The sequence below is a fragment of the Duganella sp. AC237 genome, assembly GCF_979254035.1.
The window spans coordinates 1,769,786-2,000,471 of the sequence record NZ_CEEDEW010000003.1; the positions used below are offsets into that span (position 1 = coordinate 1,769,786).

The 230,686-nt window shown below is 63.8% G+C and carries 195 protein-coding genes, 1 tRNA gene, 1 other RNA gene, 3 pseudogenes and 1 riboswitch (2 of these 201 cut by a window edge); of the genes and pseudogenes, 127 read left to right on the forward strand and 73 right to left on the reverse strand.

Annotated features, from left to right (window positions below; all coding sequences use genetic code 11):
* Nucleotides 1-23, forward strand: partial view of a class I SAM-dependent methyltransferase gene (locus AC0IYS_RS08215; RefSeq protein ID WP_471704700.1) — the final stretch only. 598 nt of this gene lie to the left of the window's left edge; the window shows 23 of its 621 coding nt (coding positions 599-621); its start codon lies beyond the left edge, outside the window; it ends in the stop codon at nucleotides 21-23.
* Nucleotides 24-140: 117 nt separating this feature from the next.
* Nucleotides 141-332: a CsbD family protein gene (locus AC0IYS_RS08220; RefSeq protein WP_363497745.1), complete on the forward strand. Its 192-nt coding sequence runs from the start codon at nucleotides 141-143 to the stop codon at nucleotides 330-332.
* 96 nt (nucleotides 333-428) lie between these two features.
* On the opposite strand, the gene AC0IYS_RS08225 is transcribed toward AC0IYS_RS08220, so the two are convergent.
* The 3 genes and pseudogenes from AC0IYS_RS08225 to AC0IYS_RS08235 all read right to left on the reverse strand — a co-directional run bounded on the left by AC0IYS_RS08225 (nucleotide 429) and on the right by AC0IYS_RS08235 (nucleotide 4,877).
* A complete protein-coding gene (locus AC0IYS_RS08225; protein ID WP_471704701.1) occupies nucleotides 429-923 on the reverse strand; it encodes an Hcp family type VI secretion system effector in 495 nt (164 codons plus the stop codon).
* Between the two features lie 221 nt (nucleotides 924-1,144).
* Nucleotides 1,145-3,355: a S9 family peptidase gene (locus AC0IYS_RS08230; RefSeq protein ID WP_471704702.1), complete on the reverse strand. Its 2,211-nt coding sequence runs from the start codon at nucleotides 3,353-3,355 to the stop codon at nucleotides 1,145-1,147.
* Nucleotides 3,356-3,491: 136 nt separating this feature from the next.
* Nucleotides 3,492-4,877 (reverse strand): annotated as a pseudogene (locus tag AC0IYS_RS08235) (MATE family efflux transporter).
* Nucleotides 4,878-5,068: 191 nt separating this feature from the next.
* Here AC0IYS_RS08235 and AC0IYS_RS08240 point away from each other — a divergent pair.
* The 3 genes from AC0IYS_RS08240 to AC0IYS_RS08250 all read left to right on the forward strand — a co-directional run bounded on the left by AC0IYS_RS08240 (nucleotide 5,069) and on the right by AC0IYS_RS08250 (nucleotide 7,122).
* A complete protein-coding gene (locus AC0IYS_RS08240; RefSeq protein WP_471704703.1) occupies nucleotides 5,069-5,740 on the forward strand; it encodes a beta/gamma crystallin-related protein in 672 nt (223 codons plus the stop codon).
* Nucleotides 5,741-5,823: 83 nt separating this feature from the next.
* Entirely contained in the window at nucleotides 5,824-6,786 is a 963-nt protein-coding gene (locus tag AC0IYS_RS08245) for a DnaJ C-terminal domain-containing protein (protein ID WP_471704704.1), read from the forward strand.
* 3 nt (nucleotides 6,787-6,789) lie between these two features.
* Nucleotides 6,790-7,122 (forward strand): chaperone modulator CbpM, encoded by a 333-nt coding sequence (locus tag AC0IYS_RS08250; RefSeq protein ID WP_471704705.1) that lies wholly within the window; start codon nucleotides 6,790-6,792, stop codon nucleotides 7,120-7,122.
* On the opposite strand, the gene AC0IYS_RS08255 is transcribed toward AC0IYS_RS08250, so the two are convergent.
* Nucleotides 7,100-8,173 carry a LysR family transcriptional regulator gene (locus AC0IYS_RS08255; RefSeq protein WP_471704706.1) on the reverse strand — a complete coding sequence of 358 codons (1,074 nt, stop codon included), beginning with the start codon at nucleotides 8,171-8,173 and terminating at the stop codon, nucleotides 7,100-7,102. The genes AC0IYS_RS08250 and AC0IYS_RS08255 overlap by 23 nt on opposite strands.
* 140 nt (nucleotides 8,174-8,313) lie before the next feature.
* Here AC0IYS_RS08255 and AC0IYS_RS08260 point away from each other — a divergent pair, with 140 nt between their 5' ends.
* The 4 genes from AC0IYS_RS08260 (at nucleotide 8,314) to pncB (ending at nucleotide 11,994) form a co-directional block, all read left to right on the forward strand.
* Entirely contained in the window at nucleotides 8,314-8,925 is a 612-nt protein-coding gene (locus AC0IYS_RS08260) for an FMN-dependent NADH-azoreductase (protein WP_471704707.1), read from the forward strand.
* 104 nt (nucleotides 8,926-9,029) lie between these two features.
* Nucleotides 9,030-9,899 (forward strand): cysteine hydrolase family protein, encoded by an 870-nt coding sequence (locus AC0IYS_RS08265; RefSeq protein WP_471704708.1) that lies wholly within the window; start codon nucleotides 9,030-9,032, stop codon nucleotides 9,897-9,899.
* Nucleotides 9,900-9,924: 25 nt separating this feature from the next.
* Nucleotides 9,925-10,743 (forward strand): hypothetical protein, encoded by an 819-nt coding sequence (locus AC0IYS_RS08270; RefSeq protein ID WP_471704709.1) that lies wholly within the window; start codon nucleotides 9,925-9,927, stop codon nucleotides 10,741-10,743.
* Between the two features lie 57 nt (nucleotides 10,744-10,800).
* Nucleotides 10,801-11,994 carry a nicotinate phosphoribosyltransferase gene (pncB, locus tag AC0IYS_RS08275; RefSeq protein WP_471704710.1) on the forward strand — a complete coding sequence of 398 codons (1,194 nt, stop codon included), beginning with the start codon at nucleotides 10,801-10,803 and terminating at the stop codon, nucleotides 11,992-11,994.
* Nucleotides 11,995-12,032: 38 nt separating this feature from the next.
* On the opposite strand, the gene AC0IYS_RS08280 is transcribed toward pncB, so the two are convergent.
* Genes AC0IYS_RS08280 through AC0IYS_RS08290 form a run of 3 tightly spaced genes read right to left on the reverse strand, consistent with a single transcriptional unit; the run spans nucleotide 12,033 to nucleotide 13,337 of the window.
* Nucleotides 12,033-12,335, reverse strand: coding sequence for a hypothetical protein (locus AC0IYS_RS08280; RefSeq protein ID WP_471704711.1), 303 nt, complete (start codon nucleotides 12,333-12,335; stop codon nucleotides 12,033-12,035).
* A gap of 33 nt (nucleotides 12,336-12,368) precedes the next feature.
* On the reverse strand, nucleotides 12,369-12,668 hold the full coding sequence (locus AC0IYS_RS08285) for an antibiotic biosynthesis monooxygenase family protein (protein WP_471704712.1): 300 nt from the start codon (nucleotides 12,666-12,668) through the stop codon (nucleotides 12,369-12,371).
* Between the two features lie 24 nt (nucleotides 12,669-12,692).
* Complete coding sequence (locus AC0IYS_RS08290) at nucleotides 12,693-13,337, reverse strand: TetR/AcrR family transcriptional regulator (protein ID WP_315216919.1); 645 nt, start codon at nucleotides 13,335-13,337, stop codon at nucleotides 12,693-12,695.
* A 211-nt stretch (nucleotides 13,338-13,548) separates the two neighbouring features.
* Here AC0IYS_RS08290 and AC0IYS_RS08295 point away from each other — a divergent pair, with 211 nt between their 5' ends.
* Nucleotides 13,549-14,034, forward strand: coding sequence for a hypothetical protein (locus AC0IYS_RS08295; protein WP_471704713.1), 486 nt, complete (start codon nucleotides 13,549-13,551; stop codon nucleotides 14,032-14,034).
* 294 nt (nucleotides 14,035-14,328) lie between these two features.
* Here the strand turns inward: AC0IYS_RS08295 and AC0IYS_RS08300 are convergent, their stop codons facing one another.
* On the reverse strand, nucleotides 14,329-15,579 hold the full coding sequence (locus AC0IYS_RS08300; protein ID WP_471708806.1) for an IS256 family transposase: 1,251 nt from the start codon (nucleotides 15,577-15,579) through the stop codon (nucleotides 14,329-14,331).
* 39 nt (nucleotides 15,580-15,618) lie between these two features.
* On the opposite strand from AC0IYS_RS08300, the gene ssrA reads away from it, so the two are divergent.
* Nucleotides 15,619-15,948, forward strand: a transfer-messenger RNA (tmRNA) gene (gene ssrA / locus AC0IYS_RS08305).
* 403 nt (nucleotides 15,949-16,351) lie between these two features.
* Here ssrA and AC0IYS_RS08310 read toward each other — a convergent pair.
* The 4 genes from AC0IYS_RS08310 to AC0IYS_RS08325 all read right to left on the reverse strand — a co-directional run bounded on the left by AC0IYS_RS08310 (nucleotide 16,352) and on the right by AC0IYS_RS08325 (nucleotide 19,059).
* Entirely contained in the window at nucleotides 16,352-16,603 is a 252-nt protein-coding gene (locus tag AC0IYS_RS08310; RefSeq protein WP_471704714.1) for a hypothetical protein, read from the reverse strand.
* 331 nt (nucleotides 16,604-16,934) lie between these two features.
* On the reverse strand, nucleotides 16,935-17,147 hold the full coding sequence (locus tag AC0IYS_RS08315; protein WP_471704715.1) for a DUF6434 domain-containing protein: 213 nt from the start codon (nucleotides 17,145-17,147) through the stop codon (nucleotides 16,935-16,937).
* Between the two features lie 64 nt (nucleotides 17,148-17,211).
* Nucleotides 17,212-18,246: a nucleotidyl transferase AbiEii/AbiGii toxin family protein gene (locus AC0IYS_RS08320; protein WP_471704716.1), complete on the reverse strand. Its 1,035-nt coding sequence runs from the start codon at nucleotides 18,244-18,246 to the stop codon at nucleotides 17,212-17,214.
* Between the two features lie 3 nt (nucleotides 18,247-18,249).
* Nucleotides 18,250-19,059 (reverse strand): DUF6088 family protein, encoded by an 810-nt coding sequence (locus AC0IYS_RS08325; RefSeq protein WP_471704717.1) that lies wholly within the window; start codon nucleotides 19,057-19,059, stop codon nucleotides 18,250-18,252.
* A 386-nt stretch (nucleotides 19,060-19,445) separates the two neighbouring features.
* Between AC0IYS_RS08325 and AC0IYS_RS08330 the strand changes: the two genes are divergently transcribed.
* Entirely contained in the window at nucleotides 19,446-19,937 is a 492-nt protein-coding gene (locus AC0IYS_RS08330; protein WP_471704718.1) for an STY0301 family protein, read from the forward strand.
* 77 nt (nucleotides 19,938-20,014) lie between these two features.
* Here AC0IYS_RS08330 and AC0IYS_RS08335 read toward each other — a convergent pair whose 3' ends face one another.
* Complete coding sequence (locus AC0IYS_RS08335) at nucleotides 20,015-20,914, reverse strand: LysR family transcriptional regulator (protein ID WP_471704719.1); 900 nt, start codon at nucleotides 20,912-20,914, stop codon at nucleotides 20,015-20,017.
* A 115-nt stretch (nucleotides 20,915-21,029) separates the two neighbouring features.
* On the opposite strand from AC0IYS_RS08335, the gene AC0IYS_RS08340 reads away from it, so the two are divergent.
* From AC0IYS_RS08340 to AC0IYS_RS08360, 5 genes are read left to right on the forward strand one after another with little or no spacing between them, the layout of a single operon-like run.
* The gene (locus AC0IYS_RS08340; RefSeq protein ID WP_471704720.1) at nucleotides 21,030-21,575 is read left to right on the forward strand and encodes a carboxymuconolactone decarboxylase family protein; all 546 of its coding nucleotides are present in this window, start codon (nucleotides 21,030-21,032) and stop codon (nucleotides 21,573-21,575) included.
* 34 nt (nucleotides 21,576-21,609) lie between these two features.
* Nucleotides 21,610-22,581: an alpha/beta fold hydrolase gene (locus tag AC0IYS_RS08345; RefSeq protein WP_471704721.1), complete on the forward strand. Its 972-nt coding sequence runs from the start codon at nucleotides 21,610-21,612 to the stop codon at nucleotides 22,579-22,581.
* Nucleotides 22,582-22,605: 24 nt separating this feature from the next.
* Entirely contained in the window at nucleotides 22,606-24,165 is a 1,560-nt protein-coding gene (locus AC0IYS_RS08350) for a 2Fe-2S iron-sulfur cluster-binding protein (protein ID WP_471704722.1), read from the forward strand.
* Nucleotides 24,166-24,176: 11 nt separating this feature from the next.
* On the forward strand, nucleotides 24,177-25,166 hold the full coding sequence (locus tag AC0IYS_RS08355) for an SLAC1 family transporter (RefSeq protein ID WP_471704723.1): 990 nt from the start codon (nucleotides 24,177-24,179) through the stop codon (nucleotides 25,164-25,166).
* 55 nt (nucleotides 25,167-25,221) lie between these two features.
* Nucleotides 25,222-25,821, forward strand: a complete 600-nt coding sequence (locus AC0IYS_RS08360) for a flavin reductase family protein (RefSeq protein WP_471704724.1) — start codon at nucleotides 25,222-25,224, stop codon at nucleotides 25,819-25,821.
* Between the two features lie 116 nt (nucleotides 25,822-25,937).
* Here the strand turns inward: AC0IYS_RS08360 and AC0IYS_RS08365 are convergent, their stop codons facing one another.
* Complete coding sequence (locus AC0IYS_RS08365) at nucleotides 25,938-26,504, reverse strand: cysteine hydrolase family protein (RefSeq protein WP_471708824.1); 567 nt, start codon at nucleotides 26,502-26,504, stop codon at nucleotides 25,938-25,940.
* A 138-nt stretch (nucleotides 26,505-26,642) separates the two neighbouring features.
* On the opposite strand from AC0IYS_RS08365, the gene AC0IYS_RS08370 reads away from it, so the two are divergent.
* Nucleotides 26,643-27,452 carry an AraC family transcriptional regulator gene (locus AC0IYS_RS08370; RefSeq protein ID WP_471704725.1) on the forward strand — a complete coding sequence of 270 codons (810 nt, stop codon included), beginning with the start codon at nucleotides 26,643-26,645 and terminating at the stop codon, nucleotides 27,450-27,452.
* 79 nt (nucleotides 27,453-27,531) lie between these two features.
* Nucleotides 27,532-27,924: a cupin domain-containing protein gene (locus tag AC0IYS_RS08375; protein WP_471704726.1), complete on the forward strand. Its 393-nt coding sequence runs from the start codon at nucleotides 27,532-27,534 to the stop codon at nucleotides 27,922-27,924.
* A 76-nt stretch (nucleotides 27,925-28,000) separates the two neighbouring features.
* Here the strand turns inward: AC0IYS_RS08375 and AC0IYS_RS08380 are convergent, their stop codons facing one another.
* On the reverse strand, nucleotides 28,001-28,678 hold the full coding sequence (locus AC0IYS_RS08380; protein ID WP_471704727.1) for a PEP-CTERM sorting domain-containing protein: 678 nt from the start codon (nucleotides 28,676-28,678) through the stop codon (nucleotides 28,001-28,003).
* Between the two features lie 288 nt (nucleotides 28,679-28,966).
* Between AC0IYS_RS08380 and AC0IYS_RS08385 the strand changes: the two genes are divergently transcribed.
* Nucleotides 28,967-30,238 carry an O-acetylhomoserine aminocarboxypropyltransferase/cysteine synthase family protein gene (locus AC0IYS_RS08385; RefSeq protein ID WP_471704728.1) on the forward strand — a complete coding sequence of 424 codons (1,272 nt, stop codon included), beginning with the start codon at nucleotides 28,967-28,969 and terminating at the stop codon, nucleotides 30,236-30,238.
* A gap of 16 nt (nucleotides 30,239-30,254) precedes the next feature.
* On the opposite strand, the gene AC0IYS_RS08390 is transcribed toward AC0IYS_RS08385, so the two are convergent.
* From AC0IYS_RS08390 to ompA, 5 genes are all read right to left on the reverse strand, one after another.
* Nucleotides 30,255-31,370: a hypothetical protein gene (locus AC0IYS_RS08390; protein ID WP_471704729.1), complete on the reverse strand. Its 1,116-nt coding sequence runs from the start codon at nucleotides 31,368-31,370 to the stop codon at nucleotides 30,255-30,257.
* 156 nt (nucleotides 31,371-31,526) lie between these two features.
* Complete coding sequence (locus tag AC0IYS_RS08395) at nucleotides 31,527-32,564, reverse strand: hypothetical protein (protein WP_471704730.1); 1,038 nt, start codon at nucleotides 32,562-32,564, stop codon at nucleotides 31,527-31,529.
* Nucleotides 32,565-32,731: 167 nt separating this feature from the next.
* Nucleotides 32,732-33,427, reverse strand: a complete 696-nt coding sequence (locus tag AC0IYS_RS08400) for an HAD family hydrolase (protein ID WP_471704731.1) — start codon at nucleotides 33,425-33,427, stop codon at nucleotides 32,732-32,734.
* A gap of 11 nt (nucleotides 33,428-33,438) precedes the next feature.
* Nucleotides 33,439-34,134 carry a bifunctional 2-polyprenyl-6-hydroxyphenol methylase/3-demethylubiquinol 3-O-methyltransferase UbiG gene (ubiG, locus tag AC0IYS_RS08405; protein ID WP_471704732.1) on the reverse strand — a complete coding sequence of 232 codons (696 nt, stop codon included), beginning with the start codon at nucleotides 34,132-34,134 and terminating at the stop codon, nucleotides 33,439-33,441.
* 152 nt (nucleotides 34,135-34,286) lie between these two features.
* The gene (gene ompA, locus AC0IYS_RS08410) at nucleotides 34,287-35,000 is read right to left on the reverse strand and encodes an outer membrane protein OmpA (protein ID WP_471704733.1); all 714 of its coding nucleotides are present in this window, start codon (nucleotides 34,998-35,000) and stop codon (nucleotides 34,287-34,289) included.
* Between the two features lie 452 nt (nucleotides 35,001-35,452).
* Here ompA and gyrA point away from each other — a divergent pair, with 452 nt between their 5' ends.
* From gyrA to AC0IYS_RS08480, 14 genes are all read left to right on the forward strand, one after another.
* On the forward strand, nucleotides 35,453-38,158 hold the full coding sequence (gyrA, locus tag AC0IYS_RS08415) for a DNA gyrase subunit A (protein WP_471704734.1): 2,706 nt from the start codon (nucleotides 35,453-35,455) through the stop codon (nucleotides 38,156-38,158).
* Nucleotides 38,159-38,286: 128 nt separating this feature from the next.
* The gene (gene serC, locus AC0IYS_RS08420; protein WP_471704735.1) at nucleotides 38,287-39,408 is read left to right on the forward strand and encodes a 3-phosphoserine/phosphohydroxythreonine transaminase; all 1,122 of its coding nucleotides are present in this window, start codon (nucleotides 38,287-38,289) and stop codon (nucleotides 39,406-39,408) included.
* Nucleotides 39,405-40,478: a prephenate dehydratase gene (gene pheA, locus AC0IYS_RS08425; RefSeq protein WP_471704736.1), complete on the forward strand. Its 1,074-nt coding sequence runs from the start codon at nucleotides 39,405-39,407 to the stop codon at nucleotides 40,476-40,478. Before serC ends, pheA begins: the two co-directional genes overlap by 4 nt.
* A gap of 18 nt (nucleotides 40,479-40,496) precedes the next feature.
* Complete coding sequence (hisC, locus tag AC0IYS_RS08430; protein ID WP_471704737.1) at nucleotides 40,497-41,606, forward strand: histidinol-phosphate transaminase; 1,110 nt, start codon at nucleotides 40,497-40,499, stop codon at nucleotides 41,604-41,606.
* A 3-nt stretch (nucleotides 41,607-41,609) separates the two neighbouring features.
* Nucleotides 41,610-42,524, forward strand: coding sequence for a prephenate dehydrogenase (locus tag AC0IYS_RS08435; protein WP_471704738.1), 915 nt, complete (start codon nucleotides 41,610-41,612; stop codon nucleotides 42,522-42,524).
* A 30-nt stretch (nucleotides 42,525-42,554) separates the two neighbouring features.
* Nucleotides 42,555-43,868, forward strand: coding sequence for a 3-phosphoshikimate 1-carboxyvinyltransferase (aroA, locus tag AC0IYS_RS08440; protein WP_471704739.1), 1,314 nt, complete (start codon nucleotides 42,555-42,557; stop codon nucleotides 43,866-43,868).
* A 13-nt stretch (nucleotides 43,869-43,881) separates the two neighbouring features.
* On the forward strand, nucleotides 43,882-44,556 hold the full coding sequence (cmk, locus tag AC0IYS_RS08445) for a (d)CMP kinase (RefSeq protein ID WP_471704740.1): 675 nt from the start codon (nucleotides 43,882-43,884) through the stop codon (nucleotides 44,554-44,556).
* A 137-nt stretch (nucleotides 44,557-44,693) separates the two neighbouring features.
* Complete coding sequence (gene rpsA / locus AC0IYS_RS08450; RefSeq protein ID WP_020705490.1) at nucleotides 44,694-46,373, forward strand: 30S ribosomal protein S1; 1,680 nt, start codon at nucleotides 44,694-44,696, stop codon at nucleotides 46,371-46,373.
* A 10-nt stretch (nucleotides 46,374-46,383) separates the two neighbouring features.
* Entirely contained in the window at nucleotides 46,384-46,689 is a 306-nt protein-coding gene (locus AC0IYS_RS08455; protein WP_008446215.1) for an integration host factor subunit beta, read from the forward strand.
* A gap of 138 nt (nucleotides 46,690-46,827) precedes the next feature.
* Entirely contained in the window at nucleotides 46,828-47,130 is a 303-nt protein-coding gene (locus tag AC0IYS_RS08460; RefSeq protein ID WP_090315586.1) for a LapA family protein, read from the forward strand.
* A gap of 27 nt (nucleotides 47,131-47,157) precedes the next feature.
* Nucleotides 47,158-48,333 carry a lipopolysaccharide assembly protein LapB gene (lapB, locus tag AC0IYS_RS08465; RefSeq protein WP_471704741.1) on the forward strand — a complete coding sequence of 392 codons (1,176 nt, stop codon included), beginning with the start codon at nucleotides 47,158-47,160 and terminating at the stop codon, nucleotides 48,331-48,333.
* Nucleotides 48,334-48,352: 19 nt separating this feature from the next.
* A complete protein-coding gene (gene rfaE1, locus AC0IYS_RS08470; protein WP_471704742.1) occupies nucleotides 48,353-49,312 on the forward strand; it encodes a D-glycero-beta-D-manno-heptose-7-phosphate kinase in 960 nt (319 codons plus the stop codon).
* A gap of 103 nt (nucleotides 49,313-49,415) precedes the next feature.
* Entirely contained in the window at nucleotides 49,416-49,772 is a 357-nt protein-coding gene (locus AC0IYS_RS08475) for a ComEA family DNA-binding protein (RefSeq protein WP_471704743.1), read from the forward strand.
* A gap of 96 nt (nucleotides 49,773-49,868) precedes the next feature.
* Nucleotides 49,869-51,197 (forward strand): MBL fold metallo-hydrolase, encoded by a 1,329-nt coding sequence (locus tag AC0IYS_RS08480; protein WP_471704744.1) that lies wholly within the window; start codon nucleotides 49,869-49,871, stop codon nucleotides 51,195-51,197.
* Here the strand turns inward: AC0IYS_RS08480 and AC0IYS_RS08485 are convergent.
* Together AC0IYS_RS08485 and AC0IYS_RS08490 are read right to left on the reverse strand one after the other, a co-directional pair.
* Nucleotides 51,181-52,353, reverse strand: a complete 1,173-nt coding sequence (locus AC0IYS_RS08485) for a patatin-like phospholipase family protein (protein WP_471704745.1) — start codon at nucleotides 52,351-52,353, stop codon at nucleotides 51,181-51,183. The genes AC0IYS_RS08480 and AC0IYS_RS08485 overlap by 17 nt on opposite strands.
* A complete protein-coding gene (locus AC0IYS_RS08490) occupies nucleotides 52,346-52,912 on the reverse strand; it encodes a carboxymuconolactone decarboxylase family protein (protein ID WP_471704746.1) in 567 nt (188 codons plus the stop codon). Before AC0IYS_RS08490 ends, AC0IYS_RS08485 begins: the two co-directional genes overlap by 8 nt.
* A 181-nt stretch (nucleotides 52,913-53,093) precedes the next feature.
* Between AC0IYS_RS08490 and AC0IYS_RS08495 the strand changes: the two genes are divergently transcribed.
* Nucleotides 53,094-53,987 carry a polysaccharide deacetylase family protein gene (locus tag AC0IYS_RS08495; RefSeq protein ID WP_471704747.1) on the forward strand — a complete coding sequence of 298 codons (894 nt, stop codon included), beginning with the start codon at nucleotides 53,094-53,096 and terminating at the stop codon, nucleotides 53,985-53,987.
* Between the two features lie 22 nt (nucleotides 53,988-54,009).
* On the opposite strand, the gene AC0IYS_RS08500 is transcribed toward AC0IYS_RS08495, so the two are convergent.
* Entirely contained in the window at nucleotides 54,010-54,243 is a 234-nt protein-coding gene (locus tag AC0IYS_RS08500) for a hypothetical protein (protein ID WP_471704748.1), read from the reverse strand.
* 77 nt (nucleotides 54,244-54,320) lie between these two features.
* On the opposite strand from AC0IYS_RS08500, the pseudogene AC0IYS_RS08505 reads away from it, so the two are divergent.
* Nucleotides 54,321-55,120: pseudogene (locus AC0IYS_RS08505) on the forward strand (GntR family transcriptional regulator).
* 36 nt (nucleotides 55,121-55,156) lie between these two features.
* On the opposite strand, the gene AC0IYS_RS08510 reads toward AC0IYS_RS08505, so the two are convergent.
* Nucleotides 55,157-56,920: an FAD-dependent oxidoreductase gene (locus AC0IYS_RS08510; protein WP_471704749.1), complete on the reverse strand. Its 1,764-nt coding sequence runs from the start codon at nucleotides 56,918-56,920 to the stop codon at nucleotides 55,157-55,159.
* Nucleotides 56,921-57,123: 203 nt separating this feature from the next.
* Between AC0IYS_RS08510 and cysM the strand changes: the two genes are divergently transcribed.
* Nucleotides 57,124-58,026: a cysteine synthase CysM gene (gene cysM / locus AC0IYS_RS08515; protein ID WP_471704750.1), complete on the forward strand. Its 903-nt coding sequence runs from the start codon at nucleotides 57,124-57,126 to the stop codon at nucleotides 58,024-58,026.
* A gap of 91 nt (nucleotides 58,027-58,117) precedes the next feature.
* Here the strand turns inward: cysM and AC0IYS_RS08520 are convergent, their stop codons facing one another.
* From AC0IYS_RS08520 to AC0IYS_RS08540, 5 genes and pseudogenes are all read right to left on the reverse strand, one after another.
* Nucleotides 58,118-58,456: a hypothetical protein gene (locus tag AC0IYS_RS08520; RefSeq protein WP_090315555.1), complete on the reverse strand. Its 339-nt coding sequence runs from the start codon at nucleotides 58,454-58,456 to the stop codon at nucleotides 58,118-58,120.
* A gap of 482 nt (nucleotides 58,457-58,938) precedes the next feature.
* Entirely contained in the window at nucleotides 58,939-60,075 is a 1,137-nt protein-coding gene (gene mltB, locus AC0IYS_RS08525) for a lytic murein transglycosylase B (protein WP_471704751.1), read from the reverse strand.
* A pseudogene (locus AC0IYS_RS08530) lies at nucleotides 60,072-62,104 on the reverse strand (transglutaminase TgpA family protein). The gene mltB and the pseudogene AC0IYS_RS08530 overlap by 4 nt, the downstream one beginning before the upstream one ends.
* Complete coding sequence (locus AC0IYS_RS08535) at nucleotides 62,101-63,117, reverse strand: DUF58 domain-containing protein (RefSeq protein ID WP_471704752.1); 1,017 nt, start codon at nucleotides 63,115-63,117, stop codon at nucleotides 62,101-62,103. Before AC0IYS_RS08535 ends, AC0IYS_RS08530 begins: the two are co-directional and overlap by 4 nt.
* An 11-nt stretch (nucleotides 63,118-63,128) precedes the next feature.
* On the reverse strand, nucleotides 63,129-64,049 hold the full coding sequence (locus AC0IYS_RS08540; RefSeq protein ID WP_471704753.1) for an AAA family ATPase: 921 nt from the start codon (nucleotides 64,047-64,049) through the stop codon (nucleotides 63,129-63,131).
* Between the two features lie 128 nt (nucleotides 64,050-64,177).
* Here AC0IYS_RS08540 and AC0IYS_RS08545 point away from each other — a divergent pair, with 128 nt between their 5' ends.
* A complete protein-coding gene (locus AC0IYS_RS08545; RefSeq protein ID WP_471704754.1) occupies nucleotides 64,178-65,104 on the forward strand; it encodes a histone deacetylase family protein in 927 nt (308 codons plus the stop codon).
* A gap of 21 nt (nucleotides 65,105-65,125) precedes the next feature.
* On the opposite strand, the gene AC0IYS_RS08550 is transcribed toward AC0IYS_RS08545, so the two are convergent.
* Both AC0IYS_RS08550 and AC0IYS_RS08555 read right to left on the reverse strand, forming a co-directional pair.
* Nucleotides 65,126-67,141 (reverse strand): alpha/beta hydrolase family protein, encoded by a 2,016-nt coding sequence (locus AC0IYS_RS08550; protein WP_471704755.1) that lies wholly within the window; start codon nucleotides 67,139-67,141, stop codon nucleotides 65,126-65,128.
* Between the two features lie 213 nt (nucleotides 67,142-67,354).
* Entirely contained in the window at nucleotides 67,355-69,340 is a 1,986-nt protein-coding gene (locus tag AC0IYS_RS08555) for an OPT family oligopeptide transporter (RefSeq protein WP_471704756.1), read from the reverse strand.
* 131 nt (nucleotides 69,341-69,471) lie between these two features.
* Between AC0IYS_RS08555 and ylqF the strand changes: the two genes are divergently transcribed.
* Complete coding sequence (ylqF, locus tag AC0IYS_RS08560) at nucleotides 69,472-70,422, forward strand: ribosome biogenesis GTPase YlqF (RefSeq protein ID WP_471704757.1); 951 nt, start codon at nucleotides 69,472-69,474, stop codon at nucleotides 70,420-70,422.
* 11 nt (nucleotides 70,423-70,433) lie between these two features.
* Here the strand turns inward: ylqF and AC0IYS_RS08565 are convergent, their stop codons facing one another.
* Nucleotides 70,434-71,246 carry a DODA-type extradiol aromatic ring-opening family dioxygenase gene (locus AC0IYS_RS08565; protein WP_471704758.1) on the reverse strand — a complete coding sequence of 271 codons (813 nt, stop codon included), beginning with the start codon at nucleotides 71,244-71,246 and terminating at the stop codon, nucleotides 70,434-70,436.
* A gap of 141 nt (nucleotides 71,247-71,387) precedes the next feature.
* Nucleotides 71,388-71,578: riboswitch (cobalamin riboswitch) on the forward strand.
* An 83-nt stretch (nucleotides 71,579-71,661) separates the two neighbouring features.
* On the opposite strand from AC0IYS_RS08565, the gene AC0IYS_RS08570 reads away from it, so the two are divergent.
* The 3 genes from AC0IYS_RS08570 (at nucleotide 71,662) to AC0IYS_RS08580 (ending at nucleotide 74,915) form a co-directional block, all read left to right on the forward strand.
* On the forward strand, nucleotides 71,662-73,659 hold the full coding sequence (locus tag AC0IYS_RS08570; RefSeq protein ID WP_471704759.1) for a TonB-dependent receptor: 1,998 nt from the start codon (nucleotides 71,662-71,664) through the stop codon (nucleotides 73,657-73,659).
* Nucleotides 73,660-73,789: 130 nt separating this feature from the next.
* The gene (locus AC0IYS_RS08575) at nucleotides 73,790-74,122 is read left to right on the forward strand and encodes a hypothetical protein (protein WP_471704760.1); all 333 of its coding nucleotides are present in this window, start codon (nucleotides 73,790-73,792) and stop codon (nucleotides 74,120-74,122) included.
* A gap of 46 nt (nucleotides 74,123-74,168) precedes the next feature.
* On the forward strand, nucleotides 74,169-74,915 hold the full coding sequence (locus AC0IYS_RS08580) for an SDR family oxidoreductase (protein ID WP_471704761.1): 747 nt from the start codon (nucleotides 74,169-74,171) through the stop codon (nucleotides 74,913-74,915).
* A gap of 5 nt (nucleotides 74,916-74,920) precedes the next feature.
* Here AC0IYS_RS08580 and AC0IYS_RS08585 read toward each other — a convergent pair whose 3' ends face one another.
* From AC0IYS_RS08585 to AC0IYS_RS08610, 6 genes are read right to left on the reverse strand one after another with little or no spacing between them, the layout of a single operon-like run.
* Nucleotides 74,921-75,781, reverse strand: coding sequence for an efflux RND transporter periplasmic adaptor subunit (locus AC0IYS_RS08585; protein ID WP_471704762.1), 861 nt, complete (start codon nucleotides 75,779-75,781; stop codon nucleotides 74,921-74,923).
* Nucleotides 75,782-75,805: 24 nt separating this feature from the next.
* Nucleotides 75,806-76,006 (reverse strand): DUF1656 domain-containing protein, encoded by a 201-nt coding sequence (locus tag AC0IYS_RS08590; RefSeq protein ID WP_471704763.1) that lies wholly within the window; start codon nucleotides 76,004-76,006, stop codon nucleotides 75,806-75,808.
* Nucleotides 75,996-78,143, reverse strand: coding sequence for an FUSC family protein (locus tag AC0IYS_RS08595; protein ID WP_471704764.1), 2,148 nt, complete (start codon nucleotides 78,141-78,143; stop codon nucleotides 75,996-75,998). The genes AC0IYS_RS08590 and AC0IYS_RS08595 overlap by 11 nt, the downstream gene beginning before the upstream one ends.
* 13 nt (nucleotides 78,144-78,156) lie before the next feature.
* Nucleotides 78,157-78,654, reverse strand: coding sequence for a MarR family winged helix-turn-helix transcriptional regulator (locus AC0IYS_RS08600; protein ID WP_471704765.1), 498 nt, complete (start codon nucleotides 78,652-78,654; stop codon nucleotides 78,157-78,159).
* A gap of 55 nt (nucleotides 78,655-78,709) precedes the next feature.
* Nucleotides 78,710-80,152, reverse strand: a complete 1,443-nt coding sequence (locus tag AC0IYS_RS08605; RefSeq protein ID WP_471704766.1) for an efflux transporter outer membrane subunit — start codon at nucleotides 80,150-80,152, stop codon at nucleotides 78,710-78,712.
* Between the two features lie 20 nt (nucleotides 80,153-80,172).
* The gene (locus tag AC0IYS_RS08610) at nucleotides 80,173-80,523 is read right to left on the reverse strand and encodes a DUF4148 domain-containing protein (RefSeq protein WP_471704767.1); all 351 of its coding nucleotides are present in this window, start codon (nucleotides 80,521-80,523) and stop codon (nucleotides 80,173-80,175) included.
* Nucleotides 80,524-80,703: 180 nt separating this feature from the next.
* Between AC0IYS_RS08610 and AC0IYS_RS08615 the strand changes: the two genes are divergently transcribed.
* Nucleotides 80,704-81,090 carry a hypothetical protein gene (locus AC0IYS_RS08615; RefSeq protein ID WP_471704768.1) on the forward strand — a complete coding sequence of 129 codons (387 nt, stop codon included), beginning with the start codon at nucleotides 80,704-80,706 and terminating at the stop codon, nucleotides 81,088-81,090.
* A gap of 87 nt (nucleotides 81,091-81,177) precedes the next feature.
* Here the strand turns inward: AC0IYS_RS08615 and mgrA are convergent, their stop codons facing one another.
* The 3 genes from mgrA to AC0IYS_RS08630 all read right to left on the reverse strand — a co-directional run bounded on the left by mgrA (nucleotide 81,178) and on the right by AC0IYS_RS08630 (nucleotide 83,976).
* Nucleotides 81,178-82,215, reverse strand: coding sequence for an L-glyceraldehyde 3-phosphate reductase (gene mgrA, locus AC0IYS_RS08620; RefSeq protein WP_090315519.1), 1,038 nt, complete (start codon nucleotides 82,213-82,215; stop codon nucleotides 81,178-81,180).
* A gap of 76 nt (nucleotides 82,216-82,291) precedes the next feature.
* Entirely contained in the window at nucleotides 82,292-82,870 is a 579-nt protein-coding gene (gene sodB, locus AC0IYS_RS08625; RefSeq protein WP_471704769.1) for a superoxide dismutase [Fe], read from the reverse strand.
* A gap of 125 nt (nucleotides 82,871-82,995) precedes the next feature.
* Nucleotides 82,996-83,976 carry a LacI family DNA-binding transcriptional regulator gene (locus AC0IYS_RS08630; RefSeq protein WP_471708825.1) on the reverse strand — a complete coding sequence of 327 codons (981 nt, stop codon included), beginning with the start codon at nucleotides 83,974-83,976 and terminating at the stop codon, nucleotides 82,996-82,998.
* 245 nt (nucleotides 83,977-84,221) lie between these two features.
* Here AC0IYS_RS08630 and AC0IYS_RS08635 point away from each other — a divergent pair, with 245 nt between their 5' ends.
* The gene (locus AC0IYS_RS08635; RefSeq protein ID WP_471704770.1) at nucleotides 84,222-85,220 is read left to right on the forward strand and encodes a glucokinase; all 999 of its coding nucleotides are present in this window, start codon (nucleotides 84,222-84,224) and stop codon (nucleotides 85,218-85,220) included.
* Nucleotides 85,221-85,296: 76 nt separating this feature from the next.
* Here the strand turns inward: AC0IYS_RS08635 and xseA are convergent, their stop codons facing one another.
* The gene (gene xseA, locus AC0IYS_RS08640) at nucleotides 85,297-86,658 is read right to left on the reverse strand and encodes an exodeoxyribonuclease VII large subunit (protein WP_471708826.1); all 1,362 of its coding nucleotides are present in this window, start codon (nucleotides 86,656-86,658) and stop codon (nucleotides 85,297-85,299) included.
* Between the two features lie 1,350 nt (nucleotides 86,659-88,008).
* Here xseA and AC0IYS_RS08645 point away from each other — a divergent pair.
* From AC0IYS_RS08645 to AC0IYS_RS08740, 20 genes are all read left to right on the forward strand, one after another.
* The gene (locus tag AC0IYS_RS08645) at nucleotides 88,009-88,614 is read left to right on the forward strand and encodes a MotA/TolQ/ExbB proton channel family protein (RefSeq protein WP_471704771.1); all 606 of its coding nucleotides are present in this window, start codon (nucleotides 88,009-88,011) and stop codon (nucleotides 88,612-88,614) included.
* Nucleotides 88,615-88,624: 10 nt separating this feature from the next.
* The gene (locus AC0IYS_RS08650; protein WP_471704772.1) at nucleotides 88,625-89,059 is read left to right on the forward strand and encodes an ExbD/TolR family protein; all 435 of its coding nucleotides are present in this window, start codon (nucleotides 88,625-88,627) and stop codon (nucleotides 89,057-89,059) included.
* Entirely contained in the window at nucleotides 89,060-90,181 is a 1,122-nt protein-coding gene (lpxK, locus tag AC0IYS_RS08655; protein ID WP_471704773.1) for a tetraacyldisaccharide 4'-kinase, read from the forward strand.
* On the forward strand, nucleotides 90,171-90,359 hold the full coding sequence (locus tag AC0IYS_RS08660; RefSeq protein ID WP_471704774.1) for a Trm112 family protein: 189 nt from the start codon (nucleotides 90,171-90,173) through the stop codon (nucleotides 90,357-90,359). The genes lpxK and AC0IYS_RS08660 overlap by 11 nt, the downstream gene beginning before the upstream one ends.
* 3 nt (nucleotides 90,360-90,362) lie before the next feature.
* On the forward strand, nucleotides 90,363-91,133 hold the full coding sequence (gene kdsB, locus AC0IYS_RS08665; RefSeq protein WP_471704775.1) for a 3-deoxy-manno-octulosonate cytidylyltransferase: 771 nt from the start codon (nucleotides 90,363-90,365) through the stop codon (nucleotides 91,131-91,133).
* 236 nt (nucleotides 91,134-91,369) lie between these two features.
* Nucleotides 91,370-92,026, forward strand: coding sequence for an adenylate kinase (adk, locus tag AC0IYS_RS08670; RefSeq protein WP_471704776.1), 657 nt, complete (start codon nucleotides 91,370-91,372; stop codon nucleotides 92,024-92,026).
* 156 nt (nucleotides 92,027-92,182) lie between these two features.
* Nucleotides 92,183-94,393, forward strand: a complete 2,211-nt coding sequence (locus AC0IYS_RS08675) for a sodium-translocating pyrophosphatase (RefSeq protein ID WP_471704777.1) — start codon at nucleotides 92,183-92,185, stop codon at nucleotides 94,391-94,393.
* 192 nt (nucleotides 94,394-94,585) lie between these two features.
* Nucleotides 94,586-94,951, forward strand: coding sequence for a hypothetical protein (locus tag AC0IYS_RS08680; protein WP_471704778.1), 366 nt, complete (start codon nucleotides 94,586-94,588; stop codon nucleotides 94,949-94,951).
* Between the two features lie 210 nt (nucleotides 94,952-95,161).
* Nucleotides 95,162-95,920, forward strand: coding sequence for an SDR family NAD(P)-dependent oxidoreductase (locus AC0IYS_RS08685; protein WP_471704779.1), 759 nt, complete (start codon nucleotides 95,162-95,164; stop codon nucleotides 95,918-95,920).
* A gap of 93 nt (nucleotides 95,921-96,013) precedes the next feature.
* The gene (gene ggt / locus AC0IYS_RS08690; RefSeq protein WP_471704780.1) at nucleotides 96,014-97,804 is read left to right on the forward strand and encodes a gamma-glutamyltransferase; all 1,791 of its coding nucleotides are present in this window, start codon (nucleotides 96,014-96,016) and stop codon (nucleotides 97,802-97,804) included.
* Between the two features lie 72 nt (nucleotides 97,805-97,876).
* Nucleotides 97,877-99,052 (forward strand): patatin-like phospholipase family protein, encoded by a 1,176-nt coding sequence (locus AC0IYS_RS08695; protein ID WP_471704781.1) that lies wholly within the window; start codon nucleotides 97,877-97,879, stop codon nucleotides 99,050-99,052.
* 111 nt (nucleotides 99,053-99,163) lie between these two features.
* Nucleotides 99,164-104,092: a two-component regulator propeller domain-containing protein gene (locus tag AC0IYS_RS08700; protein WP_471708828.1), complete on the forward strand. Its 4,929-nt coding sequence runs from the start codon at nucleotides 99,164-99,166 to the stop codon at nucleotides 104,090-104,092.
* 70 nt (nucleotides 104,093-104,162) lie between these two features.
* Entirely contained in the window at nucleotides 104,163-104,879 is a 717-nt protein-coding gene (locus AC0IYS_RS08705; protein ID WP_471704782.1) for a response regulator, read from the forward strand.
* Nucleotides 104,880-104,980: 101 nt separating this feature from the next.
* Nucleotides 104,981-106,624: an AMP-binding protein gene (locus tag AC0IYS_RS08710; RefSeq protein WP_471704783.1), complete on the forward strand. Its 1,644-nt coding sequence runs from the start codon at nucleotides 104,981-104,983 to the stop codon at nucleotides 106,622-106,624.
* Nucleotides 106,621-108,996, forward strand: a complete 2,376-nt coding sequence (locus tag AC0IYS_RS08715; RefSeq protein ID WP_471704784.1) for a bifunctional salicylyl-CoA 5-hydroxylase/oxidoreductase — start codon at nucleotides 106,621-106,623, stop codon at nucleotides 108,994-108,996. Before AC0IYS_RS08710 ends, AC0IYS_RS08715 begins: the two co-directional genes overlap by 4 nt.
* A complete protein-coding gene (locus tag AC0IYS_RS08720) occupies nucleotides 108,993-109,805 on the forward strand; it encodes an SDR family NAD(P)-dependent oxidoreductase (RefSeq protein WP_471704785.1) in 813 nt (270 codons plus the stop codon). Before AC0IYS_RS08715 ends, AC0IYS_RS08720 begins: the two co-directional genes overlap by 4 nt.
* Nucleotides 109,806-109,819: 14 nt before the next feature.
* Complete coding sequence (locus tag AC0IYS_RS08725) at nucleotides 109,820-110,386, forward strand: MarR family winged helix-turn-helix transcriptional regulator (protein ID WP_471704786.1); 567 nt, start codon at nucleotides 109,820-109,822, stop codon at nucleotides 110,384-110,386.
* 22 nt (nucleotides 110,387-110,408) lie between these two features.
* Entirely contained in the window at nucleotides 110,409-111,263 is an 855-nt protein-coding gene (locus AC0IYS_RS08730; protein WP_471704787.1) for an enoyl-CoA hydratase family protein, read from the forward strand.
* A gap of 3 nt (nucleotides 111,264-111,266) precedes the next feature.
* Nucleotides 111,267-112,451 carry an acyl-CoA dehydrogenase family protein gene (locus AC0IYS_RS08735; protein WP_471704788.1) on the forward strand — a complete coding sequence of 395 codons (1,185 nt, stop codon included), beginning with the start codon at nucleotides 111,267-111,269 and terminating at the stop codon, nucleotides 112,449-112,451.
* Nucleotides 112,451-112,840, forward strand: a complete 390-nt coding sequence (locus AC0IYS_RS08740) for a RidA family protein (protein ID WP_471704789.1) — start codon at nucleotides 112,451-112,453, stop codon at nucleotides 112,838-112,840. The genes AC0IYS_RS08735 and AC0IYS_RS08740 overlap by 1 nt, the downstream gene beginning before the upstream one ends.
* Before the next feature lie 17 nt (nucleotides 112,841-112,857).
* Here AC0IYS_RS08740 and AC0IYS_RS08745 read toward each other — a convergent pair whose 3' ends face one another.
* Both AC0IYS_RS08745 and AC0IYS_RS08750 read right to left on the reverse strand, forming a co-directional pair.
* Entirely contained in the window at nucleotides 112,858-114,135 is a 1,278-nt protein-coding gene (locus AC0IYS_RS08745; protein WP_471704790.1) for an Atrophin-1 multi-domain protein, read from the reverse strand.
* A gap of 839 nt (nucleotides 114,136-114,974) precedes the next feature.
* A complete protein-coding gene (locus AC0IYS_RS08750) occupies nucleotides 114,975-115,217 on the reverse strand; it encodes a helix-turn-helix domain-containing protein (protein ID WP_471704791.1) in 243 nt (80 codons plus the stop codon).
* 457 nt (nucleotides 115,218-115,674) lie between these two features.
* Between AC0IYS_RS08750 and AC0IYS_RS08755 the strand changes: the two genes are divergently transcribed.
* The 3 genes from AC0IYS_RS08755 to AC0IYS_RS08765 all read left to right on the forward strand — a co-directional run bounded on the left by AC0IYS_RS08755 (nucleotide 115,675) and on the right by AC0IYS_RS08765 (nucleotide 117,262).
* Nucleotides 115,675-116,238: a hypothetical protein gene (locus tag AC0IYS_RS08755; RefSeq protein WP_471704792.1), complete on the forward strand. Its 564-nt coding sequence runs from the start codon at nucleotides 115,675-115,677 to the stop codon at nucleotides 116,236-116,238.
* A gap of 105 nt (nucleotides 116,239-116,343) precedes the next feature.
* Complete coding sequence (locus AC0IYS_RS08760; RefSeq protein WP_471704793.1) at nucleotides 116,344-117,018, forward strand: hypothetical protein; 675 nt, start codon at nucleotides 116,344-116,346, stop codon at nucleotides 117,016-117,018.
* Nucleotides 117,019-117,031: 13 nt separating this feature from the next.
* Nucleotides 117,032-117,262 (forward strand): hypothetical protein, encoded by a 231-nt coding sequence (locus tag AC0IYS_RS08765; RefSeq protein ID WP_471704794.1) that lies wholly within the window; start codon nucleotides 117,032-117,034, stop codon nucleotides 117,260-117,262.
* Nucleotides 117,263-117,511: 249 nt separating this feature from the next.
* Here the strand turns inward: AC0IYS_RS08765 and AC0IYS_RS08770 are convergent, their stop codons facing one another.
* Nucleotides 117,512-118,957 (reverse strand): SEFIR domain-containing protein, encoded by a 1,446-nt coding sequence (locus tag AC0IYS_RS08770; RefSeq protein WP_471704795.1) that lies wholly within the window; start codon nucleotides 118,955-118,957, stop codon nucleotides 117,512-117,514.
* A 355-nt stretch (nucleotides 118,958-119,312) separates the two neighbouring features.
* Between AC0IYS_RS08770 and AC0IYS_RS08775 the strand changes: the two genes are divergently transcribed.
* From AC0IYS_RS08775 to AC0IYS_RS08785, 3 genes are read left to right on the forward strand one after another with little or no spacing between them, the layout of a single operon-like run.
* Nucleotides 119,313-119,525: a hypothetical protein gene (locus AC0IYS_RS08775; RefSeq protein ID WP_471704796.1), complete on the forward strand. Its 213-nt coding sequence runs from the start codon at nucleotides 119,313-119,315 to the stop codon at nucleotides 119,523-119,525.
* Between the two features lie 10 nt (nucleotides 119,526-119,535).
* Nucleotides 119,536-120,384, forward strand: a complete 849-nt coding sequence (locus AC0IYS_RS08780) for a recombinase family protein (protein WP_471704797.1) — start codon at nucleotides 119,536-119,538, stop codon at nucleotides 120,382-120,384.
* Nucleotides 120,297-121,079, forward strand: coding sequence for a recombinase family protein (locus tag AC0IYS_RS08785; protein ID WP_471704798.1), 783 nt, complete (start codon nucleotides 120,297-120,299; stop codon nucleotides 121,077-121,079). The genes AC0IYS_RS08780 and AC0IYS_RS08785 overlap by 88 nt, the downstream gene beginning before the upstream one ends.
* Here AC0IYS_RS08785 and AC0IYS_RS08790 read toward each other — a convergent pair.
* The 5 genes from AC0IYS_RS08790 to AC0IYS_RS08810 form a co-directional block, all read right to left on the reverse strand.
* Nucleotides 121,076-121,222 (reverse strand): hypothetical protein, encoded by a 147-nt coding sequence (locus AC0IYS_RS08790; protein WP_471704799.1) that lies wholly within the window; start codon nucleotides 121,220-121,222, stop codon nucleotides 121,076-121,078. The genes AC0IYS_RS08785 and AC0IYS_RS08790 overlap by 4 nt on opposite strands.
* A gap of 744 nt (nucleotides 121,223-121,966) precedes the next feature.
* Nucleotides 121,967-122,284, reverse strand: a complete 318-nt coding sequence (locus AC0IYS_RS08795) for a hypothetical protein (protein WP_471704800.1) — start codon at nucleotides 122,282-122,284, stop codon at nucleotides 121,967-121,969.
* 295 nt (nucleotides 122,285-122,579) lie between these two features.
* Complete coding sequence (locus tag AC0IYS_RS08800) at nucleotides 122,580-123,149, reverse strand: hypothetical protein (protein ID WP_471704801.1); 570 nt, start codon at nucleotides 123,147-123,149, stop codon at nucleotides 122,580-122,582.
* A 274-nt stretch (nucleotides 123,150-123,423) separates the two neighbouring features.
* Nucleotides 123,424-123,705, reverse strand: coding sequence for a hypothetical protein (locus AC0IYS_RS08805; protein WP_471704802.1), 282 nt, complete (start codon nucleotides 123,703-123,705; stop codon nucleotides 123,424-123,426).
* A gap of 115 nt (nucleotides 123,706-123,820) precedes the next feature.
* Nucleotides 123,821-124,477: a recombinase family protein gene (locus AC0IYS_RS08810; RefSeq protein ID WP_471704803.1), complete on the reverse strand. Its 657-nt coding sequence runs from the start codon at nucleotides 124,475-124,477 to the stop codon at nucleotides 123,821-123,823.
* A 299-nt stretch (nucleotides 124,478-124,776) separates the two neighbouring features.
* Between AC0IYS_RS08810 and AC0IYS_RS08815 the strand changes: the two genes are divergently transcribed.
* The 3 genes from AC0IYS_RS08815 (at nucleotide 124,777) to AC0IYS_RS08825 (ending at nucleotide 129,448) form a co-directional block, all read left to right on the forward strand.
* A complete protein-coding gene (locus AC0IYS_RS08815; protein ID WP_471704804.1) occupies nucleotides 124,777-126,246 on the forward strand; it encodes a RelA/SpoT domain-containing protein in 1,470 nt (489 codons plus the stop codon).
* A gap of 340 nt (nucleotides 126,247-126,586) precedes the next feature.
* Nucleotides 126,587-127,918, forward strand: a complete 1,332-nt coding sequence (locus AC0IYS_RS08820; RefSeq protein ID WP_471704805.1) for a hypothetical protein — start codon at nucleotides 126,587-126,589, stop codon at nucleotides 127,916-127,918.
* A gap of 867 nt (nucleotides 127,919-128,785) precedes the next feature.
* Nucleotides 128,786-129,448: a DUF4145 domain-containing protein gene (locus AC0IYS_RS08825; RefSeq protein ID WP_471704806.1), complete on the forward strand. Its 663-nt coding sequence runs from the start codon at nucleotides 128,786-128,788 to the stop codon at nucleotides 129,446-129,448.
* A 450-nt stretch (nucleotides 129,449-129,898) separates the two neighbouring features.
* On the opposite strand, the gene AC0IYS_RS08830 is transcribed toward AC0IYS_RS08825, so the two are convergent.
* The 4 genes from AC0IYS_RS08830 to AC0IYS_RS08845 all read right to left on the reverse strand — a co-directional run bounded on the left by AC0IYS_RS08830 (nucleotide 129,899) and on the right by AC0IYS_RS08845 (nucleotide 134,350).
* Nucleotides 129,899-132,346: a DUF3987 domain-containing protein gene (locus AC0IYS_RS08830; protein ID WP_471704807.1), complete on the reverse strand. Its 2,448-nt coding sequence runs from the start codon at nucleotides 132,344-132,346 to the stop codon at nucleotides 129,899-129,901.
* Nucleotides 132,343-132,546: a helix-turn-helix transcriptional regulator gene (locus AC0IYS_RS08835; protein WP_471704808.1), complete on the reverse strand. Its 204-nt coding sequence runs from the start codon at nucleotides 132,544-132,546 to the stop codon at nucleotides 132,343-132,345. The genes AC0IYS_RS08830 and AC0IYS_RS08835 overlap by 4 nt, the downstream gene beginning before the upstream one ends.
* 305 nt (nucleotides 132,547-132,851) lie before the next feature.
* Nucleotides 132,852-134,048 (reverse strand): tyrosine-type recombinase/integrase, encoded by a 1,197-nt coding sequence (locus AC0IYS_RS08840; RefSeq protein WP_471704809.1) that lies wholly within the window; start codon nucleotides 134,046-134,048, stop codon nucleotides 132,852-132,854.
* A 227-nt stretch (nucleotides 134,049-134,275) separates the two neighbouring features.
* Nucleotides 134,276-134,350: transfer RNA gene (locus tag AC0IYS_RS08845), tRNA-Arg, on the reverse strand.
* Nucleotides 134,351-134,515: 165 nt separating this feature from the next.
* Here AC0IYS_RS08845 and AC0IYS_RS08850 point away from each other — a divergent pair.
* The 18 genes from AC0IYS_RS08850 to AC0IYS_RS08935 all read left to right on the forward strand — a co-directional run bounded on the left by AC0IYS_RS08850 (nucleotide 134,516) and on the right by AC0IYS_RS08935 (nucleotide 157,288).
* Nucleotides 134,516-136,423, forward strand: coding sequence for an ATP-binding cassette domain-containing protein (locus AC0IYS_RS08850; RefSeq protein ID WP_471704810.1), 1,908 nt, complete (start codon nucleotides 134,516-134,518; stop codon nucleotides 136,421-136,423).
* A 326-nt stretch (nucleotides 136,424-136,749) separates the two neighbouring features.
* Nucleotides 136,750-136,893: a hypothetical protein gene (locus AC0IYS_RS08855; RefSeq protein WP_471704811.1), complete on the forward strand. Its 144-nt coding sequence runs from the start codon at nucleotides 136,750-136,752 to the stop codon at nucleotides 136,891-136,893.
* A 247-nt stretch (nucleotides 136,894-137,140) separates the two neighbouring features.
* Nucleotides 137,141-138,295, forward strand: coding sequence for an XrtB/PEP-CTERM-associated polysaccharide biosynthesis outer membrane protein EpsL (gene epsL, locus AC0IYS_RS08860; RefSeq protein WP_471704812.1), 1,155 nt, complete (start codon nucleotides 137,141-137,143; stop codon nucleotides 138,293-138,295).
* Nucleotides 138,296-138,297: 2 nt separating this feature from the next.
* Nucleotides 138,298-139,680: an undecaprenyl-phosphate glucose phosphotransferase gene (locus AC0IYS_RS08865; RefSeq protein ID WP_471704813.1), complete on the forward strand. Its 1,383-nt coding sequence runs from the start codon at nucleotides 138,298-138,300 to the stop codon at nucleotides 139,678-139,680.
* Between the two features lie 233 nt (nucleotides 139,681-139,913).
* The gene (locus tag AC0IYS_RS08870) at nucleotides 139,914-140,885 is read left to right on the forward strand and encodes an EpsD family peptidyl-prolyl cis-trans isomerase (protein WP_471704814.1); all 972 of its coding nucleotides are present in this window, start codon (nucleotides 139,914-139,916) and stop codon (nucleotides 140,883-140,885) included.
* A gap of 62 nt (nucleotides 140,886-140,947) precedes the next feature.
* Nucleotides 140,948-141,730, forward strand: a complete 783-nt coding sequence (gene epsE / locus AC0IYS_RS08875; protein ID WP_471708829.1) for a polysaccharide export protein EpsE — start codon at nucleotides 140,948-140,950, stop codon at nucleotides 141,728-141,730.
* Nucleotides 141,731-141,779: 49 nt separating this feature from the next.
* A complete protein-coding gene (gene epsF, locus AC0IYS_RS08880) occupies nucleotides 141,780-143,201 on the forward strand; it encodes a chain length determinant protein EpsF (RefSeq protein WP_471704815.1) in 1,422 nt (473 codons plus the stop codon).
* A 31-nt stretch (nucleotides 143,202-143,232) separates the two neighbouring features.
* Nucleotides 143,233-144,132, forward strand: a complete 900-nt coding sequence (epsG, locus tag AC0IYS_RS08885; protein WP_471704816.1) for a chain length determinant protein tyrosine kinase EpsG — start codon at nucleotides 143,233-143,235, stop codon at nucleotides 144,130-144,132.
* 23 nt (nucleotides 144,133-144,155) lie between these two features.
* On the forward strand, nucleotides 144,156-145,802 hold the full coding sequence (gene xrtB, locus AC0IYS_RS08890; RefSeq protein WP_471704817.1) for an exosortase B: 1,647 nt from the start codon (nucleotides 144,156-144,158) through the stop codon (nucleotides 145,800-145,802).
* Nucleotides 145,803-145,837: 35 nt separating this feature from the next.
* A complete protein-coding gene (locus tag AC0IYS_RS08895) occupies nucleotides 145,838-147,145 on the forward strand; it encodes a lipopolysaccharide biosynthesis protein (protein WP_471704818.1) in 1,308 nt (435 codons plus the stop codon).
* Nucleotides 147,146-147,163: 18 nt separating this feature from the next.
* Entirely contained in the window at nucleotides 147,164-148,129 is a 966-nt protein-coding gene (locus AC0IYS_RS08900; protein ID WP_471704819.1) for a polysaccharide pyruvyl transferase family protein, read from the forward strand.
* A 56-nt stretch (nucleotides 148,130-148,185) separates the two neighbouring features.
* The gene (locus AC0IYS_RS08905; RefSeq protein ID WP_471704820.1) at nucleotides 148,186-149,262 is read left to right on the forward strand and encodes a glycosyltransferase family 2 protein; all 1,077 of its coding nucleotides are present in this window, start codon (nucleotides 148,186-148,188) and stop codon (nucleotides 149,260-149,262) included.
* Nucleotides 149,259-150,719, forward strand: a complete 1,461-nt coding sequence (locus AC0IYS_RS08910; RefSeq protein WP_471704821.1) for an O-antigen ligase family protein — start codon at nucleotides 149,259-149,261, stop codon at nucleotides 150,717-150,719. Before AC0IYS_RS08905 ends, AC0IYS_RS08910 begins: the two co-directional genes overlap by 4 nt.
* Before the next feature lie 67 nt (nucleotides 150,720-150,786).
* Nucleotides 150,787-151,893 carry an acyltransferase family protein gene (locus AC0IYS_RS08915; protein ID WP_471704822.1) on the forward strand — a complete coding sequence of 369 codons (1,107 nt, stop codon included), beginning with the start codon at nucleotides 150,787-150,789 and terminating at the stop codon, nucleotides 151,891-151,893.
* Nucleotides 151,890-152,852, forward strand: coding sequence for an NAD-dependent epimerase/dehydratase family protein (locus AC0IYS_RS08920; protein ID WP_471704823.1), 963 nt, complete (start codon nucleotides 151,890-151,892; stop codon nucleotides 152,850-152,852). The genes AC0IYS_RS08915 and AC0IYS_RS08920 overlap by 4 nt, the downstream gene beginning before the upstream one ends.
* 97 nt (nucleotides 152,853-152,949) lie before the next feature.
* Nucleotides 152,950-154,185, forward strand: coding sequence for a glycosyltransferase (locus AC0IYS_RS08925; protein WP_471704824.1), 1,236 nt, complete (start codon nucleotides 152,950-152,952; stop codon nucleotides 154,183-154,185).
* A complete protein-coding gene (locus AC0IYS_RS08930; RefSeq protein ID WP_471704825.1) occupies nucleotides 154,182-155,300 on the forward strand; it encodes an acyltransferase family protein in 1,119 nt (372 codons plus the stop codon). Before AC0IYS_RS08925 ends, AC0IYS_RS08930 begins: the two co-directional genes overlap by 4 nt.
* A gap of 29 nt (nucleotides 155,301-155,329) precedes the next feature.
* Complete coding sequence (locus AC0IYS_RS08935) at nucleotides 155,330-157,288, forward strand: acyltransferase family protein (protein ID WP_471704826.1); 1,959 nt, start codon at nucleotides 155,330-155,332, stop codon at nucleotides 157,286-157,288.
* Between the two features lie 21 nt (nucleotides 157,289-157,309).
* Here AC0IYS_RS08935 and AC0IYS_RS08940 read toward each other — a convergent pair whose 3' ends face one another.
* The 6 genes from AC0IYS_RS08940 to AC0IYS_RS08965 all read right to left on the reverse strand — a co-directional run bounded on the left by AC0IYS_RS08940 (nucleotide 157,310) and on the right by AC0IYS_RS08965 (nucleotide 165,304).
* Complete coding sequence (locus AC0IYS_RS08940) at nucleotides 157,310-158,368, reverse strand: acyltransferase family protein (protein ID WP_471704827.1); 1,059 nt, start codon at nucleotides 158,366-158,368, stop codon at nucleotides 157,310-157,312.
* A gap of 65 nt (nucleotides 158,369-158,433) precedes the next feature.
* A complete protein-coding gene (locus AC0IYS_RS08945) occupies nucleotides 158,434-160,086 on the reverse strand; it encodes a GMC oxidoreductase (RefSeq protein WP_471704828.1) in 1,653 nt (550 codons plus the stop codon).
* A 91-nt stretch (nucleotides 160,087-160,177) separates the two neighbouring features.
* Nucleotides 160,178-161,179, reverse strand: coding sequence for a UDP-glucose 4-epimerase GalE (gene galE, locus AC0IYS_RS08950; protein ID WP_471704829.1), 1,002 nt, complete (start codon nucleotides 161,177-161,179; stop codon nucleotides 160,178-160,180).
* A complete protein-coding gene (locus AC0IYS_RS08955; RefSeq protein ID WP_471704830.1) occupies nucleotides 161,176-162,357 on the reverse strand; it encodes a WecB/TagA/CpsF family glycosyltransferase in 1,182 nt (393 codons plus the stop codon). Before AC0IYS_RS08955 ends, galE begins: the two co-directional genes overlap by 4 nt.
* Complete coding sequence (locus tag AC0IYS_RS08960; protein ID WP_471704831.1) at nucleotides 162,350-163,534, reverse strand: glycosyltransferase family 2 protein; 1,185 nt, start codon at nucleotides 163,532-163,534, stop codon at nucleotides 162,350-162,352. The genes AC0IYS_RS08955 and AC0IYS_RS08960 overlap by 8 nt, the downstream gene beginning before the upstream one ends.
* Before the next feature lie 81 nt (nucleotides 163,535-163,615).
* On the reverse strand, nucleotides 163,616-165,304 hold the full coding sequence (locus AC0IYS_RS08965; RefSeq protein ID WP_471704832.1) for an Atrophin-1 multi-domain protein: 1,689 nt from the start codon (nucleotides 165,302-165,304) through the stop codon (nucleotides 163,616-163,618).
* Nucleotides 165,305-166,055: 751 nt separating this feature from the next.
* On the opposite strand from AC0IYS_RS08965, the gene AC0IYS_RS08970 reads away from it, so the two are divergent.
* The 4 genes from AC0IYS_RS08970 to AC0IYS_RS08985 all read left to right on the forward strand — a co-directional run bounded on the left by AC0IYS_RS08970 (nucleotide 166,056) and on the right by AC0IYS_RS08985 (nucleotide 170,603).
* Nucleotides 166,056-167,246 (forward strand): sugar phosphate nucleotidyltransferase, encoded by a 1,191-nt coding sequence (locus tag AC0IYS_RS08970; RefSeq protein WP_471704833.1) that lies wholly within the window; start codon nucleotides 166,056-166,058, stop codon nucleotides 167,244-167,246.
* Nucleotides 167,243-168,655 (forward strand): mannose-1-phosphate guanylyltransferase/mannose-6-phosphate isomerase, encoded by a 1,413-nt coding sequence (locus tag AC0IYS_RS08975; RefSeq protein WP_471704834.1) that lies wholly within the window; start codon nucleotides 167,243-167,245, stop codon nucleotides 168,653-168,655. The genes AC0IYS_RS08970 and AC0IYS_RS08975 overlap by 4 nt, the downstream gene beginning before the upstream one ends.
* Before the next feature lie 114 nt (nucleotides 168,656-168,769).
* Complete coding sequence (locus AC0IYS_RS08980; protein WP_471704835.1) at nucleotides 168,770-169,813, forward strand: TIGR03790 family protein; 1,044 nt, start codon at nucleotides 168,770-168,772, stop codon at nucleotides 169,811-169,813.
* A gap of 220 nt (nucleotides 169,814-170,033) precedes the next feature.
* Nucleotides 170,034-170,603 (forward strand): FxDxF family PEP-CTERM protein, encoded by a 570-nt coding sequence (locus AC0IYS_RS08985; RefSeq protein WP_471704836.1) that lies wholly within the window; start codon nucleotides 170,034-170,036, stop codon nucleotides 170,601-170,603.
* A gap of 66 nt (nucleotides 170,604-170,669) precedes the next feature.
* Here the strand turns inward: AC0IYS_RS08985 and AC0IYS_RS08990 are convergent, their stop codons facing one another.
* The gene (locus tag AC0IYS_RS08990) at nucleotides 170,670-170,816 is read right to left on the reverse strand and encodes a hypothetical protein (protein ID WP_471704837.1); all 147 of its coding nucleotides are present in this window, start codon (nucleotides 170,814-170,816) and stop codon (nucleotides 170,670-170,672) included.
* Between the two features lie 71 nt (nucleotides 170,817-170,887).
* Here AC0IYS_RS08990 and AC0IYS_RS08995 point away from each other — a divergent pair, with 71 nt between their 5' ends.
* Together AC0IYS_RS08995 and AC0IYS_RS09000 are read left to right on the forward strand one after the other, a co-directional pair.
* Entirely contained in the window at nucleotides 170,888-173,914 is a 3,027-nt protein-coding gene (locus AC0IYS_RS08995) for an ExeM/NucH family extracellular endonuclease (RefSeq protein WP_471704838.1), read from the forward strand.
* A gap of 11 nt (nucleotides 173,915-173,925) precedes the next feature.
* Nucleotides 173,926-174,567: an NF038129 family PEP-CTERM protein gene (locus AC0IYS_RS09000; protein WP_471704839.1), complete on the forward strand. Its 642-nt coding sequence runs from the start codon at nucleotides 173,926-173,928 to the stop codon at nucleotides 174,565-174,567.
* A gap of 182 nt (nucleotides 174,568-174,749) precedes the next feature.
* On the opposite strand, the gene AC0IYS_RS09005 is transcribed toward AC0IYS_RS09000, so the two are convergent.
* Nucleotides 174,750-177,923: a S8 family serine peptidase gene (locus tag AC0IYS_RS09005; protein ID WP_471704840.1), complete on the reverse strand. Its 3,174-nt coding sequence runs from the start codon at nucleotides 177,921-177,923 to the stop codon at nucleotides 174,750-174,752.
* A gap of 23 nt (nucleotides 177,924-177,946) precedes the next feature.
* Nucleotides 177,947-178,753, reverse strand: a complete 807-nt coding sequence (locus AC0IYS_RS09010; protein WP_471704841.1) for an NF038120 family PEP-CTERM protein — start codon at nucleotides 178,751-178,753, stop codon at nucleotides 177,947-177,949.
* Between the two features lie 477 nt (nucleotides 178,754-179,230).
* Here AC0IYS_RS09010 and gspG point away from each other — a divergent pair, with 477 nt between their 5' ends.
* The 11 genes from gspG to AC0IYS_RS09065 all read left to right on the forward strand — a co-directional run bounded on the left by gspG (nucleotide 179,231) and on the right by AC0IYS_RS09065 (nucleotide 188,788).
* Nucleotides 179,231-179,674, forward strand: a complete 444-nt coding sequence (gspG, locus tag AC0IYS_RS09015; protein ID WP_471704842.1) for a type II secretion system major pseudopilin GspG — start codon at nucleotides 179,231-179,233, stop codon at nucleotides 179,672-179,674.
* Between the two features lie 68 nt (nucleotides 179,675-179,742).
* Nucleotides 179,743-180,939, forward strand: a complete 1,197-nt coding sequence (locus AC0IYS_RS09020) for a type II secretion system F family protein (protein ID WP_471704843.1) — start codon at nucleotides 179,743-179,745, stop codon at nucleotides 180,937-180,939.
* The gene (locus AC0IYS_RS09025) at nucleotides 180,936-182,663 is read left to right on the forward strand and encodes a GspE/PulE family protein (protein ID WP_471704844.1); all 1,728 of its coding nucleotides are present in this window, start codon (nucleotides 180,936-180,938) and stop codon (nucleotides 182,661-182,663) included. The genes AC0IYS_RS09020 and AC0IYS_RS09025 overlap by 4 nt, the downstream gene beginning before the upstream one ends.
* Complete coding sequence (locus tag AC0IYS_RS09030; protein ID WP_471704845.1) at nucleotides 182,656-183,531, forward strand: hypothetical protein; 876 nt, start codon at nucleotides 182,656-182,658, stop codon at nucleotides 183,529-183,531. Before AC0IYS_RS09025 ends, AC0IYS_RS09030 begins: the two co-directional genes overlap by 8 nt.
* Nucleotides 183,528-184,079: a PilN domain-containing protein gene (locus AC0IYS_RS09035; RefSeq protein ID WP_471704846.1), complete on the forward strand. Its 552-nt coding sequence runs from the start codon at nucleotides 183,528-183,530 to the stop codon at nucleotides 184,077-184,079. Before AC0IYS_RS09030 ends, AC0IYS_RS09035 begins: the two co-directional genes overlap by 4 nt.
* The gene (locus tag AC0IYS_RS09040; protein WP_471704847.1) at nucleotides 184,064-184,627 is read left to right on the forward strand and encodes a hypothetical protein; all 564 of its coding nucleotides are present in this window, start codon (nucleotides 184,064-184,066) and stop codon (nucleotides 184,625-184,627) included. Before AC0IYS_RS09035 ends, AC0IYS_RS09040 begins: the two co-directional genes overlap by 16 nt.
* Nucleotides 184,624-185,181 carry a hypothetical protein gene (locus tag AC0IYS_RS09045; protein WP_471704848.1) on the forward strand — a complete coding sequence of 186 codons (558 nt, stop codon included), beginning with the start codon at nucleotides 184,624-184,626 and terminating at the stop codon, nucleotides 185,179-185,181. The genes AC0IYS_RS09040 and AC0IYS_RS09045 overlap by 4 nt, the downstream gene beginning before the upstream one ends.
* Complete coding sequence (locus AC0IYS_RS09050; RefSeq protein ID WP_471704849.1) at nucleotides 185,181-187,220, forward strand: secretin N-terminal domain-containing protein; 2,040 nt, start codon at nucleotides 185,181-185,183, stop codon at nucleotides 187,218-187,220. Before AC0IYS_RS09045 ends, AC0IYS_RS09050 begins: the two co-directional genes overlap by 1 nt.
* 13 nt (nucleotides 187,221-187,233) lie before the next feature.
* Nucleotides 187,234-187,707: a type II secretion system protein gene (locus AC0IYS_RS09055; protein WP_471704850.1), complete on the forward strand. Its 474-nt coding sequence runs from the start codon at nucleotides 187,234-187,236 to the stop codon at nucleotides 187,705-187,707.
* A complete protein-coding gene (locus AC0IYS_RS09060; protein WP_471704851.1) occupies nucleotides 187,701-188,081 on the forward strand; it encodes a type II secretion system protein in 381 nt (126 codons plus the stop codon). Before AC0IYS_RS09055 ends, AC0IYS_RS09060 begins: the two co-directional genes overlap by 7 nt.
* Entirely contained in the window at nucleotides 188,081-188,788 is a 708-nt protein-coding gene (locus AC0IYS_RS09065; RefSeq protein ID WP_471704852.1) for a type II secretion system protein, read from the forward strand. Before AC0IYS_RS09060 ends, AC0IYS_RS09065 begins: the two co-directional genes overlap by 1 nt.
* A gap of 90 nt (nucleotides 188,789-188,878) precedes the next feature.
* On the opposite strand, the gene murJ is transcribed toward AC0IYS_RS09065, so the two are convergent.
* Nucleotides 188,879-190,423: a murein biosynthesis integral membrane protein MurJ gene (gene murJ / locus AC0IYS_RS09070; protein WP_471704853.1), complete on the reverse strand. Its 1,545-nt coding sequence runs from the start codon at nucleotides 190,421-190,423 to the stop codon at nucleotides 188,879-188,881.
* Between the two features lie 192 nt (nucleotides 190,424-190,615).
* On the opposite strand from murJ, the gene rpsT reads away from it, so the two are divergent.
* The gene (gene rpsT, locus AC0IYS_RS09075; RefSeq protein WP_090315381.1) at nucleotides 190,616-190,882 is read left to right on the forward strand and encodes a 30S ribosomal protein S20; all 267 of its coding nucleotides are present in this window, start codon (nucleotides 190,616-190,618) and stop codon (nucleotides 190,880-190,882) included.
* Nucleotides 190,883-191,029: 147 nt separating this feature from the next.
* On the opposite strand, the gene AC0IYS_RS09080 is transcribed toward rpsT, so the two are convergent.
* Both AC0IYS_RS09080 and AC0IYS_RS09085 read right to left on the reverse strand, forming a co-directional pair.
* Nucleotides 191,030-192,199: an acyltransferase family protein gene (locus tag AC0IYS_RS09080; protein WP_471704854.1), complete on the reverse strand. Its 1,170-nt coding sequence runs from the start codon at nucleotides 192,197-192,199 to the stop codon at nucleotides 191,030-191,032.
* Nucleotides 192,200-192,283: 84 nt separating this feature from the next.
* Entirely contained in the window at nucleotides 192,284-192,850 is a 567-nt protein-coding gene (locus tag AC0IYS_RS09085; RefSeq protein ID WP_471704855.1) for a pseudouridine synthase, read from the reverse strand.
* Nucleotides 192,851-193,060: 210 nt separating this feature from the next.
* Between AC0IYS_RS09085 and icd the strand changes: the two genes are divergently transcribed.
* Nucleotides 193,061-194,320, forward strand: coding sequence for an NADP-dependent isocitrate dehydrogenase (gene icd / locus AC0IYS_RS09090; RefSeq protein ID WP_471704856.1), 1,260 nt, complete (start codon nucleotides 193,061-193,063; stop codon nucleotides 194,318-194,320).
* Nucleotides 194,321-194,495: 175 nt separating this feature from the next.
* Here the strand turns inward: icd and AC0IYS_RS09095 are convergent, their stop codons facing one another.
* Together AC0IYS_RS09095 and cspE are read right to left on the reverse strand one after the other, a co-directional pair.
* On the reverse strand, nucleotides 194,496-195,947 hold the full coding sequence (locus tag AC0IYS_RS09095) for a serine hydrolase domain-containing protein (RefSeq protein ID WP_471708830.1): 1,452 nt from the start codon (nucleotides 195,945-195,947) through the stop codon (nucleotides 194,496-194,498).
* A gap of 288 nt (nucleotides 195,948-196,235) precedes the next feature.
* Nucleotides 196,236-196,439 (reverse strand): transcription antiterminator/RNA stability regulator CspE, encoded by a 204-nt coding sequence (cspE, locus tag AC0IYS_RS09100; protein WP_010395943.1) that lies wholly within the window; start codon nucleotides 196,437-196,439, stop codon nucleotides 196,236-196,238.
* 324 nt (nucleotides 196,440-196,763) lie between these two features.
* Here cspE and clpS point away from each other — a divergent pair, with 324 nt between their 5' ends.
* From clpS to AC0IYS_RS09130, 6 genes are all read left to right on the forward strand, one after another.
* Nucleotides 196,764-197,066, forward strand: coding sequence for an ATP-dependent Clp protease adapter ClpS (clpS, locus tag AC0IYS_RS09105; protein WP_090315375.1), 303 nt, complete (start codon nucleotides 196,764-196,766; stop codon nucleotides 197,064-197,066).
* Nucleotides 197,063-199,369, forward strand: a complete 2,307-nt coding sequence (gene clpA, locus AC0IYS_RS09110; RefSeq protein WP_315220997.1) for an ATP-dependent Clp protease ATP-binding subunit ClpA — start codon at nucleotides 197,063-197,065, stop codon at nucleotides 199,367-199,369. Before clpS ends, clpA begins: the two co-directional genes overlap by 4 nt.
* A 185-nt stretch (nucleotides 199,370-199,554) precedes the next feature.
* Complete coding sequence (locus AC0IYS_RS09115; RefSeq protein ID WP_471704857.1) at nucleotides 199,555-202,722, forward strand: M4 family metallopeptidase; 3,168 nt, start codon at nucleotides 199,555-199,557, stop codon at nucleotides 202,720-202,722.
* 144 nt (nucleotides 202,723-202,866) lie between these two features.
* A complete protein-coding gene (locus tag AC0IYS_RS09120) occupies nucleotides 202,867-206,199 on the forward strand; it encodes a S41 family peptidase (protein WP_471704858.1) in 3,333 nt (1,110 codons plus the stop codon).
* Between the two features lie 10 nt (nucleotides 206,200-206,209).
* Nucleotides 206,210-209,518, forward strand: coding sequence for a S41 family peptidase (locus tag AC0IYS_RS09125; RefSeq protein ID WP_471704859.1), 3,309 nt, complete (start codon nucleotides 206,210-206,212; stop codon nucleotides 209,516-209,518).
* A gap of 141 nt (nucleotides 209,519-209,659) precedes the next feature.
* Nucleotides 209,660-212,104, forward strand: coding sequence for an FtsX-like permease family protein (locus tag AC0IYS_RS09130; RefSeq protein WP_471704860.1), 2,445 nt, complete (start codon nucleotides 209,660-209,662; stop codon nucleotides 212,102-212,104).
* Between the two features lie 26 nt (nucleotides 212,105-212,130).
* On the opposite strand, the gene AC0IYS_RS09135 is transcribed toward AC0IYS_RS09130, so the two are convergent.
* Nucleotides 212,131-212,265: a hypothetical protein gene (locus tag AC0IYS_RS09135; protein WP_471704861.1), complete on the reverse strand. Its 135-nt coding sequence runs from the start codon at nucleotides 212,263-212,265 to the stop codon at nucleotides 212,131-212,133.
* A 110-nt stretch (nucleotides 212,266-212,375) separates the two neighbouring features.
* Nucleotides 212,376-214,031, reverse strand: coding sequence for a propionate catabolism operon regulatory protein PrpR (prpR, locus tag AC0IYS_RS09140; RefSeq protein WP_471704862.1), 1,656 nt, complete (start codon nucleotides 214,029-214,031; stop codon nucleotides 212,376-212,378).
* A gap of 164 nt (nucleotides 214,032-214,195) precedes the next feature.
* Here prpR and prpB point away from each other — a divergent pair, with 164 nt between their 5' ends.
* The 5 genes from prpB to AC0IYS_RS09165 all read left to right on the forward strand — a co-directional run bounded on the left by prpB (nucleotide 214,196) and on the right by AC0IYS_RS09165 (nucleotide 223,525).
* Entirely contained in the window at nucleotides 214,196-215,107 is a 912-nt protein-coding gene (gene prpB, locus AC0IYS_RS09145) for a methylisocitrate lyase (RefSeq protein WP_471704863.1), read from the forward strand.
* A gap of 13 nt (nucleotides 215,108-215,120) precedes the next feature.
* Entirely contained in the window at nucleotides 215,121-216,266 is a 1,146-nt protein-coding gene (gene prpC, locus AC0IYS_RS09150) for a bifunctional 2-methylcitrate synthase/citrate synthase (protein WP_471704864.1), read from the forward strand.
* Complete coding sequence (gene acnD, locus AC0IYS_RS09155) at nucleotides 216,267-218,864, forward strand: Fe/S-dependent 2-methylisocitrate dehydratase AcnD (protein WP_471704865.1); 2,598 nt, start codon at nucleotides 216,267-216,269, stop codon at nucleotides 218,862-218,864.
* A 2-nt stretch (nucleotides 218,865-218,866) separates the two neighbouring features.
* Entirely contained in the window at nucleotides 218,867-220,063 is a 1,197-nt protein-coding gene (gene prpF, locus AC0IYS_RS09160) for a 2-methylaconitate cis-trans isomerase PrpF (protein ID WP_471704866.1), read from the forward strand.
* Between the two features lie 189 nt (nucleotides 220,064-220,252).
* Entirely contained in the window at nucleotides 220,253-223,525 is a 3,273-nt protein-coding gene (locus AC0IYS_RS09165) for a bifunctional diguanylate cyclase/phosphodiesterase (protein ID WP_471704867.1), read from the forward strand.
* Nucleotides 223,526-223,551: 26 nt separating this feature from the next.
* Here the strand turns inward: AC0IYS_RS09165 and xth are convergent, their stop codons facing one another.
* A complete protein-coding gene (xth, locus tag AC0IYS_RS09170; RefSeq protein WP_471704868.1) occupies nucleotides 223,552-224,316 on the reverse strand; it encodes an exodeoxyribonuclease III in 765 nt (254 codons plus the stop codon).
* A 417-nt stretch (nucleotides 224,317-224,733) separates the two neighbouring features.
* Between xth and AC0IYS_RS09175 the strand changes: the two genes are divergently transcribed.
* Genes AC0IYS_RS09175 through AC0IYS_RS09185 form a run of 3 tightly spaced genes read left to right on the forward strand, consistent with a single transcriptional unit; the run spans nucleotide 224,734 to nucleotide 225,885 of the window.
* Nucleotides 224,734-225,162 carry a hypothetical protein gene (locus AC0IYS_RS09175; protein WP_471704869.1) on the forward strand — a complete coding sequence of 143 codons (429 nt, stop codon included), beginning with the start codon at nucleotides 224,734-224,736 and terminating at the stop codon, nucleotides 225,160-225,162.
* 13 nt (nucleotides 225,163-225,175) lie between these two features.
* Complete coding sequence (locus AC0IYS_RS09180) at nucleotides 225,176-225,367, forward strand: DUF1653 domain-containing protein (RefSeq protein ID WP_471704870.1); 192 nt, start codon at nucleotides 225,176-225,178, stop codon at nucleotides 225,365-225,367.
* A gap of 59 nt (nucleotides 225,368-225,426) precedes the next feature.
* On the forward strand, nucleotides 225,427-225,885 hold the full coding sequence (locus AC0IYS_RS09185) for a hypothetical protein (RefSeq protein WP_471704871.1): 459 nt from the start codon (nucleotides 225,427-225,429) through the stop codon (nucleotides 225,883-225,885).
* Nucleotides 225,886-225,977: 92 nt separating this feature from the next.
* On the opposite strand, the gene AC0IYS_RS09190 is transcribed toward AC0IYS_RS09185, so the two are convergent.
* Entirely contained in the window at nucleotides 225,978-227,477 is a 1,500-nt protein-coding gene (locus AC0IYS_RS09190) for a leucyl aminopeptidase (protein ID WP_471704872.1), read from the reverse strand.
* A gap of 109 nt (nucleotides 227,478-227,586) precedes the next feature.
* Here AC0IYS_RS09190 and lptF point away from each other — a divergent pair, with 109 nt between their 5' ends.
* Genes lptF through AC0IYS_RS09205 form a run of 3 tightly spaced genes read left to right on the forward strand, consistent with a single transcriptional unit; the run spans nucleotide 227,587 to nucleotide 230,312 of the window.
* On the forward strand, nucleotides 227,587-228,732 hold the full coding sequence (lptF, locus tag AC0IYS_RS09195) for an LPS export ABC transporter permease LptF (protein ID WP_471704873.1): 1,146 nt from the start codon (nucleotides 227,587-227,589) through the stop codon (nucleotides 228,730-228,732).
* Nucleotides 228,729-229,898, forward strand: a complete 1,170-nt coding sequence (gene lptG, locus AC0IYS_RS09200) for an LPS export ABC transporter permease LptG (RefSeq protein ID WP_471704874.1) — start codon at nucleotides 228,729-228,731, stop codon at nucleotides 229,896-229,898. Before lptF ends, lptG begins: the two co-directional genes overlap by 4 nt.
* A 12-nt stretch (nucleotides 229,899-229,910) precedes the next feature.
* Nucleotides 229,911-230,312 carry a sirohydrochlorin chelatase gene (locus tag AC0IYS_RS09205; protein ID WP_471704875.1) on the forward strand — a complete coding sequence of 134 codons (402 nt, stop codon included), beginning with the start codon at nucleotides 229,911-229,913 and terminating at the stop codon, nucleotides 230,310-230,312.
* Here the strand turns inward: AC0IYS_RS09205 and AC0IYS_RS09210 are convergent.
* Nucleotides 230,290-230,686, reverse strand: partial view of a glutaminyl-peptide cyclotransferase gene (locus AC0IYS_RS09210; protein ID WP_471704876.1) — the 3' portion only. 392 nt of this gene lie beyond the right edge of the window; 397 of the gene's 789 nt are visible here — the last part of the coding sequence; its start codon lies off the right edge, out of view; it ends in the stop codon at nucleotides 230,290-230,292. The two genes, AC0IYS_RS09205 and AC0IYS_RS09210, sit on opposite strands and share 23 nt — an antisense overlap.

The window sequence follows — 230,686 nt, forward strand, 5'->3', positions numbered from 1 at the left end:
CTAGTGTTTGGCGGAAAATTTGATTGGTGGCAGCGTTCGCGAACGCACAGAGAGCTCAGCCGCTGAAGCCTATAGTGAATCCATGCACACAGCGCCACGTTGTGTGTCCTGTAGCTTCAACAACGATAAAGGAGTTCATCATGAACAAGGATCAAGTTAAGGGTACGGCGAAAGACATCGGCGGCAAAATCCAGGAAAAAGCTGGCGAACTGGTGGGCAGCTCCGAACAGCAGGCCAAGGGCCTGAACAAGCAAGCCGAAGGCAAAGTGCAAAAAGGCGTGGGCGATGCCAAGGAAGCAATCGACGACGTCGTCAAAGGCAACCGCAACTAATAGCACGATCCAGCGCCAAGAGCGCATCGCAGGCGATCATTCGCCGCATAGAAAAACAGCCGCATCAGCGGCTGTTTTCGTTTACGGGCGTTGCAGTCAGGCCGCGATGCGATTGGAAGACAAATCCCAGCCGCCGGCGGTATTGCCACCGGAGCCGCCGGAGATTTTCTGCTGCGTATAGCGCCACTTCACTTTGGAAAACTTCAGTGACACTTGCTCCGACAGCACATCGCCTTCCGTCACGCTGGGAGACACGGTGCCGACCAATACATTTTCCAGTTCGATTTCGAAGTACTTGATGCGCTCGCCCTGGCCATCGGCGCGCATGAATTCGAACTTCGCCTTGGGAATGGTCTTACCGGATGAGCACGTTTGCAGCAGCACGGGCGACGCCAGGTCGGCCATTTTCAGCAGGGTGATGTCCTGGTGTTCGCAACGCTCGGCGGTATGGCCGCCGCTGGTCGAGGCGGTCGCCGATTTCGGCTGGCTCACCGCCCAGCTGACCGACTTGCATTCAATCCAATCCTTGTGTTTTTCATCCGCCGACTCGCCCCGGATTCCGTCGATCTGCAGATAGACATCGATAGCCATAATTCCTCCTGGAATAAGTGAAACGGCGCGAAACGCGCCGCAGCGGGCATTATCGAATAATCAACAAATCTCCTCTTGTGGCTGCTCAAGCCACCCCCAAAAACCTCCGGGGTCAGGTCCACCAATGCTACACGGCCTCGGCGCTAACAACGATTTACGCGGCTTTTATCCGCCTACGCATCAGTTCGTGTAGAAATGGTGGACCTGACCCCGGAGCGGGTTTATTTTGCGTCGGGCATCAGGTTCTTTTTGAAGAAGGCTTCGATGTTGCCGTAGACGTGGCGCTGTGGCGCGCGGCCGGCGATGCCGTGCTTGCCGCCGGGGTAGGTCATCAGTTCGAAGCGGACGTTGCGGCTGACCAGCGCGTCGATCATGCGCGTGGTGTTGGTGAACAGCACGTTGTCGTCGGCCATGCCGTGCATCAGCAGCAGCGGCGATTTCAGGCCGTCCAGGTGCGAGTAGACACCAGCCGACACGTAGCCAGCGGCGTTCGCTTTCGGCGTGCTCATGAACTGCTCGGTGTAGTGGGTGTCGTACAAGGCCCAGTCCGTCACCGGCGCGACCGAGACGCCCATGGCGATCTTGTCCGACGCTTGCGCCAGCAGGCGCAACGTCATGAAGCCGCCGTAGCTCCAGCCGAACACGCCGATGCGCTTGGCGTCGACGTAGCTTTGCTTGCCCAGCCATTCGATGCCGGTCAGCTGGTCTTCGACTTCCACCTTGCCCAGGTTCAGATAGTTGGCGTCGGTGAAGGCGCGCTCGCGGCGGAACGAGCCGCGGTTGTCCAGCCGCCACACCACGAAGCCTTGCTGCGCCATGTATTGGTCGAAGAAGTTGCCCCATTTGCGCGCGACGTGCTGCGCGTGCGGGCCGCCGTAGGTCGACAGGTAGACCGGATATTTCTTCACCGGGCTAAAGCCGCTCGGCTTGATCATCGAGTAGTACAAGGTCTGGCCGTCGTTGGCCTTCAAGGTGCCGTATTCGGTGCGCAGGTGCGCATCCTTGTACTTGCCGTATGGGTGGCTGGCGTTCAGTTCATTGTGCTCGAGCCAGCTGATCATCTTGCCGTCCGGACGGCGGATGCTCACTTGCGGCGGGGTGTCCGGATCGGAGAAGGTGTCGACGAACACTTCGCCATTGCGCGAGAACGACGAGTCGTGCCAGCCGTCGCCGTCGGTGATGCGGGTCGGCTTGTCGGCGCCGCTGCCGTCGAGCTTGAGCGCGTAGGTCTGGCTGTCGATGACGGCGTCGCGGTTCGATTGCACAAATACGCGGCCATTTTTCTCATCGACCGCGAGCAGCTTGTCGATGCCCCATTCGCCGCTGGAAATCGGGTGCAGCAGTTTGCCGTTCAGGTCGTACAGGTAGAGGTGCTTGCGGCCGCTGCGCTCGGAAGGCCAGATGAACTTGTCGTTGCCCAGGAAGCGCAGGTCGTCGAAGATGCTGACCCACGTCGGCGACGTTTCGGTGATCAGCACGCGCTGCGCCAACGTGGCGGCGTCGACCGATACCAGCTCCAGCTTCTTCTGGTCGCGGCTCTGGCGCTGGAACAGCAGGGCCTTGCTGTTGGCGCTCCAGTCGGCGCGCACCAGGTAAATATCCTGTTCCGCGCCGAGCTCGACGTTGCGGATCTCGCCGCTGACAGGCGAGACGATCTTCAACTGCACCAGCACGTTCGGATCGCCGGCGGCCGGGTAGCGCTGCTCGATCACGTCGGTGCGGTCGGCGTAGATTTCAAAGCGCTTGACCACCGGCACCGGGGCCTCGTCGTAGCGCTTGTAGGCGATGGCGGAGTCGTCCGGCGCCCAGTAGTAGCCGCTGGTCTGGCCCATTTCTTCCTGCGCCACGAATTCGGCTTCGCCGTTGTGGATGGTGCCCTTGCCGTCGGTGGTCAGCTGGCGTTCCTTGTTGGTGCTCAGGTCGATGACGAACAGGTTCTGGTCGCGCACGAACGACACATAACGTCCCTTGGGCGAGATCTTCGGATCGAGCACGTTGCCGCTGGCGACCATGCGCGCGGCGTCGGGCTTGCTGACGTCGATCAGGTACAGGTTGCCGGCGATCGGCACCAGCAGCTGCTTGCCGTCCGGCGACCAGCTATAGCTGAGGATGCCCTTGAGGCTGGCGGTGCGGGCGCGCTCGCGGCGGGCCTTTTCGGCGTCCGACAGGTTCTCTTCCGGCACCAGGATCTTGGAGTCGACCAGGCGGTGCGTGGACTTGTCCTTGAGGTTGTATTCCCACAGGTCGAGCTGGAACTGGTTGTCGTCGCGGCCGCGCAGGAAGGTGACGCGGGCGCCGTCGGGCGACACTTTCAGGCTGCGCACGCCGGGACCGCTCAGCGACGGGTCGGCATGAATACGGTCCAGGGTCAGTTTTTCGGCGGCGGCGTTGCCGCCAGCCAGCAGTGCGAGAAAGCAAAGGATAAAGCGCATGGAAGGTCTCTTGGTGGGCAATCCAAGACGATACCAGAGTCGTGTTTATGTGGCGAGATGGCAATGTTCTGAATCCATCCCGCAAAACCGTCTTTCCTTCGGCCTTATGTATCGCTTTGTTTCGTGTCGCTTTATTTCAGGCGCCGCGCACGCGCCGCAGCGCCAGGTTGCGCAGGGACCAGCTCAGCAGCACTGCGGCCACCGTCAGCCCCACCACCAGCCCGATCCAGAAGCCGGACGCCGCCATCGGCGCGGCCGGCGACCACGGCATCCATTGCGGCGCCAGGCCCAGCCAGCAGCCCAGCGGCAGCGCGAAGCCCCAGAACGCCAGCAGCTGGATCTGCATCGGCTGGCGCGAGACCTTGTAGCCGCGCAGCGCGCAGGCGGCCGCGACCTGGGTCGAGTCCGACAGCTGGAACAGCGCGGCAAACAGCAGCAGGTGCGCGCACAGCTCCTGCACCGCCGGATCGGACGTGTAGGCGCGCGCGATCTGGTAGCGGAACACGACGATGAACGCGGCCGACAACACGGCGAACGCCAGCGACATCCACACGCCGACCCAGGCCACGAAGCGCGCCTTGAGCGCATTGCCTTCGCCCAGCGACTGGCCGACGCGGGTGATCAGTGCGATGCCAAAGCTGAGCGGCACCATGAACACCAGCGACGTGAAGTTGAGCGCGATCTGGTGCGCAGAAATCTGCACCACGCCGTAGCGCGCCACCAGCAGGCTGACCGCGCCGAACGCGCTGACCTAGGCGAAGTAGCTGATACCGATCGGCACGCCGAGCCGCAGCATCGTGCCGATCTCGGGCCAGTGCGGCCATTCCCAGTGCGTGAACGGGTAGGTGGCGCGGTAGGCCGGCGCGTAGCGTATCCACGCCAGCATGGCGAACAGCATCATCCACATGCACAGCGCGGTCGAGACGGCGCAGCCGACCCCGCCCAGCGCCGGGAAGCCCCAGTTGCCGAACACCAGCAGCCAGTTGACGAAGACGTTGATGCACAGGCCCATGATGGCGATCAGCATCACCGGCAAGGTCTGGTTGATGCTGGTGCTGTAACCGTACAGCGCGCGGTAGGCGGCGAACGGCAGCAGGCCGATGCTGATGATGTGGACGAACAGCTCGGCCTGGCGCTGCACATGCGGCGTCAGGTATAAATGCGCGAACAGCAGGGTGGCGACGTTGGCCAGCGCGGCGGCCACCAGGCCGACGCCGAGCGCCTTCCATAACGATTGCCTCACCGTGTGCGGGATTTTGCGCAGGTCACCCGCGCCGACGTCGTGCGCGACAATGCTGTTGATCGCCATCATGACGCCGCTGACGGTGACCAGGATGATCGACCAGATCGACGCGCCCAGCGACACCGCCGCCAGCTCGTCGGCGCTGGTGTGGCCGGTCATGGCGACGTCGGCCACCCCCATGCCGACGGTGGCCAGCTGGCCGATCAGCATGGGCCAGGACAGGCGCCACAGCGCTGCGGCTTCGAGACGGATGGACGACAGAGTGAAAGAGTGGGGCATACGGTGACCGGAGCGGCAAGCTGATATGACTGGGGTCCGCCATTCTAACGGCTACTTTGAACACGATTGCATTTGGTTGCAATTTAGTTGGAGTGCTGCGTATGCGAAACTAATAACATGCGCGTTATAGGTGCAAGGCATCCAGCCCGGATGTTCAACATTGTCGCTAAATTACTATTCAGGCCAAAAACATGAAAAAATTCCTGCCCCGCTTGCTGAACGCCGCCCTCGCGCTGGCCGCTCCCGTTGTCTTCGCCGCCGCCGCGCACGCCGGTGAAGTCACTCTTTATACCCACGACAATTTCGGCGGACCGGCGGTCACGGTGCGCGACCAGGTCCCGGACCTGTCCTCCGAAGGCTTCAACGACCGCGCCTCGAGCGTGCGGGTGCGCTCGGGCCGCTGGCAGCTGTGCGAGAACGCCAATTTCGACGGTCATTGCATCGTGCTGGGGCCGGGCGAGTACCGCAAGCTGGAAGGATTTAACGATGTGCTGTCGTCGCTGCGCGAAGTGGGCGGCGATGGTGATCGCGGTGATCGCGGTGATCGCGGCGACCGGGGCGATCGTGGACATGGCCGGCGCGGCGAAAACGGCTACGGCGGCGGTGGCCGTGGCGGCGCCCCGATCGTGCTGTATTCGCAGTCGCGCTTCAACGGGAGCGAGCTCGAGTTACGCGATGATACCCGCAAGCTCGATCGCCTCGACTTCAACGACCAGGCCGGCTCGGTGATCATCCGCGAAGGCAGCTGGCAGCTGTGCGACGACGCCGATTTCCGCGGCAAGTGCATCGTGCTGTCGCCGGGCCGCTACGACAACCTGCGCGACATGGGCGACCGCATTTCGTCGGTGCGCCGCGTACGCTAACGGCTCTTCTGGGAGGCGCGCTCCGACCCGGTTTGCGGGTAGACTACGGGTAACGCAATAAGCAACCGGACGGAGTGCGCAACGTGGAATACAAGGACTACTACCAGACCCTGGGCGTGTCGAAAACCGCCTCGGAAGACGAGATCAAGAAGGCTTACCGCAAGCTGGTCCGCAAATACCATCCGGACGTCAGCAAGGAAGCCGACGCGCAAAAGAAAACCCAGGAACTCAACGAGGCCTACGGCGTGCTGGGCGACGCCGAAAAACGCGCCGCCTACGACGACCTGGGACGCGGACGCCAGTTCCGCGCCGGCCAGGAATTCCGTCCGCCGCCGGACTGGGGGCGCGGCTTCGGCGGCGGCACGGGCAATCCGGGCGCCGGTGGCGGCGCCCCGGGCGGCGGTTTCGGCGACACCGATTCGAGCGACTTCTTCGCCGACCTGTTCGCCAACCTGGGCGGACGCCGGCGCCAGCAGTACGCCTACGAGCCGCAGCGCGGCGACGACAGCCACGCCACCATCACCATCGACCTGGTCGACACCTATCAAGGCGCCACGCGCAACGTCAGCATGATGGTGGCCGAGCGCGACGCGGCCGACCGCATCGTCACGCGCGAGCGCACGCTCAGCGTCAACATTCCCAAAGGCGTAACGGCCGGCCAGCAGTTGCGCCTGTCCGGCCAGGGCCAGCGCGGCGACGGCGGGCCGGGAGACCTGTATCTGGAAATCCAGTTCCGGCCCGATGCGCGCTACCGCGTCGATGGCCGCGACGTCTTCGAGACGGTGCCGGTGGCGCCGTGGGAGCTCGCCTTGGGCGCCGACATCGACGTGACCACGCCGTCGGGCAAGGTCACCGTGTCGGTGCCGGTCGGCTCGCAAAGCGGCCGCAAGCTGCGCCTGCGCGGACGCGGCATCCCCGGCAAGGAAGCCGGCGATTTATACCTGATTTTGGAAGTGGTGCTGCCGCCGGCGAACACCGACAAGGCACGCGAGCTGTATCAAACGATGGCGCGCGAGATGGCGTTCAATCCGCGCGCGGGAGGATGAGCTATGGGACAGACAATGGAAGCAGCGGTGGGGCAGCCGCCCCTGACCGCCGTGTTGATCGATGAGACCGCGCTGACGCTCGAGGAGCTGGCGCGCGCCTGCGCCGTCGAGCGCGACTGGGTGGTGCAGCGCGTGCGCACCGGCATCCTGATGGAGTGCGATTCGGAGGATTGCGTCAGCTGGCGCTTCACCAGCGCCGACCTGGTGCGGGCGCGCCGCCTGTGCCAGATCGAGCGCGACTTCGAGGCCAACGACGACGTCGCCGCGCTGGTGGTCGATCTGTCGGAAGAGATCTGCCGCCTGCGCCGCAAGCTCAGCGCGGCCGGCGTGAAGTAGCCGCAGGCGCCCGCTTGACCGGCGTGGCTGTGATCACCGGCAGCGATGCGGCCGACGGCGCGTCGTTCGAACGCTGATGGAAGGGCATGTGGATCGGCGGGTGGTGCCTGGCCGCCGCGCCGGCGTGTTCGGTGCCGCCGTATTCGTCGGCGATTTGCTTGTCCATCTCCAGAAACTGCTGCATGACCCAGCGCGTGGCCGGTCCCGGTTCTTCGTCGGCGCGCCGGATCACGTACAGCGGCGCGCTGAATGCCGGCCCTTCGGCGACTTCAAGCTGCACCAGGCGCCCCGCGTCCAGGTCCCACTGGATGAATTCGACCGGCATATTGCCCCAGCCGATGCCGCTGCGCAGCAGCGCGTGCTTGGAGCTCAGGTCGCCCAGGCGCCAGTCGCGCAGCGCCACCACGCCGAAATCCTGGCCCTTGGTCAAGGTGCTGCGGTCGGTCAGCACCAGCTGCGTGTGCTCGCGCAGGACCTCGTTCGGGATCTTGCCCTTGATCTGCGCCAGCGGATGGTTGGGCGACACCACCGGCACCATCGTGACGAAGCCGCAGCTCTGCCGTTCGATGGTGTCCGCCGAGCCGGGCATCCAGGCGCTCAGGCCGACATGGCAGGTGCGGTCCATGACCAGTTGCGTGACCGCGCCCAGCGCCTCGGTGCGCAGCCGCATCGACACGGTCGGGAACTCCTTCTGGAAGCCGTGCAGAATACGCACCAGCTTGCAGGTCGAATACATCACGTCGACCACCAGCGATACCTCCGCCTCCAGCCCGGCAGACAGCGCCTTGGCGCGCGCCCGCATGCCGTCGACCTTGAGCGAAACGGCGCGGGCGTCGGCCAGCAGCGCCTTGCCGGCCTCGGTGAGCACCGGTTTGCGCTTGCTGCGGTCGAGCAGTTCGATGTTGAGCTGCTCCTCCAGATTGGCGATGGTGTAGCTGATGACGGACTGCGTGCGGTGCAGCGCCCGCGCCGCGTGCGCGAAGCCGCCGTGGTCGATGACGGCGATGAACACGCGCAGCTGGTCGAGGGAGGGGAGGCCGGGGTCTCGCATGGTGATTGCCTATGGTTGATGCGGTGGTTAATCATTAGATATCGATAAAATCGATCAGTAAGATTTAAATTTACTGTATTTCATCGATAGTAATCCCGATCTATGATGCATGCAACCCTACCACTTAAAGGAAGCACATCATGGCAACCGTCCTCCACATCGATAGCAGTGTTCGTCACACCGGTTCCGTTTCGCGCCAGCTCGGCGGCGAATTCATCGCAAAATGGAAGGCAGCCAACCCTTCCGACACCATCGTCACCCGCGACCTGGCCGCCGCGCCGCTGCCGCACCTGACCGAACAGCTGATCGGCGCGTACTTCACCCCGCCGGACCAGCGCAACGCCGACCAGGCCCACACGATCAAGCTGTCCGACGCGCTGGTCGACGAGCTGCTGGCCGCCGACACCATCGTCATCGGCGCGCCGATGTACAACTTCTCCGTTACCTCCGGCCTGAAGGCGTGGATCGACCACATCGCGCGCGTCGGCCGCACCTTCAGCTATGGCGCCAACGGTCCCCAGGGCCTGGTGACCGGCAAAAAAGTGTATGTGTTCGTCGCCAGCGGCGGCGTCTACAGCGAAGGCCCGGCGGCCGTCTACGACCACCTGACCACCTACCTGCGCGCCACCTTGGGCTTCCTGGGCATGACCGACATCACCTTCATCGTCGCCGAAGGCGTGTCGAAGGGTGAAGAGGCCGTCGCCACGGCGGTCGCCAAGAGCCGCGCCGACATCAACGCCATCCTGGTCTGAGTTCCGCGCTAAATACGCCACACAATCGGTCGTGAACGAAGCCCCGCTTGCGGGGCTTGTTCTTTGCTGCGTATCATGGAAGGCATACCCGTCACGGAGCCCCTATGAAACGTAACTTGCACCTGCTGATCATCGACCCGCAAAACGACTTTTGCGATCTGCCGGCCGGCTATCTGCCGATCGATCCGGTCACGCGCCAGCCGCGCGCGCCGGCGCTGCCGGTGCCCGGCGCGCATCAGGACATGCAGCGCCTGGCCGGCCTGATCAACCGGGGCCGCTCCGGCCTGACGGCCATCAGCATCACGCTCGACTCGCACCACCGTTTCGACATCGCCCACCCGACGTTCTGGGTTGCCCGCGACGGCGCGCCGGTGGCGCCGTTCACGCAGATCACGGCCGACGACGTGCGCGCCGAAAAATACCTGCCGCGCCATCCTGCCGGCTTGCCGCTGGCTTTGAACTATCTCGACAAGCTTGAGGCGGCGGGCCGCTATCAGTTGATGGTGTGGCCGGTGCATTGCGAAATCGGCAGCTGGGGCAACAACGTCCATGACGACGTGCGTGCCGCCTATGCCGCCTGGGAGGAAGCCTCGCTCGGCATCGTCGCCAAGCTGGCCAAGGGTTCCAATCCGTGGACCGAGCACTATTCGGCCGTCATGGCCGAGGTGCCGTACGCCGACGATCCGGACACCCAGTTCAACACCAAGTTCGTCAACACCTTGGCCGAGGCCGACCAGATCTACGTGGCGGGGGAGGCCGGCAGCCACTGCGTCAAGGCGACCGTCGAGCATATTGTCGACCACTTCGGCGACCAGGCCGCGTCCAAGCTGGTGCTGATCACCGACTGCATGAGTCCCGTTACCGGCTTCGAGGCGCAGTACCACGGCTTCCTGAAGGCCATGCAAGCGCGCGGCGTGCAGCTAATGCAGGCTGGCGACGTGCTGCCCGAACTGCTGGCCAACGCCGCCCGCTGATCCCGGCGGCCAGAGGGGGACGGCTGTGGCGCTCACCCGACGTCAACTGCTGGAGGCGGCCGCCGCGCTGCCGTTGACGTACGCCGCGGCCGCTGCCGCGCAATCCCGCCCTGGCCTCGGTGCCGGCGCCGGTCCGGCCGACGGGGTGCACACGCTGCGTTTCGTGTTTTCTCGCCCGTTCGACAATCCGCGCACGCAATGGCTGATCCGGGTCTACACCCATCTGCTTGAGGACCTGGGCAAGCGCTTCGTTTATATCGACGTGCCGCCACTGCGCGCCACCGCCATGGTGCTGTCGGGCGAGGCCGACGGCGAACTGGGACGCACCTTCGATTATCAAAACCTGTTTCCGGCGCTGGTGCGGGTGCCCGAGCCGAACAACGCCGTGCGCTTTGCCGCCTACGCGACGCGGCCCGGCCTGGTGTTCGACAGCTGGCAGGCGGTGCGCGCGCGCAGCCTGCGCTGCGTATACCGGCACGGCATCAGCGAATTGCGCGACATGCTGTCGCGCGAGCTGGCCGCCGGCGAGTACTCGTATGTGCAGACCATCGACCAGGGCCTGCAGAAGCTGCGCCTGGGGCGCACCGATCTGTATTTCGATGTCGAAGAGGCGGTCGGCGATTTTCTGTTTTTCCTGGGCGACCCCGAACAGCGGCGCAGCGGTCTGGGCTCCCTGCACCAGGCCGGCGTGGTGCGCAGCACCACCGGCCACGCCTACCTGCGCAGTGCGCACGCGGCGCTGGCGCCGCAACTGGCGGCCGGGCTGGCGCTGCTGAAGCGCCAGGGCACGGTCAAGCGTTACCTGATGGAGAGCCTGTCCGCGTACAAGCAAGCGCGGCCCTGATCCACGCGTCCGGCTCGCATGGCGTAAGATCATGGCAATATGCAATCTGGAGAGTCCATGAGTCAGCCCATCGTCCGCAGCCTGCTGGAGACGGATCTATACAAATTCACCATGTGGCAAGCGCTGCTGCATGGCCACCCCAACTCGCACACCGAATACGAATTCGTCTGCCGCAACACGCCCGAGTATCCGCTGGCCGAGCTGCATGAGGCGGTCGAGCGCGAACTCGATCATCTGTGCTCGATGGGCTTTTCGGACGAGGAACTGAACTTCCTGCGCTCGCTGCGGTACATCAAAAGCGACTTTGTCGATTTCCTGACGGTGTTCCGCTTCCAGCGCAAATTCATCGACGTGCGCGTCGACGGCGACACCTTGGCGATCCGCGCCACCGGCCCGCAGGTGCACGTGATGGGCTTTGAGATCTACGTGCTTTACATCGTCAATGAACTGTACTTCCGCCGCTTCGACCAGGCCGCCGCGCTGGCCGAGGGGCGCGAGCGCCTCAGCGCCAAGATCGCCGCGCTCAAGGCCTTCGGCGCCGAGCCGACGCGCCGCAACCCGTTCGAGTTCTCCGACTTCGGCACGCGCCGGCGCTTTTCCGGCGCCTGGCACGACGAGGTGGTGCAGCGGCTGTCGCGCGAGGTGCCCGAGTACTTCAAGGGCACGTCCAACGTCTACCAGGCGATGAAGTTCGGCCTGGTGCCGATCGGCACGATGGCGCACGAATACATGCAATCGTTCCAGGCCTTCGGCGTGCGGCTGCGCGATTTTCAGAAAGCCTCGCTGGAGGCGTGGGTGCAGGAATACCGTGGCGACCTCGGAGTCGCGCTGACCGACGTGGTGGGTATGGACGCCTTCCTCGACGACTTCGACCTGTATTTCGCCAAGCTGTTCGACGGGCTGCGCCACGATTCGGGCGACCCGGTGGTGTGGGGAGAGAAGGCGCTGGCGCACTACGCCGCGCTGCGCATCGACCCCAAGACCAAGCGGCTGGTGTTCTCGGACGGGCTGAATCTGGAGAAGGCCTTCGAGCTGTACCGCCACTTCGCCGACCGCATCATGACCGGCTTCGGCATCGGCACGCACCTGACCAACGACGTCGGCCTGAAGCCGCTCAACATCGTCATGAAGCTGGTCAACTGCAACGGCCAATCGGTGGCCAAGCTGTCGGACTCGCCGGGTAAAACGCTGTGCAAGGACGAGACTTTCCTGGCTTATCTGCGCCAGGTCTTCCACCATCCGGCCGTTTAAGGCACGGGAAACGCCGGCCGAGCGGGCCGGCGCTATTTTTACGCCGGTCGCGCGCCGAAGCCGCTCATGATGGCGTCGGCGTTGCCACCTTCGTCCTCGTCGTAGATATCGACCGACAGCATGGCGCCGCTGCGTTCGCGCGCGTGCGCTGCGGCGGCCGGGCCGCCCGGCGTCAGCGCGTCGAAGATGTTACCGACGGTGCTGGTCGCCACGCTCGGCGGCAAAGCCGTGTGCTTGGTCAGTTTAACGGTGGACGGAGGAAAACCCTTAGCCAGCAAGGCGCTGCGGGCGCTTTCGGCGTCGGTCACCTGTTCGAAATTGCGGTGTATTGTGCGTGTCATGACGACCTCCTTGATTGAACCGGGCAGTGCGGCTTAGAAGCCGGCCACCACGGTTTCGAAATGCTCCACCTTGGGCGGTGTAGCGAAATAGCTGCCGACCAGTCCGCGCCAAGACTGGAATGCCGGACTGCCACGGAAATCGACGGTATGGTTTTCAAGGGTTTGCCAGCCGATCACCAGATGATAGGTGTCGGGCGTTTCGATGTCGCGGTCGAGGCGCATCGACAGGCAACCGGTGGCCGCCTTGAACAGAGGCACCGCCTCGGCCACGCCGGCCTGGAAGGCGTCGTGGTCATCCGGCTTCACGTATATCTCGGCGATCTCGTAAATCATGGGCATCCTTTTGAAAGTATGCCCCTATTGTGCCTCAACTGCGGCGGGCGTGCGCAGGATGAAGCGCATCGCCTGGCGGGCCAACTCCTTGACGTCGGCACCGCTGCCGGGTTTGTACCACTGCACGGTCCAGTTGAGCGCGCCGAAGATCAGCAGGCGGTCGAACGACGACGGCATCGCCCAGTCGCCGGACAGGTGCAGCTCGGCGATGGCGCGGTCCCACACGGCCTCGTAGCGGTCCTTCAACGCCACCACGCGCGAGCGCGACGGCTCGTCGAGCGAGCGCCACTCGTACAGCAGCACGGCGATGTAATGGTGGTCGGGCGCCAGCAGCGTATGCAGATGGGCCTCGACCAGCTGGCGCAGAATCTCGCACGGCGGCAGCTGCTGGCTGCCGATGGCCTCGATCTCGGCCAGTGAGCGCTCCAGGCCTTGCTCCATGATGGCGGCCAGAATGTCCTGCTTGGTCTTGAAGTGATAGAACCAGCTGCCGGCCTGGATGCCGGCGGCGGCGGCGATATCGCGCACGGTGGTGTTCTCGTAACCTTTGGTACGAAACAATTCTGCCGATTTCTCGATCAATTCCGCACGCAGTCCACCGCTTTCCCCTTTCAGGGGGCGCCCGCGTCGCTTGGGGCTTGGGGAGTCGATTGTGGCGGCGTTAGGCATGAAAAGGTGTCTGAACAGTAGTTTTGGTACATCCCATTCTAATGCAGCGTTCGGCTGCGAAATCGAAAAAGTGTTTGAAATTGTTACTTTCTGTCTAGAAGTCAACGGCTTTTGTGCTGCAACGCAACACTTTAGTTCGCTGTCGGATTGAGCGTGATCAAAGGATTAACGAGTAGGCGGCATAGGCTGGTGGATGGAGAGGGAGCGAGCGATGACCAAGACATCTGCAGCAATGGCTGTGCTTGACACCGGCGATCGCGCCGACGAGGATAGTGAGATGGAAAGCGAGATGCAAATGTTGAGGCGTGAGGTCGGCGAAGGTTTTGCCGGGGTGAACGCGCGCATCGACGAGTTGCGACGGGAGACGACCGAGCGTATTGATCGATTGCGTCAGGAGACCACGGACCGAATTCTCGAAGAACGTAGAGATACGAGCGCCCGTATAGACGCATTGCATCTTCGAATGGATATGTTGCACAAGGAGACGCTGGCGCGGATTGATGACTCGCGCAGGGAAGCATCTGATAATCTCACGGCGCAAAATGCGCGCATTTTCGATTTTCATCGGGAGACGACAGCTCGTATCGATGCATTTAAGGCCGAAAGTCACACGCAGTTCCGCTGGCTGGTAGGTCTGATGATCACCAGCCTGCTGGCGACCGCTGGGCTGTTCGCCCGCGCTGCGCACATTGTGTAATTGAAGGAAATTGGTGCCGGTATATTTCCCGACCGCCGGCGCCGGTAGTAGCCGCCTCCGGGAGGCGCTAATTGGTCGTTCTGTGTGAGAACTGGAGCCATCATATCGGGCGAATGTGACAGGCGTTTGACCGGGTTCCGAATGAGCATGCGTGCAGAGGCAAAGTGCGCTAGAATGGAGGTCTGTGGGGACGACCTGGTTTCGACGTGGGTTGCAAAGCAGAGCAGGGCATACCGAGGGCTGGTTACCTCGTAAATGGACGTGTAAGAAATTCTGTGTGTGCGGGGCCGGGTTTTAGTTAATCGCGTTCGTGAAGCGTTCGCCAAACATGATGGCAAACTGATTGGCCGCCAGCTTCCAAGTCCGCTGCGGCATCTTCCAATCTTTTTCGATATTGCGCAAGGCCAGGAACAGCAGTTTGGTCGCTGCCTCGTCGCTGGGGAAGTGCCCACGGTTCTTGACGATCTTCCTCAGACGCATATGCAGGCTCTCGATGGCGTTGGTGGTATAGATAATGGTGCGCACCTCCGGCGGGTAGGCAAAGAACGGAATCACCTGCTGCCACTGGCGCCGCCACATGGCTGCGACGGTCGGGAATTTCATCCCCCACGGCCCCGCCTCAAACTCGTCCAGCGCCGCTGCAGCCAAGTCGGCATTGGCGGCTTGGTAGACCGGCTTCAGAGCCGCCGCCAGTTCTTTGCGGTCCTTCCACGACGCCAACGTGGTCGAGTTGCGGATCAGGTGCACGATGCAGGTCTGGATTTGTGCCTGAGGATAGACGGCCTCTATGGCCTCAGGGAAGCCGCGCAGGCCGTCAACGACGGCGATCAGGATATCGTCCAGCCCACGGTTCTTGAGCTCGTTAAACACCTTCAACCAGAACTTGGCGCCCTCGGTCTGCTCGATCCACAGCCCCAGCACTTCCTTGCGGCCGTCAGCGCGTATGCCCAACGCCAGGTAGACCGCCTTATTCTTGACTGTGCCTTCGTCGCGGATTTTCAAGCGCAGCGCGTCGAAGTAGACGATGGGATACATCGGCTCCAACGGACGCTGCTGCCACTGGGTCACTTCCTCAATGACCTCGTCCGTGATGGTCGAGATCAGCATCGGCGACACCTCGGTGCCGTACAACTCCAGCAGATGTCCCTGGATCTCGCGCACGCTCATGCCGCGCGCATACATGCTGATCACATGATCATCGAAGCCCGGCATGCGCCGCTGGCCTTTGGCCACCAATTGCGGCTCAAAGCTGGACAGCCGGTCACGTGGAATGTCGAGGTGCAGCTCTCCGCCCGGTGCCAGCACCTTCTTGGGCGTGGTGCCGTTTCTATGATTCTTGCTGGTCGCGTCCTCGTTGGCCAAGTGATGCGTCAATTCGGCCGCCAGCATTCGCTCCGCCAGCATCTTCTTGAGCTGGCCAGCTAAGCCAGTCTCACCGAGGATCGACTCGGCGTTCTTGTCCTGAACCTGGGCCAGCAGTTGGTCGATCAGCTCAACTGGGAATGGATATGGCTCTTTCTTTTTGCGAGGTTTCTTCGTGGTCATCGTGTCGGTCATGGAACATCCCTTTCGGTATTATTTCATGACCCCGGTTCACACAGAAATTCTTACAGGCTCTCGTAAATACACCCAGAAAAACTTAACTGCAAACGATAACTCGTACGCACTGGCAGCTTAATTGCTGTTAGCTCCACAACACCTCGTCCCTGGGGTGGGCCGTTAAAAGCTGTGGAGTCATTTACAGGGACTCGCGCTGTGAGGGGTCACTTCGATCAGCGCTAAATCTAAGGTGAATCGCTAGTCCAAAACGTGCACGTCCGTGTTGTACTGGTTAAATTAAATGATAGTGCTAAGTATGTAGAACTGTCTGTGGAGTGCTTGCGGACGCGGGTTCGATTCCCGCCGTCTCCACCACCTATTTGTTTCAAGCAGCCTCAAGTAGTACAAAAACCCGCCTCCGAGCGGGTTTTTTACTATGAGCGGCCGTCCGGGAACGTCCGGGGAGGTCCTCCAACATCCGGCGGCAATATGGGGTAGGGGCTTGGGGTAATGGCCGCCGGTGGGTTGGAGTTACCCCAATTACCCCGGTCGTCGCGCAGCTGCCCCTTCCCCGGGGGAGGCGATCTCTACGGGCATGATGTGCATCAAGCGGCGCTCCTTTTCGAGTGTTAAAACGGCTCGTCAGCTGCCGATTCAAGCCAAGAGGCCAGTTTTCGAAGCCCTGTGTTCGTGGCAAACGCGTGGGTCAATCCGGCCAGCAAACGAACACCCGGTAAGAGTCTTTTTATTTGGAGGCGAAGGCGAGGCCAATGAGCTATCACATTTTGGAAAGAGCCTTCACCGCATCCTTCGCTTCACGAAGACTACACGTGTGGACCTCACGATAACAGCGAATAGCCCAGATGCGCTTATTGTCATCTAGCAAACGTACCACGTCGGCCATCACAGCATTGCCCCGCCGTGGATAATTGCCAGCATGACGCATTTTTTTCATTTGCAACCAAAGCGCGACTTGTGTAACCAAGATTAAAGATAGAACTAGAATTATCACTATCAGGAAAAACTTCATACATTTCTCCAAAAAACTCAAATGGCTGCTCTTGGCCGGATTCTGTCAGAAACCGTTGCGCTCTTAATCCTGCCACTCCGTGTGCTCAGGGACCATAACTTGTTCGCACCATTCTTTTAGATTGCTATAAATGTCTGTCCCTGGCCATGGCAAGCGCTCCTGACTTTTTGACCAAGTGAGATGGACGTCTGCAACTCGACCGCTGCCATCCAGAAGCTCAAACAGGGCATCATCGCCATTACCGCGCGCTAAAAGCTTTAAGGTAAGCCCATATAAAATATGCCCAGGTGGCAATTCGATACGTACCTGGTCTTCCAATCCTTGCGCTAACTCAGCCGCGCTTTATACGACGCGTCCATTCGTCCGCCACGTCGCCCATGTTCTTCGCAATGCCGTTGCGCACCCACGCCATGAGTTCGCGGTCGAACTTGAAATCTGGCCCACACTGGTGGGAAAGAAAACGCCGAACGTTTTGCGTGTTCTTGTACTCAGAATCGATTTCCGTTGTACGCGAAATTTCTCCGCCATGCCAATCGAACTTCATGTCCAATCTCTCCAAATATTGATGAGGTGTGCGGCTGCTTCTGGCCGAACCCGGCCGTTATCACTTACTCTGTGTTGTGCGATCCGCGCGTCGCATGTTCGAATCGACGTATGAGATCAAGCACTGCATCGAACTCCGGCGGCTCCTCTGTAAACATTTCCGCTTGCATCGCTACGTAGTCCAGCCGCCAGCTTTGTTCTTGATTTGGCAATGGTAATAGACGTAATGTTTCCGGTGCCATTGCGTGGTAGTCGACCCAGCTCTGCGCAAAAAAGACGCTTCGATGCGCCAGTACCTGTTTGAACAGATCGACGTCCTCGACCGCCTTAGCCGCTATACCGCCTTGGATCAGTCGGTACACGTCATAGTAATGCCTCGCCATCCTAGGCCGTCTTTGCTTGTCCGCTGGTCTGTACGTTTCCTCGTGCAGCAGCATTACCTTTTCCCAGAAAGTCCTCTCTGGGGCCAGGGCGTGGACGATCGTTTCTGGCTGGGTGAACAGCTGCGGGAATACCTCGGCGATGACAGGACGTACTGGCCGCTCATGTGCAGGCCACGGATCAGATCTGGCGCCGAACTCGATCTTGACGATGGGGCGAACATAACGCACCTGCTGTCCGCCGAAGTGAGTAGGGTAAAAGAAGAGCAGCGTCTGGCCATCAGGGTCATCTAAGTCCAAGGTAAGTTGCCAACCCTCGCCGTCGAGTCGCGTAATGAAGCAATCGCTCAACCTAGGCAGCAACGTGTTTCTTACGAACGTCCCGCATGCGTCACGTAGCGCCTTGAGCCGTTTCGCTTGCTGTTTTGCGCTCGGTGCCCGCTCAGGGCTATTCTCGCCGCCAAAACCGAGCGCATCGCGCCCGATGGTTAAGTCGATATCCTCGGAGAATCTGTCGATCAGACCCCATGCCTTTGACAGCGATGTTCCGCCTTTGAAGGTTAAATGGCTCATGAGCTCTGGCAGCGCAAACAGCTGTTCCAAAGTCCAGCACGCCCAGAAGTCCTTTTCCGCACCGGAGGCCACCCAGCCATTGCGGGCAGCGGTCTGCTCAATGGCCAGCTTCTGGTCTTCCTTGGGCAATTTCAAAAACTCTTGCATGGCTCAATCCTTGTCCTGCGCTATCCGTCGCATGACATCTGCAATCCATACGGGGGCCAGCGATGCATCGGCCAGCAGCACGGCCTTGTCCTCGGCGGTTAATCTGGCTCTGAGCTTAGCGACTACCTCGTCATCGATATGCGTCTGTTTGAAATGTCGCAATGCCTGGATCACTAGTCCGCTGATGCGACCGGCAGTCGCCATATTGCGAGGTGTAGTGTGCTTCAGCAGAATGCTCTGATTGCCGATATGCACGGTGCGCGAGACGCCATCGGTCAGGAAGGCCAGCTTCATCGGCACTTGCTCCGTAAGCCCCAGTAGATTGGCGGCGTACGCGCCAGAGGGCTGCAGGCGCAGACTTCCTTTGCCGGCGATCGCCTTCGCGATATCGTCGGCCGACGGTAATAGCGGTCCCAGAATCGCGTGCGTGCGTGGCACGTCGTACAGTCCTCGGGCCACTCGACGAAGTCTCCCAGTGGCTGTTAAACGCGAGAGCACCTTATCGACGGCCGCACGGCTACCCAAGTGGAGAAAATCAACGGGACTGAAGACTTTCCCCGCTTCGCTTGCCGCTATCTCGGCCCGGATAGCCGCATCCACGCTGCCGTGAGAAGGCGGCGTTTGCTGAGCGGTTCGGCTTCGGCCGTCGGAGGGGGAATTGGTGCGCATGTCAGAAAATATAGCACGTTTTTCGGACAAGGCAATCCGGAACGATGATTTAAGAGCCTTTGGCGAGCGTAGCGAGTTGCAGTTGGGCGAGCGCAGCGAGACAAGCCCCGCAGGGCAAGCCACGTTTGAGCGAAGCGAAAACATGGCTTGCTCCTAACTGCGCGCTGACCGGCCGACTGCACCGTAGCCTGTACGCATCGACCTGCCCCGCAGACTGGTCGTGCGTCGCCATGCCGCACAGCTGGACTATGCATGAGCTGGCTCATGCATAGTCAGCGCTCACGGTACCCGCGACGTAGTGGGTGCGTTTTCGGGGTAACTGGGCTAGCCAATGGCACCGTTTTTCGCGCTTTCCCCTATGACGCGAGGTGCCGATTCTATTGACGCCGTCCCACTGAATACTAGGAAGCCCCGACGCGAAAGCGCAGGGGCTTTTTTATGCATCGCCATGCCGACGCACTCACATGCTTCCCCAATACCTCGATTGAGGCGGCTCAAGCTCCACCGCTCCGGTAGCGTTGAGTTTGCCAATGTTCAAAGAGCTGATGGTCAACAGAACGTACGTTTGGACTTTCCCGATTCTTCTCAGGAGGATGGAATGTCGTACGTTTATCCCAATGCAGCAGACCTCAAAGACCAACCGCTGGTCGGTAGTCATCAATGTGTGGCCCTCGTTTGCCTTCATCGCCAAAAAGTCCATACAGCTGGTGGACACCCCCAAAGGTTGGATTACGTTCACGGGTTCACCCCTGTACTTGCATGGCGCCGCTCTGATGGATGGTCCGCCTGAAAAATTGGGTGAGCTCTCTGACTACAAGCAGTCAAGCCGCAAACATGAACTGGTTTACACCTATCAACTTGATGGTAAATTTCCTCATGGCAAATGGCTATCATGCACTTATGGTGAGTCCGACCAAGTGACACTTGCTCGACAACTTCCGGATGACACGAATGCCTGCGTCATCACCTCCCGTAAAGGCAAACATGTCGGGCAGAACGATATCAAAATCGATTGCAAATGACTGCATGAGAAGCCACGGCCGCATTTCCGATCGCATCAGAACATATCAGACCTGTTCTGATACGCGAGTTGCGCCAATTAGTTGAAAGCACCCTCGGCGCGCAACAACGACACCGCGAGGTCGATAAAGGCCCTCACCTTGGTCGTCGAACGGCGCCCCTCATGGTGCACCACGCTAACCGGCACCGGTGCCGACTCATACTGCGTCAGCACAGTCTTGAGTCGTCCCGCCGCCAGATGCGGCGCGACCATATAGGAAATCACCCTCGTCATGCCAAATCCCCGCACCACCGCCCCGATGGCCGCGTCATTGCTGGTACTGGTAAGGCGCGGACGCACTCGCACGACCACCGGTTGGCGCTTGAACTCGAAGCGCCAGTCGGGCGATGCGGTGACGGCGTTAGCCAGCACGATGTCATGTCCGCCCAGCTCCTCCGGCGTCAGCGGTAATCCGCGCGCCTCAAGGTAAGCCGGCGACGCGCACACCACCTGCCGCACCTGGCCCACCCGAACCGCCTGATAGCTCGAATCGGGCAACTGGCCGATGCGGATCGCCACATCGATCCCTTCATCCATCATGTTGACCACGCGATCAACGAAGCGGCATTCAACCTCGGTTTCCGGATAGCGGCGCAGATACTCGGTCACCACCGGCGTCACATACATGGCGCCGAACAACACCGGCGCCGTGATCACCAGCCTACCGCGCGGCTCCCCGTGCGTGCCGGTCGCCGCCTGCTCGGAATCGGACACGTCGGCCAGGATGCGGCGACAGTCCGCCGCATACCGCGCGCCCACATCGGTCAAGCGCACCATCCGCGTGGTGCGCGTCAGCAGGCGCACGCCCATCGTTTCCTCGAGCTCCGTCACCGCCCGTGTCACCACCGGCGGCGAGATCCGCAACTTGCGCGCGGCCGGGGCGAAGCCGCCTTCGTCGACCACGGCCAGGAATATCGACATGGTGTAGAGCCGATCCATATTATTCCACTTTCAGGAATGGTTCATTGCGGGTTCTAAGGATTCTAATTGGATGACAAAACAATCAAACTGTATTCGCTGGATAACACTTCGTCAACCACCCAAGGAGAACACCATGAGCCGCATCACCATCATCGACAGCAGCAACGCCAACGCCGAACAACAAGCCCTGCTGGACACCATCCAGGCCCAACTCGGCATGGTGCCGAACTTCCTTAAAGTATTCGCCAACTCGCCCGTAGCCCTGCGCGCCTTCCTGGGCCTGTACGGCGTGGCTGGCGCCGGCAGCCTGGACCATCAAACCCGCGAACGCATCGCCCTGGCGCTGGCCCAGCAAAACGGCTGCGAATACTGCGTCTCGGCGCACACCGCCATCGGCCGCAAGAGCGGACTGACCGGCGACGAAATCAACGCCGCCCGGCACGGCACCAGCGAAGACGCGCAAGCGGCCCTGGCCGTCCAATTCGCGACCAGCTTGATGGAGAAGAAGGGCGATGTGAGCGCCATCGAAATCGCCCAACTGCGCAGCGCCGGCTTCACCGATGCCGACATCGTGGAAATCATTACCCACGTCGGTATGAACTTCCTGACCAACATCCTTGGCAAGGCCAGCAAAGTCGACATCGACTTCCCGCAAGTGGACCTGAAACTGGCCGCCTGATTCCCCCACCCATTCCATCTCTAGGAGCATCGCCATGAACTCGTCCTCTTCCGTCTGGGCCCGCCTGGCCGTCACCGCCGGCTTCGTTGCCGTCACCGCCGCCGCCAGCGCCGCGCCTGCCACACCCGCCGCCTCGACCGCCGTGAGCTACCACACGGCCAGCATCGACGGCGTGAAAGTGTTTTACCGCGAAGCCGGCCCGAAAAACGCGCCGACCTTGTTGCTGCTGCACGGTTTCCCGACCTCGTCGCAGATGTTCCGCAACCTGATTCCGCAACTGGCCGACCGCTATCATGTGATCGCGCCGGACTATCCGGGCTATGGCCAGAGCGACCAGCCGCCAATGGACAAGTTCACCTACAGCTTTGACAACCAGGCCAAGGTGATCGACAAACTGACCAGCCAGCTCGGCCTGACGAAATATGCGCTCTACGTGCAGGACTATGGCGCGCCGATCGGCTACCGCCTGGCCGCCGCCCATCCGGAACGGGTCACGGCGATCGTGGTGCAAAACGGTAACGCCTACGACGAAGGGCTGGATAACGAGTTCTGGCAACCGGTCAAGGAGTACTGGAAAGACAAAACCGAAGCCAAGGCCGCCAAGCTGCGTCCGCTGCTGGAGATCGGCGGCACCAAGTGGCAATACACCGAAGGCTTCCGCAAGCCGGACGTCAACGTCAGCCCCGACGCGTGGATGCTCGACCAGGCTTATCTGGACCGTCCCGGCAACAAGGACGTTCAGATAGAAATGTTCTACAGCTACGGCACCAATCCGCCGCGCTATCCCGAGTGGCAAGCGTATTTCCGCAAACACCAGCCGCCGATGCTGATCGTCTGGGGCAAGGGCGACAAGATCTTCCCGGCGGCCGGGGCCACGCCTTACCTGCGCGACCTGCCGAAAGCCGAGCTGCACCTGCTCGACACCGGCCACTTTGCCCTCGAAGAAGAAGGCGACAAGATCGCGAAGCTGATGCGCGAGTTCCTCGGCCGCAACGTCAAACGCTAAACCTCACTTTTATCAGGAGCCATCATGGGCCGCGCATTTTCCGACATCACCTTTACCCCGAACGTGCGCGCCATGCAGGAACGCATGGGAAGCCGCGAGCAGTACGAAGGCTTCGACCTGATGACCAACCGGGCCGACCGCCTGGGCCGCATGGAGGCCGAGTTCATCGCCCAGGCCGACCATTTTTACCAGGCCACGGTGAGCGAGACGGGCTGGCCGTATGTGCAGCATCGCGGTGGCCCGGCCGGCTTCCTGAAAGTCCTCGATCCGAAGACCGTCGCCTTCGCCGACTTTCGCGGCAATGTGCAATACCTCAGCGTGGGCAACCTGCAAAAGGACGACCGCATTTCCATCATCGTGATGGATTACGCCAACCAGATGCGCCTGAAGATTATTGGCCGCGTGCGGCTGGTCGAAGCCGCCGACGATGCCGAGTTGATAGAACGGCTGCGCACGCCCGGCTATGCGGCGCGCATCGAACGCGCCTTCGTGATCACCGTCGAAGGCTACGACTGGAACTGCCCGCAGCACATCACACCGCGCTTCACCGAAACCGAAATCAACACCATGACGGCGCCGCTGTACGCGCAAGTCAAGCGTCTCAAGGAGCAACTGGCCGCGAGCGCCGCCAAGCAACCTTTGAGCGAATTGGGCGATGGCCCGCTGGCGCTGGTGGTCAGCGGCGTGCGGCAGCTGACGCCGCAGGTGCGCGCCTACGAACTGAAAAGCTTCGATGGAGGCCACTTGCCGGCGGTCCAAGCTGGCGCCCACATCGACGTGCCGGTACTGCTGGCCGATGGTAGCGCCGCCACGCGCAGCTATTCGATCGCCTCCGATCCCGCGCAGCCCGGCGTCTATGAGATCGCCGTGCTGCGCGAGGAAGAAGGCAAGGGCGGCTCGGCCAGCGTGCATGCGGAATACCACCTTGGCATGCTGCTGCGCTGCTCGCTGCCACGCAACGATTTCGCCTTGCCGGCCGACGGCGCGGTGGTGCTGATCGCCGGCGGCATCGGCGTCACACCGATCAAGGCGATGGCGCATACCTTGATCGCCGAACATCGCGACTTCGTGCTGCACTACGCCGTGCGGTCGCGCCGGCAAGCGCCGTTCCTCGACCAGCTCGAACGCGAACTGGGACCACGCCTGGTCGTGTACGCCGCCGACGAAGGCCGGCGCCTGTCGCTCGAGACGGTCATGGCAGGCGAGGGCGTCACCGTCGCCTGCGGCCCGGCGCGCCTGCTCGACGCAGTGACCGAAACCGCCAAGCGCCTGGGCGTGCGCGTCCTGATCGAACGCTTCGCGGCCGATGCGCGCGCCGTCAACCGGCCCGTCATCGTGACCTTGAAGCGCAGCCGCAAGGTGATCGAAGTACCGGCCAGCGCCAGCATTCTCGAGGCGGTGGAGGCCGCCGGCGTCGATGCGCCAGCCTCCTGCCGGATCGGCAACTGCGGCACCTGCCGCGTCAAGGTACTGGCCGGCACGCCGGAACACCGCGACAACGCGCTGAGCGACGAGGATCGCGCCGATCACATGTGCATTTGCGTCTCGCGCGCCAGCGGCGACACGCTCGAACTAGACCTTTAAGGAGCACGACCATGAACGCAACACATCCGGCGGCCGATGCCGTCCCAAGCAGTACGCTTCACTATATACCGGTCGGGCTGTTTGGCGCCGTCATGGGCAGCATCGGCTTGGCGGCGGCCTGGCGTCTGGCCGCCGAGCGCTTCGGCGTGCCGGCCTGGATCGGCGACGGCCTGGCGGTGGCTGCGCTATTGGCCTTTGTTGCGGTGGGCGCGGGCTATGCGATCAAGGCCTGGAACGGCTTCGACGCGGTACGCCGCGAATTCGCCCACCCCGTCGCCGGCAACCTGTTCGGCACACCGCTGATCACCTTGCTGTTGCTGCCGATTCTGCTGGCGCCGTTCCAGCTCGCCGCCGCGCGCATGCTGTGGGTGGCCGGCGCCGTCGGCATGGCGGTGTTTTCGCTATCGATCACCGGCCGCTGGCTGAGGGAAAAGCAAGCCGTGATCACGCCCGCGCTCCTGATTCCTGTCGTCGGCCTGCTCGACGTGCCGCTGGCCTTGCCCGCGCTCGGCTGGCAATCGTCGATGCACGGCGTGATGGTGTTTTCGGTCGCGGTCGGTCTTGTGTTCGGGTTGCCGCTGCTGGGCATGGTGCTGACCCGCTTGATGCGCGAGGATGCGATGCCCGCGCCGCTGCAGCCGACGTTGCTGCTGCTCAGCGCGCCGTTCAGTGTCGGCTTCTCGGCCTACATCGCGACAACCGGGCAGGTCGATCTGTTTGCCGAAGGCTTGGTCATGGTGATGTTCTTCGCGCTCGCGATCGTCGCCGGCCGGTTGCGGGTGCTGGTTGCGGAACAGCCGTTCCGGCTGTCGTGGTGGGCGGCCAGCTTCCCGCTGGCGGCCGCCACCTTGGCCGCCTTGCGATACGCGGGCCACGCGCATCATATTGTTGCAGATGGCCTCGCTCTGCTGTTGCTGGCAACGACGACCGTTTGCATCGCTGTCTTCGCGGCGCGGACGTTGAGTGCTGTCGTCAAAGGTGAGTTGCAGACGCTGGCGTGAGCAGCCAGTTCCGATCCGATGCATAATCTCCTGCTGAGTATTAGCGGGAGTAAAAATGAACGAACATATGGTGGCAGTTGAACTGGAAAAGGCATATCGGCTGCTCAATCACGGGCCGACGGTGCTGGTGTCGGCCTCGCACGATGGTGTGGATAACATCATGGCGGCGGCCTGGTCTTGCGCGCTGGATTTCGCTCCGCCCAAGGTGACGCTGGTGTTGGACAAGGCGACCAGCACGCGCGGTCTGGTGGAGGGCAGCGGCTACTTCGCGCTACAGGTGCCCAACGTGGGCCAAGTCCAGCTGACCTACGACGTTGGCAATCTGAGCCTGGCCGACGCGCCGGACAAGCTGAAAACATGCGGGATCGAATTATTTCGCGCCGGTGAACACGGTATGCCACTGGTCTCCGGATGCTCGGCCTGGCTGATCTGCAAGGTGATCCCCGAGCCGCACATCCAGCAGACCTACGACTTGTTCATTGGGGAAGTAGTGGAAGCCTGGGCCGACGACCGCGTGTTCCGCAACGGCCATTGGGAATTCGACAAAGCCGATCCGACCCTGCGCAGTTTGCATTACATCGCCGGCGGCCAGTTCTATGCGATCGGGGAATCAGTGCTTGCCGATACCGGCAAAGCCACCAATCCGGGGACCTAACCGCTAGGGGCGGTGTTGGGAGGGCCTGCGGATTCGCAGCAATCCATTCCAGCCCCCTCGACGTCAACTGCGCATGTACAAACGTATCGCTCCCGCCCCGCCGAGGGCGATGCGCATCACGCAGCGGTTTCAAACGCATCGAGCACATCCCGGGTCTGGACGATGGTCGCGTATTCGCCGTCCAGGTTGGACAACGCCATGGCGCGCACGTCCTCGGCGCTGCGTGGCGTGCCCGCGTAATCGGCTTTGGCAAACGCGAAACACGCATCCGCCACGACATGGGTCGCGAAGCCGAGGTTGCCCGCCGTCCGCGCGCTGGCCTCCACCGAGTTGTTGGTGCTCACGCCGACGATGACGAGTTCGCTGATGCCGCGCACGCGCAGCCAGCGCTCCAACCCGGTGTTGATGAAGGCGTCGGGTACATTTTTCTCGATCACGTAGGCGTCCGGCAAAGGAGCCAATCGTTCCTGAAACTCGACCCCAACTTGCCCGGGCCAAAACAGCGAACCAACCGTTCTCGAAATGTGGCTGACATGGATAACCGTGGAACCCGCCGTCCGCCAAGCGCCAAGCAAGGCCTCGATATTCTGTTCCGCCTCGGGGTTGTTGCGCGTGCCGGCCGCCGGATCGGCCATGCCTTTTTGCATATCGATGATGATCAGTGCCGCCGTGCTTACTTGCATAGTGTTGCTCCAGATCTGGGAAAGCGTAAAGGTCGATTGTAGCTCGATCACAATATCGGAAAAGAGTAGAATTCCGGGTTCCTCCCAACCCGACGATGGACCGCGAATGAACGTCGCCACTTTCTCAAAGCCTGCGCCGTGAGCAAGACCAAACGGGCCGGCGACTGGATCGTGCGCGCGCCGCAGACGGGCCGCACGGAGCGCATCGAAGCGTTCTTCTCGGGCCACGGCTACGAGCCGCACCGCCACGACACCTATGCCATCGGTCGCACCCTGGCCGGGGTGCAAAGTTTCCACTACCGGGGCGGGCAGCGACACAGCGTCCCGGGCGCCACCATCGTTCTGCACCCCGACGAGTTGCACGACGGCGAGGCGGGGACCGACGCCGGCTTCCGCTACCGCATGCTGTACATTGAACCCTCGCTGATCCAGCAGATCCTTGGCGGGCGCGCGCTGCCTTTCATCCAGCACGGCATCAGCGCCGATCCCAGGCTGTACGCGGCCAGCGAAATGTTGTTGCGCAGTCTGGACGCGCCGCTCGACGCGCTTGAGGAAGACGACGCATTGTTCGATCTGGCCCATGCGCTGAGCGCGGTGTCGGCGCCGCCCAGCTCGAAGCAGCCATTCGACTACCGCGCCGCCGAGCTGGCGCGCGAGTTCCTCCATGGTTCCCTGGAACGCAGCGTGACATTGGAGCAATTGGAGCGCCACAGCGGGCGGGACCGCTGGAGCCTGTCGCGCGATTTCCGGCTGCTGTTCGGCACCTCGCCGTACCGCTACCTGACCATGCGCCGCCTCGACCTGGTGCGCTCATTGCTGCTTCAAGGCCAGCCGCTGGTGGGCGCGGCATTGCTTGCCGGCTTTACCGATCAAAGCCACATGACCCGCCATTTCGGCAAGACCTATGGCTTGTCGCCAGCGCGCTGGCTGAAAATGCGCGCCGGCTGACGTTTGCACAATCGTACAAGAAATGACGTCCCGTTTTGCGTACGCTGGGCACTCCCCAATCAGCAACAGGACGAATCCAATGCATACCGAGCAGACGGCGGCGCACGCCATCCACACCATTAATTTCGCGGAGAAATTCAGTTTATTTTCCGAGCAGTGGGCACCCAAGGTGGTCGCGGAAATGAATGACTACCAATTCAAGATCGTCAGGCTGCAGGGGGACTTTATCTGGCACGCCCATGCCGCCACCGACGAGACGTTTATCGTGCTGGAAGGGCGCTTGCGCATCGATTTCCGCGACGGCCACGTGCTGGTGTCGCAGGGCGAAATGGTGGTGGTGCCAAAGGGCGTGGAGCACAAGCCGTCGGCCGAAGGCGAGGTGAAACTGCTGTTGATCGAGCCGCGCGGCGTGCTCAATACAGGCGAGGAGGAAACCAGCGACCGTACCGCCATCAATGACGTATGGATCTAGGCGAACCGAACAACCAATGAAAAAGGCCCGATGCGCTAGCACCGGGCCTTTGATTTTCCGTCCGCCGAAGCGACGATTATTTCTGCTTGCGGCGACGCGCGACCACGCCCATCAAGCCCAGGCCGGCGAGCATCATTGCGTAGGTTTCCGCTTCCGGAACCGCCGACACGGGCGCCTTGCCCGTGGAGTACAGCGTGGCGTTCGACAGCGAGTTGAACGCGGTCGTGAAGCTGTCCACACCGGCGCCCTGGCCAGCGTCAAAGCGGTAGAAGGCGGTGACGTTGTTCTGTTTGTTACCCAGGACATCCGTGACGTTGCCGTAGTGGATGCTGACGATGGTGTCGCCGTACAGCTGTTGAGCGAAGTTGATGGTGTTGCCGGTCAGGCCGGACAGCATCGACGTCGATGCCACGGCTTCCGTCAGGTGCACGCCCCACACGCCCAGGTTGCTGTTGATCTCGGTCAGGCTCGGCTTGTTGCCGTTCAGATTGCCGCTGACGAAGCCGATGCAGCTGGCGCCGGCCACGGAAATGCTGGCACCGGCGCACGATGTCGATGACGGTGGAAGGGTGATCACAGGCGTGGTGGCTGGCTTGTCGGTCGCCGGCTTGGTCACCACCGGCGTGGTGCTGCCGCCGTTGCCTTTGCCGTTGCCATTGTTGCCCTTGCCGTTACCGCCGGCGGCAGCCATGGCGGCGCCTCCAGACATCAACAGTACCAAGGTTGCGGCCGTCGAAAGAGTCTTGAATTTCATGTCAAATTGTCCCAAAAAAGAGTAAACGATTACGGTGTAATTGCGCGCCGGAAACAATTGGTTGGGTTTCTTTGAGCAAGTGTCATGCTATTTGCCAAAGCTTATCACGTTAGCTGCTTTAAAGATACTTTGATTGCTATATGGCAAAGTCATCTGGCGGAAAATGAACTCTCAAAGCGCGCCCATAGCCGGCAAGAATGCAAAATATGCATTTATAAATGCGGAATGATTCGTGGGCGTGGCACTCTATTCAACTTAGGCTTGCACGATCATTCACATGGAGGAGCGATGAAACTGGAAACCCTGGCCGTCCACGGCGGCTATAAACCGGACCCCACCACGCGCGCGGTAGCGGTGCCGATCTATCAAACCGTCGCCTACGCGTTCGACGACACCCAGCACGGCGCCGACCTGTTCGACCTCAAGGTACCCGGCAACATCTACACGCGCATCATGAATCCCACCCAGGACGTGCTCGAGCAGCGCATCGCCGCGCTCGAGGGCGGGGTGGCGGCGCTGGCGCTGGCTTCCGGGCAGGCCGCCGTCACCTACGCGATCCAGACCATCGCCGAGGCCGGCGATAACATCGTCTCGGCCGCCACCTTGTACGGCGGTACCTATAACCTGTTCGCACACACCTTGCCGCAGTTCGGCATCACCACCCGCTTTGCCGACGCCCGCGACCCGGCCTCGTTCGAGGGTTTGATCGACGAGCGCACCAAGGCCGTGTTCATCGAGTCGATCGGCAACCCGCTGGGCAACATCACCGATATCGAACAGATCGCCGCGATCGCCCACAAGCATGGCGTGCCACTGATCGTCGACAACACCGTGGCCACGCCGTACCTGCTGCGCCCGTTCGAGCACGGCGCCGACATCGTGATCCACTCGTTGACCAAGTACTTGGGCGGGCACGGCAATTCGATCGGCGGCGCCATCGTCGATTCCGGCAAGTTCCCGTGGGCCGAGCACAAGCAGCGCTTCCGGCGGCTCAACGAGCCGGACGTGTCCTACCACGGCGTGGTCTACACCGAGGCGCTGGGGCCGGCCGCCTACATCGGCCGAGCGCGTGTGGTCCCGCTGCGCAACACCGGCGCGGCGATTTCGCCGTTCAACGCGTTCCTGATCTTGCAGGGGATAGAAACCTTGGCGCTGCGCATGGAGCGCATCGTCGACAACGCCCGCGCGGTGGCTGAATTCCTCAGCGGCCACGCCAAGGTCAAGTGGGTCAATTACGCCGGGCTGGAGCAGCATCGCGACCATGCGCTGGCGCTCAAGTATCTGGGCGGCAGGCCGTCCGGCGTGCTCACCTTCGGCGTCGAGGGCGGTGTGGAGGGCGGGGCGCGCTTCCAGGATGCGCTGCAATTGTTCACGCGCCTGGTCAACATCGGCGACGCCAAATCGCTGGCCTGCCACCCGGCCTCGACGACGCACCGCCAGCTCAACGAGGAGGAATTCGCCAAGGCCGGCGTGACGGTCGATACGGTGCGCCTGTCGATCGGCATCGAGCACATCGACGATCTGCTGGCCGATCTGGAGCAGGCGCTGGCCGCCGTCTGAAGCGCCGGCGGAGGCGCTATTTCTTGTCCGGCTTGACCTTGTCGGGCACGCGCGTGACGATCACCTCGCCGTCGACGATGGCGCAGTCGAGGACATGGCTGCGCGACACCGGCGCGTGCTGCGAGAACAGGTCGTGGTAGGGCCCGGTCTCCTCCAGGCGCAGGTCGATGCGGAAGCTCTCCAGATGGTTGGTCGCGTGCACCTCGCGCACCCGCTGCTTGCGCACTTCCGCCTCCTTGGCGCTGCGGCCGTGCATCTGCGGCCCCTCGAAGTAGCGGATCAGCGCGCATTCGATGATGTCGACGCGGTCCTTGAGCAGCAGGTCGGCCGCGATGGCGTTCTGGTTGACCGGCATGTCGACCGGATCGCCGTCGTCGGACAGCACCTCGACGTTCATGCGCTGTATCAACAGCAGCATGTCGTTGTCTTCGTTGTTGATCTGGTGGATCTTCTGCACCGCCGCCAGGCGCCCGCGCGCCAGCCGGCCGGCCGCGTCCTTGGTCTGGCCGACATATTGCACCTTGCTTTGGAAGCGCAAGTCGTTCTCATACTGTTGCAGCACGTCGTGAATCGACAGCGCCTCGATCAGGCCGCCCCAGTTGAGCGTGATGAAGCGGTCGGTCATGACCACGGTCGGCTTCTTCAGCGTGGCCGCGAACGGCACGGTCAGTTCGATGGTGATGCTGTCGCGTTTTTCCTCGGCGCCGACCACGATCGGCACGGTCAGCTTGAGGGAGAAAAAGCCCCAGCTGGTTTTGCCGTTGACATCGAAGCGCACGCGCGGACGGTTGACGGCGAAATAGATCAGCCGCTTTTCCATCGTCGCTTCCAGGTCGAACTGGATGCGGCGCAGCTGGCGTCCGACCGGGTCGCGGATATCGGGCCGTTCGGGAAAGCCGGCCACCAGGTCGTACCAGTGATATTTCGCGTCGGCGACAGTGACCACCCAGGTTTGCGGCGACGCGCTGCGCTGGGGCAGCAACGGCAGCAAGTCGTCCAGCGCGTCGGCCGGGGGCGCCACCAGATCGTGGAATGGTTCCGGCGATTCGGCAAACAGTTCGCCTATGCCCAGTTCTTCCGGGCTAGGGTCGGGATAGTCGTCGGCGATTAGGGTCGGGTAATCGCTCGTCATGATGCGCACTCCAGGGTCTCGTTTAATCGGTCGTTTGTTGGGACTTTTAATGACTATAGTATAGTCGTTCCCGGTGACATTTCCACCTGGCAATTCCGGAAAACGGCTAAATAGTCACACATTCTCACACCCCGCAGGTGGGGCTGGCCCGCCGTCCTAGCGTTTGCCATTCGCCGGCGGCACCGGCATCGCGGCCACCCTGGCCTCGCCGTCGGCGATGAAGCAGCTCAGCAGGTGGGACGGCGCCGGCGCCACCTGGTCCGAGCACAGCTTGTCGTAGTTGCCAACCTCGGGCAGTTCAAGGTCGATGGTGAATTGCACAAGATTATTCATTTGCTGCACTTCTGCCAACCGTTCGCAGCCCAGCTTGCGCTGCGCCAAAGTCAGCCCGCGCGCGCCGGCAGCCTCGAAATGGCGGATCAGCGCCGCCTCGACGATGTCCATGCGTTCGGCCCGCAGCGCCTCGGCGGCGCGGGGATCGGCGTTGCAGGGCAGGTCGGCGGCGTCGCCCTCGTCGCAAATCACGTGCACGTTCATGCTCTGCACCAGCAGCAGGGTGTCGACGTCGTCGCCGAGCTGGGCGTGCAGTTTTTGCAGCGCCGGCAGCCTGGCCCTGGACAGGCGCGCATCGGGGTCGCGGGTCTGGCCGACGTGGAACACGCGGCTGGGCGCGGACAGGTGGTTGGGATAGGTCTGCAGGATGTCATGGATCGAGAACGCCTCGATCAGGCCGCCCCAGTTGAGGGTGACGAAGGTCGGCGTCATCGTCACCGTGGGCTTTTTCAGCGTGGCGGCAAACGGCACCGTCAGCTCGATCGTCAGGCTGTCTTTGGCCTGCCCGCCGCCGACCAGCAGCGGCAATGTCAGCTTGAGCGAAAAGAATCCCCATTGCACGGCGGCGGCGGTATCGAAGCGCACGCGCGGGCGGGTGACGGCAAAGAACAGATGGTGTTTTTCGGCCACCGCCTCCAGTTCGAACTGCATGCGGCGCTGGTAGCGGCCGACCGGGTCGCGGATGTCGGGGCGTTCCGGGAAGCCCGCGATCAGGTCGTACCAGTGGTAGCGGGCGTCGGCCACGGTGACCATCCAGCTTTGCGGCGCGTTGGTATGCTCCGGCAACTGGTGGACGTCGAAATCGGCGAACTGTTCGGGGTAGGGCTGCGGGTATGGGGCAGCCTGTTCAGGGTTGATCATGATGGCCTGACGAAGAGTGGAGAAGTGTCCGCTGCTCCTCTTTCCATCAAGCGTTGATTGGTTTAATGGAAATAAGTATTTCTACGCAGTAACTCGAAGACTATACCTGTCAAGCGATTTGAGCAACAAGTTTATTTAAATGGATTCATGGAAGCGGCCATACGGCATTACGCCGCCAATTGGGCCTTATCGGCCATGGCCGAGCGCATCAACGCCAGCAGTTGTTCCGGCGTGTCCAGCACCAGGTCGGCCTTCCAGCCGAGCGGCTCGACCGGGCCGCAATAGCCCCAGCCGCAGCCGATGCTCGGCATGCCGGCGGCCTGGCCGGCCTGGATGTCGCGCAAGTCGTCGCCCACGTACCAGCACTGCTGCGGCGGCAGGCCGAGGCGCGTCGCCGCTTCCAGCAACGGCGCCGGATGCGGCTTGGCGTGCGCCGTGGTATCGCCGGAAACGATGCAGGCCGCGTGCCCGAGCCCGATCTGCGGCAGCAGCGGATCGGTGAACCGCGCCGGCTTGTTGGTGACGATGCCCCACTGCAGCCCCGCGTCCTCGATGCCGGCCAGCAGATCGACGATGCCCGGGAACAAGGTGCTGTGCACCGCCATGGCCGCCTGGTAGTTGTCGAAAAAACCTTCGCGCAATTCGGCAAAGCCATCGTCGCCCGGCTTCAGTCCGAAGGCGGCGCCGATCATGCCGCGCGCGCCGGCCGAAGCGGTCGGGCGCAACAGTTCATAGGCGGTCGGTTCCAGCCCGCGCGCCGTGCGCAGCAGGTTGACGGCAGCGGCCAGGTCGGGGGCGGTGTCGGCCAGGGTGCCGTCGAGGTCGAACAGGATGGCGCGCGGCGCCGGCAGTGCGGTAGTCATGGGCGGATCGATCAGAGCGGACGGGTGGTGGCAACCAGGTAGTTGACGCTGGTGTCTTCGTTCAGGGAATAAATCTTGGTCAGCGGATTGTAGCCCAGGCCCTTGAAACCCTTGAGATCGAGACCGGCGCTGCGGACGAACTGCGACAGTTCGGACGGCGTGATGAATTTATCGTAGTCGTGGGTGCCGCGCGGCAGCATGCGCAGCACGTATTCGGCGCCGATGATGGCAAACAGGTATGACTTCGGATTGCGGTTCAGGGTCGAGAAGAATACATGGCCGCCCGGTTTGACCAGCGCGGCGGCGGCGCGCACGATGGCTGCCGGGTCCGGCACGTGCTCGAGCATCTCCATGCAGGTGACGACGTCGAACTGGCCAGGCTCCTGCGCCGCCATCTCCTCGGCCGCGACCAGCTTGTAGCGCACTTGCACGCCGGACTCCAGGCTGTGCAGGTCGGCTACCTTCAAAGCTTTTTCCGACAGGTCGATGCCGGTGACGGTGGCGCCCTTGCGCGCCATCGATTCGCTCAGGATGCCGCCGCCGCAGCCGATGTCGATGACGTTCTTGCCGGCCAGCGGCACGCGCGCGTTGATCCATTCCAGGCGCAGCGGGTTGATCTCGTGCAGCGGGCGGAACTCCGAGGTCGGATCCCACCAGCGGTGGGCCAGGTCGGAGAATTTCTGTAGTTCTAATGGATCGGCGTTCATGGGCTCGGTGTTCCGTGACAAAAGTATTCGCTATTCTAAAGCAGCGGGCATAAAAAAACCCCGCCGGGGCGGGGTTTCTGTGCGGCGAGGGCACCGTAGCGTTAATTTCTTAACGCATGGGCGCCGGCTCGGCGACGTGCATCAGCAATTTATTACTTGCTGGTACCGACGACTTCGATCTCTACGCGACGGTTTTTAGCGCGGCCTTCTGCAGTTTTGTTGTCTGCAACTGGCTGTTTCTCGCCTTTGCCTTCGGTGTACACGCGGTTAGCGTCGACGCCTTTGGAGATGATGTAGGCTTTAACGGCTTCAGCGCGACGGATCGACAGCTTCTGGTTGTACTCATCCGAACCGACCGAGTCGGTGTGACCGACGGCGATGATGACTTCCAGGTTGATCGAGCTCAGTTTCGAGGTGACGTCGTCCAGTTTCGACTTGCCTTCTGGCTTCAGCACGGCTTTGTCGAAATCGAAGAACGCGTCAGCGGCGAAGCTTACTTTTTGCGCGGTTGGCACTGGCACTGGCACTGGGGCCGGAGCTGGCTGGGCCGGCGCAGGCGCTTCAACCGGTGGTGGCGGCGGTGCTACGCACTTGCCGTTTTCCAGTTTCTCTGGCTCAACGCACAGTGGCAGGTCGCAACCTGGCACGGCATCGGCCGGGGTCCAGTAGCCGGTGCGCCAGCACAGGCCGAACGGGTCACGGGCGATCACGCCGCGCGAATCCTGAACGTAGGCGCTCTTAGGCGTAGCAGCCTTGATGTCTTGGGTGACTGGCGCGTATGGTGGCGCGGTAGGGGTTGGGGTCTGGGCGATTGCCGAGCCGGCGAAAGCTGCCGACACGGCCAACATCGAAATAAGTTTTTTCATATTTTTCTTCCTTTCGGGGGTGATATCCGCAGAAAAACTGCGCGACGTATATTACGTGGGCCGAATTCTACCACGCAGGGGCGTCACGCCTGTCTCCCGATTGCGAAACGAGCAATTAACTTCTAAATCATTTTGCCACAAGCGATCCGGGGGCGTGAAAAGGCGCCAACATGGCGCCGAGTCGCGTCCGACCAAAATGTTGTTTTGTTGCAACGTGATTGTCGATAATAATTGAGTAATGTGTCATCAATATTACATGGTGTTACAACGCGTGAAGTAGCGCACACAAGGCATGGGTGCTGGGCCGGCGGCCAATTTGTGTTAGTTGCGCGGCCCGCATGCTAAAATCGCACGCTTGCCCTTCCAATTAGGAAAGGGAGGGCAGGAGTGCAGTAAGTGCGGCATACATTGCTTAAAAGATAACCCACAGTCAAAGATCAGTCGACCCGCCAATGGATCAATTCGCAAAAGAAACAATCCCTATTTCCCTCGAAGAAGAGATGCGCAAGAGCTACCTCGATTACGCGATGAGCGTGATCGTGGGCCGCGCCTTGCCGGACGTGCGCGACGGCTTGAAGCCGGTGCACCGCCGGGTTCTGTTCGCGATGCATGAAATGAACAACGTGTGGAACCGTCCCTACGTCAAGTGCGCCCGCGTGGTCGGCGAGACGATGGGTAAGTACCACCCGCACGGCGACGCCTCGATTTACGACACGCTGGTCCGCATGGCGCAGGACTTTTCGCTGCGCTATATGCTGGTCGACGGCCAGGGTAACTTCGGCTCCGTCGACGGCGACGGCGCGGCGGCGATGCGCTACACCGAGTGCCGCCTCGACAAGATCTCCGCCGAGTTGCTTGCTGATATCGACAAGGACACCGTCGACTTCCAGCCCAACTACGACGGCAAGGAAAAAGAGCCGACCGTCCTGCCGACCCGCATCCCGAACCTGCTGATCAACGGCTCGTCCGGCATCGCGGTCGGCATGGCCACCAACATTCCGCCGCACAACCTGCACGAAGTGATCGCCGGCGCGCTGCACGTGCTGCGCAACCCGACCTGCTCGATCGACGAGCTGATCGAGCTGATCCCGGCGCCGGACTTCCCGACCGGCGGCACCATCTACGGCGTGTCGGGCGTGCGCGACGGTTACCGCACCGGCCGCGGCCGCGTGGTGATGCGCGCCAAGACCCACTATGAAGAGTACGGCAAGGACGGCGGCCGCACGGCCATCATCGTCGACGAGCTGCCGTACCAGGTCAACAAGAAGTCGCTGCTCGAGCGTATCGCCGAGAACGTGCGCGACAAGAAGCTCGAAGGCATTTCCGACATCCGCGACGAGTCCGACAAGTCGGGCATGCGCGTGGTCATCGAGCTCAAGCGCGGCGAAGTGCCGGAAGTGGTGCTGAATAACCTGTACAAGCAGACCCAGTTGCAGGACACCTTCGGCATGAACATGGTGGCGCTGGTCGACGGCCAGCCGCGCCTGCTGAACCTGAAAGAGATGCTGCAGTGCTTCCTGTCGCACCGCCGCGAAGTGGTCACGCGCCGCACCGTGTTCGAACTGCGCAAGGCGCGCGAACGCGGCCACGTGCTCGAAGGCCTGGCGGTCGCACTGGCCAACATCGACGATTTCATCGCCATCATCAAGGCCGCGCCAACGCCGCCGGTCGCGAAGACGGGCCTGATGGACCGTTCGTGGGATTCGTCCCTGGTGCGCGAGATGCTGGCCCGTACCGGCGAGGGTGACACCATCGGCGGCATCGACGCCTTCCGTCCGGAGCACCTGCCGAAGCACTACGGCATGCAAGCCGACGGCATGTACAAGCTGTCCGACGACCAGGCGCAGGAAATTCTGCAAATGCGCCTGCAGCGCCTGACCGGCCTGGAACAGGACAAGATCGTCAACGAATACAAAGACGTGATGGCCGAAATCGCCGACCTGCTGGACATCCTGGCCAAGCCGGAACGCGTCACCACCATCATCACCGACGAGATGACCCACGTGGTCAACGAATTCGGCGATCGCGCCAAGGATCCGCGCCGCTCCAACATCGAGATGAACGCCACCGATCTGGGCACCGAAGACCTGATCACGCCGCAGGACATGGTGGTGACCCTGTCGCACACCGGGTACATGAAGGCGCAGCCGATCAGCGAATACCGCTCGCAAAAGCGCGGTGGACGCGGCAAGCAGGCCATGGCGACCAAAGAGGAAGACTGGATCGACCAGCTGTTCATCGCCAACACGCACGATTACATCCTGTGCTTCTCCAACCGTGGCCGCATGTACTGGCTCAAGGTGTGGGAAGTGCCGCAAGGCTCGCGCAACTCGCGCGGCAAGCCGATCGTCAACATGTTCCCGTTGGCCGACAACGAGAAGATCACCGTCATCCTGCCGCTGTCGGGCGAGAACCGGACCTTCCCGGAAGACCACTACGTCTTCATGTCGACCAGCCTCGGTACCGTGAAGAAGACGCCGCTGAAGGACTTCAGCAATCCACGCAAGGCCGGCATCATCGCGGTCGACCTGGACGAGGGCGACTTCCTGATCGGCGCCGCGCTGACCGACGGCGAGCACGATGTGATGCTGTTCTCCGACTCCGGCAAGGCGGTGCGCTTCGACGAGAACGACGTGCGTCCGATGGGCCGCAACGCCCGCGGCGTGCGCGGTATGAACCTGGACGAAGGCCAGCGCGTGATCGCGCTGCTGGTGGCGGAAAACGAGCAGCAGTCGGTGCTGACGGCAACCGAGAACGGCTTCGGCAAGCGTACGCCGATCATCGAGTACACCCGTCACGGCCGCGGCACCAAGGGCATGATCGCGATCCAGACCTCCGAGCGTAACGGCAAGGTGGTGGCGGCGACCCTGGTCACGCCGACCGACGAGATCATGCTGATCACCACCGGCGGCGTGCTGATTCGCACCCGCGTGGCGGAGATCCGCGAGATGGGCCGCGCCACGCAAGGCGTGACCTTGATCGCGGTGGAGGATGGCACCAAGCTGTCCGGCCTGCAGCGCGTGGTCGAAACCGACATCGACGAAGTAGAGCTGGAACCTGGTCCGGACGGCAAGCCTGTCGATGCACCGGTGGCCGACGCGCCGGCAGACGCTCCGGCGGCCGACGACACCCCGGCGGACGACAATCCGGCGGAATAAGCGCAGCAAACAAAGCCCCGGCCGCAGTATCGGACCGGGGCCGGCGGGGCCAGGGTTTATTTCGCGGATTAATGCGACAATAAGACTGGCCCCGTTGTCATTTTTAAAGCGATACAAAAGGATCCACAGTGACTCACATCTATAACTTCTCCGCCGGCCCTGCCGTACTTCCGAAGGAAGTGCTGGCACAAGCCGCCGCCGAAATGCTGGACTGGCATGGCAGCGGCATGTCGGTAATGGAGATGAGCCACCGCGGACCGGAGTTTATCTCGATTTACAAGGCGGCCGAGCGCGACCTGCGCGAGCTGCTGGCAGTACCGGACAATTACAAGATCTTGTTCATGCAGGGCGGGGGCTTGTCCCAGAACGCCATCATTCCGTTGAATCTGGTTGGCCACAAGCCACAACCAGCAACCATCGATTTCATCCATACCGGTTCGTGGTCGGGCAAATCCATCAAGGAAGCCGCCAAATACGCCAACGTCAACATCGCCGCATCGTCGACCACCGGCGTGCCGCCGCAGTCGGAGTGGAAGCTCACCCCCGGCGCGGCCTACGTCCACATGTGCACCAACGAGACCATCGACGGCATCGAGTTCGACTTCGATGCCGGCGTGCCGGCGGCGCAGCCGGACGTGCTGTTGGTGGCCGACATGTCGTCGCATATTTTGTCGCGCCGGATCGACGTCTCCAAGTACGGAGTGATTTTCGCCGGCGCGCAAAAGAACATCGGCCCGGCCGGCGTGACCATCGTCATCGTGCGCGAGGATTTGCTGGGCAAGGCGCTGCCGGCATGCCCGTCGGCGTTCGACTTCAAGCTGGTCGCCGACAACGACTCGATGTACAACACGCCGCCCACTTACGGCATTTACATCGCCGGCCTGGTGTTCCAGTGGCTAAAGAAGAACGGCGGCGTCGCCGCCATGGAAAAGGTCAATATCGCCAAGGCGGAGCTGCTGTACAAGGCGCTCGACGTCGACGATTTTTACCAGACCAGGGTGGCGAAGGAAAGCCGCTCGCGCATGAACATCCCGTTCTACCTGAAGGACGAAAGCCAGAACGAGGCATTCCTGGCCGGCGCCAAGGCGCGGGGCCTGCTGCAGCTCAAGGGCCACAAGTCCGTCGGCGGCATGCGCGCATCGATCTATAACGCGATGCCGATCGAGGGCGTACAGGCGCTCGTGGATTACTTGAACGAATTCGCCGGCAGGAAATCTGCTGCCGCCTGCAATGACCTGAAAACGCCATGACAGACAAACTCACACCCCTGCGTGAACAAATCGACGCCATCGACGCGCAAATCCTCGACCTGCTGAACCGCCGCGCCAAGGTGGCGCAGGAAGTCGGCCACGTCAAAGCCGAAACCAACGCCCCGGTGTTCCGCCCCGAGCGCGAAGCGCAGGTGCTGCGCGGCGTGGCCGACCGCAATCCCGGCCCGATGGGCAACACGGAGATGCAAACCATCTTCCGCGAGATCATGTCCGCCTGCCGTTCCCTGGAAAAGCGCGTCACCGTCGCCTTCCTCGGCCCGGCCGGCACCTACAGCGAACAGGCGGTCTACCAGCAGTTCGGCACCGCCGTCGACGTGCTGGCCTGCTCGTCGATCGACGAAGTGTTCCGCGCCACCGAGGCCGGCACCGCTGAATTTGGCGTGGTCCCGGTCGAGAATTCTACCGAGGGCGCGATCGGCCGCACGCTCGACCTGCTGCTGCACACCCCGCTGACGATCAGCGGCGAAGTGGCCATCGCCGTGCGTCACAGCCTGCTGACCGGCACCGGCAACATGGACGGCGTCACCGCCATTTGCGCCCATGCGCAGGCGCTGGCGCAGTGCCAGATCTGGTTGAACAATAACTACCCGGACGTCGAACGCCGCGCCGTATCGTCCAACGCCGAAGCGGCCCGCATGGCGCGCGACGACCACTCGATCGCCGCCATCGCCGGCGAGCGCGCCGGCGTGCGCTACAGCCTCGGCACCGTCAAGGCCAACATCCAGGACGACCCGCACAACCGCACGCGCTTCGCCGTCATCGGTCACCTACAAACCGGCCCGTCGGGCAAGGACCGCACCTCGATGGCGCTGGCCGCGCCACACCGCGCCGGTTCGGTGTATCGCCTGCTTGGATCGCTGGCGCAGAACAACGTGTCGATGACCCGCTTCGAATCGCGTCCGGCCCGTAACGGCAACTGGGAATACTATTTCTACGTCGACGTCGAAGGCCACATCCAGAACGAATCCGTGGCCAAGGCGCTGGACGAGTTACAGAGCAACGCCGCTTTCTTCAAGGTGCTGGGATCGTATCCCGTGAGCCTGACCTAACTAAAACAGAGACAGAACATGACCAAGAACTACGGACCAGAATACGTCAGAGCCATCGCCCCTTACCAGGCCGGCAAACCGATCGCCGAAGTGGCGCGCGAATTCGGCCTCGATGAAGCGTCGATCGTCAAACTGGCGTCGAACGAAAACCCGTTCGGCGTGCCCGAATCGGCGGTGCAGGCGATGACCGCCGCCGCCACCGACCTGGGTCGCTACCCGGACGCCAACGGCTTCGAGCTGAAGGCGGCGCTGTCCAAGCGCTACGACGTGCCGGCCGACTGGATCACGCTGGGCAACGGCTCCAACGACATCCTGGAAATCGCCGCCCACGCCTTCGTCGAGCGCGGCCAGGCCATCGTCTATTCGCAGTACTCGTTTGCCGTGTACGCGCTGGCGACCCAGGGCGTCGGCGCGCGCCACATCGTGGTGCCGGCCCAGGCCTACGGCCATGACCTGCCGGCCATGCTGGCCGCCATCGACGCCGAGACGCGCCTGGTCTTCATCGCCAACCCGAACAACCCGACCGGCACCTTCATCCCGGCCGCCGACATCCAGGCCTTCCTGGACAAGGTGCCGGCCAATGTGGTCGTGGTGCTGGACGAGGCGTACAACGAATTCCTGGCCGAGGAAAACCAGTTCGAATCGGCCGAGTGGGTCAAGAAGTATCCCAACCTGCTGGTGTCGCGCACGTTCTCCAAGGCCTACGGCCTGGCGGGCCTGCGCGTCGGTTTCGGCATCGCGCAGCCGGCGCTGACGGACCTGATGAACCGCATCCGCCAACCATTCAACGTCAACTCGATGGCGCAGGCGGCGGCCATCGCGGCGCTGAACGACAAGGACTTCCTCAAGCGCAGCGCGGCCAACAACGCCGCCGGCTACCAGCAGTTCACCGAGGCGTTCACGCAGCTGGGACTGGAGTTCGTGCCGTCGTACGGTAACTTCGTGCTGGTCAAGGTCGGCAACGATCCGGCGGCCGGCTCGCGCGTCAACCTGTCGTTGCTGAAGCAGGGCGTGATCGTGCGCCCGGTCGGCAACTACGGGCTGCCGGAATGGCTGCGCGTCTCCATCGGCCTGCCGCAGGAAAACGCGGTCCTGATCGCCGCGCTGACCAAGGCGCTGGCGGAGTAGGGCATGTTGAACAAAGTCGTCATTTTCGGCGTGGGCCTGATCGGCGGATCGTTCGCGCGTTCGCTGAAGAAGGCCGGCGCCGTCGGTAGCGTGGTCGGCATGGGCCGTTCGGCGGCCTCGCTGGCGCGCGCCAGGGAATTGGGCATCATCGACGTCATCGGTGGTGCCGGCGACGAGGGCATGGCCGAGGCATTGAGGGGCGCGGACCTGGTGCTGCTGGCCGCGCCGGTTGCGCAGACCGAAGCGATCCTGTCGTCCATCGCGCCGCACCTGCAAGCGGGCACCGTGGTCACCGACGCCGGCAGCACCAAGTCCGACGTGGTGGCGGCCGCGCGCCGCGCTTTGGGTGGCAAGGTGGCGCAGTTCGTGCCGGGTCATCCCATCGCCGGCCGCGAAACCAATGGTCCCGAGGCGGCCATCGACGATCTGTATGTCGGCAAGAAGGTGGTGCTGACGGCGCTCGACGAAAACGCGGCGGAAGATGTGGAACGCGTGGCCGCCGCCTGGCGCGCCTGCGGTGCCGTCATCCATCGCCTGTCGCCGCAAGAACATGACAAGGTGTTCGCCGCCGTGAGCCATCTGCCGCATTTGCTGGCATACGCCCTGGTGGACGACATCGCCAACAAGCCGCATGCGGATTTACTGTTCCAGTATGCGGCCAGCGGTTTTCGCGATTTCACAAGGATCGCGGGATCGTCGCCGGAAATGTGGCGTGACATCAGCCTGGCCAACCAGTCGGCGCTGCTGACGGAGCTGGACGCCTATCTGGCACAATTGACGGGACTGCGCGCCCGTCTGGCCGCCGGTGACGGCGCCGCGCTGGAAAGCGTGTACGGCAACGCCCAGCGCGCCCGCCATCAGTGGATCACCGCGATCGAGGCGGCCGAAGCGCCGCCGTCAAAAGACAAAGCAGAATAAAGCTGATTAGACAGCAGAACAAGGAACAGTATGACCCACGAATATATCGACCTGGCGACGGTCGCGCATGTGGAGGGCGCGGTGCGCCTGCCAGGCTCGAAGTCGATCTCCAACCGCATCCTGCTGCTGGCGGCGCTGTCGCAGGGCGACGTCGCCATCGTCGACCTGCTGGCCTCCGACGACACGGCCGTCATGCTGGCGGCCTTGCGCTCGCTGGGCGTGCAGTGGACCGAGGAGAAAACCGCCAACGGCACCATCCACCACGTCAAGGGCGTGGCGGGCGTGCTGCCGAATAAATCGGCCGATCTGTTCATGGGCAACGCCGGCACCGCGATCCGTCCGCTGACCGCCGCGCTGGCCGTCATCGGCGGCGATTACACACTGCATGGCGTGCCGCGCATGCACGAGCGTCCGATCGGCGACCTGGTCGACGCGCTCAACGCCGCCGGCACCGACGTCGAATACACCGGCAATCCCGGCTTCCCGCCGCTGCACATCAAGCAGGGCAAGATCCACGCGCAGCGCCTGTCGGTGCGCGGCAACGTCTCGAGCCAGTTCCTGACCGCGCTGCTGATGGTGGCGCCGCTGATGGCCAAAGAGCACGCGATCACCATAGCCGTCGAAGGTGAACTGATCTCCAAGCCCTACATCGAGATCACCCTGAACCTGATGCGCCGCTTCGGCGTGAAGGTCGAGCAGGACGGCTGGAGCGCGTTCACCGTGCAGCCGGGCCAGGTCTACCAGTCGCCCGGCACCATCCACGTCGAGGGCGACGCCTCGTCGGCGTCGTACTTCCTGGCGGCCGGCGCCATCGCCGGCGGTCCCGTGCGCGTCGAAGGCGTGGGCCGCGATAGTATTCAGGGTGACGTGCGTTTCGTCGCCGCGCTGGAGCAGATGGGCGCGCAGATCACCATGGGCGACAACTGGATCGAAGCGAAGTCGAACGGCGTGCTCAAAGCCATCGACGCCGATTTCAACCACATTCCCGATGCCGCCATGACCATCGCGGTGGCGGCGCTGTACGCCGACGGCACCAGCACCCTGCGCAACATCGCCAGCTGGAGGGTGAAGGAGACCGACCGCATCGCGGCCATGGCGGCCGAGCTGCGCAAGGTCGGCGCCATCGTCGAGGAGGGGCCTGACTATATAAAGGTGACGCCGCCGTCGACCATCACGGCCGCCACCATCGACACCTACGACGACCACCGCATGGCGATGTGCTTCTCGCTGGTGTCGCTGGACGGGGCCGCGCGCAAGGGCAACGTGATGCGCATCAACGATCCCAAGTGCGTCGGCAAGACTTTCCCTGAATACTTCTCGGCGTTTGCCGCGATTGCAAAATAAATAACTGAATAAAATGGTCACACCCCAAATCCCAGTCATCACCATCGACGGCCCCACCGCATCCGGCAAGGGCACCGTCGCGCACCGCGTTGCCGATAAGCTCGGCTTCCATTACCTGGATTCGGGCGCCCTGTACCGCTTGACGGCGCTGTCGGCCCTGCGCCGTGGCACCGACCTGAACGACGAACACGCGCTGGCCAAGCTGGCCGAACACCTGCAATGCAGTTTTCAGGGCGGGGACATTATTTTGTCGCAGGAAAACGTCACCGACGCCATCCGGGCGGAAGAGGTGGGCAATACCGCTTCCAAAATTGCAACATTCCCGACCGTGCGCCATGCGCTGGTGGGGCTGCAACTGGGCTTCCGCAAGGCGCCCGGCGTGGTGGCGGACGGGCGCGACATGGGCTCGGTGATCTTCCCGCACGCGGTGTTGAAGGTGTTTTTGACCGCCTCGGTAGCTGCTCGGGCCGATCGTCGTTATAAGCAATTGATTGGCAAGGGAATTTCTGCTAAGATGGAAGACCTACTGATGGATTTGCAGGCGCGGGACGACCGGGATACCCACCGGGCCATCGCGCCGCTGGTGCCAGCGGAAGGGGCGCATGTGCTGGATACATCCAATATGACCGCTGATCAAGCGGTCGAACAGGTGTTGCAGTGGTATGCGGCAGTGGGCAAGCCTCACTGAAAATGTAGCAAAGGCGGGTCCGGCAGGAAGAGTTAGTAGTTACTCACTAATTCACTTGCGGGACTTTGATCAACCTTAACCCAACTGAAGTCGCATTCGCGAGCCTTGTTGGCAACCTGGAAGTCACAATGTCTAATATGGAAAGTTTTGCAGCCCTCTTCGAAGAATCCCTGTCGCGTCAAGACATGCGTTCGGGCGAAGTGATCTCGGCTGAAGTCGTTCGTCTGGATCACAACTTCGTGATCGTCAACGCCGGCCTGAAATCGGAAGCATTCATCCCAGTTGAAGAATTCAAAAACGACCACGGCGAACTGGAAGTCAAAGTAGGCGACTTCGTTTCCGTGGCGATCGAGTCGCTCGAAAACGGTTTCGGCGACACCATCCTGTCGCGCGACAAAGCCAAGCGTCTGGCTTCGTGGCTGGCACTGGAAAAAGCGATGGAATCGGGCGAAATCGTCGTCGGTACCGTCAACGGCAAAGTCAAGGGCGGCCTGACCGTTCTGACCAACGGCATCCGCGCGTTCCTGCCGGGTTCGCTGGTCGACACCCGTCCAGTCAAGGACACCACCCCGTTCGAAGGCAAGACCCTCGAATTCAAGGTCATCAAACTGGACCGCAAGCGTAACAACGTCGTTCTGTCCCGCCGCGCCGTCATCGAAGCTTCGATGGGCGAAGAGCGTCAGAAACTGATGGAAACGCTGAAAGAAGGCACGGTCGTGACCGGCGTCGTCAAAAACATCACCGACTACGGCGCGTTCGTGGATCTGGGCGGTATCGACGGCCTGCTGCACATCACGGACCTGGCATGGCGTCGTGTGCGTCACCCATCGGAAGTGCTGACCGTTGGCCAGGAAATCACCGCCAAAGTCCTGAAGTACGATCAGGAAAAGAACCGCGTTTCGCTGGGCGTGAAGCAACTGGGCGACGACCCATGGACCGGTCTGTCCCGTCGTTACCCACAAAGCACCCGTCTGTTCGGTAAAGTCACCAACCTCACCGACTACGGCGCGTTCGTTGAAGTCGAGCAGGGTATCGAAGGCCTGGTCCACGTGTCGGAAATGGACTGGACCAACAAGAACGTCGCTCCAAACAAAGTTGTCCAACTGGGCGACGAAGTTGAAGTCATGGTTCTGGAAATCGACGAAGAGCGTCGCCGTATTTCGCTGGGCATGAAGCAGTGCAAAGCGAACCCATGGGATGACTTCGGCGTGACCCACAAGAAGGGCGACAAAGTCCGTGGCGCGATCAAATCGATCACCGACTTCGGCGTGTTCATCGGCCTGGCCGGCAACATCGACGGCCTGGTACACCTGTCGGACCTGTCCTGGACCGAAACCGGCGAAGAAGCTGTTCGTCGCTTTAAGAAAGGTGACGAGCTGGAAGCCATCGTTCTGGCCATCGACGTTGAGCGCGAGCGCGTTTCCCTGGGCGTCAAGCAACTGGAAGGCGATCCGTTCAACAACTTCGCAGCCATGAACGACAAGGGCGCGCTGGTCACCGGCACCGTGAAATCGGTTGAGCCTAAAGGCGCCGTGATCCAACTGTCCGAAGAAGTCGAAGGCTACCTGCGCGCTTCCGAAATCTCCCGCGACCGCGTGGAAGATGCCGGTACGCACCTGAAGGTTGGCGACTCCGTCGAAGCCCTGGTCATCAACATCGACCGCAAAGCGCGTTCGATCCAGCTGTCGATCAAAGCCAAAGACAACGTCGAGACCCAGGAAGCGATGCAGAAAATGGCCGCTACCGACAACAACGCAGCTTCGGGCACCACCAGCCTGGGCGCGCTGTTGAAAGCCAAGTTCGATAACAAGAACTAAGAACTAGTCGATGACTAAGTCCGAGTTGATCAACCGCCTGGCTGAGCGTTATTCTCAGCTGGTGGCCAAAGATGCGGAGTATGCCGTCAAGACCATTCTGGATGCGATGACCAACGCTTTGGCGACCGGTCAGCGCATCGAGATCCGCGGTTTTGGCAGTTTTGCTCTGAATAGCCGGCCACCGCGTATCGGACGTAATCCGAAGTCGGGCGATAAAGTGATGGTGCCCGAAAAACGGGTACCCCACTTCAAGCCGGGCAAGCAATTGCGCGAGCGGGTCGACGCGATGGTCGGGCAACCGATCATCGAGGACTGAAGCGTCTGATGGTTTGACAAGAAAGCGGCGTCCTCGGATGCCGCTTTTTTTTACGCGCTTTTTTTGCGCTTTTTTTGTAGTATTTGGTGACTAGTGCCATACTGGCGCTCTTAGAAATTGAGAACAGGAACCAGGCTGATGAAATTCGTATCCACCCTCATTGGAATCGTCCTATTCGTCTTGTTTTTTGGCTTTGCCCTGAAAAATACGCAGGAAGTCGATCTGCACTTTTTCCTCCACTATGACCTGCGCGGACCCCTGGTGCTGATGCTGCTCGGCTTCTTCGTCGCCGGCGCCGTCCTTGGCGTGCTGGCGCTCACGCCGACCGTGTTCCGCCACCGCCGCGAAACGAACAAACACAAAACCACCATCACGACGCTGCAATCGTCGGCGCAGCAGGTCAACGCGCAGCCGCAGCCCGATGGCGTCACCACACAATAAGCACCACTACCAACGACAAGAACAAGCATGGAATTTGAACTCTGGATGTTATTGGGCATCCCGCTCTTCTTCGGCATGGGATGGATCGCCGCGCGCGTCGACATCCGCCAGCTGGTGTCCGAATCGCGCTCGCTGCCGCGCGGTTATTTCAAGGGATTGAACTTCCTGCTCAACGACCAGCCGGACAAGGCGGTCGACGCGTTCATCGAGATCGTGCGCATGGACCCGGAAACGGCCGACATGCACTTCGCCCTCGGTAACCTGTTCCGCCGCCGTGGCGAGACCGAACGCGCCATCCGCGTCCACCAGAATTTGCTGTCGCGTCCCGACCTGCCGCAGGAGCAGAAGGAGCACGCGGAATACGAGCTGGGTATGGACTACCTGAAGGCCGGCCTGCTGGACCGCGCCGAGGAAACCTTCAATCGCCTGATCCACAGCCAGTACGCGGTGCCGGCGCGGCGCGCGCTGCTGGAGATTTTCCAGCGCGAGAAGGAATGGCCGCGCGCCATCGAAGCGGCCATCGGCCTGCAGGAATCGGGCGCGGGATCGCGCCAGAAGGAAATCGCGCAGTTCTACTGCGAGCTGGCGCAGGACGCGCTGGTGCACCTGCATCCCGAGGATGCGCTGCCGCTGCTGGAAAAATCGCTGCAGGCCGACCGTGTCAACGTGCGCGCGACCCTGTTGATCGGCGACGCGCAGCTGGCCAAGGACGATGTCGAGGGCGCGTTGATGACGTGGCGCCGCGTCGAGCAAATCAGCGTGCCGCACACCGCGCTGGTGGCGCAGCGCATGATGGACGGCTACCGCAAGGTCGGCCGCCCGCTCGAAGGCGTCAATCTGATCAAGTCCTACCTGGAGCAGGCGTCGTCGATCGACTTGCTGGAGGTCGTGTACAAGGCGGTGCTGGAGCTGGACGGCCTCGATGCCGCCAAGGACCTGGTGGTCAATGAGCTGCGCCGCACGCCGACGTTGCTGGGACTGGACAAGCTGCTGGAAGCGCGCCTGGTCGATGCGCCGGCGAGCGTGGTGTCGGAACTGTCGATGGTGAAGAACCTGGTGCATGGCTACACGCAAAAGCTGGCGCGCTACCAGTGCAGCCATTGCGGCTTCAAGGCGCGCCAGTTCTACTGGCAGTGCCCTGGATGCAGCCGGTGGGAGACCTACCCGCCGCGCCGCACCGAAGAACTGAACGTCATGAATTAAGAATAAATCAGAGGACCATGTGAGTACTTCCGTCACCGCTTTTCAATCCCCCGCACTGGACAAGGTGCGCATCCTGGTCGTCGGCGACGTCATGCTTGACCGCTACTGGTTCGGTGACGTCAGCCGCATTTCGCCGGAGGCGCCGGTCCCCATCGTGCGCATCGAAAAGCGCGAAGCGCGCCTGGGCGGCGCCGCCAACGTGGCGCGCAACGCCGCCGCGCTGGGCGCGCACGCCGGCTTGCTGGGCGTGGTCGGCGCCGACGAAGCGGGCACCGAAGTGGAACAGCTGCTGCAAGGCGGCGGCATCCACAGCTACCTGAAACGCGACAGCGCCATTTCCACCATCATCAAGCTGCGCGTGATCGGCCGCCAACAGCAAATGGTGCGCATCGATTTTGAAGAAGCGCCGACCGACACCGTCCTGCGCGACAAACTGCTGCAGTTCAAGGCGCTGCTGGCCGACTACGACGTCATTGTCCTGTCGGACTACGCCAAGGGCAGCCTGGTGAACGTGGCCGACATGATCGCCTCCGCGCGCGCTGCCGGCAAAGTGGTGATGGTCGATCCGAAGGGCGACGACTTCTCGCGCTACAGCGGCGCCACCGTGCTCACGCCGAACAAATCGGAGATGAAGCGCATCGTCGGCAGCTGGAACAGCGAAGAGCAACTGACGGCCAAGGCGCAGCAACTGCGCGCGGAATTGAAGCTGGACGCCTTGCTGCTCACGCGCTCGGAAGAGGGCATGACCTTGTACACCGAGAACGACCAGTTCCACATGCCGGCGCAGGCGCGCGAAGTGTTCGACGTTTCGGGCGCGGGCGACACCGTCATCGCCACGATGGCGTGCATGCTGGGCGCGGGCGCGGGCTGGAACGAAGCGGTGCAAACGGCCAACCGCGCCGGCGGCATCGTCGTCGGCAAGCTCGGCACGGCAACAGTTACGCGCGAAGAATTGTTCGACGCGGGCCTCGGCGTTTGATCTAGCTCATACGAACAGCGTCAACCGGGATTGGGTCCCCACCCGTTAAGGGTATTCAAGGTGCGATTTCCGCCCTTGCTCGACACCAACCACGGAGACAGACATGTTCAAAAAACTAATGCTGGGTATTGCCACGCTGGCCGCCACGATGAGCTTTGCGTTCGCACAAGTCGATGCCAACAAAGCAGACGCAGCCGCGCTCGATTCGATCAAGGGGATCGGCCCCGCCAAGTCCACCGCCATTCTCGAAGAACGAAAAAAAGGCGAGTTCAAGGACTGGGCCGACTTTGAACAGCGCGTCAAAGGCGTCGGCGGCAAGAACGCCGCCAAGCTGTCCGAGGCCGGTTTGCTGGTGAACGGCAAGTCGAAAGAGGGCGCCACGGCCGCCGCCGCCAAACCCAAAGCCGACAAAGCCGCTCCCAAAGCGAGCTCCACGCCAGTCGCCGCAGCCGGCAAATAAATCTGTCACGCCAGCAAAAGCCCGCAGCCCCGCGCTGCGGGCTTTTGCGTTTTTATGTCTGGTAAGATAGCGCGACATTTTGATTGGAGTCCGCACATGTCGCCCCTGAAGATTTCCAGGATACTCCACGCGGGTTATGTCTTCGAGCACGAAGGCACGCAGATACTGTTCGATCCGATTTTCGAAAACCCGTTCAGCCGCAACTGCCACGCCTTTCCCGCCGTGCGCTTCGACCTTGAACAGATCAGGAAGCTCACGCCGGACGCGGTGTTCATCTCGCACTTCCACGACGACCATTGTTCGATGGAGAGCCTGGACCTGCTGCCGCGCGCCACGCCGATCTATCTTTACTGCCTGTTCGATGAACTGTTCGCGATGATACGCGAGCTGGGTTTCAGCGACGTGCGCGCGCTGGCGGTGGATGTGCCGGTGCAGGTTGGCGCGATCGAAGTGATTCCGCGCAGGGCGCTCGACGCCGATGTCGATTCGATGTTTCACATCCGCGCCGGCGGCTTGAATGTGCTGAACGTCGTCGATTCGTGGATGGACCCGGAGACGCTGGAACAGCTCACGGCCTTCGCGCCTTGGGACATGGTGCTGTGGCCCTTCCAGACCATGCGCGAAATCGACGTGATCGCGCCATCGCGCGCCGGGGGCGGCCAGCCGGAGCTTCCGGAGGAATGGCCCGGGCAGCTGCGCGCACTCGCACCGCGCTACGTCGTTCCCAGCTCCTGCCAGTTCGTTCAGGAGCCATGGTCCTGGTACAACCACGCGCTGTTCCCGATCACTTACCGCCAGTTTGAACAAGAAATCAGCGCCTGGCTGCCGGATGCACGCATCGTCCGCCTCAATCCCTCCGTCGCGATGGAATTGACGTCGCAAGCGCTAACGCCAGCCGCACCGCTGCCATGGGTGCTGCCGGTCGGCGAACAGGACGTCGACTATCAATACGACGCCGATATCACGCCGCCGCCGACTTCCGAAATCGCCAGTCATTTCGCGCCGCTGACAGACGCACAAACCGCGCTGGTGCTGGACTACTGCGGCGTGGGCTTGCTCGACAAATACCGGGAGATGGAACTACCACCCGACAGCTACTTCGAGACGCCATGCGTCTGGCAACTGTCGGTCTACGATCACGCCGGTGGTGTACGGCAGTACCGCTACCGCATCCATGGCGACAGCATCGCTGCGGCGGGGCACGGGGAAGCACCGTCATGGCAGACCGAAATCCCCATCGCCAAGCTGTACGCCGGCCTGGCACTGGGGGAATCGCTGACGTCGATGTATATGCGGATCACGGGTGCGCCGGCCGACGCGGACATCGTCGACGATCCGCTGATACGCTGCCTGTTCAACGACGCCTTCGGCGCCTACCAGGCGGCGCAACTGCGGCGCCTCAAGGAAGCTAAGCCGGCTTCGTGAGGAAATCGAAGACGGCCGGATTGTCGTCGATGCTGGGCAGCTGAAGGATTTCCTTGTGCGTGAGCGTGGTGTCGGCGTCCTTGTAGCCGGCCTGCCAATGCTCGTTCATCGTCCTGCGGGAAAACTCCACATCCTTGTACTGGCCTTCGTAAGTCGCCGAACGGTAGACCAGTTCGACGATGTTGTAGAGGGCTGGATCGCCTGCCGCCGCCAGCAGCTTTGCTTGCGGGCTGGCCGCCATGTCCGCCGGGATGACGGCCAACAGTTCGCTCAGCGCGGTGTGCAGTTTTTTCACCCTGCGCAGTGAGTCGGTCGCCATGCGGGTGCGGCTGGAATACTGGATCTCCTTCATGCGCGTGGCGACGCTGGCCATGTCGCGTGGCAGTTCGCCATGGGCGCTCCACAAATCGACTTGCCAGACCAGCGTGTCGAGGCCCGAGCTGTTGGACAGCACCCATTCCAGCGGCGTGTTCGACACCATGCCGCCATCCCAGTACTTTTCGCCATCGATCTCCACTGAGTCGAAGGCCGGCGGCAGCGCACCGCTTGCCATGATGTGCTCGACCCGTATGTGCTCGGTGGCGTTGTCGAAGTAGGCGAAGTTCCCGGTGCGGACGTTCACCGCGCCGACGCTGAGCCGTGTCTCGCGCGCGTTGATGCGATCGAAGTCCACCAGGCGTTCGAGGGTGGCGCGCAACGGCGAGGTGTCATAGAAGCTGGTGGCGCCGCTGCCGCTGCCAAACCCGAAGGACGGCATGCGCGGCTCGAAAAAGCCCGGCACACCGCGCACGAACGCGCTGCCTGCGGCGAGCTGGTTGACCCAGGCCCGCGTCGCGTCGGCCAGCGCCAGCCCGCTCCAGCTGGCGCCGGGAGGGCCGCCATCGCTGACCAGCTCCCAAAATTCGCGCAGTCGCGCGACCCGGTTTTCCCGGGCGTTGCCGGCGATGATGGCGCTGTTGATGGCGCCAATCGAAATGCCCGACAGCCAATGCGGCTCGATGTCACTCTCCAGCAGGCGTTCGTAGACGCCGGCCTGGTAGGCGCCCAGCGCGCCGCCGCCTTGCAGCACCAGGGCGACGCTGCCGAACTCCGATGGACCCGCGCTGGCGGGCTTGAGCCGGCTGTCGGGCAGCGTGCCGGTATCGCGCTTATTCACGTTCCGGCACCGGCACGTTGAAGCCGTTCAGCGTCGTCGATACCAGCGCGTACAGGCCCACCAGGTAGATCAACTCGTTGGTGCCATGCTGGCCGAAGGTGTCGATCGCGAGCCGGTACAGGGGCTCCGGCAGCGTGCCGCCGCGACTGAGCGCGTACGAGAAATCGAAGGCGACGTTCTCCTGCTTCGACAGGTCGACCGGCTTCAGGTCCGCCACCAGCGCTGCCAGGCGCTCGGCCGACATGCCGGCCTTCTCGGCGACGGCGACGTGCGCGTACAGTTCATAGGCGGCGTTATAGCGGGCGCCAACCACGAGAATCGCGATCTGGCGCACATTGTCCGGCAGGACGGCGTTCGCGGTCATGGCCAGGGTCAGGTCCCAGATCGCCTTGCCGATGCCCGGCTCGTGCAGCCACGGATTCCAGGGGCCCATCAGGGCGCCGTCTTCGCGTTCGACCTTGAAGGCGTTGAAGTTGCTGGCGATGCCTTTGCGCATGCTGTCGTACAGGTCTTTTTGTTCGGGGCTCAGTTCGTTCGGGGGGATGAGTGGAAGTCGCATTTTGTCCTCGGATGGTTGAAGTATGATGTCGAGGAAACAAATGGGACGTTGAGGCCATACGTGTTACCTCGGCTTTCATTCTGGCATGGATGAGCTCGGCGTTCGATTAAATCGCCCTTAAGGAGAAAATATGCTGGTAACACTTCGTCATCGGATTCGCTTAACCGCCGTGGCCGCGATAATGGCACTCGCTGGCATCTGCGCGGCGCAAGCGCAGTCGGTGGCATTCACCTTCGACGACGGGCCGCAGCTGGAGGACACGCCGTTGATGTCGCCGCAGCAGCGCAACCAGGCCATGCTCGACGCGCTGGCCGCGCACAAGGTATCGGCGGCGTTGTTTGTCACCTGCGACTTCGGCGCCACCAAGCCGGCCGGCTATGCGCTGGCCAAGGCCTGGGGCGATGCCGGCCATGTGCTGGGCAACCACACGATGACGCATCCGGATTTGAATTCAGCCAAAGTGACGTTGGCGCAGTACCAGCGTGAGATCCTCGACTGCGACCGCATCACGTCCACCTTGCCGGGATATCGACAGTGGTTCCGCTTCACCTATCTGCGCGAGGGGAACACGCCGGAGAAGCGCGACGGCATGCGAAGCTTCCTCAAGGAGCAGGGCTACCGCAATGGCTATGTGAGCCTGGACACCAGCGACTGGCGCCTGGACGCGAAGCTCAACGAAGTATTGCGGGCCAATCCCAAGGCGGACATCGAGCCGGTCAAGCGGGCCTACCTGGCGCACGTTAAACAGCGGGCGATCGCCTATCGTGATTTGTCGCGCAAGCTGGAAGGGCGGGATATTCCGCAGGTGCTGCTACAGCATCACAACCTGATCAACGCGCTGTGGTTGAAGGATGTGATCCAGCAGTTCGTCGATATGGGATGGACGATCGTCACGCCGGCGCAGGCGTTCGCCGATCAGGTGTACCAGTTGCAGCCGGAGCGCCAGGCGCCGGGACAAAGCCTGCTGCTGTCGATTGCCCGCACGCGCGGCATGGGCAAGTTCGAAGGGTGGGAGCGGCTGGTGGACGACGGCGATGTCGAGATCGAGCAGTTGGAGAAGGCCGGCGTCCGCTAATGCTATTCGCCTGGACTTCCCTTCATGGGAAGTTCAAGTCCATGCCGAGCATCTTGATAAGGGCGAAGATGACCAACCCCAGTGCCAGCAGCGATAGCAAGAAGATGGCGGCCACCTTGCCGCCCGCGCGCAGCACCGCGCGCTTCTCTTTGTTCTTTTTCCCTTGGTCGTAATGCCACTTGATGGCGAAGTACATGCCGATACCGAGCACGAGAAACTTGAAGATAACGAAGACTACAGGGATCCAATCGATCATTTTGGGTATTTCCAGGCTATGCCACTATCTATCGTAAGGCATACTACCTAAAAACAATATCCATACATAGAGGCAAAATGTCCCAGCCGAAAACCATACAAGATGAAAGTTTGCCAATCTGGTTGCCGCGTCTGGCCGGGAACAAAGGGCCACGGTTTTTGCAGATTGCGGATGCGTTGCAGGCGGCGGTGGTGGACGGATCGCTGAAACCGGGTGACCGCCTCCCTCCGCAGCGCCAGTTGGCGGCGCAGCTGGGCGTCGACCTGACGACGATCACGCGCGCCTACGACGAAGCCAGGCGCCGCAACTTGCTGGAGGGGCGCGGCGCCCGGGGCACGTATGTGGCGGCGCCGAAAGTCGAATGGACCTCGATCCTCGACCTGGGCATGAATACCCCGCCACCGCCGGACGGCGTGGACTTCGACGACATGCTGAAACAAGGTTTGTCTCAGGTCTTGATGAGGGCGGATAATCAAATGCTGATGACGTACCACTTGGGCGGAGGGAGCGACTCCGACCGTAACGCCGGCGCCAAATGGCTCGAGCCGATGTTCGGAATACTGGACGCCCGACGCGCCTGCGCCACCGGATGGCGCGGGATATTCTGGCGGGGCGGTACAGCGGCGCCGGAGACGGCCTGCATGTCTGGCTCGAATTGCCGGCGTATTGGAACTCCTCGCAGCTGGCGCGTGCCGCCGACAGCGAAGGCATCGCGGTCACGCCGGCGGAGGCATTCGCCACGGGCGGCGTATCCGTGAACGCGATCCGGATCTCGCTGGGTAGCATCAAGGACCGTGGACGTTTGCGGGCGGGTCTTCAACGGCTGTCCCTCCTGCTAGCGCGGCGGCCCGAGTCGTTCAGCGCCGCCGTGGTTTAACTGGCCGGGAAGCCCTGTGCTCGATCCGCCAATCCGCTAGCGTTTATCGGCCGGCAGATTGGCCAGGAAGGCGTGGATTTGCGACACCACCGCCGCGCCTTCGCCCACCGCCGCCGCGACGCGTTTGGTGGAACTGGCGCGCACGTCGCCGATGGCGAACACGCCCGGCACGCTGGTCTCGAGCGCGGCGCGGGCCGGCATCTCGCGCGGGTACACGCCCTTGTCGAAGTTGGCCTTGCACTGCGCCTTGGTGACGTCGAAACCGGTGCGGATAAAACCGTGGCCGTCGACGTCGACGCCGCATTCCTCCAGCCAGCCGGTGTTCGGATCGGCGCCGATGAACAGGAACACGCGGCAGACATCGTAATCGCATTCCTCCTCGCTTTTCGAATTGCGGATGCGCACCTGCTTCAAGCCATCCTCGTCGCCTTCGAGCGCGATGATTTCCGAGTGCGTGTGCAGTTCGATGTTCGGCGTGGCCTGGATGCGTTCGATCAGATAGCTCGACATCGTCGACGACAGGCTGTCCTTGCGGATCAGCATATGTACCTTGGAGGCGTGCGCCGCCAGGAACACCGCCGCCTGGCCGGCCGAGTTGCCGCCGCCGACCAGCACGATCTCCTCGCTCTTGCAAAGCTTGGCCTCGATCGGCGAGGCCCAGTAATAAATCCCCTTGCCCTCGAACTGCTTGAGGTTGGCCAGCGACGGCCGGCGGTAGCGCGCGCCGCACGACAGCACCACGGTCCTGGCCTGCAGTTTCTGCAGGCTGCCGCACATTTCCACCTGCAGCGGATAGGTATCGCAAATCAGTCGGCCAGCGGGGGCCGGGATGGCGATTTCGACGCCGAATTTCTGCGCCTGCACGTAGGCCCGGCCGGCCAGCGCGCGGCCGGAGACGCCGGTCGGGAAGCCGAGGTAATTTTCGATGCGGGCGCTGGCCGCCGCCTGCCCGCCGAAGGCGCGGGTCTCCAGCGCCAGCACCGACAGGCCTTCGGACGCGGCGTACACCGCCGTCGCCAGTCCGGATGGGCCGGCCCCGACCACGATCACGTCCCACACCTTGTCGGCGGGCAGTTCCGGCAGCATGCCGAGGCAGCGGCCGATATCGACCGTGGTCGGATTTTTCTTCACCACGCCATCCGGGCAGACCACCAGCGGCAGTTCATCGGGTTTTGGCTGGTAGTGTTCCATCAATTCCGTCGCCTGCTGGTCCACCTCCGGATCGAGCACGCTGTACGGATGGCCGTTGGCGGCCAGGAAGCTTTGCAGGGTGTGGATGCGGCCGTGGCCGCGCGGGCCGACGATGACCGGGCCGCCCGAGTTCTGTTCGATCAGGCCGACGCGGCGCAGGATCAGCGCGCGCACGATGCGCTCGCCCAAGTCGGCGTGCGCGACCAGCAGCGCGCGCAGCGATTCGGGCGGCACCACCAGCACCTCGACCTCGCCGACGGCGTTGGCGTTGCCCAGCGCCGGGCGGCCCGACAGCTGCGCCACTTCGCCGGAGAACTGGCCCGGCGTGTGCGTGGTGATATAGGAAGTGTTGCCCAGCCCGTCGAAGCGGGTAATGGCGACGCCGCCCTTGAGCACCAGCAGCATGCCGTAGCTGCTCTTGCCCGCCTCGGCGATTTTTTCACCGTCGCTGAAATGGCGCACGTGGCCGAAGCGCAGCATGTGCTTGATGTCGCTGTCGGACAACGTGGGGAACATCTGGTGGCGGCGGCTTTCCAGGTCGGCCGGCAGCGCGGCGGCGTGCGGTTCCGGGGTGGTGTCGGGCAGCATTTCAAGCGGTGAGGTGGACATGGCGGTCGAGTGGTGTAAGAGTGGTCGGCACGGCGTGGTGCGATGCAGCGATGATGCAAGTCTAGCGCATGCGGCCGCTCCAGTCCAAAGACTTCCGGCACTTTACCTCCTCAGGCAGGGGCGCGGCCAGGTCTTGCAATACGCGCAACGGCAAGTCGGATTAAAATGCATGTTTTGGCGAAACCCACTGAAGATTGAACACGATGGCTTACAAGACTCTGGAAGATACGATCGGCAATACACCGCTGGTGCAGCTGACCCGCCTGCCCGGCGCGGATGCGGTCGCCCGCAACAATATTATTCTCGGCAAGCTCGAAGGTAACAACCCGGCTGGTTCGGTCAAGGACCGCGCCGCCATGTCGATGCTCAAGCGCGCCGAGGAGCGCGGCGACATCAAACCCGGCGATACGCTGATCGAAGCGACCAGCGGCAACACCGGCATCGCGCTGGCGATGGCGGCGGCGTTGCGCGGCTACAAAATGTTGCTGCTAATGCCTGAGAACCTGAGCATCGAGCGGCGCCAGAGCATGGCCGCCTACGGCGCGCAGATCATGCTCACGCCCAAGACCGGCGGCATGGAATACGCGCGCGACATGGCCGAGCAACTGCAAAAAGATGGCAAGGGCATCATCCTCGACCAGTTCGGCAACCAGGACAACGCGCGCGCGCACTACGAGGGCACCGGTCCGGAAATCTGGCGCGACACCGACGGCCGCGTCACCCATTTCGTCAGCGCCATGGGCACCACCGGCACCATCATGGGCGTGTCGCGTTATCTGAAGGAGCAGAATCCGGACGTGCAGGTCATCGGCGCCGAGCCGGAAGAGGGCTCGTCGATTCCCGGCATCCGCAAATGGCCGGAAGCCTACTTGCCGAAGATCTACGACCGCACGCGCGTCGACAAGGTCGAGGCGGTGTCGCAGGCGTCGGCCGAACGCATGGCGCGGCGGCTGGCCGCGGAAGAGGGTATTTTCTGTGGTATTTCGGCGGCGGGCGCCTGTGAGATCGCGTTGCGCATTTCGCAAACGGTCGAAAATGCGACCATCGTGTTCATCGTCTGCGACCGCGGCGATCGCTATCTGTCGACCGGCGTGTTTCCAGCATAAAACGGGCGCGCAAAAAGATGTATCCCTCGCCCCTGCAAGAGGGGGGAGGGATACAAGGGTAAAACGCTACAGGTCAGCGCCGGGTTAAAACTTAACCCTGGCCCTGGCCTGGTTCGCCTTCCTTTGGTTTGAACTGCTTATCGCTGATGCGGAACTTGTTGCGGCGGTCGCCCATCAAGTAACGCAGGTCACGGATGCTCAGATCGCTTACTTCGTGCATGCGGATCAGCAGCGAAGCGCCCACCGGCAGGCGGTGGTGGCGAATTTTACTGATCACTGGCGGTGCCACTTCCAACGCGCGCGACAGGGCCGCGTCGTTTTTCAACCGCAGGTTTTCGATCAGGGTATCGAGCAGACGGTTGGGATTGTATTGCAGCAGGTCATCGCCATCCGCATCGTTGTTCATATCTATGCCGACTTGGTTTGTCATGATTTCGTCTTTTCCTTCTGTAAAGTTGTCCTGCAAAGTACAACACTCGGAGCTCGCTTTGCTGCGTTAATGTTCATCCTTACCAAGGAACGAATTTACACACGGACCGATTCCGGGATAACAAGTTTCATAATATATACACAATTATACAACATCTCGCAATGTAATACCCGACAGCAATAGAAAAAAACTGCATAGTCGTATATTGTTGTCCCGATGCAACATTGTGTGAGAATTATACACCGAGTCTTGTGCTAGCCTATGGCGCACGCTATTATTTAGCAACTAAAGTTAATTATAAGGCAATTCCGTTGTATAGATGCTTATAATTTCATGCTTTAGCGGCCAGTTTGGATGATTAATTTCCAAGTGTCAACTAAACAATACCGCGTGCAAGTTAGGGCTACAACAGCCGTTACGGTTGCTTACATCCCTCATCGCCGTCCTTACACGCGTCCGCGCGCCTTTAACGTGCGCCTTTTCTACAGTCCGCCACGCGCCAGCCGCACCGCGCGGCCCAGCTCGATGACCGACATTGCGTAGAAATAGCTGCGGTTGTACTGCGTAATTGCAAAGAAATTACTGTTGGCCAACCAGTATTCGGTTGGGTCGGCGCCGTTTTGCAGATCAACGAGACCATAGGTCTGTTGCTCCGGCACCGGTACAGTGGTGGTGACTCCCGCCGCTATCAAGTCCTGCGGCGAATATTTTGCCGTCAGGCCCTGTTGCAGCATCGGTTCCCAGGCCTTGTTGGGCGAGGCCGTGGCCGCATACACCAGCGGTCCGCCGTTCTCGCGCTCCCAGCCATGCGCCGCCAGGAAGGCGGCCACGCTGCCGATGGCGTCGGTGCTGGAGCCGAGCAGGTCGATGTGGCCGCTGCCGTCGAAGTCGACCGCATATTTGATCAGGCTGCTCGGCATGAACTGCGGCATGCCCATCGCGCCGGCGAACGAGCCGCGCAGCGACAACGGGTCGACGCCGTCGCGGCGCGCGAATACCAGCGTCGCCTCCAGCTCGCCACGGAAGAATTCCATCCGGGCGGCGCGCTGCGGCGCCTCCGGATACGAGAACGCCAAGGTGGTGAGCGCGTCGACGACGCGGAAACGGCCGGTGACGCGGCCGTACACGGTCTCGACGCCGATGATGCCGACAATAATCTCGGCCGGGATGCCGTACAGCGCCTCGGCGCGGTTGAGCGCGTCGGCGTTGTCGTTCCAGAACTTGACGCCGCCGTCGATCCGCGTCGACTCGATCGTCAGCGCCCGGTAGGCGTTCCAGTTTTTCGGCTTGCCCGGCGGCGCCGGCTTCACCAGCTGCACCGTGGCGTCGACATAGCGCACCTGGGCCATCAAGCTGTCCAGCTCCTTGCGGTCGAAGCCGTTGCGGGTGGCGACATCGTCAAGGAAGGCGCGCACTTCCTTCCATTCGCCGAAGTTGACGTATTCGCCGACGTAGTCGATGGCCGGCACGGCTTTCTTTTTGACGGGAGCGGCCTTCTTCTTGGCTTTTTGCTGCATGCTGGGCGGCAGCTTGTAGCCGTAGCGGTCGACCTGTGCGTGGCTGGCGCCGGTGGCGGCCAGCAGCGCGGCGGCCAGCAGGGGGGTGATCAAAGTCTTCATCGGCATAAAGGTAACAGTGTTTTCAGCGTCTTGAGCGACGCCGTTCGTTGTTCGGCCCCGGCGCCGCCGTATTTGAGCGCGCCGTACAGGGTTAAAAATGTCTCCATCGCCGCGTGTTTGTCCGCGCTGGCGGGCATGTCCCGCAGACGGGCAGCATAGCTGAGCGGGCCCTCATCGGGGCGCCGCGCATAACCGTGACGCGCCTGCAGCCGACAGAAGGCCTGGTACAGTCCGTCGAGCGGCGCGGCCGGCCGGCGTTGCCGCCGCCAATGCAGCAGCCAGGCCAACGCGCAGACCAGGGCCGCGCCAAGTGCGCTGCGCCAGTTGCCGAACACCGAACCTAGTTCCGCAAGGAAACTTCGCTGCCTGTCTGGATTGTAATCCAGGACCCATTGATTCCAAGAATTATTCAACGCGGCATAGCGGAATCTGAGTTGCGCCAGCCACGAATCGGGATCGTTTTGCAGTTCGATGAACTGGCCGAAGCCGAACCCGGCCGGCGTCGGCAATGCCCGCGCCAGGTTGCGGGCGATGCGCTCGGGCGCGACCGCGCCGGTGGGATCGACCCGGCGCCAGCCCTGCGACGGCACCCAGATCTCGGCCCAGGCGTGGGCGTCGGACTGGCGCACCGTCAGGTAGCCGTCGAGCGGGTTCATTTCTCCCCCTGGTAGCCGGTGACCACGCGCGCCGGCACACCCATGGCGCGCATCAGCACCACGTAGGCGCCCGAATAGTGTTCGCAAAAGCCGGCCTTGGTGATGAACAGGAAGTCGTCGACCATGTCGCGTCCGGCCAACGGCGGCTGCAAGGTGTAGCTGAAGGTGTCGCGGCGGAACATCGACAGCACTTGCTGCGATAGCTGGCGGGCGTCCGCCGACTGCGCGGCTTGCTTTAGCTGTTGCGCCAGCGCGAGCGTGCGCGGGTTGAAACCGTCCGGCAGCTCCAGCCAGCGCCGCAGGTTTTCCGGCGCCTCATTGGCTTGCAAATCGAAATCGACGTAGGCGCTGGCGGCGTAGCGCACCCGGCGCGCCACCGGCTCCATCGTGAACTGCTCCATCTCTTCCGACTCGCGCACGTTGAAGCCCGGCACGCTGAATTGCGGGCCGGTCAGTTCCAGCAGCGCCAGCCAGCGCTTGCCGGTCGGCTCCATCGTCACCTCGTGGCGGATGGCCTCGCCGCGCACGCTGATGGCGATGTCGCGGGGTTGCAAGCCTCGCGCGCCGCGCCGGCGCGGCACGCGGGTCCAGGTGCGGCCGTCGTAGTCGCCCAGCACGATGCTGCGCCAGTACAGCTGGTTCTGCGGCGGCGCCTGGTCCAGGAAGCGCACGCGGAAGGCGACGTCGTCCGACTGCGCCAGCGACGACAGCGTGCCCGGCGCCATGCTGTCGGAGATGCCGCTGCGGCCGCTGTGGGCGTCGCCCGGCATGCCCCACAGCGGCCCCTGCACGCGCGGAAAGCCGATGAACATCAGCAGCGCCAGCGGCGCGGGCAGCAGGAACAGCTTGGCCGAGGTGCGCAGGCGCCGCGCCAGCGACGGCACGGCGCCGGTGTACTGGAACGATTGCTGCGCCGTCAGCAGCACGATGATGGTGGCGGCCATGAACAGCGCGGCCGGCATCGTCTGCGAATAGAAAAAGCTGGTCAGCAGCACGAAGAAGCTGAGGAAGATGACGACGAACAGGTCGCGCTTGGCGCGCATCTCCAGCAGCTTGAACGCCAGCAGCAGGGTCAGCATGGCGACGCCGGCGTCGCGGCCCAGCAAGGTGCGGTAGGTGAAGTAGACGCCGGCCATCGACGCCACCGCGACCGGCACCAGCAGCCACAGCGGCGGCATGCGCTTGCCGCGCCAGGTGATGGCGGCGCGCCACAGCAGCGTGGCGCAGACGGCCAGGCTGACCCACAACGGCAGGTGGGCGAAGTGCGGCGCCAGCACCATCAGCGCGGCGGTGAGCAGCAGCAGGGTGTCGGCCTTGTCGCGCGGCAGGGCCGCCAGGCGCTGCACCGGGCCGCGTGGCGATGTGTCGCTCATGCGCCGCCCTCGCGTCCGAACAGCGCCAGCGCGCGCAGGCAGGCGGCGCGGTGGGCGTCGCCCAGCGCCGGACCGTAGGCGTGCTGCGCCAGTCGGAAGGTGTAGGGCAGGGCGCGCTGCTCCGCCTCCAGCACCCATTGCGTCATGCGCGACAGTTTCAGCTCCAGGTCCATTTGCAGCGGCAGGTCGGCGAAGTCCAGCGCGAGCTCGGCCACCGCGCCGCCCTCGAAATGTTTGGTCACCAGCTGTCCGCCCAGCGCCGGATCGTGGCGGGCGATCTGGCGCCAGGCCAGATGGCGCATCGGATCGCCCTGCTGGTAGCTGCGGATGCCGGCGAAATTGTCCAGCCCCACGGTGCCGTGGCCGTCCTCGCTGGCGGCGCCCTGCGACGGCAATGGCTGAGCCGGTGTTTCCGGCGCCGGATACACAAGCACGCGCAAGTCCGGTTGCCAGTAGCTCCACGCCTTGAACAGGCCGAGCGGGAAACGCGTCGTCAGCTGGATGCGCGGCGCGGCCAGCCAGCCGCGTCCGCGCGTCGGCAGCGACAGCGCCACCGCGCTGGCGCCGCCGGCCGCCACATCCGTCACCTGGCGCGGCGCGCCGTGCTCCTGGAAGCCGAGCCAGATGGCGTAGCGGTCCAGCTTGGTGGGATTGGCCAAATGCAGCTCGAACTGCGCCTCCTCGCCGGCGAACACCGGCGGCGCGCGGCCCGGTTTTAGCTTCAGCATAGCCAGGTTGCGCGCCGTCAGGAACATGTCGGCCACCGCACAGGCGCCGGTGAAGAAGGTCAGCGCGAAGCCCAGGCCGAGGTTGTAGTTGAGCGCGCCAATCAGCATGATCAGCAACAGCAATGTGAACGACAGGCCGGCGCGTGTGGGCAGGATGAACACGCGGCGCGACGTCAAGGTGACCTCGCCCGGTTCATTGTCGCGCAGCTGGAACACCCACCGGTTGCCAACCCGCCTGCCTTTGCGGTACAACGCTTGCAGGCCGGAATTCACGCCGGAATTCACGCCGGATTTCACTACAGCGGCACCGATTTCTGCAACTGCAGCACCAGGTCGCGGCTGGCCAACGCCACGCCGTGCGCCGCCTTGAGCGGACGCAGGCGGTGCGCGCAGACCGGCACCAGCACCGCCTGCACATCTTCCGGCAGCACGTGGTTGCGTCCCTCCAGCGCGGCCCAGGCGCGCGCCGCCTGCAGCAGCGCGATGGCCGCGCGCGGACTCATGCCCTCGGCGAACATGCCGTTCTGGCGCGAGGCGGCCGCCAGCGCCTGCACATAGTCGACCAGCGACGTCGACACGTGGATCTGCTTGAGCGCCAGCTGGGCGGCGGCCAGCTCGGGCGGCGTCATCGCCGCCGGCAGCGTCTTGAGCAGCACGCGGCGGTCCTCGCCCAGCAGCAGTGCGCGTTCGGCGGCGGCGTCCGGATAGCCCAGCGACAGGCACATCAGGAAGCGGTCCAGCTGCGACTCGGGCAGCGGGAAGGTGCCGATCTGGTGGGTCGGATTTTGCGTGGCGATGACGAAGAACGGCAGCGGCAGCGGGCGCGTGACGCCGTCGGCGCTGACCTGGCGCTCCTCCATCGCCTCCAGCAGGCCCGATTGGGTCTTCGGCGTGGCGCGGTTGATCTCGTCGGCCAGCAGCACTTGCGTGAAGATCGGGCCCGGATGGAACACGAAGCCATTCTTTTCGCGCTCGTAGATCGAGATGCCGTTGACGTCGGCCGGCAGCAGGTCGCTGGTGAACTGGATGCGGTTGAAACGCAGCCCCAGCGAGATCGCCAGCGCGTGCGCCAGCGTGGTCTTGCCCACACCAGGCACGTCCTCGACCAGCAGGTGGCCGCCGGCCAAAAGGCAGGTCAGCGCTTGACGTATCTGCAAGTCCTTGCCGACAATGATGTCTCCGACCTGGCGTGCCACCGCGTGCAATTTTGTGTACATGATATGTATGGTAGATTAGCGTCTGGCATCAGCAGAATCAGGCGCGGCGTTTGAACGATTCTATGCGAGAAACCGCGCAGCGGATATAGCGTAGTGAGAGGGCATTCGCGGCCCCGCAAAAAACACACATGACCACAGCCATTTACAGCCATCCCGATTGCCAGCGCCACGACATGGGCGACTGGCACCCCGAATCGCCGGCGCGCCTGCAAGCCATCGCGGACCAGCTGATCGGATCGCACATCAGCGACCTGCTCGAGCACCGCGAGGCGCCGCTGGTGGCGCTGGCCGACCTCGAGCGCAACCACAGCCGCAACGCCATCGCCATCGTGCGCGACAACGTGCCGGCGCCGGGCGACACCTATCCGATCGACGGCGACACCTCGCTCAACGCCTGGAGCTGGCTGGCCGCGCAGCGCGCCGCCGGCGCCGCCGTGGCCGCGACCGACGCCGTCATCGATGGCGAGATCGACAACGCCTTCTGCTCGGTGCGTCCGCCCGGCCACCACGCGCGGCCGGTCGAGCCGATGGGCTTCTGCCTGTTCAACAACGTCGCCGTGGCGGCCAAGCACGCGCTCGACGCGCGCGGCCTGGCGCGGGTGGCCATCGTCGACTTCGACGTCCACCACGGCAACGGCACCGAGGAAGCCTTCCTCAACGAGCCGCGCGCGCTGATGGTGAGCTTTTTCCAGCACCCGTTCTATCCGTACAGCGAGCCGGAGCCGATCACCGCCAACCTGGTCAACGTGCCGGTGCCGCTTGCCACCAAGGGCGACGCGGTGCGCAAGATCGTCACCGAGCAGTGGCTGCCGGCGCTGCACGCGTTCAAGCCAGAGATGATCTTCATCTCGGCCGGCTTCGACGCCCACCGCGAGGACGATATCGGCGGCATGGGGCTGGTCGAAGCCGACTACGCGTGGATGACGGAACAGGTGATGGAGGTGGCGCGGCTGTATGGCAAGGGCCGCATCGTCAGCTGCCTGGAGGGCGGCTACAACCTGTCGGCGCTGGGCCGCAGCGTGGTCGCGCATTTGAAGGCGCTGGCCGAGATTTAGGTCCCGGCCGGGCGCCCGCGCTCACGGGGCTTGCTTGAGGTTTTTATCGAGGAAGGCCTCGACCTGTTTCCAGAAGTCGACGCGGTTTTTCTCGTTGCGCCAGCCGTGGCTTTCGTTGTCGTAGTAGATGGCCGTGACGTTGGCGTTGTTGGCCTTGACGGCGTTGCCGAAGCGCCTGCCGTGCTCCAGCGGCACGCGCCGGTCGTCGACGCCGTGCGCCATCAGCAGCGGCTGCTTCAGCTCGGCGGCGCGCAGCAGCGGCGAATTCTTGCGGAACATTTCGGCGTCGGCCGCGTTGTCCGGATCGCCGATCAGGGTGCGCATCGAATAGCCCAGGTTTTCCTCCGACGCGTCCGATTCGATCGACGTAAACATCAGCCCGATATCGGTCACGCCCGCCCACTCGACGCCGGCGCGGAACACCTGCGGATGCTTGATCAAACCCATCAGGGTGGCGTAGCCGCCGTAGCTCGCGCCCATGATGGCCACCCGCTTGGGATCGGCCCAGCCCTGCTTGGCGGCCCACTGGGCGGCGTCGGCCAGGTCGTCCTGCATGGCGCCGCCCCATTGCTTCCAGCCGGCCTTGAAGTGCGCGAAGCCGAAACCGGTGCCGCCACGGAACTCGGGCTGGATCACCACATAGCCGCGCGAGGCCAGGAAGGCCGCCTCCGGCTCCCAGGCCCACGAGGCGCCGCGCGCGTGCGGTCCGCCGTGCACCAGCACGATGGCCGGACGCGGGCCGTCGGCCTTGCCGGCCGGCAGCGTGACATAGGCCGGAATGGCGCGGCCGTCGCGCGCCGTGTAGTGGTGGAAGCTGCGCGCGCCCATCTGCGCCGGCACGATGCCTGGATGGATGTTGCCCAGGCCGACGAGCTTGCCGGTGGCGCGGGTGTAGAGCACGTAGTCGGCGGGCCGGCGGTCGGTCTCGGACTTGATCAGCAACACCGGCGAGCCGAGGCAGTCGCTGGCGCATTCGACGGTGTTGATGTTGCCGGGCAGGGCGGCGTCGATCTTGGCCTGCTCGGCCTTCATGACGGGGTTGAACCAGACGCTGGTTTCGGCGTCGGTTTCGAGATGGATGCCCAGCATGCGTTTGCTGGGAACGTCGATCACGGGCGAGCCGAGGAAATCGAAGCCGGGCGTTTCGATGATCGGTTCCGGGTCCAGCTTCATGGTTGTCAGGTCGAAGCGGAACGGCGCGCTGTAGCCCTTGTAGTCGGCGCGCACGTACAGCGTGTTGAGGCCATCCATGAACAGCGGCGCGAAGCGCTGGTGCTCGTAGCAGGTGCCGTTGTCGATCTCGGTCCAGTTGGTGGCGTCCGGTTTGCGGTAGGAAACGATGCAATGGCCCTTGACGCGCGACTGGACCACGCGCGGCACGCCGTTGGCGTCGGTGATCCAGCGCCCGGTGGCCTGCGGCTGCGCGCCCTCGAAGGTCGAGCTCAGTTGCGTGGTGCGCGTGTTGAGGCGGAACAGGCGCGACGACGCCGGCGCGGCATCGACGTTATTCCACGTGTATTTCTCCACCAGGATGTCGTCGGAACCGTCGTGCGGCGCGCTGTGGAAGGCATAGTCGGCGGTCAGCGTGCGGCTGGCGATCATGCTGCCGGTGCTGGGCTCGCGATTGTGCGCCCAGTTGCCGTTGATCAGGTGCCGCTGGTTCTTGCCGTCCCGGTCGATCGCGAACTCGTCCAGATTGGTCCTGGCGCCCAGGTGCATGTTCTTGAGCGTGTAGCCGAGGCGGTTCTCGTTGATCCAGTGGATGGCGTAAATGCTCACCATCGTCGGATCGACCCGGCTCAGGACCGTGTAGTTGGACGGGTCGGCGGTGTCGCGGACCACCAGGGCCTGGGTGCCGTCGGCCAGGATACTGGCCTGCGCCACATAATTGCCCTTGGGGGAAAGCGTCACCAAGCCCACTTGCGCGGTCTGGAAAAAGCTGGCGATGGCGGCCAGATCGCTGGCGGCGGCGTGGTGCAGCGTCAGCGTGGCGGCGCACAGCGCGGCGGCCGGCAAATGGAAACGGAAGCGGCGCATGGGAGGATCATGGTGGTTAAGGATTTGATAATCTTATGCCGGATGGAACTATTTGTCCATGCGAACACGCAAGATCTCCACGATGACTCGGCCGCAGCCCAAAACAACTCCGGGGTCAGGTCCACGAATTCTACACGTGCTGTGCCGTTGGGCGGGCGATTTGCCCGCTACGGTTCAGCTTGTGTAGAAATGGTGGACCTGACCCCGGAGTGATCAGGCGTTGACGGCTTTGCCGTTCCTGGACGACCAGCGGTACAGGCCCACGACCACGAACGTGGCGACGATCAGCGAGATGATCATCGTGTGCGCTTCGCTCAGCGAGGTGTGGATGGCCAGCGGCTCGCCTTCGCCCGACAGCACGATCAGGCCGGCCAGCGCGACGTTGAACAAGCTCTCGCCGACGATGAAGCCCGACATGATCAGCACCGCGAGGCGCTTGGCCGTTTCGCCGCCGGCCGATTTGCCGCACGCGCGCTCGAAGAAGTAGCCGGCCACCGCGCCGATGACCACCGGCGTGATCACCGCGCTGGGCAGGTAGATCGCCAGGCCCACGCCCAGCGGCGGCAGGCTGTATTTGTCGTTGCTGGATTTTTTCAGCACGAAGTTGATCGCCACCAGCACCAGTCCGACCATCACGCCGTAGCCGAGCAGGTTCCATTGCAGGTTGCCGCCGATGACGCCCTTGGCCAGCGTCGAGATCAGCAACGCCTGCGGCGCGGCCAGCGGCTGGTCCGAGATCGAATCGAGGTTGGGCGCGCCGACGAAGCCGTTGGCGTGGTTGAGCAGCTCCAGCACCGGCGGCACCACGCACGAACCGGCGAACACGCCGATCAGCAGCGCGACCTGCTGTTTCCACGGTGTGGCATCGACCAGTTGGCCGGTCTTCAGATCCTGCAGGTTGTCGTTGCCGATGACGGCCACCGCCAGCACGACGGTGGTGACGAACAGCGCGAAGGCGATCAGCGCCTGCGCCACTTCCGGTCCCATGATGCTGCGGCCGACCATGCCCACGCTCAGCGCCGCGCCCAGGATCGTCAAGATGGCGATGCCCGACACCGGCGAGTTGGAGGAACCGATCAGGCCCGCCATGTAGCCGCAGACGGCGGCGGCGAAGATACCGGCGACCAGGATGTAGCCGATTCCGACCGCCACCAGCGGGAACGCGATCGACGACAGCGGGCCGCCCTGCAGGAAGCTCGAGAGCAGCCAGCCTGCCGGTACCAGCGAGATCAGGGTGACCAGGCCGACGATAAAGATCGGCATATCCATCTCGGTGCGATCGAGCACGGCGCCATCGAGCTTGGCGCGGCGCGCGGTGTCCATCGCCGATTTCAGGCCGGCGAAGATCGGCTTGGCCAGGCCGGCCAAGGTGATGATGGCTGCGATGCCGATCACGCCGGCGCCCATCATGCGCACTTCCTTCGACCAGATCGACAGCGCGTGGGCGCTGGCTTCCACGCCGGCGGCGGCCGGCGACAGTGACGTCATCAGCGGCACCATGATGCCCCAGGCGATGACCAGGCCGGCGAGCATCGCCAGGCCGACCGTGATGCCCATCAGGTGGCCGGCGCCGATCAGCGCCAGCGAACCGGAAGCGCCGATGCCGGTGGCGCCCGCGCCCGTGCGGAAGTAGAACGACAATTCACCGGCCATCACCTTGACGGCGGCGCCGGCGGCGAACAGCGCCGAGCTGACGGCGCCCAGCACCACCGCGCGCAAACCGGCCTTGCCTTCGGCCGCGCCGGCGCGCGAAGCCGTGCCGACCTTGAGCACCTCGGCGGCGGCGACGCCTTCCGGATACGGCAGGTTCGATTGCGACACCAGCGCGCGGCGCAGCGGCACCGTGTACATCACCCCCAACACGCCGCCGATGGCGCAGGCGCCGAAGGTCGGCCAGAACGGCACGTGCGCCCACCAGCCGATCATCAGCAGGCCTGGCAGCACGAAGATCACCGAAGCAAGGGTGCCGGCGGCCGAGGCGATCGTCTGGACGATGTTGTTTTCCTGGATGGTGGCGTTCTTGAAGGCGCTCAACAGCGCCATCGAGATCACCGCCGCCGGAATCGACGTGGCGAAGGTCAGGCCCACTTTCAGGCCCAGGTAGACCTGCGCCGCGGTGAATACCAGCGTAATCAGGATGCCCAGGATAATGCCGCGGAGGGTGATCTCCCTCGGGTTGGACGGTGCAGCTATGCTCATCTTCAGCACTCCGGTGAAAATAATATTGTTTATATGGTCAGAAAAAAGGAAAAGCGCCCCATGATATCCGAATCCCGGCCGGGCCAGCAGGTAAAATAGCGGATTGTCAGAACGATTTTGAAGGTCAGAGCATGTCGATACAATGGTACCCGGGGCACATGAACGCCGCCAAGAAGAAGGCGGCGGAGCAGATGGAGAACACCGATCTGGTGATCGAGGTGGTCGACGCGCGCCTGCCGGAGGCCAGCACCAATCCGATGGTGGAGGAGCTGCGCAAGTTCCGCCAGCGTCCGTGCCTGAAAATCCTCAACAAGATCGATCTGGCCGATCCCGCCGCCACGGCGGCGTGGGTTCAGTATTACAACGCGCAGGAGGGCGTGACGGCGTTCGCGATGACGACCAAGAAGCCGGCCGACGTCACGCGCGTGCCGGAACTGGCCAAGCAGCTGGCGCCGCACCGTGGCGTGCCGACCAAGCCGCTGCGCATCATGATCATGGGGATCCCCAACGTCGGCAAGTCGACGCTGATGAACGCGCTGCTCAAGCGGAAAGTGGCCAAGGTCGGCGACGAGCCGGCGGTGACCAAGCAGCAGCAAAAGCTTTACCTGGACAAGAACACCATCCTGGTCGACACGCCCGGCATGCTGTGGCCGAAGATCGCGCTGCCCAGCGACGGTTTGATGCTGGCCGCCAGCCACGCCATCGGCTCGAACGCCTTGATCGAGGAGGAGGTGGCGGTGTTCCTGGCCGACGAAATGCTGAAGTACTACCCGCAGCTGCTGGTGGCGCGTTACGGCTTCAAGGACATCGAAACCTTCGACGGCATCGCGGTGGTGGAGGGCGTGGCGGCCAAGCGCGGCTTCCGCCAGAAGGGTGGCGACCTGGATTTCGAGAAGGCGTCGCACACCTTCCTTGGCGACTACCGCAGCGGCACGTTGGGCCGCATCTCGCTGGAGACGCCGGCGTCGCGCAAGGAGCGGCTGGACACTTACGCGGTGGAAGCCGCGGCCAAAGCGGCCGAGAAGGCAGCGATCGCCGAAGCCAAGGCCGCCGAATACGCCAAGGGTAAACGCGGAACGTAATTCCTAACGCTCTACGCGCCGCCGAAGCGGAAACTACTCACCGCCAACGACCCCATAAACGCATCCTCGTGATACGGCACGGATGCCGGCTCGTCCTCGGCCGCCCCCAACGCCACCATCAGCGGCAGCAAATGCTCCTCGCGCGGATGCGCCACGCGCGCGGCCGGCGCCTTCTCCCACTCGACCAACGCCGCCGTGCGCTCCGCCGGCGGCAGCGCCATGGCCGCCCGCAGCCAGCCGTCGAATTGATGCGACGCCGCCGCGCCCTGCGCGTTGAACGCCCGCAGATTGTGGTAACTCAGCCCGCTGCCGATGATCAGCACTCCCTCCTTGCGCAATGGCGCCAGCAGACGTCCCACCTCCAGGTGCGTCTTCGGATCGAGTCCGTGCTTGAGCGACAGCTGCACGATCGGCACGTCGGCGTCCGGATACACCGGATACATGGCGCTGAAGGTGCCGTGGTCGAATCCGCGCTGCCCGTCCAGTTGCGCCGGATGGCCGCCCGCGTCGAGCAGTTGTTTGACCTGCGCCGCCAGTTCCGGCGCGCCCGGGGCGCTGTACTGCACCTCGTAGGTGTGCGGCGGGAAGCCGCCGTAGTCGTACAACATCGGCGGCTTGGCCGACGAGGACAGCATGAAGTCGCGGCCTTCCCAGTGCGAGGTAACGACCAGCACCGCTTTCGGTGTGACGCCCAGCTGGCGCGGGATATCGCGCAGCGAAGCGTCCAGCTTTGCGTACAGGTGGCCGACGGTGTCCATCATGAAGGGCCACGGGCCGCCGCCGTGGGACAGGAAGTAGGTGGGAAGGGTTTGGGTGGTGCTCATGGCATTGCTCCGGTATCGTTGTTATATCTACTATGGGGATGTAATGCCCGGCAATCAATGCATGAAATGTAGATAGGTCCTATCGAAATGCTGAATGATGCCGGACCCGGCCCCTGTCGGGGCGCGGCGGTGTTGGCAGGCGTATAATGCCGGGGTTCTGGTGCCTGCGCATGTGTTCACGTGCGCGGTTAAACGGGAAACACAGGGCCGCTTCCGCATTCCGCGAACCGGCCAAGGTGTGCTGCCCCCGCAACGGTAACGCCCGCGCTTTGTCGAGAGTCGCTCCGACCGCGCCGGCCAGCCCGGATATCGGCCAGACCAGGGGGAGCGCGCGCCGTCGACCGGTGCGCGGCTTCCGTACACTTCCGACTTGCGGGGACGCAGGCGCGGATGTCTCTTTTGAAAACGATTTACCATGAATTCCTTCGCGTTTGTTCCGCCTTCGGCGCCACGTTTGCTGGCTGCCGCCGTTTCCCTTTGCTTTACCGCCGCCGCTATCGTGCCGGCCACCGCCATCGCGCAAGACGCGGTCGGCGCGCAGGTCGCCCAGGTGCTGGCGCCGGTCGTCATCACCGGTTCGCGCTTCGACGCCGATCCGGCGCTGGCCCCGATCGGCGCCACGGTGATCTCTGCCGAGGATATCCGCCGCGCCGGCGTCAGCGACGTCAATTCGGCGATCCGCAAAATCGGCGGCGTCTACGGCCGTCAAAGCCTGAACGGCAGCCCGGACTTCGATCTCGACCTGCGCGGCTTCGGCACCAACAGCAGCCAGAATCTGGTGATCGTTCTCGATGGCGTGCGCCTGTCGGAAAATGAGTTGAGCACCGCGATTCTGTCGACCATTCCGGTCGATACCGTGGACCGCATCGAAATCACACGCGGCGGCGCCAGCGTGTTGTACGGCGACGGCGCCACCGGTGGCGTTATCAATATCGTCACCAAGAATCCGGGCAAGAACACCCGCCGTGGCAGCGTGTTTGTCGAGGGTGGCCGCTTCAACGCCGGCGAGGCCCGCGTGTCGGCGGCGCAGGCGTGGGAAGGCTTCGCGGCCGATGCGACCCTGGGCCACCAGCGCACCGACAACTACCGCGACAACAACGAATTCAAACAGACGCAGTTCAGCGGCGGCGCGCAGTGGTTCAACGATGTCGGGCGCGTGGGCTTCCGTTATGAAGGCGCGCGCCAGGACATGCGTTTGCCGGGATCGCTGACGGAGGCGCAATACATGGCCAATCCGCGCCAGGACAGTTCACCCGACGATCACGGCTCGCTTGACAGCGACCGCTTCACCATTTTCAGTCAGTACCGGGTGGCCGACTACGATCTGGCGGCCGATCTGTCCTACCGCAAGAAGACCGTCGACACGACCTATTTCTTCGGCGGTTTCCCCTCGCCCAGCACCTACGACAGCAAGCAGATTCAGTTCTCGCCGCGCGTGCGTCGCCTGGGCCAGATTGGCGGCATGCTCAATGAAGTGGTGGCCGGTATCGACCTGACCAAGTGGGAGCGCACCACCGAGGCGTCGTTCTCGGCGGCGGACGCGAACCAAAAATCGAAAGCGATCTACGTGCGAGACGAGTTGCGATTCGACGCAGCCCACCAGGGCCGCGTCTCGGCCGGCGTGCGGCGCGAGGTCTTCGACAAGGACTTCAGTGACCCGAAAGGTTTCGCCACCACTGGCTATGACGTCGCGCAGGGGCTGAACGCGTGGGAGCTGCAAGCGAGCTATATGCCGCTGAATGGTTTGACGGTATTCGGCAAGGCGGGACTAAGCTACCGCGTCGCCAATTCGGACGAAAACGCGGCCACGCGGGTGATCAATGCCGCGCTGCTGCCGCAGAAGTCGCACGATCTGGAGTTCGGTGCCAGCTTCGCCAACGCCGTGCACAAAGTGACGGCGCGCGTGTTCCGCCATAACCTGAGCAACGAGATCTTCTACGATCCAACCAACTTCGCCAACATCAACCTCGACCCGACCAAACGCCGCGGCGTCGAACTCGATGCGGAGCAACGCATCGCCACCGACTGGACCGTCAGCGCGCATTACCAGCATGTCGATGCCAAGTTCCGCGAAGGCGCCAACAGCGGCAAGCAAATGGTGCTGGTGCCGGAGAATACGCTGAGCGCGCGCCTGAGCTGGACCCCGGCCGATGGTCAGTCCGCCGACATCGGCACGCAGTGGGTCGACAGCCAGCGCTACGGCTCGGACTTCGACAACAGCTGCGCAGGAAAAATTCCCGGCTTCGCCACCGTCGACGCCCGCTATGCCCGCAAGATCGGCCAGTGGGAGTTCGCGGTGTCCGGCCTCAACCTGACGGACAAGCAGTACTACTCGCAAGCGTTTTCCTGCAAGGCCGGCATCTATGCGGCCGACGGCCGCCAGCTCAAGCTGTCGGCGCGCTACGAGTTTTAAGCGGGTTTTAATCGCCGATCAGGCGCGAACAGCCACCTCGCGCCTGAAAAGTGGTAATCTCCGCTCGTGGCGTGGTTGGACGTGTCACCCGCCGCGCAAAGATGCGCTTTAATTTGGAACGGGTACGAAAATGAAAGAAATCAGCGACGAACGCAAGGCCGCCGAAGGCAAGGTGATGCACCTCTATAAAGAGTCATCACCGGCCATCGAGACGCTGTTCGAGTGGGCGTATATCAACCATGTCGCCTGGAGCCTGGTGGTGGTGTTGGCGGGCTTGGTCTTCTGGCTGGTGGTCGCCTTGGCCAACGCGGAAAACCAGCGCTATGCGCTGATGACCAAAAAGTGCGAAGATCCGATGTTCAAGGGCGAGATCGACAAAAAGTGCCTGCGCAGCGTCGATTCGCGCGACCATTGGTGGCAGCACGTGGCCTACGCGCTGAAAAACACCAGTCCGGAGAAGTAACCCTGATTACAAGCCCGCGCCAGCGGGCTTTTTTACAAGGCGAGCGATGAAACAAGTGATGGTGGTGACCGGCAGCAGCCGGGGCATAGGCGCGGCGACGGCCTTGATGGCGAGCCGCCGTGGCTACGCCGTCTGCATCAACTACGTCAGCAACGGCGAGGCGGCCGAACAGCTGCGCGCGCAAATTGCCGGCGAGGGCGGCGAGGCGATCGTCGTGCAGGGCAATATGAGCGTGGAAGCCGACGTGCTGCGCCTGTTCGCGGCGGTCGACGCCCAATTGGGGCCGATCACTGCGCTGGTCAACAACGTCGGCGTGCTGGAACAACAGTGCAAGCTGATGGAAATGTCGGCCGAGCGGATGCAGCGCGTTTTCGCCACCAACATCATGAGCGCGTTCCTGTGCGCCAGGGAAGCGGTCAAGCGGATGTCGACGCGCAGCGGCGGGCAGGGTGGCGGCATCGTCAACATCTCCTCCGGCGCGGCCCGGCACGGCGGCGCCAATACCTACATCGACTATGCGTCCTCCAAAGGCGCCATCGATGTGATGACGCTTGGCTTGTCGAAGGAAGTGGCGGAGGAGGGCATCCGCGTCAATTGCGTGCGGCCCGGCGTCACCGACACCGAGATCCACGCCAGCGGCGGCATGCCCGATCGCGTGGCGCGGATGGCATCAAGCTTGCCGATGGGGCGCGCGGCCACGTCGGAGGAAGTCGCCGAGTCCATTATGTGGTTGCTGTCGCCGCAGTCGTCCTACGTCAGCGGCGCGATACTGGACGTCGCCGGTTCGCGCTAACTCGATTAACTGTGGATCACCACCGTGCAGGTGGTGCCGGCCACCAGCGCCAGGTCTTTCGGCTTCTGGTCGATATGGATGCGCACGGGCACCCGCTGCGCCAGTCGCACCCAGTTGAAGGTCGGGTTGACGTCGGCCAGCAGCTCCCGTCCCACGCTGGCGTCGCGGTCGGTGATGCCGTGGGCGACGCTCTCGATATGGCCGTTCAGCTGCGCCGCGCCGCTCATCAGATGCACCTCCACCTGGTCGTTCACCTTCAACAGCGGCAGTTTGGTTTCCTCGAAATAGCCGACCACATAGAACGACTCGCTGCCGATGACGGCCAGCTTGGCCGCGCCGACGGCGGCGAAATCACCCGCGTGCACATTCAGGTTGGTGACATAGCCGGCCACCGGCGCCCGCACCACGGTGCGCTCCAGATTGAGCTGCGCCAGGTTGCGCGCGGCCAGTGCGGCCTGGTATTGCGCCGACGCGGTGCCGACCGCGAATTGGGCCGTCTCCATGCTCTCGGCGGAGATGATGGAGCTGTCCAGCGCCGCGCGGCGGCTGGCTTCCTTGCTACGGCGGCCCTTCTCGACCTGCTGCGACGCCAGCATGGCGTTGGCCTGTGCCAGCGCGTTCTGGTAGCGCGCCTTGTCGACGACGAACAGCACGTCGCCTTGCTTGACCATCTGGTTATCGCGCACCATCACGTCGGTCACGGTGCCGGCGACGTCGGCGCTGATGGTGACCACGTCGGCCTTGATGCGGCCGTCGCGGGTCCATGCCGATTCCATGTAGTGGTCCCAGGCGGTGCGCCCGATCCACAGGGCCGCCGCCAGCAACAGCATGGTCAGGAAAAAGCGGAAGATTTTAGATGCGCTCACGTTAGCTCTCGAAGATGGTTTGGATTATTTGTATAGGGTCAGAAGCAGGGCGCCGAAGATGCAGACGAACAGGCAAAGGCGCACCAGCGCCGGATGCCAGCTTTGGCGGTAGGCGCCGACGTGGCTTAACACGCTGTCCAACGCGACCTGCAGCAGCAGGCTGACGAGGAACAGCGGCAGCACGCCGGGTAGCAATATGCCGAAAAATTCGATTTCACGCGGCATGACGGGGTTCTCCTGTTGATAGCTGGTCCAGCAAGGACGTGTAGATTGAATGCAGGTCGGTTAGCGCGGTGTGCAGCGCCGGGCGGCGTTCGGGCGCGGCGTCGGCCAGCACCGCACGCACCGCCGTGCCTGCGTACAGCAGAGATTCCAGCGTGGTCGCGCCATGCATCGGCGTCGGCGCGCGCAGATAGCCGGCCAAGTGCCGCACCACCTGCTGCAAGCCTTGTCGCGCGGGGCCGGGCGGCGAGGCGGCGATCAACTGCCGCAGCTCGATGACGGCGTGCCCCAGTTCCAGCAAGGTCAGGCCCTGGCGCACCACCGAGCGCGCCGCGTCGCCTGGCGCCGGCCCCGAGGCGGCGTTCAACTGGCTCAGAAGGTCGCGCACGCGGTTGTCGAAGCGGCGCTTGAGCCGGTGCAGCGGCGCCGTGCAGGCGTCCAGCGCTTCGCGCCACAGCGCTGCGGCGACATGGCCCTTGTGGCCCATCGTGTGCTCCGGCAGCACCACCTTGAACATCACGTAGGCGACCGCCACGCCCATCGCCAGCGACAGTTCGCTGCTGATGAACGCCTCGACGTCGTAGTGCATCTGGTTGGCCGGCACCAGCAAGGTGGCGGAGAACATACCGATGCCGATGCCCACGCCGGCCCATTTGGGACCGGTGCCCAGGTAGGAGCCCAGCGCCAGCAGCGGCAAGGCCGCCAGCACCATCGGCCCGAAGTCGTCGGCCCGCGTCATCAGCAGGAATTCCGTGAGGAACGCCAGCGGCATGGCGATCAGGAAGCCCGTCAGCACCTGCTGCACCAGCGCCGTCGGTCGCGGCGACGACGACGCTAGCGCGCAGAAGATCGTCGCCATCAGAATGGCGTTGCTGGCGTAGGGCCAGGCCAGCCAGTACCAGGCGGCGGCCGTGATTAGCAAGGTGGCGCCGGCGCGCAAGCCACTGGCGATGACGATGGCCGGCGGCGTCTTCGGCGTGTAGGCGCCGGGATCGCTGACCTGCTGGCGCTCCTCACGCGCCAGGCCGTGATACAGCGCCGCGAACTCCTCCAGGTCGCGCACGAAGCGGTCCAGCAGTTCGGCGGCCGTGTCGAAGTCGATCTGCTGCGCGCGCCCGTCCAACGGGGCGGACGCCAGCCGCGCGCGCGCCGCCGCAATATCTTCCGCCAGTTCCACGCGCATTCGCGCCAGCTGGCCGGCGCTCAGATCCGGCTTCATTGCCTGCGCCAGATGCGCGTGCATCGGCTCCACCAGCCCCAGCACCGGATCTGCGGCATTGACGCGCAGGCGGTGGATCAGGCGGTGCAGCGTGTAGAAAGTCGTCAGCACCGTCATGAAAGCGGCGTTGAAGGCATGCAGTTGGCGCGTCTGGGAGCGCGCGTGGTCCGCCTCGAAGAAGGCGGCGGCGCGGCCCGATTCCAGCGCCGCGATATCGGCGGCGAACTTCAGGTGGTTCAACTCCGCGTCCGCCGGCGACAGGCGCCGCTCCAGCACCTGCTGGCAAAAGGTGATGAAGCCGGCGTAGCGCGTCTGCACTGTGCGCATGACGGCGCGCGAATGGCGGCGCGGGAAAATCACGTCATGCACCACTGCCGCGCAGATGATGCCCAGTCCGACCTCGGTCACACGGGTGACGGCCAAGGTGAACACATGCGCCGGCGCGTCGATCGCGGGAACGACGATCATGCAGGCCGTGTAGCCGGCCAGCACAAAGCTATAGGATTGCTGGTTGCGGTGCATGGCGGCGCCGCCGGTGCACAGCGCGACCCACAGCGCCACGCCGATGAACAGCACCGGCGGCGATTGCGGGAATAGCGCCACCAGCAGCAGCGAGGCGGCGCACCCGACCAGCGTGCCGAGAAAACGGTAGAAGGCTTTTTCCAGCACCATGCCGCTGCTGGGCAGCGCGAGGATGACGGTGGTGGCGAGCGCGGTGGAGGGAGAGTCCAGGCCGAGGCGGAAGGCCAGCCACAAGGCGGAGAAGGCGGCCAGCATGGCCTTGGCGACGAAGACCCAGCGCTGGCCTTCGGTGTTGAACCAGTCGGCGCTCTCGGGGCGCAACCACGCGGCTCCCTGGTTCACCGCTCCCCCCGCCGCTTTGTTTTCCTGTGTTGGAGCGGCGGCGGAGGGAGGGTTCATGGTGTGGGTTCGTCTATGTAAGTGCTTCTAGATTGTTCAACTGCCGTTTCAGCAGCGCTTCCAGCTGTTTGACTTCTTCCGCGTCGTAGCCGTCATAGGCGTGGGTGGTCGCCGCCCATACTTCCGGCAGCACCTTGGCGATCAGCGCGCGGCCGCTGTCGGTCAACGAAATCATCACGCACCTGCGGTCGCCCGGGCGGTTGCCGCGCGTGATCAGTCCCTGGGCTTCCAGGTCGTTGCACACGCGCGTCAGGTTGGCCGGCTTCTCCATGCAAGCCTCGCCCAGCGTGGAGGCGGTGGAGGTCTCGTCGTCCGAGCCATACAACACCGCCAGCACCATGTAGCTGGCGTCCACCAGGTCATATTTGCGCAGCGCGGCGTTGCTCAAATCTTTCATCCGTTTTTGGATGTGGTAGGTCATGCGCATCAGGCGCATCAGATCCTCGGGGAAGTCCGGCATGCGGGCATGGATGTTTTTCAGGCGTTTTTTAGTCGCTTCAAAACTGCTCATTGCCTTGCTCCTCTTATAATTTTTAAAGGATTGATTGTACTTGGAAGCTCCCCGGTTAATCCACTTTTATGCCCCCGCCTAGCGCCGACATCAACAAAGCGTAGTTATCCAGTTGTTTGCTCGCCACTTGTGCCATTTGCTGCTGCTCGTTTAACAAAGTCAGCTGCGCGTTGATGACGTTCAGCGAGTCGGTCATGCCGGCGTTGTAGGCCCGTTCGGCCAGCTGCTGCTGGCGGCGCGCCGACGCCAGCGCGCGTTGCGCCAACAGGTCCTGCTGCCTGACGGAGGCGATACGCACCACCGCGTTGGCCACATCGGCCATCGCCTGCACCACGGCGGCGTTGTACTGCTCGACCGCGCCATCATAAATAGCGGTCTGGTTGCCAAGCTGGGAGCGCAGCCGGCCGCCGTCGAAGATCGGCAGGCTGATGGCCGGTGTGATGCCGCGCATCTGCGAGTGGCTGTCGAGGAAGCGCGAGAAGCCCAGCGACTGCACGCCGACGAAGGCGGCCAGGTTGATGTTCGGGTAGAAGTCGGCCTTCGCGCCGGCGATGCGCGCGCCGGCCGCCTCCACGCGCCAACGCTGGGCGACGATGTCGGGCCGCCGGCCGACCAGTTCCGCCGGCAAGGTATCGGGCACCGCTTCGCCGTGTCCCGCTTCGAGGGCCAGCTTCGGCCGGGCGATGGTTTCACCGTCGCCCGGTCCTTTGCCGATCAGTGCCGCCAGCTGGTTGCGCAACAGGGCGATCGATTCGTCGATCTGCTCATGGTCGCGCCGTCCCGCCGGCAGTGTCGTTTCAATGTTGGTGACGTCGATGTCGCTCACCAGTCCCGCCGCGTGGCGTTTGCGGGTGATCTCGAGGATGCGCTGGCGCTGCGCCAGGTTGTCGGCCACGCTGTCGCGCAGCGCATAATCGAGCGACAGCTGGATGTAGCTGCGCACGATGGCCGTCTCCAGTGTCAGCCGCGCCATCTGCGCTTCGGCCGACGCCATGCGCGCCTCGTCGAGCGCGGCGGCCAGCGCGTCGCGGTTGCGGCCCCACAGATCCAGGTCGTAGGAGCCGGACAGGGTGGCGGTGTTCTTCCACGCGTAGTTGCCGGCCAAAGGCGCGGGCACGGTGCTGTGCGCGGAATACAGCTCGCGGTCGATGCTCGCCGAGGCGTCCACGCGCGGCAAGGTGGCGGCCCTGGCGACGCCCGCCAGCGATTCGGCCTGGCGCACGCGCGCTTCTGTCGCGCGCAGACCCGGATTGTCGGCCAGCGCCGCGCTCACAAGCCCGTTCAACTGTTCGTCATGCAGCGCTTCCCACCAATGCTCCCCGGGCCAGGCTACGTCCGCGCTGGCGGCGGCGATGGCTTTGCCGGGGTTCAGTTGCGCGGGCTTGAGCGCGACGGCTTGCGGCTGGATGTGGCCCATGTCCGCGCATCCGCCCAGCGCCGCGACCACGCACGCCAGCATGGCGGCGGCGAGGGGGCGTGGTGAAGGATGCGTGGTCATGGTGATCGGCTCAAGGGCGATTAGTTGGCGACGTGTTTGCGGGTTTGCGCGACGTCGAAGTCGGCTTCCGTTTGCAGCAGCGTGCCGTTCTTGCGCGCTTCGAGGAATTCGGCTTGCACCTGGGCGCGGGTCAGGCCCGTTGGCTGCTGGGCTTTGCTCGCGGCGACAGCGCTGGCGGCGACGGCGTTCTGCGCGGCGGCGGTGCTGCTGGTTGCTGCCTTGGTGGCGCTGGTGCTGGCGCCGGTGGCTGCGGCGGCGGAGCCGGTCGTGCCGGTGGCCGGCGACGTGGTTTGGGCGACGGCCGCGCTGCCCGAGGCGATGGCGAAAACGATGGTGGCGGCGCGCAGCAGATTGTTGGTGACGGTGCTCATGATGGACTCCTTCGTGTGTGTATGGAGTAACTATATCTATGAATAGTACATTTGTAAAGTAAAAAATTCCTATCGGGGCGATAGGGCGCCACTGGATGCGTCTCCCTTATATGCGAGTGGGCGCACGGACCGGCCGCCGCCGCAGTGGTCCAATCGAGTTTTCATTGGAAGGAGCAGATCATGTCTGACAGTACACTCGACCCCGATAACATCCCGGCAGGTAACGATCGCGTGCTGGGGCGCGGCCATGGCACGCGTTCGCTCGGCCCAAGCGATAACTCCGACAGCGGCAGCGACGTGGCCGGCAATCCGGATCTGGCGCTCGACAGCGACACCGATGCCGAAGGTACCGGCGAGCGTGGCGATGTTGCGATGGATAGGGTGGCGGCGGGCGCCGACATCGGTTACGACCATATCGAAACCATCCCTGGCGGCGATGCGATGGTGGACGGCGATTTCCACGACGTGGTGCCGCTGGAGGACGACGGCAGCGTGCCGGATGACGACGTGCCGCTGGAGCGCACGGAGAAGTCGCGGCTTAACGGGCAGCCGGCGCCGCGTCAGTAATCTAAAGCCGCAGGCGGAGCGTGGCGGATTACGCTACGCTAATCCGCCCTACGTGGTTCAGATCTTCTCGCCAGTTAGCGGCCTGGTTTACTTGTGGACGGACGATACCGCCCACAGGTTAATGTCGCCCTCCTTGGCTTGCTGGTCGATGGCGGCCAGTTCGTCGGCGCTGAAGTGCAGATTTTTCAGCGCGGCGACATTCTCGCGGATCTGCGCGCTGCTGCTGGCGCCGATCAAGGTCGATGTGATGCGCGCGTCGCGCAGCACCCAGGCCAGCGCCATCTGCGCCAGCGTTTGTCCGCGCGCCTTGGCGATCTCGTTGAGCGCACGCACCCGGGCCAGGTTTTCCTCGCTCAGGTGCGACGCCATCAGCGAGCCCCCGCCCGGACGGTTGATGCGCGCGTCGGCCGGAATCCCGTTCAAATATTTGTCGCTCAGGATGCCCTGCGCCAGCGCGGTAAAGGTGATGCAGCCGATGCCCTGCTTGCCCAGGGTGTCGAGCAGGTCTTCCTCGATCCAGCGGTTCAGCATATTGTAGGACGGCTGGTGGATCAGGCACGGCACCTTCCACTCGTGCAGCAGACGCGCGGCTTCGGCGGTTTTCTCGGCCGAGTAGGACGACACCCCCACGTATAAGGCCTTGCCCTGCTGGACCGCGTGCGCCAGCGCGCCCATGGTTTCCTCCAGCGGCGTGGCCGGATCGAAGCGGTGCGAGTAGAAGATGTCGACGTAGTCGAGGCCCATGCGCTTCAGGCTTTGATCGAGGCTGGCCAGCACGTACTTGCGCGAGCCGCCACCCTGGCCGTAGGGGCCGGGCCACATGTCCCAGCCGGCCTTGGTGGAGATGATCAGTTCATCGCGGTAGGGCTGGAAGTCGGACTTGAACAGGTGGCCGAAATTCGATTCGGCGGAGCCGTACGGCGGGCCGTAGTTGTTGGCCAGGTCGAAGTGCGTGATGCCCAGGTCGAAGGCGGTGCGCAGCATGTCGCGCTGCGAGGCGAGGTTGTTGGTGTCGCCGAAGTTGTGCCACAGGCCGAGCGACATCGCCGGCAGCTTCAAGCCGCTGCGGCCGCAGGTGCGGTACTGCATTTCTTCGTAACGGTGGGGTGAGGCGAGGTAGGTCATGTGTGTCTCCATGCGGATTAAAAAAAAGCCCGGACCTCGCAAAGAGGGCCGGGCTTTTTCAGCGATACTAGTTCATTCAGGCGAAATTGGCCGCCGCGAAGTCCCAGTTGGCCAGCTTGAAGAAGGTCTCCAGGTACTTAGGACGCACGTTGCGGTAGTCGATGTAGTAAGCGTGCTCCCACAGGTCGCAGGTGATGAGCGCTTTGGCATCGGTGGTCAGCGGGGTGGCGGCGTTCGAGGTGTTGACGATGTCCAGCGAACCGTCGGCTTTTTTCACCAGCCAGGTCCAGCTCGAACCGAAGTTGCCGACGGCCGACTTGGTGAACTCTTCCTTGAACTTGTCGAACGAACCCCATTTGGCGTTGATCGCTTCGGCCAGCGCGCCGTCCGGTGCGCCTTTGCCGTTTGGCGTCAGGCTGTTCCAGTAGAAGGTGTGGTTCCACACCTGGGCGGAGTTGTTGAACACGCCGCCGGACGATTTCTTGATGATCTCTTCGAGCGACAGGTTCTCGAACTCGGTGCCTTTGATCAGGTTGTTCAGGTTGGTGACATACGTCTGGTGGTGCTTACCGTAGTGGTATTCCAGGGTTTCTTGCGAGATGTGCGGCGCCAGGGCGTCGATGGCATATGGCAGTGCTGGCAGGGTATGTTCCATTGTTGTTCCTTTGTTTGGGGTGTTAAAACCGAGAGTGAATTATGGCGAAACGTTCATCATTGTAAAGCGGATGCGCCTTCCATGCTCAAAAGGCCCGCTTTCCGTGTGGATACTCAGCGGCGGGCTCAGCGCACCCTGCGCGTGGTCTCGCGCACGATCAGTTCCAGCGGCGGAATCTCGCCCTGGGCGTCCTCGCCGTTGATCACGCGCAGCAGCGCGTGGGTGGCGATGCGGCCGATGTCGTACAGCGGCTGGCGGATGGTGGTCAGCGGCGGCGTGGTGTACGACGAGCCGGGCAGGTCATCGAAGCCGACCAGCGAGATGTCGTCCGGCACGCGGATGCCCTTGCGGTACAGGGCCAGCCGCGCGCCGTAGGCGCTCAGGTCGTTGGCCGCGAACACGGCCGTGAATTGCTGGTGTGTATCGAACAGCCGGTTCATTGCCATCATGCCGCTGGCTTCGTGGTAATTGCCCTCGACGATCAGGTGCGGGTCGGCCTCGACGCCGGACTCCTCCAGCGCGCGCTTGTAGCCGGCCAGGCGCTCGTCGGCGTCCATGTTGTTGGCGGGGCCGGAGATGAAGGCGATGCGGCGGTGGCCCAGCTCGATCAGATGGCGCACGGCAAGATAGGCGCCGTATTCGTTGTTGATCTTGAAGCCCAGCGCGGTGCGGGTCTGCAGTTCGCGCCCGGTCGAGACGATCGGCCGCTGGGTCGAAAAGCCGAGCACCGTCTCGTCCGAGATGCGGCCCGACAGCAGGATGATGCCGTCGACCTTGCGCGCGAGCAGCAGGCGGATGCGCTCGGCCTCCTCGTCGGCGTTCCAGTGGCCGCTGACGATGACCGACGCGTAGCCGGTGCCCTTGAGGCCGTCGTCGACGCCGCGCAGCGTTTCATCGAAGAAAGGGGAGGAGATATCCTGCACCACGATGCCGATGGTCAGCGAGCGGCCTTTTTTCAGGCCCTGGGCCATCTGGTTGGGGGCGAAATTCATCTTGGTGATGGCGGCCAGCACGGCCTCGCGCTTGTCGTCCGACACCTTGGCGGTGCCGTTGAGAATGCGGGAAACCGTACTGGGCGACACTCCCGCCTGGCGTGCAACATCCATCAAGGTCGATGGGCCGGAATGGGAGGGGAGATCTGCCAAGGGGAATTCCTGTTATTTAAATGTTATGAAAACCTTTTCACCCAAGGTTACCATATTCACTATCCTTTCGGCCAGTTTCGCCGGCGGATTGACTTTACGCGGCGGCGGGTATTTAATGAAAACAGTTTTTGAAAACGATTTCATAAGGGTGCTGCCGTATAATCCGCATAACAAACATCGGCACCAACAATAAAAAAGGAAGAGACATGGATCGCGCAAACTTTTCGCATCTGGCGAACGGCCCGCGCCTGCTGGCCGACATCGGCGGCACCAGCGCCAGCTTCGGCCTGGAGACGGCCCCCAATCAAATCGACGCCATCTGGGTCACCGACTGCGCCACGTATCCCACCCTGGGCGCCGCGCTGGTGGCCTACCTGTCGCAGCCGGCCACGGTGGCGGCTGGCGGCTACCAGGCGCGCTTCGCCGGCATCGCCATCGCCAATCCGATCGACGGCGACTGGGTCACGATGACGAACCACCACTGGTCGTTCTCGATCGAGGCGGTGTGCTCGCAATTCAGTTTGAAATCGCTGGTGGTGGTGAACGACTTCACCGCGCTGGCCAGCGCGCTGCCGTACCTGGCGGCGGACCACAAGCGCCAGATCGGCGGCGGCGTGGCGCGCGCCGGCGCGACCATCGGCCTGGTCGGCGCGGACGCGGGCTTGGGCGTGTCCGGACTGGTGCCGTCCGGCGTCGATGGCCGCTGGATCGCCATCGACAGCGAGGGAGGGCACAGCACCTTCGCGCCGATGAACGAGCGCGAGATCGATATCCTGCGCTATGCGCGCCGCTATCACGAGCACGTATCGAGCGAGCGGCTGGTGTCGGGCATCGGCCTGGGGCTGGTGTACCGCGCGCTGTGCGAACGCGCGCGCGTGGAGCCGCGCAACCTGAATACCAACGAGATCATGGAGCAGGGCCTGCACCGATTGTGCCCTGTTTGCGAGGAAACGCTGGAGGCGTTCTGCGAAATGCTCGGGACGGTGGCGGGCAACGTGGCACTGACCCTGGGGGCCAAGGGCGGCATCTATATCGGCGGGCGCATCGTGCCGCGCATGAGCGAGTTCTTCGAGCATTCCGGCTTCCGCGCCCGCTTCGAGCAGAAGGGGCGGTTTTCGGATTATCTGTCGCATATCCCGACCTACGTCATCACCGAAGACTATCCGACCTTGATCGGGATGTCGGCGATGCTGTCGGCTGGGTAGTCATGAGCCGTCGACGGAGCCTGGCGGATTACGCTGCGCTAATCCGCCCTACGTGTCTCCGTAGTCATTCGGCTACTTAGTCCAAGGTCGGTTGCACGGAATCGACGGCGACTTGCGCGCTGCCTTCGGCCAGCCGCAACGTCAACGTGCTGCGCGGGCGCAGTTGCGCCGGCGCGCGCACGATGGCACCCTTGTCGTCGGTGACGATGGCGTAGCCGCGCTCCAGGGTGCGCTGCGGATTCAATAACTCCAGCTGCGACGACAGCGCCGCCAGCGCATGGCGGCGCCGGCCCAGCTGCGTCGCCACGCTGATCTCGGCCCGATGGCGCAAGCCCGCCAGCGCCGAACGCGCCGCCCGCACATCCGGCTTGTGCGCGGCCATCCGGCCGCTCAAGCGATCGAGCTGGTAACGCGATTGCGACAGCGGCATGCGGTTGGCGTGCATCATCGCCGTCGCCAACGCCAGCAGCTTCAAACGCTGCTGCTTGATCTGCGCGCCCGGATTCAGCAGGCGGCGCGCGTGGCTGTCCAGCGTTTGCGTCGCCTCGCTGACGCTGCGGCGCATGGCCCGGCGCAAGTCGGTGGCGTCGGCGCGCAGCGACGCCAGCCAGTCGGCGCGCGGCGTGGCCGCCAGTTCGGCCGCCGCCGTCGGCGTGGCCGCGCGCAGGTCGGCGGCGAAGTCGCAGATCGTGAAATCGGTCTCGTGGCCGACGCCGGAAATCACCGGCATGCGGCAATTGGCGACCGCGTACGCCACATCCTCGTCGTTGAACGACCACAGATCCTCGATGCTGCCGCCGCCCCGGCAGACGATCAGCACATCGCATTCGTTGCGCAGCGAGGCGGTGTCGATGGCGTTGGCGATCTTCTCGGCGGCCAGTTGTCCCTGCACCGGCGTCGGATACAGCACCACGCGCACGTGCGGCGCGCGCCGCTTGAGCGCCGTCAGCACGTCGCGCAGCGCCGCCGCCTGCGGGCTGGTGACGATGCCGATCGCGCGCGGAAACATCGGCAGCGCGCGTTTGCGGTCGGCGTGGAACAGGCCCGCCGCGTCCAGCTTTTCCTTCAGCCGCTGGAACGCTTCGAACAGCGATCCGACGCCGGCGCGGCGGATCGCCTCGACGTTGATCTGGTAGTCGCCGCGCGCGCCGTACAAGGTGACCAGCGCCCGCACCTCGACCTTGTCGCCATCGCGCGGGATGAAGTCGGCGTACTGCGCCCGCCCGCGGAACATCACCGCCCGCACCTGCGCGGCGTTGTCCTTGAGCGTGAAGTACCAGTGGCCGGAACTGGCTCGGGTGAAATTGGACACCTCGCCGCCGATCCAGGCCAGCGGGAAGGAGCGCTCGAGCAGCCGCGCGACCGCCTGGTTGAGCGCGGTCACGGTCATCACGGGGGCGGCGGCGGGGGCGGAATCGGAGCGGTCGTCGAACATCATAGATTTCAAAAAAATAAACTATCCACACAATGTGCGTTTGGTCACACAGCGGTCATATGCCACAAAAAGCAGGAGGTATTATAGGTAGGTATTTGATTTTAAAGGTTAAACTTTTCTGCCGTATTTGCGTGCAGCGACGAAAAAGCCTTACGGATCAAGCACTTTGCCGTAAGGCAGGGTGATTACGCACAAAGTTATCCACAAATGCTGTGTGAAACTTTTGTGACCGATAGTTGTTTTCTTATTGCTGATTTTATATGCCTAAAATTTACGCAAGGAAAGTAAGTTGAGCGAAATCAAAGGGTTAGGGCGACAAACATGGTATTGCGCACAATTTTATCCACAGAACTTGTGCAGAACTTGAGCAGTATTCCCGGGCCGAACGGGCGACGTGATGGCGGCCCGGGTTCGCCCCGGCGGCGTGCGGTGAAGGCCCGTTGCGAGGAAACGGTATGCATCGTTTTTGTGCATGGCAACTTATTCGTTGTAAATCAATGACATGGGAATGGGCAGGCGGCCTTGCTAACAATCTTATCCACACAAAATGTGCAGAAGTGAGCGTTTTGCCGCGATAGGCCGGCATTATCGCGAGCATTGGCGACCAGTTCAGTGGAAAACTCCCGTTGACCTCTGAAAGCGTCATCGAAATGCCGCTCTGCCATATTTTTACTCATGGCAAAAAATCCCTTTTAAATCAACGATCTTGCACAAGGCGGGAACCGTTGCGCACAATCTTATCCACATTTAATGTGCAGAAGTCGCGTGCCATACCAATCGGCGAACACGCATGCCGACGGGTGTTTTGCATGCGTCATTTTTACGCATGGAGTAATTACCTTTTAAAATCAAGGGCTTGATAAGGCATGACGGGTATTGCTAACAATCTTATCCACATAAAGTGTGCAGAAGTTCCCGCTTGAGCCAACGGTGCGCTTTAAGTTGCCTTAAAAATAATTTTTTAAGCCGGATCTTCCATCGAGCCATGATATGCCGGATTTTTATGCAGGATAACAATATTGATTAAAATCAAGGACATCGGTAGGCATCACCCGGCTTGCACACAATCTTATCAACAGAATGTGGGCATAAGTGGGCACAACTTTTGCTGGGCAAAATGCAGGCCCGGACATCTGCGCCTGCGAGGTTTTTAATCTCTGGTTTAATTCCCTGTAAAATCAAGGGCTTGGGCGTTGTTGGGCGGCCTTGCGCACATCGTTGTCCACAGAAAATGTGCAGAACTCCACGGCCGCCTCGCGCGGTGCGCTGCTGTCCAGCCATTCGCTACTTGCCGAGCGTCGTCCAACACGATACATTGCGCCTTCGGGTTTCACATCACTACAGGAGTTCGTTTTGCTCGCTATTTTCCAAGCCGCAGGTTGGCCCATCTGGTTGTTGTTGATCGCCTCGATCGTCGCCACGGCCCTGATCATCGAACGCTTGCTGTACCTGCGCCGCAGCAAAATCCTGCCGAAGAAGCTGCTGGACGAGGTGGTGCAGGTTTATCGCGGCGGCAATGCCAGCCCCGGCGTCATCGACAAGCTGGAAAAAAGTTCCCCGTTGGGCGTGGTGCTGTCGGCCGCGCTGCGCAATGTCGACGCCCAGCGTGACGTGATGAAGGAATCGATCGAAGAGGCCGGCAGCGGCGTGGCCCATACGCTTGAACGCTTCCTCACCACCCTGGGCACCATCGCGACCCTGGCGCCGCTGATGGGGCTGTTCGGCACGGTGGTCGGCATGATCGAGATTTTCGGTTCGCAAAACGCCACCGGCTCCAACCCGGCGCAACTGGCGCACGGCATTTCCGTGGCGCTGTATAACACCGGCTTCGGCCTCGCGATCGCCATGCCGACCCTGGTGTTCTACCGCCACTTCCGCGCGCTGGTGGACAGCTTCGTCATCGAGATGGAGCAGCAGGCGGTGAAGTTTGTCGACATCGTGCACAGCAAGCGCAAGTAAGGACGTCCGCATGAATTTCCGCAAAGGCCGGCACCGCGAGGACCCCGAGATCAACCTGATCCCGTTCATCGACGTGTTGCTGGTGATTTTGATTTTCCTGATGGTCTCGACCACCTACAGCAAATTCACCGAGCTGCAGATCACCTTGCCGACCGCCGACGCGCAGAAGCAGGAAGAAAAGCCGTTCGAACTGAACGTGACCGTCGACGCCAAGGGCAACTACACGATCAACGGCGAACCGGTGTCGTTCCGCGACGTGGCCGGCCTGGCGCAGTCGATGAAAACCGTGGCCGACAAGGGTGGCCAGCCTGGCAAGTCGCCGGTGGTGGTGGTCAACGCCGACCAGTTCGCGATGCACCAGATGGTCATCAACGTGATGGAGGCGGCCCGCATCGCCGGTTATGAGAAGCTGACCTTCGCCGCGCAGACCGGTGCCGCCAAATAAGTGTCGCCGCCTAGTCCTCATACATCGTCCGCGCTGGAAACGACGCTGACGCGCAACTGGCTGCGGCGCGGTCCGCTCGCCTGCGCGCTGTGGCCGCTGTCCTTGCTGTTCCGCGCGTTGAGCGGTTTGCGCGCGCGGCTGTACCGCGCCGGCCTGCTCAAGTCGTCGAGGCTGCCGGTGCCGGTGGTGGTGGTTGGCAATATCTACATCGGCGGCACCGGTAAGACACCGCTGACGATCTGGCTGGTGCAAGCCTTGCAGGCGGCCGGCATGCGCCCGGGGGTGGTTTCGCGCGGCCATGGCAGCGGGCAAGGCAGCGACGGCGCGCGCGAAGTGGGCGACTTGTCGACGCCGGCCGAGGTCGGCGACGAGCCGTTGCTGATCAAGCAGCGCACCGGCTGTCCGGTCATGGTAGGGCGCGACCGCGCCGCCACCGGGCGGGCGCTGCTGGCGGCCCATCCCGACGTGGACATCATCCTGACCGACGACGGCTTGCAGCATTACGCGCTGCAACGCGATATCGAGATCATCCTGTTCGACGGCCGCGGCGCCGGCAATGGCTGGCTGCTGCCGGCCGGGCCACTGCGCGAGCCGGTCTCGCGCCGGCGCGACTTTACCGTCATCAACGCGCCGCTGCTGACGGACGAGCTGATACGCGCCGTCGGCTGCCAACCCGTAAGCCAGGGGTCGTACCCCGTACGGGGTACGACCCCGGTCGGCCGTGCGGGTTCAAGCGGACAGCCAATTCAAATGACGTTGGTGGGCGAGTATGCCGAACAACTGCGCGACCGTTCGCAGCGCCGCGAGCTGGCAACCCTGAACCAGCCGGGCTTGCGGCTGGCCGCCGCCGCCGGCATCGGCAATCCGTCGCGCTTCTTCGGCATGCTCAAGGCCGCCGGCCTGTCCATCGCCGAGCTGCCTTTGCCCGATCATCACGACTACACCGACCGTCCGTTCGCGCGGCTGGAGGCCGATATCATCTTGATGACCGAGAAGGATGCAGTAAAATGTGCGCAAATTGAAGAACTCAGAGACGACCCGCGACTATGGGTCGTCCCGGTAACGGCGCGCATTGACGCGGCGCTGGCCGACCAAATCGTGGAGAAATGTCGTGGACGCTAGATTGCTTGATATCCTGGTATGCCCGGTCTGCAAAGGCCCCCTTGAGTACGATAAGAAAGCCCAGGAAATGATCTGCAAGGGCGACCGCCTGGCGTTTCCGATCCGCGACGGCATCCCGATCATGTGGGCCGATGAGGCGCGTACTTTGCAAGATAAACTGCACGATAAGGTGGATTGAGCGGTGCAGTCCGTCTCCCACCCGGTGTCCCCGTTCATCGTCATCATTCCGGCGCGCCTGGCCTCGACCCGCTTGCCGAACAAGCCGCTGGCCGACCTCGGCGGCAAGCCGATGGTGGTCCGCGTGGCCGAGCGCGCCGCCTCGGCGGGCGCCGCGCGCATCATCGTCGCCACCGACCATGAAGACATCCGCGCCGCCTGCGAACTGCACGGCGTGGAAGTGTGCATGACCCGCGCCGACCATCCGTCCGGCACCGACCGCATCGCCGAAGTGGCGCGCTCCCTGAACCTGCCGGCCGACGCCGTCGTCGTCAACCTGCAGGGCGACGAGCCGCTGATCGACCCGGCGCTGCTGCAGGCGGCGGCCGCCCGCATCGGCGCCGACGTGCCGATGGCGACCTGCGCCCATCCGCTGCACGACGCCGCCGACGCCTTCAACCCCAACGTGGTCAAGGTTGTGTTGGACAAGGCCGGCCGGGCCCTGTATTTTTCCCGCGCGACCATACCGTGGAACCGGGACGCCTTTGCACAGTCCAAAGAAGCACTGCCAGCCGGCTACGTACCGCTCCGTCACATCGGACTGTACGCCTACCGCAATGATTTCCTGCAAGCCTACCCGGCGCTGGACGTCTCGCCGCTGGAATCGATCGAAGCGCTGGAGCAGCTGCGCGTGCTGTGGCACGGCTATCCGATCGCCGTCCATGTCACCGACTCGGCGCCGGCCGCCGGTGTGGATACGCCGGAAGACCTGGCCAGGGTTCGGCTGCTGTATTGATATAGATCAACTTATCGCCATAAATCAATCATAAACAGGGAGCAAGTGCGATATTCATACGGAATATCTCTGTATGCTCCCGTTTTGCCAGCGAAGGGCGGCGCAAGCTGTCACAAATTGGCGTTTAGACGAAGTTTTGTGGTAAGTTTCGTACCAACATAGTCGGACTTACAGTATTTCTACTGTCTCCACGCAAACACTCACCACATCCAAAATCTGTTTTTAGGAATTTTTTCATGCGTCTTATTCTTTTAGGGGCACCAGGTGCAGGCAAGGGCACCCAGGCTAATTTCATCAAAGAAAAATACAACATCCCGCAGATCTCGACCGGCGACATGTTGCGCGCCGCGATCAAGGCCGGGACGGAGTTGGGCGTAGCCGCCAAAAAGGTGATGGATGCGGGTGGCCTGGTTTCCGACGACATCATCATCGGCCTGGTGCAAGAGCGTTTGCAGCAGCCCGACTGCGCCAACGGCTACCTGTTCGACGGCTTCCCGCGCACCGTCGCGCAAGCCGACTCGATGAAGGACAATGGCGTGGCGGTCGACTATGTGCTGGAAATCGACGTGCCGGACGACTCGATCATCGAGCGCATGGACGGCCGCCGCGTGCACCCGGGTTCGGGCCGCGTCTACCACGTCAAGTTCAATCCGCCCAAGGTGGACAACAAGGACGACGTCACTGGCGAAGACCTGGTGCAGCGCGACGACGACAAGGCGGAAACCGTCAAGAAACGTCTGGACGTGTATCACAATCAAACCGAGGTGCTGCTGGGTTACTACAATACCTGGGCACAGTCGGGCGAGCCTGGCGCGCCGAAATACCGCCGCATCGCCGGGGTCGGTCCGGTTGAACAAATTCGCGACAGCGCGTTTGCCGCGCTCGCCGAATAAGCGGTAAAGTAGAGCGGACCGAGTGTCCGCTTTTTTTTAAGGCTGGATGCCCTCCCGATTTGACGTTTTGCAGTTCGCAGGTTAGTCGGCTGTCCCCACCGGACAGCTACTGAAGTGTGGTTTGTAGGCTCGTTCAATAAAAATAAGGGGACATCTATGGCAGCCAGTCTTTGGTTAGCAGTCGGTTGCGGCGTTATCGCCGTGGTTTACGGTTTATGGTCACGTAGTTGGATTTTGCGCCAGGACGCGGGCAACCCGCGCATGCAGGAAATATCCCTGGCGATTCAGCAAGGCGCCGCCGCCTACCTGGCGCGCCAGTACCGCACCATCGGCATTGTCGGCGTGGTGCTGCTCATCCTCATCGGCGTACTACTCGACATCAACACCGCGATCGGCTTCCTGATCGGCGCGGTGCTGTCCGGCGCATGCGGCTTCATCGGCATGAACGTCTCGGTGCGCGCCAACGTGCGCACCGCGCAGGCCGCCACCAAGGGCATGAACGAGGCGCTCGACGTCGCCTTCAAGGGCGGCGCCATCACCGGCATGCTGGTGGTCGGCCTCGGCCTGCTGGGCGTGGTGCTGTTTTATATGTACCTGATCGCCGGCCTGCCGGCCGAGCTTGGGCCTAATTTGCACAAGGTCATCGAACCGCTGATCGGGCTGGCGTTCGGCGCCTCGCTGATCTCGATCTTCGCGCGGCTCGGCGGCGGGATCTTCACCAAAGGCGCGGACGTCGGCGCCGACCTGGTCGGCAAGGTCGAGGCCGGCATCCCCGAGGACGACCCGCGCAACCCGGCCGTGATTGCGGACAACGTCGGCGACAACGTCGGCGATTGTGCCGGCATGGCCGCCGATCTGTTTGAAACCTACGTCGTCACCTTGATCGCCACCATGCTGCTGGGCGCGCTGTTGATGACCACGTCGAGCACGGCGGTGGTCTATCCGCTGCTGCTGGGGGCGGTCTCCATCATCGCCTCCATCATCGGCTGCTCGATGGTCAAGGCCAAGCCGGGCAAGAAGATCATGTCGGCGCTGTACACCGGCCTGTGGTGGGCCGCCGGGCTGTCGCTGATCGGCTTTGCGGTCGTCACCTGGCAGGTCTGGCCGGACGAGGCGATGCGCATGCGCATGCTCGGCTGCACCGTCGTCGGCATCGTGCTGACCGGGCTGATGGTCTACATCACCGAGTACTACACCGGCACCGACTTCTATCCCGTCAAACATATCGCCGAAGCCTCCACCACCGGCCACGGCACCAATATCATCGCCGGGCTGGGTGTGTCGATGAAGTCGACCGCCTGGCCGGTGCTGGCCGTGTGCGCGGCGATTTTGGTCTCCTACCAGCTGGGGCAACTATATGGCGTGGCCATCGCCGCCACCTCCATGCTGTCGATGGCCGGCATCGTCGTCGCGCTCGACGCCTACGGCCCGATCACCGACAACGCCGGCGGCATCGCCGAAATGGCCGGCATGCCGGAATCGGTGCGCGCCATCACCGACCCGCTCGACGCGGTGGGGAACACCACCAAGGCCGTCACCAAGGGCTACGCCATCGGCTCGGCCGGGCTGGCCGCGCTGGTGCTGTTCGCCGACTACACGCATGCGCTCGAATCGGCCGGCAAGAGCATTACCTTCGACCTGTCCAACCCGATGGTGATCGTCGGCCTGATCATCGGCGGCCTGATTCCCTACCTGTTCGCCGCGATGGCCATGGAAGCGGTGGGGCGGGCGGCCGGCGCGGTGGTGGTGGAGGTGCGCCGCCAGTTCCGCGACATCAAGGGCATCATGGACGGCACCGGCAAGCCGGAGTACGACAAGGCGGTCGACATGCTGACCGCCTCGGCCATCAAGGAAATGATCGTGCCGTCGCTGCTGCCGGTGGTGGTGCCGGTGGTGGTCGGCATGCTGCTGGGATCGGCCGCGCTGGGCGGCATGCTGATGGGCACCATCGTCACCGGCCTGTTCGTCGCCATCTCGATGACCACCGGCGGCGGCGCTTGGGACAACGCCAAGAAATACATCGAGGACGGCCACTTCGGCGGCAAGGGCTCGGAGGCGCACAAGGCGGCGGTCACCGGCGACACGGTCGGCGACCCGTACAAGGACACGGCCGGCCCGGCGGTCAATCCGCTGATCAAGATCATCAACATCGTCGCCTTGCTGCTGGTGCCCTTGCTGCCGGCCTCGGGCTGGCTGGCGGTGAGCGCGTCGGTGATGGCCGCGCACGCGCCGGCGCCGGTGCGGACCTTGCCTGCCGACGCGCCGCCGCCGCCACGCCCGGCCTCGCCGTTGACGGAAGGCGCGCCGCTGGCGCCGGGCATGCCGCCACCGCCGCCGCCGGCCTCCGAACCGGCGCCGGCCAGGTAAGCGGGCGCCAGAAGTTACGAATTGTTTCAGGGCCTTTCGTGCGCCGCCATGCCTGCTAATAATATAAATAGGTAGCAGCACTTGGAAGGTGATGAAATGAACTCTCTCAAACCAGACGGGTTGACGGCGGCGTTTTTCCTTGGATCGTTACTTTGCGCCAATGCCTGGGGTGATACGCCCCGGGCGGCGAAGATGAGTGAGGACGCCTACGCCAAGCTTCCCGTGTGCAAGCTCAGCGAGGACGGCAAGCGGCTCGCGGAAGAGCCTTGCCGCACGGCGCCGGCCGCCGCGCCGATGCCGCGCCGGCCGGTGCCGCTGACGATACAGCCGATGCCGAGCAACAAGCTCGCGCCGCAGGTCGCCATGCCCAGGCCGCAGCCGTCCACTCCGATCGAAACGCTGATGCAACCGCCCGGAAACCCGATTCCCGCGATCGGCTGCACCGGCGGCGGCTGCTACGACCCCAGCGGCGCGCGTCACAACACCGGCGCTGGCAACACCACGATCACACCGGCCGGCAAAATGTGCCAACGAAACGGCGCCTGGTTGCAGTGCTGACACTCCAGGGTCAGGTCCGCCATTTCTACACGGCCTGGGCCTTGACGTACCCACCGTAGGGTCAGTGCCGACATTCGGACACGAGCTCAACCGTGATGTGGTCCGGTTCGTGTACGAATGTCGGCACTGACCCCCGGACGTGGGTGGGATTTGGCGCTGTAATCGGTTATGATTGACGTTTACGTAAACGTCATTCGTACAGGGAGATTTATGCAGATCCAGGACAATGTATTCCTCATCACCGGCGGCGCCTCCGGACTGGGCGCGGCCACGGCGCGAATGATCGTCGAGGCCGGCGGCAAGGTCGTGCTGGCCGATGTGCAGGCCGAGGCCGGCCAGGCATTGGCGGCCGAACTGGGTGGCGTCTTCGTCAAGACCGACGTGACCGCCGAGGCCGATGCGGTCCGCGCGGTCGCGGCGGCCGTGGCGCTGGGCACCTTGCGCGGCCTGGTCAACTGCGCCGGCATCGCGCCGGCCGCTAAGACCGTCGGCAAGGAGGGCGCCCATCCGCTCGAACTGTTCCAGCGCACCATCAATATCAACCTGGTCGGCACCTTCAACATGGCGCGTCTGGCGGCCGAGGCGATGGCCAGGAACGCCGCCATCGAAACCGGCGAGCGCGGCGTCATCATCAACACCGCCTCGGTGGCGGCCTTCGACGGCCAGATGGGGCAGGCGGCCTACGCGTCGTCCAAAGCCGCCGTCGCCGGATTGACCCTGCCGATGGCGCGCGACCTGGCCCGCACCGGCATCCGCGTGATGGCCATCGCGCCGGGCATCTTCGAGACGCCGATGTTGATGGGCATGCCGGCCGAGGTGCGCGACGCGCTCGGCGCCATGGTGCCGTTCCCGCCGCGCCTTGGGAAGCCGCACGAATACGCCCATCTGGCCAAGGCCATCATCGAGAACACGATGCTGAACGGCGAGACCATCCGCCTCGACGGCGCTATCCGCATGCAAGCCAAGTAAAACGGTTTAAACGATTTCGTGTAGGATGCCAGAATGATCGGGCGCGGCTAAGGGAGCCTTTCCCGGCAGGCGCGCCCTCTATTTGGAGAGCCCATGATTCGTTTGAAGACACTGGCGCGCAGCGCCGCACTGGCCATACCGCTGCTGGCCGTTTTGCACGCGCCGGTTTACGCGCAACGCGCGACCGCGGATGCCGCACCGGAAATCGCCACCGGCTACGCCGAGAAGGCCGGCAAGTCCTCGCAAAAATTCATGGTCGCCGCGGCCAACCCGCTGGCCACGCAGGCCGGCTACCAGATGCTGAAGCAGGGCGGTTCGGCGATCGACGCGGCCGTCGCCACCCAGCTGGTACTGACACTGGTCGAGCCGCAATCGTCCGGCATCGGCGGCGGCTCCTTCATGCTTTACTCGGACGGCAAGCGCGTGCAGTCGTACGACGGCCGCGAAACGGCGCCGGCGGCGGCCGATGAACACCTGTTCCAGGACGCCGACGGCAAGGCTGTCTCGCGCGAGATCGGCGTGATCGGCGGCCGCTCGGTGGGCGCGCCCGGCGTGCTGCGCATGCTGGAGCTGGCGCACAAGCAGCATGGCAAGCTGCCGTGGAAAACCCTGTTCGCGCCGGCCATCAAGCTGGCCGAGGAGGGCTTCGCCGTCAGCCCGCGCCTGAACGCGCTGATTTCCTACGACCGCTACCTCGCCCGCGATCCGGTCGCCAAAAAATACTTCTTCGACGACGACGGCAAGCCGCGCCCCGTCGGCTACCTCCTGAAAAACCCGGAACTGGCGCGCACCCTGCGCGAGATCGCCGCCGGCGGCGCCGACGCCTTTTACAAAGGCCGCATCGCGCGCGACATCGCCGCCAAGGTAGCCTCGCATCCGACCAATCCGGGCAAGCTGACCGCCGCCGACATCGCCGGTTACCAGGCCAAGGAGCGCGCGCCGGTCTGCAGCGACTACAAGGCGTGGACCGTGTGCGGCGCGCCGCCGCCGTCGTCCGGCGGCATCGCCATCGCCCAGATGCTGGGCATCCTGGAGGTCAAGGACATCAGCCCGTACAAACCGGTCGACGGCATGCCGACCGCCGAAGGCATCCACCTGTTCTCGGAAGCGGGCCGGCTGGCCTATGCGGACCGCAACCGCTACGTGGCCGACACCGATTTCGTGCCGTTGCCGGGCAAGGGCGTCAGCGCCATGCTCGACAAGGCCTATCTGGCGCAGCGCGCGTCGCTGATCGGCGAGCGCTCGATGGGCCGCGCCAACTACGGCACGCCGGCCACCATGCAGGTGGCGTGGGGCGCCGACACCGCGATCGACAAGCCGTCGACGTCGCACTTCGTGGCGGTCGACGCCTTCGGCGGCGGGCTGTCGATGACCACCTCGGTCGAAGACGCCTTTGGCGCACGCCAGATGGTCGACGGTTTCATGCTCAATAACCAGCTGACCGACTTCTCGTTCGATTCGCAGGACGCCGACGGCCCGATCGCCAACCGGGTGCAGGCCGGCAAACGCCCGCGCAGCGCGATGTCGCCGACCCTGGTGTTCGACAAAGGCACGCACCGGCTGGTGCTGGCCACCGGTTCGCCCGGCGGCTCGGCCATCATCAATTACGTGGCCAAGGTGCTGGTCGGGACGCTGGACTGGAAGCTCGACGTGCAGCAGGCCATCAGCCTGCCGAACATGGGCAGCCGCAACGGACCCACCGAGATCGAGGCCAAGAGGGTGGCGCCGGCGGTGATCGAGGAGCTCAAGGCGCGCGGCCATCAGGTGCGCGAGGGGGATCAAAACTCTGGCCTGCAGGGCATCCAGCGCCGCGTCGTCGACGGCAAGGCGCAGTGGTTCGGCGGCGCCGATCCGCGTCGCGAGGGGATCGTGCTGGGGGATTGAGTTTGTGGCAAACGTCGCCGAAAAGCCGCAGGCGCCTTCCCCAAACGCTGCATACCCTGCTAACCTTGGCGCATGGGAATTCAAAAGAAAACAGGCTTGATCCTGACGGGAGGCGGTGCCCGCGCGGCCTACCAGGTCGGCGTTCTACAGGCGATCTCGGAGATACTATGGGAAGCGGGCTGGCCGCCGGCGCGTAATCCTTTCGACATCATTTGCGGCACGTCGGCCGGCGCGATCAACGCCACCGCGCTGGCCTGCCGTGCCGACAACTTCGGCGAGGGCGTGCAAAAGCTGCTCGACGTCTGGCAGCATATCGAGGTCGAACAGGTCTACCGCGCCGATTCGCTGGGCGTGATCCGCTCCGGCGCGCGCTGGCTGTCGTTGCTGTCGTTCGGCTGGCTGCTGCGCAAATGGCGCGCCGCGCCGCCGGCGTCCCTGCTCGACAACACGCCGCTGGTCGGCCTGCTGCACCGCATGCTCGACCTGCCGCGCCTCGACGCGGCGCTGTCCGAGGGCCTGCTGCACGCGCTGGCCGTCACCGCCTCGTCCTACACCGCCGGCAACCACCTGACGTTCTACCAGACCGCCGCCGACATCGCGCCGTGGATACGCATGCAGCGCGTGGCGCTGCAGGACCAGATCGGCGTCGAGCACCTGCTGGCGTCGTCGGCGATCCCGTTCATCTTCCCGGCCACGCCGCTGTACATGGGCGGCCACCGCGAATACTGCGGCGACGGCTCGATGCGCCAGCTGGCGCCGATCTCGCCGGCGATCCACCTCGGCGCCAGCAAGGTGCTGGTGGTGGGGGCGGGGCGCCTGACCGAGCCGACGCGCAGCGCCGCCGAAAAAAGTTCGGCGCGCTATCCCAGCCTGGCGCAGATCGCCGGCCACGCGATGTCGTCGATCTTCCTCGATTCGCTGGCGGTCGACATCGAGCGCCTCGAGCGCGTCAACAAGACCTTGTCGATGCTGCCGCCGGAGCTGCTCGAACAAACTCCCCTCAAGCCGGTCAAGCTGCTGGTGATCGCGCCGTCCGAACGGCTGGACGATATCGCCAGCCGCCATATCGCCAGTTTGCCGGCGCCGATACGCACCATGTTGTCGGGAATCGGCGCGACCGAAACGCGCGGCGCCGCATTGGCCTCGTATTTATTGTTCGAATCGACTTATACTTGCGAGTTGATCCGCCTCGGTCAGCGCGACACCCAGGCGCGTAAAGAGGACGTGCTGGCCTTCTTTGAATCCTGAATTTGAATCCTGACCACCGACTGCGGGACCGTTTTGCCGTGTTTTAGACGCCAATTTCGACGCTTGTTCGCACACTTGCTGGTGCCGCTCCTGCTGCTGTGGGGACTCGGCATGGCCGCCGCATGGGCCGGCGCGCCGCCGCGCACCCTGCGTTTCGAGCAGCTCGGCGTCGAGAACGGGCTGGCGCAGGAATCGGTGCTGGCCATCGCCCAGGACACGCAGGGCTTCATCTGGCTCGGCACCCAGGCCGGCCTGACCCGCTTCGACGGCTACCGCACCGTCACCTACAAGAGCGCCGTCTCCGACCCCAATAGCCTGGTCGACAACTGGGTGCGGGTGCTGCACGTCGACGGCACCGGCCGCATGTGGGTGGGCACCGACGGCGGCCTGGATCTGTTCGATCCGGCCACGCGCCGTTTCACCCATTTCGCGCCACAGGAACCGGGGCAGCGCGGCAACGGCAACCGCCACGTGCGCGCCATCGTCGACGATGGCCTGGGCGGCCTGTGGGTGGGCAGCGCCGACGGCCTGCACCACTTCAACCCCTCCACCAGGCGCTTCACCAGCTGGCACCACGACGCGGCCGATGCGGGCAGCCTGGCCAACGACCAGGTCAACGCGCTGGCGCGCGACGCCGCCGGGCGGCTGTGGGTGGCCACCGCCACCGGCCTCGATATGCTGGCGCCGGGCGCGGCGCACTTCCGCCACTACACGATGGACGCCGGCGGCGACAGCCGCTTCAACGCCGTGCTGTCGCTGCAGGTCGACAGCGCGCAGACGCTGTGGATCGGCACCATGGGCGGACTGGAACAATGGCGCCTGCTCGGGGTCGAGCCGCAGCGCCGCCGGCTGGGCGCGCGCGAAGGCATCAACCCCGGGGTCAGCGTCACCACCTTGTACGAAGATGTCGAAAACCAGATCTGGGTCGGCACCCAGGCCGACGGCTTGTTCCGCTGGCTGCCGGCGGAGAACCGGCTGACGCAGTACCGCCACCAGTTCAGCGATAGCCACAGCGTGGCGGACAACCAGATATCGGCCTTGTTCCGCGACCGCGTCGGCACCTTCTGGGTCGGCACCTGGAACGATGGCGTCAGCCGCGTCGACATGGGCAGCGGCGGTTTCGCGCGCATCGTGCGCCAGTCAGACATGCTCAACTCCGTGTCCGACAACAAGGTGCGGGCGATCGTCGCCGAGGGCGGCACCAAGCTGTGGCTGGGCAGCGGCGGCGGCTTGAACCTGTACGATCCCGTCACCGGCGAGAGCCGGGTGTGGCGCCACGATCCGCGCGACCCCAATAGCCTGAGCGACGACCAGGTCACCGCGCTGCTGCGCGAAAAAAACGGCAACCTGTGGATCGGCGGACGGGCCGGCGTCAACTACCTCAATCCGGCCACCGGCGCGATCCGCGCGGTGTCGTTCATGAGCGCGGACGTCGGCAGCGACACGGTGCGCAACATCGTCGCCGACCGCGGCGGCATGCTGTGGGTCGCGAGCCGGGGCGGCCTGCACCGGCTCGATCCACGCACCATGGACGTGCGCACCTTCCGCCACAACCCGGCCGACGGAAACAGCCTGGCCGACAACGTGGTGCGGCCGATCCTGGAGGACCGCCGCGGCCAGCTGTGGGTGGGCACCTTCAACGGCCTCGATCTGCTGGACCGCAAGACGGGGCGCTTCCGCCACTTCCGCCGCGACGCCGCCGATCCGTCCAGCCTCAGTCACGACGAGGTGCACTGCCTGTACGAGGACGCGCGCGGCACGATCTGGGTCGGCACGGCGGCGGGCCTGAACCGGATGGACGTGGCCTCGGACGGCAGCATCCGCTTCCGGCGCTACCTGCGCAAGGACGGCATCGCCGACGACGCCATCGCCTCCATCCTGCCCGACAACGCCGGCAACCTTTGGCTGAGCACCAACAGCGGCTTGTCGCGGCTGAACATCGATTCTGGCCTGGTGCGCAATTACAGCGGCGCCGACGGCACCATCGAGGGCGCCTACTTCGACGGTGCCGCGCTGCGCACGCCGGACGGCACGCTGTACTTCGGCGGCTTTAACGGCATCACCGCCTTTTCGCCCGGGGACGTGCGCGAAAACAGCGTGGCGCCGACGGTGGCGATCACCGACTTCCAGATCTTTAACAAGTCGCTCAAGGCCGGGCAGGGCGACCATCCGAAGGTGCTGACAACCGCCATCGAGCACACCAGCGCGCTGACCCTGAGCGAGAACGATTCCGTGTTCTCGCTGGAGTTCGCGGCGCTGCACTACGCCGCGCCCCAGCGCAACCGCTTCGCCTATCAGCTGCAAGGCTTCGACGAGGACTGGGTGGTGACCGACGCCACCAAACGCTTCGCCACCTACACCAATCTCGATCCGGGCACCTACACCTTCCGCGTCAAGGCCGCCAACAAGGACGGCATCTGGAACGACAACGCGGCCACGCTGGCAATCACCATCCTGCCGCCGTTCTGGAAAACCTGGTGGTTCCGCAGCGTGATCGCGTTCCTGTTGCTGAGCGCCGCCTACGCGGCCTACCACGCGCGCGTGCGCAGCCTGCGCCGCCAGCAGCAGCGGCTCGAGCAGCTGGTCGGCTCGCGCACGGCGGAAGTCGAGCATAAGAACCTGCTGCTGCAGCAGCAGAAGCAGGAGCTGGAGCTGCGCCGGCTGGAGGCCGAAGCCCAGCGCGCCGAGGCCGAACAGCGCCGCCTCGACACCGAACGGCAGAAGAAGGAAGTCGAGCTGCAGAAGGAAAACGTCGAGCAGGCTCACCGCAACATCTCGGTGCTGAGCGAGCTGGGTCGGGAGTTGAGCGCCACCCTGGACATGGAAACGTCGATGCTGACGCTGTACCGCCACGTGCATCATCTGATGAGCGCCCAGATCTTCGGCATCGGCTTCGTGCGCGAGGACGACGGCGTGATCGATTTCCCGTTCGCGATCGAGGGCGGCGTGCGCACGCGGCCCTACCAGCGGCGGCTCGATGATCCGAACCAGCTGGCGGTGTGGTGCGTCACCCACCGGCAGCCGATTTTCATCAACGACATGCGCGCCGAGTACCGCGATTACATGGACGATTCCGGCCTGGAGTCGGTGATGCTGTGCGTGCGCGAGGATGGCGTGCAGCTGGCCGCCGCGCAGTCCACCCTGTACGCGCCGCTGATCGCCGGCGACAGGGTGGTCGGCCTGATTTGCGTACAGAGCACGCATAAGGACAGCTACCAGCGGGTGCACATGGACATCCTGCAGACGCTGGCGTCGCACGCGGTGGCGGGGCTGGAAAACGCGCGCGCCTACCAGCAGCTGGAGGAGGCGCTGCAGACGTTGCGCCAGACCCAGGACCAGCTGCTGCTGCAGGAAAAGCAGGTGCGCCTGCACACCGAGGAGCTGGCGCTGGCCAACCGCGCCTTGCAGGACAACGACGAGCGGCTGCGCCTGGCCAAGCGGAAGGCGGAGGACGCGACCCGGCAGAAATCCGAGTTCCTGGCCAATATGAGCCACGAGATGCGCACCCCGCTGGCCGGCGTGATCGGCATGCTGAACTTCGCGCTGCGCGACGGCCGGCTGCAGGACGGCACCCGCGAGCAGATCCTGCGCGGCCAGGCCAATGCGCAGTCGCTGCTGTCGATCATCAACGACCTGCTGGACTTCTCCAAGATCGAGGCGGGCAAGCTGACCATCGAGAACATCGACTTCTCGCTGTCGGCGGCGGTGCAGAACGTGGTCGGCCTGTTCGAGGAGCAGGCGGCGGCGCACAGCGTCGGCTTCCGCCTGGAGTTCGGCGACGGCCTGCCGCAGTTCGTCGTCGGCGATCCGACGCGGCTGCGCCAGGTGCTGGTCAACCTGGTCGGCAACGCCTTCAAGTTCACCCAGCACGGTTCGGTCATGATGCGCATCGAGCGCCTGCCCGACGATGTGCACGGAAATCGGGATGCGCGGGCCGGCCGCAAGGGGGCGGTCAACCGCATCCGCTTCTCGGTCGCCGACACCGGCATCGGCATCGAGGCCGATGCCATCCCGCGCCTGTTCCAGCAGTTCGAGCAGGCCGACGCCTCCACCACCCGCCGCTACGGCGGCACCGGCCTTGGGCTGGCGATCTGCCGCCAACTGGTGGAGCTGATGGGCGGCAGCATCAGCGCCGTCAGCACGCCGGGGCAGGGCAGCGTGTTTTCGTTCGAGCTGCCGCTGGCGAACGGCGTGCCGCCGCCGCTGGTGCCGCATGTGCCGCGCGAGCCGCACAGCCACCAGCTCAAGGTGCTGTGCGCCGAGGACTTCCCCACCAACCAGATCATCATCCGCATGATGCTCGAGGACCTGGGACACAAGGTGGACATCGCCGCCAACGGCGTGCTGGCGGTCAAGGCCTGTGCGCTGACGCGCTACGATTTGATCCTGATGGACGGCCGCATGCCGGAGATGGACGGCGCCAGCGCCACGCGGCTGATCCGCTCGGGCGGCACCGAAGCGTCGCCGGTGCGCGACCAGGAGCTGATGATCATCGCGCTGACCGCCAACGCCAGCGAGGAGGACCGCAGCCGCTACCTGGCCGCCGGCATGGATGATTTCCTCACCAAGCCGATCGACGAGGACAAGCTGCACTTCCAGTTGAGCCGCGCGATCGAGCGCCAGCTGCAGCGCGGCGTCAGCCTGCCGCGCATGGAGCCGCGCCGCCATCCCGCCATCGGCACGACGGAACTGGACGCGATGTTCGGCGTCGAGCCGGCCGCCTCGGAGCCGGCCAGGCTGGCGCAGCACAGCGGCGCCGGCGGCGATCTGAAAGCGCGCCTGCGCATCGCCTTCAACCTGGACGCGCCGCTGCGCCTGGCGGAGCTGGAGCAGGCCTTGGCCGGCGGCGACGGCGACACCGCCAGCCGCCTGCTGCACGGCATGAAGGGCAGCGCGGGCTATCTGGAGGAGCAGGAGCTGCAGGCCCTGTGCGGCGAACTGGAACTGTGCGCCGACCACGCCGACTGGCGGCGCATCGCCGATGCCATGCCGAAGCTGCGCATACTGCTGGAACAGGCGGGAGCGACTAGCACGCTGTAAGCCGCTTAAGTTGGCGACACCGGGATTGATGCCCTGTTTATAATGCAGGATCAAAGGCACAGGGAATGACATGAAAGTTCTGGTGGTCGACGACGACGTCGTCTCGCGCATGGTGTTGATGCATTTGATCGACAGCTGCGGCAAGTTCGACATCGTGGAAGCGGAGGATGGCGCCGACGCATGGCGGCAGCTGCGGGACGGCTTGCGGCCTGCTATCTGCTTTTGCGACCTGCGCATGCCCAATATGTCGGGCATGGAGTTGCTGCAGCACGTCAAAGGCGATGCAGACCTTGAAGGCATGCCGTTCGTGCTGGTGACTTCGGCGTCCGACAAGGACACCTTGCAGGAAGCCACCCATGCCGGCGCCGCCGGCTACATCGTCAAGCCGTTCCAGGCGGAGCAGGTGCGCGTGCACCTGGCCGGCTTCCTCGACCAGGCGGCCAGCGGTTCCGGACACCAGGCCGAGGACCCGGTGGAGACATTGCGCCGCCTGGGCATCAACGCCGAGCGCCTGCTGGTGTACCTGAGCGGGTTTCACAACCAGCTGGCCGCCGCCGGCGGCGATCTCGAAGCGCTGCTGGCCGGTGGCGGCCAGCACGAAGCGCAGGCACGCATCGACCGGCTGCACGCCGGTTGCGTCACCCTGGGCCTGGACGGCGCCGCCGCCGCGCTGAAGGGTTTTGCGCCGGGCCGCTTGTCCAACGAGGCGGTTCAGGCGGTGTTGTCGGACGTGATACGCGCGGTCGATCAACAGGCCGAATCGGTCCGCAAGAGCACCTCCGCCTGACCCGCGTGTTGATTTTGCTCCGGGGTTGTTCCGCATATTTGGCTTGATGTTGATATAGTTTAGGTTTAAAGTATCTTCGACATTGCCACTCCAGGGCGACCATGAACCAACCTACCGACAGTTCCGCCGGCGCGTCAGCCAGCGCTTACACGGATCATTTCGCGCGCGATCACTTGCCGCCGCGCGCGCTGTGGCCCGAGCTTCGCTTCGACCTGCCGGAACTGCACTACCCGCCGCGCCTCAATTGCGTCCGCGAGCTGCTGAACGGCGCCGCCGATCTGGATGACCGCACCGCGATCCTGTGCGAACACGGAAGCTGGACCTACGCCGGCCTGCGCGAGCGGGTCGACCGCATCGCCCACGTGCTGCGCGGGCCGATGGGGCTCGAAGCCGGCAACCGCGTGCTGCTGCGCGGCGCCAACAATCCCATGATGGCCGCCTGCATCCTGGCGGTGATCAAGTGCGGCTGCATCGCCGTGCCGACCATGCCGCTGCTGCGCGCGCGCGAGCTGGCCGCCATCGCCGGCAAGTCCGAGATCAACGCGGTGCTGTGCGCCGAAGCGCTGCGCGCCGAACTGGAGGCGGTCGATCCGCCTTTGCCGCAAGCGGTGCGCGACAAGACCTTGTGGTTCGGCGGCGAGGACAGCCCGCTGGAGGCGCTGATGGCCGCGCAGCCGGCCAGCTTCGAGGCGGTCGACACGGCGGCAGACGATGTGTGCCTGATCAGCTTCACCTCCGGCACCACCGGCATCCCCAAGGGCACCATGCATTTCCATCGCGACGTGATGGCGGTCTGCGATTGCTTCCCGCGCTCGGTGCTGCGCTCGCGGCCCGGCGATGTGTTCATCGGCACGCCGCCGCTGGCCTTCACCTTCGGCCTTGGCGGCCTGCTGCTGTTTCCGCTGCGGGTGGGCGCGGCGGCGGTGCTGCTGGAGAAGCTGACGCCGGAAACGCTGCTCAAGGCGATGGAAAAATACCGCGCCACCGTGTGCTTCACGGCGCCGACGTTCTACCGGCAGATGGCGCAGATGGCAGGCGTCCACGACCTGGCCAGCCTGCGCGCGACCGTGTCGGCCGGCGAGGCGCTGCCGGCGGCCACGCGCGAGGCCTGGCGCCGCGTCACCGGGCTGGAAATGATCGACGGCATCGGCGCGACGGAGCTGCTGCACATCTTCATTTCGGCGGCGGACGGCCAGGTGCGCGCGGGCGCCACCGGCAAGCCGGTGCCGGGCTACCAGGCCTGCGTCCTCGATCATGACGGCAAGCCTGTCGGTCCCGGCGTGATCGGTCGGCTGGCGGTAAAGGGCCCGACCGGCTGCCGCTACCTGGCCGACGCGCGCCAGCGCGATTACGTGCTCAATGGCTGGAACCTGACCGGCGACGCCTACGAGATGGACGCCGACGGCTATTTCTACTACCGCTCGCGCACCGACGACATGATCATCTCGGCCGGCTACAACATCGCCGGCCCCGAAGTGGAGGATGCCTTGCTGCGCCATCCCGCCGTGGCCGAATGCGGCGTGATCGGCAGGGCCGACGACGAGCGCGGACAGATCGTCGAAGCGCACGTGGTGCTCAAGCCGGACGCCGTGCCGTCGCCGCAACTGGCGGCGCAGCTGCAGGAATTCGTCAAGCAGCAAATCGCGCCTTACAAGTATCCACGTTCGATCCGTTTCCTCAAGGCGCTGCCGCGCACCGAGACGGGCAAGCTGCAGCGCTTCAAACTGCGTACGGAAAATCCATGAACATCCTTTGCATAGGCGGCGGCCCCGCCGGCCTGTATTTCAGCCTGCTGATGAAAAAGCAGAATGCCTCCCACCAGATCACCGTGGTGGAACGCAACCGGCCCTACGACACCTTCGGCTGGGGCGTGGTGTTTTCCGACCAGACGCTGGGTAACCTGATGAACGCCGACGAGCCGACCGCGCGCGACATCCTGCGCTCGTTCAACCACTGGGACGACATCGACGTCTTCTTCAAAGGCAGCAAGGTGACGTCGGGCGGCCACGGATTCTGCGGCATCGGCCGCAAGCACCTGCTCAACATCTTGCAGAAGCGCTGCGAGGAGCTGGGCGTGTCGCTGGTGTTCGAGACCGAGGTGCGCGACGACCAGGAACTGGCCGCGCGCCATGTTGCCGATCTGGTGATCGCCTCCGATGGCCTGAACAGCCGCATACGCACGCGCTACGCCGACAGCTACCAGCCGCGGATCGAGGCGCGCCAATGCCGCTTTGTCTGGCTGGGCACGCGCAAGAAGTTCGACGCCTTCACCTTCGCCTTCAAGCAAACGGCGCATGGCTGGTTCCAGGCGCACATCTACCAGTACGACGGCGAGACATCGACCTTCATCGTCGAGACGCCGGAATCGGTGTGGCGCGCGGCCGGGCTGGAGGAAATGAGCCAGGCCAGGGCGATCGCCTATTGCGAACAGCTGTTCGCCGAGCAGCTCGACGGCCATGAATTGATGTCGAATTCACCCCACCTGCAAGGGGCGAACATGTGGATCAAGTTTCCGCGCATCGTCTGCGACCAGTGGGTGCACTGGAACGACGCCGGCGGCAAACGGGTGCCGGTGGTGTTGATGGGCGACGCCGCCCACTCGGCGCATTATTCGATCGGCTCCGGTACCAAGCTGGCGCTGGAGGACGCGATCGAGCTGGCGCGCTGCTTCGGGCGGGAGGCGGATAGCGAGGCTGCGCTGGCGGCCTACCAGGAGGCGCGCGCGGTCGAGGTGACCAAGCTGCAAAGCGCGGCGCGCAACTCGATGGAATGGTTCGAGAACGTCGAGCGCTATTCGGCGATGGAGGCGCCGCAATTCGCCTATTCGATGCTGACGCGCAGCCAGCGGCTGTCGCACGAAAACCTGCGCCTGCGCGACGCGGCCTATGTGGCCGGCTATGAGGACTGGTTCGCGGCGCGCGCCTTTGAACAGGCGGGCTTGCCGGCGCCGGCCGGCACCGCCGCAATCCACGTGCCGCCGATGTTCACACCGTTCAAGGTGCGCAAGCTGGTGCTGAAGAACCGCATCGTGGTGTCGCCGATGGCGCAGTACAGCGCCGTCGACGGGGTTGTCGGCGACTACCACCTGGCGCACCTCGGCGCGCGGGCCATGGGCGGGGCGGCGATGGTGTTCGCCGAGATGACCTGCGTGTCGGCCGACGCCCGCATCACGCCGGCCTGTCCGGGGCTGTATGCGCCCGAACACACGCAGGCCTGGCGGCGCATTGTCGATTTCGTCCACCAGAACAGCGACGCGCACATCGCCGTGCAGCTGGGCCACGCCGGCGCCAAGGGTTCGACCCGCGTCATGTGGGACGGCATCGACCAGCCGCTCGAGAAGGGCAACTGGCCGCTGGTGTCGGCCTCGCCGCAGCAGTACCTGGCCGGCGTTTCGCAGACGGCGCGGGCGATGACCCTGGCCGACATGAGCCGCATCGAAGACGATTTCGTGCGCGCCACGCGGGCGGCGGACGACGCGGGCTTCGACTGGGTGGAGCTGCACTGCGCCCACGGCTATCTGCTGTCGTCCTTCATCTCGCCGCTGACCAACGAGCGTGGCGACGAGTATGGCGGCAGCCTGGAAAATCGCTGCCGTTATCCGCTGCGGGTGTTCGCGGCCATGCGCGCCGCGTGGCCGCGCCACAAGCCGATGAGCGTGCGCATTTCGGCCCACGACTGGGTCGAAGGCGGCATCACGCCGGACGACGCGGTGCGCATCGCGCGCTTGTTCAAAGCCGCCGGCGCCGATATGATCGATTGTTCGTCGGGGCAGGTGAGCAAGCTGGAAAAGCCGGTGTACGGGCGCATGTTCCAGGCGCCGTTCGCGGACCGGATACGCAACGAGGCCGGCATCGGCGCGATCGCGGTGGGCTCGATCTTCGAGGCGGACCATGCCAACGGCATCATCGCGGCGGGCCGCGCCGATTTGTGCGCGGTGGGGCGGCCGCACCTGGCCAATCCGGCGTGGACGCTGTGCGAGGCGGCGAAGCTGGGTTATACGGCGGTGAGCTGGCCCAGGCAGTATTTGCCGGCCAAGCAGCAGATGGAGCGCAATATGGCGCGCGAGCGCCAGTCGGCCTCGGCGAACAAGGTTGAACCACGCGGGACGGATGAATGAACGACCAATTGAATTCGCAAGGCACACTGCCTTTGGCCGGCAAACACGCGCTGGTCACGGGCGGTTCACGCGGCATCGGCGCCGCCTGCGCGCAGGCCTTGCTGGCGCGCGGCGCGCGCGTGACGCTGGCCGGCCGCGCCGCCGACGCGCTGGCCGCCGCCGAGGCGTCGATGCGCGCAATGTCGCCGCCGGGGGCGGAGATCGCCACGCAAGTGCTGGACGTCGCCGACGAGGACTCGGTGCGCGCCGGTTTCGCCGCCGCCGCCGAGCGCTTCGGCCGCATCGATATCCTGGTCAACAATGCCGGCCAGGCCGCCGCCGCGCCGTTCGGCAAAACCGACGCCGCGCTGTGGCGACGCATGCTGGACGTGAACCTCACCGGCACCTTCCACTGCACCCAGGCCGCGCTGCCCGCGATGCTGGAGGCGAAATGGGGCCGCATCGTCAACGTCGCGTCGACCGCCGGCCTGACCGGCTACCGCTACACCGCCGCCTACACGGCCGCGAAACACGGCGTGGTCGGCCTGACGCGCGCGCTGGCGCTGGAGGTGGCCACCAAGGGCGTGACCGTCAACGCCGTCTGCCCGGGCTATACTGAGACCGATATCGTGCGCGACGCCGTCGCCAACATCGTCGCCAAGACCGGCCGCAGCGAAGACGAGGCCCGCGCCGAACTGGCCGCCGGCAATCCGCAAAAGCGGCTGGTCCAAAGCGCCGAAGTGGCCAACGCCGTGGCCTGGCTATGCCTGGCCGAATCGGCCGCCATGAATGGACAGTCCATCGCCGTCGCCGGCGGTGAAGTCATGTGACGTACAAGGACGCTATGCCCCTATCCGACAACGATCGAGAAAAACCAGACGAAGATCCGTCCGCACCGGACGAACAAGCGACGGACGCGGAGCCGGTGCTCGACCTGGCCAGCCGCCTGACGCAGGACCACCACCAGTCGCTCAAGCTGTGGCTGCGCATGTTGTCGTGCACCGTCAAGATCGAAACCGAAATCCGCACCCGGCTGCGCGCGACCTTCGGCATCACCTTGCCGCGCTTCGACCTGATGGCGCAGCTGGAGCGTTATCCGCACGGACTGCGCATGGGCGAGCTGTCGAAGCGGATGATGGTCACCGGCGGTAACATCACCGGCATCACCGACCAGCTGGAACAGGAAAAGCTGGTGGTGCGCGTGCCCGATCCCAAGGACGGCCGCGCCTACAGCGTCAAGCTGACGGCGGAGGGACGCCGCGCCTTCACCGAAATGGCGGTGGTGCACGAGGGCTGGATCGCCGAACTGCTGCAGGACATGTCCGGCGCCGACAAGGGCCAGCTGATCGACCTGCTGTCGCAGATGAAGCAGCATCTGTACTCCGCTGACCGCAACGCCGACGGAAAATAGGAACAAGAATTAAGGAAAACCCATGCGATATCTTCAAGGCGATGCCCACCAGCTGCCCGGCAACCGCGCCACGCTTGCCGGGTACCGCGCCAGCCATTTTCTGTTCGACGCCCACGGCGGCGTGGCCACGCTGACGCTGAACCGGCCGGACCGCAAAAATCCGCTGACCTTCGACTCCTACGCCGAGCTGCGCGACCTGTTCCGCGCGCTGGCGCGGGCGGACGACATCAAGGCCGTGGTGATCACCGGCGCCGGCGACAACTTCTGCTCCGGCGGCGACGTGCACGACATCATCGGCCCGCTGACCAAGCTCGATATGCCAGGCCTGCTGGCCTTCACCCGCATGACCGGCGATTTGGTGAAAGCCATGCTGGCCTGCCCGCAGCCCATCGTGGCGGCGATCGACGGCATCTGCGCCGGCGCCGGCGCGATGCTGGCGCTGGCGTCCGACATCCGCATCGGCACGGAGCGCAGCAAGACCGCCTTCCTGTTCACCCGCGTGGGCCTGGCCGGTTGCGACATGGGCGCCTGCGCGCTGCTGCCGCGCGTGATCGGCCAGGGCCGCGCCGCCGAACTGCTGTACACCGGGCGCTCGATGTCCGGCGCGGAGGCGGAGCGCTGGGGATTTTTCAACAGCCTCGAGGCGCCGGAGGAACTGGCGGAAGCCGCCCGCGCCTTCGCGCAAGGGCTGGCCGACGGTCCGACCTTCGCGCACGGCATGACCAAGACCATGCTGCAGCAGGAGTGGAACATGGGCGTCGACCAGGCCATCGAGGCGGAGGCGCAGGCGCAGGCCATCTGCATGGCAACCAACGACTTCCACCGTGCCTACCACGCCTTCGTGGCGAAGCAAAAACCCGAATTCGAAGGCGATTAGAGAATGACCGACAAAACCTATCTGGCGTGGCCGTTTTTTGAGGAGCGCCACGCGGCGCTGGAACAGCGGCTGGAGGCATGGGCCGCGCGCCACGTCGGTCAGCATCACGATACCGACGTCGACGGCGCCTGCCGCCGGCTGGTGCGCCAACTGGGCGAGGGTGGCTGGCTGCGGCACGCGGTCGCCGGCGCCGCGCACGGCGGCGAGGCCGACGTCATCGACACCCGCGCCATCTGCCTGATCCGCGAGACCCTGGCGCGCCACGACGGCCTGGCCGATTTCGCCTTCGCCATGCAGGGGCTGGGCGCCGGCGCCATCAGCCTGCACGGCAGCGCCGCGCAGCGCGGGGGCTACCTGCCGCGCGTGGCGCGCGGCGAGGCCATCGCCGCCTTCGCGCTGTCGGAGCCACAGGCCGGCTCCGACGTCGCCGCCATGCAATGCGCCGCAGTGCGCGACGGCGACCACTATGTGCTCGACGGCGAAAAGACCTGGATCTCCAACGGCGGCATCGCCGACTTCTACGTGGTGTTCGCCCGCACCGGCGAGCAGCCCGGCGCGCGCGGCATCAGCGCCTTCATCGTCGATGCCGGCACGCCGGGCTTCGAGATCGCCGAGCGCATCCAGGTGATCGCGCCGCATCCGCTGGCGCGCCTGGTGTTCAACGGCTGCCGCGTGCCGGCCGCCAACCGCATCGGCGAGGCGGGGCAGGGCTTCAAGGTGGCGATGGCCACGCTCGATGTGTTCCGCACCTCGGTGGCCGCCGCCGCGCTGGGCTTCGCACGGCGCGCGCTCGACGAGGCGCTGGCCCACGCCATGCAGCGGCCGATGTTCGGCCAGATGCTGTCGGACTTCCAGCTGACGCAGGCCAGGCTGGCGCAGATGGCGACCGGCGTCGACGCCGCCGCCTTGCTGACCTACCGCGCCGCGTGGCAGCGCGACCAGGGCGGCGGTAACCAGCGGGTGACCAAGGAAGCGGCGATGGCCAAGATGACCGCCACCGAGACGGCGCAGCAGGTGATCGACGCGGCGCTGCAGATGTTCGGCGGCCTCGGTGTGGTCAGCGGGCAGCCGGTCGAGCGCCTGTACCGCGAGATCCGCGCGCTGCGCATCTACGAGGGCGCCACCGAGGTGCAGCAATTGATCATCGCGCGCGAGCTGCTGCGCGAGCAGACCGACAAGGACGCATGATGGAGATACTTCAACCGCCGCACTGGGCCAAACCGCGCGGCTATTCGAACGGCGTGGCCGCCAGCGGACGCACCGTGTGCGTCAGCGGCATGATCGGGTGGGACGGGCAGGGCGTGTTCCATACCGACGATTTCGCCGGCCAGGCGCGCCAGGCGCTGGAAAACATCGTCGCCGTGCTGGCCGAGGCGAACGCGCGGCCCGAGCACATCGTGCGCATGACGTGGTACGTGATCGACCGCAAGGAGTATGTGGCCGCCTACAAGGAGGTGGGGCAGGCCTACCGCGCCGTCATCGGCGCGCACTACCCGGCGATGACGGCGGTACAGGTGGCCGGGCTGGTCGAGGACCGCGCCCGGGTCGAGATCGAAGTCACGGCGATCGTGCCGTGACGCGCCGGCGGGCCCGGCTAGAACACGTTGGTCAATACGCCGCGGGTCGAGGAAGCCTGGTTGACGCCGCTTTCGGCACGCAGGGTGACGGTCACCGAACCGGCGGCGGCGTTCGGCCAGGTAAAGTTGGCCACCGCGCCGTTTTCAAGGAATCCGCTATCGAAGATCACCTTGCCGGCCAGGAGCACCTGCAGGCGGATCGTGGCCCCGCCGGTGGACTGTGATTCGAACCGCATGCGCCCACCCGGCACCGGCTTGGCCCAGGCCACCTTGCTCACTTCGTTGTTATAGTTGACCAGCGTGATCTTGGTGTTCGTCGACGGGAACACCAGCGACTGGCTCCAGGTATCGAAGCTGGCCGGACCCTTGACGCTGGTCTCGTGGAACAGCCAGGTGCCGCGCATCGACAGCAATTCCATCGGCGCCTCTTTATTGCGCGTGACGACGTTGCCGTCAACCCACTGTTGGGCGCCGGCGACCGGCCGCAGCGCTGCGCGGATAAGCTCGAGGTCGGCCACCACTTTGGTATCCCAAGTGCCGGCTGGCATCAAGTTAAAATTGGCGCCATTTTCCACGTAGATGCCGTACGCGGTATCGTAGTTGCTGTCGACCACGTAGGCGCCCCACAGTTTGAGGGTGGCGGCGATCTTGCGCAGTTTGGGCGAACTGAGCTTGTTAACGTCAAACCCCGACGGCAGCATGATGAGTGCGCCCATTGGCACGGTGCCGGTGTTCTGACTGGCGTTGCCGTCGGTGCTAGTAACCGGTCGGATGTAGGACGGCACGCTGGTGCCGCCCGAGAGCGTATGGCGCGGCAAGGTCATCGCCAGCGCATGACGGTAGTACGGTTGGCCGTCGTCGATCTCGTGGATGCGGATCAGGCCGCCCATATTGGGCACGCCGCTGGCGCGTGCGCCTTGGCTCCAATGCCCGCCCTCGCCAAAACCGCGACCATCGAGCCGGGTCCATGAGTACATGCCGGCGGTCCATTTTCCATTGACGTATTTGAGCTGGTAGAAGGAGTGGACGATGCCGGTGACAGTGTCGACCACGTCGGCGTGGCCGTCGGCGCCGCTGGCGGGCACCACGTTAGCCGGCCAGTGCGGCACCGTGATGGTGCGATAAACGCCGGTATCGGGATCGGCGACCCCGGACGTGTTTGGCTTGCCATAGACAGTGACGGCGGGATCGCTCGCCTTGGCGAGAAATACCCGCAGCGACAGCACACCGTCGTCGACGACCGGAATCCAGGTCGGGTTGTACAGCGGCTTTTTGATTTCACCGGCACCCAGCACGGGATTAATGGGCCGTTTGTTCCATGGGGAATCCGGCGCGAACGGCTTGTAAAAAGTGCCGAAACCTGTGGTGGCTGCGAAATCGGTCGCAGCGTGGGCAGGGACGGGGGAGAATGTGAGTGTGGTCGAAAGTAGTAAGCTTGCTGCTACGAAGAAAGATTGAAAACGTGCGGTGCGAATTCTCATTACAGTCCTTTTGACAAGTGGCTGTAACTAACCCTGAGAAATATTTTGCTGTTGTGAAACAAATTATACCGAACTATTTTCTAATTGCAAGATATTTCTCGGTGGAATTTACAAATAGCATGAAAGTCGCTGGCGTATGGCGAGGTGCCGGCAGCAAACACCGTGTTTCGCTGGTGCTGCGGCGGGATTGGCAGGACGCAGACGGGGGGCAAGGGCAAGGCTGGGGGGAAAGCGAAGGTGCTAGGACCGGCACGGCATGGCCGGCGCTGGTCCCCCCGACTGGAATCGAATAGTGTCTTGAACCCCGCATGAAGTCTTGTTCTAGCGCCGGGGGCACACTTTCATACCGTCAAAAGTACCGTCAAATCGTCGCGTGGCTCAATCAGTCTCAACCCAACGCAGGGGGAGTGTAGCATGGCGACGATAGGGAGCCGAAGGATACCCTTACTCGTCAGCGGCATCGGATGCACTTTGCAGCGCGCGGCCCCGTGCCTCGCCCGGCAGACGATGGAACCATATCAGCAGCCAAGCGGACTTGTCGTCAACCGCGTATAAAATAGGATTCGAGCACGTCCAGCACCTTGGCTATTCCGTCACCATACAAAAACGGACTTGTGCTTTGCATCATATCCTCCTGACAGCGGCCCTCGCGGTTATAAACCAGCCGTGGCAAATAATTCTGCGACGGTGGTGTCCAGCGCGGCCGCAATCCGTACCAAGTGCAGAATGCCGGCATTCTGCTCACCTCGCTCAATCGCCCCGAGGTAAGAGCGGTCTATGCCGCTGCGATGGGCCAAGTCTTCTTGGGACACCCCTCCACCCGTACGCGCGGCACGAACCGCAGTGCCGAACGCCACCAGAGCGGGTTCTTTCGAGTAGGGAGAAGTGTTTGGCATAGTGCCAATCTTCGGGGTAATATAACCGCCACTCCACGGGTGATCTTCCCCATTCGGTTTATTTTCGCCGATTAAATTATCTTTATTTGAAAGAGCACTTTGAAACGTATTTTGTCAGTTTTGACCATCGTTCTCACCGGCTGCGCCAGCAACTCCGGCATCATCCCCATCGGTACCGACACATACATGGTCAGTCGCCAGGCGGCCACCTGCTTCAGCGGCTCAGGCGTGCTGAAAGCAGAAGCGTTCCAAGAGGCGAACGCCTACTGCCGAAGCCAAGGCCGAACGCTACAAGTCGTCAGCACCAACGAGGCGCAGCCGCCGTTCGTGTTGGAAACTATCCGAAGGCGGAGGTCCAGTTCATGTGTTTGACGGCAGCCGATGCCGAACTGGTACGGCCCAAGTTGAAACCGAAGGCCGATGTTTTGGTCGAAATTAAAAAGGAAGGTTAAGCTCGATGACGACATTTTCTTTCAACTACCAACTGGCCGAAAACGATTCCGACGAGGCTTTCGATCCGGCTGCACGTTACAACATTACTTTGGACGGCGATGCTGGCAAACCCACGGGCTTCGAGTGGGACACCTTAATGCAAAACACACCTCGGGCATTTATTGTCTTGAGTTCAAGTCCAATGCCACAAAGTGAAAAATTTGAGGTAGACGAGAAGAAGGGCAATTTTGATCATCTGCGTTCGGAGCACTATACGTGGCATGTGGCTCGCTGCGACGGTCAGCCGATGCAGCGACAGGAGCCGCAATTTGCCTTCCTCCTGTGCTCGATAAAGGGGCGCAGCGAACCCGTCTTCGCAATGCCACGTTCGACTTTGGATGTACTACTCAAGGCTGATAAATCCCTTAGCCATGCGTTGGTCATTGCACTCAGCGACGCTCAGCCAGGGGAAGATTCCGTAAATATTGCGGAAGCTACAATTGCTGCCGGCCTATTAGAACTCGACCTTATCGTGCCAACATCAGCACCGGGTCGATACCTGCTCGCAGACATAGAGATTATTGATTGACGTCGGTAACTCGGCCGCGCCGGACACCACACGATAAACCGCTAAACAATGACACGCTTCTCGCCCCCCATCATCCACCAATGTCCGGCATGCGCCGGATACTTCATGCGCCATGCGATGATTTCGTTGTTCTTCGACACCGTAATCGAGTGGTCAGATGGAAAGAACGGTCAGTGGTGGGCCAATGCCAGCGGTTCGGTCGGACGCTGCCCAGCGTGCACGGGCATTGTCTGGCTCGCCGACGCCGACGAGATCATGCGGGCGCCTTACAAGCCCCGTCCGATTGGCCCAATGAGCCGCGCGTGGCATCGACTTACTGGTGACCGTGGTGGATGCCTACGGGATGAGCGGGTATGGGATTCGCTGCCCGCTGGCATTAGGAACGCCGAGCAGATTGACGGCCTCAAATGCGCCGACGACTTCATTGAAGCGCTGGCAGCGTTGCCGTCGGATGTGGCCGACCGCGAAAAACACCTGCGCCAGCGATTGTGGTGGGCGTCGAACGATCACCTCCGCGTGACCGCCAGCGAGGCAAGCGCCATGCGTCAGCCAGCCGTTGCGGAAGAGATTGCTCGCGCGAACGCGCAGAGGCTCGTGGAGCTGCTTGAGCACGATCCCAAGGAGCAGGTAGCGCGCGGCGAACTGCTGCGCCAACTGGGGCGTTTTGACGAGGCTGTGGCGGTCTTGGCGGCCGTCGTGCCGGATGGGTACTCGGAGGTCAAGGCGAGCAAGATCGAGCAGTTTGCGCGGCTGCGTACGACGCTGCTCCAGCCCATATAGCGCGGACCTGCCAATGAAGCACTTCCTTAAAAAGCTGACTGCGCGTATTGGTAGTATAGGGCCGCCAATTCCAACGCCGGCAGAACGAGCCGTTGAGCGCGAGGAACTTCTTCGCCGCATTGCCATCGGCCCGCTTCGGTTCGATCATATCAAGCGCCTGAATGCGCTCGATGCCCTCGACGGGGATTGGGGTTGCAAGCTCCTCCGTGTTCTGGCGTACAAGCTGGACAAGGCCGATGACTGACATGCGCTCTAAGGGTGCTATCGTTTCATAGGGGCGGATAAATGGTGTTCCACTCGCGGCTCGAGCGCGGGTGGTGGTCGATAGCTAGTCGCCGCGTCGCTGGTGACGGGTACTCTCCGCCATATTGTCTACAGTGACACCCCGAAGCATAAAAGAGCGGCTTAGACCTAAACCTGTTTGGTCGACCTCCCAGGGGGCGGTAGCCGTGGAGGTGACGCGACAAACCTGTCACTCATAAGATGCGCCAATCTAAATTCTGCTACCAAGCTTATCCAAACCCACCATAATAGCCGGGTCGATTGAATCATATTGCCATCGGGGCGGGTTTTTCTTTTGCGTACGGTAGCCCTCCATTAGTGTGGCTAGGGGGGTTATTTCTTCAATTCCTAGAAGTGGGAGGAGGCGCGAGAGGTAACCCTTAGAGGAAGCTCGGGCAAATATTTCGAGTGGACCGTACTGATGCGTAGCGTACACCAGAGTTTCGGGCCACCAATTGCCGTGGTGCCGATCATTAGCAATCTCGGTTCGCAGGAAACATACGAAATCAGCCTGCATAATGTCCCTAAACGCAATTCCTGAGGATTCAGCACGTTGTTTTAATAAATCCGCGCGAAGAGATAGGCGCCGCAAACCAAGGCGCTTATTCCTGATTTCGAGGCTCATAGTGTGTTGTCGAAAAATAGTGAATAAACTTGATGGTTCTTGCCCGTTTTCAGACCTAGCGGCAATATAAAACGGTCGAGAGAGCATATTCGTAGCAGCGTTAAAATGTTCAGCCCGCAAAAGTATTGCTAAATAATATAGAAAAATCTCATGGACTATGAATCTATAGTTATCGAAGTCAGGCTCGCGATAATTGCTGGTTTGCGCAGGGCAAAACATATATGGAATTACTGACTCAAAGAAGCGATGAATAGTCGGCGTACTTTCGTCTTGGCGATCATATTGAACTGCGGTGGTGACGACGCGGATAAATTCGCTGCGGGCCGGGATAAAGTCCTCAATTGATTTGATGAGTAAGTCATCGAATTCGTTTTCCCGATCAGTGATCCGAAACCGCTCGATCTGCTGACTGAACAGCGCCAAATATTCCTCCAACGCACCGTGTCGATATCCTTTGTCCGTCTTGAACGCGTCGATGGTTCGCGATGCTGCTGTTGAGGTACCCATAACCGTCGGGCTGTCGGCCAGCAAAAATGCTGGCGGTCTACCAATTTCTGGTCGCTTATGCAGTGGTTTATCGAAGACCCATCGAATGAGCTTTTCGAAATTGTCCGCATAGCGGTCGCTTTCACTCAGATCCACATACATATTTGCGGTGTAATATGTCGGTAGATATGGCTTCCCCTTCTCGTCCTTTTCAGCTACCACCGCAACGAATTTGCTTTGATCCTTTTTTGCATATATATTTGGCGAAATAATTTGGGCCTCGGTGCCAACTCCACCTGCACGGCCATCAGCCTTATTCGCGTAAATTTTATCGCAAACGAGAATTACTTTCGTTACAGTGGGGTCGGTCACCATACTTTCCATGAACGCCAATGAGTCGTTCCCCTCGCGAAGATCCCACTTATCCAGTATCACATGTATTCCGTTTTCGGTCAGAGCATTCGCAAGGTCCAAGACCCATTGCTCATGAGCGGGGGTTGACCAGCTATAAGATATAAATAATTTCGGAATTGCCACGGGAGTCATTTAAAGCCTAATTTAGCTTGAGATGTTGTAGTTGTACGGGTATGTTTGACGCTGTTATAAAAGAAATTTTATCATAACCTATTTCTTTTATCGAGTTGTCAAGAGGTAGCCGCCCGACAACGGCACACTACTCCGATAAACTCAGCCGGACTGGGCTACCGCTGAAAGAAAGTGAATAAAAAAACGCGCGTAAGCTAGCCCCCGCGAAGACAAATGCCTACGTCTAAGACGTTTGCACTGACAATGGTACGAGAAAAACCACATTTATTTAATTATTTCTTAGTCTACGTCCACTTCCGGCGAAAGCGGACGAAGATGAACGTCTACTGTACAAGAGGAAGTTCATTCAGGCTACTTGACGAAGCGCCGCTTCGCCGCGCTGCGCGCGGCCGGCAAGGCGGTCAAGGGCGCACTTGCGGAAGTCCATGGCAACGAATACGCCCTGTGCTTTGTCGCAGAGCATGCTGAAGCCATTCAACGAGCGGTAAGTAAGCGGCTATGCGGGCGCACAGAAGCGCAAGTACTGGCCGCAGCCCAAGCCCTTGCCGACCGCCCAATCGAGGCATAGGCGGCCGCTGATGACCTGCAAATCGACTCCCGTCGGCGCGCCGGCTCGACGCGCGGCGGTGTACGTCCGCATGTCGACAGATCCGCAGAACTACTCGATCCAGCACCAGTGTGAAAAGCTAAACGAGTATGCCGCCGCCCACGGGATTGAGATCGTCGCCATGTATGCGGACGCGGGCAAGAGCGGGTTGCGAATAAACGGGCGCGATGGAATGATAAAACTGATCGACGACGTCCTGGCCGGCGCAGCCAATTTCAGCGTAATACTGGTCTACGACGTCAGCCGCTGGGGGCGTTTTCAGGACGTGGACGAAAGCGCGCACTACGAATTCCTGTGCCGTCGCGCCGGGATCGATATCGTCTATTGCGCGGAGCCGTTTCAAAACGACGGCTCTACGATGTCATCGATACTTAAGAACCTCAAGCGCACCATGGCTGCCGAATACAGCCGTGAGCTGTCGGGCAAGGTGTTTGCGGCGCAGAGCAGGTTCGCGCTCATGGGGTTTAAGCAAGGCGGATCGGCCGGCTATGCGCTTCGTCGTGCGGTGCTGGACAAGGATGGGCGCGTGCGGCGTACGCTGCGGGCGGGCGACCGCAAAGGCGCCCTTACAAACCGTGTGGTGTTTGTGCCGGGACCGCCGAATGAGGTCGCCGTACTGCGGCGCATTTACGACCTGTACCTGCATCATCGCTTGGGTGACGCCGCAATTGCCAGGCTGATGAACAAGGAACATACCCGAGCGAGTCGGGGCGCCTCTGGACCGCTCCTGTCGTGCACACGATACTCACTCATGAAAAATATGCCGGCTCCGTTGTCTACAACCGTACCAGTTACGCCATGCATACTCCGCCGAGCCTGAATCCGCCGGAAAGCTGGGTATTGAAGCGAGACGCGTTTGAAGCGCTGGTTCCGTTGTCCACGTTCCATGCCGCCCAGCAGGAACGCCAGGCGCGGGGACAGCGAATTGCCACGCCTGATCTGCTTGAAATGCTGCGCCTGGTGCATAGGGCGCATGGCGAGGTCAGCACCCGATTGATCGACCTTACTCCCGGCCTGCCGCCGCACAAAGTTTTCGTTACGCGCTTCGGCACCCTGACAAACGCGTACACGCTGGCCGGCGTCCCGCCGACAACGCGGGCGGCTAAGTACGTCGAATCGTGGCGACGGATAGAAACGGTGCGGAATGCGACCATGGCCAGCCTTACCGGCCTGATCGCGCAGGCAGGTGCCGCCAGCTCGCCAACACATGGGAAGAACACGATCTCCATCAACGACAACCTGATCGTGAAAATGGTTGTCGCCCGGAGCCGCCGGTATCATGAAGGCCGGCCCCTGCGCTGGCACGTCGATATGCCCAGTGCACAAAAAGTGGACTTCGTCATCGCGGTCCAGCTCAACCCAGAAAACAACGCTCCAGCTGCATACTTTCTCTTTCCGGTGGCGCTGGTCGGCTTACGAAAGATGACCATCTGCGAAGAGGCGCCGCAACGCGTAGCTGAATACCGGCACGCCGTATTGGAATCGATGTTCGGGCTGGAGCGAGGCGAAGGTTAGCCCGTTTGCCGGATGGACGCTTTGGCTTCGCCGCTTGCTACGCCGAGCCGTTCGGTTCGCTGGCGGGCGCCTGCGATCTTGTATGTGAGTACGGCGAGAATAATAAGGTTGAAAAAGCCAAGCGTGTCGAAAAATGTCTGCATGGGTCGATCTCGTTAGGGAAAATCACATTGTCGAGGACGCAGATCAATTCGACCCATTGGCACCAGAAAATTTTCATATTCTATGCGCGAAAAATTTGAGGGATCGACCGGTGTGCTGCGTGTAGGCCGGGGGGGGCTTCGGCTCCCCCCCCCTCAAAAGGCGGCGCTATGCAAGGCGAGCTAGCAGCTTCTGGCGCCGGCTCACCTAAACCAGACCAGGGCGCAGGCGACACCGGCTGTTTGAAACAAAGCCATTACCAGAATCGCCCGTATCACTGCATTCTTCATTTCGTCACATGCGTGTGCTAATCGGTCGTACACGGTGTTCTCCGGTTGAATGTAGGAGAAGTATAAGCCATTTTATTGGAGCGGCTTGCTCGCCGCCCAACGAGGCCGTAGCGGTCGAGCAGACCCATATGATTTGAAATAGCCTGTCCGGTAGACGGACGCTTTGGCCTTGCCGATGTCCACGTCGAGCCGTTCGGACCGCCGACTGGCGCTCGCCAACTTGAATGCGAGCACGGTCAAAGAGATCGCATTGAAAACTGCAAGCGTGTCGAAAAATGTCTGCATTGGTTTGGGCTTGTTGGGGAAAGCCACATTGTCGAGGACGCCGATCAATGGGCCGAGCGCAGCACCAAAATACTTTTTTATATTCTGTGCGCGAAAAATTTTGAGGGATCGACCGGTGCGAGCGAGCAGGCGGGGAGGGGGCTTTGCCTCCCCCCCCCCCCTGGTCAGCAATCACGAACGGCGGCAACCCGCCGACCTTCCCAGCGGCGTAGGGCGGCACAACGAGGCGTTGACGTTGACCAGATCGGCATTGGCGGCCGTGTACAGCACGGCGTACTCCTTGCCGGTCAGGCCAGACAGGCGGGTCAGGAAGGTCACAGTTTTGCGCACGCCGGCAATCATCTTGATGCGCATCATCTCTTCGTTGCGCTTCACGACCGCATCAGCGAGGCCGTGGCGGTCGATCAGACCCGCTTTGATCACTTCCCCCACCTTGTTGTTCAAAGCCGCGCTGGCGGTCTTCTCAAGCAGCCGGAGGTGCCGCGCCATGCAGCCAGCGCGTCGGTTTTTTAGGGCTACGTGCATCGGCGCCTCCAGCAGATCGATTTCCCGCGATACGTTGCTGACAGATTTCGGTGCACCGGCTGACGACGCGCCCCCAGTCCGGCACTACCTCGTGGACGTTTGCCAGCACGTTGGCCAAATCGTTGGCGTCATAGGCGCACAAGCCTAATAGAAGGGCTACTCCCGCCCCAACGCCGTCAATGACATATAACGCAAATTCAGACGCCCCAATTGCCTGCCCAAGAATATTACAAGCCTACGCACTGCAAAATAAAATTTACTACTCGTAAACTTTTTCAAATCTACCACCGTAGTCTTTTGCCTTATCATCCGACGGGCCAGCTATAACAAGGAAAGCAGCATTAGGCTCCCGGCAATTTGCAAACAGTACATAATTTCCATCTGAAACCGAAACGGCGCCGTCGCCCACCTCAATTTCCCCACCTAATTTCATCGCACGAAACGCCTTTTCCATATCTTTTTTACATTCCGATTTTGAGCTATATTTGTATTCGAACTGAATGATATAGATGGCTGGTGGGCCGCTCAGTTCTTCATTCACTTTTCCACACGCCGCAACTTGCGTCCGTAGGCTTTCTACCGCTTTCATCTCTGTAAGACACGCGTCCAATCTAGGGAGCGGAATAGGAACTTTAGCCTTTTCGTAGCTAATCACACCGTTGAATAGCGCCACCTTGGTACCTGGCTCGGAGGAAATATGAACACATAGCCAAATCAGGAGGGGAACAAAGATGGCCGCCACCAGCAAACCAAATAATGCTAACCTTGATTCAATCAACTTGGCCATGAAATCCCAAAGCGTACGGCCATTTGGTTGCGGAGAATCCATAAAAATCCCTTAAGCTTATACTCATCTCTCAATTTGGCCTCGATTTATCGTTGGATGAGGCCAGCGACTGCAATCCTGGATTCCAAAAAATTGCCAAAGTATGTTTTGCTTCAAAGTAAGCAACATTGATACCGCCAACTAAAATCTTACGTCTGCTCCTGGCCCAAAGCGGAAGTTCGGCCAGTGTAACGCAATGATTGCCTTTGTGGAAACAAAGCTTCGCCTGACGCGCTTGTGTCCATACTTGGACTCCAAGCGAAAGACAGTGGCTCCGTTAGTTCTGAACTACAGATGCTTCGGCGAACCGCGCGAATGAGATGCTTGGGGGGAGCAACTCGACCTTTGCTTCGATACGGTCCAGCTTGACCAATACGTCATCAAAACGCAAGAGGAGTGCCTGTACGATGTCGCTAAGCTGGTCAGGCCGTTTGCTTGGTACGGCGTCTTTCGAGGCGTCAGCCGTCGAGACCAGCGGATGCGGGCACAGCACGCTGCGGAAGGGAAATTTGAACATACGGTAGTCGGCCGAGCCGCGTGAGGGTGAAGTCAACATCATGTCAGGCGCCTAGCTATTCGACCGACTATTTGACCCTCGCCGCTGGGAGTTCATGCGATGTGCGCCGCCCTGGCGGTAGGCTTGCTCCACCTCACCCCGTCCGCCGCCGTTGGACTCAATCCGTCGATGCACCGGTAGCTGCCTCATGCGGTTGGGCTGTCAGCACGTGCATACCATTCTGCGCCTCTTTCCGCTTGGCCTGAACGATGCGGTACACGCTTGCGACACCGATGCTCAAGGCTTTGGCGACCTGCTCCTTACTTCGGCCCGCAGCCAGCAGCGCATGCACCTCTGCGGCTTTTGCGCGAGCCGTGGGCGCCGCGCCTTTGTAGGTCCGCTGTTCAAGTGGCAATGTCTTGTCCTTGGCCTTTGCCGCCTCGATACCGATACGCTGGCGCACCAGCATCTGATCGCGCTCAAACTGGGCGACGCTGGCGAAGATATTCAACATGAGCGTGCCGGTCGCCGTCGTCGTGTCAATGTTCATGTCCAGAATGCGGATCGACGCGCCGATCTCGGCTAAGCGCTTGGTGATATCGACCATGTCGGCGATATTGCGGGCAGCTCGGTCGATCTTGGTGATCGTCACCACATCGCCACGCTCCAGCTCCTTCATCATCGTCGCCCATTGGGCGCGCCCAGCCATGTCCGTGGCGCTGACCTGTTCCGAAACGATCTTATCGCACCCGGCACGCTTCAACTGCTCGACTTGGTCAGCAAGCCCGTACTGCTGGTCGAAGGTTGAGGTTCGGGCATATCCGTATATGGTCATGTTCGCATTCCGTTTATCAATAGGGTCTAGATGCATTGATAATACTGATTATCGGACTCGTTTACAACCCTACTGATCGATTTTTTTCACCATTGCCTGCCGATCAGTGGGGCAAGGCCCGTGATAGTAGCAACGGCGGCAGATAATGCGTTGCGCGGGAACCAATTGCATTACTGAGCCGGAGGCGTGGATCCTGCGTCGTGCGTCCGAGCGGATGACCTGTATAAAAAAATCAGCGGATCGGACAGCGTACTCAAATGCGGATAGAATAAAGACAACTAATTAACGAAGGGCATTTTATGTTGCAGTGCAATCTTGATGTGTTCTTAAAGGAGAACAGGATCGAGCCGGGTGATTGGCAATCCAGCAATATCTCTTGGGAACAGTTGCTCCTAATCGGGCAGGATCACGAGAATCAACAAGCAGCTCTGGAAGCCAGCGCTATATCGAATGCCAGTGTCATACAACGATTTAAAGGCGTACATTCTGTTCGATGGCGCGTCAAGGATTCAAGCCACCTCATGGCAAAGATTATACGAAAACGGGTCGCGAAAGAGCCAAAGTACATGGACATATCGGCGACAAATTACATCGAAGTAGTCGATGATCTGGTCGGCCTCCGCGCCCTGCACCTGTTTAAAGAGGACTGCTTAGAGATCGACCGCGAGGTACGTGCAATATTTCCGTTAAAAGAGAACCCCATGGCGCATATTCGCGAAGGCGACAATCCTGAGCTTACAGCGCAGTATGAAAAAGCGGGTATGGGCGTTAATAAGCACAAAGACAACTACCGGTCAATACATTACATTCTGACAACAAGGCCCACGCTTCGCGTTGTCAATATTGAGCTTCAAGTGCGCACTATCTTTGAAGAAGGCTGGAGTGAGATCGATCACACGGTACGTTACCCGAATTTTCCCAACAATCAACAGTTGAGGGGCATGCTGAACATTCTAAATGGGATGACTGGGCAGGCCGACGATACGGGTGGGCTAATCCATAAACTGAGCAAGGAACTGCAGTCAGCGGTGCGTGAGGATCACGATAACGCCCAATTTGATGAGACGGGCGAAAAAAGCGATTTGGCGCAAGAAGAGGCCGGTAGTAGCGCGGCCGAGTCACTGCCCGGCGACCCTCCTGTCCCGGGCGGCAAGCAATCGACGGATGGAGAGCAGCCTGTGCTCGGTCAGGCTCAGGATGAGCAGTCCACGGCCGGCTTGTCAACGATTGGCGGCGGTTCCATCTCCGCGTTAACTGAACGCCAAGCGGCCATGTTTCCTTCGTCGGCGACCGGGTATCAGCCCTCAACATTTGCTGTAGCGCAGCAGACCCTGGAGAAACACAATGCGGCCATGGAAGCGCTCAAGAACATCAATCAGGTCGGTGCGGTGGTAAGGGCGATGGAGGAGCGGAACGTAGCCGCTCGCTCGTTTAAGGTGCTGGGCGAGCACAACGCGGCCATGAAGGCGCTTGACAACATCAATCAGGTCGGTGCAGTGGTGAAGGCGATGGAGGAGCGGAATGTCGCCGCTCGCTCGTTTACAGAGATAAGTCAAGTTGGTGCGGCGGTGAAAGTGTTGGAGGAGCAGGACGCGATCAAAAAAGCGCTGGGTGGTCATGACGTGGACGTCATAAGGAAGGTGCTGGACGAACAGGATGCAATGAAGAGAGCGCTGGGCGGCCACGGCGTCGACGTCATAAGGAAGGCGTTGGACGAACAGGACGCAATGAAGAGGGCATTAAAGGGTATGACTCCTCCCGATTTTTAACAGCAGCCAAACATTGTATGCGACGAGCTTGGCCAGCGGCGCCCCACGGATAGTTTTTCGGGGCCATACGCCAGCCAAGCGCCCCGCTAAACGCCCGTATCGGGTGCGCCATGCTGCAAGCCATTCTGGAGTCGCGTCTCCTCAAACCCAGCCTGCCTGTCTATGTGTTTGCTCATTTTTAAGGCCCGCTCGCTGCGCCTCCGTAGGCGCCCACGATTTCAATATCGGTATCCTGAACGTGCGCGTTTATAGGGCTTTCCAAAAAGGTGTGTAAAGCAATTCCTTTCAAGGCGCGAAATGCCTTGCTAATTTCATTTTTGCAACTTTTTGAGGGCGGCCATTGAGCACTAAGCATAAGCAACCGAATAAAAAGAGCGGGTTCGACAGCGCCGCGCCAGCGTTGAAGAAGGATCTGCTTTCCTCGCTGGCAAGCGCCACAATAGAAGGAGGCATCGTAGACGTTTGGACTGACGATCGGTTTAAAAGCGTAAAGTGCACCGTCGCCAAATATTACGGCCGCTGGCTAAGCGATTACGACGTGAACGGGATCATTATTGATAACGTCTTTCATCGCCTCCACAGCTTAGACGCAGCCAGCCAGGCACAAGAACTATCCTCCCAATTGACCGCCGCGCAAATCGCCGAGACGGCTGACGACATAGTTTCATTTTTAAGAACAATTCCGCGTAGCTACGATATTTTGTTTCCTCTTCCCCAGCTTCAGCTTGCCAGCGACTTCGTTTTGTCGGGGCCGATTTCGTTCGTATCGAGACCGCTAAGCGCGTGTTTTTCAGGTCCGTCTCACACGACATTGGCGGAACTGGTTGCGAGAGAAGGGCTTGCCTTGCCGGCAAGTATGCCCTCGCCACCCTCGCCCAGACGCATGTATCTCAAAGTCAGCGCGACAGGCTTTATCCGAGCTACGCGTGCTGCCTCTGCAATGCATGATGCCATGGCACTAATGAAACGAACCATCCAAGTTGGCGTCGAAAAGCGGATTTTTGAACGCAGACGAGACCGACTTGGCCTGCTTGCATTTGCTCTCCGAGAAAAAGAAGCTCAACCTACGCTTGAGGCGTTGGTGTATGACATGACAGCAGGCGTCGAAAACCCCAAGCAGCTCAAGCTCGGCTTGGGTATGTCCAGCTATTTGAATGATATCGTGGTGCCCAATTGGCCGCCGGAAACGGCACTACCCAACGTTAATTACACAGTTGATCGATACATCAAGACTGCTTTGTGCCTTTCGATCAGTGCCCTCTCAGAACCGTCGGCGGCGGCTGACTCTGCTGGCTTGAGAAGCGCATTTGAGTGGGCTTTTGACGCCGCTGCGGACGATGAGGCCATCGGTGGCTGCATCAAAACTTGCATCGCCCTCGAAGCAGCACTCGGCGAAGACTCTGAAGAGCGAGGCATCACCGAGAGAATTGCCGACAGAGTGGGCTATCTGATTGGAACCAACCCCGAAAATCGCAAGGAGCTACGTGATCAAATGCGTAATTTCTATAAGTTACGCTCAAGCCTCGTGCACGGAAAGCAATCAACGATCAATCCCGGCGACCACATTGTTGAACAGCATGGCCGAGCGATATTGAAGATGGTGCTCCGTAAGGAGATGACCGCGATTGAAAAATGGTGGCACTCACGACCGCAGTCCAATTTTGTACGGTGACCACCGTCGCATAATACTGCCGGCGCTTCCACGACAGACTGACTGGACCGTCCGTGGTGCATGCCTGTTAAGTTCGCCAGGCGGCCCGCCAAGCGCCCGTACCGCTTGCGCCATGCCCGAGGCGGTCGCGCTGGCACGGCATCGTCTGCGCACCCGCCGATGCGGCCTATGAGCTTGCACCGGGCCGGTTGCGCGCGCTCCATCGATGACGGAGTCAGCGTGCTGCGATACCGTAGTGCGAGGCAGTGGCGGCACGCTAACGCGCCACCTCGGAAGTAAAGCGAATGAAAATTCCCCTCGTGCGCGCGAGGACTTGAGGAAGGGGCGTAGCCGGCCTCCGAGGCACGGCACGGCCACGATGTCGGCCATCCACACCCGGCGGCCCAGATGGACCGCCAGGCGGGTTTCGGTCAGCGCCACGACGGTGCGCACATCGCCATCGTCCAGCGTCACCAACGAGCTGCTAGACGCCTTGGCGGCGCGCAGGATTTTGGCCAAGTTGATCTCAAACGCGGCCTCAAGGACAGGGCGACGGCTTTCAAAGACGCGCCAAGACGGGCTAGGCGGGGGCCAAGAAACGTAAAGGCTACGGCCCATTAGAGCGGACGCCAAGCTCGCGCGCGTGAAGGCCAGTCAGCACCCTCTCCACCGGTCCTAGCGCCGAGAACCGCTGCTCCACACCCGCCACGTTCTTTCTCTCTTTGTCACCAGACTTCTCCCTGCTTTGCACAAAGTTGGATGATGGTTAAGTCATTGATATATAAGGATAATATATATATAAATATATTACCTTCTCCACTTCTCCTACCCCCACCTACTAGCTTACAATCTCGCACCGCAAGTTCGCTTAGCCCAGAGGACAATATTATGAAATGCCCGCATTGCACAATCGAAATTCACCCAGCATTTGGCGGAACAATCGTGACGGATGGGCGCGAAATCTTCAGAGCGAAAAGCGCAGCCGATGTTGTATGTAACTGGTACGTGAACTCCATGACCTGCCCGGCGTGTGCGAGAGCAATTCTATTCTTAAGAGAAGTGGGAGTAGGCGTTAATGCAGACACCACCCGTCTCATCGTTCCGAAGAGTGCGGCGCGCGCGAAAGCGCCGACGATGGTTCCAGCAGAAATCGCCGAAGATTTCAACGAAAGTTGCTTGGTCATTACAGATAGTCCTAAGGCTTCAGCCGCATTGAGCCGCCGATGCTTGCAAGGGGTACTACGCGAGCAGGGCTTTACCCAACATGATTTAGCCCCGGCCATTCAGGCGGTGCTGGCTTCAAAGGTGCTGCCGAGTGCGCTGGCAACTAGTCTGGACGCTATACGCAATATCGGGAATTTTGCGGCACATCCCATGAAAGATAAGGCCAGCGGCAGCATACTACCCGTTGAACCTGAGGAAGCGGAATGGAATTTGGATGTGCTGGAAGAGCTGTTCGATTTTTTCTATGTGCAGCCGGCCTTGGCTAACGCGAAAATCGCGGCGCTCAACGCGAAACTTGCCACCGCAGGCAAGCCACCGATTAAATAACCGTCTGTAAGCGCCAGCCCGTGCTACTGCTATTTCTGCTATTCGGCTACTGATTTCAAATGTTGCTGGGGGGTAATAATCGATACGTTTGAGAGATTGCATTCGGAGGACGAGTTGTAGATCGTGCTAAAGGTCAGCTTTGATGTAACGCCGATATTGACTCGGTTGAGCGGAATGCGGCGAAAACGTCCAAACGTAGACGCAGCGAGAGCAGTGTGCCGCCAGCCATCGTGGTGGATTTTTTCCATGGTGATGCAGATGTCAGTGGCCCTTGTTGACAGTGGTTATCGCCGACAGGCCCGTATGTCGGCCCCGTTTGCGACGGGGCCGATCAGTTTGACGTAATTTGCTACTGCTATTCGAGCTATTCTGCTATTTGATGCAAACAGCGATGTCAGGACAAGATTAGCTCAATCGCAGCAATAGCTGTAGCAGAGGTATCACCGGTCGCTACTGCGGCAACAGGGCGGGGTTTACCTTCACCAAGCGCGGATTTTCGCCTACGACCTTAACGTGACCCAGCGACGTCAGTGTTTCCAGGACAGGTTCCAGAACGGCCTTCTTGCGCAACGGCTTGGGGCCGCGCTGCATCAGGTCAAGCATGGAGAATTCACGCACATCCTGCTCGACGCACTTCGCACGCAGCCAGCTACCCAACTTCGCCGCGTTCTCCACTTCCAATGGCACGGCCACGCCGTTCAAGACACGCTGGGACTCGTTCAGGTGCCAACGCAGAATTTCCGCAGCGCCGACCATGTGTTCCTTGCTGATGTCTCCGCTGCTGTCCTCTGCGACGTGGAACAAGGCGGCCAGACGAACAGCATTGTCCGCCGTTTTGCTGGCTACGTCGCGCACATCATGGAGTTCACCGCCATCTCCAAGTTGCAGCTCGAGTTCGTTGTAGAACCCCACCCAAGCATCTTTTGCCTCGGGCGACAGGTGCAGCATGGGCGGTTGCAAGCGGCCGTTTTGGATTGGCTGTGGCAGCTTCAAAATGTCCGCCAAGCGCTCACGGAAACGCTCCAGCAGCGGCCACTCAGTCGGAGGTTCAATATATCGACGCGTTCCTTGCGTGGACTGCGGGCAGGTGATGAGGAAGCGAGCCAGGAAACCCGTACCGCGAGCCAAGCCATTCGATCCGTCGAAGAAGGCTTTCAGCGTGGGGGCCTGGACCTGGATCGCGACTGTCAAGCGCCCCTCGGCCGTAAACGACGCGGTCGTGCTACGGTCAGTGCGGATCGGCTTGCCATCCCATAATTGATTGATCGTTGCCATGTTCCGCACTTGCGCGTCCTTGCTCATACCGTGGCCACCAAAAACCGCGCCGCCCTCGGACGAGATCAGGCCGGCGGACGGCCATTCAGTCGCGATGCCACGCACCAACGCCTCTGGAGTCGTGTCGCTATAAATCAAGCGCGCGACGACAGGACGAGCAGGTTTGGCGGCCTCATGCTCGCGGAGTTGCGCTTTGGTAGAGTCCGTGTTCTCGCTTGCCTTAGTCTTCTGTTTGATACGGTCCGTCAAACCTTGTTTCACAGCGTCCCACGCCGCCATGTCAGCGGCATAATTCGACACCAGCGTCTCGGCGAGCCTTGCTTGCTCTTTCTCATACTCGGCCACTGGCTTGGCGAAGTAGTTGTCCAGGCTGGACTTACGCTCGCCGGAATCGGCCACCACCAAGAAGTACAGGCTCAGCGGACCATGCAGGCTAGACGCGCGTTCGACATCAAACTGACTTTGTGCAGCCAGCGAGAGGGTCGCCAAGGCCGAGCACCCCACCATTGGCATCGGCGCCTGGACGAACTGCTGGACCTCCACGACAGCATCACGAACAATCAGAGGCAGCGCATGCAAGGGGTATGCAGTCGCAACGCCTGGGTGTTTAAGGATTTCGGGCGTGCGCCATTCAGAAGAGTCGAGGCCAGCCATGAGGTTCGCCAGCAGTTTGCTGATATCGATGCCCTTGATGCGCTCTTCGCCTGCTAAGCGCTCAATCGTGCCGATGCCAATCCCGCCTTCTGCTTTCAGACTGAGCCACGTCGCCCGCAACTGGCCCCCATCATACTTCGCGCTCTTGCTGCTCCACTCAACTGCCAGTTCGTAAGCTTGCTGGTCTGCGCGCAGGCTTTTCAGTGCCATCAGGACGCTGATCCAGATATCGTAGTCGTCGGCGGGAATGTCCGACAGATTACGTTTCACGCTCGCTACTTCGATGTCGGTCAGCGAACTGGCGGTTGCTGGCGGGTTGGCCTGCTCGCGCTCTTGAATGCTTGGCTTGCGGATCTGTTCGACAATCCACTTCGGCAGTTCTGCGACTTCGTGGCCTTCAAACAGGTCACTGGAACCCTCCCAATCGTACCGCTTGCCGGATGCGTGCATGGAGCCGGGGCCGACGGTATAGCCGCCACTTCCTTTGAAGTCTACGTTCTCGCACAGCTTGTTGGAAAAGTTGTTGCCGATCTCGGTCAGAAAGAACATGTGACGGCCACCGGCACCACTCATTACTTCCGCCGTGTCCGGCAACGCCCCGTACTGACTGATAAGGCTTTCCAATGCGTGTTCGCCGCCTTCTTTATAGCTGTCCACATCGACGACAACCAGCATTTTGCCGCTGTCTTTGATCTCGACGCCAGTGCGAATGCCGTAATTAATGTCTTTCTCCATGAACCACATGTTGATCAGCCCCGCATCCGTAGTTGCTTCTTTGAAGCTGCCCAATCGGCGCGGATGCTTGCCCGCCTTGCAACGGCCGTGCGCTGCACCGCAGGTGCACTGGCCTTTCTCGTTGATGCCATGAAGAGGGAATACGGGGAAGCCCAAGGCTGCCATCTTGAGTGCCGCCGCATGGGCATGCGTCAGTGCAACTTTGACGGACGAGGCCGTCAGATCCCCACTCATGCTGCCTCCGTTGCACACTGCGCGACAAAAGCTTCGATATCGGCGGCGTACCACCCGGTGACGCTCGAACCGAGCTTAAACGGTTGTGGGAATTTCCCGTCGCGAACCCAACGCCAGATCGTGGCTGGACTGACCGGCAACATCCCGGCCCGCTTGGGAGTGGATGCAATATCGGCAATCCGTACAATTACTTTATTCATTTCTTATCCTTATTTATTTAAAATTTAATAACATTTCTTGCCTTTCGTGTTGAAGAAGCGAAATCATAACCGCAATGCCGACGGCCGTCAAAATAAATTTCTTCTTTAGGCGAAGTTGAAAGATGAACACCGCATGAAGCGACCATTTTCGACGAAAATGCACAAAAATAGACCGAAAAAAACCGAAGGCGACAAAGCTCGACTAAAAACGACGTAAATGAACAAAAAAAGACCGAAAAAAACCAAAAGCGACATAGCTCAACGTTAATGAGCAAAAAACAAAAAGGCGCCAAGGCGCCATATGTTTAGTTTGGAACTTGCTGCCGCAATTCATCCAGGTAATCAGCCCACCGCTGCATCATCAGCCGACGCGCAGGGAGGTGGGCCGTGCGGTTGTACGCTCGGCCGTTGACGTCTTTCACAGCGTGCGCGAGCTGGTGTTCGATCAAATCCACACGCTCCTCCAGCACCTCATCGAGGATCGTACGAGCAGTGGCCCGAAAGCCGTGTGCCGTCATGACCTCTTTCGCGTAACCCAAGCCGCGTAGGCAGGCATTGATGGTGTTTTCGCTCATGCATCGATCTTCAGTGCGAATACTCGGGAAAACGTACCTGCCGTGCCCGGTCATCGTATGCAGGCGCGTCAAAATCACAATGGCTTGGGTTGCTAACGGGACGATATGGTCATTTTTCATCTTCATTTTGACGCCGGGGATGCGCCACTCGCCAGCTACGAGGTCAATTTCGGACCATTCAGCGCTGCGCAATTCGCCAGGACGGACGAAGAGGAGGGGCGACAACTTTAGGGCGGCTGCCGCATATTGGTGACCGGAATAACCGTGAATTGCTCGCATGAGCCTGCCCACCTCAATGGGGTCAGTAATGGCGGGGTAGTGGTTTTGTGGCACGGGTGAAAGCGCGCCACGGAGGTCTTGCGTAACGTCGCGTTCGGCCAAGCCCAAAGCGACGGCATAACGGAACACTTGGCCGCACAACTGTTTCACGCGGTGCGCCGATTCGATGGCGCCCCTGGCCTCCATACGCTGGACTGCAAGCAGTACGTCACGCGGTTTGATCTGCGAAATGGCCAAGCTGCCGATTTGAGAAAAGATATTGCGGGTCAGCCAGCTTTCTACCTTAATCTGCGTCGTCTCTGCGCGGAGCACGGCGGTCTTGACGAGCCATTCCCGCGCGACAGATTCAAACGTCTGTTGCTCAAGCAGAATTTGCTCCTGCTTTTTGGCGCGTTTGGCACTGGATGGATCGACGCCATCGGCCAGCAGTGCCCGAGCTTCTTGAAGGCGCTGACGGGCCTTCGCCAAGGTCACCTCCGGGTAGGTGCCAAACGCAGCAGTTTTCCGGCTACCGTTGAAACGGTAATCATAGCGCCAGTATTTGCCAGCAGATTTGACGAGCAAGTACATGCCGTCACCATCTTGATACTTCTTATTACTGTCACCAATAGGTTTAACTTGGCGAACAAAGGTATCGGTCAAAGCCATAAATCTTATCCTTTGCAAAAGCTCTACGGAGCCTAAAGCTGTACCAGTCGGAGTGACGGTACTTAATCCGTAGGGTTGAGAGGTACCGCCAGAGGTACCGCCCAAGTGTTGAGCTGGGATAAGATTTCATGAGACGCCACGACATAACAAAAAACCCGCCCTGCCTAGAGGGCATGCGGGTCTTGAGATTGTGTGCGACGATTTGATTCATATTAAGAGTAGTGTGCTGGTCCCCCCGACTGGAATCGAACCAGTATCCCACGCTTAGGAGGCATGTGCACTATCCATTGTGCTACGGGGAGGACGCCGTGAAGCGAGCGCCATTATAGCCCAGCGCCGGCGCGGCCGGCGGAATTTGGGCGCGGAATCCGCCTGCTGGCCGTCCAGTATGGGTACAATGCTGCTTTCCATCCAAACCACCGGCTCGCCCGGCGCCACGCGCCGGCCGCCGATCATCTATTACTTATATGGCAGTCATCTCTCTTTCATCGGCGCAACTGGCGTTCGGCCACGTCGCGCTGCTCGACCATGCGGAATTTTCTTTGGAGTCCGGCGAGCGCGTCGGCCTGATCGGCCGCAACGGCACCGGCAAGTCGTCGCTGCTGAAGGTGATCTCGGGCCGCTTCAAGCTCGACGACGGCTTGCTGGTGATGCAACAAAACCTCCAGATCGCCTACGTCGAGCAGGAACCGGTGTTCGATCCCGAAATGAACGTGCACGACGCCGTGGCCGCCGGCATGGGCGAACTGCCGGCGCTGCTGAAGGAATACGACGCGCTCACCGGTCAGTTCGGCCAGGGCAACGACGACGCCGTCATGGAGCGCATGCACGACATCCAGGTCAAGCTCGACGCCGGCGATGCCTGGAACCTGTCGAACAAGGTCGAAACCGTGCTCGACAAGCTAAACCTGACCGGCGACATGCTCATGAAGACGCTCTCGGGCGGCATGCAAAAGCGCGTGGCGCTGGCGCGCGCGCTGGTGTCGGCGCCGGACGTGCTGCTGCTCGACGAACCGACCAACCATCTCGATTTCAGCTCCATCCTGTGGCTCGAGGGCCTGCTGCGCGACTTCAAGGGCAGCGTGCTGTTCATCACCCACGACCGCTCCTTCCTCGACAACGTCGCCACCCGCATCATCGAGCTCGACCGCGGCCGCCTGCTGTCGTACCCGGGCAACTTCACCACCTACCAGAGCCGCAAGGCCGAGCAACTGGAGAACGAGGAAGTCGAGAACGCCAAGTTCGACAAGTTCCTGGCGCAGGAGGAGGTGTGGATACGCAAGGGCGTCAAGGCGCGCCGCGTGCGCGACGAGGGCCGCGTGCGCCGCCTCGAGGCGCTGCGCCTGCAGCGCTCGGCGCGCCGCGAACAGCAGGGCCAGGTCAAGCTGGAGGTCGGTTCGGGCGAGCGCTCGGGCAAGATCGTCGCCGAGCTCGAAAACGTCAGCAAGCGCTTCGGCGACCGGGTCATCGTCGACAACTTCACCGGTACCATCCTGCGCGGCGACAAGGTCGGCCTGATCGGCGCCAACGGCGCCGGCAAGACCACCCTGCTCAAGATGATCCTGGGCGAACTGACGCCGGACGAGGGCAGCGCCCGCCTGGGCACCAAGCTGCAGGTGGCGTACTTCGACCAGATGCGCACCCAGCTCAACGAGGAGGCCAGCCTGATCGACACCATTTCGCCGGGCAGCGACTGGGTCGAGGTCAACGGCCAGCGCAAGCACTCGATGAGCTATCTGAACGACTTCCTGTTCTCGCCCGAGCGCTCGCGTTCGCCGGTCAAGTCGCTCTCCGGCGGCGAGCGCAACCGCCTGCTGCTGGCGCGCCTGTTCGCCAAGCCGGCCAACTGCCTGGTGCTCGACGAACCGACCAACGATCTGGACATCGACACCTTGGAGCTGCTGGAGGAGTTGCTTGAGGAATACACCGGCACCGTGTTCCTGGTCAGCCACGACCGCACCTTCCTCGACAACGTCGTCACCCAGGTCATCGTCGCCGAAGGGCAGGGCCAGTGGCGCGAGTTCGTCGGCGGCTACAGCGACTGGGAGCGGGTGCGCGACACCGTGGCCGCCGCGCCCAAGGCCAGGCCGGCCGCCGCCGTGAAGGCGGCCGAGCCGGTCTCGACCATGGCGGCGCCCGTGGCCAAGGCCAAAAAGCTCAGCTTCAAGGAGCAGCGCGAGCTCGACGAGCTGCCCAAGCAGATCGCCGCGCTCGAGGACGAGCAGAGCGCGCTGACCTTGCAGCTGTCGGACCCCGATTTCTACAAGAAGAACGCGGCCGAGGCCAAGCGGGTGCACGCCCGCGTCGAGGAGATCGAGGGCTTGCTGCTGGCCGCGCTGGAGAAATGGGAGCAGATTGAAGCGCGCCAGGGCTGATTTTGTGCAGGGCAATAAAAAAGTTGGTATCGGTGTAGTCAGATTACAATGATTTTATTATACTAGTTGCGTCTTGCACGGCGAGCGGGGCGCGCGGTGGGTTCTTGGCGCCGCGCCGCGCCGCAGCATTCCGCCGCCGCCCATCGTCCCGTCACCGCTCCAGGGCTGTAAACCGGCCCGCTCGGTGGCAGGCGCTGGAACCACGCGGGCCGCGCGCGGTCAAATGTGCGGCGGGGAAGCGGCGCCGCGCGGGTGGAGTTGTTCGGCGATTATTTTTGTTGCGGCAAGCACAGAATCTTGACTTTCTTAACGTCAACACGATACGCGTGAAAAAGCTGGAGACTGTTGTTGCGGTGTTATTATTCGGTGTCGAACATAATCGCTGGGCGGCCAGCGCGGCCGCCGGCGCGGTCCGCTTTTTGTTGTATCCGCGCAGCGATAAGAGTCGGCAATTGTTGCACACGGGGTGACCAATGGGGCCATTGGGCGCTTGGATAATTTTCACCGGTCGATGTGCCGTATGGCTATCTCTGGCAGGTCCGCGCGACTTCGCCGACCGTCGGTGACTCTAACCTAAGAAGAATAATGTTGAAAAATTTGCGAAACGATCAAGACACATTCGGCGTTCCCCCGGTCTGTCCCGCACGCCGGATCGCGGGCGGTTCGCGGCCCCTTCAGGTGTTGCGAGTTGGCACGGTATTGCTGTCCGGCGCGCTGTTGAACGCGCCCGCCTGGGCCCAGTTGTCCGATACGGTGCATCCGTTCGTCAGCGTCGCGCTCAACCGCGACGACAACCTGTTCCGCTTGTCCGACGATAGCGCCAGGGCCGTCGAAAGCCGGTCCGACACCATGCGCAGCCTGATCGCCGGCGCGTCGTTCGAGCGTCCCGTCGGGCGCCAGCTGCTGACCGGCCAGGCCAAGTTCTCGCGCGTGAGCTTCGAGCACAACGACCAGCTCGACTACACGGGCAAGGACCTCAGCGGTGACTGGGGCTGGTTCCTCGGCAACCACTTCGACGGCCATGTTGGCGCCGCCTACAGCGAGGTGCTGGCGCCGTTCTCCGACTTCAACGGCACTTCCGAGCGCAACCTGCGCAAGGTGCGGCGTGAGTACGCCGACGGCAACTGGGGTTTCCACCCGAGCTGGCGCTTGCGCGCCGGCTACAACCGCGAGCGCTACACCTACGAGCTGCTCTCGCAGCGCCAGAACGACCGTACCGAAACGTCGGTGATGTCCGGCGTCGACTACCTGGCCGCCAGCGGCAGCACCATCGGAGTGCAGCTGCGCCGCCTCAAGGGCAGCTATCCATTCCAGGAGTCGCTCGGCTTCACCGACAACGGCTACACCCAGGACGAGCAAAAGATCAGCATCCTGTGGCTCGTCTCGGGCGCCACCCAGGTCAATTTCCTGGGCGGCTTCGTGCAGCGCAAGCACGACTTCTTCAGCGCGCGCGACGACCGCGGCACCAACGGCCGGCTGATCGTGAGCACCGCGCCGACCGAGCAGGTCAAACTCAACGCCCAGCTGTACCGCGAATACGGCGCCATCGAGGGCGCCTTCGTCAATAGCGCGCTGATCAAGGGCATCGCGCTGGGCGCGTCCTGGGCGGTCACGTCCAAGATCGACGCGACGGCCAACTACAAGCACGAAAAACGCGACTTCTCGCCGTACTCGCTGTCCGGGGTGCAGTTGCCGCCATCGCAGCTGAGCGACACCAGCAACCGGCTCTCGGCCGGCGTGGCCTATCGGCCGTGGCGCAACCTGTCGCTGCAGGCGAGCGTGTTCCGTGACCGCCGCAGTGGCAGCCTGGCGGCCGGCACCAACTCCTACACGGCCAACGGGGCCGCCATCAACGCCACGCTGCAGTTCTGACCATGACGGCCAACGATATACCTTTGATCTCGTTCTTCCAGCGCGTGCTCGACCCGCTCATCATCATGGGCAGCCTGTACCTGTGCACGATGGCGCTGGGCGCGCCGTTCTCCGGCTACGAGCTGGTGCTCATGATTCTGGGGCATTTCATCGCCGCCGCCGCCTACCAGTATGTCGATCCGTACCGTACCTGGCGCGCCGGGCGCATGCTGGCGTACGCGCGCGACGTCTGCGTCGGCTGGCTCATCACGGTCGGCTTCCTGGTGTTCCTCGGCGCCGTCGGCGACATGACGCGCCATTACAACCGGCAAGTGGTGCTGCTGTGGTTCATCGTCACGCCGCTGGCCCTGCTGCTGATCCACCTGGCCGGGCGCCGCGTCGGCGCCGATCCCAACGCCCCGGGCGAGATGCGCTCGGTGGTGCTGATCGGCGCCAACGCCATGAGCCTGAAGTTCGCCGCCTCGGTCGGACGCAACCCCAACCTGTTCATGAAGGTGGCCGGCTACTTCGACGACCGCGCGCAAAACCGCTGGCCGGAGGACATGAAGGAGCCGATGCTCGGCGGCATGGCCGACATCGCCGGCTACGTGCGCGAGCACAGCATCAAGATCATCATGATCAGCCAGCCGGTGTCGGCCCAGCCGCGCATCCGCAAGCTGCTCGACGAGCTGCAGGACACCACGGCGTCGGTCTACTTCCTGCCCGACATCTATGTGTTCGACCTGATGCAGGCGCGCTTCGACACCGTCGGCGGCATGCCGGTGATCGCCATCTGCGAGTCGCCGTTCACCGGCCTGAACGGCATCCTCAAGCGCATCAGCGACATCGTCATCGCCGCGCTGATCCAGGTCATGTTGCTGCCGATCATGGCCGTCATCGCCGTGGCCGTCAAAATGTCCTCGCCCGGGCCGATCATCTTCCGCCAGCGCCGTTACGGCTTGAACGGCGAGGAGATCCTGGTCTACAAATTCCGCTCGATGACCGTGGCCGAGGACGGCGCCAAGGTGGTGCAGGCCAAGAAGGGCGACCAGCGGGTGACCAAGGTCGGCGCTTTCCTGCGCAAAAGCTCGCTGGACGAATTGCCGCAGTTCATCAACGTGCTGCAGGGGCGCATGAGCATTGTCGGCCCGCGCCCGCACGCGGTGGCGCACAACGAGCAATATCGCAAACTGATCAAGGGGTATATGCTGCGCCATAAGGTCAAGCCGGGCATCACCGGCTGGGCCCAGGTCAACGGCTTGCGCGGCGAGACCGAGACGCTCGACAAGATGGAGGCACGCATCAATTACGATCTCGACTATCTGCGCAAATGGTCGTTGTGGCTCGACTTGTGGATCATTTTGCGCACGGTGCACGTGGTGGCCAAGCGCGAGAATGCCCACTGACGGCCGGCCGGCACGAAAAGAGGGCGTCCCGGTACGAAAATTCCGGCCGCGCCGCGCTGGGAAGCGTTACAATCGCAGCAACTAAGATTGTCGTATGGGTATCTATGCCGTTGCCGGGTTTTTTGTATCGGCCGTTGCATCCGATACAAGTTTCCTGTAAATTGGTGCGGTGCGGCATTCGCTGGCGACAGCGGCCCATCGCTGACCGTGTAAATGATTTTCAAGGAGTAATTTTGAGCTATCACCCAACAGCGCGAACAGCGCGCGCGCGCGACGCGTTTTACCGCGGCGGCTGCGCCGTCGTCCTGCTCGCCGCCGCCGCCGGGCTGGTCGGCTGCGGCGACAAGAAGGAAAAAAGTTCCGGCCAGGCGCTCGCGAGCGTCGCCGGCACCGAGATCACGATGCTCCAGCTCAACGACGAGCTGCAGCGCGCCAACGTCGCGCCGGCCCAGCAGGAAACCGCCAAGAAGCAGGTGCTTGAGAGCCTGATCGACCGCCAGTTGCTGCAAAGCGCCGCGGCCGAGGAAAAGCTCGACCGCGATCCGAAGACGGTGCAGGCGATCGAACGCGCCAAGGCGCTGATCATCGCCCAGGCCTATATGCAAAAGCACGTGGGCCAGGGGACGCGCCCGAGCCGCCAGGAGCAGCAGGACTATTTCGACAAGAACCCGGGCTTTTTCAGCGCCCGCAAGCAGTTCGAGATGCGTCAGCTGATCCTGGCCACGGCCGATGTCACGCCCGAGGTGACCAAGCTCATCGACAGCGCCAAGTCGCTTGACGAAGTCGCCGAGCAGCTCGGCGCGCGCAACGTCAAGTTCGCGCGCAACCAGCTCGCGCGTACCAGCGCCGACTTGCCGCCGCAGCTGACCACGAAGCTGTTGGCCATGCCCAAGGGGCAGTTGTTCATCGTGCGCGAAGGCGAGCGCAGCGTGCTGAGCGTGATCACCGACATCAAGGACGCGCCCGTGACGTTCGATGCGGTCGCGCCGCAGATCGAGCAATTCCTGGTCAACGCCAAGAACAAGGAGGCGGCTGCGGCCGAGATCAAGCGCTTGCGCGCCGCCGCCAAGATCGAGTACCTGAACAAGGCGTTCGCGCCCGGGACTGCCCCGGCGGCCGCGGCGGCCGGCGTCCCGGCGGCTGCGGCCCCGGCTGCGACGTCCGACGACGACGCCCACGCCCGCGGCGTGGCCGGCCTGAAGTGACGCGGCGCGCCTTCGCGGCGCGCCATCGATTCGATAGCATACAACGCAGGATATAAAACATGATCAAACGATTCTCCCTCTGGCTGGCGGCGCTGGCCCTGGCCGCCGCCGGCGCCGCCCACGGCGCCGACCTGCCGCTGGGCACGGCCGACGTGATGAAAATTTCCGTCTACAACAACCCCGACCTGACCACCGAGGCGCGCGTGAGCGACGGCGGCTTCGTCACCTTCCCGCTGCTCGGCCAGGTGGCCGTGGCCGGCATGGCGCCGGCCGCCGCCGAGAAGAAGATCGCCGCGCTGCTCGACAGCGGCGGCTTCGTCAAAAATCCACAGGTCAACATCCTGGTGACCTTGATCCAGAGCCAGCAGGTGTCGGTGCTGGGCCAGGTCAACCGCCCGGGGCGCTTCCCGATCGACGCCAGCCGCAGCTTGCTCGACGTGCTGGCGCTGGCCGGCGGCGTCAACGCCGACGGCGGCGACGTCATTTCGGTGCTGCGCAAGCGCAACGGCGCCACCACCAAGGACAGCATCGACCTCGAGCAGATCATGCGCACCGGCAACCTCGGCGAGCTCGACCTGGCCGGTGGCGACGTCCTCTATGTCGAACGCGCGCCGCGCTTTTTCATCTATGGCGAAGTGCAGCGTCCGGGGCTGTTCCGCCTCGAGCGCAACATGACGGTGCTGCAGGCGCTGGCCGCCGGCGGCGGCCTGACCGCCCGCGGCACCGAGCGCGGCCTGCGCATCAAGCGCCGCGACGCGGCCGGCAAGCTGCAGATCATGGAGGCCCAGCACGACGACTTGGTGCGTCCGGACGATGTCGTCTACGTCAAGGAAAGCCTGTTCTGATGACGCCGCGCCCCGCCGTTTTTACCGCCCCCGTACTGAAAGCCCTATCATGAGCCTGAGCCAACTTCTTCTAGCCCTGCGCGCCCGCTACCGCATCGTCCTGCTGACCCTGGCCGTGACGGTGGCCGCCGCCGTCATCATCAGCCTGCTGCTGCCGAAAACCTACATGGCCGGCGTGGCGCTGGTGGTCAACTACAAGGGCGTCGACCCGGTCACCGGCCTGAGCCAGCCCACCCAGATGATGCCCGGCTATATCGCCACCCAGGTCGACATCATCAAAAGCCGCAGCACGGCGCTGCGCGTGGTCGACGACCTCAAGCTGGCCGACAGCCCGGCCGTGCGCCAGCAGTTCACCGACGCCACCGACGGGCGCGGCAACGTGCGCGACTGGCTCGCCGACCTGCTGCTGAGCAAGGTCGACGCGGTGCCCTCGCGCGAGAGCAGCGTCATCAACATCACCTTCAAGGGCACCGACCCGCAGTTCGTCGCGGCCGTGGCCAACAGCTTCGCCACCGCCTACCTGGGCCTGAGCGTGCAGCTGCGCACCGACCCGGTGCAGCAGGCGTCGGGCTACATCACCACCCAGATCAAGCTGCTGCGCGACCAGTACGAGCGGGCCCAGTCGCGCCTGTCGAAGTACCAGAGCGAGAACAACATCTACAGCGCCGACAACCGGGTCGACGTCGAGACCGCGCGCCTCAACGAACTGTCGAGTCAGCTGGTGGCCGTGCAAAGCCAGGTGATGGATGCGTCCTCGCGCCGCCGCCAGGCCGAAGGCAGCGCCACCACCTCGCCGGACGTGCAGGCCAACCCGCTGGTGCAGGGCCTGCGCAGCAGCCTGGCCGCGGCCGAGGCCAAGTTCGCCGACACCTCGCAGCGCCTGGCGCCGAACCACCCGCAATACATCGCCGCCAAGTCCGAGGTCGACAAACTGCGCAGCAACCTCGAGGACCAGGTGCGCCTGACCTCGAGCGGCGTGTCGGCCAACGCCAGCATCCTGCAGGCGCGCGAGAACGAACTGCGCGCCGCGCTGGCGGCGCAAAAGGCCAAGGTCCAGGCGCTCAACGGCGCGCGCGACGAGTTCAGCGTGCTCACCAACGAGATGGAAAACGCCCGCCGCGCCTACGAAATGGCCGGCCAGCGCTTCAACCAGACCAGCCTCGAAGGCCAGTCCAAGCAGGCCGACATCGCCGTGCTCACCGCCGCGACGGCGCCGCTGTCGCCGTCCGGTCCGCGGGTGCTGCTCAACGTCGCCCTGGCCGTCGTCATCGGCCTGGTGCTCGGCCTGGGCGCGGTGCTGGTGCTCGAACTGCTCGACCAGCGCGTGCGCTCCGTGTCCCACCTGGGCGAGGCGTTCGGCCTGCCGGTGCTGGGCGTGATCGACAAGCCGCGCGGGCGCGCCCGTGTGAAGAACAAGCCACGTCAGGCGCTGCCGCCCCCGGGCGACGACGCCCCGGCCTTGCAGGCGTGAGCGCCTGCGCCAACCATTTGGAGCCCCAAGCATGAATCCCACCCCTACCGTGCAAGCGTTCGCCGTCCCCGACCTGCGCGAGAAGGCGGCGCCGCCGCCGGACCGCTCGATCGGCGCCATCCTCATCAAGATCGGCCGGCTGTCGGCCGCCGACGCTGAAAAAGTGATCCGCCACCAGGTCGAGTACAACCTGCGCTTCGGCGACGCCGCGCTCGCGCTCGGCCTGCTCACCGAGGCCGACATCGAGTTCGCGCTGTCGCGTCAGTACGACTATCCCTACCTGCTGCGCGGCGAGAGCGCCATCAGCGAGAGCGTGGTGGCCGCCTACGAGCCGTTCACCGCGCGCGTCGAGGCGTTCCGCGCGCTGCGCAACCAGCTCATGTGGCGCTGGTTCGACGCCGGCGCCGAGCGCAAGGCGCTGGCCATCGCCAGCGCCGAGCGCGGCGACGGGCGCAGTTTCTTTGCCGCCAACCTGGCGGTGGTGTTCTCCCAGCAGGGCCAGCGCACCTTGCTGATCGACGCCGACCTGCGCAACCCCAGCCAGCACCAGTTGTTCGGGCTCGAGAACCGCGCCGGCCTGTCGTCGATCCTGTCGGGGCGCAACGGCGTCGAAGTGGTGCAGCGGGTCGCGCCGCTGCTGGACCTGTCGGTGCTGACGGCCGGCGCGCCGCCGCCGAACCCGTCCGAGCTGCTGGGGCGCCCGGCCTTCGGCCAGGTGCTGCGCGAGCTGGCCCAGCAGTTCGACGTGATCCTGATCGACACCCCGGCCACCGGCGACTGCTCGGACGCGCAGATGATCGGCGGGCGCGCCGGCGGCGCGCTGGTCGTGGCCCGCCAAAACACCAGCCATGTGCGCGACGTCCACGACGCCATCGCCACCTTGGCCGAATCGCGCACCCACTTGGTTGGCACCGCGCTCAACAACTTCTGACCACTCCCGATATGGCCGGCTCAATGTCCCCCCCGCTCAAAGCGCCCGGCGCAGCGCTCACACCGCCGCGCCTGCTCCCCTGGTTCCTGCTGGCCGCGGGGCTGGCCGCCATGTACCTGCCCAGCTTCATCGACCTGTTCAACGGCGCCTGGAGTTCGGAGAAGAACGCGCACGGCCCCATCGTCATGGTGGTCGCTTTCGTGTTCCTGTATTTCCGCCTGCGCCAGGTGATCTCGGACGGGCAGTTCGAACGGGCGCCGGCGCCGCTGCTGGGCGGCGCCATGCTCGCCGCCGGCCTGGTGCTGTACGTGCTGGGGCGCTCGCAAAGCGTGGAGATCTTCGAGGTCGGCTCGCTGCTGTTCGTGCTCAGCGGCCTGCTGGTGGCGTTCTACGGCGCGCGCACCTGGTCGCGCATGTGGTTCGCGTTCTTCTTCATGTTCTTCATGATCCCGCTGCCGCCGTCGATCGTCGACGTGCTCACCCTGCCGATGAAGATCGGCGTGTCGTACGCCACCGAACACCTGCTGTACTGGCTGGGCTATCCGGTCTCGCGCAGCGGCGTCATCCTCAACATCGGTCCCTACCAGTTGCTGGTGGCCGACGCCTGCGCCGGCCTGAACTCGCTGTTTACGCTCGAGGCGCTCGGGCTGCTGTACATGAACCTGGTGCGCCATCCGTCGGTGTTGCGCAACGCCGCGCTGGCCGCGTTGATCATTCCGATCTCGTTTACCGCCAACACCATCCGCATCGTGTTCCTCTCGCTCATCACCTTTTACCTCGGCGACGCCGCCGGCCAGGGCTTCCTGCACGGTTTCTCCGGCCTGGTGTTGTTCCTGTCGGCGCTCATGCTCATCATCAGCGTCGACGGCATGCTCAGCTGGATGGTCGCCAAGCGGGTCGACGGCCGCCGCGTCAAGGCCGAGGGCGCCGGGTTGCAGTTGCCGCCGATGGCGCCGGGCGCCTGGCGCGCGCTGACCGACGGCGTGGCGCTGCGCCCGGCCATCGTGTTTCTCGCCTGCACCCTGGCTGGCGTGGCCGCGGCCCACGCGCTCGCGCCCAAGCTGACGGCGGCGGCGCCGAGCGCCACGCTCGAACAGGCCGTGCCCGAGCGCATCGGCCAGTGGACCTTGCTGCCCGGCGCCATCGCCCAGGCCAACCTGGCCACCAACGACGAGGGCGGTTCGCTGACCGACCAGGTCTACGACGAGGTGGTCATGCGTACCTACGTCAATCCGGAAGGGGTGCAACTGATGCTGGCGCTGGCCACGGCCAAGGAGCAACGCCAGGACGTCAAGCTGCACCTGCCCGAGATCTGCTATCCGGCCCAGGGCTACAAGGTGATGGGCCTGGCGCCGGCGGCGCTGGCCGTCGGCCATGGCGGCGCCGTCGTGCCCGGCAAGCACATGCTGGCGCGCGGCAATGGCCGCACCGAGGCGGTGACTTATTGGACCCGCGTCGGCGACGGCTATCCGAACGCCGGCCTGGCCATGCGCACCAAGATCTTCCGCGACGGCTTGCGCGGCCAGGTCAGCGACGGCATCCTGGTGCGCGCCTCGATCGCGGTGCGCGACCCGGCCGAGGCGCCGGCCGCCTACGCGGCCCAGGAACGGTTCTTGCGTGACCTCGTTGGCGCGGTGCGTCCCGGCGCGCGCGCGCTGGTGGCGCCATAAGTGGCGCCCGTGTCGATGTCATTGAGGATCGTCCCATGAGTACCCGCCTGAGCGGTTTGACCGGCGCCTTCGGCAAAACGCTGATGACCACGGTCGGCATCACCGCCATCAGCTTCATTTCGTCGGTGCTGACGGCGCGCATGCTCGGCCCCGAGGGCCGCGGCCTGCTGTCGGCGGCGCTGATGATCGGCACGCTGGCGGCCGGCGTGGCCCAGCTCGGCCTGGCGTCGAGCTATGTCTACCACGTGGGCGCGTCGCGCCGCTTCCCCTACCTCAAGCTGATGGGCTATTCGCTGCTGCTGGTGGCCGGCGTGGCCGCCGCCGTCGGCTGGCTCGGCGGCCAGTTGCGCAGCGACGCCCAGTTGCGCCAAGCGCTGCCGTGGATCATGGCGCTGGCCGCCTGCATGGGCACACAAAACTATTTCTTCCTGCTGGCCCAGCTGCGCTCGGACCTGAAGTTCTTCAACGGCATGCGCCTGAGCCTGGTGCTGGGCAACCTGCTGCTGCTGTTGCCGTTGATGCTGATGTACCACACGGTGCACTTCATGCAGCTGCTGTACTGTCAGCTGGCGGTGGTGGCCGGGCTCACCGTCGCCGGCCTGTACTGGTCGCTGCGCCACCGCGTCTGGGCCCTGGCCGCGCCCAAGGAACCGGTGCCGGCGCGCCAGGTGCTGCGCTACGGCCTGCACCAGCACGGCACGGTGTTGCTGAGCCTGCTGCTGCTCAATTTCGACAAGATCATCTTGCTCAACCGCGGCGACATCGAGGAGTACGGCTACTACGCGCTGGCCTTCACCACCTCGCGCCTGATCGGCGCGGTGCAGGAGGCGGTCGCCGTGGCGCTGTACGCGCGCTTTGCCGGACGCGACCTTGAGCAGCTCGGCGAGAAGGTGCGCACCGCGTTCCGCCTGACGTTCGTGCCGCTGCTGGCGCTGGCGACGATCGGCGCGCTGCTCTCGCCGTGGCTGATCGTGCTGGTGTACGGACCCAAGTTCGCCGCCATGGCGCTGCCGTTCGCCATTTTGCTGTTCGAATGCGTGTGCGGCGGCGCCAGCTGGACCCTGGCGCAGCGCTTCACGGCCGGCGGGCGTCCCGGCCTGGTGCTGGTGCGCCAGCTGATCTCGGTGGTGCCGGTGTTCCTGGCGCTGCCGTTCCTGCCCGTCGAGAACGCCTACGTCTACCTGGCGCTGCTCATGCTGCTCGGCGCCGTGCTGCGCCTGGGGGTGACCCTGGCCATGTACCGCGTCACGCTCAAAGAACCGATGCCCGCTTTGCTCCCCACGCGCGCGGACCTGGCCATGGTGCGCAGTTTCCTGCCCCGGCCGCGCGCGACCCTACCTTGACGCCTCACTAGGATACCCATGGAATCTGACAAACTCGAATCCTCCAGGCTCAACGCCGAACTGATGACCCACCACGCGGTGCTGCTCGAACTGATCGGCAAGCGCCCGTTCCATTATGTCGACATTCCGATGCACGGCAACATCGGCGACCTGCTGATCATGCTCGGCACGGTCGAGTTCTTCCGCAAGCACGCACTCACGCCGCGGCTGATCTCGCCGTTCTTCTCGTTCAGCCCGGACTGGATCGGCGCCGACGAGACGGTGGTGTTCCACGGCGGCGGCAACTTCGGCGACCTCTATCCGTACTTCCAGTCGCTGCGCGAGCGCGTCGCTGCGGCCAAGCCGGGCAACCGCATCATCATCCTGCCGCAGTCGATCCACTTCTCCTCGCCCGAGAAGGCGGCCGAGTCGGCGGCGATCTTCCGCCGCCACCCGGACCTGCACCTGTGCGTGCGCGACCGCGTCTCCTACGAGCAGGCGCGCGCCTTCACCGACAAGGTCTACCTGCTGCCGGACATGGCGCACCAGCTCTATCCGGTCGGCCACGGCTACGACCGCAACGGCGGCGCCATGCTCATCACCCGCGTCGACGACGAGAAGGTCGAGCACGGCACGTTGCCCGACGTGCGCGTCGATACCCACACCGACTGGCCGCAGTTCGTCGGCGAGCGCGAGCGCACCATCAACAAGTTCCGCCGCGTGGTCGACGCCATGGCCCGGCGCGGCATGGGCCGGCTGGCCAACCGCTTCATGTCGCCGCTGTGGATCTGGTATTCCAAGCGCCTGGTGGCCGACGCCATCGCCATGTTCGCGCGCCACAACCTGATCATCACCGACCGCCTGCACGGCCACATCCTGGCCGTGCTGATGGACATGCCGACCCTGGTGCTCGACAACAGCTATGGCAAGAACAGCCGCTACGCCTCGGTGTGGACCGCGCGCAGCCGCCTGGTGACGTTGCTGGCCGCCGAGCGCAGCGCGTGAACGGCACGAACCATCGCGGCGCCGGCGCCGCCCACCGCTGACTTGAGGACGACCCTGTGGCAAAAATAGACATCCTGCTTCCTGTCAAGAACGGCAAGGACTTCCTGGCCGAGGCCATCGACAGCGTGATCGCGCAAACCTTCACCGACTGGCGCCTGCTGGTGCTCGACCACGGCTCGACCGACGGCAGCCGCGAGATGGCCGAGGCCTACCACGCGCGCGACAAGCGGGTCGAGGTGCATAGCTTCCCCGAGGCCAAAGGCCTGTCGGGCCTGCTCAACCGCGGCCTCGAGCAGGCCGACTGCGACTACGTGGTGCGCCACGACGCCGACGACGTGTGCTTCCCCGACCGCTTCGCGCTGCAGCTGGCCGGTTTCCGCGACCAGCCCGGCTGCGTGGCGATGGGTGGCCAGTCCGAGTTGATCAACGCCGCCGGCGAGCACGTCACCGAGCAACTGATGCCGGTCGGGCGCGACCGCGTCACCGCCGCCAGCCTGTTCCGCAATCCCATCACCCACCCGACGGCGATGATGGACTTCGCCGCCGTGCGCCGCATGGGCGTGCGCTACGGCACCGACTTCATCGGCGTGCTGCCCGAGGGCGAGCGCATCGAGGTGCCGCACCTGGCCGAGGATTACTTCATGTTCGGCCAGCTTGCCGCGCTCGGCAAGGTCAACAACCTGCCGGACCGCCTGATCCGCTACCGCTGGCACACCAGCAACGTCAGCGTGACCCGCTTCGCCGAGCAGATGGACGTCTCGCTGCTGGTGTCGCGCTACCTCACGCGCGCGTTTTGCCTGCACCACGGCGTGCCGTACTTCGACCCGGCGCCGTTCTGCAACCACGGCGCCAAGTTCTTCGACGTCGACGGCCGCGGCAATTTCGACCGCGCCTTCGAGGTCATGGCCGCCACCCTGCGCCAGGTGCTGGGGCAGTCCGAAGAGCTCGACCGCGAGCTGGCGTTCCGCTGGGTCGCCAGCACCCGGCGCGAGCTGGGCCTGGCCGGGCGCTACTGGTCGTTCCAAAAGAAACACGTGCCCGAGACCGGCGAGTGGCTGGCCGTGCGCGCCTGGATGCTGCGCCATCTGCCGGGGCGCGCCAGCGTGCGCGTGGCCGCCGAGGGGACGGCATGAAATTGCCGGCCACCTGGCACGACGGCCGCATCCTGGCGTGGCGGCTGGTCGAGGCGGTCACCCGTCCACCCTTCCTGGTCACCGCTGCGGCGTTGTTGCTGGCGCTGTTCCTGGGCGTGGCCACGCCGACCTATGTCGCGCTGATGGGCACCAGCCCCGGCAAGCTGCTGGCCTTGCCGGCGCTGCTGGCGCTATGCCTGTTCCTGCTGTACGACAAGCGGGCGCTGATGATCACCATTTTGCTGCTGCGCTCGATCGGCGACCCGATCCTCGAAGCGACCAAGGTCTCGCTGGGCGGCATGCAGCTGGGCCTGGGCCTGGCGGTCAACCTGCTGGTGATCTTCATCGCCGCCCTGTTCGTGCTCGAACGCCCCCGGGAGTTTCCGCGCGCGCTGGCCAACGCCTGGTGGCCGTTCATCATTATCGCCGTGTTCGGTTTTGCGATCACCCCCAACAAGTCCGAGGGGATCCGCGTGTTGCTGGCGGCGTGCTCGTATTTCGCGATGTTCATCGCCGCCACCTACCTGGTGCGCACCAAGGATGATTTCCGCTTCGCCGTCAAGGTGGTGATCTGGTCGTCGATTTTGCCGACGCTGTACGCGTTGGTCGACGTCGCCCTGCACATGCGCGACAGCAGCTTCCGGCTGCAGAGCACCTTTGGCCACGCCAACATCCTGGCGTTCTATCTGACCCTGATCATTTCGCTGCTGTTGTACACGCTTAAAAGTGCGACGTTTTCGCTCGGCCGGGGGGCGCGCGTGGCCGCCACCGCCTATATGCTGCTCGAGATGGGCCTGTTGCTGCTGACGCAGACGCGCAGCGCCTGGATCGGCTGCGCCGCCATCTTCGTCATCTACGCCATCATGTTCGAGCGCAAATACCTGCTGTACTTGCTGCTGACGCCGCTGGTGGCGATGTTGATCCCGAGCGTACGCGACCGGATCATGGATCTGGCCGGCGGCAACGGCAACGATGCCTACGCCTACGCGCGCCTGAACTCGTTCGCTTGGCGCGTGTTGCTGTGGGAGGCCGGCCTGCGCTGGATGGAGCCGTCCCGTTACCTGTTCGGCTACGGCCTGGAGGCGTTCCGGTTCCACTCGCAGAGCTTCTTCACCTTGGCCGGCGGCATCGATTGGAGCCCGCATAACCTGCTGGTGCAGTTCCTGTTCGACATCGGCCTGGTCGGGCTGGGCGCCTACCTGCTGACCTTTTGGCGCCTGATCGGCCGCCTGCGCGGCCTGTACCCGGTCGACCGCCTGGCGGCGGTGCTGTTGATCGCCACCGTCATCGCCCACCTGATCATCTCGTTTTCCGACAATGTCTTCGCCTACCTGGTGTTTAACTGGTATTTCTGGTTCATCGTCGGCGCCGCCTGTTCGATCGCGCCCGTGCTGGTGCGCAAAAACAACTACCATCCGGCGGTGGAGGCCGCCGCGCGCCGGCCGCCGACACCTTAGCCTTTGTGACGGTGCCCGCCGCCGGCGCGGCACCGGTTTGATGCGGTACAACTGTGATGCATAATCGATGAGTTCCCCGAAATCCAATTACCTGCCGTCGCTCGACGGCCTGCGCGCGGTCGCGGTCATGATCGTCTTCGTCAGCCATGCCGGCTGGGGGACGGTGGTGCCCGGCGGCTTTGGCGTGACCATCTTCTTCTTTTTGAGCGGCTATCTGATCACCACCCTGATGCGCGCCGAGTACGAGCGCACCGGCACGCTCGGGCTCAAACACTTTTATCTGCGGCGCGTCTACCGCATCCTGCCGCCGATGTATCTGGTGCTGTTCCTGTTGCTGGCGCTGTGGGCCGTCGGGGTGCTTGACGGCGCCGTGCGCTGGCCGGCCGTGCTGGCGCAGGTGCTGCAAAGCACCAACTACTACATTTTATACGGCGACAGTTCGTCGCTGGTGCCGTTCACCGGCACGTTCTGGTCGCTGGCGGTCGAGGAGCATTTCTACCTGGTGTTCCCGCTGCTGTTCCTGTTCTGCGTGCGGCGCTGGAGCTACGCCCGGGTGGCGCTGATCCTGCTGGCGCTGTGCGCGCTGGAGCTGGCCTGGCGCGCGGTGCTGGCCCATGGCGGCGCCCCGTCCGACCGCACCTACATGGCCTCCGACACCCGTCTCGACAACATGCTGTTCGGCTGTATCATGGGCCTGTGGATGAATCCGGCGGCCGACACGCCGGGCGCGCGCTGGACGTCGCGCCCGCTGCAGATCGGCGCCATGGCACTGGCGCTGGCCGTGCTGGGCGCCACCTTCCTGGTGCGCGACGCCTTCTTCCGCGACACCGTGCGCTACACCCTGCAGGGCATGGCGCTGTTTCCGCTGTTCTGGCTGGCGGTGCGCTATCCGGACTGGGCGGTGTTCAAGCCGCTCAACTGGCGTGCGCTGCGGCTGATGGGCAATATTTCATACGTGTTCTACCTGTGCCATTTCTTCTTCCTGCACCTGATCGAGCAATACGTGACGCGCGAGCGCTACCTCGTCGCCGCGCTCGGCTTCATCGCCTCGGTGCTGTTCTCCACCGCCGTCTACCAGGTGGTCGAGCTGCCGTTCGCGCGCCTGCGCCGCCGCCTGCACGACGCGCCCGCGCCGACGCCCGCCGCCGCCAAGGGCGTGGGAGGACTGGCATGAGCCGGGTGCTGGTCACCGGCGCCACCGGTTTCGTCGGCCAGCGCGTGGTGCTGCGCCTGCTGCGCGCCGGCCACCAGGTGCGCGCCGCCGTGCGCACCGTGCCGACGCCCGAAGGCGCCGCCGCGCTGGGGTGGAACGGCGCCGTCGAAGCGCCGCGCTGCGACCTGCTCAGCGGCGACGGCCTGCGCCAAGCCTGCGAGGGGGTCGACGCCGTGATCCACCTGGCGGCCGACATGAGCGGCCCGGCCGAACGCAAGATTGCCACCGCCGTCGCCGGCACCCGCAACCTGATCGCCGCCATCGGTCCCAATAGCACCCGGCTGGTGCTGGCGAGCAGTTTTTCAGTCTACGACTGGGAACGCGTGGGCGCCGTGCTCGACGAGGACGGCCCGCTGCTCGACGCCGCCGCCGCCGGGCGCCAGGACGCTTATGCGCAGGCCAAGTGGCGCCAGGAGCTGGCCGCCCGCGCCGATTGCGCCGCCCGCGCGATGCCGCTGGCGGTGCTGCGCCCGGCCGCCATCTGGTCGGCCAGCCGCAGGAACCTCGACGGTGTCGGCATCAAGGCCGGCAAGGCCGCCGTGGTGGTCGGCGCCGGCCGCCTGCTGCGCCTGACGCATGTGGACAATTGCGCCGACGCCTTCGTCGCCGCGCTCGATCCGCGCGCGGCCGGCCACACTTTTAACGTCGACGACGGCTATGCGGTCACGGCCTGGGAGTACGCGCGGCAGCAGGGCGCCGCGGTGCGCCTGCCGCTGCCGTACGGGCTGGCGCGGCTGGGCGCCGCGGTGGGCGGGGCGCTGCTGCGCCCGCTGCGCCGCGGGCGCGAGCTGCCAGGCCTGCTGGTGCCGGCGCGCCTGTGCGCGCGCTTCCACGGCGCCCGGGCCGGTCACGGCGCGCTGACGCGGGTGCTGGACTGGCAACCGCCGCTGTCTTACGAGGCCTGCCTGCGCGCCGGTTGAGTGTGCGGCCCGGGGCCGCACGGTCGCGACGGTGCCGGCCGGCATGGACGCGTCGGCCGTCCTGTGTCGTTTTTGATTAACTTTTTCCTTCCGACAGATGAACATAGCCTACATCACCAGCATTTACGCGCGCGCCAGCGACACTTTCATCCGCAACGAGGTGATCGCGCTGCGCCGGCGCGGGCACACGGTGCACACCTATTCGATCCGCAAGGCCGAGGAGGACCAGCATGTCAGCGACGAGGTGCGGCGCGAGCAGGCCTCGACCGACTACATTCTGAGCCATGGCGCCCCGCCGCTGCTCGGCGCGCTGCTGGCGGCCACCGTCGGCAGCCCGGGCGCCTTGCTGCGCACGGCGCGCCTGGCGTGGTCGGTGCGCGTGCCGGGCCTGCGCGGCACCGTGCTGGCGCTGGCCTACCTGGCCGAGGCGGCCTATCTGGCGCGCAGCCTGCGCCAGCGCGGCGTCCAGCTCTTGCACAACCACATCGCCGAAAACTCGGCCACGGTGGCCATGCTGGCCTCGTGCCTGTCGGGCATTCCGTACAGCATGACGGTGCACGGGCCTGGCATCTTTTACGATCCGCGCAAATGGTCGCTGGCGGCCAAGATCAAGCGCTCCGCCTTTACCGTCTGCATCACCTCGTTCTGCAAGAGCCAATGCATGGTGTTCGCCGACCAGGCCGACTTCGGCAAGCTGCATGTGGTGCGTTGCAGCGTCACCCCGGAATTCACCGGCGTGGCGCCGTTGCCGATTCCGCAGGCGCCACGGCTGGTGTGCGTCGGCCGCCTGTGTCCGGAGAAAGGCATGTTGCTGCTGGTGCAGGCGGTGGCGCGCCACGTGGCCGTCGGCGGCCGCTGCGAGCTGCGCTTCATCGGCGACGGCCCGTCGCGCCAGCCGATCGAGCGCCTGATCGCCGAGCACGGCCTGCAGGACGCGGTGCGCCTGCTGGGCTGGCAGGGCAGCGACGTGGTGCGCGCCGAGATCGAGGCCAGCCGCGCGCTGGTGCTGCCGAGTTTTGCCGAAGGCTTGCCGATCGTGATCATGGAGGCGCTGGCGCTGGGCCGGCCGGTGGTGACCACGCGCATCGCCGGCATTCCGGAGCTGGTCGCCGACGGCGACAACGGCTGGCTGGTGGCGGCCGGCTCGATCGACGAGCTGGTGGTGGCGCTGCGCGCGGTGACCGAGGCCCCGGCCGAGACGCTGGCCGGGATGGGCCGCCGCGGCGCCGCGGCCGTGGCCAAGCTGCATGATCTCGACACCGAGATCGACAAGCTCGAGGCCCTGATGGTGGCCGGCGCGGCGGGGGCCCACCCTGCGCGGATCGCCCCATGAGCGCGCCCACCTCGGTGCGCTACCGCATGATCGACATGCTGCGCGGCATCGCCTGCCTGGCGGTGGTGTGGTACCACGCCCTGGAGGGCGGCCACATCGGCGCGCTGGTGGCGGCCGCGCCGCCGTGGTTCCACAGCCTGCTGCGGCACGGCGACGCCGGCGTCTCGATCTTCTTCGCCATCAGCGGTTTCGTCATCGCCCATTCGATGTTGCGCGACGAGATAGGCGCCGGCTATGTCGGACGCTTCATGCTGCGCCGCTCGCTGCGGCTCGATCCGCCATACTGGGCCGCCATCGCGCTGGCCCTGCTGGGCGCGTGGGTGGCCTCGCGCGCCGTGCCGGACCGCGCGTTCGTCTTGCCGTCGGCCGGCAATGTGCTGCTGCACATCACCTATCTGGTGGACCTGGCGCGCCAGCCGCTGATCAATCCCGTCTACTGGACGCTGTGCATCGAGATCCAGTTTTACTTCACCTTTGTGCTGCTGATGTGGGCGGCGGCCGGCGCGCGCCGCCGCTACGGCGCCGAGCGCGGCCTCGACCTGGTGCTGTGGCCGTGCGCGGCGATCGCCGCGCTGTGGCTGACCCCGTGGGCGCCGTTCCACGTGCACGGCCTGTTCCTCGAACGCTGGTATCTGTTCCTGGCCGGCGTGCTGGCCTGGCGCGCGGTGCACGGCGGCGCGCCGCGCCAGCTGGCCGCCGCGCTGGTGTACGTTGCGCTGCTGTTCGGCGTGCTCGGCATGCTGGCCGCGCCGGTCCCCGACCTGGTCGGCCTGGCCACCGTGGTGCTGATCCTGGTGTGCGGACGCACCGGCTGGCTGGTGCGCATCGGCGGCGGCCCGCCGATGCAATGGCTGGGCTTGATCTCGTACAGCCTCTACCTGACCCACAACACCGTCACCGGCGCCGCCTTCCGCATCGGTTACCGCCTCACCGGCCGCAGCGTGGCCACCGAGGCGCTGTGGTTGGCGCTGGTGACCGTGGCCTGCTGCGTGTTCGCCTGGCTGTTTTACCTGGTGTTCGAGCGCGCCGGGCTGCGTTGGAGCAAGCTGGTGCCGCTGCACCGCCCGCCCGCGCCGGCCGCCGCCATGACGCTGCCGGTGCGCCCCGGCGCCTGAGGCGCGCCCCCTTTTTTTAGCGAGTGAGCATGAAACCAGCAGCCCAAAACGGCTTCCAGAACGATATCAACGGCATGCGCGGCTTGAGCGTGCTCATGGTGGTGCTGTACCACTTCAACCTGAGCGTGTTCAGCGGCGGCTTCGTCGGCGTCGACATTTTCTTTGTCATCTCCGGCTACCTGATGACCAAGATCGTCGTCGGCGGCATGGCCGCCGGCCGCTTCGACTACCTCGACTTCGTGCTGCGGCGCGGCGCGCGCATCGTCCCGGGCCTGTTCGCATTGGTGCTGGCGCTGCTGGCGCTGGGCTATTTCCTGCTGCCGCCGTCGGACATGCAAAGCCTGGGCGAGCAGGCGCTGCAGGCCGTCTACTTCAATTCCAACAATTATTTCGCCGCCAAGCAGGGTTATTTCACCCTGGGCGCCGACGACAACTGGCTGCTGCACACCTGGTCGCTGTCGGTCGAGTGGCAGTTCTACATGCTCTATCCGCCGCTGGTGTGGGTGCTGCGCGCGCTGGCCGGACGGCTGGCGCCGGCGCGCGCCCACTTCGCGCTGGGCCTGCTGCTGACGGCCGTGGCGGCCGCCTCGCTGGCGTACTGCGTCGGCGCCGACAGCCAGCGCGCCTTCTTCTCGGTGGCCGCGCGCGCCTGGCAAATGATCGCCGGCGGCCTGGTCTACATGGTGCTGGCGCCGCGCGCCGGCCCCACGCGCCACGCCGCGCTGCTCAGCTATGGCGGCTGCGCCGTGGTGCTCGTGTCGCTGTACGTGGTGCGCCACTACGCGCTCGAGGCGGTCTGGCCCGGCTATTTCGCGCTGCTGCCGGTGGCCGGCGCCTGCCTGATCCTGCTGGCCCGCTACGAGGGCAATGTCCTGCTCAACAATCCGGTGGTACAAAAGCTCGGCGCGTGGTCGTATTCGATTTACCTGTGGCACATGCCGCTGGTGATGGCGGCCATGGTGACCGGCCTGATGACGGACCAGCCGCGCCTGACCAAGGTGGGCGGTGTCATCCTGTCGCTGCTGCTGGGCTACCTGTCGTTCCGCCACATCGAACCGGCGCGCTACCTGAAGGCGCTGTCGCGCCCGCGCGCCTACGCCGCCCTGGGCGGCGCCGGCGCGGTGCTGGCGGTGGCCGCGTTCGCGTCCGTGCAGACCGGCGGCTTGCTGTTCCGCGTCGACCAGCCCGCTTTCTACCAAGGCTTGCGCCAGGCCGCGCGGGCGCCCACCTTCGATCCGGCCTGCGAAAACGATGGCCGCGGCGCCGACAAGCTGTGCGTCATCAACGCCAACGTGCCGGGCAAGAAAGTGCTGGTCATGGGCGACTCGCACGCCGGCCATCTGTACGCCTGGTTCGCCGCGCACAGCAAGGTCAACACCACCTTCCTGGTCAAATCCGGCTGCCCGCTGATCGAGGGCTATGAACGGGTCGGCGCCGACAAGGACTGCGGCGCCTTCAGCAAGCGCGCCTTCGCGCTGGCCGCCTCGGGCACCTATCAGAGCGTGTTGATCTCGCAGAACTGGACCTTCTTCACCCCGCGCGCCGAGGGCATTTGCGCGATGCGCGGCGCGCGCTGCGTGCCGGTGCGCGAGCAGGCCGATCCGGCCGCCGTGCTGACCAGCGTGCGCCGTTCCATCCAGGGTGTGCTCGACCGCGGCGTGCAGGTGGCCGTGCTCGATTCGACGCCGTGGTTCACCACCAGCGCGCCGAAAAAGCTCGAGCGCGACTACTTCTGGCACGGCCGCATCGATGCCCGTCTGGATTCGGCCTGGTTCTTTGCCGAAAACCGCGAGTACGACGACTTGTTCCGCGCGTTGCAGGCCGAACCGGGTTTCTCGCTGCTGTCGATGCGCCCGGCCTTGTGCGAGCGCCAGCGCTGCCTGACCTACGACCAGTCCGCCGGACTGTCGATCTTCAAGGACCGCGACCACTTCAATCCGCTGTGGATCCGCGCCCACGGCGGCGTGCTGGGCGCCGTGGCACGCTGAGGCTGGGCGCGATGCGCCCGGTCAGGCCGCCGTGGCGGTCGGTTTAGGCGCCTTCGCCGGGCTGAAGCGGCGGTTGAGGCGGTCGGTGACGGGTTTTTCCAGCCACAGATACAGCACGCAGCCCACCGCCAGCGCGCCGAAAACGGTGGCGCAGAACACCACCAGCCGGTCCTGCACGCCCAGCTTGATCAAGACCAGGGCGATCGGCGGGATCACCAGCCCGTGCGACAAATACACCGAATACGAGGCGTCGCCGAGCAGCTTGAAGCGGGCCGCCGCGCGGCTGATCCACGGGTGCCGCTCGAGCCAGACGGCGCTGGCGACAAGCAGCGCGCACGGCAGGCCGACGCTGATCAGGCGGTCGGTGCCGGCCGGCAGCGGCAAGACGAACAGCATCAACAGCGCCAGCGCCAGCAGCGCCGGCGCCAGCAGCGCCGGCACCGGCGCCTGGCGCACCCACAGGCGCGCGATCAGGCCGCCGAGCAGGAATTCAAACAGCAGGGTGCGGGCGAAAAAGTTCAGGAACAGCGGGCTGCCGTCGATCTGGCCGAGCACGAAGATGGCGCCCAAGGCCACCAGGCTGAAGCGCAGCGGCGGCCAGCGGCGCCAGATCGCCAGCGCGAAGCTGGCGTAGAACAGCATCTCGTAGCTCAGCGTCCAGCCCGATTCGAGCACCGGCAGGTGATAGCCCGCCGGATTGGTGGTCGGCCAGAACAGCAGCGAGCTGATCACGAAGCCCGGCGCCAGGCCGCCGGCGAAGGCCTTCGAGCCCAGCGCCAGGATCAGCACCACCTTCACGCCCGTATAAAACCAGTACATCGGCACGATGCGGATGATGCGCCGCTTGCAGAACAGCCAGGCGGCGGCCGCGCCGCCGCTGCCGGCCGCCTTGATGGTCGAGATGGTGATGACGAAGCCGCTGATGACGAAGAACAGGTCGACGCCGCTGCCGCCGTACTCGTGCCAGAAGTGGTAGCTGCCGTCGTTGCCGAGGCGGCGCCACATCTCCAGCACCGCGTGCGAGCCGAGGACCAGGAACACCGCGACGAAGCGCAGGAATTGAATACCGTTGATTTGCATGTCGAGTCTACAAGTAAGCTACAAAAAAAGACCGCCGGGACAGGCGGCGGCCGTGGCCGTTGCCGTCACGGCGCGTACGCCGACTTCAGGTGGGCGGCCAGGCGCAGCGCCAGCGCCACGATGGTCAGGGTCGGGTTGGCGTGGCTGCTGGTGGGGAACACGGCCGAGCTGGCGACGAACAGGTTGGGCAGGTTGAACACGGCGCAATCGCGGTCGACCACGCCGTCGCGCGCGCTCGCGCCCATGCGCGTGGTGCCGATGTGGTGCCCGCCCAGCGGCACCGAACCGGCCAGGCGCGCGCGCAGGCCGTCGTCGTCGAACTCGAGGCGCGCGCCCGAGTGCGCGCGCAAGGTCTCGCGCAGCAGCTGGAAGCCGCGGAAGGCGGCGTCGATGTCGTCCGGCGCCACCTTCCAGGCGACGTCGACGCGCTTCATGCCGTGGCGGTCGTCGGCGTCCGTGAGGCTGACCCGGCTGTCGGCCAGCGGCGTCTGCTCGCAGTTGAACTCGAGCGGGAAGCTGCCGTCGGCGTTGGCCACCAGGGTGTAGGGCAGCTTGCGCTCGGCGAGCTGGCGCAGGAACAGCCACTGGTAGCCGAACTTGGCCAGCTGCGGCAGGCCGGTGAGCACGTTCTTGATGTGGGCCGAGGCGGGCGAGTCGGCGCTCGACGCGGCGCTGTGCTGCAGGATCGCGCGGTATTCCGGGATCAGCACCGACTTGGCCAGGAAGATGGTCGACATGACGGCGCTGCCGTGGCTGGCGTCGGAGTATTCCGGGAAGTGGAAGCGGAACGCCGTGTTGAGCAGTTGATGTTCGCGCTGGGCGGCGGCCGAGAACTGCAGCTTGCGCCGCGCGTACACGCCGTCGGTGGTTTTTTCGAACTGGAACGGGATCGGCGCGGCGCCCGGGCGGATGCGGCCGACCGTGTTTTCAAAGTGGCAGGCGTAGTAGCGTCCGACCAGGTCGTTGCGGTTGCCCAGGCCGCCGTTGGCGCGGTCCGAGTTCAGCAGCAGGCGCGCGACCTCGATGCCGCCGCCGGCCAGCACGAAGGCGCGCGCGCTGACGGTGATCTTGCGCCCGCCGCGGTCGGTGACCTCGATGGCGGCCACGCGGTCCTCGCCGGGCGCGCGCACGATGGCCGTGCAGCGCGCGTGCAGCACGGCGGTGACGTTGGCCGAGTCCTGCAACTGCTTGCGGTAGCGCTTGCCGAAGTCGGTCGGCAGGCTGTAGCGCTCGATGCGGTCGCCGAGCAGCACATCGTTCGGCGCCAGGTCGGCGATGGTGGCGCCGGCGCCGGCCGGCAGCGAGCCGCCCACCGAGAAGTCGTCGCGGCCGGCGTCGCAGTATTCCATCGCGCGCCGGTAGTGGCGCGCCACTTCTTCATAAGGGATCGGCCAGCCGCTGTCGGCGATGTAGTCGCGCCGCTCGAAGTCGATCGGATCGTACGGCACGCAGCGCCCGCCCCAGATGCCGGTGGTGCCGCCCAGCCTGGAGCGGCGGAACTCGGTGGTCTCGGGATGGGGCTTGTTGGCGCTGCCGACATAATCGCTGGCGGTGTCGGCGTCGAGGTCGTAGCCGCCGGCCTCGAACAGCAGCACCGGGATGCCGCTGCGGTCGAGCTCGCAGGCCAGCGTGATGCCGGCCGCGCCGGCGCCGACGATGCACACGCCGGTGCTGGCGTCGGGGCTGGAGGGGGAAAAGTCGTTGGAGGTGAGGATCATCGGCGGCGTGGAGGGGAAACGGTGGATACGGGACAGCGCAGGGCGGGGCGGGGGCGGGCGCCGGGCAGGCGGCCGCGGGACGGCGCCCGCGCTATTTGATCAGGCTGCTCTGCCAGCGCCAGGTGTCGACGCACATCTGGTTGACGTCGCGCTCGGCCTTCCAGCCCAGCTCGCGCTCGGCCAGGCCGGTGGCGGCGTAGCAAATCGGGATGTCGCCGGCGCGCCGCGGCATGATGGCGTAGGGAATCGGGCGGCCGGAGGCGCGCTCGAACGCGCGCACCATGTCGAGCACGCTGCTGGCCTTGCCGGTGCCCAGGTTGTACGTCAGCACGCCGGGCGCGGCGGCCAGGCGCTCGAGCGCCTTGACGTGGCCGACGGCCAGGTCGACCACGTGGATATAGTCGCGCATGCCGGTGCCGTCCGGGGTCGGGTAGTCGTCGCCGAACACCGACAGGCGCTCGCGCCGGCCCTCGGCCACCTGGGCGATGAACGGCAGCAGGTTGTTGGGGATGCCGCGCGGGTTCTCGCCGATCAGGCCGCTCTCGTGGGCGCCCACCGGGTTGAAGTAGCGCAGCAGGCCGATGCGCCAGTCCGGCTCGGCCACGGCCAGGTCGCGCAGGATGTTTTCGATCATCAGCTTCGAGGCGCCGTACGGATTGGTCGTCTGCAGCGGGAAGTCCTCGACGATCGGGGTGGTGGCCGGGTCGCCGTAGACGGTGGCCGAGGAGCTGAAGATCAGGGTCTTGACGTTGTGCTGTTGCATGGTCTGGAACAGCACCACGCTGCCGTGCACGTTGACGTCGTAATAGCGCAGCGGCGCGGCCACCGACTCGCCGACGGCCTTCAAGCCGGCGAAGTGGATCACGGCGTCGAAGCGGTGGGCGCCGAACAGCGCCGCCATGGCGGCGGCGTCGCGGATGTCGCCCTCGACGAAGGCCGGCGCGCGCCCGGCGATGCGGCCGATCCGGTCGATGACGTCGGCTTCGCTGTTGGACAGGTCGTCGACCACAACCACGTCGTGGCCGCCTGCGAGCAGTTCGATGCAGGTGTGCGAGCCGATATAGCCGGCGCCGCCGGTGACCAGGATCTTCATGACAATTCCTTTTGAAGGGTGTTGGGAACGGGGGCGGAGGCGGGGGCGCGCACCGCCCCCTGCAGCAGGTACTCGGCGCGCGCCAGGCGCAGCGCGCGGGCGGCGGCGGCCGAGCAGGCCGTCACGCTGAAGGCCGTGCCGGCCTTGGCGTGGTGGCCGAACGCCAGCATCAGCAGGCCGATCAGTGCGCTGTCGACGCGCGTGACGGCGGCCAGGTCGAATTCGAGGTCGCCCGGCGCGGCGCCGGCGGCGGCCAGCGCCGCGCGCAGCGGCGCCAGGTCCGGCTCGAGCCAGTCGCCGGCCAGGGTCAGCCGGGTCAGGCGGGGGCCCTGCGCGGCGTGCAGCACCGGCGCGGTGCGGGCGCCGCCGGCGCGGCGCTGGCGGGCGGCCGCCAGCGCGCCGGGCAGCACCGATCCGGTGACCAGGCCCAGCAGCGCGACGCCGTCGCGCCAGTAGCGCCGCCATAGCGCCGGCTCTTCCTTGATGCGCCACAGCCATTCGAGCCCGAGCCGGCCGACCAGGCCGGGCGCGCGCGAGACGGTGCCGGCGACGAAGTTGACCACCGCCCCCAGGTGGCTCACCAGCGGCGGGCGCAGCGCGGCCAGGTTGTGCTCGATCCAGCTCTGGCCGCGCTTGGCGCCCAGCGCCACCACCAGCAGGTCGGCGTTGGCGTCGTTGATCTCGGCGATCAGTTCGGGCGTGCTCATTTGTTCGATGCTGCCGAAGCCGGGCGAGCGGGCGCCGACGCAGCGCATCGTGCCGTGCTCGGCGTTGAGGACGTCGCCGGCGCGCCGCGCCACCCCGTCCGGGCCGCCGAAGAAGAACACCGTCACGGGCACCTGGCGCTGCGCGCGCAGGCGCTCGAACAGGGTCGAGCCGGCCACGCGCTCGCGCAGCGGAATGCCCAGCAGGCGGGCGATCCAGATGATCGGCATGCCGTCGGCGATCGACAGGTCCGAGCGCAGCACGGAGTCGCGGAATGGCACGTCGTCGAGCGCGGCGACGAGGAAGTTGAGGTTGGGCGTCGAAAAGAAATTGCGGCGGCGCTGCGCCAGGTCGGCCAGCAGCTTGGCCTCGGCCTGGTCCATGGTGACGGCGTCGAACGGCAGGCCCAGCACGGCGTAGACGCGGCGGTGGTAGTCGGTGCCGCCGGCCGGCGGGCCCTCTGGTTTATTCATTGTCACGTTTGGACCTTACCCATTCGACTTGGCGGTTGATCAAAAAGCGCAGATACAGCGGTATCTTGGCGAACATGTACAGCACGGCGGTGAGCAGGTCGCCGGCGCTGAGGATGGCGCGGCCGAAGCCGGCCCATGCCAGCACCACGGCCAGGCCCAGCGCGCCGAGCGCGACGGCGGCCAGCAGCAGCGGGGCGAGCGCGCCGGTGAACGCGGCAAACAGCGCGGCGAGCGCCGACACCGCCAGGGTAAGCAGGCACAGCAGCGCGATCGGCGGCACGCACAGGTCCAGCGCCATCGCCACCGACTTCACGCTGCCCTTGGCCAGGCCGCGCCACAGCAGGCGTGGCGCCTCGGCCACGATCATGCTCAGGTGGCCGTGCTCCCAGCGCGTGCGCTGCGAGTCGGTGCCGGCCTGGCTGGTGGGGAAGGTGCTCGACACCAGCGCGCCCGGGCAAAAGCGCGGCGGCTGGCCGGCCAGCGCCAGGTCCAGGCCCAGCTTCATGTCCTCGACGATGTGGCCGTTGGCCAGCGCGGCCCGGCTGATGATGGACCACGGGAACGCCATGCCTGTGCCCATCAGCTGGCAGGGCAGGCCGAGGCGGTGGAAGCCGAGCGGACGCACCTGGTTCTTCACCACCCAGGCGAACTCGGCGATTTTTTTCATCAAGCTGCCGCCGGGCGCGTACATCAGGTACAGCGCCTGCACCGGGCGCTGCAGCGCGGCCGCCTCGTGCGCCAGTTTGGCCAGCGCGCCGTCGGCGGCCAGGCAGTCGGCGTCGACGATGATGAGCACCTCGGGCGGGGCGTCGGCCAGGCTGCGCACGCCGAAGTCGAGCGCGTAACCCTTGCCGCGCTCGGTGGCGTGGGAGCGTTCGCGCACCTCGGCCCCGGCGCGGCGTGCCACGCCGGCGGTGTCGTCGTCGCAGTTGTCGGCCACCACCAGCAGGCGGTCGCCGGGCTGTAATTGGGGCATCAGGCTGGCCAGCGTCGCCGCCAGTCCCGCTTCTTCGTTGTGTGCCGGCACCAGCACCGCCACCCGCGGCCGCGGGCCGGGCGCGACGGTGTCACCGCGCTTGGCGGTCAGGGCGAGGAAAGACTGTAACAACAGTACGAAGATCGGAATCAGGATGATGGCAAGCACGATGGTAAGCAGCAGCGCTACCATGAAGATCATATCGATTCCTTGAAAAAATAAAAAACACCCGATGTAGTTTACACTAAATCGGGTGTTTTTTTGATACTCATTGAAAAGTTATCAAGGCGTGACGGTCTCCAGGGTCGCCCGGACCGTCGAGCTTGCGCCGACGCCACTGATGGCATAGAACACATACCAGCCGCCGGTCGGCAGCACGAAGCGGGCCGTGGCGCCGTTGACCATCGCGCCGGTGTCGAAGGTCATCTTCGAGCCGGTGTAGACCTGGGCGCGGAACTTGCCGCCGCCGGTGGTGATGGCGGTCAGCTTCATCGTTGTGCCGGCCGGGGTCTTGGCCCAGGTGACGCCGCCCAAGCCGCGGCCGGTGCCGTTGACCAAGGTGGTGGCGTTGGTGGTCGGGCCGAATTCAACGGACTCGCTGTAAGTGTTGAACTTGCCGGTGCCGGTGCCCGACTGGCGCGTCCACGGACCGCGCATCGACAGCAGGTTAAAATTGGTCTGCGGCACCATGGCCTTGCCCTCGCCATCGATCCAGCCGTCGGCCGCCACCACCTGACGCAGCGCCGCGCGCACCGTTTGCAGCTCGGCGGCCACCACGGCGTTCCATGGCATGCAGTGCATGCAGTAGCCGCTGTTGTTTTCGACGTAGATGTAGTATGGGGTGCCTTCGTTCTGGTCGACGATATAGGCGCCGTATTTTTTCAGCGTATTGGCGATCTTGCGCAGTTTGGGCGACGTCAGCTTGCTGACATCGAACGACGGCGGCAGCATCACCAGCGAGCCCTCCGGGATTTGTCCCGAATTCAGGGTCGCCGCGTGCGTGTCGGCCGAGGTGGCCGGGTAGACGTAGCTCGGTTTGCCGCCCAGCGCGTTGAAGGTCAGCGACATGGCCAGCGCGTGCGAGAAGGAATCGGCGCCGTCATCGATCTCTTGTTTGCGGATCAGGCCGGCCAGCGGCGGCACGCCGGCCGCGCGCGCGCCCTGGTAATAGCGCGCCGGGTCGCCCCAGCCGCGGCCGTCGACCCTGGTCCAGCCATAGGTGGTGGCCTGCCATTTGCCATTGACTTGCTTGAGTTGCCAGAATGAGTGGACGATGCCGGTGGCCGAGTCGATGATATCGGCGTGGCCGTCGCCGCTCGTCGAAGGCGTGGTCGCGGTGGGGAAATGCGGGATCGTGATCGACGGGGTGTACTCTTCCGCGTCGGCGTTCCACAGGCCCTTGCCGCCGGCCGGGCCGAAGATCTCCATCGGCGGATCGGTCGGCATGCCTTCGAACACGCCGGCCGAGTAGGCGCCGGAGCCGACCACCGGATAGTAATCAGAGGTCGGGATCGCGAACGTGCCGAACTTCGGGTTGACCGGGCGCGCGTTCCACATCGAGTTGGCGGCGAACGGGCGCAGGAAGTTGCCGAATTTGCTGGTGTTACTATAGGCCGTCACCGGCGCGGCGCTGGTCGTGGCGGTGCCGGTCGACGCCGGCTTCACGGTCGGCGTGGTGCTGCTGCTAACGGTGGTGGTGGTCGCCGGCTTGGCCGTCGCGCCGGTGCTGGCGGTGGTGGTGGTGGTGGTGGCGGCAGCGGTCTTGCCCGTCGTCACGGTGCTGGCGGCCGCCGCCACGGTCACGGTGCTGTTGGCGCCGGTGGCGGCCGTGCCGACAGTGCTGGTGCGCAGCACGCCCGCGGTGCTCGACGTGGTCTGGGCGTGGGCTGCCATGCCTGCCAGCGCAAGGGGAATGGCAAGGATGGCGCAAGACGTGTAAAGCTGTCGGCGCTGGATTGGCTGTGCGGACATGGATGTGCTCCTTAGTGTGGATGACAGGCAAAAAAGTTGGCCCATGGGAATAATTATACACAGCGTTCGGCTCCGCAAGCGGCCCGTCAACGCAATTTGACACCGCGTCGATCCGCCGCAACCCGCGCCGCAGGCCGCTCTCGCGGGTCTGCCTGCACGCGCCCGGCCGCGCATGATGCCACTTCGACTAGACGCCGTTATAAGCTTGTTGTCGATAAAGCAGAGCGGCGGTGGCGTTGCGGGCCCGCGCGGCGTTCCCGGTGCCGGGCATCCCGGGGCAAATCCTACTCTAGTGCAATATAACTTGTCAAAATAAAACTCAATCACTATGCCGGCGAGGCGCCGTGCGCCAGCGTTGCCAATTTCATCTCGGACTTATCTTTTATGAAATCGAAATATTTTGTTGTTTTTTTGCCGTCGCAATGCGGCGCTGCGGCGAAACGGTGCCCGCAGCGGCCAAAGTGACTAGCAAGTAGCGCTCGTGCTATGATCGCCATTGTACAAATGCTATCGAATTCGTTGAATTGCTGTTATAGTTCGCTACAGGAAAGCTTGTATTATGCGCTATCCGGGGCAGGCGATGCGGCAATGCAGCACGGCGCGGCCGGCAGTGCCGGATGCGCCTAGGGTGCGTCACTTGCGCCGCTTTGCGTGCACAATACCGATGTTACGCTCAAACGCGCTGCGCCGCAGCACGTCGGGCGTTGGCGGGGCGGTGACACTCATTTATATATATAGATAAGGGATGAAGATGAAAGCGATGATCCTGGCGGCAGGCAAAGGTACCCGGGTGCGCCCGCTCACTTACGACTTGCCAAAACCGATGATACCGATCCTGGGCAAGCCGGTGATGGCCTATCTGGTCGAACACCTGGCCAAGTATGGCATTAACGAGATCATGGTCAACGTCAGCTATCTTCACGAGAAGATTGAAGACTACTTCGGCGAAGGCCACCAGTACGGCGTGCAGATCGGCTACTCGTTCGAGGGCTACACCACCGACAACGGCGAGGTCGTGCCGCAGGCGCTCGGTTCGGCCGGCGGCATGAAGAAGATCCAGGAGTTCGGCGGCTTCTTCGACGACACCACGATCGTGCTGTGCGGCGACGCCGTCATCAACCTCGACCTCAAGTCGGCGCTGTTCGAGCACCGCCGCAAGGGCGCGCTGGCCAGCGTCATCTGCCGCGAGGTGCCGTGGGACAAGGTCGAGAGCTACGGCGTGGTCGTCAGCGACAAGGACGGGCGCATCAAGCAGTTCCAGGAAAAGCCGACCCAGGAGGAGGCGCTGTCGAACTTCGTCAGCACCGGCATCTACATCTTCGAACCGGAGGTACTCGACCTGATCCCGGCCGGCGAGGTGTTCGACATCGGCTCGCAACTGTTCCCGCTGCTGGCCGAAAAGGGTTTGCCGTTCTACGCGCAGAACCGCACCTTCAACTGGATCGACATCGGCAGCGTCAAGGATTACTGGGAAGTGTCGCAAAGCGTGATGATGGGCGAGGTGGCCCACATGGACGTGCCGGGCATCCAGCTGGCCGACGGCCTGTGGGTCGGCCTCAACACCCGCATCGACTGGGAAGGCACCACCATCGAGGGCCCGGTGTATATCGGCTCGGGCTGCAAGATCGAGGCCGGCGCGACCATCATCGGCCCGACCTGGATCGGCCACGGCAGTCACATCTGCGCCGGCGCCACCGTCGTGCGCAGCGTGCTGTTCGAGTACACCCGCGTGTTACACGATGTAAGCCTTGAGGAAATGATTGTCTTTAAGGATTACAGTGTCAACCGCGCCGGCGAGATGCGCCACGTGTCCGAGTACGCCACCGGCGAGTGGACCAACGCGCGCGACCGCCGCAACAAGCGCCGCGCCGAGGGCGAGGCCAAGCCGTCCGGCGAGGCCGCCGCGGCAAGCGATATCAATAAGAGTGAGGAAGTGGTATGAAAATTTATCCGGTGATCCTGTCCGGCGGCGCCGGCACCCGTCTGTGGCCGCTCTCGCGCGCGGTGCTGCCCAAGCAGTTGCTGCCGCTGGTGTCGGAGCAGACGATGCTGCAGGAAACGGTGCGCCGCGTCAGCGGCGCGCCGCAGATGCAGGCGCCACTGATCGTGTGCGGCAACGAACACCGGTTCCTGGTGGCCGAGCAGATGCGCGAGATCGGCGTCGAGCCGCTGGCCATCGTGCTTGAATCGGCCGGGCGCAACACCGCGCCGGCGGTGGCGGCGGCCGCGCACGTGCTGCGTGCCATCGATCCGACCGCGCTGATGCTGGTGCTGCCGGCCGACCACGTGATCGAGGACCGCGCCGCCTTCCTGGCCGCGGTCGCCGCCGCGGCCGCGCAGGCGGCCGAGGGCGCGCTGGTCACCTTTGGCGTGGTGCCCACCGCGCCGGAGACCGGCTACGGCTATATCCACCGCGGCGCGGCCGCCGGCGGCACCTGCTACAGCGTCGACCGCTTCGTCGAGAAGCCGGACCGCGACACCGCCCAGGCCTTCTTGGCCGACGGCGGCTACTATTGGAACAGCGGCATGTTCCTGTTCCGCGCCGAAAGTTACCTCGACGAGTTGCGCGCCTACGCGCCGGCCATCGGCGCCGCCGTCGAGGGCGCCGTCTCGCAAGGGTACCGCGACCTCGACTTCCTGCGCCTGGACGAGAAACAGTTCTCCGCCTCGCCGTCCGATTCGATCGACTACGCGGTCATGGAACACACCAAACGCGCGGTCGTCGTGCCGGCCGACATCGGCTGGAGCGATGTCGGCTCGTGGTCGGCCCTATGGGAAGTGCAGCCGCACGACGCCGACGGCAACGCCCAGCGCGGCGACGTCTACCTCGACGGCGTCAAGAACACGCTGGTGCGCGCCGAAAGCCGCATCGTCGCAGTTGTCGGCGTGCAAGACCTCGTTGTCGTCGAGACCGCCGACGCGGTGCTGGTCGCGCACAAGGACCAGGTCCAGCGCGTCAAGCAGATCGTCGAGCACCTTAAAACGGCCGAGCGCACCGAGCACGTGCACCACACCAAGGTCTACCGCCCGTGGGGCGCGTACGAGGGCATCGACATCGGCGAGCGTTTCCAGGTCAAGCGCATCACGGTCAATCCGGGCGGCAAGCTGTCGCTGCAGATGCACCACCACCGCGCCGAGCACTGGATCGTCGTCAGCGGCACCGCCAAGGTCACCTGCGGCGACACCGTCACCTTGTTGTCGGAAAACCAGTCGACCTACATCCCGATCGGCATGAACCACCGCTTGGAAAACCCGGGCAAGTTGCCGCTGCACCTCATCGAAGTGCAGTCCGGCAGCTACCTCGGCGAGGACGACATCGTCCGCTTCGAGGACGTCTACCAGCGCGCCTGACCGGCGCCCCGGCGGCCCGGTTTTCACCGGGCCGCCCGTTTCTTTGCTAGACTCGCGGAAGATTTGTTGTTAACACGGCGCCGCCCGCCCGCGCGCCGCTTTTCGAGGCTTTCCGTGCGCGTTCCCTTCCTGTTTACCCTCCGGCCCGCGCTGGCCGTTTCCCTGATTTTGTCGCTGTCTTTGCCGCTGTTGCTGCGGGCCGCGCCCGCCGCCGCCGCGCCGCTGACGGCCGCCCGCCTGGCGCTGGTCGTCAACGATGACGACCCCAACAGTGTGGCCGTGGCCGAAGCCTACCGGCTGGCGCACCAGGTGCCCGGGCAAAACATCGCCCACGTCAGCATCCCCAACAGCCCGCGCCGGCTCAGCGCCAAGCAATTTGCGGCCCTCAAAGAGCGCATCGATGCGCAGTTGGGCGCGGACGTCGATGCGGTGCTGATGGTGTGGACGGCGCCCTACGCGGTGGAATGCAATGCCATTACGTCGGCGTTCACCCTGGGATTCGATGCGGCGCAGTGCGAGACGCCGTGCGGGCCGGGCAAACCGAGCCCGTATTTCGACCGGCCGGCCGGCTTGCCGCGCATCGAGCCGGGACGGCGTCTGAGCATGCTGTTGCCGACGCAATCGGTGCCGCTGGCCAAGGCGCTGATCGCGCGCGGCACGGCGCGCAATTTCCAGCTGCCGCAGGCCACGGCGTATTTTCTCGTCACCAGTGACAAGGCGCGCAGCAGTCGTGCCTCGACGTTTCCGCCGTCCGGCCAGGTGCCGCAAAAGAACCTGGCCGTGCGCACGCTGTTTGCCGACGTCCTCGAAGACAAGACCGATGTCATGCTGTACCAGACGGGGCTGGCGCGGGTGGACAAACTCGAGACGCTGCGCTTTCTGCCGGGCGCGCTGGCCGACCACCTGACCTCGACCGGCGGCGATCTGCTGGGCGACGCCCAGATGAGCAGCCTGCGCTGGTTGGAGGCGGGTGCGACGGCCAGCTACGGCAGCGTCTCCGAACCATGCAATTATTGGCAGAAATTTCCCCACGGTAAGGTTTTGCTGCGCAGCTACCTCGCCGGCGACACCGCGCTCGAGGCGTATTGGAAGAGCGTGGCATGGCCGACACAGGGTGTGTTCATTGGTAACCCGTTGGCGGCTCCGTATCGGCGCTAAGTCAACCATGCCGCAGACGGCTACAGTGGCCTGCTGGGCATTTCAGTCAGGAAACAAGCAAACGATTTATTATGAAAAGAACATTCTGCATAAAGATAATGCAACTCTTATTTATTTTTATGGTACTATTCTTCCATCGGAAGTTTGTTGTCTAGTAAGTAAAAAAAGTGGCGTTCTGCCAAGGGTGTTTTCCACGCGGTATCTATTAGGATAATTGATCATGATCAAAAAGAATTTCAAGAATGTAGTATTCGCAGCAATGCTGGCCACCGCCGGTTTCATGGGTTCGGCCCAAGCTGCTTCGTTTGACATCTACGAAGACGGCGCCGGTGGCTTCAGCGGCACCGCAGGCAACGGCTTCACCAGCGCCGTCGGCGCGTTCGACGACCACTTCCTGTTCGCGCTGAGCACCGATTTCGTCAGCGCAGCGTCGGTGACCTCGTCGTTCACCAAGTTCGGTAGCAATGTCAAGGACATCACCATCACCGGTTTCAACCTGGTCCGCTACGGCGCCACCCAAGCCGACATCCTGTACCAAGTGACCGGTTATAACGGCCTGGCCACGACCGGCGCCGGCACCAACGACCTGTGGAAACTGGACACCGCCAACCTGTCGGCCGGTAACTACTACCTGGAAGTGACCGGCATTGTCACCGGTAACCGTGGTGGTTCGTACGCCGCCGACGTGCAAGTGCTGGCCGTGCCAGAACCAGAAACCTACGCCATGCTGGCAGCCGGCCTGGGTCTGATCGGCTTCGCTAGCCGTCGCAAAGCAAAAAAAGCAGCCTAATTCATCAGGCCGCGCCGGGTGACGCGCTACGCACGCGCCGCCCGTGAATAAAAGAAACCGCCCTGGTCAGGGGCGGTTTTTTTTTGCCCTGGCGGCGTGTGCAATGTCCTTGCCGCCATGACTTGTTGCTTTTTCTTCACTCTTTTTAGTTTTTTTTATGCTGTTTCGCGGCATTGGCGCGGAATCGGCCCAATCGGACCAGGCATGCGTCATGATCCTGTCATTGGGGTGGCCTATCATGGAACAGAGCCATTCCGCCAACCTTTCCCCGACAGGATCCATTCATGCCCACGATAGTCTCCTCTACCGCCCGCGCCGCCGCGCCCGGGCCCCGCACCCTGATCGCCGCTGCCCTGGCGGCGGCCCTGTCGGCGCCGGCGCTGGCCGCCTCGCCGGTCGTCATCAGCCAGGTCTACGGGGGCGGCGGCAATTCCGGCGCCACCTTCAAAAATGATTTCATCGAATTGTTCAACCGCGGCGACGCGGCGGTCGACATCACCGGCTGGAGCGTGCAGTACGCCAGCGCCGCCGGCGGCACGTGGGCGGTCAGCAAGGTCACCGGCAACGTCAGCCTGCAGCCCGGCCAATACTTCCTGTTGCAACAGTCGGCCGGCACCGGCGGCAGCGAAAACCTGCCGACCCCCGACACCCTGGGCTCGCTGGCGATGGGCGGCAGCGCCGGCAAGGTCGCGCTGGTCAACAACAGCACGCCGCTGAGCGGCGCCGCGCCGGCCAGCGCGTCGCTGATGGACTTGCTGGGCTATAACGCCGGCTTTTTCGAAGGCGCCAACGGCCCGGGCCTGAGCAACACCACCGCCGCGCTGCGCGCCGCCGGCGGTTGCACCGACACCGACAACAACGCCAGCGACTTCGCCACCGGCGCGCCGGTCCCGCGCAACAGCGCCAGCGCGCTGCGTCCGTGCGGCGTGCCGCAGGCGCCGCCGATTGTCGCCAGCTGCCCGGCCAACCTGGCGCTGGCCTTCGGCGTCGACGGCATCGCCGAGCTGAGCGCCACCGACGCCGACGGCATCGTCAACAGCGCCGCCATCACGGTCGGCGCCGTGCCCGGCATCAGCCTGGCCAACTTCCTGGCGGCCGGCGCCGCCGGCGGCACCGCCAGCGCCAGCCTGAACGTGGCCGCCAGCGTGCAGGCCGGCAGCTACCCGGTGGTGGTCACCTTCGGCAACGACCAGGCCCAGCAAGCCATCTGCAACATCAACGTCACGGTCGCCGCGCCGGCCACCTTGACCCACACGATTCCGCAAATCCAGGGCAGCGGCGACACCAGCCCGTACGCCGGCACCGTCCAGACCACCGAGGGCGTCGTCACCGCCAAGGTCGGCACCAGCTTCTTCATCCAGGACGAGCACGGCGACGGCGATCCGTCGACGTCGGACGGCCTGTTCGTGTTTACCACCGCCGCCAACACCGGCACCGTGCAGATCGGCGACCGCGTGCGCATCAGCGGCACCGTCACCGACTACGCGCCGGTGGCCGGCGGCCGCGTCTATACCGAGCTGACCGCCATCACCGCCATCGTCAAGCTGGCCGGCGGCATCGCCATCACGCCGACAAATGTCACCCTGCCGCACCCGAACCTGGGCCAGCTCGAAGGCATGCTGGTGCGCTTCACTTCGCCGCTGACCGTCAACCAGCTGCAATACGTGGGCGACCGCGGCGAAGTGACCCTGGCATCGGGCCGCCTGGAGACGGCCACCAATAAATTCCCCGCCGGCAGCGCCGAGGCGATCGCGATGGCCACCGCCAACGCCCGCAACCAGATCATCCTCGACGACGGCATCTTCACCACGCCAAGCGTGATTCCCTACCTGGGCACGGACGGTTCGCTGCGCGCCGGCGACACGGTCGACAACCTGACCGGCGTGGTCGACTTCGGCGCCAAGGGCGGCGGCGGGGCGGGCTTCAAGCTGCAGCCGACGGTCGCGCCGGTGTTCTCGCAGGACAACCCGCGTCCGGCCGCGCCGCTGCTGGCCGCCGGCAACGTCAAGGTCGCCAGCGCCAACGTGCTGAACTACTTCACCACCTTCACCAACGGCACCGACATCACCGGCGCCAGCGGCCAAGGCTGCGTGATCGGCGGCGGCGCGCCGTCGCGCTCGAACTGCCGCGGCGCCGACAACATCACCGAGTTCAACCGCCAGAGCGTCAAGATCGTCGGCGAGCTCAAGGCGCTCGACGCCGACGTCTACGGCCTGATGGAGATCCAGAACAGCGGCGACTACTCGGTCACCAAGCTGGTCGACGCGCTCAACGAGGCGATCTCGCCGGGCACCGGCCTGAAGACCTACGCCGTGGTGCCGCAGCCGCCGGCCACCGGCACCGACGCCATCCGCGTGGCGATGATCTACAAGCCGGCCACGTTGACCCTGGTCGGCAACGCGCTGTCGGACGCCGACGCGATCAACAACCGGCCGCCGATGGCGCAGACCTTCAAGGCCGCCAACGGCGGCAAGTTCTCGCTGGTGGTCAACCACCTGAAGTCCAAGGGCAGCTGCCCGGCGCCGTCGAACATCGACGGCGACAAGGGCGACGGCCAGAGCTGCTGGAACGCGACCCGCGTGCAACAGGCGCGGCGCCTGGTGGACGTGTTCGTGCCGCAGGTGGTGGCCGCCGCCGGCGACGCCAAGGTGCTGCTGATCGGCGACTTCAACGCCTACGGCCACGAAGACCCGGTGCAGGCCATCGTCAACAAGGGCTATGTCAACCAGCTCGAGCGCTTCATCCGCGGCGCCGGCGCGATGCCGTATTCCTACGTCTTCAACGGCGAGGCCGGCTACCTGGACCACGCGCTGGCCAGCGCCGCGCTCAACGCCTCGGTGGTGGACGCGGCCGAGTGGCACAACAACGCCGACGAGCCGACCGTCGTCGACTACAACCTCGACGGCAAGCCGCAGGACAAGTACACGGCCGCGCCGTACCGCGCCTCGGACCACGATCCGGTGGTCGTCAGCCTGAACCTGCCTGCGGCCGCGCTCGACGTCACCGCCGGCGTGCGCGGCGTCGGCTCGGGGCTGGTATTTACGCGCCTGACCGGACGCTGGAGCGGCAACTACGCGGTGACCAACACCGGCACCAGCCCGATCAACGGCCCGCTGCAGATCGAACTGGGCGGCCTGGCGGCCGGCGTGACCGTGCTCAACGCCAGCGGCAGCCACAACGACGCGCCGTATATCACCGCCAACGTCGGTTCGCTGGCGCCCGGCGCCACCATCACCGTCCCGCTGAGCTTTACCAAGACCGGCGCGGCCGGCATCAGCTACACGGCAAAAATTTACAGCGGTAATTTCTAAGGAAACCTCAGATGATCGTCAAACTCCCCGTAGCATCCCTGCGCCGCGCGCTGTTGGCCCTGGCCCTGGGCGCCTGCGCCAGCCTGGCCTCGGCCGCGTCGACCTTCCACGTCGAACTCGACACGTCGTCGTTCGCGTCCACCGGCTGGATCGACCTGCAATTCAACCCGGGCGGCGCGTCGAGCCCGTTGGCGCAGGCCGCGCTGAGCGGCTTCACCGGCTTCGGCGATTCGAGCACCGCGCAGCTGAGCGGCAATGCCGCAGGCTCGCTGGCGACCGGCTACACCTTCGTCAACGATGGCGCGGGCGGCTTGAACGGCTTGTTCCACGCCGTCAACTTCGGCGGCAAAGTCGGTTTTAACGTGACCTTCAGCGGCGCCGCCGATCCGGGCGCCAATGCCGCCTCGGTCTTCACGGTGGCGCTGTACAACCAGGCGCAGGACACCCTGCTGGGCACGAACGACCTGTCCGGCTCGCTGGTGCTGCTGGACTGGACCCCGGCCGGCACCGTCGTGCCGACCATGCTCAGCAACACGATCGACACCAGCGTCACGGCGGTCAGCGCCGTGCCGGAGGCGGAGACCTGGCTGATGCTGGGCGCCGGGCTGGCGCTGGTCGGCGGCGTGGCCCGCCGCCGCAAGCTGGCGGCGTAAAACGTCGATCCGGCGGCAGGGAAGGGGGCGCGGCGCCAACGCCGCGCCCGGGCAGGTAAAGACGGCACATGCGCATGTGTCGTTTTTTTTTGCCCGGCCGCGCGGGATAAAAAAAACCGCCGCACCCTTGCGGGCACGGCGGTTTCGATGGAACGTCGCGCCCGCGAAGGCGCGCGATGCGCCTAGCGCGCGCTCAGCTTGCGGGTCTTGGCCGCGCCCTCGGCCAGCGGCACCGGATTGTTGGTCTCCACCAGCAAGGTGGTCGACGAGGCGACGGCGCCGTTCAGGTCGAGGTATTGCACCCCGCCGTAGTAGCGCTTGCCCGTCGCCAGGCCGCTCCAGCTGGCCGTGACCGTGGCCACGTTGCCCTCGTAGACCCGGCTAGGCACGGCCGCCTTCAGGGCGCCGGCCATGTCGCCACGGGTGACCACGGCCGACGACAGGTTGAAGTCGGTCGCGACGCCGTCGGCCGGCGCGTAGCCGACCACGCAGACGCGGTAGTTGCCGGCCGCCGGGCTGTTCAGGCGCACCCACTCGGTCGAGCCGCCGCGCAGGCTGGCGCCGGCCACGCTGCCGTCCGGATTGAGCACCACCAGGTCGAGGTCGTCACCGCCGTTGGACGCGGTGTCGCGGTCGAACAGTTCGAACGCGGCGGCCACGGTGTTGGCCGGGATCGTCACCGGAATGGCGCGCACGCCGACCGTGTTGGCCACGCAGGCGGCGGCCACGTCGGCGGCCGTGTCGAGCGGCTCCAGGATGGCCGGCACCGTTTGCGTGGCGCCGCGGTTGACTTCCTTGAAGCCGCCGACGGCCGCGCCCATGCGGCCGTTGAAGCCGGCCAGTACGCTCAGCAGCACCGTGCTGGAGGCGCGGGTGCTGGCCGTCAGCGCCGGCGACGAGATGGCCCGGCCGCTGCGCGCCGTCAACGGCACGCGCACCACGTGGTTGGCGTCGGTCCACGTGACGTCGCCGTATTGCCACTCGTTGAACACGGCGTTGGTGCGGGTCAGCTTGACCGTGTAGCTGGCGCTGGCGTTGGGCGCCAAGGTCAGGGTGGCCGGCGTCAGCACGGTGGTGAAGCCCGGCAGGCTGGCGCTGCCGCTGTAGGTGGCGGCGCTGGTGCCGACGTTGGTGACGGTGCGGGTGACCTCGACCGTGCCGAGCGCGTTGTTGACGGTGATCGACGGCAGGTTCAGGTTGTAGCCGATGATCGAGCCTTCGGTGCACTCGTTGCTGAAGCCGGCGCCGCACTGGTAGCGCTTGTAGTCGCGCGCGCCCAGCTCGTAGACCAGGCCCGGGTCGCTGGCGCCCTTGGCGTTGTAGGCGCGGCCGTCGGCCGGATGCGGCACGGTGCCGTACGGATTGATGTGGCCGGCGCCCTGGGCCCACGGCAGCACACCCTGCTGCAGCGCTGCCAGGCCGTCGGGGAAGGTCGGCGTGGCGCTGGTCATCAGCGCCGACTTGATCGCCGCCGGCGACCAGGTCGGATGCAGTTGCTTGAGCAGCGCGGCCACGCCGGCCACGTGCGGCGACGACATCGACGTGCCTTGGTACAGCGCCCAGGCCGGCTTCGGCGTCAGGGTGCCGTTGACGACGTCGGCGCGCTGGGCCGCGGTCAGCTCCGGCGTGACGCCGGCCAGGATGTCGACGCCGGGGGCGGTGACGTCCGGTTTGAGCACGTTGCCGTCGTAGCGGTTCGGGCCACGCGACGAGAAGCCGGCCGAGACCGGCGCGTTCTGGACGATCACGTTGCTGAACACGCTCAGCGCGGCGACCGCGTTTTGCGCCGCCGCATACGCCTTGATGGCGTCGCCGTCGGGCTTGGTCACGTGCACCGTCGGCACCGAATGGACCTCGGCCACCAGGCCCGAACCGTTGTCGACCATGATCATGCCGACGCCGCCGGCCTGCTTGACGGCCAGGCTCTTGTCGACGCGGGCGTTGGTGCCGCGCACGCAGGTGACGACCTTGCCGGCCACCTTGGCCGGGTCGAGCGTCGGGGCGCCGTTGCTGCCGACGCTGTAGCACAGGCGCGCCTCGGCGGCGCTGGCGCCGGCGCGCACCGCGTCTTCGGAGCGGATCAGCGCGGTGTTGGGCAGGGCATGGTTGTTGAGCGAGACGCCCTTGTAGCTGGCGCCGTTGCCCAGCGTGACGGTGCCCTGGAACACGCGGTTGTTGACGGCGGCGGCGATCGTGGCCAGCCACGGGCTGACGTGGTTGACCTCATTGGCGGGGCCGTCGTTGCCGGCCGAGGCGGCCACGAACACGCCGGCGTTGGTCGCGTGCAGGAAGGCTTGTTCGACGGCGTCGTTGATGACGGTGCCGCCGCTGATCGAGTAGTTCAGCACGTCGACGCCGTCGGTGACGGCCTGTTCGACGGCGGCCACCGCGTCCGCGCCCCAGCAGCTGTTCTTGCCGCCGGTCGGGTCGGTCGTGTCGTTGAAGGTCCAGCAAATCTTGTACGAGGCGATGCGCGCGCGCGGGGCGATGCCCGAGGTCTGGCCCATCTGGATGTTGTCGCCCAGGGTGGCCGAAACGCCGTTGTTGCCGGCCGACGTGGTCGAGGTGTGGGTGCCGTGGCCGCCGTGGCCGACGGTGCCGCCGATCGAATCGCGCGGCGAGACGAACTCGGTCCAGTGCAGCTGGCGGCCGCTGGCCTTGAAGCCGTCGATGAAGTAGCGCGCGCCGATCAGCTTGTTGTTGCAATGGCCCGCGGTGAAGCCTTCGCCGGTGTCGCAGCCGCCCTGCCAGCCGGGCAGCGGAGTGTAGGCCAGCGTGCCGCTGTTGTCGAAGGTCGGCTTGCCGTTGGCGTCGACGCGGTCGGCGTAGGACGGGCTCTCGGGCCAGATGCCGCCGTCGATGATGCCGACCACGATGCCTTCGCCGGCGCCTTCCTTGCCGCCGAGTTGGCTCCACAGGCCGTTGGCGCCGTCCAGGCCGAGGAAGGTGGGGGTGTAATTGGTCAGCATCTGGCGCGGGGTGTCGGCGGTGATGTTGACCACGGCGCTGTTGGCCTTGAGCGCGCGCACCTCGTCGTCGGTGAGCATGGCCGAGAAGCCGTTGAGCACCACCTTGTAGTCGTACAGCATCGGCGCGCCGGCCACGACCGCCTTGACCGATTGCTGCTTCTGGATCAGGTAGCCGCTATAGGCCTGGGCGGCGCCGGTGTTGAGGTCGAGCCGCGCGCCGGCGGCCGGCTTGGTGGCGGCGATGCCGGCCACGCCGCCGGTATAGGACGAGAGCGGCTTGTCGGCCAGTTGCACGATGTACGGACGGCGCGTGTCGTCGGCGTGCGCGGCCAGGCTCAGGCCGGAGAGCAGCAGCAGGACCGCTGCGGAAACAGGGCGTAATTTCATTGTGTTATTCCTCGATGGGTGGCTCAGACGGCGGGTGTCGATGCTGGGGCTAGCTTGCGGCGGCGCGCGGCGCCGGCCACGCCGAGCAGGCCGGCGCCCATCATCAGCCAGGTCGACGGCTCGGGCACGGGCGCGGCCACCAGCGAGGTGGTGATGTTGTCGATGGCGAACTGGCCGCGGCCGGTGCTGAAGGCCGAGCATATGCCGTTGGCGTCGCAGACGAAGGCGAAGAAGGCCAGGCTGGTGAACTGGGCGTTGCTGAACAGCGACGACGAGGTGTAGCTGCCGAACTCGAAGCCTTCGCTGCCGGGCGCGTAGAACGCGTAGTCTTCATACACGGTGCTGTTGTCGGCGCGGAAGCCCTGCACGCGCAGGAAGCCCGGCGTTGGCGGGTAGTCGTAGGCGTTCGAGCCGAGGAAGGCGGCGTCGAACGATTTCAGGCCGAACGTGGCGCCCGGGGCGGTGCTGGTCAGTTCGAGGTAGCCATCGTTGATGATGGTCGCATAGTTGCCGCTGCTGGCCGGGCACTGCAGAAAGCCGCACGCGGCGACCGAATCGGTGCCGTCGATGATGGCGCCGACCGCGTCGCCCGCTTGCGCCTGGATGTCGTTGGAGTAGAAGCCGGCGTTGAAGCCCTGGCTGACGATGGCGTCCTGATGGGTCAGGCCCACCGGCGGCAGGCCCTCGAAGTCGATGGTGACGTCGGCGGCGTGGGCGGACGACAGCGCGGCCATGGTCAGGCCGGCGAGGATGGTTGCACGGACCAATTGTGTCAGTCGGAGGCTCGACGCGGCGCGTGGCGCATCGGTGGGGAACGAGCTGCGTTTCATGGATCTACCCTTTTGTGAGTGAAGCGACGATGACGTTGATGCCCCTTGACGCGCCGGGACAAGCGTGTGCTCCCGTCTGCGCGGGAGATGTCAAGAAGTGTAGCAACGGCGACAATAAAAAGGCGAAAAGTTTAGGAATGAAAATTCGGGTAACTAGCATTTTTGCAGTGCGAAATTCGGTTTCCGCTGGGAGCGGCGTTGAACCGTGATTGTTATTGCCTGTGAATAATTTGCAACATTGTTGAGGAAGCACAGAGAACATGCGCGCGGCCGCCGTGTTTTACGGTAGAGTATTGAGCCCCAAAATGGGCCGGCGCGCGGCCGCCACGGCGCGCGCGGTCGCCGGGTGGACCGCGCGTCCGAAGAAAAGATTGTATGACTGGCAAAGCGCATGGTAGCCTTTGGTAGCGCTGAGGGCGCCGTCGCGGCGCCCGGCACGCGGCGGACTGTTTCGGGTGGATTTAAGGAGTTGGTCGGATGGAAGTGGCGAAGAATCGCGGTTGGACGGCGGCCCGCAAGGCCGGCGGCTTCACGTTGTTGGAATTGCTGGTGGTGATCGTCATCATTGGCCTGTTGGCGGCCTATGTCGGCCCCAAATATTTCGCCCAGCTGGGCAAGTCCGAGGTGACCATCGCCAAGGCGCAGATCGACGCGTTCGAAAAATCGCTCGACACCTACCGTCTCGACGTCGGCCGCTATCCGACCACCGAAGAGGGGCTCGGCGCGCTGGTGGTGGCGCCGGCCACGGCGGGCGCCAAGTGGAACGGCCCGTACCTGAAGAAGGGCGTGCCGCCCGATCCGTGGGGCCATCCTTACCAGTACAAGGCGCCCGGCACCAAGGCCGAGTTCGAGATCACCTCGCTGGGACGCGACGGCCAGCCCGGCGGCACCGGCGAGGACGCCGAGATCAGCTCGCAGTAACGCAGCCAGCGTCCGGATTCACGCCACCCCACGCGCCACCGCCACCGTCAACGAAAGCCGCATTCGCCATGCAGTTCGATGTCCGCACCTTGTCGGCCGATATGGTCATCGCCCATCTGTTGATCGATGGCCGCGATGAGGCCGACGCGCGCCGCCAGGTCGAGGCGCGCGGCCTGTTCGTCAGCGCCATCGCGCCGGCGCGCGGCGGCCTGACCGGTCGCGGCCGCGCCGGCAAGCGCCCGGCGCTGTCCCTGGTGCTGTTCAGCCAGGAGTTGCTGGCGCTGCTGACGGCCGGCCTGGGCATCGTCGAGGGACTCGAGGCGCTGCTGGAAAAAGAGGCCAATCCGGCCACGCGCGGCGTGCTCGAGCGGCTGCTGGCCGGCCTGCGCGAGGGCCAGCGCTTTTCGGCCGTGCTGGCCGAGCAGCCGGAACTGTTTCCGCCGCTGTACATCGGCATCGTCAAGGCGGCCGAGGGCACGTCCGACCTGCCGCGCTCGCTGTCGCGCTTCATCGACTACCAGCAGCGCATCGACCTGGTGCGCGGCAAGCTGGTGTCGGCCGCCATTTATCCATGCATCCTGCTGCTCGTCGGCGGCGGCGTCAGCCTGTTTTTGATCGGCTACGTGGTGCCGCGCTTCGCCGAGGTCTACCAGGGCGCCGGGCGCGACCTGCCATGGCTGTCGCAGCAAATGCTCAACTGGGGCCAGTTCGCCAGCCAGCACACGGTGCTGCTGTTGGGCGGCATCGCGGCGGCGCTGGCGGCGCTGGTGCTGACGGTGCGCCACCTGATGGGCAGCGGCGGCATCGTCCGCCTGCTCAGCCGCCTGCCGGGCATCGGCGAGCGTGTGCGCATCTACGAATTGTCGCGGCTGTACCTGACGCTGGGCATGCTCAGCGAGGGCGGCATCACCATCGTCCACGCCATCGAGACGGTGCAGGGCATGGTCTCGGCCGGCATCCGCCAGAACCTGCAGGCGGCGCGCGCGTCCATCGAGGCGGGCCTGCCGCTGTCGACCGCCTTCGAGGCCAATCAACTGACCACGCCGATCTCGCTGCGCATGCTGCGCGTGGGCGAGCGCACCGGCGACATGGGGCCGATGCTGACGCAGTCGGCGGCCTTCTACGACGGCGAGATCACCCGCTGGATCGACCGTTTCACCCGCACCTTCGAACCGCTGCTGATGGCCGCCATCGGCTTGATCGTCGGCGCCATCGTGGTGCTGCTTTACATGCCGATCTTCGATCTGGCCGGAGACATGTCATGACGGCCCAGGCCAATCCCGTTGATACCGGCGTCCCGGTTTCCCCCGTGCCGGCCCTCGACACCGCGCTGGTGGCGCGCGCGCGCCATCTGCGCCAGCAATCGAAACGCACCTTGGTCGAGGAGCTCGAAGCGCTCAGCGGCATGGTGCCGCGCCTGGTGGTGCAAGCGCTGGCGCAGCCGTTCGGCATGACGGTGCTGGAGACGGTCGACATGCTGGCCTTCGTGCCGGCCTTCGACCTGCTGCCGCTGTCGCAGGCGATGGCGCGCCACTGCGTGCTGCTGCGCGGCTTCGACGGCGTGGTGGTGGGCGTGATCGCCGATCCGTTCGACCTCGATCTGCAAACCTGGCTCGGCACCCAGGCGCGCGCCACGCCGCACCTGCCGCTGCCGGTGCGCCTGGCGCTGCAGGCCGACATCCAGGCCTATTTGTCCAAGCAGGAGGAATCGGCGCGCGCCACCGACTCGCTGCTGCCCGGCGCCAGCGAGGGCCGGCGCGACGGCAAGACCGCCGCCGTGCTGTCGTTCGCGTCGGTGTCGGAGGCGGCCAGTCCGGCGGTCCGGCTGGTCAACTCCACCTTGTACGATGCCTTGAAGGCCGGCGCCTCCGACATCCACCTCGAGAGCACCTCCGGCGGCCTGGCCGTCAAATACCGGGTCGACGGCGTGCTCGATCACGCCACCGCCGTCAACGGCATCGAGGTCGCCGAACAAATCATCTCGCGCCTGAAGGTGCTGGCCGAACTCGATATCGCCGAGCGCCGCGTGCCGCAGGACGGCAGCTTCCGGGTCGAGGCCAACGGCCGCGAGATCGATCTGCGCGTGTCCATCATGCCGAGCATCCACGGCGAGGACGCCGTCATCCGTATTCTCGACAAGCGCGCCATGATCGAAGCCTACGGCTCGCTCACGCTGGAGGCGCTGGGCTTCGACGCGCCGTCGCTGGCGACCTTGCGGGTGCTGGCGCAGGAGGCCTACGGCATGCTGCTGGTGACCGGGCCGACCGGCTCTGGCAAGACCACCACCTTGTACGCGGCGCTGACCGAGATCCACAACGGCCGCGAAAAGATCATCACCATCGAGGACCCGGTCGAGTACCAGCTGCCGGGCATCCTGCAGATTCCCGTCAACGAGAAGAAGGGCCTGACCTTCGCCAAGGGACTGCGCTCGATCCTGCGCCACGATCCGGACAAGATCATGGTGGGCGAGATCCGCGACCGCGAGACGGCGGAAATCGCCGTGCAGTCGGCGCTGACGGGCCACCTGGTGCTCACCACCGTGCACGCCAATAACGTGTTCGACGTGTTCGGCCGCTTCACCCACATGGGCATCGATCCGTATGCCTTCGTGTCGGCGCTGAACGGCATCTGGGCGCAGCGCCTGGTGCGCATCAACTGCCCGCACTGCGCGGTGGACTACACGCCGGACGACCACGAACTGGCCAGCGTCGGCCTGCGCCGCGCCGATGTCCATGACTACCGCTTCATGCAGGGACCGGGCTGCGGCGACTGCCGGGGCACCGGCTACAAGGGGCGGCGCTCGATCGCCGAGATCCTGACCCTGAACGACGAGATCCGCGAGCTGATCGTCGACAAGCGGCCGATCCGCCAGATCAAGCAGGCGGCCTACGACAACGGCACGCGCAGCCTGCGCCAGGCCGCGCTGGAACTGGTCAAGCGAGGCGGCACCACCTTGGGCGAAATCAAACGGGTGACCTTGCATGCGTAGAGCCATCGGACAATCGTTGCGCATCGGCGTGGCCGGCCACGCCGTCAGCCTGGCGCGCGTGAGCCGCTGGCGCGGAGAGCGATTTACCGTGCTGGCGGAGCACGCGTTCGCGCCATCGGCCGCGCATCCGTTCGATGCCATCGCCAACGCCTTGCGCGCGCTTCTGGGCGAGCAGGACGTGGGCGGCTGGCCCGCCAGCATCGTGCTGGCCGAGGAATTGACGCGCATGTGGCGCGTCACGCCGCCGCCCGGCGCCACGCGCCTGGACGACATGGAGGCGGCGGCCGGCCTGCGCTTCCAGTCGCTGTACGGCGAGGCGCCGTCGGCCTGGAAGATCGCGGCCGACTGGAACACCACCGAGCCGTTCTTCGCCGCCGCCATGCCGCGCGCGCTGCTGGCGGTGCTGGAGCTGGTGGCGACGGAATTCAAACTGTCCATCGTCGGTGTCGAGCCGCATTTCGTCAGCGCGTGGAACCGTTGGCGGCGCGGCATCAGGCGGGGCGCCTGGTTTGGCCTGCTGCACGACAATCTGCTGACGTTGGCGGCGATCGAAACCGGCAACGGCAAAGGGGCGCAGGCGATGCGCGCGATCCGCGCGCTGCCGGTGCCGCCCGGCGCCGATGCGGCATGGCTGACGCAGACCTTGAAGCGCGAGGCGCTGCTGCTCGATATGCCGCCGCCGGAACTGCTGCAGCTGTGCGGCGCGGCATCGGCCAGCGCGGCCAGCCCGGCCGGCGTCGCCGCGTGGACGCGCGCCGCCGCCACCGCCTCGCAGATTCCATGCGAGGCGCTCGATCAGGCGCAGCAGGCCGGCGGCGCCGGGCTGTCGACGGCGGCGCTGCTGGCGCGCGGCGGGAGCGTGGCATGACCAAGAACGCGATGCACATCGACTTCGCGCCGCGCAGCCTGCGCCGCACCTTGTTCCACACGCATCCGGCGCTGCTGGCGCTGGGCGCCGGCGGACTGCTGCTGTGCATGGGCGCGGCCCTCGGCGGCTGGAAGCTGGTCGGGCAACAGCGCGAGCGCGAACAGCAGCTGCGCCATATCCAGCAGCGCGCGGCGGCCATGTCGGCGCGCCCGGTGGAGGTGGCGCGGGTGGTGATACCGGAAGGGCAGGCTGCCTTCGTCAACGGCGCCATCCTGCAATTGAACCTGCCATGGCGCGAGCTGCAGGACGCCGTGGCCGCCGCCACGCCGCGCAACGTGGCGCTGGTGGCGATGGAGCCGGACCCGCGCAAGCAGGTGCTCAAGATCACCGCCGAAACCAGGACCAGCGACGATATGGTGGCCTACGTGGCCGAACTCAAGCAGCAGGAAACCTTCAGTGGCGTCGTGCTGACGCGCCACGAGATCAACGACCAGGACCCGTTGCGGCCCTTGCGCTTCCAGCTGGAGGCCACATGGATCACACGTTGAACGCTGTGAACATCCGCGCGCTGGCGCTGCGCGCGCGTCTGGCCTTGCTGCGTCTCGGCGCGCCGGCTTGCGTGGCGACCGCCTTGTGCGTGGCCGGCGTGGCGGCGTGGGCATGGCTGCTGCCGCAGCGCGCGGCGCAGGCGAGGGTGATGGCCAAGCCGTTGCCGGCGCCGTCGTCGCTGGTGACCGCGCCGCCGCCGCCATCGGCCAACCAGAATCTGGCCGACTTCTACCAGGTGCTGGGCGAGAAGCGCTACGCGGAACAGCAGGTCAAGGTGCTGTTCGACCTGGCCGCGAAATCCAATCTCGTTTTGAGCCAGGGCGAGTACAAATCGGCCTACGACAAGGCCAGCCGCGTCAGCACCTATCAGATTATCCTGCCGGTCAAGGGGCCGTACCAGGCGATCTGGCAGTTCGCCATGCAGGGGTTGCGCGAGATGCCGTTTGCCTCGCTGGACGAAATCGGCTTCCGCCGCGATACCATCGCCGAGGCGACGGTGGAGGCGCGCCTGCGCTTCACGCTGTACCTCAAGGACGGCGAGCCATGAAGCCCTATCACATCGCGATGGGCGTGGCGCTGGCCGGCGCCGCCGCACTGGTGATCTTCGGCGATAACTCGCCGGCGTCGGACATCGCCGAGCCGGTTGCGCGCTCCGCCAAGGCGCCGGGCGCGGTGGCCGCGGCACCGGTGGAGCGCTCCGGCAAGGACGGTAAGGCCGCGGCGGACGCGATGATCCTGCGGCTGCTGCCGCGCGCGGCGTTGGTCGGCGGTTCGGCCGACGCCAGCTTCGGCGCCGGCGAGGGTGTGTTCCTGGGCCAGAACTGGAATCCGCCACCGCCGCCACCGCCGCCGCAGTCGCAATCGAACGCGCCGCCACCGCCGCCGATGGCGCCCCCCGTTCCCTTTAATTACTTCGGCAAAGCCGTCGCAGACGGCCAGTGGGAAGTCTATCTGGCGCGCGGCGACAAGACCTATGTGGTGCGCAACAAGACCGTGATCGATGGCGCCTACCGCGTCGACCGGATCGCGCCGCCGCTGATGACCGTGACCTATCTGCCTTTGAACCAGGTACAACAGATTAATATTGGAGCATTCGACTGATGGCTAGTCATCTGAACACATGGCGCCGCCGCGCCGCGCTGCCCGCCATGCTGGCGATCGCCGTCGGCGTGAGCGGCTGCGCCGGACAAATGGCCTTCCGCGAAGCCAACCAGCTGGTCGCCAAGGACCAGGTGGAAGCTGGCCTGCTCAAGTACCAAGAGGCGGTTCGGGCCGAACCGGGCAACGCCGAGTACCGCACCGCCTATCTGATGGCGCGCGACCGCGCCGCCCAGCGCCTGCTGGAGCAGTCCGAGCGCCAGTTGTCGGAAGGCCGTCCCGATCTGGCGGAGCAGGGCTTCCGCCGCGTGCTGGGACTGGACCAGATGAACGAGCGCGCGCGCAGCGGCCTGCGCGCGATAGAACGCGACAGCCGCCAGGACAAACTGCTGGCCGCCGCCATCGAGCACGCGAACAAGAAGGAATACGATCTGGCCAAGCTGCGCCTCAACGCGCTGCTGACCGAGACGCCGTCGAACGAGAAGGCGCGGCTGCTGCTGCGCGAAGTGACCGAGAAAAGCGCGCAGCCGGTGGTGGAGTCGGGGCTGGCGAAGTCGTACAAGCAGCCGATCACGATCGAGTTCCGCGACGCCCCGCTGAAGCAGGTGTTCGAGGTGATCGCGCGCCGCTCCGGCCTGAACTTCGTGTTCGACAAGGACGTCAAGACCGACCAGCGCACCACCGTCATGCTGAAGAACAGTACCGTCGAATCGGCGATCTACTTCCTGCTGCTGACCAATCAGCTGGAGCAGCAGGTCATGGACGCCAACACGATCCTGATCTACCCGAACGTGGCGGCCAAGCTGAAGGAATACCAGGAGATGACGGTCAAGACCTTCTTCCTGGCGAATGCCGAAGCGAAGCTGGTGGCCAACACGCTCAAGACCATCCTCAAGTCGCGCGACGTGGTGGTTGATGAAAAACTCAATCTGCTGATCGTGCGCGACAACCCGGAGGCGATCCGCCTGGCCGAACGCCTGATCGCGGTGCAGGACGCGCCCGAGGCGGAGGTGATGCTGGAGGTGGAGATCCTGGAGGTCAAGCGCGGCACGCTGATGAACCTCGGCGTGGAGTGGCCGACCAGCGTGGGATTGACGCCGCTGTCGACCGCCGGCGGCACCGGCATCACCTTGCGCGACCTGCGCCGCCTGAATTCGGACACCATCGGCGTGAGCGGCATTTCCGCCGCCATCAACGCCAACAAGACCGATACCGATTCCAACCTGCTGGCCAATCCGCGCATCCGCGTGCGCAACAAGGAAAAGGCCAAGATCGTCATCGGCGACAAGCTGCCGGTGATCACGGCGACGGTATCGTCGGGCATCGGCGGCTTCGCCAGCGACAACGTCACCTACGTCGATGTCGGCCTGACGCTCAACGTCGAACCGACCATCTATTTGAATAACGAGGTGGCGATCCGCGTGCAGCTGGAAGTGAGCAACCTGACCAACACCATCACCACCCGCAACGGCGGCACCGCCTACCAGATCGGCACGCGCCAGGCCACCACCATGCTGCAGTTGAAGGATGGCGAGAACCAGGTGCTGGCGGGCCTGATCAACAACGAGGAGCGCGGCACCGCCAGCAAGCTGCCCGGCGCCGGCGACCTGCCGATCATCGGCCGTCTGTTCGGCAGCAAGCGTGACGACAACCAGAAGACCGAGATCGTGCTGTCGATCACGCCGCGCCTGATCCGCAACGTGCAGCGGCCGGAGGCCAGCGCTTCCGAATTCTCGGCCGGCACGGAGGCCAGCTTCCGCCGCCGTCCGGACCTGACCGTGCGCACGCCGGTGCAGTTGCCGGCCCCGCCGGGCGCATTGTCGGCGCCACCGGCGCCAGCTGCGCCAGCCGCGCCAACCAACCCGGCCAACGCGCCGGCGCCGGCCGAAGCGCAGGGCGCGACCACACAGGCGATCCTGCCGCCGCCGGTGCAGGCCATGCCGCTGTCGACCGGCCAGCCGGCGCCGCTGCCGCCGACGCAAGGGGTGCAGCCGCAACCGGTACAACCGGCGGTCGAAATCTCGCCGTCGCCGCAGCAGTGACGCCAGGGTGGCAATGATGCGCGCGCGCGGTTTCACACTGATCGAGTTGCTGGTGACCTTGACCATCCTCGGCCTGCTCAGCGTACTGGTGATACCGACCGCGCAGGTGGTGGTGCAGCGCCGCCAGGAGCAGGACCTGCGCGAGGCGCTGCATCAGATCCGCCAGGGCATCGACGCCTACAAGCTGGCTTATGACCAGGGCCGCATCACCAAGTCGCTGACCTCGACCGGTTATCCGAAGACGCTGGAGCTGCTGGTCGAGGGCGTGCCGGATCTGCAAAATCCCAAGCAGGCGAAGATCTACTTCCTGCGCCGCGTGCCGCGCGATCCGTTCAATTCCGACACCACGCTGAGCGAGTCGCAATCCTGGGGCAAGCGCAGTTACGCCAGCGAAGCGGACCAGCCGAAAGAGGGCGAGGATGTCTACGATGTGTTCAGCACGAGCGAGAAGAGCGGCCTGAATGGCGTTCCGTTCAATAAATGGTGACCATGAAGACCAAAGGTTTTACGCTGATCGAGCTGTTGGTGGTGCTGGGCATCGTCGCCCTGATGCTGACGCTCGCGGTGCCGCGCTACTTCCCCAGCATCGACAAGTCGAAGGAAGTGGTGTTGGCCGATAACCTGCGCAATGTGCGCAACGTGATCAACCAGTACTACGGCGACACGGGCCGCTATCCGGACTCGCTGGAGCAGCTGGTGGAGAAAAAATACCTGCGCGCGCTGCCGGTCGATCCGGTCACCGACAGCGAAACGACATGGGTCATCATTCCGCCGGAAGACGGCGCCAAGGGCGGCGTCTACAACATCAAGAGCGGCGCGCCCGGCAACGACCGTAGCGGCAAGCCTTACGCCGACTGGTGATGCGGCGGCCGCGCAAGCGCCGCAACGGCGGCTTCACTTATCTGAGCCTGATCATCCTGGTGGCGATCATCGGTTTGGTGTCGGCGTCGGCGCTGAAACTGGGATCGGTGCTGCAGCGGAGCAGGGCCGAGCAGGAACTGCTCGATATCGGCGCCGCCTTCAGCGACGCGCTGCAAAGCTATGCCAACGCCACGCCCGCCGGCTTTCCGCCGCAGCCGCCGTCGTTGAAGGAGCTGCTCAAGGACCCGCGCTTTCCGACCGTGCGGCGCCACCTGCGCAAGGTGTTTGTCGATCCGATGACGGGCAAGGCGGAATGGGGCATCACCTACCTGGGCGACAAGGCCGGCGTGCTGGCGGTGTACAGTTTGTCGGATGCGAAGCCGGTCAAGATCGGTAACTTCCCGCAGCGGTTCCAGGGCCTGGCCGGCAAGCAGAAAATCTCGGAGTGGCGCTTCGCCGCGACCGGCGGCACGCTGCCGGTGCCGGGACAGAACCAGCAGCCCGGCGCGGTGGAAGTGAAACCCGGCACGCCCATGCCCGGCGGCCTGCTCACCCCGATTCCGCCGGCGCCGCCAGCTCCCCCGGCGCAAACACCGCAGCCGGAGCCCGAACCGGCTCCGCCGCCAGAGCCTTCGCCAGAGCCGGCGGAGGAAAAGCCTGCAATGGAGCCGCAGCCGGAGCCGCCGGTCGAGCCGGCGCAGCGCTAACTCCACGCACTCTTTTGGCGAAACGCCGGCGTCGCCACCAGGGGTCGGACCCGGCGGGGTCCGACCCCGGTTGGCCGTGCGGGTTCGTGCCTAGCGCGCCGTGCGTTTGAAATCCCGGAACCGGAACCCCATCGCCATCAACGCGCCGAAATACACCAGCGCGGACACCCCGACCACCGCGAACAGCGCCACGATGCGCAACAGCGTCTGATGCGCCATGCCGGTCCAATCCACCTGCGCCGCGCTGTACCACGCGGTGGCGCCCATCAGCGCGCAGGCGATCACCAGCTTGGTGAAAAACAGCAGCCAGCCCGGCTTGGGCGTGTAGATGCCGCGCCGGCGCAGGCCGGTGAACAGCAAGCCCGCGTTCAGGCAGGCGCCCAGGCTGATCGACAGCGCCAGTCCCGCCACCGCCAGCTGTGGCACGAAAACCATGTTCATCAGCTGCGTGGCGACCAGCACGCCGACCGCGATGCGTACCGGCGTGCGGATGTCCTGGCGCGCGAAAAACGCCGGCGCCAGGATCTTGACCAGGATGATGCCGAGCAGGCCGACGCTGTAGGCGACCAGCGGCTCGGCCGACGCGTGCGCCGCCTCCGCCGTGAACGCGCCATTCTGGAACAGGGTGGAAATCAGCGGCATGGCCAGGGTGGCCAAGCCCACGGCGGCCGGCATCGCCAGCAAAAAGGTCAGCCGCAAGCCCCAATCGAGCAGCGACGAGTATTCTTCCGTGTCGCCGCCGACGTTCGCCTTGGACAGGCTGGGCAGCAAAATCGTTCCCAGGGCCACACCCAGCATGGCGGTCGGGAATTCCATCAGGCGGTCGGCGTAGGTCAGGAAGGAGATGCTGCCCTCGGCCAGGTTGGAGGCGATGCTGGTATTGATCAGCAAGCTGATTTGCGCGGCGGCGACGGCAAACACCGCCGGCCCCATTTTTTTCAGTACGCGGCGCACGCCTTCGTCGCGCAGTCCCGACAGCGGATTGAGCGAGATGCGCGGCAGCATGCGGATCTTCAGCAGCGCCGGGATCTGGATCGCGACCTGCAGCAGGCCGCCGACGAAGACCGCGATCGCCATCGCGTAGATGGGCCGCTCCAGGTGCTGCTGCAGGAACAGCGACGCCAGGATGGACGCGATGTTGAGCAACACCGGCGTGAAGGCCGGAATCTTGAACTGGCTCCAGGTGTTGAGGATGCCGCCGGCCAGCGCCACGAACGACATGAAGGCGATATAGGGAAACATCAAACGCGTCATCCACACGGCGGCGTCGAAATCGTCCGGCTGCAGGCCGCTGGCGACCAGCATCAACAGCAGCGGGGCGCCGATGATGCCCAGCGCGCTGATGACGACGGTGGCCCAGACCAGGGTGGTGCCGACATGGTCCGCCAGGTTGCGCGTGTCTTCCCCGGTCTGCTTATTCTTGTATTCGGATAAAATGGGTACGAACGCTTGCGAGAACGCCCCCTCGGCAAATAGTCGGCGCAACAGGTTGGGGATGCGGAAGGCGACGTTGTAGGCATCGGTCATGCCCCCGGCGCCGAAGGCCCGGGCGATGAGGATTTCGCGCAACAATCCGGTGATACGGGACAGCATGGTCATGCTGCTCAGGGCGGCTAGAGTTTTTAGCAAGTTCATGGGGCATGATTATAGTTGCTCCCGCCGAAAAAGATCGCTATAATCGCAGGCTGTACAGAATTCTGTTACGCAGACACTAATGTTTGGCAGGCAGCAGTTTGACTCACATGGTTCGGCAGACGCTACTGAACGCACCTGTTTGGCAAACAATAATGTTTGCAAACGCACCTTTACCCTGATTTAGGAAATTCCATGGCAAATACCGCACAAGCGCGCAAACGTGCTCGTCAAGCAGTCAAGCAAAACGCTCACAACTCGTCCCAGCGCTCGACCCTGCGCACCGCTATCAAAGCAGTGCGTAAGGCGATCCAGGGCGGCGACAAAGCTGCTGCGACCGCAATCTTCCAATCGTCCGTGTCGAAAATCGACAGCATTGCGGACAAGAAGATCATCCACAAAAACAAGGCAGCTCGTCACAAGAGCCGTCTGGCAGCTGCCCTGAAGGCACTGTCCGCTTAATTCCCCTCACCGGGAGTCCAAGCAGAAACCCGCGCTGACTTCGGTCGGCGCGGGTTTTTTCGTTTGTGGCGAGGAAAAGCTGGATGGTTTGATGGTAGGTGTAGGGGTGGGGCATCCGCCGGGCCCTGCCGGCGGATAAGGTGAGACTCAGGTGGCCAGCTTCGGCTTGAACCTCAGCAGTACCTGCTTGCCCATCTGTATTCCCTTCTTTTCCACCGAATTGAACAGCAGCCATCCGATCGCATAGCTGATCGGCAGGGCGATGGCGATGACGACGCCGAAGCGCACCACGGCCGGCAGTTGCACATAGGCGGCCTGGCGCGCCAGCAGGCCGCCCACGGGCAGCACGATCAGCAAATGCACAAGGTAGACGCTGTACGAGGTCTCGCCGAGGAACATGGCGATGCGGTTGGACAGGAGTTTGCGCAGGCCGATGGTGGCGCCGGCCAGCGCGTTGCTGCCGGGGAGGGTGCCGTTATTCATCAGATAGAACATGCCGACGACCAGGAGCACGCGGGCCACGGCTACCTCGCTGCGCTCGAAGTAGAGCCACACTATCGCAAGACCGACGCCGGCCAGCAAGCCGCGATGCATGGTGCGTTCGGCGCGCGCCTGCGCGATCCACATACCGATCAGGAACACGTAGAACTTGATGGCGAGGAATGCCGGCATCGGGAAAGAGTGGAAGTAGTCGCGGAAGAAAAGGCGGATGGCCAGGCAGATGCCGATCAGCAGGCCGCTGGCGACGATCGGCGACAGGCGCGCCATCAGGATCATGATGAACGGGAAGAACAGGTAGAACTGCATTTCCAGTCCGATCGACCAATCCGGCAACGCGGTGCGGAACGCATAGGTCGGCGAGAACCCGAACAGGAAACTCACGTGCATGACGATATTGGTCAGGCTCTGGTCCAGATAGCGCTCCGGCGCAGTGGCCGTCGCCGGCCAAGCCTGCGCGATGACTTCGCGGAAGTGACCCATCTGCGGACCGGCCACCAGCGCCACCACCAGTACGACGTAGTACAGCGGCGCGATGCGGAAGAAGCGGCGCACCCAGAAATGGCCGATGGTGCGCGTCGATTCCCAGGGTTCGGTCTGCTGGCGGGCGATATAGTTATGCGCCATCAGAAAACCGGACAGCAACATGAACAAATCGACGGCCAGTTCGCCCCATGACAGTATCGGGATGTGGCGCATGCCGGTAAGGATCTGAATGTGGGTAAGCAGTACCCAAATGGAGGCCAACCCGCGCAGGCCGTCCAGCCAGGGCAAATTGCCCTGGTTTTGCCCTGTGGCCAGGGCGGAATGGTTGTTCATTTGATTACCTATTGACGATGTTTGCGGAAGGCAAAGGCTTCCATCTTGCATCATAGCAGTTTTGCATCATTTTGACTGCTCAGTTCACTCTGCCTTTAGCAGTTCGTGTGGCTGCACCGGCATCGATTCGCCTGGCATCAGCGGGTGGCTCGCCAGCGAGATGGCGCCGATGGCGGTGCGCACCAGCCGCAAGGTCGGCAGCCCGACCGCCGCCGTCATGCGCCTGACTTGGCGGTTCTTTCCCTCTTGTAACGTGATCGCCAGCCAGCTGGTCGGCTGTCCGGCGCGTTCGCGGATCGGCGGATTGCGCGGCCACAGCCACTCCGGCTCGGCGATCCGGACCGCCTTGCAGGGTTTGGTGACGAAATCGCCCAGGTCGATCGGCGCCTGCAACTTGGCCAAGCTGTCGGCATCGGCCACGCCTTCTACCTGCACCAGGTACACCTTGGCCTCCTTATGGTCCGGATGGGCAATCTGGTGCTGCAGCTTGCCGTCGTCGGTCAGCAGCATCAAGCCTTCGCTGTCGGCGTCGAGGCGGCCGGCCGGGTAGATGTTGGGGATCTTCAGATAGTCGGCCAGGGTGGCCTTGTCGTCCTGCGGCGAGAACTGGCACAGCACTTGGAAAGGTTTATTAAATAGAATGAGGGGCATGCTTGTGTGAGGATGGAATTGGTGTAGGCTTGAAGGCCGGTGTCGTAAAATCGTAGCGCCCACTAAAATACTGGTGCATAATGCAAAACGCCTGTCTTATGTCTTATAGAAGACCTAGGTATTTGTACTAACTTGGCAATAAAACAAAGAATCCTTGCCCCGGTAGCTGTATTGTATGCCGCTTGCCGAGCGTCCATTTCGGAGAACACGATGTACCAACATATCAACGTACCCGCCGACGGCCAGAAAATCACCGTCAACGCCGATTTTTCCCTGAATGTACCAGATAACCCGATCGTGCCCTACATCGAAGGCGACGGCACCGGCGCGGACATCACCCCGGTCATGCTCAAGGTGGTCGACGCGGCGGTGGCCAAGTCCTACGGCGGCAAGCGCAAGATCAACTGGATGGAAATTTTTGCCGGCGAAAAGTCGACCACCGTGTACGGCCCCGACGTGTGGCTGCCGGAGGAGACCCTGGCGGCGGTGAAAGAGTACGTGGTGTCGATCAAGGGCCCGCTGACGACGCCGGTCGGCGGCGGCATCCGCTCGCTCAACGTGGCGCTGCGCCAGCAGTTGGACCTGTACGTTTGCCTGCGTCCGGTGCGTTACTTCACCGGCGTGCCGTCGCCGGTCAAAGAGCCTGAGAAAACCAACATGGTCATCTTCCGCGAGAACTCGGAAGACATCTACGCCGGTATCGAATACCAGCAGGGTTCGGAAGGCGCCAAGAAATTGCTGGACTTCCTGGTCAAGGAAATGGGCGTGACCAAGATCCGCTTCCCGGAAACGTCGGGCCTGGGCATCAAGCCGGTGTCGATCGAAGGCACGCAGCGCCTGGTGCGCAAGGCGATCCAGTACGCGATCGACAACGACAAGCCGTCGGTGACCATCGTCCACAAGGGCAACATCATGAAGTACACCGAGGGTGGCTTCCGTGACTGGGCCTACGAGCTGGCGCTGAAGGAATTCGGCGCGGAGCTGATCGACGGCGGCCCGTGGTGCAAGGTGAAGAATCCGAAGACCGGGCGCGACATCACGATCAAGGATTCGATCGCCGACGCCTTCCTGCAGCAGATACTGCTGCGTCCGGCGGAATACAGCGTCATCGCCACGTTGAACCTCAACGGCGACTACATCTCGGACGCGCTGGCGGCCCAGGTTGGCGGAATCGGCATCGCGCCGGGCGCCAACCTGTCGGATTCGGTGGCGATGTTCGAAGCGACGCACGGCACCGCGCCTAAATATGCGGGCAAGGACTATGTGAATCCGGGCTCGCTGATCCTGTCGGCCGAGATGATGCTGCGCCACATGGGCTGGACCGAAGCGGCCGACTTGATCATCAAGTCGATGGAAAAAGCCATCGACTCGAAGAAGGTCACCTACGACTTCGCGCGCCTGATGGAAGGCGCGACGCAGGTATCGTGCTCCGGCTTCGGCGAAGTGATGATCGAGCAGATGCAGGACTAAGTCTGTAATACTCCGGGGTCAGGTCCACCATTTCTACACGGGCCCGACCTTGGGGCGTGGGCGAGGGCTATTTCACATGCGCGTATCGCCCAAATCTGCTTTTCGGCAAACGATTTTCACCAAATAGATCAGCACGTGTAGAAATGGTGGACCTGACCCCGGAGTTGCTTTTGGTTTATTTCCAGAGCATGAAGGGCAGCATGCCCCACGCGGCCAGCACCAGCATGCATTGCAGGCTTGCGATCAGCGCCAACGTATCGCCGACATGTCGCCGTCCGTCGCGCCACTGCATCGCAAGGCCCGCCGTCAACGTTAGCGGCAACGCCGCTGTTACCACCGCCAGCATGCCGCTGGCCATCGTCAATTCCCCCATCCGCAAGAACGACTGCATGTAAAACAGCGGCGCGGGCAGCGTCAGCGCGAGCACACCCATCAACGGCGCGAACAACGGATCGCGGGTGCGCAGCCGCCGCCGCAGCAGCCGCCAGCAACCGACAGTCACAATATAGGCCAGCCCCGGCAGCCCGATCCCCAGGCTCAGCCACAGGCCTGTGAACAGCACCATGTCGGCCTTGGCGTAGTTGCGGATGCCGTCGGTGACGATGCGCCGGCCGTCGTCGCCGACCAGCATCGCGTGCGTGTTGTCCAGGCGGCCGGCCTGCGTGAACAAGTGGCCGCCGGTCGGCGTCAATACCGTCGGCTCGCCCTGGAACGGCGCCAGCCGCACGACGCCACCCTCCCGGCCCACCCGCACAAAGTTGAAGACGATGTCGGTCCAGGCCAGGTTGCCGACCCTGTGCATCGCCGGCACGTAAATTCCCAGCCAGTCGCCGATGTCGCCGGCTGGCGTGGCGGGCTTGACCGCAGGCGCGGCCGGCTGGAGATGCAGCTTGTAGATCAGCAATTTGTTGAAGCGGTCGTAGTTCGCCGTTTCGCTGTCCGTGTTCATGGCAACAAAGAACGCCTTGCGCTGCGCCGGATACACGCACAGCATGGCGTTGAAGCCGACCGAGGTGCCGGGATGGCAGTAGCCAAGCTGTCCATGGCGGTCGCGGCCGACCAGCGCGTGGCCGTGGCCGGTCGTCAAGCCGGCCCGCACGGCCTCGGTGCCGCTGGGCGTGCCCAGTTGCGCCATCAGCCTGGGGGCGATGAAGGGGCGGCCGTCGATGCCGCCGTCGCCCATCAGGAAGACGGCGAAGCGCGCCATGTCGGCGGCGGTGGTGGTGAGCCGATCGGCCGAGGGCAGGTAGCCGCGCACGGCGGGCTGCGTGACGCCGCGCTCGAAGTGGCCCATCGCCAGACGCGGGTCCGCCTCCGGCCCGGTCTGGGTGACGAAGCCGAAGGTGCTGTCGCGCATCCCCAACGGTTGCAGCAATTGCGCGTCCAGATAGCGGTCGTAGCGCTGGCCGCTGACCGTTTCGATGATCATGCCGAGCAGCGCGTAGCCGATGTTGGAATAGGCGAAGCGGCTGCCCGGCCGCGCTTGCACGGTCAGCAGCGCGGGATCGAATGCGTTGGCGAAGGCGGCGCCGAGCGGCGTGTCGGCCCGGGCCGACAGGCTGAAGATGTGCCACAGCCGGAAGTTTTCCAGCCCCGCCGTGTGCGAGAGCAAATGCCGCACGCGGATCGGGTCGGTGTCCTGCCAGCGGTTGGTGAACCCAAACGGCGCCGGTCAGTTGTTCTTGCTGCAGAGTGCGTTGTATTTCCGTCGCCAGCGACGGCGCGGCGCGGCCCGGCATCGGGATCGACAGCACCACCAGGGCAGCCATCGCCAGCGTTATCAGATGAGTCATAGGGGGAGAGGGGAACGTCGGACTTCTACAACACTTTCGTTTGGCTATCCCCGTGGCCCGGGCCGGCCGCTGGACGAAAAAAAACCCCGCAGACGGGGTTTTTCACATCTGTGCCGTGTAACTTAGGCAGCTTGGATGTTGGAAGCTTGCTTGCCTTTAGGGCCTTGCGTGACTTCGAATTGAACTTTTTGACCTTCTTTGAGGGTCTTGAAACCGTTCATGTTGATTGCGGAGAAGTGAGCGAACAAATCCTCGCCGCCGTCATCTGGAGTGATGAAGCCAAAACCTTTGGAATCATTGAACCACTTAACTGTACCTGTTGCCATAAAAAGAACTTTCAAAATTAAAACGGATCACACGAGCCATAAAAGCAAGAAGCTTCTTGCCCCCTCCTCACGCCTCACTTCTTATCAACATGTACATTTCTGCACGAAGCCGATAACGCATTGTTAGCGGACCGATTTTTAAAGTCAAGCAGATTTGTATGCATTTTGCTACTTTTGATCTGCTTGGCGAAAAAGCAACTCTTGATTTTAACAAATGGGTCGCCATCTGCGCCATGTTAAGAAAACGCGTAAGATGGAAAACAATTGGATGTGCATAGTGAAATGCACATTGCATCAACCCCGAAAGCATTAGAATATAAGCGTATGGCAACCAAGCATGACACCGAAACCCTTTTGGAGCGGCAAGCGCTGAAGCCGCCACCGTTGTACCAGGTGGCGTTGCTCAACGATGACTACACACCGATGGAATTTGTAGTCGCTATCATCCAGGAGTATTTCAACAAAGACCGTGAAACAGCCACGCAAATAATGCTCAGTGTTCATCGCTACGGCAAAGGAGTGTGCGGCGTGTTCTCTAAAGATATAGCCTGTACCAAAGTGGAGTTCGTTTTAACGCATGCGCGCAAGGCAGGTCATCCCCTGCAGTGCGTGATGGAGGAAGTATGATTGCGCAGGAATTAGAAGTAAGTTTGCACATGGCGTTTGTCGAAGCGCGACAGGCCCGGCACGAATTCATCACGGTGGAGCACTTGCTGCTGGCCTTGCTGGACAACCCTTCGGCTGCCGAAGTGTTGCGCGCATGCGCCGTCAACATTGAAGATCTGCGCAAAACCCTGACCAATTTCATCGGCGATAACACGCCGACCGTGCCAGGCACCGGTGAGGTCGATACCCAGCCGACGCTCGGTTTCCAACGCGTGATCCAGCGCGCCATCATGCACGTGCAGTCGGCGTCCAATGGCAAGAAGGAAGTGACCGGCGCCAACGTGCTGGTGGCGATCTTCGGCGAAAAGGATTCGCACGCGGTCTACTACCTGCATCAGCAGGGCGTGACGCGTCTGGACGTGGTCAACTTCATCTCGCACGGCGTGCGCAAGGACCAGCAGACCGATGCCGCCAAGGCATCCGAAGGCGTGGAAGAGGGCGCTCCGGGCGGCGAAGGCCAGACCAAGGAAAGCCCGCTGGACCAGTTCACGCAGAATCTGAACAAGTCCGCCGCCGAAGGCAAGATCGATCCGCTGATCGGCCGCGAGGACGAGGTCGACCGTGTGATCCAGATCCTGTGCCGTCGCCGCAAAAACAATCCGTTGCTGGTCGGCGAGGCCGGCGTCGGTAAAACCGCCATCGCCGAAGGCCTGGCCTACCGCATCACGCAAAGCGATGTGCCTGAAATCCTGCAAAACGCCGTCGTGTATTCGCTCGACATGGGCGCGCTGCTGGCCGGCACCAAGTACCGCGGTGACTTCGAACAGCGCCTCAAGGCCGTCCTCAAGCAATTGAAGGACAACCCGAACGGCATCCTGTTCATCGACGAGATCCATACGATCATCGGCGCCGGTTCCGCCTCGGGCGGCACCCTGGACGCATCGAACCTGCTGAAGCCTGCGTTGGCCAACGGCCAGCTCAAGTGCATCGGCGCGACCACCTACACGGAGTTCCGTGGCGTGTTCGAGAAGGATCACGCGCTCTCGCGCCGCTTCCAGAAAGTGGACGTCAACGAGCCGACCGTCGAGCAGACCGTGCAGATCCTGCGCGGCCTGAAGTCGCGCTTCGAAGAGCACCATGGCGTGAAGTATTCGTCGTCGGCGCTGTCGACCGCCGCCGAACTGGCAGCGCGCTTCATCAACGACCGCCATCTGCCCGACAAGGCGATCGACGTCATCGACGAGGCCGGTGCTGCGCAGCGCATCCTGCCGAAGTCGAAGCAGAAGAAAACCATCGGCAAGACCGAGATCGAGGACATCATCGCCAAGATCGCCCGTATCCCGCCGCAGACCGTCAACCAGGACGACCGCAGCAAGCTGCAGACCATCGACCGCGATCTGCGCAACGTGGTGTTCGGCCAGGATCCTGCGATCGAAGCGCTGGCGTCGGCGATCAAGATGGCGCGTGCCGGTCTGGGCAAGACCGACAAGCCGATCGGCTCCTTCCTGTTCTCCGGTCCTACCGGCGTCGGCAAGACCGAGGTGGCAAAGCAGCTGGCCTTCATCCTGGGCATCGAGCTGATTCGTTTCGACATGTCCGAGTACATGGAGCGTCACGCCGTGTCGCGCCTGATCGGCGCGCCGCCGGGTTACGTCGGTTTCGACCAGGGCGGTTTGCTGACTGAAGCCATCACCAAGAAGCCGCACGCGGTGCTGCTGCTCGATGAGATTGAAAAAGCCCATCCGGACATTTTCAACATCCTGCTGCAGGTGATGGACCATGGCACGCTGACCGACAACAACGGACGCAAGGCCGACTTCCGCAACGTGATCATCATCATGACCACCAACGCGGGCGCCGAAAGCTTGCAGAAGTCGTCGATCGGCTTTACGAATTCCAAGCAGGCAGGCGACGAGATGGCCGACATCAAGCGCATGTTCACGCCGGAGTTCCGCAACCGTATCGACGCGACCATCAGCTTCCGCGCGCTGGACGAGGAAATCATCCTGCGCGTGGTCGACAAGTTCCTGATGCAGCTGGAAGAGCAGCTGCACGAGAAAAAGGTCGAGGCGATCTTCACCGAGAAACTGCGCAAGTTCCTCGCGAAGAAAGGTTTCGATCCGCTGATGGGCGCACGGCCGATGTCACGCCTGATCCAGGACATGATCCGCAAGGCGCTGGCCGACGAGCTGCTGTTCGGCCGTCTGGTGACCGGTGGCCGCGTGACCGTGGATCTGGACGAGAAGGATGTCGTCAAGCTGGAGTTCCCGGAACCGCCGGATGCGGCGCCAACCACGCCGCCGGAGACTGTGGAAGTCGACTAAGTCGGCCAGGCCAGCTGGATCGCAGTATCGAAAACCCCGCCCGCTTTGCGCCGGCGGGGTTTTTTTCGTCCGCAAGCGCACCCGCAATCATGTAAAAATAAAAATACAATTTGACACTTTCTGGCTTTTAACTGATACTTGAAATACTTCATATTATCAATAAAACATCATCACCAGGGATCGTCATGTTCAAGTTTCTCGTGCCGGCACTCGCTGCCGGTTTTTTGTGCCTGCCCGCTTGGGCCGGCACCGTCTTCATCCAACACACCTTCGATCTCGGCCTGCCCGACACCGTCACCCCCACGCAACTGCGCTATTCCAGCGACGAATTCGCGCCGCTGACGATCCACCAGGGCGACGTCGTCGAACTCGACTATTCCTTCCTGCCCGGCCAAGCCGTGAGCATGGCCAGCGCCAACGGCTACCAGCTGTTCAACCTTGGCCTCTACCAGGATGCCAGCGATTCACTGAACACCAGCAACTTCTCGGTTGAAGGCCTGCAGATGTCGCTGTCCGGCGTGGCCGGGGCATCGCTGGCGACGCTGCACGGCTTTAACCAGAGCGGCGGCACGTCCCACCTCGGCGCCTTGTTCGGTGGACCTTACTTGCCGGCCGACACCGCCATCACCTTCACCGGCATGCGCGCGCGGTTCGTGGTGGGCGAACTGGAAAACGGCTATGCCAACTACAACGCGGCCTTCTTCAGCGTGGGCGCGGCCAAGGTCGGCGTGGCCGAGGTGGCGGTCGTGCCGGAACCGGAAACGTATGCGATGTTCGGCGCCGGGTTGGCCATGCTGGCGCTGGTGCGCCGTCGCCGGCGCAGCGGCCTCAAGGGCGCGACACGTCCCTCGATACCGCGATGCCTGACCGTGTTTTCCGCGGCGCTGTGCGTGGGCACCGCCAGCGCCGCTGGCACAACGGCCGCCGACAACACCATGGCCGGTCCGCTGGCGGCAGCCGCGCGCGACGCCGCGCCATCCCTCGTCGAGCAACTGGTGGCCGCCCACGCCCAGCCGGAACCGTTCGCGCTGGCCCTCGACACCATCCACCCCGGCGTCGCCGGCACGCGCATCGCGCGCCTGCATCACACCTACCGCGGCGTACGCATCTGGCAATCGGAATCCGTGGTGACGCTGGCCGACGATGGCGCCGTCATCGGCGAAACCCTGAGTGACCGGCGCGGCGCGCTGGCGACGGCGACGGAAGAGGGCGCCAATGCGCTACCGGAGCGTCCGCCGGTGAGCGCGCAGGAAGCGATTAACCTGGTGCTCGCCGGTGTCGAACGCGGCGCGCGGCCGCTGGAGGAGACCACCGCCGAGCTGGTCGTCTATCCGCTGATGGCAAGAACCCGCAATCGCACCGGCGAGGGAAAGCCGCTGGCGCAACTGAACGCGCTCGATGTGGACGACGTGGTCACCGATTACCGCCTGGCCTACGTGGTCAGGACGCGCATGCTGATCCGCAACGACTTGCAGTTCTGGGATCACATCGTCAGCGCCGAGGATGGCCACCTGATCGACCGCCACAACGCCCGCACCGACGTCGCCGGCACCGGCCACAGCCAGTACAACGGCGTCGTCAAGCTCAACACGACCAAGAGTGGCGCGCTGTACCAGATGAAAGACACCAGCCGCGGCGTCGGCGGCAAGTTCGGCGGGTTGGCGGTCACCAACGCCAATAACGACTACATCCCCACCGGCAAGCTCTACACCGACGCCGACAACCAGTGGGGCGACGGCTTGCAATACATCGCCGGCGCCAGCACCACCGGCGTCAACGGCCAGACCGCCGCCGTCAACGCCATGTTCGGGCTGGCAAGCACGTACGACATGATGAAAAACGTCATGGGCTGGCATAGCCTGGATGGTAACAATACCGCCACCTACGCCACCGTGCACTATGGACAGGCCCACACCAACGCCTACTACGGCGAGGACTGCCGCTGCATCCGGGTGGGCGACAGCAACGGCGTCGACTATAAAAATCTGGGCGTGGTCGATGTGCTCGGCCACGAGATGGGCCACGGCGTCACGGCGCGCACCTCCAAGCTGCCGATGTACGGCGAGGCGGGCGGCCTGAACGAATCGGGCGCGGACATCAACGGCGAGATGGCCGAGGCCTACGCGCACAATGGCGGCGTCGGCAAGACGGTCCCGGCGGGCAACGACTGGATGATGGCCAAGGAGGCATGGTTTCCCGGCCAGGCGCTGCGCTATCTGCGCAAGCCGTCCAGGGACGGCAAGAGCCGCGATGCCTGGAGTGCCGACATCGGCAAGCTCGATCCGCATTACAGCAGCGGCGCCAACAACCGCATGTTCTACTTCCTGTCGCAGGGTTCGGACGCCAAGGCCGGCGCGGAGGGCCACAGCGCCTACCTCAAGCGCACACCCAGGGCCATGACCGGAATCGGCAACGACAAGGCCTACCGCATCTGGTTCACCGCCAACACCACCAAGTTTGCCGCCGGCACCAACTATGCGGCGGCGCGCCAGCACATGATCGACGTGGCGCGCCAGCTATACGGCGACGACAGCGCCGAGGCGATCGCCGTGCAGCGCGCCTACGCCGCCATCAACGTCGGCTACGACATCGACGAGCCTGGTTACAAATCGCCGGTGGCCTTGCTGACCCAGCCCGCCAGCACCGGCGCTACCATCGGTCGGCCGGCGGTTTTCACGGCCTACGCGGAGGCCGGCACGGCGCCGTATTTCTACGCCTGGTACAAGAACGGCGCGCGGGTGCGCAACGCTACGGGTCCGGCCTACAGCTTCATCGCGACGGCGGCCGACGCCGGCGCCAGGATCACTGTGCGCGTGACCGACAGCGCCAACCTGCCGACCACGGCCACCAGCCAGACGGCCGTGCTGAGCATCAACCCGCCCGGCACCTTGTACGAACGCATCGCCAACGGCGGCTTCGAGGATGGCGAACTGGACTGGGCTGGCCATCTGAACAAGATCAGCACCTGGATCCAGTACCCGGCCCAAGCGGGCAAGTACATGGCGTGGTTCGGCAACTATGAAACCGGCGCCGGCGCGGCGATCTACCAGGCGCTGACAATCCCGGCTAACACCGCCACCGCCAAGCTGTCGTTCGCGCTGAGCGTGAGCACCACCGGCAACGCGGCCGTGGCGCAGGACCACTTCCGGGTCGAGGTGCGCGGCCTGTTCAACCAGCCGCTGGCGCTGGTCAAGGCGTTCAGCAACCTGGACGCGGCGCCCGGCTTTGTCACCCACAGCTTCGACTTGAGCGCGTTTCGCGGCAAGACGGTGCGGCTGCGGTTCGCGTCCAGCTCGGATGGCGATCAGTCAAGCTGGTTCATGTTGGACAATGTCAGCTTGAAAACGGAGTAACAGTGGCGCGGCTGCGGGGCAGTTTTTCTTTGCGTCAAGCGGTCAAGGTATGACAGAATCGTCGTTCCTATCGACAACTTGCAAAGCCTGTCCATGTCACCGCTCCGCCTTCGTTTCCGCCTCCGCCCCGTTGCCTTGATCCTGATGTCCGCCGGCCTGTTGGCCGGCCAGGCGGCTTCCGCCGCCGAATCCTACTACCGTTTCCCCGCCATCCGTGGCGACGCCGTCGTCTTCACCGCCGAAGGCGACTTGTGGCGCACCGGCGCCCAGGGCGGGCAGGCGCAGCGCCTGACCACGCATCCCGCCGCCGAAACCAACGCCGCCATCTCGTACGACGGCAAATGGATCGCGTTCTCCGCTTCCTACGAGGGCGCACAGGAAGCGTATGTCATGCCGGTCGCTGGCGGCCTGCCGAAGCGGCTGACGTTCGAGAACGGCGCGGTGACGGTGCTAGGCTGGACGGCGCAGGGCGAGGTGCTGGTCAGCACCCAGGATTCCAAGGGGCCCTCGGCGCACCGCATCGTCGCCGCCGTGCAGCCATCGACGTTGCAGCGCCGCGTGTTCGCCGTCGCCGACGCCAACGACGCGGTGCTCGACGACGCCGGCAAGACCCTGTACTTCACGCGCTACGGCCTGGCCCTGACCAACGACAACGTCAAGAATTATCGCGGCGGCGCCCACGCGCAGTTGTGGCGCTACGACTTGAACGCGGGCGCCGGGGCGGAAGCCAGGCCGCTGCTGGCCGACGATGCCGGCAACAACAAGCGTCCGATGTGGTGGCAGGGCCGGATTTACTTCATCAGCGACCGTGCCGGCTCCGACAACCTGTGGTCGATGGCGCCCGATGGCAGCGATCCGCGCCAGCTCACCAAACATACCGACTGGGATGTGCGCAACGCGGCGATGGGCGACGGCCGCGTCGTCTACCAACTGGGCGCCGACCTGCGCGTGTTCGACCTGGCCGCGTCGGCCGACCGCCAGCTTTCGATCGGCCTGGTCTCGGACTTCGACCAGCAACGCGCGCGTCAAATTCGCTCGCCGCTGGATCAGTTGACGAATGTGCAGCTGTCCGCCAAGTCCGAGCGGCTGGTGTTGACGGCGCGCGGGCGCGTCAGCCTGGCCGGCACCGGCGCCCAGCGCCGCGTCGAGATCGCGGTGCCGGAAGGCGCGCGGGCGCGCGAGGCGGTCTTCAGCCCGGACGACAAGTGGGTCTACGCGATCGTCGACACCACCGGCGAAAACGAAATCTGGAAGTTCGCCGCCGACGGTTCCGGCCCCGGCCAGCAACTGACCCGCGACGGCATCAGCCACCGCTGGCAGCTGTATCCATCGCCCGATGGCCGCTGGCTGGGGCACACGGACAAGAAGGGCCGTTTCTGGCTGCTGGACCTGGCCACCAAATCGAATATCGTCATCGACGACGCGGGCAAGGCCGGCGTCGACAAGCACGACGAAATCCTGTGGTCGGGCGACAGCAAGAACCTGGCGCTGGTGCGCTCCGCAACCACCGAGCAGCGCGAGCAAATCGGCTTGTACAACCTGGCGTCGAAGCAGCTGGCCTTCGTTACCAGCGACCGTTACACCTCGCGCGCGCCGGTGTTTTCGCCGGACGGAAAATGGCTGTACTTCCTCTCTGCCCGCAACTTCCAGCTGGCGAACGGTTCGCCGTGGGGCGACCGCAATATGGGACCGGTGTTCGACAAGCGCACCGGCGTCTATGCGCTGGCGCTCCAGCCGGGCAACCGCTTCCCGTTCAAGCCGGACGATGAACTGGGCAAGCCGGGCGAGAAGGTCGCCGAGGGCACGGCCGACAAGGCGGTAGAGCAGGCGGCGGAGAAGGCGGCTGAGAAAGCAGTCGCTAAAGCGGTCGAAAAAGCCGTCACCAAAACTGCGCCGCCGGTCAAGAAATCGGACAAGTCGCTGCCGGAGATCGTCTTCGCCGGCCTGCAGGACCGCCTGTATGAAGTGCCGCTGGCGCCCGGTAACTACCGTGGCCTGAACATGGACGACAAGCGACTGTACTTCCTGGATGTGGAGTCCGGCGATGGCAAGGCGAATCTGAAAACGCTGGCGATCGCCGCCAACGGACCGCAGCCGGAAACCTTCGCCGCCGGCGTGCGCGAATTCGACCTGGCCGCCGACAAGAAGCACATTTATTACCGCACCTTCAGCGGCGGGCCGGGCGACATGATCATCGTCGACGCGGCCGCCAAGGCGCCGGGCGACATCTCCAAGTCCAGGGTCAAGATCGACGACTGGAGCTTCACCTCCAATCCGCGCCTGGAGTGGAAGCAGATGTTCAACGACGCCTGGCGCATGCACCGCGACTTCCTGTACGACGCCAAGATGCGCGGCGTGGACTGGACCGCCGTGCGCGATAAATACACGCCGCTGGTCGAACGCGTGACCGACCGCGCGGAGCTCAACGACATCCTGGGCATGATGATCAGCGAGGTCGGCGCGCTGCACTCGCAGATCGCGCCCGGCGACATTCGCCGCTCCGCACCGGAGGGCGTGCCGGCAGGGCTGGGCGCGCTGCTCACGCGCACCGCCGAAGGCTACCGCGTCGATCACATCTACCGCAGCGAGCCGGAGCTGCCGTCCGAGCGCGGACCGCTGGCGCAGGCTGACGTCAACGTGAAGGAGGGCGACATCATCACCGCCGTCAACGGCAAGCCGGTGCTCGAGTCGCGCGACATCGCCGACCTGCTGCTGAACCAGGCCGACCGGCAGGTGCTGCTGCAGATCAAGCGCAAGGCCGGCGGCGCCGGCCCCGTCATCGTGATGCCGGTGAATATGTTCAAGCAGGCCGGCCTGCGCTACAGCGACTGGGAGCAGAGCCGCGCGCGCCAGGTGGAGACGGCGTCGAAGGGACGCATCGGTTACCTGCACCTGCGTGCCATGGGACCGCGCGACATCGCCTCGTTCGCGCGCGACTTCTACGCCAACGTCAACCGCGAAGGGTTGATCATCGACGTGCGCCGCAACAACGGCGGCAATATCGATAGCTGGATCATCGAAAAACTGCTGCGCAAGGCTTGGGCCTTCTGGTCGTCCCCGGGCGCGCAGCCGGCGCCGAACATGCAGAACACCTTCCGCGGGCATCTGGTGGTGCTGGTCGATGAACTGACCTATTCGGACGGCGAAACCTTTGCGGCCGGCGTCAAGGCCCTGGGGCTGGCGCCGCTGGTCGGCAAGCGCACCGCCGGCGCCGGCGTCTGGCTGAGCGATAACAACCGCCTGAGCGACAACGGCATGGCGCGCGTCGCCGAGAACGGCCAGTTCAACACCGTCGACGGCCATTGGCTGATCGAAGGCGTGGGCGTGACGCCGGATGTGGAAGTGGACAACCTGCCGCATGCGACCTTCATGGGACAGGACCGGCAGCTGGAAGTGGCGTTGGAACTGCTGGACAAAAAGTTGAAGGACAATCCGATCAAACCATATCAACCGCAGGTGATCCCCGCGTTGAAATAAGGAGACCTTGATGCACTTGAAGCGCCTCGTATCCGTCGCCGTCGCCGGTGCGGCCATCACCATGGCCCAATCCGCGCAGGCACTGCCCAGCACCAGCGATACCCGCATGCTGACCGAGCCGGCGTTATCGGCCACCCACCTGGCCTTCATCTATGCGGGCGATGTGTGGCTGGCGAATCCGGACGGTGGCGCACCGCGTCGCCTGACGTCCGACCCGGGCGAGAAATCGAATCCGCAATTCTCGCCGGACGGCAAACTGATCGCCTACAGCGCGCAAGTCGACGGCAACACCGACGTCTATCTGCTGCCGATCGAGGGCGGGGTGCCGAAGCGGTTGACGTATCATCCTGGCGCCGACGTGGTGCAGGGCTTTGCGCCCGACGGAAAGTCGGTGATGTTTACTTCGCCGCGCGCGGCGTTCAACAACCGCTATCGCAAACTGTTCACCGTGCCGGTGACCGGCGGCGTGGAGACGCAGCTGGAAGTGCCGAACGCCGCGCGCGCCGCCTGGTCGCCCGATGGCAAGAGCATCGTCTACAACCCGTTCTCGCCAGCCTTCCTGCAGTGGAAGCACTACCGGGGCGGCACCAACTCGATTCTGTGGCTGTTCAACCGGGGCGACAAATCGGTGGTCAAGATACCGCAACCGGCCACGCATTCGAACGACGTCGATCCGATATGGATCGGCGACACCGTCTACTTCCGCTCCGACCGCGACGGCGAATTCAATCTGTATGCCTACGATGTGAAGTCCAAGGCCGTGCGCGCGCTGACGAAGCATACCGACTTCCCGGTGCTGAACGCTTCCGCGTCGGGCAACGGCATCGTCTACGAGCAGGCCGGCTATCTGCACGCGCTGGACCTGGGCAGCGGCCAGGCGCGCAAGCTGACCATCGGCGTCAGTAGCGACCTCGGTATGTCGCGTCCGCGCTGGGTCAGTGGCGCCAAGTACATCCGCAATTTCTCGGTGTCGCCGTCGGGTGCGCGGGTGGCGTATGAATTCCGTGGCGAGATCGTCACCATCCCCGCCGACAAAGGCGATGTGCGCAACCTGACGCAGACCACGGCCGCCAACGAGCGCTCGCCCGCATGGTCGCCGGATGGCCGCTCGGTCGCCTACTTCTCGGATGAATCGGGAGAGTATGCGCTGCATATCCGCGCGCAGGACGGCAAGGGCGAACCGCGCAAGTTCAAGCTGACCGGTTCCGGCTTCTACGACAATCCCGTCTGGTCGCCGGACAGTAAAAAAATCGCCTACACCGACAACTCCTGGACCTTGTACGTGATGGATGTCGCCTCAGGCACGATCAGCAAGATCGCGTCCGAACCGCTGTATGGCGTGAACAAGACCTTGCGCGCGGCATGGGCGCCGGATTCGCGCTGGATCGCCTACGCGCTCAATTCGATGACCTACACGCGCAGCGCCTATATCTATTCGCTGGAGCAGAAAAAATCCTGGCCGGTGACGGACGGCCTGTCGGATGTGGTCAATCCGGTGTTCGACAAGAGCGGCAAGTATCTGTACTTCTTCGCCTCCACCAACGCGGGACCTAGCAATAACTGGTTCTCCCAGCAGAACGAGGACAACCGCGTCACGCGCACCGTCTGGATGGCGGTGCTGCGGCGCGACCTGCCGTCGCCGCTGATCAAGGAGAGCGACGAGGAAAAAACAGCCCCGGCCACGCCACCGGTGTCGGAGAAGAAGGAACCGGCCAAGCCGGAGACGCCGAAGATCGATCCGAAGACGGGGCGCGACGATCCGAAGGTCACGGTGGCGCCGGTCGCGCCGATGACTATCGATTTCGAGGGCATCGAAACGCGCATCGTCGATTTGCCGATACCGGCGGCGTCGCTGTCGGACCTGGAAGCGGGGCAGGACGGGCAGATATTCTTCCTGCGCGAGAACGACGGCAAGAAAGCGATCCAGCGCTTCGACCTGAAGGACCGCAAGGCCGAAACGCTGCTGGCGGAGGCCGATGAATTCGAGGTGTCTTCCGATGGCAAGAAGATCGTCTACCGCCTCAAGGAAGCGTGGGCCATGGGTAGCGCCAGCGCCAAGACATTGACGCCGGGCGAAGGCAAGATCAAGGTCGAGGCGATCGAAGTGCGCGCCGAACCGCGCGCCGAGTGGACGCAGATTTTCAATGAGGCGTGGCGGATTAATCGCGACTTCTTCTACGACCCTGGCATGCACGGCGCGAACTGGAACAAGATGCGCGAGAAGTATGCGCAGTTCCTGCCGGAGCTGTCATCGCGCGCCGATCTGAATCGCCTGATCCAGTGGCTGTGCAGCGAGCTGGGTGTCGGCCATCACCGCGGCGGCGGCGGCGACTTCTTCACCGACAGCAAAGCGGTGCCGGGCGGCCTGCTGGGGGCGGACTACGAAATCAGCGACGGCCGCTACCGCTTCAAGAAAGTGTATGGCGGCTTGAACTGGAATCCGGCGCTGCGCGCGCCGCTGACGGAGCCGGGGCTGAACGTCAAGGCCGGCGAGTATTTGCTGGCGGTCGATGGCCGCCAACTGGTGGCGCCGACCAATCTGTATAGCGCCTTCGAAAACACCGCCAACAAGGCGATCGACATCACGGTCGGCCCGAACGCGGACGGCAGCAAGTCGCGCACCATCACCGTGGTGCCGGTGCCGACCGAGGACGCGCTGCGCAACCGCGACTGGATCGAGGGGAATATCCGCAAGGTCAACGCGGCCACCGGCGGCAAGGTAGCCTATGTGTACGTGCCGAACACCGCAGGTTTGGGGCATACCTATTTCAAGCGCTACTTCTTCCCGCAGGCCGACAAGGATGCCGTCATCATCGATGAACGCTTCAATGGCGGTGGCAGCGTGGCCGACTACTATCTGGAGATTTTGCAGAAGAAGGAAATCGCCTGGTGGACCATGCGCTACGGCGCGGACATGAAAACGCCATCGGCCTCGATCCAGGGACCGCGCGCGATGCTGATCGACGAGACGGCCGGCTCGGGCGGGGACCTGCTGCCGTGGATGTTCCGCAAAAACCAAATGGGGCCTTTGATCGGCAAGCGAACCTGGGGCGGATTGGTGGGCGTGCTTGGCTTCCCGGTGCTGCTCGATGGCGGCACGATCACCGCGCCGAACCTGGCCTTCTGGACGCGCGAGGGCGGCTGGGGCGTGGAAAACGAGGGCGTGGCGCCGGACATCGAGGTCGATCAAACGCCGGCGGACGTCATCGCCGGACGCGATCCGCAGCTGGAAAAGGCGATTGAGGTCATCAAGGCGGAACTGGCGAAGAATCCGCCGGTGCGTCCTCCGCGTCCGGCCTTCCCGGTGAAGTCGAAGTAAAGTGTTCGGAAGTGAACAGCGCCAACGTCCACTTCCGAACAAATATCGCCGATTCCGTGCGCGGCGGGGTAAAACAGGGTGTAAAAAGCCGTGGCATGGTAGTTGCAATGCTCCTTTATCTTCCATCCACGGACTTACCCAATGAAGCTACGCGACTTGCGCATCGGTTGGCGCACCCTGATCCAGGAGCCTGCATACAGCCTGGCCTCCGTGCTGGGTCTCGGCATGGGCTTGGCCGCCTGCCTGCTGCTGCTTGGTTACGTACGCTATTCGATGGAGTACGACACGCACCTGCCCGACGCGGATCAAATCTACGTCGTTAAACACCACTTCAATGTCGAACAATCGTCGCCGCTGTTCGATCTGGCGCCGATGTTCCTGCGCGAGACCGCGCTCAAGATCCCCGGCGTCGTCGACGCCACCAGCTATATTCCGGCACGCCCGGAGATCACGCCGCTGACCGTGCGCGTCGATCGCAACCTGATGACGGTGCGAGGCCTGATCGTGCTGCCCGGTTTCCCGTCGATGCTCGGCCTGCGGGCGGTGCAGGGCGATCTGGCGCAGGCGCTGGAGCGGCCCGACCTGTTTGTCGTCACCGAAACGGCGGCGCTGCGCATGTTCGGCACGCGCAACGCGTTGGGGCGGACCATGCTGTCCGAAGGCGCGACCATGCAGGTCGGCGCCGTCGTGCCGGCGCCTCCGGCCAACACGACGATTCCGTTCGAGGTCCTGTTCGGCGTTCATGCGGGCGTGGTGGAAAAAGCCATTCGGCACGAAATGCTGACCGGCGAAGGCGGCTGGATGACCAAGATGCTGCTGCGTGTGAAGCCGGGCGCCTCGGTCCCCGAAATCGTCAGCCGCTTGCAGCAAGTGGTGGACGTCACGCCCAGCGTGAATCAATGGCCGCCGGAGGTGCGCGAGCGGCTCGGCAAGCGCAAGGCGATTGAATTGTCGATGTCGCCGCTGCGCGACGCTTACTTCGACCACACGATAAAGAACAGCTTTATCGCGCTGCCCGGCGACCGGGCCAGCCCCGTTGTCACCGCCGGCCTGGCAGCGATCGCGGTACTGATCCTGCTGCTGGCCGGGATCAACTATGTCAACCTGGCGATGGTGCGCGTACTGCGCCGGCAGCGCGAGGTCGCGATGCGCAAGGTGTTGGGCGCCGGCGCGCGGCGCATCGCGCTGCAGTTCGTACTCGAATCGCTGCTGGTGACGATGGTGGCGACCGTACTTGCCTTGCTGTTGGCGTGGCTGGCGTTGCCGGCATTTTCCCACCTGGTCAACCGCCAGCTGGAAGGCTTGTTCTCGCTACAAAACGTCGCCGCCGCATTCGGCATCGGGGCGCTGTTGGGATTGGCCACCGCCGCGTATCCGGTCTGGATCGCGCTGCGGGTGCCACCGCGCCAGGCGCTCGAGGGGCGGCCGGATACGGAGTCGGTCGGCAGCATGCAATGGCGCCGCGCGCTGACCGTGTTGCAGGTCGCGGTCGCCATGGGCTTCGCCAGCGTCACCATCGCCGTGGCGTGGCAAACCGACTTCGCGATGCACGCGTCTCCCGGTTTCGATCCCGCGCCGATGGTGATCGTGGATATGCCGGAGCGCGTCAAGGAAAGCGAGAAGGCACGGCGCTTTTACTCGGCGTTGAAAGCGCAGCCCGGCGTGGCCGCAGTGGTGATCTCCGAAGACCCGGTGGGGCGGCTCGACTACATATGGACGCGGGCGCTCAAGCGACCCGGCGGACAGGCGGCGACGATGGAGATGAAATCGGTCAGCGCGAATTTCTTCGAGGTGCACGACATCGCGCCAAGGGCGGGGCGGCTGTTCAAGGAAGGCATCGACGCCGAGAACGACAGCGTGCCGGTGGTGCTGAACGCCGTCGCAGCGCGCGAACTTGGCTTCGCCAGCGCGGAGGAGGCGGTGGGGCAGTCGGTGATATTCACCGGTTTCGACAACGTCGTGACGACGAAGCGAATTGTCGGCATTGCGCCGGAGCTGCGTTTCCGTTCACTGCGGGACAAGCCGAACGCTGTCGCGTATGACCTCGGAACCACCGGAACGGTGCTGAGTTTGCGCGCGTCCGGTAAGCCGGCCGATATCGAACGCGCTGCGCGTGAGCTCTGGCCGAGCTATTTTCCCGATGCGATTGCGCGCACCTATCGCGCGGCCGACATCCTGGCCGTCAATTATGAAGAGGATGCACGCCTCGCGCGGTTGCTGGCGGTGGCCACGGGCATCGCGTTGGTGATCGCGGCATTCGGGACCTACGTCTTGTCGGCGAACACCGTGCAGCGGCGGGCGCGCGAGATTGTGCTGCGAAGGCTGCACGGCGCGCGCCGAACCGACATCGGCATGCTGGTGCTGCGGGAGGTCGGGGCACTGCTGCTGGCGGCGGCCGTGCTGGCGCTGCCCATCGCGGCGGTGGCGATCAACCGCTATCTCGCCGGCTATGCCGAACACGCGCCGATCGGGTACTGGACGTTGGTGCTGGCGCTTTCGCTGACGTGGGCGATTGCGCTGATCGCGATCGCGCGCCATACCTGGATCGCGATGCGCATGGTGCCGGTGCGGGCATTGCGCATGTGAGCGCGCCGCCTCTACCCGGCGATTGCTTACAGTGGCTGGTACGGGCTGTTGGCGTACGGGGCGCCTGCCAATTCAAATGCGCGGCGGATCAGCGCTTTCCAGTCGCGGCCTTTAGCTGCCGGCGAGGTCATGGTCTGTGGGGTGGCGATGTAGGTGATCATATAAACTCCTTTGTACGGCGTTTTTGCAATAACTACAGTCTAGCCGCTCTCCAGATATAAATATAATTTTAAATTCCGATATTTGATATTCGAATTGTTTATGACTTCTGTCATTGTCCTCTGGAATCAGTCTCTTCCTTCAGCCGCCGCCACAGGGTGGTGCGGCTGATTCCCAGGTAGGCGGCGGCTGCATCGCGGCGTCCGCCAAACCGGGCCAGTGCTTCGGTTGCCGTTTCGATATGCTGTGTGCCGGCTGGGGACGTGGACCCGGCTCGATCTGTCATCGTCGCCGCAGCGACCGTCTCGACGCCCAATTCCGGCGCTACGCTAAGAACAAAGGCTGGCGTCAATGCCTGCAACGGCTCGGCCGCAAGATACAGCGCCAGACGCTCCGTCAGGTTGCGCAGCTCGCGCACGTTCCCCGGCCAGTTGTAGCGGCGCAGCAGCGCTGCGCAGGCGTTCATCTCCGCATGCAGGTTCGGGTGCGGGCGGGCGCCCAGCGACGCCAGCGCGTTTTTCAGCGACCACTCGGCCAGCGTCATGACATCGTCCGGGCGGGCGCGCAACGGCGGCAGCGAAAGCCGCAGCACCGCCAGCCGATAAAACAGGTCGGCGCGGAAGCGGCCTTCGCGCACGCGCTGTTCCAAGTCGCAGTGGGTGGCGCTGACGATGCGTACGTTGACCGGAATCGGCCGCGTGCCGCCCACGCGCACCACTTCCCGTTCCTCCAGAACCCGCAGCAGGCGGGTTTGCAGCGCCAGCGGCATCTCGCCGATTTCATCGAGGAAGAGCGTGCCGCGATTGGCTGCTTCAAACAAGCCGGCATGGCCTCCGCGCCGGGCGCCGGTGAACGCGCCTTCCTCGTGGCCGAAAAGTTCGGATTCCAGCAGCGATTCGGCGATCGCGCCGCAGTTGACGGCGACGAACGGCCGGTTTTGTCCCAGGCTGCGCGGGCTTTCGCGGTGGATCGCTTGCGCCACCAGCTCCTTGCCGGTGCCGGTTTCCCCTTGTATCAGTACCGTGGCCGGAGATTTCGCGTACAGCACGACGGACTGCCGCAGCGTCTCCATCGCAGCCGATTCGCCGCGCAGATGGTTGAGCCCATGCCTGGCGCGCAGAGTATCGGTCACCACCGCGCCGCGCGTGCGAGCGCGGTTCGATTCCAGTTGCGTCAGGCGCGCCATTTCCAGCGCATCGTCGAAGGCGTGGCGGATCGAGGCGGCCGAGTAGACGAACACCCCGGTCAGTCCCGCTTCCTCGGCCAGGTCGGTGATAAGGCCCGCGCCGACGATGGCCTTGATGCCTGCCGCTTTCAGGTCGTTGATCTGCGCCCGCGCGTCTTCCTCGGTGGCGTAGGTGCGCTGCGCGACATCGAAGCCGAAGGTGCCGGCGAATTCCGCCAGTTCCGGCAAACGCTCCTGATACGTGATGACCCCGATTCTGTCCGATACCCGTCGCGCGCGGGCCAGCGCCTGCATCACGTCGAAGCCGCTGAATTTTGCGATCACCACCGGCACCGACAGGCGACCTTTCAGATACGCCGCGTTTGAACCGGCGGCGATGACGGCGTCGCAACGCTCGGTGGCCATGCGCTCGCGGATGTGGCGCGCCGCCTCGTCGAAACCGAGGTTAATCGGTTCTATCGTGGCGAGATTGTCATATTCGAGCGTGATGTCGCGGAACAGGTCGTAGAGGCGCGACACGGAAACGGTCCAAATGACCGGTTTATCGTCGGGATCGAACGGCAGGGGCATGGAATGGCGCATGGTTCAATTGTAGCGTACTCGTTGCATGGTACGTTTCGATGTTTCAAAATGAAACGCCAGTGAAACGTTTGTAAAAGCTAAGTGGTTGATTTCTATAGCGTGAGCGGGTGGCACGCCCCTTGCAATAACATTGCAACTTCAATGCAATACTGAAAGGTCAGAACATGAGTCAATATTCCGCAGGCGCCGCCTTCCGCAAAGCTGTTCAGGAAGAATCCCCGTTGCAAGTGGTCGGCGCGATCAACGCCAACCACGCCTTGCTGGCCAAACGCGCCGGCTTCAAGGCGATTTATTTGTCGGGCGGCGGCGTGGCGGCGGGTTCGCTCGGACTGCCGGACCTTGGCATCTCGAATCTCGACGACGTGCTGACCGACGTGCGCCGCATCACCGACGTTTGCGATCTGCCGCTGCTGGTCGACGTGGACACGGGGTTCGGCGCCTCCGCGTTCAATGTGGGGCGTACCGTCAAATCGATGATCAAGTTCGGCGCCGCCGCCATGCATATCGAAGACCAGGTCGGCGCCAAGCGCTGCGGCCACCGTCCGGGCAAGGAGATCGTCTCGAAGCAGGAGATGGTCGACCGCATCAGCGCCGCAGTCGACGCGCGCACCGACGAGAACTTCGTCATCATGGCGCGCACCGACGCGCTGGCCGTCGAGGGACTGGATGCGGCCATCGAACGCGCCGTCGCCTGCGTGGAGGCGGGCGCCGACATGATCTTCCCGGAGGCGATGATCAGCCTCGATATGTATAAACAGTTCGCGGCCGCCGTCAAAGTGCCGGTGCTGGCTAATATCACCGAATTCGGTTCGACGCCGCTGTTCACCGTCGATGAACTGCGCGGCGCCGATGTCGGCCTGGTGCTGTATCCGCTGTCCGCTTTCCGCGCCATGAACAAGGCCGCCGAAAACGTCTACGGCGCGATCCGCCGCGACGGCACGCAGCAGAACGTGCTCGAGTCGATGCAGACCCGTGCCGAGCTGTATGAACGCATCAACTATCACAGCTTCGAGCAAAAGCTCGATGCCTTGTTTGCGGCACAAAATTCCGCTCAAAACGCTGTACACAAAAAATAACAGGAGACCAGACATGACCGAGACCACCTTCAAACCAAAAAAATCCGTCGCGCTGTCGGGCGTCACCGCAGGTAACACGGGGCTGTGCTCCGTCGGAAAAACCGGTAACGACCTGCATTACCGTGGTTACGACATCCTTGATGTGGCCAATTCCTGCGAGTTCGAGGAAATCGCCTATCTGCTGGTGCACGGCAAACTGCCCAACGAGGCGGAGCTGCGCGGCTACAAGGCCAAGCTGCGTTCCTTGCGCGGCCTGCCGCAGGCGCTGAAGTCGGCGCTTGAGGCGCTGCCGGCATCGGCGCATCCGATGGACGTGATGCGCACCGGCGTCTCGGTGCTGGGCTGCGTGCTGCCCGAGAAGGATGACCACAATGTGCCGGGCGCGCGCGACATCGCCGACCGCCTGATGGCGTCTTTCGGTTCCATGCTGCTGTATTGGTATCACTTCAGCCACAATGGCAAGCGCATCGAAGTGGAAACCGACGACGATTCCATCGGCGGCCATTTCCTGCACCTGCTGCACGGTTTCAAGCCATCCGAGAGCTGGGTGCAGGCGATGCACACGTCGTTGATCCTGTATGCGGAACACGAATTCAACGCGTCGACCTTCACCGGCCGCGTGATCGCCGGCACGGGGTCCGACATCCACTCGGCCATCACCGGCGCGATCGGCGCGCTGCGCGGTCCGAAACACGGCGGCGCCAACGAATTCGCGTTCGAGATCCAGAAGCGCTACGAAAATCCGGACGAGGCGGAAGCGGACATCCGCAACCGCGTCGCCAACAAGGAAGTGGTGATCGGTTTCGGCCACCCGGTGTACACGATCTCCGATCCGCGCAACGTCGTCATCAAGGAGGTGGCACGCAAGCTGTCTCGCGAGGGTGGCTCGATGAAGATGTTCGACATCGCCGAACGCCTGGAGACGGTGATGTGGGACGCCAAGAAGATGTTCCCCAACCTGGACTGGTTCTCGGCCGTGTCGTACCACATGATGGGCGTGCCGACGGCGATGTTCACGCCGTTGTTCGTCATTTCGCGCACCTCCGGCTGGGCCGCGCACATCATCGAGCAGCGCATCGACAACAAGATCATTCGTCCGAGCGCGAACTACGTCGGCCCGGAGGACCTGCAATTCGTGCCAATCAAGGACAGGAAATAAATGAATACCTTATTCCGCAAACCCTTGCCGGGCACCCAGCTGGACTACTTCGACGCGCGTGCCGCCGTCGACGCGATCCAGCCCGGCGCCTGGGCCAAACTGCCGTACACCTCGCGCGTACTGGCGGAGAACCTGGTGCGCCGCTGCGACCCGGCGACCTTGAACGCTTCGCTTAGCCAATTCATCGAACGCCGCCGCGACCTGGATTTCCCCTGGTTCCCGGCGCGCGTGGTGTGCCACGACATTCTGGGCCAGACCGCGCTGGTTGACCTGGCCGGCCTGCGCGACGCCATCGCGTTGCAGGGCGGCGATCCGGCGCTGGTCAACCCCGTGGTACCGACGCAACTGGTGGTCGACCATTCGCTGGCGGTCGAATGCGGCGGCTTCGATCCCGACGCCTTCGACAAGAACCGCGTAATCGAGGACCGCCGCAATGAGGACCGCTTCGATTTCATCAACTGGACCAAGAAGGCGTTCAAGAATGTCGACGTGATCCCGCCGGGGAACGGCATCCTGCACCAGATTAATCTGGAGCGCATGTCGCCGGTGATCCAGACCGTGGATGGCGTGGCCTTCCCGGATACGCTGGTCGGCACCGACTCGCACACGCCGATGGTCGACGCGCTGGGCGTGATCGCCATCGGCGTCGGCGGACTGGAAGCGGAGAGCGTGATGCTGGGCCGCGCATCATGGATGCGGCTGCCGGATATCATCGGCGTCGAGCTGACCGGCAAGCCGCAAGAGGGCATCACCGCCACCGACACGGTGCTGGCGCTGACCGAATTCCTGCGCAAGCAAAAGGTCGTGTCGTCGTATCTGGAGTTCTTCGGCGAGGGCGCGGCCCACCTGACCCTGGGCGACCGCGCGACCATCTCCAACATGGCGCCGGAATACGGCTCCACCGCCGCCATGTTCTACATCGACGAGCAAACCATCAAGTACCTGAAGCTGACCGGCCGCGATGATGAACTGGTCAAGCTGGTGGAGCTTTACGCGAAAGAAACCGGCCTGTGGGCCGACGCGCTCAAAACCGCCGAATACGAGCGCGTATTGACGTTCGACCTGTCGTCGGTGGTGCGCAATATCGCCGGGCCGTCCAATCCGCACAGCCGCGTGCCGACTTCCGAGCTGGCCGCGCGCGGCATCAGCGGCGTGGTGGAAAACGAGCCTGGCCTGATGCCGGATGGCGCCTGCATCATCGCCGCCATCACCAGCTGCACCAATACCAACAACCCGCGCAACATGATCGCCGCCGGTCTGCTGGCGCGCAACGCCAACGCGCGCGGCCTGACCCGCAAGCCGTGGGTGAAAAGCTCGCTCGCCCCCGGCTCCAAGACCGTCACCCTGTATCTGGAGGAGGCGGGGCTGATGGCGGAGCTGGAGAAGCTCGGCTTCGGCGTGGTCGCCTATGCCTGCACGTCGTGCAACGGCATGTCCGGCGCGCTAGATCCGGCGATACAAAAAGAGGTGGTGGAGCGTGACTTGTATGCGACCGCCGTCCTGTCGGGCAACCGCAATTTCGATGGCCGCATCCACCCGTATGCGAAGCAGGCCTTCCTGGCGTCGCCGCCGCTGGTGGTGGCGTACGCGATCGCCGGCACCATCCGCTTCGACATCGAGAAGGATGTACTGGGCCACGACGCCAATGGCCAGCCGGTCACCCTGAAGGACATCTGGCCGTCCGACGAGGAGATCGACAGCATTGTCGCCGCCAGCGTCAAGCCGGAGCAGTTCCGCAAGGTCTATATCCCGATGTTCGCCAAACAGGCCGACGACGGCCTGAAAGTGAGCCCTTTGTACGACTGGCGTCCGCAGACCACCTATATCCGCCGTCCGCCATACTGGGAAGGCGCGCTGGCCGGTGCCCGGCCGCTGAAGGGCATGCGTCCGCTGGCGCTGCTGGGCGATAACATCACCACCGACCATCTGTCGCCGTCGAACGCCATCATGCTCGACAGCGCGGCCGGCGAGTACCTGGCCAAAATGGGCCTGCCGGAGGAGGACTTCAACTCCTATGCCACGCACCGTGGCGACCACCTGACCGCGCAGCGCGCGACCTTCGCCAATCCGACCCTGAAGAACGAGATGGTGCGCGGGCAGGACGGCAAGGTGATGGCCGGTTCGCTGGCGCGCATCGAGCCGGAAGGGCGCGTCACGCGCATGTGGGAAGCCATCGAGACCTACATGGAGCGCAAGCAGCCGCTGATCGTGATCGCCGGCGCCGACTACGGGCAGGGCTCGTCGCGCGACTGGGCGGCCAAGGGCGTGCGGCTGGCCGGCGTGGAGGCGATCGTGGCCGAGGGCTTCGAGCGCATCCACCGCACCAATCTGGTCGGCATGGGCGTGCTGCCGCTGGAGTTCATGCCCGGCGTGAACCGTTTGACCCTGGCGCTGGACGGCACCGAGACCTATGACGTGATCGGCGCGCGCACCCCGCGTTCGACGCTGAGCCTGGTGATCAATCGCCTCAGCGGCGCGCAGGTGGAGGTGCCGGTGATCTGCCGTCTCGATACGGCGGAAGAAGTGTCGATCTACGAGGCAGGCGGCGTGCTGCAGCGCTTCGCCCAGGATTTCCTCGAATCCGTGAAGGCGGCCTGACCATGACGAACTACACCATCCACCCGCCGCAAATCAAGATCCCCGCCGTGTATATGCGCGGCGGCACCAGCAAGGGCGTTTTCTTCCGGCTGGGCGATTTGCCGGAGGCCGCGCAGACGCCGGGCGCCGCGCGCGACGCGCTGCTGCTGCGCGTGATCGGTAGCCCCGACCCCTACGGCAAGCAAATCGACGGCATGGGCGGCGGCTCGTCCAGCACCAGCAAGACGGTGATCGTCTCCAAAAGCGACAAACCCGATCACGATATTGATTATTTGTTCGGCCAGGTCTCCATCGACAAGGCGTTTGTCGATTGGAGCGGCAATTGCGGCAACCTGTCGGCCGCCGTCGGCGCGTTCGCCATCAGCGCCGGCCTGCTGGACCCGGCGCGCGTTCCACAAAACGGCATGGCCGTGGTGCGCGTGTGGCAGGCCAATATCGGCAAGACCATCATCGCCCACGTGCCGATGACGAATGGCGAAGTGCAGGAAACCGGCGACTTCGAGCTCGATGGCGTCACTTTCCCGGCGGCCGAAGTGCAGCTTGAATTCATGGACCCGGCGGCGGACGAGGAGGGCAGCGGGGGCTCGATGTTCCCGACCGGCCAACTGATCGACGACCTTGAGGTGCCGGGCATCGGTACGCTCAAGGCGACCATGATCAACGCCGGCATCCCGACCATTTTCGTCGACGCCGATGCCATCGGCTACACCGGCATTGAACTGCAGGACGCGGTGAATGGCGACGTGGCCGCGCTGGCGATGTTCGAGTCGATCCGCGCGCATGGCGCGCTGCGCATGGGTCTCATCAAGCACCTGGACGAGGCGGCGCAGCGCCAGCACACGCCGAAGGTGGCGTTTGTGGCGAAGCCTTCGAGCTACATCGCCTCCAGCGGCAAGCGCATTCACGCCGGCGATATCGACCTGCTGGTGCGCGCGCTCTCGATGGGCAAGCTGCATCACGCGATGATGGGCACGGCCGCCGTGGCGATCGGCACCGCCGCCGCCATTCCCGGCACGCTGGTCAACCTGGCCGCGGGCGGCGGTGCGCTGGACGCGGTGCGCTTCGGCCACCCATCCGGCACCTTGCGCGTCGGCGCGCAGGCGACACAACAAAACGGCGAGTGGCGCGTGACCAAGGCGGTCATGAGCCGCAGCGCGCGCGTGCTGATGGAAGGCTGGGTGAGGGCGCCCGCCGCGTGACGCTGGCATGATGCGAGTCAGTGCGCGGCCCCGCTGCGCGGCGTCTTAGGACACCGCGCAGTGTCGTTTTTAAGAACGCGAAATCGGCAGGCGGATGGCTAATGATACCAATGTGGTTTATCATCTGCCAACAATGCTGCCAATATGTAACGATCAAGGCGGCATTTTTTTCGGGTGCTCCTGGTGTTCATGAATCGCGTTTCATCCCATACTGATTTCGTCGCGGACGCCCTGGCGCTGATCGGCGTTCCCGCGTGCGCGTACAGCGCCGAGGGCCTGGTGCTGGCCGCAAACGCGGAGTTGATCTCCCTGCTCGAATCCGATCCCTGCGGCCAAACCGTGGCGAGTCTGTTCGCGCGCCATCTGCGCGCCGCCAGCGTCGCGCGCCTGAACGACGCGCAGACGGCGCAGTCCTGGGACAGCTGCCTCGCTTCGGCCAGCGGCAAGTACATCGCCGTGCAGGCCTGGACCAAACCGCTGCCGGCCGGCGCCGAAACAGATGGCGGCACCATCGTCTTCCACGATATCAGCGACGTACAGCGCTCGCAGCGCGCGTTGCGTAAAACGCTGCTCGAACAGCAGGCCATCCTGGAGAACGCCGCCGTCGGCATCCTGTTCAGCAAGGATGGCCGCATCGCCGAATGTAATATCCGCTGCGCCGAGATGCTGGGCTACAGCCGCGAGGAGCTCGAGGGCGCGCCCAGCGTGATCGTCTATCCCAGCGAGCAGGATTTCCTCGAGCTGGGACGCGAGGCCGGGCCGCCGCTGGCGCAAGGCTTGCCGTTCAAGACGGAACTGGTCTTGCGGCGCAAGGATGGCAGCACATTCTGGGCGCGGCTGTTCGGCCGCGCCATCGATACCATCCACACCAGCGAAGGCACGGTGTGGATCGTCGAAGACATCAACGAGCACCGCATCGACGAGGAAAAGCTGCGCCGCGCGCTGATCGAGCAGAAGGCGATCCTGGACAACGCGTCGATCGGCATCCTGTTTAGTAAAGGCCAGGTCGTCCGCAACTGCAACCGGCGCATGGCGGAGATGTTCGGCTACGCCGTCGAGGATATGGTCGGCATGCCGGCATCCGACATATTTCCGTCGCAGGAAAAGTATCAGGTCTTCGCGCTGGAGGCGCGGGCACGGCTCGACAACGGCAAGCCTTACGAAAGCTCCGCGTTCGAATTCAAACGCAAGGACGGCACCGTGATCTGGTGCCGCGTGCGCGCCAACGCGATGAATGAGGTGAACACCGAGGGCGGCGCCATCTGGATCATCGAGGACGTGACCACCACGCGCCAGACGCAGATGGAAGTGGAGGCGATCATGACCAACGCCTCGATGAGCATCCTGTTCACCAAAAACCGCATCATCACGCGCTACAACCGGGGCTTCGGCGACATGTTCGGCTATCCCGGCGACACCGGCCTGGGTGTCCCGGGCCGCGCGCTGTATCCGTCGCAGGAAGCCTACGAGCGGCTGGGCGCAGAGGCCGCGCCCTATCTGTCGGTGGCAAAGCCTTTCCAGACCGAGATAGAAATGCGCCGCGCCGACGATACGCGCCTGTGGGCGCAACTGATCGGCTACGTGGTCAATCCTGCCGATCCGGGCCAGGGCACGATCTGGGTGATCGAGGACCGCACCGAGCAAAAACGCGCCGAGGAGGCGCTGCGCAACGCGCTGCTGGAAAACCAGGCCATCCTCGACAGCGCGGTATTGGGCATCTCGGTGGTGGAGCAGGGGCTCAACCTGCGCTGCAATACCAAGATGGAGGAATTGTTCGGCTACGCGCCCGGCGAGATGAACCACCTCAGCGTGCAGGCTTTTTATGCCGACAAGGCCGCGTGGCGGGAGGCGCGCGCGGCGACGGCGCAGGATTTCCGCACCGGCCGCGTCAACGTCGCCGAGTATCAACTGGTGCGCAAGGACGGCAGCCGGTTCTGGGCGCGCCTATCGGGCCGGCCGTTCGACCTGGCGCAGCCCTACGGGCGCTCGGTGTGGCTGGTGGACGACATCACCGCGCGGCGCGAGGCGGCCGAAGCGGTCAGCCGCGCGCGCGACGAGCTGGAAGTGCGCGTGCTCGAACGCACGGCCGAACTGGCGGGCGCCAACGCGCTGCTGCAAGGCGAGATCGTCGAACGCCGCCAGGCCGAGGCGCGCGTGCATCACATGGCCTACCACGACAGCCTGACCGGTTTGCCGAACCGCGCCTTGCTGTCTGACCGGCTGGACCGCGCCATGCTGGCGGCGCGGCGTTCGCAGCGCCAGCTGGCGGTGATGTTCATCGACCTTGACCGCTTCAAGACCATCAACGATTCGCTGGGCCACATGACCGGCGACCAGCTGCTGAAGGAAGTGGCGAGCCGCTTGTGCCGCGCAGTGCGCGCCAGCGATACCGTGGCCCGTTTGGGCGGCGACGAGTTCGTGGTGCTGGTGCCGGGCATCTCCAGCGCGGACGAGGCCAGCCAGGTGGCCGAGAAGATCATCCTGGCGCTGTCCGAAGGCTTTCCGCTGGAAGGGCGCAACCTGCACATCACGCCGTCCATCGGCATTTGTGTGTATCCGGACGACGGCGCCGACGTGGCGACCCTGATGCGCCACGCCGACGCGGCCATGTATCACGCCAAGGCGAGCGGCAGGAATAATTACCAGTATTTCAAGGAGGCGATGAACCAGTCTGCGGCGCGCCACTTCGAGCTGGAGTCGAGCCTGCGCAGCGCGCTGGCGCTGGACGAATTCACCTTGCACTTCCAGCCGATCATGGATATCGGCACGCGCCGCCTGCATGCGATGGAGGTGCTGCTGCGCTGGCGCCGCGATAACGAGGAACTGGTGATGCCGGACAGTTTCATTCCGCTGATCGAGGAAAACGGCTTGATCGTGCCGGTCGGCGAATGGGTGATCCGCCAGGCGTGCGTGCAGAGCATGACATGGCAGCGTGAAGGCCTGGTCCCGGTGCCGCTGGCGGTGAACCTGTCGCCGCGCCAGTTCATGCACCGGGGGCTGGTCGAATCGATACGGCGCATCCTCGACGAAACCGGCATCGATCCGGCGCTGCTGGAATTCGAGATCACCGAGACGGCGCTGATGCAGCACGGCGAGCATACGCTGGACGTCCTGGGGCAGATCAACGCGATGGGCATCCGCCTGTCGATCGACGATTTCGGCACCGGTTATTCGAGCCTGGCCTACCTGAAGCGCTTCCCGGTCAAGAAGATCAAGATCGACCGCGCCTTCATCAAGGATCTGGAGGATAGCGCCGAGGATCGCGCCATCGTGGCGGCGATCATCGCGCTGTCGGACAGCCTGCAACTGTCGGTGGTGGCGGAGGGGGTGGAGACGGAGGGCCAGTACGCGCTCCTGCAGCGCAACGGGTGCCAGTTCGCGCAGGGCTATCTGTTTTCGCCGCCGGTGCCGCATGCGACCGCGCAGCTGCTGCTGCCGCGGCCTCCGATCGTGGCCGTTTAGACGGAGCAGAGAGCCGGGGTGGCGGATCAGTCGAGTGTGGCGATCACCGGCGCGTGGTCGGACGGCTGCTCCAGCTTGCGCGGCGCGCGGTCGATGACGCAGGCGCTGCAGCGTGCCACCAATGCCGGCGACAGCAGGATGTGGTCGATGCGCAGGCCTTTGTTCAGGCGGAAGCCGAGGCCACGGTAGTCCCACCAACTGAACGATTTTTCAGGTTGCTCGAACAGGCGGTAGGCATCGGTGAGGCCGATGTCGAGCAGGCGGGTGAGCGCGGCGCGTTCCTTTTCGGAAACATGCACCATGCCTTCCCAGGCGGCCGGATCGTGGACGTCGCGGTCCTCGGGGGCGATGTTGTAATCGCCGACCACGGCCAGTTGGGGATGGAGGGCGGCTTCCTGCTTGATCCAGTCGTGAAAGGCAGACAGCCAGCCCATTTTGTATTCGTATTTCTCAGAACCAACGCTCTGACCATTCGGCACATAGGCGCAGACGACCCGTACGCCGTCGATGGTCGCAGCGAGGATACGTTGCTGTGGGTCATCCAAGAGCGGGTTGTTTTTGACCACGTCGGTGATCGGCAACTTGGAAATAATCGCGACGCCGTTGTAAGTTTTTTGCCCGCTGTACACGACATGATAGCCAGCGGCTTCAATAATACTAGCCGGAAACTTGTCATCGGTTAATTTTGTTTCTTGCAGACAGAGCACGTCTGTTGGATTTTCCACCAGCCAATTCATAACGTGCGGCAGTCTTACGTTCAGTGAGTTAACATTCCATGTGGCTAGTTTCATCGGGGGATCAGTGTCCTTGCGGGTTTGGTGGAGGCGATACGCCTATGAAACGCATCTTACCGTAACTTCATTTAACAGATGAGCTTGTCGATTTGTCGTGTTTTATAAAAAAACACGAAATAGAACTTCGCAAGTGTGGTGGTAAGGCATAAAATGTTGCAAAAAGTGTGAAATAAAAATTTAATTGCTACTTTTGTCTCATAGTTGTCAGAATTGTACTTCAGTAGGAGACAGAATGGCAAAAGAGAAATATACTGATGCAAATTAGTGGGAAAACTAGTGTTTCCTATCAGCAACCACAAAATAGCAAGAGCCGTGTATATTAATCATTGTGATGCCGCAATAAGTGATACTATACGGAAATAACTTGTAGTTTTAACAGTGAATTGCGCGTAGCGCATTTACAAAGGAATTGAAATGCGAACTGCATTTGAGGCATGGGCACAGCGCGACGGACATATCGTTCGCCGCCGTGAAGATAAGCCAGAAGAGTATCTGGTCTTTGAAACGCAGCGCCGCTGGGTAATCTGGCAAGCGGCACTGGAACATGGCAAAACGCCGGGCGGTCGCAAGACCGCTGCGCAAAAGGAGGCAGCCGCCGCCGAAAAGCGCGCAGCCGAAGCGCTGCAACGTCCCCCGGTTATTAATTCCGACGAAGCCGCGGTGCGCAATCAGGTGTTGAACGAAGTCCTCGACGCTTTCTCCACCCTTGGTGGCGAGCGCGGCATGGATGACATCCTGAAAGTGGTGCAGGGCTTGAAGAAGAAGCAGCTGGAGCAGGAACAGGGCAAGGACAAAGTCGAGGAACGTGTGGCCCAGTCGGCGCAAGTTCGTCAGAACGCCTGACGCCAAGGCTGCGATGACCCGCTTCCGGCACTACAAGGGCGGCCTCTACGAGTTGGTGTGCGAGGCCACCCTGGAGTCCGACCTGAGCACCATGATCGTTTACCGCGCGCCCGACGGGTCCATCTGGGCGCGGCCGAAAGACGTGTTTTTTCAACTCATCGAGGTCGATGGCGTAAAAGTGCAACGCTTTACGCCTCTTGATTGAGCGAATCAATCCGCGCCCGGCTTGCTACACTGTGTCTGTATCTACTTTAGAGGCAGACCATGTTTCTCCGTCCCGTCGCCGCGTGCCGCGCACTGCCGGTCTTGCTGGCCATGCTGGCAAGCGCCGGCTGCGCGTCCCTGACTGAATCGACCCAACAGAATGTGCTGGTGCAGACCGTGCTCGATCACCGCGAGATCGGCGGCGTTGGCTGCGTGTTGTATAACGATGTCGGCAAGTGGTTCGTCACCACGCCGGCCCGCGTGACCCTGCGCAAGAGCGCGGCCCCGCTGCGCATCGATTGCCAGAAGGAGGGCGCGGCCTGGGCGTACGAGAAGGTCGATCCGAAGGCCAATGGCAATTTGTGGGGCAATGTGATGTTGACGGCGGGTGTCGGCTATGTCATCGACCGCAACACCGGCGCCGGCTATGATTATCCGTCGACGTTGACGGTGGTGATGCGTCCGGCCGAGGGCAGGGACGAGGGGCCGCCGCCGGCGGCCGGCGTGACGTTGTATTGAGCGCACTGGGTGGCGGCGCAGAAATGGCGGATTACGGCGTTCCGCCTAATCCGCCAGGCGCCGCCGGGGACCCCGGCGGCGGATCGCGGCGCTTACGAACCGGCGCGGTTGATCAGGAAGTTAGACAGCAGCGGCACCGGACGGCCGGTCGCGCCCTTCGCGCCGCCCGATTTCCATGCGGTGCCGGCGATGTCCAGATGCGCCCAGGTGTACTTGCGCGTGAAGTTCTCCAGGAACGCCGCCGCCGTGCACGAGGCGCCGCCCGGCGTGCCGATGTTGGCCAGGTCGGCGAAGTTGGACTTCAGCTGCTCGTTGTACTCCTCGCCGATCGGCAGGCGCCACGCGGTGTCGCTGGAGGCTTTGCCGGCGGCCATGATCTCGTCGGCCAGCTGGTTGTGGACGTCGTCGTCGCGCGTGAACAAACCGCTCTTGTGGTGGCCCAGCGCGACGATGCACGCGCCCGTCAGGGTGGCAATGTCGATCACGGCGGCCGGGTTGAAGCGCTCTGCGTAGGTCAGCGCGTCGCACAGCACCAGGCGGCCTTCGGCGTCGGTGTTGAGGATCTCGATGGTCAAGCCGTTCATCGACGTGACGATGTCGCCCGGCTTGGTGGCGCGGCCCGACGGCATGTTCTCGCAGCTGGCGATCACGCCGATCACGTTCAATTTCAAATCCATCTCGCCGATGGCGCGGAAGGTGCCCAGCACCGAGGCGGCGCCGCCCATGTCGTACTTCATTTCGTCCATGCCCGGACCCGCCTTGAGCGAGATGCCGCCGGTGTCGAAGGTGATGCCCTTACCGACCAACACCACCGGCGCATCCTTGGACTTGCCGCCCATGTGCTTGAGGATGATGAACTTCGGCGGCTGCTCGCTGCCGTTGGTGACCGACAGGAAGCTGTTCATCTTCAGCGCTTCGAGCTGTTTGCGGTCCAGGATCTCGACGTCGAACTTGTAGTCCTTGGCCAGCTTCTTGGCGGTGTTGGCCAGGTAGGTCGGGGTGCAGACGTTGGCCGACAGGTTGCCCAGTTCCTTGGTCAGGTCCATGCCGTTGGCGATGGACACGGCTTGCGCCAGCGCCAGCTTGGTGGCGGGCGTGTTCGGCACCGCCAGGGCGATCTTCTTGACGCCGGCCGGTGCCGGGTCCTTCTTGCTTTTCTGGCCGTCGGTGCGGAACGCGGCTTCGTGGGCGCTTTGCACCACGCAGCGGATCGCCCAATTGACGTCGCGCTCTTTCACTTCGGTCATCGGCAGTGCGATAATAGCGTCGCTCGTGCCCAGGGCCGAGAAAGCCTTCAATGCCGCGGAAACGCCGCTGGCGAAGCTTTTCTCGCTGACGGCGTCGTCGCTGCCCAGGCCGACCAGCAGCACCCGCTCGGCGCTGGCGCCCTTGACGCCGCGCAGCAGCAAGGTGCTGCCGGCTTTGCCGCTGATGTCGCCGGACTTGAGCGCGGCCGTGATGTCACCGGAACCGTCCAGTGCTTTGGCAGCTTGCGACAGCTTTTTATTCTCGAACACCGCCACGGCGACGACGCCCGTTTTGGCCGAGTTGATGGTGTTTTTTGTGTCGAATGCTTTTATGCTAAAGTCCATTTGATTCTCCGTGTCGTGTACGAATTGCCAGCCCCTGGCCTGATTGGCCGGGCTGTTATTAACTTGTGGCCCCGTGACGAGCCCTTAACTACCGAATTATAACTTTCGAATGATCTTTCAACGCACCCTACGACGTGAAATGGCCAGCACCGCCTTCGCCAGCTTCACGATTCTGTTCAGCGTTTGCGTTACCTGGACCTTGATCGGCATCCTCGGCAAGGCCGCCGGCGGCAAGGTCGCCTCCAGCGACGTGGTCGCGCTGATCCTTTTCGCAACGGTGAATTATCTGCCAACTATCCTCATCCTCACCAGCTTTATTTCGGTGCTGATGGTGGTCACGCGCAGCTACCGCGATTCCGAGATGGTGGTGTGGTTCGCCTCCGGCTTGAGCCTGACGCGCTGGATCGCGCCGGTGCTGAGCTTCGGCTTGCCGATGGTGCTGCTGACGGCGGGCCTGAGCTTCGTCGCCGCGCCGTGGGCCAAGGAAAAGAGCGCGGAATACGTCGAGCGCTTCGCCAAACGCGAAGACCTGCAGAAGGTATCGCCCGGCCAGTTCCGCGAATCGTCGTCGGCCAACCGCATCTTCTTCGTCGAAGGCGTCGCCGGCGACACCTCGGTGGTGCAGAACGTGTTCGTCAACACGGTCGATAAAAACGGCACGGCGGTCATCGTCGCGCGCGAGGGTGTGATCAGCAACGGCCCCAAAGGCGAGCGCTATCTGGTGCTCAAGAACGGCCGCCGCTACCAGGGCATGCCGGGACAGTCCGACTTCCAGACCATGGAGTTCGACACCTACAGCATGCGCGTGACCAGCCAGGCCCAGGACCTCGACACGGAGCGTGACACCGATTCCGTGCCGACCATGACGCTGCTGACCGACACTACCAATTCCGGCCGCGCCGAGCTGCTGTGGCGGATCGCCTCGCCGCTGACCTGCCTGGTGCTGGTGCTGCTGGCGATCCCGCTGGGCTTCGTCAATCCGCGCGCCGGCAGTTCGGCCAACCTGATTATCGCGCTGCTGATCTTTTTCTCGTACACCAACGCGGTCAAGCTGGTCGAGGGCAGCGTCAGGCTGGGCAAGTTCTCGTTCGCGCTGTCGTGGTGGCCGCTGCACCTGATGGCGGCGCTGACGGTGCTCGGCCTGTTCGCATGGAGGCTCAATCTGAATCACCGTTACCACCCGCTGGCAGTGCTGGCGGCGATGAAGCGCTCGCGTAGCGCAAATGCGGCAAACAAGAAGACGGTGGCGCCATGAAGATCCTGCAACGCTACTTCGCCGTCACCATTTTCCAGGCGGTGGCCTTCGTGCTGGTCGCCTTCCTGGCGCTGCAAGCCTTCATGGACCTCACCGGCGAACTGCCGCGCGTCGGCAAGAACGGCTATGCGATCCAGTATGTGCTGCTGTTTGTGGCGGTCAAGCTGCCGGGGCACGTGTACGAGGTGATGCCGCTCGCTGCGCTGATCGGCACCATTTATACGATGGCGCAGTTTGCGTCGACGTCCGAGTTCACTATCATGCGGGCTTCCAGCATGACCACCGGCATGGTGGCGTGGATGCTGGCCAAGATCGGCGTCGTGCTGGTGATTATCACCTTCATCTTCGGTGAGCTGATCACCCCGCGCACCGCGCCGCTGGCCGAAAAAATCAAACTCAGTGGACGCGGCACGACGATTTCGACCGAGTTCCGCTCCGGCTTGTGGACCAAGGATATCGTCAAGTCCGAAGGCATGAGCGGAGAGGTGATCGGGTCGCGCTTCTTCAACGTGCGCGAGGTGCGCCCGGACGGCAAACTGGTCGACGTCAAGCTGTACGAATTCGATAACAACTTCCGCCTGCGCTCCATCACGGTCGCCAAGACCGGCACGTACCAGGGCACGAACAAATGGATGCTGTCGGATGTGAAGGAGAACATCTTCACCAATCCGGCGCTGGTCAAGCCGGGCAGCGAAGCCAATCTGGCGAATAACTACGCCCAGGGCAGCAGCATGATCGAGACCCGCACCAGCGCCACCAGGGAGCTGATTTCGGAGATCACGCCGCGCATCCTGTCGGTGTCACGCTCGGACCCCGAGCGCATGTCGGCCAGCGAGCTGGCGCTGTACACCCGCCACCTGCAGGAAAACAAGCAGGAGACGGAGCGCTTCAAAATCGCGTTCTGGAAAAAACTGTTCGATCCGCTGGCGATCTTCGTGCTGATGGCATTGGCGCTGCCGTTCGGCTACCTGCACACCCGCAGCGGCGGCGTCAGTCTGAAGATTTTCGTTGGCATCATGATCGGCGTCAGCTACCTGCTGGTCAATACCCTGTTCTCGCACCTCGGTGTGTTGAGCACCTGGCCGGCGGCCCTGACGGCGATCGCCCCAAGTTTAATTTTCCTGCTGCTGGCGCTGAGCGCCTTGTGGTGGGTGGAGCGACATTAGATGAATAGTATTTTGAATAAACGAGCCCTCGTCCTCTTCGCGCACGGCGCCCGTGCAGCGTCTTGGGCGGCGCCGTTCGAGCGCCTGCGCGACCTGACGCAGGCGCGCATGCCGGATGTACCGGTGTCGTTGGCGTTTCTGGAGTTGATGGAGCCGCGCCTGCCGGAGCAGGTCGCGGCGCTGACGGCGAGCGGCGTTACGCACATCACGGTGGTGCCGGTGTTTTTGGGGCAGGGCGGCCATGTGCTGCGCGACCTGCCGCTGATGGTCGATCAATTGCGCATCGATTATCCGCAAACCACGATCAACGTGGTCGAAGCGGCCGGCGAGAACGCGGCGGTGCTCAACGCGCTGTCCGACTACTGCGTATCTTCGTTGGCAACCCCACCTTCTACTTCCTCGGCACCAGCTTGATCTCGTAAAGCTTGGGCCACAGTTTGCCGGTGACGAACAGACGTTTCTTGTCGCCGTCCCAGGCGATGCCGTTCAAGACGTTTTCGTTGTTGGGGCCTCTGCCCGCGTCCGGATACAGCTTGCCCAGATCGATCCAGCCGACGATCTTGCCGGTCTGTTGATCGATGCGGGCGATGGTGTTGGTATGCCAGATATTGGCGAAAATCTCGTCGCCCACCACTTCCAGCTCGTTGATCTGGTCGACCGCGATGCCGTCGGCCGTCACCTTCACGCGGCGCACTTCGAGGAAGGTCTTCGGATCGAGGAAGCGTAGCGTCGCGCTGCCGTCGCTGAGCACCAGCTCCTTGCCGTTTTGCGCCAGGCCCCAGCCTTCG

Coding starts and splice junctions, on each gene's coding strand:
- AC0IYS_RS08220 (WP_363497745.1), top strand. CDS start 141: ATGAACAAGGATCAAGTTAAGGGTACGGCGAAAGACATCGGCGGCAAA.
- AC0IYS_RS08225 (WP_471704701.1), bottom strand. CDS start 923: ATGGCTATCGATGTCTATCTGCAGATCGACGGAATCCGGGGCGAGTCG.
- AC0IYS_RS08230 (WP_471704702.1), bottom strand. CDS start 3,355: ATGCGCTTTATCCTTTGCTTTCTCGCACTGCTGGCTGGCGGCAACGCC.
- AC0IYS_RS08240 (WP_471704703.1), top strand. CDS start 5,069: ATGAAAAAATTCCTGCCCCGCTTGCTGAACGCCGCCCTCGCGCTGGCC.
- AC0IYS_RS08250 (WP_471704705.1), top strand. CDS start 6,790: ATGGGACAGACAATGGAAGCAGCGGTGGGGCAGCCGCCCCTGACCGCC.
- AC0IYS_RS08255 (WP_471704706.1), bottom strand. CDS start 8,173: ATGCGAGACCCCGGCCTCCCCTCCCTCGACCAGCTGCGCGTGTTCATC.
- AC0IYS_RS08260 (WP_471704707.1), top strand. CDS start 8,314: ATGGCAACCGTCCTCCACATCGATAGCAGTGTTCGTCACACCGGTTCC.
- AC0IYS_RS08265 (WP_471704708.1), top strand. CDS start 9,030: ATGAAACGTAACTTGCACCTGCTGATCATCGACCCGCAAAACGACTTT.
- pncB (WP_471704710.1), top strand. CDS start 10,801: ATGAGTCAGCCCATCGTCCGCAGCCTGCTGGAGACGGATCTATACAAA.
- AC0IYS_RS08280 (WP_471704711.1), bottom strand. CDS start 12,335: ATGACACGCACAATACACCGCAATTTCGAACAGGTGACCGACGCCGAA.
- AC0IYS_RS08285 (WP_471704712.1), bottom strand. CDS start 12,668: ATGATTTACGAGATCGCCGAGATATACGTGAAGCCGGATGACCACGAC.
- AC0IYS_RS08290 (WP_315216919.1), bottom strand. CDS start 13,337: ATGCCTAACGCCGCCACAATCGACTCCCCAAGCCCCAAGCGACGCGGG.
- AC0IYS_RS08295 (WP_471704713.1), top strand. CDS start 13,549: ATGACCAAGACATCTGCAGCAATGGCTGTGCTTGACACCGGCGATCGC.
- AC0IYS_RS08300 (WP_471708806.1), bottom strand. CDS start 15,579: ATGACCACGAAGAAACCTCGCAAAAAGAAAGAGCCATATCCATTCCCA.
- AC0IYS_RS08310 (WP_471704714.1), bottom strand. CDS start 16,603: ATGAAGTTTTTCCTGATAGTGATAATTCTAGTTCTATCTTTAATCTTG.
- AC0IYS_RS08315 (WP_471704715.1), bottom strand. CDS start 17,147: ATGAAGTTCGATTGGCATGGCGGAGAAATTTCGCGTACAACGGAAATC.
- AC0IYS_RS08320 (WP_471704716.1), bottom strand. CDS start 18,246: ATGCAAGAGTTTTTGAAATTGCCCAAGGAAGACCAGAAGCTGGCCATT.
- AC0IYS_RS08325 (WP_471704717.1), bottom strand. CDS start 19,059: ATGTTTTCGCTTCGCTCAAACGTGGCTTGCCCTGCGGGGCTTGTCTCG.
- AC0IYS_RS08330 (WP_471704718.1), top strand. CDS start 19,446: ATGTTCAAAGAGCTGATGGTCAACAGAACGTACGTTTGGACTTTCCCG.
- AC0IYS_RS08335 (WP_471704719.1), bottom strand. CDS start 20,914: ATGGATCGGCTCTACACCATGTCGATATTCCTGGCCGTGGTCGACGAA.
- AC0IYS_RS08340 (WP_471704720.1), top strand. CDS start 21,030: ATGAGCCGCATCACCATCATCGACAGCAGCAACGCCAACGCCGAACAA.
- AC0IYS_RS08345 (WP_471704721.1), top strand. CDS start 21,610: ATGAACTCGTCCTCTTCCGTCTGGGCCCGCCTGGCCGTCACCGCCGGC.
- AC0IYS_RS08350 (WP_471704722.1), top strand. CDS start 22,606: ATGGGCCGCGCATTTTCCGACATCACCTTTACCCCGAACGTGCGCGCC.
- AC0IYS_RS08355 (WP_471704723.1), top strand. CDS start 24,177: ATGAACGCAACACATCCGGCGGCCGATGCCGTCCCAAGCAGTACGCTT.
- AC0IYS_RS08360 (WP_471704724.1), top strand. CDS start 25,222: ATGAACGAACATATGGTGGCAGTTGAACTGGAAAAGGCATATCGGCTG.
- AC0IYS_RS08365 (WP_471708824.1), bottom strand. CDS start 26,504: ATGCAAGTAAGCACGGCGGCACTGATCATCATCGATATGCAAAAAGGC.
- AC0IYS_RS08375 (WP_471704726.1), top strand. CDS start 27,532: ATGCATACCGAGCAGACGGCGGCGCACGCCATCCACACCATTAATTTC.
- AC0IYS_RS08380 (WP_471704727.1), bottom strand. CDS start 28,678: ATGAAATTCAAGACTCTTTCGACGGCCGCAACCTTGGTACTGTTGATG.
- AC0IYS_RS08385 (WP_471704728.1), top strand. CDS start 28,967: ATGAAACTGGAAACCCTGGCCGTCCACGGCGGCTATAAACCGGACCCC.
- AC0IYS_RS08390 (WP_471704729.1), bottom strand. CDS start 31,370: ATGACGAGCGATTACCCGACCCTAATCGCCGACGACTATCCCGACCCT.
- AC0IYS_RS08395 (WP_471704730.1), bottom strand. CDS start 32,564: ATGATCAACCCTGAACAGGCTGCCCCATACCCGCAGCCCTACCCCGAA.
- AC0IYS_RS08400 (WP_471704731.1), bottom strand. CDS start 33,427: ATGACTACCGCACTGCCGGCGCCGCGCGCCATCCTGTTCGACCTCGAC.
- ubiG (WP_471704732.1), bottom strand. CDS start 34,134: ATGAACGCCGATCCATTAGAACTACAGAAATTCTCCGACCTGGCCCAC.
- ompA (WP_471704733.1), bottom strand. CDS start 35,000: ATGAAAAAACTTATTTCGATGTTGGCCGTGTCGGCAGCTTTCGCCGGC.
- gyrA (WP_471704734.1), top strand. CDS start 35,453: ATGGATCAATTCGCAAAAGAAACAATCCCTATTTCCCTCGAAGAAGAG.
- pheA (WP_471704736.1), top strand. CDS start 39,405: ATGACAGACAAACTCACACCCCTGCGTGAACAAATCGACGCCATCGAC.
- hisC (WP_471704737.1), top strand. CDS start 40,497: ATGACCAAGAACTACGGACCAGAATACGTCAGAGCCATCGCCCCTTAC.
- AC0IYS_RS08435 (WP_471704738.1), top strand. CDS start 41,610: ATGTTGAACAAAGTCGTCATTTTCGGCGTGGGCCTGATCGGCGGATCG.
- aroA (WP_471704739.1), top strand. CDS start 42,555: ATGACCCACGAATATATCGACCTGGCGACGGTCGCGCATGTGGAGGGC.
- cmk (WP_471704740.1), top strand. CDS start 43,882: ATGGTCACACCCCAAATCCCAGTCATCACCATCGACGGCCCCACCGCA.
- rpsA (WP_020705490.1), top strand. CDS start 44,694: ATGGAAAGTTTTGCAGCCCTCTTCGAAGAATCCCTGTCGCGTCAAGAC.
- AC0IYS_RS08455 (WP_008446215.1), top strand. CDS start 46,384: ATGACTAAGTCCGAGTTGATCAACCGCCTGGCTGAGCGTTATTCTCAG.
- AC0IYS_RS08460 (WP_090315586.1), top strand. CDS start 46,828: ATGAAATTCGTATCCACCCTCATTGGAATCGTCCTATTCGTCTTGTTT.
- lapB (WP_471704741.1), top strand. CDS start 47,158: ATGGAATTTGAACTCTGGATGTTATTGGGCATCCCGCTCTTCTTCGGC.
- AC0IYS_RS08475 (WP_471704743.1), top strand. CDS start 49,416: ATGTTCAAAAAACTAATGCTGGGTATTGCCACGCTGGCCGCCACGATG.
- AC0IYS_RS08480 (WP_471704744.1), top strand. CDS start 49,869: ATGTCGCCCCTGAAGATTTCCAGGATACTCCACGCGGGTTATGTCTTC.
- AC0IYS_RS08490 (WP_471704746.1), bottom strand. CDS start 52,912: ATGCGACTTCCACTCATCCCCCCGAACGAACTGAGCCCCGAACAAAAA.
- AC0IYS_RS08495 (WP_471704747.1), top strand. CDS start 53,094: ATGGCACTCGCTGGCATCTGCGCGGCGCAAGCGCAGTCGGTGGCATTC.
- AC0IYS_RS08500 (WP_471704748.1), bottom strand. CDS start 54,243: ATGATCGATTGGATCCCTGTAGTCTTCGTTATCTTCAAGTTTCTCGTG.
- AC0IYS_RS08510 (WP_471704749.1), bottom strand. CDS start 56,920: ATGTCCACCTCACCGCTTGAAATGCTGCCCGACACCACCCCGGAACCG.
- cysM (WP_471704750.1), top strand. CDS start 57,124: ATGGCTTACAAGACTCTGGAAGATACGATCGGCAATACACCGCTGGTG.
- AC0IYS_RS08520 (WP_090315555.1), bottom strand. CDS start 58,456: ATGACAAACCAAGTCGGCATAGATATGAACAACGATGCGGATGGCGAT.
- mltB (WP_471704751.1), bottom strand. CDS start 60,075: ATGAAGACTTTGATCACCCCCCTGCTGGCCGCCGCGCTGCTGGCCGCC.
- AC0IYS_RS08540 (WP_471704753.1), bottom strand. CDS start 64,049: ATGTACACAAAATTGCACGCGGTGGCACGCCAGGTCGGAGACATCATT.
- AC0IYS_RS08545 (WP_471704754.1), top strand. CDS start 64,178: ATGACCACAGCCATTTACAGCCATCCCGATTGCCAGCGCCACGACATG.
- AC0IYS_RS08550 (WP_471704755.1), bottom strand. CDS start 67,141: ATGCGCCGCTTCCGTTTCCATTTGCCGGCCGCCGCGCTGTGCGCCGCC.
- AC0IYS_RS08555 (WP_471704756.1), bottom strand. CDS start 69,340: ATGAGCATAGCTGCACCGTCCAACCCGAGGGAGATCACCCTCCGCGGC.
- ylqF (WP_471704757.1), top strand. CDS start 69,472: ATGTCGATACAATGGTACCCGGGGCACATGAACGCCGCCAAGAAGAAG.
- AC0IYS_RS08565 (WP_471704758.1), bottom strand. CDS start 71,246: ATGAGCACCACCCAAACCCTTCCCACCTACTTCCTGTCCCACGGCGGC.
- AC0IYS_RS08570 (WP_471704759.1), top strand. CDS start 71,662: ATGAATTCCTTCGCGTTTGTTCCGCCTTCGGCGCCACGTTTGCTGGCT.
- AC0IYS_RS08575 (WP_471704760.1), top strand. CDS start 73,790: ATGAAAGAAATCAGCGACGAACGCAAGGCCGCCGAAGGCAAGGTGATG.
- AC0IYS_RS08580 (WP_471704761.1), top strand. CDS start 74,169: ATGAAACAAGTGATGGTGGTGACCGGCAGCAGCCGGGGCATAGGCGCG.
- AC0IYS_RS08590 (WP_471704763.1), bottom strand. CDS start 76,006: ATGCCGCGTGAAATCGAATTTTTCGGCATATTGCTACCCGGCGTGCTG.
- AC0IYS_RS08595 (WP_471704764.1), bottom strand. CDS start 78,143: ATGAACCCTCCCTCCGCCGCCGCTCCAACACAGGAAAACAAAGCGGCG.
- AC0IYS_RS08600 (WP_471704765.1), bottom strand. CDS start 78,654: ATGAGCAGTTTTGAAGCGACTAAAAAACGCCTGAAAAACATCCATGCC.
- AC0IYS_RS08605 (WP_471704766.1), bottom strand. CDS start 80,152: ATGACCACGCATCCTTCACCACGCCCCCTCGCCGCCGCCATGCTGGCG.
- AC0IYS_RS08610 (WP_471704767.1), bottom strand. CDS start 80,523: ATGAGCACCGTCACCAACAATCTGCTGCGCGCCGCCACCATCGTTTTC.
- AC0IYS_RS08615 (WP_471704768.1), top strand. CDS start 80,704: ATGTCTGACAGTACACTCGACCCCGATAACATCCCGGCAGGTAACGAT.
- mgrA (WP_090315519.1), bottom strand. CDS start 82,215: ATGACCTACCTCGCCTCACCCCACCGTTACGAAGAAATGCAGTACCGC.
- sodB (WP_471704769.1), bottom strand. CDS start 82,870: ATGGAACATACCCTGCCAGCACTGCCATATGCCATCGACGCCCTGGCG.
- AC0IYS_RS08630 (WP_471708825.1), bottom strand. CDS start 83,976: ATGGATGTTGCACGCCAGGCGGGAGTGTCGCCCAGTACGGTTTCCCGC.
- AC0IYS_RS08635 (WP_471704770.1), top strand. CDS start 84,222: ATGGATCGCGCAAACTTTTCGCATCTGGCGAACGGCCCGCGCCTGCTG.
- xseA (WP_471708826.1), bottom strand. CDS start 86,658: ATGATGTTCGACGACCGCTCCGATTCCGCCCCCGCCGCCGCCCCCGTG.
- AC0IYS_RS08650 (WP_471704772.1), top strand. CDS start 88,625: ATGAATTTCCGCAAAGGCCGGCACCGCGAGGACCCCGAGATCAACCTG.
- adk (WP_471704776.1), top strand. CDS start 91,370: ATGCGTCTTATTCTTTTAGGGGCACCAGGTGCAGGCAAGGGCACCCAG.
- AC0IYS_RS08675 (WP_471704777.1), top strand. CDS start 92,183: ATGGCAGCCAGTCTTTGGTTAGCAGTCGGTTGCGGCGTTATCGCCGTG.
- AC0IYS_RS08680 (WP_471704778.1), top strand. CDS start 94,586: ATGAGTGAGGACGCCTACGCCAAGCTTCCCGTGTGCAAGCTCAGCGAG.
- AC0IYS_RS08685 (WP_471704779.1), top strand. CDS start 95,162: ATGCAGATCCAGGACAATGTATTCCTCATCACCGGCGGCGCCTCCGGA.
- ggt (WP_471704780.1), top strand. CDS start 96,014: ATGATTCGTTTGAAGACACTGGCGCGCAGCGCCGCACTGGCCATACCG.
- AC0IYS_RS08695 (WP_471704781.1), top strand. CDS start 97,877: ATGGGAATTCAAAAGAAAACAGGCTTGATCCTGACGGGAGGCGGTGCC.
- AC0IYS_RS08700 (WP_471708828.1), top strand. CDS start 99,164: ATGGCCGCCGCATGGGCCGGCGCGCCGCCGCGCACCCTGCGTTTCGAG.
- AC0IYS_RS08705 (WP_471704782.1), top strand. CDS start 104,163: ATGAAAGTTCTGGTGGTCGACGACGACGTCGTCTCGCGCATGGTGTTG.
- AC0IYS_RS08710 (WP_471704783.1), top strand. CDS start 104,981: ATGAACCAACCTACCGACAGTTCCGCCGGCGCGTCAGCCAGCGCTTAC.
- AC0IYS_RS08715 (WP_471704784.1), top strand. CDS start 106,621: ATGAACATCCTTTGCATAGGCGGCGGCCCCGCCGGCCTGTATTTCAGC.
- AC0IYS_RS08720 (WP_471704785.1), top strand. CDS start 108,993: ATGAACGACCAATTGAATTCGCAAGGCACACTGCCTTTGGCCGGCAAA.
- AC0IYS_RS08725 (WP_471704786.1), top strand. CDS start 109,820: ATGCCCCTATCCGACAACGATCGAGAAAAACCAGACGAAGATCCGTCC.
- AC0IYS_RS08730 (WP_471704787.1), top strand. CDS start 110,409: ATGCGATATCTTCAAGGCGATGCCCACCAGCTGCCCGGCAACCGCGCC.
- AC0IYS_RS08735 (WP_471704788.1), top strand. CDS start 111,267: ATGACCGACAAAACCTATCTGGCGTGGCCGTTTTTTGAGGAGCGCCAC.
- AC0IYS_RS08740 (WP_471704789.1), top strand. CDS start 112,451: ATGGAGATACTTCAACCGCCGCACTGGGCCAAACCGCGCGGCTATTCG.
- AC0IYS_RS08750 (WP_471704791.1), bottom strand. CDS start 115,217: ATGCCAAACACTTCTCCCTACTCGAAAGAACCCGCTCTGGTGGCGTTC.
- AC0IYS_RS08755 (WP_471704792.1), top strand. CDS start 115,675: ATGACGACATTTTCTTTCAACTACCAACTGGCCGAAAACGATTCCGAC.
- AC0IYS_RS08760 (WP_471704793.1), top strand. CDS start 116,344: ATGCGCCATGCGATGATTTCGTTGTTCTTCGACACCGTAATCGAGTGG.
- AC0IYS_RS08765 (WP_471704794.1), top strand. CDS start 117,032: ATGAAGCACTTCCTTAAAAAGCTGACTGCGCGTATTGGTAGTATAGGG.
- AC0IYS_RS08770 (WP_471704795.1), bottom strand. CDS start 118,957: ATGACTCCCGTGGCAATTCCGAAATTATTTATATCTTATAGCTGGTCA.
- AC0IYS_RS08780 (WP_471704797.1), top strand. CDS start 119,536: ATGACCTGCAAATCGACTCCCGTCGGCGCGCCGGCTCGACGCGCGGCG.
- AC0IYS_RS08790 (WP_471704799.1), bottom strand. CDS start 121,222: ATGCAGACATTTTTCGACACGCTTGGCTTTTTCAACCTTATTATTCTC.
- AC0IYS_RS08795 (WP_471704800.1), bottom strand. CDS start 122,284: ATGGCGCGGCACCTCCGGCTGCTTGAGAAGACCGCCAGCGCGGCTTTG.
- AC0IYS_RS08800 (WP_471704801.1), bottom strand. CDS start 123,149: ATGGATTCTCCGCAACCAAATGGCCGTACGCTTTGGGATTTCATGGCC.
- AC0IYS_RS08805 (WP_471704802.1), bottom strand. CDS start 123,705: ATGATGTTGACTTCACCCTCACGCGGCTCGGCCGACTACCGTATGTTC.
- AC0IYS_RS08810 (WP_471704803.1), bottom strand. CDS start 124,477: ATGACCATATACGGATATGCCCGAACCTCAACCTTCGACCAGCAGTAC.
- AC0IYS_RS08815 (WP_471704804.1), top strand. CDS start 124,777: ATGTTGCAGTGCAATCTTGATGTGTTCTTAAAGGAGAACAGGATCGAG.
- AC0IYS_RS08825 (WP_471704806.1), top strand. CDS start 128,786: ATGAAATGCCCGCATTGCACAATCGAAATTCACCCAGCATTTGGCGGA.
- AC0IYS_RS08830 (WP_471704807.1), bottom strand. CDS start 132,346: ATGAGTGGGGATCTGACGGCCTCGTCCGTCAAAGTTGCACTGACGCAT.
- AC0IYS_RS08835 (WP_471704808.1), bottom strand. CDS start 132,546: ATGAATAAAGTAATTGTACGGATTGCCGATATTGCATCCACTCCCAAG.
- AC0IYS_RS08840 (WP_471704809.1), bottom strand. CDS start 134,048: ATGGCTTTGACCGATACCTTTGTTCGCCAAGTTAAACCTATTGGTGAC.
- AC0IYS_RS08850 (WP_471704810.1), top strand. CDS start 134,516: ATGGCAGTCATCTCTCTTTCATCGGCGCAACTGGCGTTCGGCCACGTC.
- AC0IYS_RS08865 (WP_471704813.1), top strand. CDS start 138,298: ATGACGGCCAACGATATACCTTTGATCTCGTTCTTCCAGCGCGTGCTC.
- epsF (WP_471704815.1), top strand. CDS start 141,780: ATGAGCCTGAGCCAACTTCTTCTAGCCCTGCGCGCCCGCTACCGCATC.
- epsG (WP_471704816.1), top strand. CDS start 143,233: ATGAATCCCACCCCTACCGTGCAAGCGTTCGCCGTCCCCGACCTGCGC.
- xrtB (WP_471704817.1), top strand. CDS start 144,156: ATGTCCCCCCCGCTCAAAGCGCCCGGCGCAGCGCTCACACCGCCGCGC.
- AC0IYS_RS08895 (WP_471704818.1), top strand. CDS start 145,838: ATGAGTACCCGCCTGAGCGGTTTGACCGGCGCCTTCGGCAAAACGCTG.
- AC0IYS_RS08900 (WP_471704819.1), top strand. CDS start 147,164: ATGGAATCTGACAAACTCGAATCCTCCAGGCTCAACGCCGAACTGATG.
- AC0IYS_RS08910 (WP_471704821.1), top strand. CDS start 149,259: ATGAAATTGCCGGCCACCTGGCACGACGGCCGCATCCTGGCGTGGCGG.
- AC0IYS_RS08915 (WP_471704822.1), top strand. CDS start 150,787: ATGAGTTCCCCGAAATCCAATTACCTGCCGTCGCTCGACGGCCTGCGC.
- AC0IYS_RS08920 (WP_471704823.1), top strand. CDS start 151,890: ATGAGCCGGGTGCTGGTCACCGGCGCCACCGGTTTCGTCGGCCAGCGC.
- AC0IYS_RS08925 (WP_471704824.1), top strand. CDS start 152,950: ATGAACATAGCCTACATCACCAGCATTTACGCGCGCGCCAGCGACACT.
- AC0IYS_RS08930 (WP_471704825.1), top strand. CDS start 154,182: ATGAGCGCGCCCACCTCGGTGCGCTACCGCATGATCGACATGCTGCGC.
- AC0IYS_RS08935 (WP_471704826.1), top strand. CDS start 155,330: ATGAAACCAGCAGCCCAAAACGGCTTCCAGAACGATATCAACGGCATG.
- AC0IYS_RS08940 (WP_471704827.1), bottom strand. CDS start 158,368: ATGCAAATCAACGGTATTCAATTCCTGCGCTTCGTCGCGGTGTTCCTG.
- AC0IYS_RS08945 (WP_471704828.1), bottom strand. CDS start 160,086: ATGATCCTCACCTCCAACGACTTTTCCCCCTCCAGCCCCGACGCCAGC.
- galE (WP_471704829.1), bottom strand. CDS start 161,179: ATGAAGATCCTGGTCACCGGCGGCGCCGGCTATATCGGCTCGCACACC.
- AC0IYS_RS08955 (WP_471704830.1), bottom strand. CDS start 162,357: ATGAATAAACCAGAGGGCCCGCCGGCCGGCGGCACCGACTACCACCGC.
- AC0IYS_RS08960 (WP_471704831.1), bottom strand. CDS start 163,534: ATGATCTTCATGGTAGCGCTGCTGCTTACCATCGTGCTTGCCATCATC.
- AC0IYS_RS08965 (WP_471704832.1), bottom strand. CDS start 165,304: ATGTCCGCACAGCCAATCCAGCGCCGACAGCTTTACACGTCTTGCGCC.
- AC0IYS_RS08970 (WP_471704833.1), top strand. CDS start 166,056: ATGAAAGCGATGATCCTGGCGGCAGGCAAAGGTACCCGGGTGCGCCCG.
- AC0IYS_RS08975 (WP_471704834.1), top strand. CDS start 167,243: ATGAAAATTTATCCGGTGATCCTGTCCGGCGGCGCCGGCACCCGTCTG.
- AC0IYS_RS08985 (WP_471704836.1), top strand. CDS start 170,034: ATGATCAAAAAGAATTTCAAGAATGTAGTATTCGCAGCAATGCTGGCC.
- AC0IYS_RS08990 (WP_471704837.1), bottom strand. CDS start 170,816: ATGACGCATGCCTGGTCCGATTGGGCCGATTCCGCGCCAATGCCGCGA.
- AC0IYS_RS08995 (WP_471704838.1), top strand. CDS start 170,888: ATGCCCACGATAGTCTCCTCTACCGCCCGCGCCGCCGCGCCCGGGCCC.
- AC0IYS_RS09000 (WP_471704839.1), top strand. CDS start 173,926: ATGATCGTCAAACTCCCCGTAGCATCCCTGCGCCGCGCGCTGTTGGCC.
- AC0IYS_RS09005 (WP_471704840.1), bottom strand. CDS start 177,923: ATGAAATTACGCCCTGTTTCCGCAGCGGTCCTGCTGCTGCTCTCCGGC.
- AC0IYS_RS09010 (WP_471704841.1), bottom strand. CDS start 178,753: ATGAAACGCAGCTCGTTCCCCACCGATGCGCCACGCGCCGCGTCGAGC.
- gspG (WP_471704842.1), top strand. CDS start 179,231: ATGGAAGTGGCGAAGAATCGCGGTTGGACGGCGGCCCGCAAGGCCGGC.
- AC0IYS_RS09020 (WP_471704843.1), top strand. CDS start 179,743: ATGCAGTTCGATGTCCGCACCTTGTCGGCCGATATGGTCATCGCCCAT.
- AC0IYS_RS09025 (WP_471704844.1), top strand. CDS start 180,936: ATGACGGCCCAGGCCAATCCCGTTGATACCGGCGTCCCGGTTTCCCCC.
- AC0IYS_RS09030 (WP_471704845.1), top strand. CDS start 182,656: ATGCGTAGAGCCATCGGACAATCGTTGCGCATCGGCGTGGCCGGCCAC.
- AC0IYS_RS09035 (WP_471704846.1), top strand. CDS start 183,528: ATGACCAAGAACGCGATGCACATCGACTTCGCGCCGCGCAGCCTGCGC.
- AC0IYS_RS09040 (WP_471704847.1), top strand. CDS start 184,064: ATGGATCACACGTTGAACGCTGTGAACATCCGCGCGCTGGCGCTGCGC.
- AC0IYS_RS09045 (WP_471704848.1), top strand. CDS start 184,624: ATGAAGCCCTATCACATCGCGATGGGCGTGGCGCTGGCCGGCGCCGCC.
- AC0IYS_RS09050 (WP_471704849.1), top strand. CDS start 185,181: ATGGCTAGTCATCTGAACACATGGCGCCGCCGCGCCGCGCTGCCCGCC.
- AC0IYS_RS09055 (WP_471704850.1), top strand. CDS start 187,234: ATGATGCGCGCGCGCGGTTTCACACTGATCGAGTTGCTGGTGACCTTG.
- AC0IYS_RS09060 (WP_471704851.1), top strand. CDS start 187,701: ATGGTGACCATGAAGACCAAAGGTTTTACGCTGATCGAGCTGTTGGTG.
- AC0IYS_RS09065 (WP_471704852.1), top strand. CDS start 188,081: ATGCGGCGGCCGCGCAAGCGCCGCAACGGCGGCTTCACTTATCTGAGC.
- murJ (WP_471704853.1), bottom strand. CDS start 190,423: ATGAACTTGCTAAAAACTCTAGCCGCCCTGAGCAGCATGACCATGCTG.
- rpsT (WP_090315381.1), top strand. CDS start 190,616: ATGGCAAATACCGCACAAGCGCGCAAACGTGCTCGTCAAGCAGTCAAG.
- AC0IYS_RS09080 (WP_471704854.1), bottom strand. CDS start 192,199: ATGAACAACCATTCCGCCCTGGCCACAGGGCAAAACCAGGGCAATTTG.
- AC0IYS_RS09085 (WP_471704855.1), bottom strand. CDS start 192,850: ATGCCCCTCATTCTATTTAATAAACCTTTCCAAGTGCTGTGCCAGTTC.
- icd (WP_471704856.1), top strand. CDS start 193,061: ATGTACCAACATATCAACGTACCCGCCGACGGCCAGAAAATCACCGTC.
- cspE (WP_010395943.1), bottom strand. CDS start 196,439: ATGGCAACAGGTACAGTTAAGTGGTTCAATGATTCCAAAGGTTTTGGC.
- clpS (WP_090315375.1), top strand. CDS start 196,764: ATGGCAACCAAGCATGACACCGAAACCCTTTTGGAGCGGCAAGCGCTG.
- clpA (WP_315220997.1), top strand. CDS start 197,063: ATGATTGCGCAGGAATTAGAAGTAAGTTTGCACATGGCGTTTGTCGAA.
- AC0IYS_RS09115 (WP_471704857.1), top strand. CDS start 199,555: ATGTTCAAGTTTCTCGTGCCGGCACTCGCTGCCGGTTTTTTGTGCCTG.
- AC0IYS_RS09120 (WP_471704858.1), top strand. CDS start 202,867: ATGTCCGCCGGCCTGTTGGCCGGCCAGGCGGCTTCCGCCGCCGAATCC.
- AC0IYS_RS09125 (WP_471704859.1), top strand. CDS start 206,210: ATGCACTTGAAGCGCCTCGTATCCGTCGCCGTCGCCGGTGCGGCCATC.
- AC0IYS_RS09130 (WP_471704860.1), top strand. CDS start 209,660: ATGAAGCTACGCGACTTGCGCATCGGTTGGCGCACCCTGATCCAGGAG.
- AC0IYS_RS09135 (WP_471704861.1), bottom strand. CDS start 212,265: ATGATCACCTACATCGCCACCCCACAGACCATGACCTCGCCGGCAGCT.
- prpR (WP_471704862.1), bottom strand. CDS start 214,031: ATGCGCCATTCCATGCCCCTGCCGTTCGATCCCGACGATAAACCGGTC.
- prpB (WP_471704863.1), top strand. CDS start 214,196: ATGAGTCAATATTCCGCAGGCGCCGCCTTCCGCAAAGCTGTTCAGGAA.
- prpC (WP_471704864.1), top strand. CDS start 215,121: ATGACCGAGACCACCTTCAAACCAAAAAAATCCGTCGCGCTGTCGGGC.
- acnD (WP_471704865.1), top strand. CDS start 216,267: ATGAATACCTTATTCCGCAAACCCTTGCCGGGCACCCAGCTGGACTAC.
- prpF (WP_471704866.1), top strand. CDS start 218,867: ATGACGAACTACACCATCCACCCGCCGCAAATCAAGATCCCCGCCGTG.
- AC0IYS_RS09165 (WP_471704867.1), top strand. CDS start 220,253: ATGAATCGCGTTTCATCCCATACTGATTTCGTCGCGGACGCCCTGGCG.
- xth (WP_471704868.1), bottom strand. CDS start 224,316: ATGAAACTAGCCACATGGAATGTTAACTCACTGAACGTAAGACTGCCG.
- AC0IYS_RS09175 (WP_471704869.1), top strand. CDS start 224,734: ATGCGAACTGCATTTGAGGCATGGGCACAGCGCGACGGACATATCGTT.
- AC0IYS_RS09180 (WP_471704870.1), top strand. CDS start 225,176: ATGACCCGCTTCCGGCACTACAAGGGCGGCCTCTACGAGTTGGTGTGC.
- AC0IYS_RS09185 (WP_471704871.1), top strand. CDS start 225,427: ATGTTTCTCCGTCCCGTCGCCGCGTGCCGCGCACTGCCGGTCTTGCTG.
- AC0IYS_RS09190 (WP_471704872.1), bottom strand. CDS start 227,477: ATGGACTTTAGCATAAAAGCATTCGACACAAAAAACACCATCAACTCG.
- lptF (WP_471704873.1), top strand. CDS start 227,587: ATGATCTTTCAACGCACCCTACGACGTGAAATGGCCAGCACCGCCTTC.
- lptG (WP_471704874.1), top strand. CDS start 228,729: ATGAAGATCCTGCAACGCTACTTCGCCGTCACCATTTTCCAGGCGGTG.